The organism is Janthinobacterium sp. PLB04, assembly GCF_021165895.1.
GTDB classification, from domain to species: domain Bacteria; phylum Pseudomonadota; class Gammaproteobacteria; order Burkholderiales; family Burkholderiaceae_D; genus Janthinobacterium; species Janthinobacterium lividum.
Window position 1 is genome coordinate 4,679,082 of the sequence record NZ_CP088968.1, and the last position, 225,836, is coordinate 4,904,917.

General features: G+C 63.0%; 220 protein-coding genes, 1 tRNA gene and 2 riboswitches (1 of these 223 only partly in view). Of the genes, 64 read left to right on the top strand and 157 right to left on the bottom strand.

The genetic code is table 11. The annotated features are described in order from the left end of the window. From LSO07_RS20565 to LSO07_RS20620, 12 genes are all read right to left on the bottom strand, one after another. On the bottom strand, positions 1-379 hold the beginning of the coding sequence (locus LSO07_RS20565; RefSeq protein WP_070255333.1) for a DegQ family serine endoprotease. Its footprint begins 1,124 nt before the window's first position; only the first 379 of its 1,503 coding nucleotides appear in the window; it begins with the start codon at positions 377-379; its stop codon lies beyond the left edge, outside the window. 247 nt (positions 380-626) lie between these two features. Beyond that, positions 627-962: a sigma-E factor negative regulatory protein gene (locus LSO07_RS20570; RefSeq protein WP_151096445.1), complete on the bottom strand. Its 336-nt coding sequence runs from the start codon at positions 960-962 to the stop codon at positions 627-629. Positions 963-1,034: 72 nt separating this feature from the next. Beyond that, positions 1,035-1,658 carry an RNA polymerase sigma factor RpoE gene (gene rpoE / locus LSO07_RS20575; protein ID WP_070280215.1) on the bottom strand — a complete coding sequence of 208 codons (624 nt, stop codon included), beginning with the start codon at positions 1,656-1,658 and terminating at the stop codon, positions 1,035-1,037. 66 nt (positions 1,659-1,724) lie between these two features. Next, positions 1,725-2,273: a hypothetical protein gene (locus tag LSO07_RS20580; protein WP_151096446.1), complete on the bottom strand. Its 549-nt coding sequence runs from the start codon at positions 2,271-2,273 to the stop codon at positions 1,725-1,727. 120 nt (positions 2,274-2,393) lie between these two features. Continuing rightward, the gene (fabF, locus tag LSO07_RS20585; RefSeq protein ID WP_070280213.1) at positions 2,394-3,644 is read right to left on the bottom strand and encodes a beta-ketoacyl-ACP synthase II; all 1,251 of its coding nucleotides are present in this window, start codon (positions 3,642-3,644) and stop codon (positions 2,394-2,396) included. A 29-nt stretch (positions 3,645-3,673) separates the two neighbouring features. Next, positions 3,674-3,913, bottom strand: a complete 240-nt coding sequence (acpP, locus tag LSO07_RS20590) for an acyl carrier protein (protein WP_008449912.1) — start codon at positions 3,911-3,913, stop codon at positions 3,674-3,676. 178 nt (positions 3,914-4,091) lie between these two features. After that, positions 4,092-4,835, bottom strand: coding sequence for a 3-oxoacyl-ACP reductase FabG (gene fabG, locus LSO07_RS20595; RefSeq protein WP_034749638.1), 744 nt, complete (start codon positions 4,833-4,835; stop codon positions 4,092-4,094). A 49-nt stretch (positions 4,836-4,884) separates the two neighbouring features. Then, the gene (gene fabD, locus LSO07_RS20600) at positions 4,885-5,826 is read right to left on the bottom strand and encodes an ACP S-malonyltransferase (protein ID WP_151096447.1); all 942 of its coding nucleotides are present in this window, start codon (positions 5,824-5,826) and stop codon (positions 4,885-4,887) included. Positions 5,827-5,858: 32 nt separating this feature from the next. After that, positions 5,859-6,857, bottom strand: a complete 999-nt coding sequence (locus LSO07_RS20605) for a beta-ketoacyl-ACP synthase III (protein WP_070280211.1) — start codon at positions 6,855-6,857, stop codon at positions 5,859-5,861. Between the two features lie 15 nt (positions 6,858-6,872). Beyond that, complete coding sequence (gene plsX / locus LSO07_RS20610) at positions 6,873-7,940, bottom strand: phosphate acyltransferase PlsX (protein ID WP_034779241.1); 1,068 nt, start codon at positions 7,938-7,940, stop codon at positions 6,873-6,875. 210 nt (positions 7,941-8,150) lie between these two features. Further along, positions 8,151-8,333 carry a 50S ribosomal protein L32 gene (gene rpmF / locus LSO07_RS20615; RefSeq protein WP_034749653.1) on the bottom strand — a complete coding sequence of 61 codons (183 nt, stop codon included), beginning with the start codon at positions 8,331-8,333 and terminating at the stop codon, positions 8,151-8,153. A gap of 332 nt (positions 8,334-8,665) precedes the next feature. Beyond that, positions 8,666-9,163, bottom strand: coding sequence for a YceD family protein (locus LSO07_RS20620; protein ID WP_034779242.1), 498 nt, complete (start codon positions 9,161-9,163; stop codon positions 8,666-8,668). A 223-nt stretch (positions 9,164-9,386) separates the two neighbouring features. Here LSO07_RS20620 and LSO07_RS20625 point away from each other — a divergent pair, with 223 nt between their 5' ends. Next, positions 9,387-9,995 carry a Maf-like protein gene (locus LSO07_RS20625; protein WP_151097836.1) on the top strand — a complete coding sequence of 203 codons (609 nt, stop codon included), beginning with the start codon at positions 9,387-9,389 and terminating at the stop codon, positions 9,993-9,995. A gap of 27 nt (positions 9,996-10,022) precedes the next feature. Further along, positions 10,023-10,772: an SAM-dependent methyltransferase gene (locus LSO07_RS20630; protein WP_034779244.1), complete on the top strand. Its 750-nt coding sequence runs from the start codon at positions 10,023-10,025 to the stop codon at positions 10,770-10,772. Positions 10,773-10,843: 71 nt separating this feature from the next. Here the strand turns inward: LSO07_RS20630 and LSO07_RS20635 are convergent, their stop codons facing one another. Then, on the bottom strand, positions 10,844-11,761 hold the full coding sequence (locus LSO07_RS20635; protein ID WP_034749665.1) for a 23S rRNA (adenine(2030)-N(6))-methyltransferase RlmJ: 918 nt from the start codon (positions 11,759-11,761) through the stop codon (positions 10,844-10,846). A gap of 277 nt (positions 11,762-12,038) precedes the next feature. Here LSO07_RS20635 and LSO07_RS20640 point away from each other — a divergent pair, with 277 nt between their 5' ends. Further along, positions 12,039-12,467, top strand: a complete 429-nt coding sequence (locus LSO07_RS20640) for a thioredoxin family protein (protein ID WP_070280209.1) — start codon at positions 12,039-12,041, stop codon at positions 12,465-12,467. A gap of 6 nt (positions 12,468-12,473) precedes the next feature. Here the strand turns inward: LSO07_RS20640 and LSO07_RS20645 are convergent, their stop codons facing one another. Both LSO07_RS20645 and LSO07_RS20650 read right to left on the bottom strand, forming a co-directional pair. Beyond that, entirely contained in the window at positions 12,474-14,747 is a 2,274-nt protein-coding gene (locus LSO07_RS20645) for a xanthine dehydrogenase family protein molybdopterin-binding subunit (RefSeq protein ID WP_151096448.1), read from the bottom strand. Between the two features lie 10 nt (positions 14,748-14,757). After that, positions 14,758-17,895 carry an EAL domain-containing protein gene (locus tag LSO07_RS20650; protein ID WP_151096449.1) on the bottom strand — a complete coding sequence of 1,046 codons (3,138 nt, stop codon included), beginning with the start codon at positions 17,893-17,895 and terminating at the stop codon, positions 14,758-14,760. 259 nt (positions 17,896-18,154) lie between these two features. On the opposite strand from LSO07_RS20650, the gene LSO07_RS20655 reads away from it, so the two are divergent. Then, entirely contained in the window at positions 18,155-18,661 is a 507-nt protein-coding gene (locus LSO07_RS20655; RefSeq protein WP_034779265.1) for a DUF1993 domain-containing protein, read from the top strand. Between the two features lie 107 nt (positions 18,662-18,768). On the opposite strand, the gene LSO07_RS20660 is transcribed toward LSO07_RS20655, so the two are convergent. Together LSO07_RS20660 and LSO07_RS20665 are read right to left on the bottom strand one after the other, a co-directional pair. Then, positions 18,769-18,963 carry a DUF1289 domain-containing protein gene (locus LSO07_RS20660; protein ID WP_034779267.1) on the bottom strand — a complete coding sequence of 65 codons (195 nt, stop codon included), beginning with the start codon at positions 18,961-18,963 and terminating at the stop codon, positions 18,769-18,771. Then, positions 18,963-19,535 (bottom strand): DUF1415 domain-containing protein, encoded by a 573-nt coding sequence (locus LSO07_RS20665; RefSeq protein ID WP_034779269.1) that lies wholly within the window; start codon positions 19,533-19,535, stop codon positions 18,963-18,965. Before LSO07_RS20665 ends, LSO07_RS20660 begins: the two co-directional genes overlap by 1 nt. Before the next feature lie 338 nt (positions 19,536-19,873). On the opposite strand from LSO07_RS20665, the gene LSO07_RS20670 reads away from it, so the two are divergent. The 5 genes from LSO07_RS20670 (at position 19,874) to LSO07_RS20690 (ending at position 24,845) form a co-directional block, all read left to right on the top strand. Beyond that, on the top strand, positions 19,874-21,286 hold the full coding sequence (locus LSO07_RS20670) for a transglycosylase SLT domain-containing protein (RefSeq protein WP_034779271.1): 1,413 nt from the start codon (positions 19,874-19,876) through the stop codon (positions 21,284-21,286). Positions 21,287-21,389: 103 nt separating this feature from the next. Next, entirely contained in the window at positions 21,390-22,178 is a 789-nt protein-coding gene (gene fabI / locus LSO07_RS20675; protein WP_151096450.1) for an enoyl-ACP reductase FabI, read from the top strand. A gap of 72 nt (positions 22,179-22,250) precedes the next feature. Then, a complete protein-coding gene (locus LSO07_RS20680; RefSeq protein ID WP_151096451.1) occupies positions 22,251-22,529 on the top strand; it encodes a hypothetical protein in 279 nt (92 codons plus the stop codon). Positions 22,530-22,534: 5 nt separating this feature from the next. Beyond that, positions 22,535-23,056: a helix-turn-helix transcriptional regulator gene (locus LSO07_RS20685; protein WP_099394683.1), complete on the top strand. Its 522-nt coding sequence runs from the start codon at positions 22,535-22,537 to the stop codon at positions 23,054-23,056. A 382-nt stretch (positions 23,057-23,438) separates the two neighbouring features. Beyond that, positions 23,439-24,845, top strand: a complete 1,407-nt coding sequence (locus LSO07_RS20690) for a DEAD/DEAH box helicase (protein ID WP_035820280.1) — start codon at positions 23,439-23,441, stop codon at positions 24,843-24,845. An 88-nt stretch (positions 24,846-24,933) separates the two neighbouring features. Here the strand turns inward: LSO07_RS20690 and LSO07_RS20695 are convergent, their stop codons facing one another. From LSO07_RS20695 to LSO07_RS20710, 4 genes are all read right to left on the bottom strand, one after another. After that, positions 24,934-25,392 carry an acyl-CoA thioesterase gene (locus LSO07_RS20695; protein ID WP_034750191.1) on the bottom strand — a complete coding sequence of 153 codons (459 nt, stop codon included), beginning with the start codon at positions 25,390-25,392 and terminating at the stop codon, positions 24,934-24,936. Between the two features lie 84 nt (positions 25,393-25,476). Further along, entirely contained in the window at positions 25,477-25,845 is a 369-nt protein-coding gene (locus tag LSO07_RS20700) for a hypothetical protein (protein WP_034779283.1), read from the bottom strand. Positions 25,846-25,974: 129 nt separating this feature from the next. Beyond that, on the bottom strand, positions 25,975-26,112 hold the full coding sequence (locus LSO07_RS20705) for a hypothetical protein (protein WP_162483240.1): 138 nt from the start codon (positions 26,110-26,112) through the stop codon (positions 25,975-25,977). A 202-nt stretch (positions 26,113-26,314) separates the two neighbouring features. After that, complete coding sequence (locus LSO07_RS20710) at positions 26,315-26,488, bottom strand: hypothetical protein (RefSeq protein ID WP_191909741.1); 174 nt, start codon at positions 26,486-26,488, stop codon at positions 26,315-26,317. 135 nt (positions 26,489-26,623) lie between these two features. Here LSO07_RS20710 and LSO07_RS20715 point away from each other — a divergent pair, with 135 nt between their 5' ends. From LSO07_RS20715 to LSO07_RS20725, 3 genes are all read left to right on the top strand, one after another. After that, positions 26,624-27,856, top strand: a complete 1,233-nt coding sequence (locus tag LSO07_RS20715; protein WP_151096452.1) for a glycosyltransferase — start codon at positions 26,624-26,626, stop codon at positions 27,854-27,856. A 187-nt stretch (positions 27,857-28,043) separates the two neighbouring features. Beyond that, the gene (locus LSO07_RS20720; RefSeq protein WP_151096453.1) at positions 28,044-29,024 is read left to right on the top strand and encodes an EDSAP-1 family PEP-CTERM protein; all 981 of its coding nucleotides are present in this window, start codon (positions 28,044-28,046) and stop codon (positions 29,022-29,024) included. A gap of 139 nt (positions 29,025-29,163) precedes the next feature. After that, positions 29,164-30,129: an EDSAP-1 family PEP-CTERM protein gene (locus LSO07_RS20725; RefSeq protein WP_225317472.1), complete on the top strand. Its 966-nt coding sequence runs from the start codon at positions 29,164-29,166 to the stop codon at positions 30,127-30,129. 26 nt (positions 30,130-30,155) lie between these two features. Here LSO07_RS20725 and LSO07_RS20730 read toward each other — a convergent pair whose 3' ends face one another. From LSO07_RS20730 to LSO07_RS20750, 5 genes are all read right to left on the bottom strand, one after another. Then, positions 30,156-31,256 (bottom strand): nitroreductase family protein, encoded by a 1,101-nt coding sequence (locus LSO07_RS20730; protein ID WP_151096455.1) that lies wholly within the window; start codon positions 31,254-31,256, stop codon positions 30,156-30,158. After that, positions 31,257-32,126, bottom strand: coding sequence for a ThiF family adenylyltransferase (locus LSO07_RS20735; RefSeq protein ID WP_034779294.1), 870 nt, complete (start codon positions 32,124-32,126; stop codon positions 31,257-31,259). An 86-nt stretch (positions 32,127-32,212) separates the two neighbouring features. Further along, positions 32,213-33,796 (bottom strand): methyl-accepting chemotaxis protein, encoded by a 1,584-nt coding sequence (locus tag LSO07_RS20740; protein ID WP_151096456.1) that lies wholly within the window; start codon positions 33,794-33,796, stop codon positions 32,213-32,215. Between the two features lie 144 nt (positions 33,797-33,940). After that, on the bottom strand, positions 33,941-34,138 hold the full coding sequence (locus tag LSO07_RS20745; protein WP_010399555.1) for a hypothetical protein: 198 nt from the start codon (positions 34,136-34,138) through the stop codon (positions 33,941-33,943). A 93-nt stretch (positions 34,139-34,231) separates the two neighbouring features. After that, positions 34,232-37,066, bottom strand: a complete 2,835-nt coding sequence (locus tag LSO07_RS20750) for a M16 family metallopeptidase (RefSeq protein WP_151096457.1) — start codon at positions 37,064-37,066, stop codon at positions 34,232-34,234. Between the two features lie 185 nt (positions 37,067-37,251). Beyond that, a riboswitch (FMN riboswitch) is annotated at positions 37,252-37,402 on the top strand. A gap of 95 nt (positions 37,403-37,497) precedes the next feature. Between LSO07_RS20750 and ribB the strand changes: the two genes are divergently transcribed. After that, on the top strand, positions 37,498-38,145 hold the full coding sequence (gene ribB, locus LSO07_RS20755) for a 3,4-dihydroxy-2-butanone-4-phosphate synthase (RefSeq protein ID WP_151096458.1): 648 nt from the start codon (positions 37,498-37,500) through the stop codon (positions 38,143-38,145). Position 38,146: 1 nt separating this feature from the next. Here ribB and LSO07_RS20760 read toward each other — a convergent pair whose 3' ends face one another. After that, a complete protein-coding gene (locus LSO07_RS20760) occupies positions 38,147-39,505 on the bottom strand; it encodes an MFS transporter (protein WP_151096459.1) in 1,359 nt (452 codons plus the stop codon). Positions 39,506-39,639: 134 nt separating this feature from the next. On the opposite strand from LSO07_RS20760, the gene LSO07_RS20765 reads away from it, so the two are divergent. From LSO07_RS20765 to LSO07_RS20785, 5 genes are all read left to right on the top strand, one after another. Then, complete coding sequence (locus LSO07_RS20765; protein ID WP_070282232.1) at positions 39,640-40,515, top strand: LysR family transcriptional regulator; 876 nt, start codon at positions 39,640-39,642, stop codon at positions 40,513-40,515. A 61-nt stretch (positions 40,516-40,576) separates the two neighbouring features. Next, positions 40,577-41,395: an MlaE family ABC transporter permease gene (locus tag LSO07_RS20770; protein WP_092605990.1), complete on the top strand. Its 819-nt coding sequence runs from the start codon at positions 40,577-40,579 to the stop codon at positions 41,393-41,395. Between the two features lie 55 nt (positions 41,396-41,450). Continuing rightward, positions 41,451-42,482, top strand: coding sequence for an MlaD family protein (locus LSO07_RS20775; RefSeq protein ID WP_034779304.1), 1,032 nt, complete (start codon positions 41,451-41,453; stop codon positions 42,480-42,482). Beyond that, positions 42,479-43,150, top strand: a complete 672-nt coding sequence (locus LSO07_RS20780) for a hypothetical protein (RefSeq protein ID WP_151096460.1) — start codon at positions 42,479-42,481, stop codon at positions 43,148-43,150. Before LSO07_RS20775 ends, LSO07_RS20780 begins: the two co-directional genes overlap by 4 nt. 87 nt (positions 43,151-43,237) lie before the next feature. Then, a complete protein-coding gene (locus LSO07_RS20785) occupies positions 43,238-44,566 on the top strand; it encodes an ATP-binding protein (protein ID WP_151096461.1) in 1,329 nt (442 codons plus the stop codon). Here the strand turns inward: LSO07_RS20785 and LSO07_RS20790 are convergent. The 8 genes from LSO07_RS20790 to LSO07_RS20825 form a co-directional block, all read right to left on the bottom strand. Beyond that, positions 44,563-45,900, bottom strand: a complete 1,338-nt coding sequence (locus LSO07_RS20790; RefSeq protein ID WP_225317372.1) for an HD domain-containing phosphohydrolase — start codon at positions 45,898-45,900, stop codon at positions 44,563-44,565. The two genes, LSO07_RS20785 and LSO07_RS20790, sit on opposite strands and share 4 nt — an antisense overlap. Continuing rightward, positions 45,897-47,360 (bottom strand): ATP-binding protein, encoded by a 1,464-nt coding sequence (locus LSO07_RS20795; protein WP_099394687.1) that lies wholly within the window; start codon positions 47,358-47,360, stop codon positions 45,897-45,899. Before LSO07_RS20795 ends, LSO07_RS20790 begins: the two co-directional genes overlap by 4 nt. Before the next feature lie 14 nt (positions 47,361-47,374). Beyond that, a complete protein-coding gene (locus LSO07_RS20800) occupies positions 47,375-48,214 on the bottom strand; it encodes an HDOD domain-containing protein (RefSeq protein WP_151096462.1) in 840 nt (279 codons plus the stop codon). Next, entirely contained in the window at positions 48,211-48,555 is a 345-nt protein-coding gene (locus LSO07_RS20805; RefSeq protein WP_139144674.1) for a hypothetical protein, read from the bottom strand. The genes LSO07_RS20800 and LSO07_RS20805 overlap by 4 nt, the downstream gene beginning before the upstream one ends. 8 nt (positions 48,556-48,563) lie before the next feature. Beyond that, positions 48,564-49,412: a response regulator gene (locus LSO07_RS20810; protein ID WP_052139955.1), complete on the bottom strand. Its 849-nt coding sequence runs from the start codon at positions 49,410-49,412 to the stop codon at positions 48,564-48,566. A 148-nt stretch (positions 49,413-49,560) separates the two neighbouring features. Continuing rightward, positions 49,561-50,025, bottom strand: coding sequence for a hypothetical protein (locus LSO07_RS20815; RefSeq protein ID WP_143451015.1), 465 nt, complete (start codon positions 50,023-50,025; stop codon positions 49,561-49,563). Positions 50,026-50,107: 82 nt separating this feature from the next. Continuing rightward, positions 50,108-51,370 (bottom strand): DEAD/DEAH box helicase, encoded by a 1,263-nt coding sequence (locus LSO07_RS20820; RefSeq protein ID WP_099388326.1) that lies wholly within the window; start codon positions 51,368-51,370, stop codon positions 50,108-50,110. Positions 51,371-51,455: 85 nt separating this feature from the next. Then, entirely contained in the window at positions 51,456-52,514 is a 1,059-nt protein-coding gene (locus LSO07_RS20825; RefSeq protein WP_180278405.1) for an Lnb N-terminal periplasmic domain-containing protein, read from the bottom strand. Between the two features lie 172 nt (positions 52,515-52,686). On the opposite strand from LSO07_RS20825, the gene LSO07_RS20830 reads away from it, so the two are divergent. Then, positions 52,687-53,391 carry a hypothetical protein gene (locus tag LSO07_RS20830; RefSeq protein WP_191909742.1) on the top strand — a complete coding sequence of 235 codons (705 nt, stop codon included), beginning with the start codon at positions 52,687-52,689 and terminating at the stop codon, positions 53,389-53,391. Positions 53,392-53,433: 42 nt separating this feature from the next. After that, a complete protein-coding gene (locus LSO07_RS20835; protein WP_151096463.1) occupies positions 53,434-53,796 on the top strand; it encodes a glyoxalase superfamily protein in 363 nt (120 codons plus the stop codon). Between the two features lie 3 nt (positions 53,797-53,799). Here the strand turns inward: LSO07_RS20835 and LSO07_RS20840 are convergent, their stop codons facing one another. Continuing rightward, positions 53,800-54,969 carry a mandelate racemase/muconate lactonizing enzyme family protein gene (locus LSO07_RS20840; RefSeq protein WP_151096464.1) on the bottom strand — a complete coding sequence of 390 codons (1,170 nt, stop codon included), beginning with the start codon at positions 54,967-54,969 and terminating at the stop codon, positions 53,800-53,802. Between the two features lie 98 nt (positions 54,970-55,067). Between LSO07_RS20840 and LSO07_RS20845 the strand changes: the two genes are divergently transcribed. Together LSO07_RS20845 and motA are read left to right on the top strand one after the other, a co-directional pair. Continuing rightward, a complete protein-coding gene (locus LSO07_RS20845) occupies positions 55,068-55,988 on the top strand; it encodes a LysR family transcriptional regulator (protein ID WP_151096465.1) in 921 nt (306 codons plus the stop codon). Between the two features lie 42 nt (positions 55,989-56,030). After that, positions 56,031-56,894: a flagellar motor stator protein MotA gene (gene motA / locus LSO07_RS20850; RefSeq protein WP_034779327.1), complete on the top strand. Its 864-nt coding sequence runs from the start codon at positions 56,031-56,033 to the stop codon at positions 56,892-56,894. 27 nt (positions 56,895-56,921) lie between these two features. Here the strand turns inward: motA and LSO07_RS20855 are convergent, their stop codons facing one another. The 5 genes from LSO07_RS20855 to LSO07_RS20875 form a co-directional block, all read right to left on the bottom strand. Next, entirely contained in the window at positions 56,922-57,320 is a 399-nt protein-coding gene (locus tag LSO07_RS20855) for a VOC family protein (protein ID WP_151096466.1), read from the bottom strand. 139 nt (positions 57,321-57,459) lie between these two features. Then, the gene (locus LSO07_RS20860; protein ID WP_099388331.1) at positions 57,460-58,926 is read right to left on the bottom strand and encodes an aminotransferase-like domain-containing protein; all 1,467 of its coding nucleotides are present in this window, start codon (positions 58,924-58,926) and stop codon (positions 57,460-57,462) included. A gap of 10 nt (positions 58,927-58,936) precedes the next feature. Continuing rightward, positions 58,937-59,521 carry a LysE family translocator gene (locus tag LSO07_RS20865; RefSeq protein WP_070282218.1) on the bottom strand — a complete coding sequence of 195 codons (585 nt, stop codon included), beginning with the start codon at positions 59,519-59,521 and terminating at the stop codon, positions 58,937-58,939. Between the two features lie 242 nt (positions 59,522-59,763). Beyond that, positions 59,764-60,297, bottom strand: coding sequence for a GNAT family N-acetyltransferase (locus tag LSO07_RS20870; protein ID WP_318526595.1), 534 nt, complete (start codon positions 60,295-60,297; stop codon positions 59,764-59,766). A 25-nt stretch (positions 60,298-60,322) separates the two neighbouring features. Then, a complete protein-coding gene (locus LSO07_RS20875) occupies positions 60,323-61,318 on the bottom strand; it encodes an AraC family transcriptional regulator (protein ID WP_151096467.1) in 996 nt (331 codons plus the stop codon). 59 nt (positions 61,319-61,377) lie between these two features. On the opposite strand from LSO07_RS20875, the gene LSO07_RS20880 reads away from it, so the two are divergent. Next, a complete protein-coding gene (locus tag LSO07_RS20880) occupies positions 61,378-62,631 on the top strand; it encodes an MFS transporter (protein WP_034779340.1) in 1,254 nt (417 codons plus the stop codon). Positions 62,632-62,761: 130 nt separating this feature from the next. Here the strand turns inward: LSO07_RS20880 and LSO07_RS20885 are convergent, their stop codons facing one another. After that, entirely contained in the window at positions 62,762-64,579 is a 1,818-nt protein-coding gene (locus tag LSO07_RS20885; protein WP_151096468.1) for a DUF4153 domain-containing protein, read from the bottom strand. Positions 64,580-64,680: 101 nt separating this feature from the next. Beyond that, a complete protein-coding gene (locus LSO07_RS20890; RefSeq protein ID WP_151096469.1) occupies positions 64,681-65,118 on the bottom strand; it encodes a hypothetical protein in 438 nt (145 codons plus the stop codon). A gap of 82 nt (positions 65,119-65,200) precedes the next feature. On the opposite strand from LSO07_RS20890, the gene LSO07_RS20895 reads away from it, so the two are divergent. Then, positions 65,201-65,590, top strand: a complete 390-nt coding sequence (locus LSO07_RS20895) for a MerR family transcriptional regulator (protein ID WP_092606024.1) — start codon at positions 65,201-65,203, stop codon at positions 65,588-65,590. Between the two features lie 58 nt (positions 65,591-65,648). Here LSO07_RS20895 and LSO07_RS20900 read toward each other — a convergent pair whose 3' ends face one another. The 3 genes from LSO07_RS20900 to LSO07_RS20910 all read right to left on the bottom strand — a co-directional run bounded on the left by LSO07_RS20900 (position 65,649) and on the right by LSO07_RS20910 (position 68,205). Further along, a complete protein-coding gene (locus LSO07_RS20900) occupies positions 65,649-66,290 on the bottom strand; it encodes a choice-of-anchor C family PEP-CTERM protein (protein WP_151096470.1) in 642 nt (213 codons plus the stop codon). Between the two features lie 137 nt (positions 66,291-66,427). Next, complete coding sequence (gene rraA / locus LSO07_RS20905) at positions 66,428-66,922, bottom strand: ribonuclease E activity regulator RraA (RefSeq protein WP_034779352.1); 495 nt, start codon at positions 66,920-66,922, stop codon at positions 66,428-66,430. A 32-nt stretch (positions 66,923-66,954) separates the two neighbouring features. Continuing rightward, complete coding sequence (locus LSO07_RS20910) at positions 66,955-68,205, bottom strand: MFS transporter (protein WP_225317373.1); 1,251 nt, start codon at positions 68,203-68,205, stop codon at positions 66,955-66,957. 100 nt (positions 68,206-68,305) lie between these two features. Here LSO07_RS20910 and LSO07_RS20915 point away from each other — a divergent pair, with 100 nt between their 5' ends. Beyond that, positions 68,306-69,106 (top strand): AraC family transcriptional regulator, encoded by an 801-nt coding sequence (locus tag LSO07_RS20915; protein ID WP_070282210.1) that lies wholly within the window; start codon positions 68,306-68,308, stop codon positions 69,104-69,106. A 112-nt stretch (positions 69,107-69,218) separates the two neighbouring features. Here LSO07_RS20915 and fliD read toward each other — a convergent pair whose 3' ends face one another. From fliD to alr, 4 genes are all read right to left on the bottom strand, one after another. After that, positions 69,219-70,604, bottom strand: coding sequence for a flagellar filament capping protein FliD (gene fliD / locus LSO07_RS20920; protein ID WP_034779360.1), 1,386 nt, complete (start codon positions 70,602-70,604; stop codon positions 69,219-69,221). Between the two features lie 229 nt (positions 70,605-70,833). Continuing rightward, positions 70,834-71,094 carry a PilZ domain-containing protein gene (locus tag LSO07_RS20925; RefSeq protein ID WP_230520999.1) on the bottom strand — a complete coding sequence of 87 codons (261 nt, stop codon included), beginning with the start codon at positions 71,092-71,094 and terminating at the stop codon, positions 70,834-70,836. Positions 71,095-71,285: 191 nt separating this feature from the next. Next, the gene (gene radA / locus LSO07_RS20930) at positions 71,286-72,662 is read right to left on the bottom strand and encodes a DNA repair protein RadA (protein ID WP_034779363.1); all 1,377 of its coding nucleotides are present in this window, start codon (positions 72,660-72,662) and stop codon (positions 71,286-71,288) included. A gap of 69 nt (positions 72,663-72,731) precedes the next feature. Then, positions 72,732-73,829, bottom strand: coding sequence for an alanine racemase (gene alr / locus LSO07_RS20935; protein ID WP_151096471.1), 1,098 nt, complete (start codon positions 73,827-73,829; stop codon positions 72,732-72,734). A 257-nt stretch (positions 73,830-74,086) separates the two neighbouring features. Between alr and lplT the strand changes: the two genes are divergently transcribed. Continuing rightward, a complete protein-coding gene (gene lplT, locus LSO07_RS20940; protein ID WP_034779369.1) occupies positions 74,087-75,349 on the top strand; it encodes a lysophospholipid transporter LplT in 1,263 nt (420 codons plus the stop codon). Positions 75,350-75,424: 75 nt separating this feature from the next. On the opposite strand, the gene LSO07_RS20945 is transcribed toward lplT, so the two are convergent. Genes LSO07_RS20945 through tsaB form a run of 4 tightly spaced genes read right to left on the bottom strand, consistent with a single transcriptional unit; the run spans position 75,425 to position 78,495 of the window. Further along, positions 75,425-76,363, bottom strand: coding sequence for a DUF1853 family protein (locus tag LSO07_RS20945; RefSeq protein WP_404811502.1), 939 nt, complete (start codon positions 76,361-76,363; stop codon positions 75,425-75,427). Continuing rightward, positions 76,356-77,267, bottom strand: a complete 912-nt coding sequence (locus LSO07_RS20950; protein WP_151096473.1) for a uracil-DNA glycosylase — start codon at positions 77,265-77,267, stop codon at positions 76,356-76,358. The genes LSO07_RS20945 and LSO07_RS20950 overlap by 8 nt, the downstream gene beginning before the upstream one ends. Next, positions 77,264-77,773 (bottom strand): ribosomal protein S18-alanine N-acetyltransferase, encoded by a 510-nt coding sequence (rimI, locus tag LSO07_RS20955; RefSeq protein WP_052139958.1) that lies wholly within the window; start codon positions 77,771-77,773, stop codon positions 77,264-77,266. The genes LSO07_RS20950 and rimI overlap by 4 nt, the downstream gene beginning before the upstream one ends. Then, positions 77,770-78,495 carry a tRNA (adenosine(37)-N6)-threonylcarbamoyltransferase complex dimerization subunit type 1 TsaB gene (tsaB, locus tag LSO07_RS20960; RefSeq protein WP_191909743.1) on the bottom strand — a complete coding sequence of 242 codons (726 nt, stop codon included), beginning with the start codon at positions 78,493-78,495 and terminating at the stop codon, positions 77,770-77,772. The genes rimI and tsaB overlap by 4 nt, the downstream gene beginning before the upstream one ends. Before the next feature lie 224 nt (positions 78,496-78,719). Here tsaB and dapC point away from each other — a divergent pair, with 224 nt between their 5' ends. The 7 genes from dapC to LSO07_RS20995 all read left to right on the top strand — a co-directional run bounded on the left by dapC (position 78,720) and on the right by LSO07_RS20995 (position 87,221). Then, entirely contained in the window at positions 78,720-79,952 is a 1,233-nt protein-coding gene (dapC, locus tag LSO07_RS20965) for a succinyldiaminopimelate transaminase (RefSeq protein ID WP_070255503.1), read from the top strand. A 13-nt stretch (positions 79,953-79,965) separates the two neighbouring features. After that, positions 79,966-80,793, top strand: coding sequence for a 2,3,4,5-tetrahydropyridine-2,6-dicarboxylate N-succinyltransferase (gene dapD, locus LSO07_RS20970; protein WP_151096474.1), 828 nt, complete (start codon positions 79,966-79,968; stop codon positions 80,791-80,793). Positions 80,794-80,915: 122 nt separating this feature from the next. Beyond that, entirely contained in the window at positions 80,916-82,463 is a 1,548-nt protein-coding gene (locus tag LSO07_RS20975) for an FAD-dependent oxidoreductase (RefSeq protein ID WP_151096475.1), read from the top strand. A 133-nt stretch (positions 82,464-82,596) separates the two neighbouring features. Next, positions 82,597-82,953 carry an ArsC family reductase gene (locus tag LSO07_RS20980; protein ID WP_151096476.1) on the top strand — a complete coding sequence of 119 codons (357 nt, stop codon included), beginning with the start codon at positions 82,597-82,599 and terminating at the stop codon, positions 82,951-82,953. A gap of 48 nt (positions 82,954-83,001) precedes the next feature. Next, positions 83,002-84,138, top strand: a complete 1,137-nt coding sequence (dapE, locus tag LSO07_RS20985; protein WP_151096477.1) for a succinyl-diaminopimelate desuccinylase — start codon at positions 83,002-83,004, stop codon at positions 84,136-84,138. Between the two features lie 56 nt (positions 84,139-84,194). Then, positions 84,195-85,085, top strand: a complete 891-nt coding sequence (gene prmB / locus LSO07_RS20990) for a 50S ribosomal protein L3 N(5)-glutamine methyltransferase (protein WP_151096478.1) — start codon at positions 84,195-84,197, stop codon at positions 85,083-85,085. Positions 85,086-85,223: 138 nt separating this feature from the next. After that, on the top strand, positions 85,224-87,221 hold the full coding sequence (locus tag LSO07_RS20995; RefSeq protein WP_191909744.1) for an ATP-binding cassette domain-containing protein: 1,998 nt from the start codon (positions 85,224-85,226) through the stop codon (positions 87,219-87,221). A 36-nt stretch (positions 87,222-87,257) separates the two neighbouring features. Here the strand turns inward: LSO07_RS20995 and LSO07_RS21000 are convergent, their stop codons facing one another. Then, on the bottom strand, positions 87,258-87,740 hold the full coding sequence (locus LSO07_RS21000; RefSeq protein ID WP_151096479.1) for a chemotaxis protein CheW: 483 nt from the start codon (positions 87,738-87,740) through the stop codon (positions 87,258-87,260). A 195-nt stretch (positions 87,741-87,935) separates the two neighbouring features. On the opposite strand from LSO07_RS21000, the gene arfB reads away from it, so the two are divergent. Continuing rightward, positions 87,936-88,334 carry an alternative ribosome rescue aminoacyl-tRNA hydrolase ArfB gene (gene arfB / locus LSO07_RS21005; RefSeq protein WP_034779396.1) on the top strand — a complete coding sequence of 133 codons (399 nt, stop codon included), beginning with the start codon at positions 87,936-87,938 and terminating at the stop codon, positions 88,332-88,334. Here the strand turns inward: arfB and LSO07_RS21010 are convergent, their stop codons facing one another. Both LSO07_RS21010 and LSO07_RS21015 read right to left on the bottom strand, forming a co-directional pair. Beyond that, positions 88,335-90,194: a flagellar assembly protein A gene (locus LSO07_RS21010; RefSeq protein ID WP_151096480.1), complete on the bottom strand. Its 1,860-nt coding sequence runs from the start codon at positions 90,192-90,194 to the stop codon at positions 88,335-88,337. Positions 90,195-90,353: 159 nt separating this feature from the next. Next, positions 90,354-90,743, bottom strand: coding sequence for a hypothetical protein (locus tag LSO07_RS21015; RefSeq protein WP_070255514.1), 390 nt, complete (start codon positions 90,741-90,743; stop codon positions 90,354-90,356). A 263-nt stretch (positions 90,744-91,006) separates the two neighbouring features. Between LSO07_RS21015 and ompR the strand changes: the two genes are divergently transcribed. Together ompR and LSO07_RS21025 are read left to right on the top strand one after the other, a co-directional pair. Beyond that, the gene (gene ompR / locus LSO07_RS21020; RefSeq protein ID WP_223278807.1) at positions 91,007-91,708 is read left to right on the top strand and encodes an osmolarity response regulator transcription factor OmpR; all 702 of its coding nucleotides are present in this window, start codon (positions 91,007-91,009) and stop codon (positions 91,706-91,708) included. A gap of 13 nt (positions 91,709-91,721) precedes the next feature. Then, positions 91,722-93,080, top strand: a complete 1,359-nt coding sequence (locus LSO07_RS21025; protein ID WP_034779404.1) for a sensor histidine kinase — start codon at positions 91,722-91,724, stop codon at positions 93,078-93,080. A gap of 125 nt (positions 93,081-93,205) precedes the next feature. On the opposite strand, the gene LSO07_RS21030 is transcribed toward LSO07_RS21025, so the two are convergent. Continuing rightward, positions 93,206-93,685 carry an Imm26 family immunity protein gene (locus LSO07_RS21030; protein WP_034779408.1) on the bottom strand — a complete coding sequence of 160 codons (480 nt, stop codon included), beginning with the start codon at positions 93,683-93,685 and terminating at the stop codon, positions 93,206-93,208. Between the two features lie 93 nt (positions 93,686-93,778). After that, positions 93,779-94,084 (bottom strand): ferritin family protein, encoded by a 306-nt coding sequence (locus LSO07_RS21035; RefSeq protein ID WP_225317374.1) that lies wholly within the window; start codon positions 94,082-94,084, stop codon positions 93,779-93,781. Positions 94,085-94,226: 142 nt separating this feature from the next. Between LSO07_RS21035 and LSO07_RS21040 the strand changes: the two genes are divergently transcribed. Together LSO07_RS21040 and LSO07_RS21045 are read left to right on the top strand one after the other, a co-directional pair. Next, positions 94,227-95,384, top strand: coding sequence for an iron-containing alcohol dehydrogenase (locus LSO07_RS21040; protein ID WP_034779411.1), 1,158 nt, complete (start codon positions 94,227-94,229; stop codon positions 95,382-95,384). A gap of 78 nt (positions 95,385-95,462) precedes the next feature. Next, a riboswitch (TPP riboswitch) is annotated at positions 95,463-95,560 on the top strand. 85 nt (positions 95,561-95,645) lie between these two features. Next, positions 95,646-97,811 (top strand): TonB-dependent siderophore receptor, encoded by a 2,166-nt coding sequence (locus LSO07_RS21045; protein WP_151096482.1) that lies wholly within the window; start codon positions 95,646-95,648, stop codon positions 97,809-97,811. Here LSO07_RS21045 and LSO07_RS21050 read toward each other — a convergent pair whose 3' ends face one another. The 3 genes from LSO07_RS21050 to LSO07_RS21060 form a co-directional block, all read right to left on the bottom strand. After that, positions 97,812-98,360 (bottom strand): AAA family ATPase, encoded by a 549-nt coding sequence (locus tag LSO07_RS21050; RefSeq protein WP_151097850.1) that lies wholly within the window; start codon positions 98,358-98,360, stop codon positions 97,812-97,814. Then, positions 98,360-98,971 (bottom strand): nicotinamide riboside transporter PnuC, encoded by a 612-nt coding sequence (gene pnuC / locus LSO07_RS21055; RefSeq protein WP_151096483.1) that lies wholly within the window; start codon positions 98,969-98,971, stop codon positions 98,360-98,362. Before pnuC ends, LSO07_RS21050 begins: the two co-directional genes overlap by 1 nt. An 86-nt stretch (positions 98,972-99,057) precedes the next feature. Next, positions 99,058-99,576: a DUF2867 domain-containing protein gene (locus LSO07_RS21060; RefSeq protein WP_151096484.1), complete on the bottom strand. Its 519-nt coding sequence runs from the start codon at positions 99,574-99,576 to the stop codon at positions 99,058-99,060. Between the two features lie 67 nt (positions 99,577-99,643). Between LSO07_RS21060 and LSO07_RS21065 the strand changes: the two genes are divergently transcribed. Beyond that, positions 99,644-100,291, top strand: a complete 648-nt coding sequence (locus LSO07_RS21065; RefSeq protein WP_151096485.1) for a TetR/AcrR family transcriptional regulator — start codon at positions 99,644-99,646, stop codon at positions 100,289-100,291. Between the two features lie 36 nt (positions 100,292-100,327). Beyond that, complete coding sequence (locus LSO07_RS21070) at positions 100,328-100,819, top strand: hypothetical protein (protein WP_151096486.1); 492 nt, start codon at positions 100,328-100,330, stop codon at positions 100,817-100,819. Positions 100,820-100,846: 27 nt separating this feature from the next. Here the strand turns inward: LSO07_RS21070 and LSO07_RS21075 are convergent, their stop codons facing one another. The 13 genes from LSO07_RS21075 to LSO07_RS21135 form a co-directional block, all read right to left on the bottom strand. Further along, positions 100,847-101,380: a DUF4303 domain-containing protein gene (locus LSO07_RS21075; protein ID WP_151096487.1), complete on the bottom strand. Its 534-nt coding sequence runs from the start codon at positions 101,378-101,380 to the stop codon at positions 100,847-100,849. A 111-nt stretch (positions 101,381-101,491) separates the two neighbouring features. Continuing rightward, positions 101,492-103,639 (bottom strand): S46 family peptidase, encoded by a 2,148-nt coding sequence (locus tag LSO07_RS21080; protein ID WP_404811503.1) that lies wholly within the window; start codon positions 103,637-103,639, stop codon positions 101,492-101,494. An 87-nt stretch (positions 103,640-103,726) separates the two neighbouring features. Beyond that, a complete protein-coding gene (locus LSO07_RS21085; protein WP_225317375.1) occupies positions 103,727-105,856 on the bottom strand; it encodes a PAS domain-containing sensor histidine kinase in 2,130 nt (709 codons plus the stop codon). Further along, positions 105,853-108,465: a chemotaxis protein CheB gene (locus LSO07_RS21090; protein ID WP_151096489.1), complete on the bottom strand. Its 2,613-nt coding sequence runs from the start codon at positions 108,463-108,465 to the stop codon at positions 105,853-105,855. The genes LSO07_RS21085 and LSO07_RS21090 overlap by 4 nt, the downstream gene beginning before the upstream one ends. A 141-nt stretch (positions 108,466-108,606) precedes the next feature. After that, entirely contained in the window at positions 108,607-110,028 is a 1,422-nt protein-coding gene (locus tag LSO07_RS21095; protein WP_191909745.1) for an efflux transporter outer membrane subunit, read from the bottom strand. Then, positions 110,025-113,279: an efflux RND transporter permease subunit gene (locus LSO07_RS21100; protein WP_151096490.1), complete on the bottom strand. Its 3,255-nt coding sequence runs from the start codon at positions 113,277-113,279 to the stop codon at positions 110,025-110,027. The genes LSO07_RS21095 and LSO07_RS21100 overlap by 4 nt, the downstream gene beginning before the upstream one ends. Beyond that, positions 113,276-116,395: an efflux RND transporter permease subunit gene (locus tag LSO07_RS21105; protein ID WP_151096491.1), complete on the bottom strand. Its 3,120-nt coding sequence runs from the start codon at positions 116,393-116,395 to the stop codon at positions 113,276-113,278. The genes LSO07_RS21100 and LSO07_RS21105 overlap by 4 nt, the downstream gene beginning before the upstream one ends. After that, positions 116,392-117,762, bottom strand: a complete 1,371-nt coding sequence (locus LSO07_RS21110; protein WP_151096492.1) for an efflux RND transporter periplasmic adaptor subunit — start codon at positions 117,760-117,762, stop codon at positions 116,392-116,394. Before LSO07_RS21110 ends, LSO07_RS21105 begins: the two co-directional genes overlap by 4 nt. 408 nt (positions 117,763-118,170) lie before the next feature. Continuing rightward, positions 118,171-118,710, bottom strand: coding sequence for a GNAT family N-acetyltransferase (locus tag LSO07_RS21115; RefSeq protein ID WP_151096493.1), 540 nt, complete (start codon positions 118,708-118,710; stop codon positions 118,171-118,173). 88 nt (positions 118,711-118,798) lie between these two features. Continuing rightward, entirely contained in the window at positions 118,799-120,673 is a 1,875-nt protein-coding gene (sppA, locus tag LSO07_RS21120; RefSeq protein WP_151096494.1) for a signal peptide peptidase SppA, read from the bottom strand. A 75-nt stretch (positions 120,674-120,748) separates the two neighbouring features. Further along, positions 120,749-122,227 carry a sodium:solute symporter gene (locus tag LSO07_RS21125; RefSeq protein WP_151096495.1) on the bottom strand — a complete coding sequence of 493 codons (1,479 nt, stop codon included), beginning with the start codon at positions 122,225-122,227 and terminating at the stop codon, positions 120,749-120,751. A 69-nt stretch (positions 122,228-122,296) separates the two neighbouring features. Further along, positions 122,297-123,514, bottom strand: coding sequence for a YeeE/YedE family protein (locus LSO07_RS21130; RefSeq protein WP_070255552.1), 1,218 nt, complete (start codon positions 123,512-123,514; stop codon positions 122,297-122,299). Between the two features lie 93 nt (positions 123,515-123,607). Then, the gene (locus tag LSO07_RS21135) at positions 123,608-124,819 is read right to left on the bottom strand and encodes an MFS transporter (RefSeq protein WP_151096496.1); all 1,212 of its coding nucleotides are present in this window, start codon (positions 124,817-124,819) and stop codon (positions 123,608-123,610) included. 144 nt (positions 124,820-124,963) lie between these two features. On the opposite strand from LSO07_RS21135, the gene LSO07_RS21140 reads away from it, so the two are divergent. Then, positions 124,964-125,200, top strand: a complete 237-nt coding sequence (locus LSO07_RS21140; protein WP_071076391.1) for a DUF3820 family protein — start codon at positions 124,964-124,966, stop codon at positions 125,198-125,200. Between the two features lie 8 nt (positions 125,201-125,208). Here the strand turns inward: LSO07_RS21140 and LSO07_RS21145 are convergent, their stop codons facing one another. Next, positions 125,209-125,592, bottom strand: a complete 384-nt coding sequence (locus LSO07_RS21145; protein ID WP_070282182.1) for a glutaredoxin domain-containing protein — start codon at positions 125,590-125,592, stop codon at positions 125,209-125,211. Between the two features lie 124 nt (positions 125,593-125,716). On the opposite strand from LSO07_RS21145, the gene LSO07_RS21150 reads away from it, so the two are divergent. After that, entirely contained in the window at positions 125,717-126,244 is a 528-nt protein-coding gene (locus LSO07_RS21150; RefSeq protein WP_151096497.1) for a hypothetical protein, read from the top strand. Positions 126,245-126,295: 51 nt separating this feature from the next. Here the strand turns inward: LSO07_RS21150 and LSO07_RS21155 are convergent, their stop codons facing one another. From LSO07_RS21155 to LSO07_RS21165, 3 genes are all read right to left on the bottom strand, one after another. After that, positions 126,296-126,943: a GNAT family N-acetyltransferase gene (locus tag LSO07_RS21155; protein WP_151096498.1), complete on the bottom strand. Its 648-nt coding sequence runs from the start codon at positions 126,941-126,943 to the stop codon at positions 126,296-126,298. A 65-nt stretch (positions 126,944-127,008) separates the two neighbouring features. Beyond that, on the bottom strand, positions 127,009-127,830 hold the full coding sequence (locus LSO07_RS21160) for an APH(3')-I family aminoglycoside O-phosphotransferase (protein WP_151096499.1): 822 nt from the start codon (positions 127,828-127,830) through the stop codon (positions 127,009-127,011). 16 nt (positions 127,831-127,846) lie between these two features. Further along, on the bottom strand, positions 127,847-128,335 hold the full coding sequence (locus tag LSO07_RS21165) for an Lrp/AsnC family transcriptional regulator (RefSeq protein ID WP_151096500.1): 489 nt from the start codon (positions 128,333-128,335) through the stop codon (positions 127,847-127,849). A 77-nt stretch (positions 128,336-128,412) separates the two neighbouring features. Here LSO07_RS21165 and LSO07_RS21170 point away from each other — a divergent pair, with 77 nt between their 5' ends. Further along, positions 128,413-129,300 (top strand): EamA family transporter, encoded by an 888-nt coding sequence (locus LSO07_RS21170; RefSeq protein ID WP_092606091.1) that lies wholly within the window; start codon positions 128,413-128,415, stop codon positions 129,298-129,300. A 3-nt stretch (positions 129,301-129,303) separates the two neighbouring features. On the opposite strand, the gene LSO07_RS21175 is transcribed toward LSO07_RS21170, so the two are convergent. Then, on the bottom strand, positions 129,304-130,527 hold the full coding sequence (locus tag LSO07_RS21175; RefSeq protein ID WP_191909747.1) for an MFS transporter: 1,224 nt from the start codon (positions 130,525-130,527) through the stop codon (positions 129,304-129,306). A gap of 86 nt (positions 130,528-130,613) precedes the next feature. Here LSO07_RS21175 and LSO07_RS21180 point away from each other — a divergent pair, with 86 nt between their 5' ends. Both LSO07_RS21180 and LSO07_RS21185 read left to right on the top strand, forming a co-directional pair. Further along, on the top strand, positions 130,614-131,534 hold the full coding sequence (locus LSO07_RS21180; RefSeq protein ID WP_225317376.1) for a LysR family transcriptional regulator: 921 nt from the start codon (positions 130,614-130,616) through the stop codon (positions 131,532-131,534). 73 nt (positions 131,535-131,607) lie between these two features. After that, entirely contained in the window at positions 131,608-132,141 is a 534-nt protein-coding gene (locus tag LSO07_RS21185) for a DUF4256 domain-containing protein (protein ID WP_151096501.1), read from the top strand. A gap of 11 nt (positions 132,142-132,152) precedes the next feature. Here the strand turns inward: LSO07_RS21185 and LSO07_RS21190 are convergent, their stop codons facing one another. Next, positions 132,153-134,309 carry a putative bifunctional diguanylate cyclase/phosphodiesterase gene (locus LSO07_RS21190; RefSeq protein WP_070255576.1) on the bottom strand — a complete coding sequence of 719 codons (2,157 nt, stop codon included), beginning with the start codon at positions 134,307-134,309 and terminating at the stop codon, positions 132,153-132,155. 154 nt (positions 134,310-134,463) lie between these two features. Next, positions 134,464-135,390 carry a LysR family transcriptional regulator gene (locus LSO07_RS21195; protein WP_151096502.1) on the bottom strand — a complete coding sequence of 309 codons (927 nt, stop codon included), beginning with the start codon at positions 135,388-135,390 and terminating at the stop codon, positions 134,464-134,466. 167 nt (positions 135,391-135,557) lie between these two features. Between LSO07_RS21195 and LSO07_RS21200 the strand changes: the two genes are divergently transcribed. The 6 genes from LSO07_RS21200 to LSO07_RS21225 all read left to right on the top strand — a co-directional run bounded on the left by LSO07_RS21200 (position 135,558) and on the right by LSO07_RS21225 (position 142,395). Further along, positions 135,558-136,259, top strand: coding sequence for a pirin family protein (locus tag LSO07_RS21200; protein ID WP_034779472.1), 702 nt, complete (start codon positions 135,558-135,560; stop codon positions 136,257-136,259). Positions 136,260-136,287: 28 nt separating this feature from the next. Further along, the gene (locus LSO07_RS21205; RefSeq protein WP_092606100.1) at positions 136,288-136,674 is read left to right on the top strand and encodes a DoxX family protein; all 387 of its coding nucleotides are present in this window, start codon (positions 136,288-136,290) and stop codon (positions 136,672-136,674) included. Between the two features lie 156 nt (positions 136,675-136,830). Next, entirely contained in the window at positions 136,831-139,074 is a 2,244-nt protein-coding gene (locus LSO07_RS21210) for a PhoX family protein (protein ID WP_151096503.1), read from the top strand. A gap of 220 nt (positions 139,075-139,294) precedes the next feature. Beyond that, positions 139,295-139,948 (top strand): GTP cyclohydrolase II, encoded by a 654-nt coding sequence (gene ribA, locus LSO07_RS21215; RefSeq protein WP_034749940.1) that lies wholly within the window; start codon positions 139,295-139,297, stop codon positions 139,946-139,948. Positions 139,949-140,017: 69 nt separating this feature from the next. Beyond that, positions 140,018-141,418 carry a S1 family peptidase gene (locus LSO07_RS21220; RefSeq protein ID WP_151096504.1) on the top strand — a complete coding sequence of 467 codons (1,401 nt, stop codon included), beginning with the start codon at positions 140,018-140,020 and terminating at the stop codon, positions 141,416-141,418. Further along, complete coding sequence (locus LSO07_RS21225) at positions 141,415-142,395, top strand: FHA domain-containing protein (RefSeq protein ID WP_070255585.1); 981 nt, start codon at positions 141,415-141,417, stop codon at positions 142,393-142,395. Before LSO07_RS21220 ends, LSO07_RS21225 begins: the two co-directional genes overlap by 4 nt. Before the next feature lie 92 nt (positions 142,396-142,487). Here the strand turns inward: LSO07_RS21225 and LSO07_RS21230 are convergent, their stop codons facing one another. After that, positions 142,488-143,144, bottom strand: coding sequence for a CCXG family PEP-CTERM protein (locus LSO07_RS21230; protein ID WP_034779740.1), 657 nt, complete (start codon positions 143,142-143,144; stop codon positions 142,488-142,490). 472 nt (positions 143,145-143,616) lie between these two features. Here LSO07_RS21230 and LSO07_RS21235 point away from each other — a divergent pair, with 472 nt between their 5' ends. After that, a complete protein-coding gene (locus LSO07_RS21235) occupies positions 143,617-143,997 on the top strand; it encodes an MmcQ/YjbR family DNA-binding protein (protein ID WP_225317377.1) in 381 nt (126 codons plus the stop codon). Here LSO07_RS21235 and LSO07_RS21240 read toward each other — a convergent pair whose 3' ends face one another. Then, positions 143,998-144,618, bottom strand: coding sequence for a TetR/AcrR family transcriptional regulator (locus tag LSO07_RS21240; RefSeq protein ID WP_151096505.1), 621 nt, complete (start codon positions 144,616-144,618; stop codon positions 143,998-144,000). It abuts the gene before it with no gap. A 91-nt stretch (positions 144,619-144,709) separates the two neighbouring features. Here LSO07_RS21240 and LSO07_RS21245 point away from each other — a divergent pair, with 91 nt between their 5' ends. Next, on the top strand, positions 144,710-145,924 hold the full coding sequence (locus tag LSO07_RS21245) for an MFS transporter (RefSeq protein WP_052139967.1): 1,215 nt from the start codon (positions 144,710-144,712) through the stop codon (positions 145,922-145,924). 3 nt (positions 145,925-145,927) lie between these two features. Here LSO07_RS21245 and LSO07_RS21250 read toward each other — a convergent pair whose 3' ends face one another. The 33 genes from LSO07_RS21250 to rpsO all read right to left on the bottom strand — a co-directional run bounded on the left by LSO07_RS21250 (position 145,928) and on the right by rpsO (position 175,592). Then, positions 145,928-146,230, bottom strand: coding sequence for a hypothetical protein (locus LSO07_RS21250; RefSeq protein ID WP_176376167.1), 303 nt, complete (start codon positions 146,228-146,230; stop codon positions 145,928-145,930). Positions 146,231-146,287: 57 nt separating this feature from the next. Continuing rightward, a complete protein-coding gene (locus LSO07_RS21255) occupies positions 146,288-147,451 on the bottom strand; it encodes a PQQ-dependent sugar dehydrogenase (protein ID WP_151096506.1) in 1,164 nt (387 codons plus the stop codon). A 33-nt stretch (positions 147,452-147,484) separates the two neighbouring features. Beyond that, a complete protein-coding gene (ispF, locus tag LSO07_RS21260) occupies positions 147,485-147,985 on the bottom strand; it encodes a 2-C-methyl-D-erythritol 2,4-cyclodiphosphate synthase (protein WP_099388380.1) in 501 nt (166 codons plus the stop codon). Between the two features lie 17 nt (positions 147,986-148,002). Next, positions 148,003-148,704 carry a 2-C-methyl-D-erythritol 4-phosphate cytidylyltransferase gene (ispD, locus tag LSO07_RS21265; RefSeq protein ID WP_151096507.1) on the bottom strand — a complete coding sequence of 234 codons (702 nt, stop codon included), beginning with the start codon at positions 148,702-148,704 and terminating at the stop codon, positions 148,003-148,005. A 12-nt stretch (positions 148,705-148,716) separates the two neighbouring features. Further along, positions 148,717-149,412 (bottom strand): hypothetical protein, encoded by a 696-nt coding sequence (locus LSO07_RS21270; RefSeq protein WP_191909748.1) that lies wholly within the window; start codon positions 149,410-149,412, stop codon positions 148,717-148,719. Between the two features lie 8 nt (positions 149,413-149,420). Next, positions 149,421-149,978 carry an NUDIX domain-containing protein gene (locus LSO07_RS21275; protein WP_070255807.1) on the bottom strand — a complete coding sequence of 186 codons (558 nt, stop codon included), beginning with the start codon at positions 149,976-149,978 and terminating at the stop codon, positions 149,421-149,423. Positions 149,979-150,052: 74 nt separating this feature from the next. Further along, positions 150,053-150,376, bottom strand: coding sequence for a DUF2818 family protein (locus tag LSO07_RS21280; RefSeq protein ID WP_099394247.1), 324 nt, complete (start codon positions 150,374-150,376; stop codon positions 150,053-150,055). A 3-nt stretch (positions 150,377-150,379) separates the two neighbouring features. After that, positions 150,380-151,882 (bottom strand): NADH-quinone oxidoreductase subunit NuoN, encoded by a 1,503-nt coding sequence (gene nuoN, locus LSO07_RS21285; protein WP_034779502.1) that lies wholly within the window; start codon positions 151,880-151,882, stop codon positions 150,380-150,382. Positions 151,883-151,898: 16 nt separating this feature from the next. Continuing rightward, entirely contained in the window at positions 151,899-153,398 is a 1,500-nt protein-coding gene (locus tag LSO07_RS21290) for an NADH-quinone oxidoreductase subunit M (RefSeq protein ID WP_151096509.1), read from the bottom strand. Positions 153,399-153,427: 29 nt separating this feature from the next. After that, positions 153,428-155,530 (bottom strand): NADH-quinone oxidoreductase subunit L, encoded by a 2,103-nt coding sequence (gene nuoL, locus LSO07_RS21295; RefSeq protein ID WP_070255607.1) that lies wholly within the window; start codon positions 155,528-155,530, stop codon positions 153,428-153,430. Positions 155,531-155,576: 46 nt separating this feature from the next. Next, positions 155,577-155,885 carry an NADH-quinone oxidoreductase subunit NuoK gene (gene nuoK, locus LSO07_RS21300; RefSeq protein ID WP_010399724.1) on the bottom strand — a complete coding sequence of 103 codons (309 nt, stop codon included), beginning with the start codon at positions 155,883-155,885 and terminating at the stop codon, positions 155,577-155,579. After that, on the bottom strand, positions 155,882-156,514 hold the full coding sequence (locus LSO07_RS21305; RefSeq protein WP_034779507.1) for an NADH-quinone oxidoreductase subunit J: 633 nt from the start codon (positions 156,512-156,514) through the stop codon (positions 155,882-155,884). Before LSO07_RS21305 ends, nuoK begins: the two co-directional genes overlap by 4 nt. Before the next feature lie 66 nt (positions 156,515-156,580). Beyond that, complete coding sequence (gene nuoI / locus LSO07_RS21310; protein WP_010399726.1) at positions 156,581-157,069, bottom strand: NADH-quinone oxidoreductase subunit NuoI; 489 nt, start codon at positions 157,067-157,069, stop codon at positions 156,581-156,583. A 14-nt stretch (positions 157,070-157,083) separates the two neighbouring features. Further along, complete coding sequence (nuoH, locus tag LSO07_RS21315; protein ID WP_070255609.1) at positions 157,084-158,166, bottom strand: NADH-quinone oxidoreductase subunit NuoH; 1,083 nt, start codon at positions 158,164-158,166, stop codon at positions 157,084-157,086. Continuing rightward, positions 158,166-160,499 (bottom strand): NADH-quinone oxidoreductase subunit NuoG, encoded by a 2,334-nt coding sequence (gene nuoG / locus LSO07_RS21320; protein ID WP_034779512.1) that lies wholly within the window; start codon positions 160,497-160,499, stop codon positions 158,166-158,168. Before nuoG ends, nuoH begins: the two co-directional genes overlap by 1 nt. Before the next feature lie 22 nt (positions 160,500-160,521). After that, positions 160,522-161,817 (bottom strand): NADH-quinone oxidoreductase subunit NuoF, encoded by a 1,296-nt coding sequence (nuoF, locus tag LSO07_RS21325; RefSeq protein WP_010399729.1) that lies wholly within the window; start codon positions 161,815-161,817, stop codon positions 160,522-160,524. Beyond that, the gene (nuoE, locus tag LSO07_RS21330; RefSeq protein WP_034779513.1) at positions 161,814-162,293 is read right to left on the bottom strand and encodes an NADH-quinone oxidoreductase subunit NuoE; all 480 of its coding nucleotides are present in this window, start codon (positions 162,291-162,293) and stop codon (positions 161,814-161,816) included. The genes nuoF and nuoE overlap by 4 nt, the downstream gene beginning before the upstream one ends. Before the next feature lie 12 nt (positions 162,294-162,305). Continuing rightward, the gene (locus LSO07_RS21335; RefSeq protein WP_034749992.1) at positions 162,306-163,559 is read right to left on the bottom strand and encodes an NADH-quinone oxidoreductase subunit D; all 1,254 of its coding nucleotides are present in this window, start codon (positions 163,557-163,559) and stop codon (positions 162,306-162,308) included. Continuing rightward, positions 163,559-164,152: an NADH-quinone oxidoreductase subunit C gene (locus LSO07_RS21340; RefSeq protein WP_034779526.1), complete on the bottom strand. Its 594-nt coding sequence runs from the start codon at positions 164,150-164,152 to the stop codon at positions 163,559-163,561. Before LSO07_RS21340 ends, LSO07_RS21335 begins: the two co-directional genes overlap by 1 nt. Positions 164,153-164,169: 17 nt before the next feature. Further along, entirely contained in the window at positions 164,170-164,646 is a 477-nt protein-coding gene (locus LSO07_RS21345; RefSeq protein ID WP_010399733.1) for a NuoB/complex I 20 kDa subunit family protein, read from the bottom strand. Positions 164,647-164,649: 3 nt separating this feature from the next. Beyond that, complete coding sequence (locus tag LSO07_RS21350; RefSeq protein WP_010399734.1) at positions 164,650-165,009, bottom strand: NADH-quinone oxidoreductase subunit A; 360 nt, start codon at positions 165,007-165,009, stop codon at positions 164,650-164,652. A 177-nt stretch (positions 165,010-165,186) separates the two neighbouring features. Beyond that, positions 165,187-165,271, bottom strand: a tRNA-Leu gene (locus LSO07_RS21355). A 191-nt stretch (positions 165,272-165,462) separates the two neighbouring features. After that, positions 165,463-165,873, bottom strand: coding sequence for a preprotein translocase subunit SecG (secG, locus tag LSO07_RS21360; RefSeq protein WP_151096510.1), 411 nt, complete (start codon positions 165,871-165,873; stop codon positions 165,463-165,465). 28 nt (positions 165,874-165,901) lie between these two features. After that, entirely contained in the window at positions 165,902-166,651 is a 750-nt protein-coding gene (tpiA, locus tag LSO07_RS21365; RefSeq protein WP_151096511.1) for a triose-phosphate isomerase, read from the bottom strand. 72 nt (positions 166,652-166,723) lie between these two features. Continuing rightward, on the bottom strand, positions 166,724-167,704 hold the full coding sequence (locus tag LSO07_RS21370) for an NAD(P)H-quinone oxidoreductase (protein ID WP_151096512.1): 981 nt from the start codon (positions 167,702-167,704) through the stop codon (positions 166,724-166,726). Positions 167,705-167,775: 71 nt separating this feature from the next. Then, positions 167,776-168,384, bottom strand: a complete 609-nt coding sequence (locus LSO07_RS21375; protein ID WP_070255624.1) for a tetratricopeptide repeat protein — start codon at positions 168,382-168,384, stop codon at positions 167,776-167,778. Positions 168,385-168,447: 63 nt separating this feature from the next. Next, a complete protein-coding gene (locus LSO07_RS21380) occupies positions 168,448-169,209 on the bottom strand; it encodes a GIN domain-containing protein (protein ID WP_034779536.1) in 762 nt (253 codons plus the stop codon). 109 nt (positions 169,210-169,318) lie between these two features. Next, positions 169,319-169,528 carry a hypothetical protein gene (locus LSO07_RS21385; RefSeq protein ID WP_151096513.1) on the bottom strand — a complete coding sequence of 70 codons (210 nt, stop codon included), beginning with the start codon at positions 169,526-169,528 and terminating at the stop codon, positions 169,319-169,321. A 151-nt stretch (positions 169,529-169,679) separates the two neighbouring features. Continuing rightward, a complete protein-coding gene (locus LSO07_RS21390; RefSeq protein WP_191909749.1) occupies positions 169,680-171,623 on the bottom strand; it encodes a methyl-accepting chemotaxis protein in 1,944 nt (647 codons plus the stop codon). A 121-nt stretch (positions 171,624-171,744) separates the two neighbouring features. Then, positions 171,745-172,041: a hypothetical protein gene (locus LSO07_RS21395; protein WP_034779541.1), complete on the bottom strand. Its 297-nt coding sequence runs from the start codon at positions 172,039-172,041 to the stop codon at positions 171,745-171,747. Positions 172,042-172,050: 9 nt separating this feature from the next. Then, a complete protein-coding gene (locus tag LSO07_RS21400) occupies positions 172,051-172,746 on the bottom strand; it encodes a hypothetical protein (RefSeq protein ID WP_151096515.1) in 696 nt (231 codons plus the stop codon). A gap of 226 nt (positions 172,747-172,972) precedes the next feature. After that, the gene (gene pnp, locus LSO07_RS21405) at positions 172,973-175,090 is read right to left on the bottom strand and encodes a polyribonucleotide nucleotidyltransferase (protein WP_010399742.1); all 2,118 of its coding nucleotides are present in this window, start codon (positions 175,088-175,090) and stop codon (positions 172,973-172,975) included. 232 nt (positions 175,091-175,322) lie between these two features. Continuing rightward, entirely contained in the window at positions 175,323-175,592 is a 270-nt protein-coding gene (gene rpsO, locus LSO07_RS21410; protein WP_010399743.1) for a 30S ribosomal protein S15, read from the bottom strand. A gap of 185 nt (positions 175,593-175,777) precedes the next feature. Here rpsO and bamE point away from each other — a divergent pair, with 185 nt between their 5' ends. Then, positions 175,778-176,275 carry an outer membrane protein assembly factor BamE domain-containing protein gene (gene bamE, locus LSO07_RS21415; RefSeq protein ID WP_092606134.1) on the top strand — a complete coding sequence of 166 codons (498 nt, stop codon included), beginning with the start codon at positions 175,778-175,780 and terminating at the stop codon, positions 176,273-176,275. A 154-nt stretch (positions 176,276-176,429) separates the two neighbouring features. Here bamE and LSO07_RS21420 read toward each other — a convergent pair whose 3' ends face one another. From LSO07_RS21420 to LSO07_RS21460, 9 genes are all read right to left on the bottom strand, one after another. Continuing rightward, positions 176,430-177,974 carry a 2-isopropylmalate synthase gene (locus tag LSO07_RS21420; RefSeq protein WP_099394253.1) on the bottom strand — a complete coding sequence of 515 codons (1,545 nt, stop codon included), beginning with the start codon at positions 177,972-177,974 and terminating at the stop codon, positions 176,430-176,432. Between the two features lie 48 nt (positions 177,975-178,022). After that, on the bottom strand, positions 178,023-178,874 hold the full coding sequence (pssA, locus tag LSO07_RS21425; RefSeq protein WP_070255639.1) for a CDP-diacylglycerol--serine O-phosphatidyltransferase: 852 nt from the start codon (positions 178,872-178,874) through the stop codon (positions 178,023-178,025). A gap of 155 nt (positions 178,875-179,029) precedes the next feature. After that, positions 179,030-179,785: an SIMPL domain-containing protein gene (locus LSO07_RS21430; RefSeq protein ID WP_099394254.1), complete on the bottom strand. Its 756-nt coding sequence runs from the start codon at positions 179,783-179,785 to the stop codon at positions 179,030-179,032. Between the two features lie 110 nt (positions 179,786-179,895). Beyond that, positions 179,896-180,651, bottom strand: a complete 756-nt coding sequence (locus LSO07_RS21435) for an SIMPL domain-containing protein (RefSeq protein WP_034779548.1) — start codon at positions 180,649-180,651, stop codon at positions 179,896-179,898. A gap of 206 nt (positions 180,652-180,857) precedes the next feature. Further along, entirely contained in the window at positions 180,858-182,096 is a 1,239-nt protein-coding gene (locus LSO07_RS21440; protein WP_151096516.1) for an MFS transporter, read from the bottom strand. Positions 182,097-182,288: 192 nt separating this feature from the next. Then, on the bottom strand, positions 182,289-182,699 hold the full coding sequence (locus LSO07_RS21445) for a hypothetical protein (RefSeq protein WP_151096517.1): 411 nt from the start codon (positions 182,697-182,699) through the stop codon (positions 182,289-182,291). 151 nt (positions 182,700-182,850) lie between these two features. Then, complete coding sequence (gene ilvC / locus LSO07_RS21450) at positions 182,851-183,867, bottom strand: ketol-acid reductoisomerase (RefSeq protein ID WP_034750044.1); 1,017 nt, start codon at positions 183,865-183,867, stop codon at positions 182,851-182,853. A gap of 73 nt (positions 183,868-183,940) precedes the next feature. Beyond that, positions 183,941-184,432 (bottom strand): acetolactate synthase small subunit, encoded by a 492-nt coding sequence (gene ilvN / locus LSO07_RS21455; protein ID WP_010399754.1) that lies wholly within the window; start codon positions 184,430-184,432, stop codon positions 183,941-183,943. A 2-nt stretch (positions 184,433-184,434) separates the two neighbouring features. Then, the gene (locus LSO07_RS21460; protein ID WP_052139969.1) at positions 184,435-186,165 is read right to left on the bottom strand and encodes an acetolactate synthase 3 catalytic subunit; all 1,731 of its coding nucleotides are present in this window, start codon (positions 186,163-186,165) and stop codon (positions 184,435-184,437) included. A gap of 497 nt (positions 186,166-186,662) precedes the next feature. Here LSO07_RS21460 and LSO07_RS21465 point away from each other — a divergent pair, with 497 nt between their 5' ends. The 5 genes from LSO07_RS21465 (at position 186,663) to LSO07_RS21485 (ending at position 189,406) form a co-directional block, all read left to right on the top strand. Beyond that, positions 186,663-187,232: an RNA polymerase sigma factor gene (locus LSO07_RS21465; protein ID WP_034779551.1), complete on the top strand. Its 570-nt coding sequence runs from the start codon at positions 186,663-186,665 to the stop codon at positions 187,230-187,232. Beyond that, positions 187,229-187,633, top strand: a complete 405-nt coding sequence (locus tag LSO07_RS21470; RefSeq protein ID WP_151096518.1) for a DUF3619 family protein — start codon at positions 187,229-187,231, stop codon at positions 187,631-187,633. The genes LSO07_RS21465 and LSO07_RS21470 overlap by 4 nt, the downstream gene beginning before the upstream one ends. A gap of 2 nt (positions 187,634-187,635) precedes the next feature. Further along, on the top strand, positions 187,636-188,388 hold the full coding sequence (locus tag LSO07_RS21475; protein ID WP_151096519.1) for a DUF3106 domain-containing protein: 753 nt from the start codon (positions 187,636-187,638) through the stop codon (positions 188,386-188,388). Beyond that, positions 188,378-188,914, top strand: a complete 537-nt coding sequence (locus LSO07_RS21480; protein ID WP_151096520.1) for an RDD family protein — start codon at positions 188,378-188,380, stop codon at positions 188,912-188,914. The genes LSO07_RS21475 and LSO07_RS21480 overlap by 11 nt, the downstream gene beginning before the upstream one ends. 63 nt (positions 188,915-188,977) lie before the next feature. Beyond that, complete coding sequence (locus tag LSO07_RS21485; protein WP_151096521.1) at positions 188,978-189,406, top strand: group III truncated hemoglobin; 429 nt, start codon at positions 188,978-188,980, stop codon at positions 189,404-189,406. On the opposite strand, the gene LSO07_RS21490 is transcribed toward LSO07_RS21485, so the two are convergent. From LSO07_RS21490 to LSO07_RS21560, 15 genes are all read right to left on the bottom strand, one after another. Beyond that, positions 189,403-190,161: an rRNA pseudouridine synthase gene (locus LSO07_RS21490; protein ID WP_034779556.1), complete on the bottom strand. Its 759-nt coding sequence runs from the start codon at positions 190,159-190,161 to the stop codon at positions 189,403-189,405. The genes LSO07_RS21485 and LSO07_RS21490 overlap by 4 nt on opposite strands. A 163-nt stretch (positions 190,162-190,324) precedes the next feature. Then, complete coding sequence (locus tag LSO07_RS21495) at positions 190,325-191,242, bottom strand: class I SAM-dependent methyltransferase (protein WP_151096522.1); 918 nt, start codon at positions 191,240-191,242, stop codon at positions 190,325-190,327. Continuing rightward, positions 191,229-191,423, bottom strand: a complete 195-nt coding sequence (gene iscX / locus LSO07_RS21500; RefSeq protein ID WP_070255671.1) for a Fe-S cluster assembly protein IscX — start codon at positions 191,421-191,423, stop codon at positions 191,229-191,231. The genes LSO07_RS21495 and iscX overlap by 14 nt, the downstream gene beginning before the upstream one ends. Before the next feature lies 1 nt (position 191,424). Then, a complete protein-coding gene (fdx, locus tag LSO07_RS21505; protein WP_034750070.1) occupies positions 191,425-191,766 on the bottom strand; it encodes an ISC system 2Fe-2S type ferredoxin in 342 nt (113 codons plus the stop codon). A 71-nt stretch (positions 191,767-191,837) separates the two neighbouring features. Next, positions 191,838-193,718, bottom strand: coding sequence for a Fe-S protein assembly chaperone HscA (hscA, locus tag LSO07_RS21510; protein WP_151096523.1), 1,881 nt, complete (start codon positions 193,716-193,718; stop codon positions 191,838-191,840). Between the two features lie 108 nt (positions 193,719-193,826). Next, positions 193,827-194,342: a Fe-S protein assembly co-chaperone HscB gene (gene hscB, locus LSO07_RS21515; protein WP_151096524.1), complete on the bottom strand. Its 516-nt coding sequence runs from the start codon at positions 194,340-194,342 to the stop codon at positions 193,827-193,829. Positions 194,343-194,408: 66 nt separating this feature from the next. After that, positions 194,409-194,729 (bottom strand): iron-sulfur cluster assembly protein IscA, encoded by a 321-nt coding sequence (gene iscA / locus LSO07_RS21520; RefSeq protein WP_010399774.1) that lies wholly within the window; start codon positions 194,727-194,729, stop codon positions 194,409-194,411. 51 nt (positions 194,730-194,780) lie between these two features. Continuing rightward, positions 194,781-195,170 carry a Fe-S cluster assembly scaffold IscU gene (gene iscU, locus LSO07_RS21525; RefSeq protein WP_034779562.1) on the bottom strand — a complete coding sequence of 130 codons (390 nt, stop codon included), beginning with the start codon at positions 195,168-195,170 and terminating at the stop codon, positions 194,781-194,783. Between the two features lie 55 nt (positions 195,171-195,225). After that, entirely contained in the window at positions 195,226-196,482 is a 1,257-nt protein-coding gene (locus LSO07_RS21530; RefSeq protein WP_151096525.1) for an IscS subfamily cysteine desulfurase, read from the bottom strand. Between the two features lie 40 nt (positions 196,483-196,522). After that, positions 196,523-196,999, bottom strand: a complete 477-nt coding sequence (gene iscR, locus LSO07_RS21535; RefSeq protein WP_034779566.1) for a Fe-S cluster assembly transcriptional regulator IscR — start codon at positions 196,997-196,999, stop codon at positions 196,523-196,525. Between the two features lie 216 nt (positions 197,000-197,215). Further along, a complete protein-coding gene (locus tag LSO07_RS21540) occupies positions 197,216-197,767 on the bottom strand; it encodes an NADAR family protein (protein ID WP_070255680.1) in 552 nt (183 codons plus the stop codon). Between the two features lie 38 nt (positions 197,768-197,805). Further along, the gene (locus LSO07_RS21545) at positions 197,806-198,585 is read right to left on the bottom strand and encodes a uracil-DNA glycosylase (RefSeq protein WP_151096526.1); all 780 of its coding nucleotides are present in this window, start codon (positions 198,583-198,585) and stop codon (positions 197,806-197,808) included. A 138-nt stretch (positions 198,586-198,723) separates the two neighbouring features. Beyond that, positions 198,724-199,374 (bottom strand): maleylacetoacetate isomerase, encoded by a 651-nt coding sequence (gene maiA / locus LSO07_RS21550; RefSeq protein ID WP_034779572.1) that lies wholly within the window; start codon positions 199,372-199,374, stop codon positions 198,724-198,726. A gap of 14 nt (positions 199,375-199,388) precedes the next feature. Beyond that, positions 199,389-200,411, bottom strand: a complete 1,023-nt coding sequence (locus LSO07_RS21555; protein WP_151096527.1) for a fumarylacetoacetate hydrolase family protein — start codon at positions 200,409-200,411, stop codon at positions 199,389-199,391. 60 nt (positions 200,412-200,471) lie between these two features. After that, on the bottom strand, positions 200,472-201,005 hold the full coding sequence (locus tag LSO07_RS21560) for a VOC family protein (RefSeq protein WP_092606169.1): 534 nt from the start codon (positions 201,003-201,005) through the stop codon (positions 200,472-200,474). A 126-nt stretch (positions 201,006-201,131) separates the two neighbouring features. Between LSO07_RS21560 and LSO07_RS21565 the strand changes: the two genes are divergently transcribed. Beyond that, positions 201,132-202,100: a LysR family transcriptional regulator gene (locus LSO07_RS21565; RefSeq protein WP_151096528.1), complete on the top strand. Its 969-nt coding sequence runs from the start codon at positions 201,132-201,134 to the stop codon at positions 202,098-202,100. Between the two features lie 28 nt (positions 202,101-202,128). Then, positions 202,129-202,764, top strand: a complete 636-nt coding sequence (locus tag LSO07_RS21570; protein ID WP_404811504.1) for a gamma-glutamylcyclotransferase — start codon at positions 202,129-202,131, stop codon at positions 202,762-202,764. A 192-nt stretch (positions 202,765-202,956) separates the two neighbouring features. Here LSO07_RS21570 and LSO07_RS21575 read toward each other — a convergent pair whose 3' ends face one another. The 12 genes from LSO07_RS21575 to LSO07_RS21630 all read right to left on the bottom strand — a co-directional run bounded on the left by LSO07_RS21575 (position 202,957) and on the right by LSO07_RS21630 (position 215,827). Continuing rightward, positions 202,957-204,099: a PA0069 family radical SAM protein gene (locus LSO07_RS21575; protein ID WP_099388686.1), complete on the bottom strand. Its 1,143-nt coding sequence runs from the start codon at positions 204,097-204,099 to the stop codon at positions 202,957-202,959. A 128-nt stretch (positions 204,100-204,227) separates the two neighbouring features. Continuing rightward, entirely contained in the window at positions 204,228-204,935 is a 708-nt protein-coding gene (locus tag LSO07_RS21580; RefSeq protein ID WP_151096529.1) for a tRNA-uridine aminocarboxypropyltransferase, read from the bottom strand. A 71-nt stretch (positions 204,936-205,006) separates the two neighbouring features. Next, positions 205,007-206,770, bottom strand: a complete 1,764-nt coding sequence (locus tag LSO07_RS21585; RefSeq protein ID WP_151096530.1) for a methyl-accepting chemotaxis protein — start codon at positions 206,768-206,770, stop codon at positions 205,007-205,009. Positions 206,771-207,033: 263 nt separating this feature from the next. Then, on the bottom strand, positions 207,034-207,546 hold the full coding sequence (locus LSO07_RS21590; protein ID WP_151096531.1) for a lipocalin family protein: 513 nt from the start codon (positions 207,544-207,546) through the stop codon (positions 207,034-207,036). Positions 207,547-207,594: 48 nt separating this feature from the next. After that, on the bottom strand, positions 207,595-208,323 hold the full coding sequence (locus tag LSO07_RS21595) for a substrate-binding periplasmic protein (protein WP_225317378.1): 729 nt from the start codon (positions 208,321-208,323) through the stop codon (positions 207,595-207,597). A gap of 105 nt (positions 208,324-208,428) precedes the next feature. Further along, entirely contained in the window at positions 208,429-209,460 is a 1,032-nt protein-coding gene (tssA, locus tag LSO07_RS21600; protein ID WP_151096533.1) for a type VI secretion system protein TssA, read from the bottom strand. A gap of 20 nt (positions 209,461-209,480) precedes the next feature. Next, positions 209,481-212,123, bottom strand: a complete 2,643-nt coding sequence (tssH, locus tag LSO07_RS21605; RefSeq protein WP_151096534.1) for a type VI secretion system ATPase TssH — start codon at positions 212,121-212,123, stop codon at positions 209,481-209,483. Further along, positions 212,120-212,593 (bottom strand): type VI secretion system baseplate subunit TssE, encoded by a 474-nt coding sequence (gene tssE, locus LSO07_RS21610; RefSeq protein WP_151096535.1) that lies wholly within the window; start codon positions 212,591-212,593, stop codon positions 212,120-212,122. The genes tssH and tssE overlap by 4 nt, the downstream gene beginning before the upstream one ends. Before the next feature lie 66 nt (positions 212,594-212,659). Continuing rightward, positions 212,660-213,151 carry an Hcp family type VI secretion system effector gene (locus LSO07_RS21615; protein WP_034779593.1) on the bottom strand — a complete coding sequence of 164 codons (492 nt, stop codon included), beginning with the start codon at positions 213,149-213,151 and terminating at the stop codon, positions 212,660-212,662. 31 nt (positions 213,152-213,182) lie between these two features. Beyond that, positions 213,183-214,682 carry a type VI secretion system contractile sheath large subunit gene (tssC, locus tag LSO07_RS21620; RefSeq protein WP_151096536.1) on the bottom strand — a complete coding sequence of 500 codons (1,500 nt, stop codon included), beginning with the start codon at positions 214,680-214,682 and terminating at the stop codon, positions 213,183-213,185. 1 nt (position 214,683) lies between these two features. Beyond that, positions 214,684-215,193, bottom strand: a complete 510-nt coding sequence (gene tssB, locus LSO07_RS21625) for a type VI secretion system contractile sheath small subunit (RefSeq protein WP_070255715.1) — start codon at positions 215,191-215,193, stop codon at positions 214,684-214,686. Between the two features lie 37 nt (positions 215,194-215,230). Next, positions 215,231-215,827, bottom strand: coding sequence for a tetratricopeptide repeat protein (locus LSO07_RS21630; protein WP_151096537.1), 597 nt, complete (start codon positions 215,825-215,827; stop codon positions 215,231-215,233). A gap of 278 nt (positions 215,828-216,105) precedes the next feature. Between LSO07_RS21630 and tssJ the strand changes: the two genes are divergently transcribed. The 3 genes from tssJ to icmH are packed head-to-tail and all read left to right on the top strand — an operon-like array spanning position 216,106 to position 218,908. Further along, positions 216,106-216,705, top strand: a complete 600-nt coding sequence (gene tssJ, locus LSO07_RS21635; RefSeq protein ID WP_151096538.1) for a type VI secretion system lipoprotein TssJ — start codon at positions 216,106-216,108, stop codon at positions 216,703-216,705. A gap of 50 nt (positions 216,706-216,755) precedes the next feature. Next, on the top strand, positions 216,756-218,126 hold the full coding sequence (gene tssK, locus LSO07_RS21640; protein ID WP_034779601.1) for a type VI secretion system baseplate subunit TssK: 1,371 nt from the start codon (positions 216,756-216,758) through the stop codon (positions 218,124-218,126). Beyond that, positions 218,123-218,908 carry a type IVB secretion system protein IcmH/DotU gene (gene icmH / locus LSO07_RS21645; protein ID WP_070282122.1) on the top strand — a complete coding sequence of 262 codons (786 nt, stop codon included), beginning with the start codon at positions 218,123-218,125 and terminating at the stop codon, positions 218,906-218,908. Before tssK ends, icmH begins: the two co-directional genes overlap by 4 nt. A 127-nt stretch (positions 218,909-219,035) precedes the next feature. Here icmH and LSO07_RS21650 read toward each other — a convergent pair whose 3' ends face one another. The 4 genes from LSO07_RS21650 to LSO07_RS21665 all read right to left on the bottom strand — a co-directional run bounded on the left by LSO07_RS21650 (position 219,036) and on the right by LSO07_RS21665 (position 225,707). Next, complete coding sequence (locus LSO07_RS21650; protein ID WP_151096539.1) at positions 219,036-219,815, bottom strand: OmpA family protein; 780 nt, start codon at positions 219,813-219,815, stop codon at positions 219,036-219,038. 9 nt (positions 219,816-219,824) lie between these two features. Next, entirely contained in the window at positions 219,825-220,805 is a 981-nt protein-coding gene (gene tagF, locus LSO07_RS21655) for a type VI secretion system-associated protein TagF (RefSeq protein WP_151096540.1), read from the bottom strand. Continuing rightward, complete coding sequence (tssM, locus tag LSO07_RS21660; RefSeq protein ID WP_151096541.1) at positions 220,802-224,650, bottom strand: type VI secretion system membrane subunit TssM; 3,849 nt, start codon at positions 224,648-224,650, stop codon at positions 220,802-220,804. The genes tagF and tssM overlap by 4 nt, the downstream gene beginning before the upstream one ends. Positions 224,651-224,867: 217 nt before the next feature. Next, positions 224,868-225,707: a M15 family metallopeptidase gene (locus LSO07_RS21665; protein WP_070282118.1), complete on the bottom strand. Its 840-nt coding sequence runs from the start codon at positions 225,705-225,707 to the stop codon at positions 224,868-224,870. Positions 225,708-225,836 lie beyond the last annotated feature (129 nt).

Below are 225,836 nucleotides of genomic sequence, written 5' to 3' on the forward strand. Positions count from 1 at the left end.
CGACGCCGCGCTGCACTTCCTGCTCCTGCGGCACGGCGCGGCGGCCGCCGCGTGGCGCCTGCTGGCGCGGCGTGGGCATGGCGCCGCCAAAGAAGCGGCGCAGGAATTCCTGCATTTCCTGCTCATCCTGGCCGCCCACGCCAGCCCCGGCGGCGCCCATTTTCAGGCGTTCGGTGGTGCGGATATTCACCACGGCCGGGCCGACGGCATCGACCAGATCAGAAAAATCAGGCAGTTTCACGGACGGCACGGCGGCCTGCGCCTGTGGCGCCAGGCCCAGCATGGTGGGAGCAAGGAAGACGCCAGCCGTACCGAACAATAAGGCGGAAAGCGTCTTCACTGAAAACGACTTGCTGGCGGCACACATGTTTTTTTTCATGGAAAGGATCTTTTCGAGTATATATAAACGGTAAACGGATCAAAACGCGGATCAGGCAATTGCCTGCGCGCATGATTGCGCCTTCATGACGGAAAACCAGGGGCAAACTCACCTGACAGCGCGCATGGCAGCAACAATATATCGCAAAAGCAAGATATTGCCTGTGCACAGTGTCAATCGTACCGAAGGCCAGTGTCAAGAGGGCGACAGGAACGTTAAGCCTGGCATAAGATGGAAAACGCGACAGCTAGCGCTGCGCCAGCGGCCCCGCCTCCAGCGGTTCGACCGCGCCCGGCGGCACGATGCCGGCGGCACGGGGTGGCAGCGGTTCCGCATGGGCAGCCGGCTCATCGGGCGCCGGCTCGGCGGCCAGGCGGCTGGCCAGGCGCGCATCGAACTGGGCGCTCAAGGCATGGCCGCACTGCTCCGAGCGCAGCACGTCACCGATATGGCGATAGGCATCCCAGGCTTGCCGTCCCGATGGCGTATCGAGGGCGGCAAAAGCCAGTTCGAGTTCGTTCGCCGCCAGCTCGCCATCGGCCAGCGCGGAAATAGTCTCGTGCAATCGTGTGTGCGTATCCATGATGGATCCTGCCATTTCAAGAGGGTCGGTGCGGAAAACGGACGCAGCCATGCCAACCTCATACTCCCCAGATTACCAGCGCTTGTCAATCGGCATGTCCAGCAATGGCTTCAATTTCTCCGCAATCACTTCGCGCGCGCGAAAAATCCGGCTGCGCACGGTGCCGATGGGGCACGCCATGATCTCCGATATTTCCTCATAGCTCAGGCCCTCGATCTCGCGCAGCACGATGGCCGTGCGCAACTCGATGGGCAGCACATCCATGGCCGCATTGACGGTGGCGGCAATCTGCTTGCTGGCCAGCACCGATTCGGGTGTATTGTTATCGCGCAATTTATTACCGTCATCGAAAGACTCCGCCTGCTCGGCGTCGGTATCGCTGGACGTGGCGGCGCGCCGCCCCTGCGTGACGAGATAATTCTTGGCCGTATTGATGCCGATGCGGTACAACCACGTATAAAAGGCAGCCTCGCCGCGGAAATGGCGCAGCGCCCGGTAGGCCTTGATAAAGGTTTCCTGCACCACATCTTCGGCCTCCGCCGGGTCATGCACGAGGCGCGACACCAAGCGCATCAAGCGGCGCTGATATTTCGATACCAGCACATCAAATGCCCGTTTGTCGCCAGCCTGTACCCGCTCGACCAGCAACTGATCATACTCGCGCTCTGTCCTCACGCCCGATGTCCCTGTAGTCATGCAGCGTGGGCGCCTGTATGGATATAGAGTTGGCCCGCTGCAAGAAGTTCAGTGTTCGCCGCACTTTTATTCTTCCCTGTTCCGCGCCGCGATCGCCCGGCAAGCCACGGCCAGCGGACGGAAGGCGGCGCAACTGCCGCCGCGCTGCACCAGCACATCCGTGCGCCGCCCGGCCGCATCGGCCAGGCACAGCACGAGCAGCGACGGCCACAAGGTCGAGCCCGGCAACAGGCGCAGCCCCTGCACCCCCGCAAGCCCCGGCCCGGCCGTCTCCGCTCCCCCGTCAGCAATAGCCCCTGGCACCTCGCCATGCTCCAGATATACCGCCAGCCGCAACTGGCCAACCGGCGAAATATCAAGCGCCTGCGGCTTTCTGCGCCGGCGCAGCAAAGCCAGCAAAAACACGCCGCCAGCCGCGCTCAGCAGCGCAGCACTCCAGCCCAGCGCGTAGCCGCCCACCAGCTGGCCAGGGCCGGAAGCAGTCCCGGACACGGCAGCAACGCGCCACGCACCGCTCAAGGGCCAGGCGGCCAGCACCGCGCACAGCCCCAGCACCGCTTGCAACAGGCGCAAACAGACAGGCGTGCGAATGACAGCCGCTACTGCGATCGACATACTTCATGGGAAAAAAAGGCGCGCCGGCACCATGCCGGGCAAATTCAGGCGCCAACGAACGTTGGCGCCGAATCAGCGCTCACTACAGTTTGACCGTAGCGAGCGCTTGAAAGTTCCTGCTTATTTCGCTTTACCGAAAATCAGCGTGCCATTCGTTCCGCCGAAGCCGAACGAATTCTTCACTGCATAATCGATCTTCATATCACGCGCCGTGTTGGCACAGAAATCGAGATCGCAAGCCGGATCCTGGTTGAAGATGTTGATGGTCGGTGGCGACACCTGATGGTGCAATGCCAGGACCGTAAACACCGCTTCCAGACCGCCCGCGCCGCCCAGCAAATGGCCCGTCATCGACTTGGTCGAGTTGACGACCAGATTCTTGGCGTGCTCGCCGAAGGTGCGCTTGATGCCCATCACTTCCGCCACGTCGCCTTGCGGGGTCGACGTGCCGTGCGCGTTCAGGTACTGAATCTGATCCGCGTTCAAGCCAGCGTTGTTGAGGGCCGCGATCACCGATTTGCTGCCGCCGCTACCATCTTCCAGCGGCGAGGTCATGTGATAAGCATCTGCGCTCATCCCGAAACCATGCACTTCGGCATAGATCTTGGCACCACGGGCCACCGCGTGCTCGTACTCTTCCAGCACCATGACGCCAGCGCCCTCGCCCAGCACGAAGCCGTCGCGGTCGGTATCCCACGGACGCGATGCCGTTGCCGGATCGTCGTTGCGGGTCGACAAGGCACGCGCCGAAGCGAAACCGCCCAGGCCCAGTGGCGACACGGTCGATTCAGCACCGCCGGCGATCATGACGTCGGCATCGCCGTACTCGATCATGCGCGCTGCGGCACCGATGCTGTGCAAACCGGTGGTACACGCTGTAACGATCGCCAGGTTCGGGCCCTTCAGACCATATTTGATCGAAAGGTTGCCAGAGATCATGTTAATGATCGAGGCAGGCACGAAAAATGGCGAGATACGGCGCGGACCGCGCTTTTCGTACTCGGACTTGGTCTCTTCGATCAGCGGCAAGCCACCGATACCGGAACCGATGATCACGCCGATACGCTCGGCGTTTTCTTCGGTGACTTCCAGACCGGAGTCCTGCATCGCCTGGATGCCTGCAGCCATGCCGTAATGGATAAAGGTATCCATGTGGCGGGCTTCCTTACCGGAGATGTACTCTTCGATATTGAAGCCTTTGACTTCACCAGCAAAATGCGTGGTGAATGGCAGTGCATCGAACTTGGTAATCGTGGCAATGCCGGATTTACCTTCAATGATTGCGCCCCACGCCTCGGCAATAGTATTGCCGACTGGTGAAACGCAACCCAGGCCGGTGACAACAACACGACGGTTTTTAGAACGGCTCAAGCGATTCTCCTGAAGTCGGTCAGACAGGCTTAGGCCTTGACGTGTGCAGTGGCGTAGTCGATCGCCTGTTGCACGGTGGTGATTTTTTCAGCTTGTTCGTCAGGGATTTCCATTTCGAATTCGTCTTCCAGGGCCATGACCAGTTCCACGGTGTCCAGGGAATCGGCGCCGAGATCGTCGACGAAGGAGGATTCGATTTTGATGTCTGCTTCTGCAACGCCCAGTTGCTCAGCGACGATTTTCTTAACGCGTTGTTCGATATCCGACATGTTATGGCTCCAAAGTGTGTGTTACGGAAAGTGCGCGCATTTTATCAGGTTTGCGCGTCCGAATACTAATTTCGGTGTCTGCTGCTAATTCGACCGAAGCTGCTGCTAAAAGATGCGATTATAGACAAAAACGGCCGTTGAATCATGCCACAAACGCCCGCCCCGTCTAGCTTTCACATCAATTCATGTACATTCCACCGTTCACGTGCAGGGTCGTGCCCGTGATATACGCCGCTTGCGGCGAAGCCAAAAAGGCCACCGCCGCTGCCACGTCTTCCGGCTTGCCCAGGCGGGACAGGGGAATTTGCGTCAACAGGGCCGCGTGCTGCTCTTCGCTCAGCGCCTTGGTCATGTCGGTATCGATGAAGCCCGGGGCGATGCAGTTCACGGTAATGTTGCGGCTGCCGATTTCGCGCGCCAGGGCGCGGCTCATGCCTTCCACGCCAGCCTTGGCCGCCGCGTAATTCATTTGCCCAGGATTACCCGACGAAGCCACCACCGACGTGATATTGATGATACGCCCAGTTTTGGCTTTCATCATGCCGCGCAACACGGCACGCGACAGGCGGCCGACGGCCGACAGGTTGGTGGAAATGACGCTGTCCCACTCTTCATCCTTCATGCGCATGGCCAGCTGGTCTTGCGTGATGCCTGCATTGTTGACAAGGATCGACAGGCTGCCGTAGGTTTTCTGCACCTCATCGACGACGGCAGCGCAGCGCGCCGCATCGGTCACGTTCAGGACCAGGCCCTTGCCCGTCACGCCTTCGGCGGCCAGGTAATCGGTGATGGCTTGCGCGCCGCTTTCCGAGGTGGCGGTGCCGACCACGGTGGCACCCTGCTTGCCCAGTTCGGTGGCGATGGCGCGGCCGATGCCGCGCGAGGCGCCCGTGACCAGCACGACTTGATTTGCTAAATTCATGAGTATCCTTAAGAGCAACCGCGGCAGGCAGGCTGCCGCGGTCTGATGTTTATTTGAGCTGCGTCAAAATGCGTTCCAGCGAAGCCTGGTCGACGATGGCGTCACCCACCAGCACCGGATCGATGCGCTTGGCCAGGCCCATCAGGACCTTGCCCGGACCGCACTCGATCACTTGCGTGATGCCGTCGGCCGCCACTTTTTGCATGGTTTCCACCCAGCGCACGGGGCTGGCTGCCTGGCGCACCAGTGCATCCTTGATGCCGGCCACATCGTTGACGATGGCCACGTCGACGTTGTTGATCAGGGCGATCTGCGGCGCCGAGAACGTCAAGCCGGCCATGTATTCGCGCAAACGGTCCGATGCGGGCTTCAGCAGCGACGAGTGGAATGGCGCGGAGACGGGCAGCTTCATGGCGCGCTTGGCGCCCTTGGCCTTGGCCAGTTCGCAGGCGCGCTCGACGGCCGCCGTATGGCCGGCGATGACGACTTGTGCTGGCGCGTTGAAATTGACGGGCTCGACCACCAGGGCCGGGTTTTCCGCCGCCGCTTCCGCACAGGCGGCGCGCACGTCGTCATCCGACAGGCCCAGCACGACAGCCATCGTGCCCTGCCCGACGGGCACGGCTTCCTGCATGGCTTGCGCGCGGAAACGCACGAGCGGCACGGCATCCTTGAACGAGATGACGCCGGCGGCGACCAGCGCCGAGTATTCACCGAGGCTGTGACCGGCCACGACCGTCGGCACGGGGCCGCCGGCCGCCAGCCAGGCGCGGTAGAAAGCCACGGCCGCCGTCAGCATCACCGGCTGCGTATTGGTGGTGAGATCGAGTTCTTCCTTCGGACCTTCGGCGATCAGCTTGCTCAGGTCGAATTGCAGGGCGTCCGACGCCTCGGCAAAGGTCTGCGCAACCACGTGGTTGCCGGCGAAACCGTCGAGCATCGCAATCGCTTGCGAGCCTTGACCTGGGAAAACAAATGCAAATTGTGTCATGTCGACTCCGTTTTTTTAATAGTGTTGCGGGATTACATGCGCGCCAGCACGGCGCCCCAGGTAAAGCCGCCGCCCACGCCTTCCATCATGACGTTGTCGCCCTTCTTGACGCGGCCATCGCGCACGGCGATGTCGAGCGCCAGCGGGATCGAGGCGGCCGAGGTGTTGCCATGCTGGTCGACGGTGACAACCATCTTCTCCAGCGGCAAGCCAAGTTTCTTGGCCGTGCTGTTCATGATGCGGATATTCGCCTGGTGCGGGATCAGCCAGTCGATCTGGTCCGACGTCATGTTGGCGTGTTCCAGCGCTTCGTGCGCGACCTTTTCCAGCACGGACACGGCCAGCTTGAATACGGCCGGGCCATCCATGTAGAGGAAGGCGCTGCCGTCCAGCGCGCCGCCAGCCAGGCTGCCCGGCACGCTGAGGATGTTCGAGTGGCGGCCGTCCGCGTGCAGCTTGGTGGCCAGGATGCCCGGCTCATTGGAGGCCGTCATGACGATGGCGCCGGCGCCGTCGCCGAACAGCACGCAGGTGCCGCGGTCGTCGAAATTGAGGATGCGCGAAAACACTTCGGCGCCGATCACCAGCACATTCTTGTGCATGCCCGACTGGATGAAGCTGTCGGCCGTGGCGACCGCATACACGAAACCGCTGCAGACGGCTTGCACGTCGACGGCAGCGCAGTTGTTCGTGATGCCCAGCTTGTTTTGCACGATGCAGGCCGTGCTGGGGAAGCTGCCGAAGAAATCGGGAGTCGAGCTGGCGACGATGATCAGGTCCAGGTCATTGCCGTTCAGGCCAGCCATTTCCAGGGCTTTTTTGGCCGCTTCCACGCCCAGGTCCGAGGAGTTTTGCGACGGCGCCGCGTAATGGCGCGCCGAAATGCCGCTGCGCGACACGATCCATTCATCCGACGTCTCGATGCCCTTGGCGGCGAGCTGTTCGGTCAAATCCTGGTTGGTGACGCGCTTCTCCGGCAAGTAGCTGCCGGTACCGATAATTTTGCTGTAAGTTTTGCTAAAAACAGTCATGCAAATACCCGTCCACTAAATGGTAGAGCTTGTTGATGTAGGTTCGTCCGGTACTGGCGTGCGCGGCATCAGCTCGGCGATCAGGCTGGCCAGGTGCGCTTGCACGTCATTTTTTGCCGCATCAAAGGCGCGGCGCAAGGCCCATTCGAACGAATAGGCATCGGCGCTGCCATGGCTCTTGAAGACGAGGCCACGCAAGCCCAGCAGGCTGGCGCCGTTGTAACGCGATGGATTCAAACGGTTGCCGATGGCTTTCAGGGCCCCGCGGGCGATCAGCGCGCCCAGCATGGTGATCGGATTGCGCTTGAATTCGGAAGTGAGCACGTCTTTCATGAAGCGCGCCAGACCTTCGATGGCTTTCAGGGTGACATTGCCGACAAAACCGTCGCAGACGACGATATCGGTCGTACCCTTGAAGATATCGTTGCCTTCCACGTTGCCGTAGAAGTTCAGCGCGCCACGCTCGTGGTCGGCCTGCAGCAGCTTCGAGGTGAGCTTGACCACTTCATTGCCCTTGATATCTTCCGTGCCCACGTTCAGCAAGCCGATCGTCGGGCGTGCGATGCCTTCCATGGCGGACACCAGCACGGAACCCATGATGGCGAACTGGTGCAAGTGATGCGGTTCGCAATCGACGTTGGCGCCCAGGTCCAGCATGTAGGTGGGGCCGTTCTTTTGATTCGGCAAGATGCTGCAGATGGCCGGGCGGTCGACGCCGGACATGGTTTTCAATACATAGCGCGACACGGCCATCAGGGCTGCCGTATTACCGGCGGAAACGGAGGCTTGCGCCACGCCGTTCTTGACCTGTTCGATGGCCACGCGCATGGAGGAATCCTTCTTGCGGCGCAGGGCCACTTCCAGGGGATCGTCCATGGTAACTTGTTCGGAGGCATGCAATACCGACAGGCGCGGGTGCGTGTCGGCTTTATGTTTTTTCAGTTCGGCACGGATCACGTCTTCCAATCCAACCAGGATCAGTTCAGCTTCAGGCTCATGTTTTACGAAGGAAATTGCTGCGGGGATAGTGACTGAGGGACCGTGATCTCCGCCCATGCAGTCGATAGAAATTTTGATTGTCATTTGTGTTGATTCAATACCGCTGCGGGCGTGCGGCAAGATGTGAATCGGACTGGAGCATATGCAGGGCGCAGCATGTCATGCACCGCCTGAGCAAGCTTGATTCAAAATGACGGGTGCGCAAGATGAATTGCAGCCGATAAAAAAGAAGAAGCGGCGCCACGCCGAATAACCACGCAACACCGCTTTCATCTTACCCAACAAAAACGTCGATTACTCGTCGTTTTTGGTCTTCAACACTTTACGGCCACGATAGAAGCCGTTAGGGCTGATATGGTGACGCATGTGTGTTTCGCCGGTAACTGGCTCGACGCTCAATTGCGGCGCGACCAGGAAGTCGTGCGAACGGTGCATGCCGCGCTTGGAAGGGGTTTTCTTGTTCTGTTGAACTGCCATGATGACTCCTAATACATAAGTTCTAAAATTTTAGCACAATCGATTAGCAAATACATGCGAATCGAGTATCCCAGCGGCAAAGACTACCCGAAAATAGCCCGGACCGACATCGTTTATTACAATTACATTTCACTACACTTGCCATACTCGATTACTACACGCGTTTGACACGTTCTCTAAGCGGAGCCTCACAAACCCACTGCGCGTCCCACTATCGCCTCGGCGTTGCTCAGCGTACTTCCGTATGCTTGCGCTACTCAAGACGATATTGGGCCGCTCGCTACGGTTTTTGAGGCCCCCTACAAACTACCACTACTACTTATTCTCTTAACTTATTCTGGCTTCAAGTCTTTCAGGGCCGCAAACGGCGACTTCTTTTCAGTCTTGAGAGCATCGAGCTGCGCCGTATCGGGGCAGACGTCGTGTTTGGGTACCTGCGGCAGGGCCAGCAAGGCTTCATCTTCGATCAGGGCCGCGGCATCCATGCTGCGGCTGCCGACGATCACGTCGATCGATTCATCGTTGATGATTTCTTCGATCTCGTCCGCGTGCTCGTCATCCTTGCCCAGCATCAGAGTGGTCGTCGAATCAATTGCGTAAGCATACGGAGTCAGGCAGCGCTGGCAAACCAGCTGAACGGTGCCGTTGACCGACAAGGTCAGTTGTGGGTAGCCCAGCTTGCTGGTGCCGCCGACGATCTTCCAGGCGATCTCGCCGGAACTATCTGCACAATCCTTGGTCAACCGGGTCATTTCAGCGACAGGAGTTACACCCTCGCGGCTCCCGCTGATACGACAAAAATCAAAGGCGTCGATCACAAAAGCATTCATTGGTAGAAAATTTCCCCGGAAAACCTGCGATAATAACAGGGTTTTTAGCACGGAGTCAAAGGCTAAGCATCTTTTTTGACGCAATCATTGCCATAAACATGACAACTTCATCAACACCGTCATGCCGCATGGAGCCTCAGTTGTGGGCTCTGCGCCCTGGAATTTGCGTGAAATTCCACTGACATCGACCAGCGCGGCCATGCCGGCCGCCATCCACTACCGAATGATACCAACTTCCGTCCCATTGCGCTTGATTCTTGCATCGAGTTCGACCTACCGCAAGGAATTGCTGGAACGCCTGCGCCTGCCTTTCGAGGTCGCCGTTCCCGATCTCGACGAAAGCCCGCTGCCAGGCGAAAGCCCCAGCGCCACGGCCCTGCGCCTGGCCCAGGCAAAGGCGCAGGCCGTACTCGACCGCTACCCTGGCAGCCTCGTCATCGGCTCCGACCAGGTCGCCACCTTGGACGGTGCGCAGATCGGCAAGCCGGGCAACCATGCGAACGCCCTGCTGCAGCTGCAAACCATGCGCGGACGCCAGACCGTGTTCCACACGGCCCTCTGCCTGCTCGACGGTCGCCAGAGTCCGCCTGTGGCGCAAGTGGAAGATATCCAGACCCTCGTCAACGTGCGCGACTTGTCCGATGCCGAACTGGATGCCTACCTGCGCATCGAGCAGCCGTACGATTGCGCCGGCAGCGCCAAGAACGAGGGCCTGGGCATCGCCCTGCTCGAGCGCATTGACAGCACCGACCCGACCGCCCTGACCGGTTTGCCGCTGATCGCCCTCACCGGCATGCTGCGCAAGGCGGGCGTCGCGTTCTTCACCCTTTAATTCATTCAATATACCGACAATAAGAATATGACCGGCACCCTGTACCTGATTCCCAACCACCTCGGCCTGTCCGACAGCCCGGCCGACCCGCTGGCCCACATCATTCCAGAGCAAGTACGGCAGATCACGTCGCAGCTCGATTATTTCGTGGCAGAAAACGCCAAGACGGCGCGCGCCTTCCTGAAACTGATCGGCAACCAGCATCCGCTGGCCAAGCCGCTGCAGGAAATCACGATTTCCGAACTTAACGTAAATACCCCGGCGCAAGCGCTGGCCGGCTTGCTGGCGCCCCTGCTGGCGGGACGCGATGCGGGCCTCGTGTCGGAAGCAGGCGTGCCCGCCGTGGCCGACCCCGGTGCAGACCTGGTGCGCCTGGCGCATCAGCACGGCATCAAGGTGCGCCCGCTGGTGGGGCCGTCGTCGATCCTGCTGGCCGTGATGGCCAGCGGCTTGAACGGCCAGAGTTTCGCCTTCAACGGCTACCTGCCCACGGACGCGGCCCTGCGCGCCAAGCGCATCAAGGAACTGGAAGTGCGTTCGCGCAATGAAAAGCAGACCCAGCTGTTCATCGAAACGCCGTACCGCAATGCGGCCATGCTCGAAGCGCTGGTGGCGCAATGCGCGCCCTCGACCCTGATCTGCGTTGCCACCGACCTGAGCCTGGACACGGAAAGCGTGCAAACGTGGAATGGCGGCCAGTGGAAGAAACAATTGGCCGCCGGCAAGGCACCTGACTTCCACAAGAAACCGACCGTGTTCTTGCTGCTGGGACAGTAATCCCCCGCCCATAAAAAAAACGCCACGGTCAAATGCACCGTGGCGTTTGCATTACCCCGCTACGACAGTCACTACACGCGACGGGTACCGGTATTTTTCTGTCCGCCCTTGCCCGTTTCCAATACGAACTTCGCGCCATCGTCGCGGCCCAGCACCTTCACCAGGTACGGCATGACTTCGCGCAACATCGGCTCCAGCGTGTACGGCGGGTTCAAAATGAACATGCCGCTGCTGTGCAAGCCAAAACCGTCCGGCGACGGAGTGTTGACCGTCAGGGTCACGTGCAGCCAGTCCGAGCTGGGCAATTGCTTGAGCTTGTCGGCAAACTGGCGCGATTCCATGCGCTGCAGCACGGGGTACCAGACGGCATACATGCCCGAAGGGAAGCGCACGAGGGCGTCGGCCAGGGTGTCCTTGACCTTGCGGTAATCCATCTTGTCTTCATATGGCGGGTCGATCAGCACCAGCGCGCGGCGCGATGGCGGCGGCAGCAGGGCTTTCAGGCTCTGGAAACCGTCAGCCTTGGTGATCAGCACGCGCTTGCCGCGCACGGTTGGACGCTCGCCCTGCGCCAGCGCATGCGCCTCGACCTTGCGGAAGTTGTCGGCCAGAATCTTTGCGTCCGCAGGATGCAGCTCGAACAGGCGCAGACGGTCTTGCTCGCGGCTGACCTTGTCCGCGCAGTACGGCGACCCCGGGTAATAGCGCATCTTGCCGCTCGGATTCATTTCCTTGATCAGCTTCATGTACTCGGCCAGCGAGGCCGGCAAGTCCGTACGGTCCCACAGGGGCGCGATGCCCGTTTCGTACTCGGCATTTTTCGAGGCATAGCCGCCGTCGAGCGCATACACGCCCGCGCCGGAGTGGGTATCGATATAACTATAGGCGGTATCTTTTTGATTCAGATATTGCAACAACTGAATCTGCACATAATGTTTCAACACATCGGCGTGATTACCCGCGTGAAAGGCGTGGCGGTAACTCAACATAAGCTGGCTAATTCCATAATAAAAATAAATAAAGGCGGGAGCGCTGACACCGGGCAGGGCATGAAAACAGACTGGAGGGGTCAGGCTGCGGGGCCAGGAAACAGCATGGACCAGCGTAATCAGCGCGCAATTACCAGCATTATCCACCAGAAAGGTGTATTGCATCAAAAAACACGGATAAACAAGCCCATGCATTCCCGGGACTGCGGTGGCCGGGCGCGGTAGAATACGCGCATCGGGCGCCCGGCGCCCATCGCCCTATTAACCAGATACGACCATGCACAGCCTGACCCTCACGACCGATAACCGCGCCGACGTCGCGGCAGCCCTGGCCGGCCCGCGCTGGACGGTGGCCTGCCTGTGCGCGCTGTGGTGCGGCACTTGCGGCAGCTACCGCGCCACATTCGAGGAACTGGCCGCGCGCCATCCTGACACCGTCTTCGTCTGGGTCGACATCGAAGACCAGGCCGACGTGGTGGGCGACCTCGACATCGACAACTTCCCCACCCTGCTGATCCAGCACGAGGACAACGTGGCCTTCTTCGGCACTGTGCTGCCCGACGGCGGCCTGGCGCACCGCATGGTGCAGGCGCAGCAGGCGCTCAGCGGGGCTGAACTGGCGGCGCTGGCCACCAGCACGCAGGAGCGGCGCGACTGGCAGCGCGACTGCAATCTGCGCAACCTCCTCGCCGCCACCCTGGCTTGATGTAAATTAACCCAGGCGCAGCGGCAGGCTGCGCAGCCGTTTTCCCGTCAGGATGAACACGGCGTTGGCCACGGCCGGCGCAATCGGCGGCGTACCGGGCTCGCCCACGCCTTCCGGATGCTCGGCGCTGGCGATGATGACGGTTTCCACCTCGGGGGTTTGCCCCATGCGCAGCACGGGATAGTCGTGGAAGTTAGCCTGCTCGACTTTCCCCTCCTTGAAGGTGATCTCGCCGCCCAGCGCCGCCGACAGGCCAAACAGCACGGCCGACTCCATCTGCTGGGCGATGATGTTCGGATTGACGGCGATGCCGCAATCGATGGCGCACACCACGCGCTGCACGCGGATTTCTCCGTTTTCCACGGACACCTGCGCCACTTGCGCCACGATGCTGCCGAACGACTGGTGCAAGGCCACGCCATGCGCATGGCCGGGCGGAGGCGTTCCCGCCTTGGCAACTGCCGCATCGAGCACGGCCAGGTGGCGCGGGTGCCGCACCAGCATGGCACGGCGGAAAGCGATGCCATCCTGCCCCGCCGCGTGGGCCAGTTCGTCGATAAAGCTTTCCTTGAAAAAAGCGTTGTGCGAGTGCCCCACCGAGCGCCAGTAACCGATAGGCACGGGACTGTCGGCGATCACGTGGGCGATGCGCTGGCTGGCAATTTCATACGGCATGTCGAATTCGCCTTCGGCCGTGGTCTTGTCCGGCCCCGCACCGGGCAAGCCGAAATTACGCTGCAAAAACTGGTGCGTGATGGAGCCGCTGACGGATTTGTTGTCCCAGGAAGCGATGCGGCCGTGTTCATCGAGGCGGGCCGCAAAGCGGGCCAGCGCGGCGGGACGGTACATATCGTGCTGCGTATCCTGTTCGCGCGTCCACACCAGCTGCACGGGCGCGCCGCCGCACTGCAGTGCGATGGCCACGGCCTGGGCGATCATGTCCACTTCCAGGCGGCGGCCGAAACCGCCACCGAGCAGCAGCACCTCGATGACGACGTCCTTCGCAGCGACGCCGGCCACTTTCGCCGCCACGTCGACGGCGATGCCGGGCGCCTGCGTCGAGACCCACAGCATCACCTTGCCATCCTTGACTTGCGCGGTGCAGTTGACGGGTTCCATGGCGGCGTGCGCGAGGAATGGCGCGCGGTACTCGGCGGTAACCTGCCGCATGCCCTGCACGGCCTTGCTTTCCACCTGGCCGCTGGCGTGATAGGCATAGCCCGCTTCGCTATCGAGCAGGCGGGCAAACCCCGCATACACGCCGGCGCTGGACAAATTCGCCTGCGGGCCAGCCTTCCACTGCGTCGGCAAGGCGGCCGCCGCCTGCTTGGCGCGCCACCAGGTGTCGGCCACCACGGCGGCACACGAGACGCTGCGCTGAGCCAGGTACGGCGTCAGGTCCAGCACCTTTTTCACCCCGGGCATGGCCAGCACGGGCGCCGCGTCGAACGCGGACAGGATATCGCCCAGGCGCGGCGGCAGATGCAGGGCCGCATACAGCATGCCGGGCGGGCGCGCATCGATGCCGAAGCGCGCGCTGCCATTGACTTTGGATGGCGTGTCGCGGCGCGGCGCCGGCTGGCCGATCAATTTGAAATCCTTGGGCAGCTTCAGCACGGGCGTGCCCGGGTCGATTGCGGCGGCGCGCTGCGCCAGGCTGGCGTAGCTGGCGCGCCGGCCATCCGGGTGCAGCACTGCGCCATTTTCCGTGCGGCACTGCGCAGCCGGCACCTGCCACAACGCGGCGGCGGCCCCCACCAGCATGGCGCGCGCCGACGCGCCCGCTTCGCGCATGGGACCCCAGCCATCCTTCACGCTCGACGAGCCGCCCGTGACGATCACGCCCAGCTCGCGCGCCGCCTTGGCCACCGTCCACTGGGCCAGCGCTTTTACGCGGCCCTGGTCGTCCGGGTGGAAAGGCAAGCCGTCCTGGAGCATGGCGACATTGCCGAAGATCTTGTCCATGGGCGCCTGGATCAGCTTCACGCTGGACAGCGGCACGTCGAGCTCCTCTGCGACCAGCATCGGCAAGGCCGTGTGCACGCCCTGCCCCATCTCGCTGCGCGGCATGGCCAGGGTCACCGCGCCGTCGGTGCCGATGGCCAGCCAGCCGTTCAGCGCCACGGCGCCATCTTGCAGCGGCAGCGGCACGCTGCCATGCAGGCGCTGGCGCGGCGGCAGCACGCCCCAGCCCAGCACCAGGGCACCCACGCCGGCCACGCCGAGACCCAGGCCGCGGAGCAGGAAACGGCGGCGCGACGTATTTTTTTCTCCGGCCATGGGATACCCTTTAATTGGTTAGTGGTTGATCCAGCGGGTCGATCCAGCGCTCCAGCATATCCTGTGCCAGCACCGGGCGGCTATAAAAATAACCTTGCGCCAGCTTGCAGCCATGGCGCAGCAGGAAAGCCGCCTGCTCTTCCGTCTCCACACCTTCGGCGATCACGGACAATTGCATGCTCTTGCCCAGCTGGATGATGGCAATCGCAATCGCTTCGTCATTGACGTCCGTCGAGATATCCTTGATAAAGGAGCGGTCGATCTTCAGGGTTTGCACGGGCAGCTGCTTCAGATACGCGAGCGAGGAATAGCCGGTGCCGAAATCGTCGATGGCCAGGCCCACGCCGATGGCGTGCAAGTCGTTGATGAAACCAAGCGCGTCGCCCGTGTTCATGATGACGGACTCCGTCACTTCCAGCTGCAGGCGCTGCGGCTCGAGACCCGTTTCCTTCAGAATGTCGGCCACCATGCCGGCGATGCTGCCCCGCTCGAACTGCTTGACCGACAGATTCACGGCCATCTTCGGCACGTGCAAGCCCTGCGCCTGCCAGCGCATCATCTGGCGGCATGCCTCGTCGAGCACCCATTTGCCCAGCTGGTTGATGAAGCCGCTGTCTTCGGCCAGCGGGATGAAGCGCGCGGGCGGCACCAGGCCCAGTTCCGGGTGGTTCCAGCGCACCAGCGCCTCGACGCCGACCAGGCGGCCCGTGTCGATTTCCACCTGCGGCTGGTAATTGAGGAACATCTCGTTCTTTTCCAGCGAACGGCGCAAAAAGGTTTCCAGGCGTAGCCGCTCGACGCCTTCGCCCGTCATCGACGGCGCATAGAAGCGGTAGCCATTGCGCCCGCGTGCCTTGGCCTGGTACATGGCCACGTCGGCATTGCGGATCAACATGTTCAAGTCCAGCGCATCGTCCGGATACAGGCTGATGCCCACGCTGCAGGTGACGAACAGTTCATGGTCGGCCACCGTGAACGGCTGGTCGAACATGGTCATCAGCTTTTCCGCCACCTGCGTCGCACCGTACTCGCCGTCGACGCGTTCGAGCAGCACGATGAACTCGTCGCCGCCCAGGCGCGCCAGGGTATCGCCTTCGCGCAGGCGGGCCGCCAGCTGGCCGGCCACCTTTTGCAGCAGTTCGTCGCCCACATGATGGCCCAGGGTGTCGTTGACGTTCTTGAAGCGGTCCAGGTCGATGAACAGCACGGCCAGCTGCTCCTGGTCGCGAGCGGCGCGCAGCAAGGCGTGCTGCAGGCGGTCGTGGAACAGCAAACGGTTCGGCAGGGCCGTCAGCGGATCGTGGTGGGCCATGTGGTCGAGCTTTTCCTGCGACTCCTTGATCAGGGTGATATCGCTGAACACGCCCACGTAATGCGTGGTGCCGGCGCGCGCGTCGCGCACGGCGCTGATGGTCAGCCACTCAAGATACAGCTCGCCATTCTTGCGCTGATGCCAGATTTCGCCGCGCCAGAAGCCGCTGCCCTTCAGCTCGTTCCACATGGCTTCGTAGAACGCAGAGTCGTGGCGCGCCGAGCGGGTCAGCGAAGAGTGCTGGCCCACCGCCTCCGCTTCGGCATAGCCGGTGATCTGCGTGAAGGCGGGATTGACGGTGACGATGATGCCGCTGGCATCGACCACCATCACGCCGTCGGCGATATGTTCGAGCACGGTGGCCGACAGGCGCAGTTTTTCCTCGGCTTCCTTGCGCGCCGTGATGTCGGCATACACCCAGATGCTGCCTTCATTGGGGCGCAGCGGATCGAGCGCGCAGCCGCTGACCAACGCCCAGAACAGGCTGCCGTCACGGCGCTTGTACTGGCGCTCCTCGCTGAAATCGCCGCCCATGGCCAGCGCCGGATACTGGCGCTCGCCCGCCTCCTCGAAGTCATACGAACTCATGAACACCATGGCCGTCGAATTACCCGTCATCTCGGCATGCTCGTAGCCGAACAGTTCCTCGCAGCGGCGGTTGACGGAAATGATGCGGCGGTGGCGCACGAACATCACGCCGAACATCACGTTGTCGAGAATCGCGCTCTGCTCCGTCAGCAGCGCTTCGATGCGCATCTCGTGGTGCTTGCGCTGGCTGATGTCGGCAATGATGCCGTCGACCCAGATGACGCCCTGCTCGCCCGCCTGCGGCTGGCCATTCTCGGCCACCCAGCGCTCGATGCCGAAAGCGTCGATGATGCGGTATTCGAGCGCATATGGACGTACCTCGGCCACCGCCTGGCGGACGGCGCGGCGGTGCTCGCGGCGGTCTTCCGGACAGATCAGGTCGGCCCAGGCATGCGTGGTGCCGCGCATGAACTGGCGCGCCGAATAGCCGGAAATCTCTTCGATGGCATCGCTGACAAAATCGATGGGGCCGTCGGGCCGGTAGCGGAAGACGGCGCCCGGCACCTGCGTGACGATGGTGCGGAAACGCTCTTCCCGCTGGCCCACATCCTCGAACAGCTGGCCGATGGCCGCGCGCATTTGCTCAAGCTGGGCCGTCAGGCGACCCAGCTCGTCAGTGCTGTGCGAGGTCAGGGGCGTGTCGAAATCGCCGTGCGACAGGCGGTCGGAAAAGCGCGTCAGGCGGCGCAGGGGTTTGAGCAGGCGGCGGTTCAGGAACAGCACGATCAGCGCCATCGACACGGCCAGCTGCGCGCCCAGCACGAAAATATAGGATATCTGCTTTTCGCGCAGCTCCTGCTGGCTGCGCGCATCGTCCATCTCGACGACGACGTGGCCGATGCGTTCGCCGCGCACGAGGATGTCGCGCTCGGCGCGGTACAGATTGCCCACGGGCCGCTGCGGCGCCTGCAGGCTGATGAATTCCGTGTCGCCCTGCCCCAGCACCTTCACCAGCAGCACGGAACGGTCGCGCATCACCGACTCGACCAGCGAATGGGCCGATTCCGCGTTCATGTTCCACAGCGACTCCTGCATGCCCAGCGCCAGGATATCGGCATTGCGCTGCAAGGCTTCGTTCAGGCTGGTGCGCGCCGACTGGCGCTCATGCACGCCGACCAGCACATAGCTGCCGAAGATGGCGGGAACGACGAGGCCGCCAAATACCACCAGCAGCAAGGCGCCATAGATAGACGAGCCGTACAGCACACGCAGGCTGGCGCGCAGGCGCTGGTAAGGTGAATTAAACATGCGGCAACAGGGCAACAGGGATCAGGCGGGCGATCATTGACTTTACAGGGGAATCGGGTGGTGAGGCGGGAAGAAACTTTATCAGGAGCAATTATGCATGGAAAAAGCGGGGGAAGTCACCAATAAACACACGCCAACGGCCACCTCATGTCATATAAACAGGGTTGAAAAACCACACGCCGCCCGGCGCGCCCGGCCGGCGCCAGCAGAAAAGCGCGCAGCTTGCTATCATCGCGCCACTTTACCTAGAGGAACCACCATGACCTTCTCCATCTACTCCGCTTCGATCCCCGTCTTCAAACAGATCCTGGGCAGCCTGGCCGCCATCCTGGACAAGGCGGAAACGCACGCGCAAGACAAGAAAATCGACCCGAACGCCCTGCTGCAATTCCGCCTGTTCCCGGACATGCTGCCGTTCGTGCGCCAGATCCAGATCGCCACCGACTTCGCCAAGGGCTGCGGCGCGCGCCTGGCCGGCGTGGCCGTGCCACCGTATGAAGACAGCGAACAGAGCTTTGCGGAACTGAAAGCGCGCATCGTGAAAACCATCGCCTTCCTGGAAAGCCTGCCGCAAGCGGACATCGACGGCAGCGAAACGCGCGCCATCACCACCGGCAGCGGCGAAAAGACCAAGCACTTCACGGGCCAGACCTATCTGTTCCACTACGCGCTGCCGCACTTCTTCTTCCACGCGACGACGGCGTACGACATCCTGCGCCACAATGGCATTGAAGTGGGCAAGAAAGATTTTATTGGCAGCTATTAATCACTAGCGCCAAAAGTACCGGGGTCAGTTCCTTCGGAATCGGAATGCTTCCCATTGGGAAGCATTCCCCCGTCTGGTCTGACCCCGACAGTTGCAGCTGGGTTAAATCAGGTATTCCGGCGCGGATACCCCTGCGCCAGAATCCTCACCCATACCACTTCCTTTTCTTCATCCGTCATCGACACCCAGTGGGCCACTTCCACTACGCTGCGGCCGCAGCCGCGGCAGATTTCATCAAAGGTTGTCGAGCACACGGCCACGCAGGGCGTGTCTGGACGCGGCGGCAATTCCTTGTCCGCCATCAGGACACCTTCGGCAAGCCGAGCTTTTCCCAGCCTTCGGTACCCAACGCTTCCAGCGTGGCAATATTCTTGTCAAAGATCTCCGACGCTTCCGGGAACGCCTCGACGGCGCGCTCGATGCTGTCTTCGCGCAGCAGGTGCAGGGTCGGGTACGGCGAGCGGTTGGTGTAGTTGCTGATGTCGTCCTCGAACGTTTCGGCAAACTGGTAATTCGGATGGAAACTGGCCACTTGCAGTTCGCCGGCCAGGTGCATGTCTTCCACGGCCGCGTCGGCCACGTCGAGAAACTCGTTGTAGTCGAGGAAATCGTTCAAGGTGTACGGATGGATCAGCAGGGTCGTGTCGATCTGTTCGGGATCCGTGTCGGCCAGGGTTTGCAGCTCGTCCATCAGCATCGCCAGCAGATCTTCCGGATTGCCCGATTCGCACACCACATAACGGATCTGCTTCTTGACGTGCACGGCCTTGGCGAACGGGCACAGGTTCAGGCCGATCACGGCCTTTTCCAGCCAGGCAACGGTATTGGCGATGATGACGGCGTTGTCGTCGTCGTGGCGCGGCGGGGTGTTCATATACTTGACTCTCTATTAATAAGGCGGCCGGCGGCTGAATGGCCGGCCAAAGCCAAATTGTACGCACTTTTGCGCAGCCTCATACCGGGCGCCATCCAGGCTTGCGCCAGCCTCCTCGCCATGTATGCTATAACAGCGGCCGAATCACGCATCGGGCAAATTAAATTTGCAATAATGACAGCATTTGCGAATGGAAACTCAGCCGTTACCCACTTATTGCCGCTTATTTCCTGTCATCATGCTGACATAATTCTTGACTCCGGCATGTGGATATACGTACACTCGCTGCTTGATCATGGGTCTGTCCGATGTTTCTCCGACGACAACAATGGAACACTATGCACGAAAACTCCTTTAAATCTACCGTCCTGGCGGCGTTGGCCCTGGCGCTTGCGCCCGCCCTCAGCCAGGCGTACGAAGCCGGTGTTGAGAGCGATAACGCGCCAGTCGCCGCCGCCGCACCCGCCCTGATCCCGATGACCGCCCAGGTCACGGCGAAACTCCCCACCCTCGACAACCGCCTGCAAAAGACCGACCGTCTGCTGAAAAACCTCAGCGACAATTCCGATCCGCTGCGCGAAGCCGACGTCTGGGGCCGCATCCGCAGCGGCTATGCGATTCCCGACATCAACAACCAGCTGGTGGCGAACCACGTCAACTGGTACGCCACCCGCCCCGACTACATCGCCCGCACCACGGCACGCGCGTCGCGCTACATCTTCCATGTGGTGCAGGAACTGGAAAAGCGCGGCATGCCGACGGAACTGGCCTTGCTGCCGTTCATCGAGTCCGCCTTCAACCCGCAAGCATTCTCCAGCGCCAATGCGGCCGGCATGTGGCAATTCGTGCCCGCCACCGGGCGTGATTTCAACCTCAAGCAAAACATGTTCAAGGACGAGCGCCGCGGCGTGCTTGCCTCGACCGATGCGGCCCTGACCTACCTGCAGCGCCTGTATGACATGTTTGGCGACTGGCAACTGGCCCTGGCAGCCTACAACTGGGGCGAAGGCTCCGTGCAGCGGGCCATCAAGAAAAACCAGGCGCTGGGCAAGCCGACCGACTTCGAAAGCCTGGCCGACCTGATGCCGGCCGAAACGCGCAACTACGTGCCGAAACTGCAAGCGGTGAAAAACATCATCGCCAATCCGGCCCAGTTCGGCCTGACCCTGCCCGTGGTCGACAACCAGCCGTATTTCACGGCCATCGACAAGACCAGCGACATCGACATCACCGTTGCCGCCCAGCTGGCCGAGCTGTCAATGGATGAATTCAAGGCCTTGAATCCGCAATTTAACCGCCCCGTCATCATCGGCGGCGAAAAGACCAAGATTCTGTTGCCACAGGAAAACGCCGCCAAGTTCACCACCAACCTGGCGCAATGGGGCCATGCCTTGTCCAGCTGGACGACGCACAAGATCACCAATGCGCGCGAACGCATCGAAACCCTGGCGTCGAAATTCGGCACCACGGCCGACGTGCTGCGCCAGGCCAACAATATTCCCCAGCGCACCAGCCTGCGCGCCGGCTCCACCATCCTCGTGCCGAAAACTTCGGCCACGATGAACAAGGACATCACCCAGGAAATCGCCGACAGCGCCACCATGCTGCTGGAAGCGGACCGTCCGGAACGGGCCGCCAAGGCACTGCGCCGCGCCGCCAAGGGTGGCAAGGTGCAAGCCGCGCCAATTTCCCTGGTGAAACCGCGCATCCAGCGCGGCGGTGGCAACAGTCGCGCCAAGGCCCGTCACTGATCGCCTGAGCTGTATTGACCTACCTCACCGGCCGCCACAGCTTTGCTGTCGCGGCCGGTTGTACATCCGCCCACCCCGCCCACCTACCCAGACAGGAGTCGTCATGGCTTTCTTGCAAGGCAAAAAAATCCTCATCACGGGCTTGCTGTCGAACCGTTCCATCGCCTACGGCATCGCCAAGGCTTGCCACCGCGAAGGCGCCACCCTCGCCTTCACGTATGTGGGCGAACGCTTCAAGGAGCGCATCACGGAATTTGCGGCGGAATTCGGCAGCGAACTGGTATTCGACTGCGACGTTTCCAGCGATGAACAGATCAGCGCCGTCTTCAGCGACCTGGCGCGCCACTGGGAACATCTCGATGGCCTGGTGCACGCCATCGGTTTTGCGCCGCGCGAAGCGATCGCCGGCGACTTCCTCGATGGCCTGTCGCGCGACAGCTTCCGTGTCGCGCACGACATTTCCGCCTACAGCTTTCCCGCCATGGCCAAGGCCGCCCTGCCCCTGCTGCATCCGGGCGCTTCGGTGCTGACCCTGACCTACCTGGGCGCCGTGCGCGCCGTGCCCTACTACAACACCATGGGCCTGGCCAAGGCCTCGCTGGAAGCATCCGTGCGCTACCTGGCCGAATCGCTGGGCCCGCGCGGCATCCGCGCCAACGGGATTTCAGCCGGCCCCATTAAGACCCTGGCCGCGTCCGGCATCAAGGATTTCAGCAAACTCCTGGGCTTTGTGGCCGAACATGCCCCGCTGCGCCGCAACGTCACCATCGAAGAGGTCGGCAACACGGCCGCCTTCCTGCTGTCCGACCTGGCTTCCGGCATCACGGGCGAGATTACCTACGTCGACGGCGGCTTTTCGCAAGTGATGGCCGTGAATCCCGAAGTAGAGTGAGGCGGTGATGGTCGATATTTTGTGGTTGTCACTTGACAACCGCAGAATATCGACCCACATTGGAGGCAGCGCATGGCGCGCTCCCCGCACCCGAAGAAGGACATCGAAGCGGCGCTGCGCCACGCGGAAAGCCAGGGCTGGCGCGTGGAAGTGGGTGGCAGCCATGCCTGGAGCAATATCTACTGCCCGTACAACGATGCCGGCTGCCGTTGCGGCGAATTCTGCATCGCCTGCATCTGGAGCACACCGAAAAATCCCGGCAACCATGCGCGGGCGATACGGCGGGTGGTCGACAATTGCACTTTCAATAAGCTGATGCACGACTGCATGCAACGCAAATCCAGGGGATAGCCATCATGGATTACATCTTTACTCTCAAATACCGCCTGCCCGATAACGAAACCGACCTCGATGCGCTGGCCGAGCGCCTGGGCGGCGGCGGTTGCGACGATGCCCTGGCCGGCATCGGGCAAGCGGGACGCCTGGCGCTGGAATTCACGCGCGAGGCCAGCAATGCCAGCGAAGCACTGCTGAGCGCCATGGCCGATGTGAAAGCCATCGTGCCCGGGGCCGTGCTGGTCGAGGCCGCCCCCGACTTCGTGGGACTGACGGACGTGGCGCAAGTGCTGGGCTTGTCTCGCCAAAACCTGCACAAGCTGATGAACAAACACCGCCACAACTTCCCCGCGCCCGTACATGAGGGCAGCGCCACCATCTGGCACCTGGCCGACGTGCTGGCTTGGCTGCAGGCCAAGGGAACTTACCAGCTGGAACGCAGCCTGGTCGACGTGGCGCAAGCGGCCCGGCAAATCAACCTGGCCAGGGAAACGCGACAGGCGCCGCCGCTGCCCGCCGACATCGTGGCCATGCTCCATTAAACGGAAGAAAACTACGTATTCTTACTGATTTCACATAGGAAACATGATCAAAACGTGGTAGGACTGTCGTTTATTCCCATTTAAGCCGTGCAAAACGGCTGCAAATACGGTATAGTGTCGTTGTGCGCTGCAATATGTTTCCTTGAAGCGATGGCAACACCGCAGTTACATGCACTACAAACTTAGCAGCTTCGCAAGCCTTAGCGCATCCACAGGATGCCGCTTATAAAGCCCTCCCGCCTTGTGTGTCGCACCTGACACCGTCCCGGCGCAAAGCTTTTGTGCCGAAATTTCTTTCTAGTTGAGTCATTTCGTTTTGGTTGGCGTTGCTATTTTGCGTTCTGCTTTTTGCAAGAACGCTGATTTTCACGAAAGATAAAGAATGACATTTGAATCCTTAGGCCTGCATCCGTCCATCATCGCCGCTCTGACCGAATCGGGCTACACCGCGCCAACCGCGGTACAGTCGCAAGCGATTCCAGCCGCGATCGAAGGCCGTGACCTGCTGGTCTCGTCGCAGACCGGTTCGGGCAAGACGGCAGCTTTCATGCTGCCATCGCTGCACAAACTGGCCAGCGCCGAACAAAGCGCCGCCGGCAAGACGCCAAACCAGGAAATGCAAGCATCGCGCGCCCGCGGCGAGCGTCCACGTTTCAAGGCTGCCCAGCCAAAAATGCTGGTGCTGACGCCAACGCGCGAACTGGCCCTGCAAGTGACCACCAATACCGACAAGTACAGCACCGGCATCCGCCGCATCAAGGCTGTGTCGATCCTGGGCGGCATGCCTTACCCTAAACAGATGCAATTGCTGGCCAAGAATCCTGAGATCCTGGTCGCTACCCCTGGCCGTCTGATCGACCACATGGACTCGGGCAAGATCGACTTCTCGCAACTGGAAATCCTGGTGCTGGACGAAGCCGACCGCATGCTGGACATGGGTTTCATCGACGACATCGAAAAGATCGTGGAAGCGACGCCGGAAGGCCGTCAAACCATGCTGTTCTCGGCAACGCTGGATGGCGTCGTCGGCAACATGGCTCGCCGCATCACGAAGAACCCGCTGGTCATCCAAGTGGCAAGCTCGAGCAACAAGCATGAAAACATCACCCAGCGCGTCCACTTCGTCGACGACCTGTCGCACAAGAATCGCCTGCTGGACCACCTGCTGCGCGACGAATCGCTGGACCAGGCTGTTGTGTTTACCGCCACCAAGCGTGACGCCGACACCATCGCCGACCGTCTGAACATCGCCGGCTTCTCGGCTGCCGCCTTGCACGGCGACATGCATCAGGGCGCGCGTAACCGCACCCTGGACGGCATGCGCCGCGGCCAGGTCAAGGTGCTGGTTGCCACCGACGTTGCCGCCCGCGGTATCGACGTGCCAACGATCACCCACGTGTTCAACTACGATCTGCCGAAGTTCCCGGAAGACTACGTCCACCGCATCGGCCGTACCGGCCGCGCTGGCCGCAATGGCCTGGCCATCTCGCTGGTGAACCACGCTGAAGGCATGAACGTCAAGCGTATCGAACGCTTCACCAAGCAATTGATCCCGGTCAATGTCATCGAAGGTTTCGAGCCTAAGAAAACGGCATCGGCACCACGTTCGAGCGCCCGTCCAGGCGGCTGGAAACCAGGCGACAACCGTGGCGGCGCGAAGCCAGGTCAACGCACGTTCAGCAAGCCAGGCGCACCACGCAAAGACGGCGCACCGAGCACCGGCGGCGGCTACAAGGGTTCCAACCCGCGCAGCACCGACGGCGCACGCCGCAGCTACGGCGACCGTTAATCACGGCGCCATGCCGCCCACGGGCGGCAAGCAATAAAAAACGGCCACCAGATCACTCTGGTGGCCGTTTTTTTATGTCCGCAACGACTTATTTCTTCGACACCTTCTGGCGCGAAAGCTTGCGCAGCTTGGCCTGCTCGAAGCGCGCGTGCTGTTCCGGCGTTTCCAGTACCAGCGGCGGCACGGCCACCGGTTTGCGGTTGGCATCCACGGCCACCATCGTGAAATAGCAGCTGTTGGCGTGGCGCACCAGGCGCTGCTGGATGTTTTCCGTCACCACGCGAATACCCACTTCCATCGACGTCGTGCCCGTGTAATTGATCGACGCGAGGAACGTCACCAGTTCGCCCACGTGGATAGGCTGCAGGAACATCACCTGATCCACCGACAGGGTCACCACATAGCTGCCCGAATAGCGGCTGGCGCAAGCATAGGCGACGCTGTCGAGGTATTTCAGGATGGTGCCGCCGTGCACATTGCCGGAAAAATTGGCCATATCGGGCGTCATCAAGACCGTCATCGTCAGTTCGTGGGCCGACCAGTTCATCGCGCTGTCCAAAGTATTCTCCAAAGGGGGAAATTAAAAGTGAGGGGAGATGTGAAAACCGGCCACGAGGGCCGGTTGTGAGCCTTACAGGCCCAGGGTGTCGATATCGGCCAGCGACTCGCGGCCCTTGTCGGAAATGTCGTAGCCTTCGCCTTCGGCGCGCGCCACGATGTGGGCTTTCTTGCCCAGGAAGTAAGCCACATCCGATTCCAGCTTGGTCAGGGGATCGGTGGCGACGGCGCGCAGCCCCATGATGCAGCGGCGCAGGAACAGCAGTTGCTGTGCTTTCTCTGTGATGGACAGACGGCCATCGCGTGCATAGCTGAGCAGCTTCAGGCCGGACAGGCGCTTGGCATTGCGGGCAACGCAAGCGCTGGGGCGCTCGGTCTTGATGCCGCGTGCAACTTGCTCCAGCGCGTCATATTCATCGGTTGTTAATTTCTCGTTCTTCATTACTTTTCCATAAAAGGCCAGGTGTTCGGCCCCCATGGTACGCGCCCCGCTGCGCATCGGCAACAGGCAACGTGAATCAGTCACCGCCCGCGCGGCGGACGGCTGACTGAAAGACGGGCAGGACAGCCCTTATTTATAGTTGCGCAGCAGCAGCCAGGCCAGGCCACAACCCGCCACGGCGCCGGCCAGGGCCAGCGCCACGAGGTTTTTGCTGGTCATCACAGGCCGCCGGCCCAGGTAGATTTTGTTATGCAAGGAATTGCCCATGATGGTCTCCTGTACAAGAATTTTTATGATGTCTCATTATAAGAACAGAATCGTGACGGCCGCATGACACTCGACAGTTAGAGTTTGATTTGTATCCACTCGGCAACATTTATTGACGTTTTTGTTGTTTAAATGGCGTGGCGCCGGCGACGGCCCCGCAGTCCATTTCCGATCGGAAATAAACGCGGCGCACCGCGCCCCGTCACTGCATTTTCACGGGCGGTGGCGGCGGCGTCGGCTCCTCGACGGGCACGGGATCGATGTGGGGCGGCGTTTCCGGCGGCGGCGTGACGGGATCGCCTTCCGGCGGCGGCGGCATATCGGGTTCGGGCGTGCTGTGCGCACGCAGCGGGGCAAGACGGAATTGTGGCTGCATGGTGGCCTCCTTTGCCCCACTGTAGCCGATGCGGCCAAATCCTGGCGCCCGCCAGTGGCACGCCAAGGGGAACTAAACAGCGTGGCGCCACTCCAACCTGGCAGGTATCTCCTCCTGCGAGTGCAAGCGATCCCCATGGCGCGCAAGAAAATCCTCTTTATGGCCGAGGCAGTGACCCTGGCCCATGTCGGCCGCCCTCTGAGCCTGGCCCAGGGTCTGGACGAGGAAGAATATGAGGTGCATTTTGCCTGCGCCGATGGCTACGACTTCTGCTTCAAGCAAGCCACCTTCCGGCGCTGGCGCATCGACAGTATTTCATCGCTGCAATTCCTGCAGGCGCTGGCCGACGGCAAACCCGTCTATACAGAAAGCACCCTGCACGCGTATGTGGAAGACGATCTGCGACTGCTCAATGCCGTCCGGCCTGACCTCGTGATCGGCGACTTCCGCCTGTCGCTGTCGGTCAGCGCGCGCCTGCAGCGCATTCCCTACATTACGCTCAGCAATGCCTATTGGAGTCCGTACGTGCGCCAGCACTACACGGTGCCCAGCCTGCCCCTGACAAGCCTGCTGCCCATCTGGCTGGCCGCCCCCCTGTTCCGCCTGATCCGCCCGCTGGCCTTCGCCTCGCATGCCGTGCCCCTGAACCGCGTGCGCCGCAATCACGGCCTGCCATCCTTGGGCAGCGACTTGCGGCGCATCTATACGGATGCCGACCGCACCTTGTATGCGGATATTCCGCAACTGTTCCCGCCGCACGCCATGCCGTCCACGCACGACTATCTGGGCGCCATCATCTGGGCGCCGCCGCTCGACTTGCCGGACTGGTGGCAGCGTCCGGAACTGAGCAGCGGACGGCCCATCATCTATGTCACCCTGGGCAGTTCCGGCCAAGGGCAATTGCTGCCGCGCGTGCTGCGCGCGCTGGCGCCCCTGCCTGTCACCGTATTGGCAGCCACGGCCGGCACCATCCGCGTCGACGCCGTGCCGCCGAACGCCTATGTCGCGCCCTTTCTGCCGGGCGACGCGGCCGCGCGGCGTGCCAGCCTGGTGATCTGCAACGGCGGCAGCCCCACCAGCCAGCAGGCGCTGACGGCGGGCGTACCCGTCATCGGTATCGCCGGCAACCTCGATCAATTCCTCAACATGCACGGCATCACGGAGGCCGGGGCCGGCCTGCTGCTGCGCGCCGACCGCTTCCAGGAAACCGCCCTGCGCCATGCCGCCACGCGCATGCTCGACGATGGCCGGGCCAAGCTGGCGGCGCGCCAGCTGGCCACCGCCATGCGCGACTATGTGCCAGGGCAACGCTTGCTACCCCATGTGCACGCCCTGCTGGGCTCGTTGCCGCAAGGCAGCCAGCCTTGACGGGTAGCGTCGGTTTTTCTTACAGCGAGTCCGGCAAAGCCTGCACCGCATCAACAAAAACACGCCAAGTCATTGATTTCAAAAGGGCCTCATGCGTTGGCATGGAAGTCGCTAGGTACTGGCCATGAGCACCTGCCGACAGGACTCAGCAAGACTTCCAGACTCACTCAACCACGAGGTGAATACAATGAAACTCTCGAAACTGAAACTGCTCCCGGCCGCTGCGGCACTGGCCATGCTGTGCGCCGCAGGTAGCGCACAGGCGGGCGCCTACGGCTATTCCTACAACAACATCTTCGGCCTTGTGATCGGCGTGCCAACGGGCCAGATCACGGTGGCCAACAGCACCACCATCTCGCGCAGCACGGCCACCCTGAATGGCGTAAGCGTCATCAATGGCGGCGCCGGCTCGCTCGATGCCCTCCGCGCCAACGTCGGCGCCGTCACCAAAGGCGAGAACAACTTCACGCAGCAAGGCCCCATCAACACCTATTCGCGCGGCGATGCGCAGATCGTCAGCACGCAGTTCCCTTCGTTCCCGCCCGGCTCCACCTCCACCCAGGTGGTGAACGTGGCCGAAGCCCACCTGGACGGCCCCGCCGGCACGGCCGATGCGTCCGGGCGCAATGGCTCGACCACGGGCTTCTCCGTCGATTTCATCGTCGGTTCGCCCACGGCAACGCTGAGCTTTGACTTCCTGGCCTCGCCCTTCATGCAGGTCTTCCTGCAAAGCACGGTCGGGCAGCTATCCACCGCCACGGCCAACCTGGTCGTCACCTTCACCATCACGGATGCGACCGGCGCAACCGTGTTCAACTGGACGCCCGATGGCGTGATCGGCTCGGGCATCTCGGGCGGCACGGAAAACGCCGATGGCGCCAACCTGAACACCAGCCTGGCGACCAATTTCCTCACGCGCGGCAATCTGTTCACCTACGACCCATCCGGCTGCGGCACGCCCACGGGCACCGGTGTCGGCACCGCGTGCGGCAGCAACTTCAGCTCCGTCAGCAATGCTTTGACAGCCGGCAACTACACCTTGACCCTGAATGCGGTGGAAAGCGTGGATCTGGTGAAACAGGCCGCGCCTGAGCCCGGCACCCTGGCTCTGCTGGGCCTGGGTCTGGCTGGCCTGGGCTATGCCCGTCGTCGCAAGGTTGCCGCCTGAACCAGGCAACAGGGGGATTCACAGGCGAGGAGGCTCTCCTCGCCTTTTTTATGTGGCAAGCCTGTCGGTTTTCCTTACAACGCGGCCGATCAGGAGATGAGGATTTTTCATGACTACATTTTCTTGCACCCGACTGCCAATGGTCTTGTTAGCCTTTCTGCTGCTGGCCAGCAGCGGCACCGCCAGCGCCGCCGCCTACGGCTATTCGTACACCAGTGTCTTTGGCCTGGTCATCAGCAATCCCTCCGGCTCCGTCTCCCTGCTCAGCAACATCGACCTGTCGCGCACCACCGCCACGCTCAACGGCAGCAGCATCATCAAGGGCGGCAGCAATGAGATCGACGCGCCGCAAGCGACACGCGGCGCCGTCACCAAGGGAGAGAATGATTTCACCCGGCAAGGCATGGGCAATGCCTCGTATGCGCGCGGCGAGGCGCAAATCGTCACCTCGCAAATCCCCCCCTTTCCACCGGGCTCGACCAGCACACACACCGTAAACGCGGCAGAAACCTTCCTGGCGGGCGGCGGCAGCGCCGACGCCTCGGGACGCAATGGTTCCAGCACCGCGATGACCGTCAATTTTGTCGTCGGCCAACCGGGCGCAACCATGGCCTTCGACTTCCAGGCCCTGCCCTTCATGCAGCTGTACCTGGACGCCTTGGCCGGCACAGGCTCGGCGGCCACCACGAATATGGCGATGACGTTTAGCATCATCGATGAACATGGCCAGATCGTCTTCAGCTGGGCGCCCGACGGCAACCTCGGTTCCGGCATCCTGGGGGGCACCGAACTGGCCGATGCCGCCAACCTCAATACCGGCTACGCGCAAACGCCGCTCACCAGCGGCAGCATGTTCACCTACGACCCCAGCGGCTGCGGCGCACCCACAGGCACCGGCATCGGCACGACGTGCGGCGGGCAGTACAGCGCCGTCACGGATCACCTGGTGGCGGGCAACTACACGCTGGTGTTGAACATGCTGAACAGTTCCGAACTGGTCTACGTGCCAGGCGTCACGCCAGTGGCGCTGCCGGGAACCTTGCCGCTAATGGCGGCTGGCCTGGCAGCGCTGGCCAGCCTGGCGCCACGGCGCCGACAAGGCTGAGGCGCATGCATGGCGTCACGCGCGCCTCACTGCCCCGCCGTTGGCGCCACCAGCAAGTCTTGCAGCGGACGGCGCAGCGAGCGCGCACTGGCCGCCGGCCCGGCGCCTATGCGCCCGAGAAACACGGCCCGCTCAACCGCCGTGGCGCCCAGCACGGCCTGGCATTGCGCGGCCAGCTCCTGCGCCAGCTCCTGCATGCCATCGGTGCGCGAAAAAGTGCGCCGTTCGCGCACATAGCGAGCAAAGATCAGCGGCGTCAGTTCCGGCTGCAATTGCAGGCCCAGCTGCGTGGCCGTCAGCCAGAAGCGCTGCATGGCGCGGCCGGCCGCCACGTAATCGTCGATGTGGCGCGGCGGCGCATCGGCCAGCAGCATGAAATGCGCGGCGCAATACAGGCCCGGCAGCAAGTCCATCTGCAGGCGCGGCGCGACGGTGCCGGCCAGCCAGGTATTGAAAAAATCCACGCGGCGCCAGCTGTGCATGACCCAGCGCATCAGGCGCGCCGTCATCGGGTCGACGCCGAGCGCCTGCTCCGGGATGCGGTCGCTGCTGAAGCGCGCGCCCCATTCGATGACGTCGCGGTGCACCTTGTGCGCCTCGGGCATGGTCAGGCGCAGCTTCGCATTGTCGAACATCAGGCGCGCGCAGGCCAGGCGCGCACGCCCGCCTTCGAACCACTGCACGCCGTACCCGGGCGGCAAGCTGGCCGCCAGCGCCGCCTTTTCGCTGGCGCGCAAGCTGCGAGTGCTGAGCCGGCGCCGCTGCACACTGCGCTGCGGCAAGAAGGCCGCCAGCGGGTCGGGCTGCATGCCGGGACTGTCGACCAGGCGCACATCGAAGGTGGGTAGCGTGTCGGGCATGGACAGACGCCGGCGCGCTTCCATGCGCAAGCCATGGCTGCTGGCCGCCAGTGCCATGCTTTCGAGCAAGGCACCGAGCGATAGCTGGCTGGGATGGCCGTCGAGGTCATACACGCAATGGCTGCGCGTATCGAAGCCATGCACGATCACGTGCCGCGGGTCCACGACTTCAAAGCGCCACGGCTGCGTGTTGTCGCCGCTGGGCGCCCAGCGCGCCTGCTCGAGGATGTTTTCCAGTACGGGATCGATCTGCGGTGCTTGCGCCATTTATGCCCCCTGCGCCGCGCGGCGCCGCTTGATGATGGCCATCGTCAGGCGCTGCAGCGGATGACGGTTGCCGCCCGGACGCCAGGTATGCACGAGCTTGTTGCGGTAGGCGTCGAAATGCATGCCGTGCGGCGCCGCCATCACCTTGCCCCGCTTTAACAATATCTTCAAGGCTTCCGTCGCGGCCGCGCCCGCGCACAACTGGCAGCCCATGATGGTCGACGGCCCGCGCCGCTCCTTCAGGTTGATGGCGGACGGGTCGACCAGATAGGGGCCGTGCAAGCCGGCCGGCGCCAATCCGACCAGGAAGCGCAAGGCTTTCTCTTCTTCTGGCAAGTCGCCCCAGCCAAAATACTCTTCGAACGTCATGCCACCCGGCATGAAACTGAGCACGGCCGTGCCCATGCCCAGCGGCGCGGCCGTGATGGCGGGGATACCCAAGCGGGCGCATGTGGCGAAGGTAGCCTGGCGCGCGGGAAAGGCGAAGAAATCCAGGCCATCCACATACAGATCGACACCGGCAAAAAACTCGGCCAAGTTGCTGTCGTGTATACCGTCTGGAAATTGTTTAATCTCAAGTTCGGGATTGATGTCACGCGCCATCTGCGCCAGCACGGCCACCTTGGGCTGCCCCAGGGTGGAGACCATGGCGCCAGCCTGGCGGTTGAAGTTGGCGATATCGAAGGTGTCGAAATCGGCGATGTGGAAGGCGCCGATGCCGAGCCGCGCCAGGGTCAGCAGGTGTACGCCACCGACGCCGCCCATGCCGGCAATGGCCACGCGCTTGCCGCGCAAGCTATCCTGCTCCGCCTGCGTGACCCAGCCCAGGTTGCGGGCGAACGCCGCGTGATAGGAAAAACCGTCTGTCATGCTCACCTCTTCTGTGCGTCCAGTGCGGACGAAAAAGTTTGGACAGGTGAGCCGGGGTTAAGTTCCCCAGTGACAGAAAAAAGCGCTTAGCGCGTCAGGCGCCGCGCCGCAGGCACGCTGCGCTGTAGTGCTGCCGCTGCCGGCGCCACTGCACCCACCTTGAACACGCTGACGATCTGCGCCAGCCCCGCCGCCTGCTCGTTCATGGCTTGCGCCGCCGCCGACGCCTGCTCGACGAGGGCCGAGTTTTGCTGCGTCATGTTGTCCATCTCGACGATGGCCTGGTTGATCTGCTCGATGCCAGCGCTTTGCTCGGCGCTGGCCGAGGAAATTTCGGCCACGATATCGGTCACATGCTGCACGCTGGAGACGACTTTTTCCATCGTCTCGCCCGCCAGCGCCACCAGTTTTTCACCGGCGCCCACTTGCTCGGCGGAACTGTCGATCAATTGCTTGATCTCCTTGGCGGCCGCAGCCGAACGCTGCGCCAGGTTGCGCACCTCGCTGGCGACGACGGCGAAGCCACGGCCCTGCTCGCCCGCGCGCGCCGCTTCCACGGCCGCGTTCAAGGCCAGGATATTCGTCTGGAAGGCGATGCCGTCGATGACGGCGATGATGTCGCCGATCTTCTTCGACGAGGCATTGATGGCGCCCATGGTGTCGACCACCTGGCTCACGACACCGCCCGCCTGGCTCGCCACTTGCGAGGCAGAAATAGCCAGCTGGTTCGCCTGGCGTGCATTGTCCGCATTCTGACGCACGGTCGAGGTCATTTCTTCCATGGTCGAGGCCGTCTCTTCCAGCGATCCCGCCTGCTGTTCCGTGCGCGCCGACAGGTCGTGGTTACCGGAAGCGATCTCGCCCGACGCCGTGGAAATGGATTCCGCATCGGTGCGCACCTGGCTCACCAGATGGGCCAGGTTGTCGCGCATGGCCTTGATCGCCATCAACAGACTGGACGTATCGCCGGGACGCGTATCGATCTGCGTCGTCAGGTCGCCCTGGGCGATTTGCGCCACGATGGCCGCTGCATAGTCGGGTTCGCCACCGAGCTGGCCCAGGATGCGGCGCAGCATCAAGGCCGCCAGGGCGCCCACCACCAGCATCAGCGCGCCGCCGATGGCCAGCAGCACGCCCGCCTGGGCCCAGAACTTGTGGTTGATGTCATCGATATACGTGCCTGTGCCGATCAGCCAATCCCACGGCGCAAATTTCACCACGGCATACATCTTCGCCACCGGGTCCTTCACGCCCGGACGCGTGCCGTCCGCCTGCACCAGGCCGATGCGGCTGTTGGCCAGCGCCGCGCGGTAGCGGTCGCCCGACTGCTTCATGTTCTTTTGCGGCACGCCGATGCGCGACGCATTCGGGTGCACGTACAGCAAGTCCGTGCTGAAATCGCGCACAAAATAATACATCTCGTCCTTGACGAAGCTGCCGATGGCCAGCTTGGCCTGCTGCTGCGCCTGTTCACGCGTGAGCTTGCCAGACTGTTCCAGCGCATACGCCTTTTCCACCGAGGCATTGGCCAATTCCACCAGCACCGTCAGCTGCTCCACCCTTTCCGCCATCATGGTCTGGCGCAAGGAATACAGGGAAAACGAGGCGATGAGGACGATGCCCAGCAAGGTGCTGAAACACAGGAGGAGAATGCGCGAACGGAGTGTCATGGGTGCCTGGGTAAAGAATAAAATGTGGAATTATAAACAATTTCCATGCGGAAATCTTTTCAGAAAAGCAAAGCGGGCGGCGCTACCAGGCTGATGCCCGGCAGGCACCGCCCGCATATGTCTTGCTGAAGTCTGACTGAAAGGTCAGGCCAAGGCTTCCTTGGCTGCCTCTTCCGGCGTCAAGCCGTCGTAGAACTGGTCGGTAAACCACTCGACCTGTTCTTCGATGTGGTCCTGCGCCTGCGCCACGGTGGCGCCGCCCGCCACGAGGAAGCCTTCGACCTCGATACACCAGTTGATCAACTCCAGGGTCTCCGGATCGAGTTCTTCTTTCTTAGCCATCGTATTTCCTTGCTTGTTAAATTGCGATCACATCAATAAGCAGCAGTTTAACAGCTTCGCCACACTGCCGCCCCTGCAGTTCAACAATGAAGCTTACTTGGCTGCAACGTTTTTACGTTCCGGATACAGCACTACCTGCACATAATTGTGCATGTCCAGGTAGCGCTGCGCCGCCAGTTTCACGGCTTGCGGCGTGATGGCGCGCACGCGCTGCTCGTAGCGCAGGATGTGCGCAGGATCGCGCCCCTGCGTTACCGAACCCATCAATTGGTTCATCCAGTAGTTGTTTTCCCGCAAGGATTTCTGCTGGCGCGTGATCCAGTTCAGCTTGACCTTTTCCAGGTCCGCCGCGGATGGCCCATCCGTCTTCATCTTGTTGATTTCGGCAAACGCCGCGGCGATCACCTTGTCCACGTTTTCCGGTCCGGTGGGCAAGTTCAAGGCCACCGAGTAATGGCCGTACGGATGCTGGCCCATCGAGGTTTCAAAGCCGCCGCCATAGATCATGCTCATCTTTTCGCGCAGCACTTCGATGACTTTCAGGTTCAGCACCTCGCCCAGCGCCTGCAGGGTCAGCTTTTGCTCGTCCGAATACGCCACGTCGCCATTGAAGGTGATGGAAATCGTGCTTTTGGGCTCGCTGCCCATGTAGATATCCTTCTTGACGATCCCGGTCACCGGGCGCATGCCCACGTCGCGGTAGGCGTGCGGCACGTCGGCCACGGGCAAGGTGCCCAGGTAGCTGGCGATCAGGGGCTTGATCTTGTCGAGCTCGAAGCTGCCCGTGAAGATGAAGGTCATGCCGCGCGCGCTGGAAAAACGCTGGCGGAAGATTTCCAGCGAACGGTCCAGGCCCACCTTGTCGAAGTCGGCCACGCGCGGCACGCCATCGACGCGCGGGTTGTCGCCAAACATGGCGTGCTGGATGGCATCGTAAAACACGGCCTCCGGCTGCGCCATGCTGTTTTTCGCCAGGTCCTGCTGCTTGCCGATGAAGGACTGGTACAGGCCCGCATCCTTGCGCACGTCGTTGAAATACAGGTACACAAGTTGCAGCATGGCTTCCACGTCGGCGCTGCTGGCCGAGCCGCCAAAGCCTTCGCTCAGTTCGCCCAGCGAAGCGCCCACGTTGACCGTCTTGCCGGCCAGCACTTTCTGCAAGTCCAGCGGCGCCAGGTCTTTCAGGCCCATGCTGCCGACCACGGCGCTCGCGTAGCGGGCGTTGTAGATGTCGGCATCGCCAAACAGCGACTGGCCGCCGAAACGCGTCGAGCCCATCAGCACCTGGTCATTCTTGAAGTCCGTGGGTTTGAGCAGCACGCGCACGCCATTGCCCAGGGTCAGTTCCGTCACGCCGATGGCGCTATTCAACTTTTCCGAGGCGATGCTGCCGCCGGCCGGCGGGCCGTCCATCAGCTTGCTGGCCAGGACTTTTTCCGTGCGCGGCTCGATGGTTTGCTGCTCGGCCTTCGCCACCGCGTCGAGCAATTGCTGCTGCGTCGGCACGCTGGCGCCCGCTTTCGGCTCGGCGCCCATGAAGACCACCAGTTTCTTCTGCTGGTCGGGAATCACCTTGGCCACCGTCTCGTTGATTTCCTGCAGAGTTACTTGCGGCAAGAGTTCCTGCGCGTACAGCAATTCATTGGCGATGCCGGGGATGGCTTCCTGCTCCAGGAAGTTACGCGAATACTCGGCCACGAAACCGGCCGAATCGGACTTGTCGCGCTCGCTGTACGCGCGCTCGTAATTGCGCAGCATGTTCTTGCGCGCGCGGTCCAGCTCGTCCTGGCTGAAACCGAAGCGGCGCGCCCGCTCATCTTCCTGCACCAGCGCATCGACGGCCGGCTGCACGCCGCCCTTGCCCAACAAGGCATACGCGCTGAACGATTCATAGCCGCGCACCAGCTTGCCCATGCTGCTGCCGCCCTGGATGAACGGGGGATTGGCTTGCTGCGTCAATTCCTGCATACGCGCGCTGAGCATTTGCCCATACAGGTTTTCGATCATCTGGCGGCGGTAGTCGGCAATGGTGACGGGCTCCTGCGCGGCGCGGATCGGGTAGCGGATGAAGACGGTGTCGTCCGGCGCTTCCTTGTCCGTGATCACCAGCGCTTCCGTTTGCGAGCGCTGCGGCACTTCCGCATACAGGCGCGGACGCGGTTTCACGGGATTTTTCAGTTTGCCGAAATGCTGCTGGATCAGCTTTTCAGCCTGTTTCGGTTCCACATCACCGACCACCATCACGGCCATCAGGTCGGGACGGTACCAATCCTTGTAGAAACGCTTGATGGCTTCCGGCTTGAACGTTTTCAAGACGGATTCCTTGCCGATCGGCATGCGTTCCGCATAGCGCGAACCGTTCAGCAGCTTCGGATACAGGATCTTGTTCATGCGGTCGCTGGCGCCCTTGCCCAGGCGCGCCTCTTCCAGCACGATGCCGCGCTCGCTGTTGATATCGGCCGGATTGAATTTCAAGCCATGCGCCCAGTCTTCCAGCACGAGAAAACCCTTTTCCAGGTTTTCCTTCTTGTTCGTCGGAATCGGCAGCACGTACACGGTTTCATCAAAGCTCGTGTAGGCATTCAGGTCGGCGCCGAACTTCACGCCGATCGATTGCAGATAGGAAATCAGCTCATTGCGCTTGAAATGCGTGGAGCCATTGAAGGCCATGTGTTCCGTGAAATGGGCCAGGCCTTGCTGGTCGTCATCTTCCAGGATGGAACCGGCTTTCACCACCAGGCGCAATTCCACTTTTTGCGCGGGACGGGCATTTTTCTTGATGTAATAGGTCAAGCCGTTCGGCAGTTTTCCGACGGTAACTTCTGGTGCCAGCGGCAGGGGATCGCTCAAACGGACTTCCGCCTGGGCCATGCAGGCGCACGCCAGCAAGACGGCGCCCGAGATCAGGCGTAATTTACTCAGCTTCATGTATTCTCAACGGTAAGATTCAGTAAGCGTACCTTACACTGAAATCGTCTTTCCGCCATTAAAAACAGCTTAGGAAAAACTGCTTTCCCCAGGCAACTTTGCCGAATGAGAAACTCAACAGTGCCCTGCCAGCTTCTTTCAATTGTGCTAAAGTATTGCCGCCGGTCATGTGGACCGGCACAACAATACGTCTTCGGGGCGGGGTGCGATTCCCCACCGGCGGTAAGACCGGCAACGGTCAAGCCCGCGAGCGCTTGTCAGGCTTCGCCTGATAAGGTCAGCAGATCTGGTGTGATTCCAGAGCCGACGGTATAGTCCGGATGAAAGAAGATGTGCAGTAAACGCGATGTCCGATCGACCTGTCGATGCGGCCGGCTGCGTCTATTCGCTTGCCCTGCAGCGTTTTTCGCCTATGCGAGGAGCGTTTCACCATGTTAGTCAACAGCTACACCCTGCTTTCCAACGACCTGGAAGGTCGCATCCAATCCGCCCTGGCCGCCATGCGCGCCGGCATTCCCGTCATCCTGCTCGACGATTTCGACCGTGAAAACGAAGCCGATTTGATCCTGTCGGCCGAAAAATTGACGAACGAAACCATGGCCCTGCTGATCCGCGAATGCAGCGGCATCGTCTGCCTGTGCCTGCCGACGGACGTCGTCAGCGCGCTGGAATTGCCGCCCATGTCGTCCGACAATGGCAGCCGCTACGGCACGCCGTTCACGATCTCCATCGAGGCGCGCGACGGCGTCACGACGGGCGTGTCGGCCGCCGACCGCGTGACCACCATCCGCGCCGCCATCGCGCCGAACGCCAAGCCATCCGACCTGGTGCGCCCTGGCCACGTATTTCCCCTGCGCGCCGCGCCCGGTGGCGTGCTCGAGCGCCGTGGCCACACGGAAGGCTCCGTCGACCTGTCGCGCATGGCGGGCCTGAACCCGGCCGCCGTGCTGTGCGAGCTGATGAACCCGGACGGCACCATGATGCGCGGCGACGATATCGAACGCTTCGCCGAATTGCACGGCATGCCGATCCTCACCATCGAGGAACTGGTGGAGTGGCGCAGCACGCGCGAACAGTAAGCTAGCTTAAGGCGGCCACGGCCTTGGGCAAATGTACATGCTTGTACACAAGGCACGCCGCCAGGCCATACGCGACGGCAATCGTCGCGTAGGCCAGCGGCAAGCGCAGCGACCAGTCCGGCACCATGTGCAGGATGCTGCCGATCAGGGCCACCCCCACCAGGGCGCCGATCTGGCGGTTCGCATTCAGGGCTGCCGCCGCGCTGTTCGCATGCAGCTTGCCGGCCACCCGCATCACGGTGGCCGTCATGGCGGGAATGGCGATGCCGATGGCCACGTTCATGACTGCCGTGCCCAGCGCCAGCAGAAAATATGGCGTGCCCGGACGCAAGGCCATCAGCAGCAAGGCCATGCCAGCGCCCACCAGCAAGCCTAGCAGCATGGGCAAGCGCGTGCCATAACGCGCCGCAATACTTCCCGCCATAAAGTTTCCCACCGTATAGGCCGCCATCATGGGCAGCAGGCGCAAGCCCGACTGCAAGGCATCGGCGCCGCCCGACTGCTGCAGGAACAGGCTCAATAAGAACAGCTGGCCGAACACGCAAAAATTGATCAGGAAACCCACGCCATTGGCCGCGCCAAAGCTGCTGCTGTGGAACAGTGCGCGCGGCAACAGCGGATGGCTGCCGCTGCGCTCGCGCCGCAGCAATTGCCCGGCGGACAGCACCGTCAAGGCCCCGGCCGCCAGCACGCCCGGCGACAGCCAGCCCAGCACGGGACCTTCGATCAGCACGAAACTGAGGCCCGCCAGCGCCGCCACGCCCAGGGCATGGCTGAGCAGCGACAGATCGCGCGGCTGGCGCGCCGGCGCGGCCAGCAGCACTTGCGCCATGACGATGGCCAGCACACCGAGCGGCACATTCACCCAGAACACGCTGCGCCAGCCGAACTGGTGCACAAGTATGCCGCCGATCAAGGGGCCGGACGCGCCGGCCACGCCCACCAGGGCCGACCAGGCGCCCAGCATGCGCGTGCGCTCGCGCTCGTCGTCAAAGCTGTGCGTGAGCAAGCTCAGGGAACTGGGCATGAACAGGGCCGCGCCCGCCCCCTGCAGCAAGCGCGCGGCGGTGAGGAAATGCCCGTCGGGCGCGGCGCCGCACAGGATCGAGCCGAGGAGGAAGACGCCCAGGCCGCCCTGGTACACGGCTTTCGGGCCGTAGCGGTCGGCCAGCGCGCCGCCCGCCAGCAGCAGCGCGGCAAACGTCAGGGTGTAGCCGTCGACCACCCAGACAAGGCCCGTCAGCGGTATGGCCAGGTCCAGCGCGATATCGGACAGGGCCACGTTGACGGCCGTGACGTCAATCATCGCCATGACGAAGCCGAACGCCAGGGTCAGCAGGAGTGGTGTGGGGGCGGACATGGTATTTCCTTGCAGGGACAGCGGGGCAGCCATTATGCGAGCGTTGCATGATGCAGTAAACAGGCATAAAATCAGCACCATGATGCAAAAATGCATCAAGTTAACGACAGGGAAACAAGTCATGGACTGGGCTTATGGACTGGGATAACGCGCGCATCTTTCTGGCCATCGGCCGGGCCGGCACCCTGCGCGGCGCGGCGGCCCTGCTGCACATCGACCAGGCCACGTGCGGGCGCCGCCTGGCCGCGCTGGAAAGCTCGCTGGGCGCCACCCTGTTCCTGCGCACGCCGTCCGGCTACGTGCCCACGCCGGCCGGCGAACTGGCGCTCACGGCGGCCGAAGCCATGGAACGGGCGGCCGACAAGCTGCAGCGCGAGATGCAGGGCGTCGACAATCGTTTAAGCGGCCTGGTGCGCGTGGCCACCACCGACACCATGGCCAGCCATTTCGTCATCCGCGCCATGCAGCAGCTGCATGCGGCCCATCCGGACATCCGCATCGTGCTCAACGTGGCGCCCGCGCTGGCCAGCCTGACGCGGCGCGAAGCGGACCTGGCCGTGCGCGGCGTGCGCCCCACCGATCCGGACCTGATCTCGCGCCACCTCGTCAAGCGCAGCCTGGGCCTGTACGCGTCGAAAAGCTACCTGGCCGAACGGGGCGAACCCGTGCGCGGCACGGCGCTGGCCGGCCACGACATCGTCATCTACCACCATTCCGTGACGCCCCGCCATGCGGAGAAAATCGCCGGCGAACCCGTCGCCAACGCCCGGGTCGCCATGGAAGTAAACTCGGCGGCGATGCTGCAGGACGCCACGCGCGCGGGCCTGGGCGTGGCCGAGCTGGCCACGCACCTGGGCGACATCGACCCGCAGCTCGTGCGCATCTGGCCCGAGCGGGCGGAAAGCTACGACGTGTGGCTGGTCATGCATGCCGACCTGAACCGTTCTGCCCGGGTACGGGCGGCGGCCGACGCGATTATCCACAGCGTCGCCAGCGTGGCCGGCCAATAGCGGGCCTGCCGTGCACTGCTGGACAATCGCTTGTATCGAACGCATCCAATGTTAAGATGCCATGATGACCCTATCCGTCTCCCTCATCATCAGCCTGCGCCGCCTGCACCGGGCCACCATGGCCTGGCTGGTCAGCTGGTGGCGCATGCTGCATTTCGCCATCCTCGTGTTTTCGCTGGCCCTGTCGCCATCGAGCTATAACCGCGACAACCGCCCCATCCTCGCGCACCGCCTGGTGACGAATACGGCGCCGAACCTCGTGTGGTTCAGCGTCGCCTGCGCGCTGGTCAGCCTGGTGCTGATACGCATCGTCGTCGTCAGCGCGCAAAGCTACGGCCTGTCGCGCTATGCGCTGGAAATGGTGGTGCGCGTGCTGGTGCTGGAACTGATACCGCTGACGGCCGCCCTGTTCGTGGCGCTGCGCCTGACCTTGCCCGACGGCATTGCGTTCGCGCAAATGCGCTCGTCCGGCATGCTCGAGAAAATGCAGCGCCAGGGCGTCGACCTGCTGCGCCGCGAATACTTTCCGCGTGTCATGTCAGGCATCTTCGCCGTGTGGATGCTGGCTATCGTCAGCTGCGTCACCTCGCTCATCCTCGCCTATGTCACCATCTACGGTTTTACGCCGTGGGCGCTGCAGGGCTACACGCGCGTCGTGGGGCAGATATTCAATCCGGCCGTGGCCCTGATCCTGATGCTCAAGGTCATCTTCTTCAGCTTTGCCGTGGCCCTGATCCCGCTGGCCTCTTCCTACTATCCGGAGGAGCCGCACGGCCGGCGCAACCGCCTGTGGGCCGCGCACGGCCTGTCCGAAATGCTGCGCCTGTTTTCCGTCATCCTGCTGGTCGAAGTGGCTTCGCTGATGGGCAATTACTACTGATGCCCCGCCCGCCACCGCCAGCGATCCCGAACCACCCATACGAGAGCCAGAAGCCATGAGCCAGAGCCAACCCCCGAATCCCGACCAGGTCGACGTCACGGCGCCCGCCGGTCTCACGCAAGATTCCGTGCTGCCCGCCCCGCCGCCCGTGCGCCACGCCGAACTGAAGGCGGCCATCCTGCTCGTCTTCATGTTCGTGCTGGTGGTCGGCTCCGTCGTCTACCTGATGTATGCGCGCGGCGCCTTCGAAGCGACGCAGACGCTGGTGCTGACGGCCGACGATTCCGACGGCGTCGGCGTGGGCGCCGACCTGACCTTTTCCGGCTTTCCCATCGGCCGCGTGCAACGCATCGAGCTGGCGCCGGACGGCCGCGCGCGCGTCATCATCGACGTGCCGAGAAAAGACGCGCACTGGCTGCGCACCAGCTCCATCTTCACCCTGGAACGTGGCATCGTGGGCGGCGCCAAGCTGCGCGCCTACAGCGGCATCCTGACGGACCCGCCGCTGCCAGACGACGCCACGCGCGACCTGCTGGTGGGCGACATGGCGGCGGAAATCCCCCGCCTGCTGGCCGCCGCCAAGGACTTGCTGAACAACGTGGCCAGCCTGACGGGCACCGATTCCGCGCTCGACGGCACCTTGCGCAATGTGCAGGCCGTCACCGGCAAGCTGAGCGGCCCGGGCGGCGCCATGGGCTTGCTGACCGGCGACGACAAGCAGTCGCGCCTGCTGGTCGAGCGGGCCAATGCCCTGCTGATCACGGCGGACCAGCTGGCCCGCCGCACGGACGGCCTGGTGGCGAATGCCGATACGCGCGTCTTCGGCGACAAGGGCGTAATGACGGATGCGCAGGCGACCATCGTGCAGCTGAACGCCCTGCTGGCCGACACCCGCAACAGCCTGAAAAAAGTCGACGCCGTGCTGGTCGAGGCGCAAGCCGTGGGCGCCAATGCCAAGGCGGCGACAGCCGACCTGGGTCCGCTGCGCGCCGACGTGGAAAGCAATCTGCGCAAGGTCGAGCAGCTGGTCAATGAAATCAACCGCAAATGGCCGTTCAAGCGCAATCCGGAGATCAAACTGCCATGAAAATATCCCGCCCCGCCATCGCCGCCCTGCTGTGCACCTTGCTTGCCGCCTGCTCCAGCGGCCCGCCCGTGCCGGACTGGAAAATGAATGCGCAAAGTTCCGTCGAGCGCTTCCAGGCGGCCTACCTGGGCGGCAACGCCCTCGTCGAGCAGACGGAATTCCGGCGTGCCCGCAGCCAGGTGGCCGGTACGGGCAAGCTTGAACTCGTGGCGCGCATCGAACTGCTGCGCTGCGCCACGCGCGTGGCCAGCCTGGCGTTCGAAGACTGCAGCGGCTTTGACGCCCTGCAAGCCGATGCGACAGCCGCCGACCGCGCGTATGCGGCCTGGCTGGCAGGCAAGGCGCAGGCGGCCGACGTCGCCCTGCTGCCGGAAGCGCAGCGGGCGGCAGCCAGCGCCAGCTCCGACACGGCCGCCGCCAGCGCCGTGGCGGCCATCAAGGACCCGCTGTCGCAACTGGTGGCGGCCGGCGTGCTGCTGCGCTCGAGCCGCGCCACGCCGGAACTGCTCGATACGGCCGTGGCCACCGCCTCGGACCAGGGCTGGCGCCGGCCGCTGCTGGCGTGGCTGGGCGTGCAGCGCCTGCGCGCCGAACAGGCGGGCGACACGCAGGCGGCGCAGCGCATCGCGCGGCGCATGGCAATCGTCGAGCAGCCGCTGGCCCCCTGAGCGCGCCGATGCCGGCCCAAGGCAGGCGGAATCAGGCATAATCGAAGCAGGATGACAGCTATGCCGTGCAGGCAGCGAGGTGTGACGATGCAGTTCGAGGATTTCGACCTTTCCACTCCCGATACCGGCCGGCATGCCGGGGCGGCGCCTGGCGATGATGCACCGGCCTCCACGGCCGTGCGCCTGCAATACCTGCTCGACAATACTCCCTCCATCATCTATTGCACCGTGCCCAGCGGCGACTTCAAGATGACGTTTGTCAGCAACAATGCCCTGAATGTGCTGGGCTACCAGCCCGAGGAGATGGTGGCCGACCCCAATTTCTGGTTCGACCATATCCACCCCGACGATGCGCCCGGGATTTTTTCCAGCCTGGCGCAGATCTTCGTCGAAGGCGCGCGCGCCTATGAATACCGCTTCCGCGTGCGCGACGGCAGCTATCTGTGGATGCACGACAGCCTGCGCCTCGTGCGCGACGAGCATGGCGTGCCGTTCGAAGTGATCGGCTCGCTGACGGACATCACGGAACGCAAGGGCATGGAAGCGATGCTGCAGGCGCGCGGCGAAGAGCAGCAACTACTGATCAGCAAGCTGCAGGAAGCGCACGACCAGTTGCTGCAATCGGAAAAGATGGCGTCCATCGGCCAGCTGGCGGCCGGCATCGCGCATGAAATCAATAACCCGATCGGCTTCGTCAATTCGAACATGAGCTCGCTGCAAGGCTATGTCGGCACCCTGTTCGACGTCATCGCCCAGTATGAGGCGGCGATGCGCGAGCCGTTCGACGGCCCGGCCCTGGCCGCGCACGTGGTCCAGGTGCGCGCACAGGCCGACCTGGCCTTCCTGCAGGACGACATCGGCGACCTGGTGCGCGAATCGATGGATGGCCTCAAACGCGTGCGCGACATCGTGCAGGCGCTGAAGGATTTTTCCCACGTGGGCGAGACGGACTGGCAAGTGGCCAGCCTGCATGCGGGCCTGGACAGCACCCTGAATATCGTCGCCAACGAATTGAAATACAAGGCGCGCATCGAGAAGCAGTATGGCGAACTGCCGCCGATACTGTGCCTCGCCTCGCAGCTGAACCAGGTCTTCATGAACCTGCTCGTCAACGCGGGCCAGGCCATCGGCAGCGACGGCGTGATCAGCATCCGCACCGGCCATGCGGACGACTGGGTCTGGGTGGAGATCGGCGACACGGGCGCCGGCATCGCGCCCGAGCACCTGAACCGCATCTTCGAACCGTTCTTCACCACCAAGGCCGTCGGCAGCGGCACGGGCCTGGGCCTGTCGCTGTCATACGGCATCGTCAACAAGCACGGCGGCCGCATCGAGGTGACTTCGGAAGTGGGCCAGGGCACGCGCTTTACCGTGCACCTGCCCGTCTCGCCGCCGGCGGCCAGGGCCGCGTCCTAGCCCTGCTTGACGGGCGCATACACGCGAATGCTGAGGCGGCCGCCATTCTTGCTTTCGAAGTCGAGCAGCTGGGCGATCACGCGGGCCGTCAGCACGTGCTCGGCCGCCAGCAGCATCAAGCCATCGCGGCTGATCAGGTCGCGCGACAGCACCATGCCCGGTTCCAGCTGGCCCGACAGCACGGTCAGGTCGCGCGCCGGCGGTTCCGTCTCTTCCATGATGCTGCGGAAAGCGGCCACCACGGCCGGGTCGTAGCGCTTGCCGACGCTGTCGTAGATCAGGGTGCGGGCCTCCTCGGCGCGCAGGCTGCGCTGCACCATGGCGCCGATCTGCAAGCCGTCGTAGTCCGACGCCAGCGCGAGGATGCGTGCGCCCATCGGAATGGCCAGGCCCACCAGGCCATCGGGAAAGCCGCCGCCGTCGAAGCGCTCGAGCTGCGAGCGCAGGATCACGGAAACGGCGCGCAGCTCCTCGAGCGCCATCAATAATTGTTCGGCGCGCAGCGGATGCTTGCGGAACGCGGCCAGCTGCTCGCCCGTCCAGGCGCTGGCCGGCAACTCCAGCACATCGTCGCTCAAGCTGAGCTTGCCGATATCCTTGAGCAGGGCCGCGATGAACACGTCGCGCGCCTCCTGCCCTTCCAGGCCCAGCGCCTGCGCCAGCTTGCGCGACAGCTCGGCCACCCGCCGCGCATGGCCGGCCAGCTTGCCGCCGCGCATCTCGATCAGGTTGGAAAACACCTTGATCGTCGTCACGAACGTGGCCTTCAGGCGCTCGTTGGCCGCCTGCACTTCGTCGTGCGACTGCTTCAGCTGCTGCGTGCGCGTGGCCACCTTCGCTTCCAGGCTGGCGTTGAGCGCCTGCAGCTCCACGTTCTGGCTGGCCGTCAGCGCTTCCAGGCGCAGTTTTTCCTGCTCCAGCGCGCGCCGTTCCAGCGCATGGCGCACCACCAGCACGATATCGTTCTCGTCCCACGGCTTGGTCACGTAGCGGTAGATCTCGCCTTGGTTGATGGCGTCGAGGATGGACTGGATGTCGGCATAGCCGGTCAGCAGCAAGCGTATGGTGCCGGGCCAGCGCTGGCGCACCTGGGCCAGGAACTGCGCGCCATCCATGTGCGGCATGCGCATGTCGGAAATGACCAGGTCCACCGTCTCGCTCTCGAGCAGGGCCAGGCCGGCCGCGCCGCCATCGGCCGTCAGCACGCGGTAGCCGTGCGGGCGGAACAGCCGGCGCAGCGACGAGAGGATATTCGGTTCGTCATCGACGCACAGGATGGTGGGCGGCGCGGCCGCGGTGCTGGCGCTGGTGCTCATGCTGTCCTGTTCGGTCATGGTGCGACGGCCTGCGCCTGGCGCACGGGCAAGGTGATGCGGAAGGTGGTGCCGCGGCCGATGATGCTGCGCACGTCGATGCGGCCGTGATGTTTCTGCACCGTGGTGTAGGCCAGCGACAGGCCCAGCCCCGTGCCCTTGCCGACGGCCTTGGTGGTGAAGAACGGGTCGAAGATGCGCGACAGGTGTTCGGGCGCGATGCCGCCGCCCGTGTCCTCGACCTCGATCCACACTTCCGTCGCGTTGTCGCTGCCCGTGCGCAGGGTGATGCATCCGCGCGCCTCGCCCATGGCGTGGGCCGCGTTGACGACCAGGTTCATGATCACCTGATTCAGTTCGGAAGGCTGGCATTCGATATCGGGAATGTCGGCGTACTCGCGCACCACGTCGGCCTTGTACTTGACCTCGTTGTTCACGATATTGAGCGTGGTGTCGATGCCCTGGCGCAGGTCGGCCCAGACCCACTCCTGGTGCGCATCCGTGCGCGAAAAATCCTTCAGGTCCTGCACGATGCGGCGTACGCGCGCAATGCCTTCCTTCGACTCGCCCATCAGCAGCGGAATGTCGGTGCGCAGGAAGTCCAGGTCGACCTGTTCGCGCAGCGCCCGCAGGCGCGCCGCCACCACGGGGTCGGCGACGGCCGGTTCCGCTTCCTCATAGGCGTCGAGCATGCTGAACAGGTCGTCCAGATACCCTTCCAGCGTGCCGACATTGGAAAACACATAGCCGATGGGATTGTTGATCTCGTGCGCCACGCCGGCGGCCAGCTGGCCGATCGAGGCCAATTTTTCCGACTGCAGCAGTTTTTGCTGGGCCAGCGACAGCTTGCTGTTCAATTCCGTCAGGGCCAGGTTACGCTCGCGCAATTCGAGATCGGCAATCTGGCGCTGGCGGATATCGTCGGCCAGGCGCTCGTTCATGTCGGCCAGCTGGGCCGTGCGCTTGGCCACCAGGTGTTCCAGGTTGTCGTGCGCCTTGCGCAGCGCCAGTTCCGCAAGGCGCCGCTCGCTCACGTCGCGCAGGGTTTCGATGGCGCCCACCAGGCGTCCCTGGCGGTCGCGCAGGGGCGCCGCCGTGAAATGCAGCCAGTGGCCTTCGGGGCCGATATCGGCAAAGAAATCCTCGGCCTCAAAGGCGCCCGGGATCACGGGAGAGCGCTTCAGCTTGCCGAGGTAGAGGTCATTTTCGCCGAGCGCGATATCGTCGGCCACCAGCAGGTCGGCCAGGCAGGCGCGCGGCTGCGGATAAAACGCCTTCCAGTGGTCGCGCGTGCCGACCATCTCGGCGGCCGTAAAGCCCGTCAACTGTTCGCAGGCGCTGTTCCAGTGCGTGATCACGTGGTCCGTGTCGATGGCGAAAGTGGCCACGGGATGGCCATCGAAAAACGCCGACAGCGCGATCGAATCGCCCTGGCGGCGTTCCGGCGTGGCGGACAGTGCCTGCCCTGCGTCTGTTTCCATGGCCTGTATCCTGTTCATGCCAGCATGATCCGCGACATTTCATCGAAGGTGTGTTCCGTTTGCCGCAGCAGCGCCAGCCAGGCCTGCTCATCCAGCGCGACGCTGCGCCAGCCTGCGGGCGACAGGGGCGGCACCAGCGCATCATCGACGCCGGCCAGGTCGAGCGCCAGGGCGACGGCATTGGCCAGATGCACGGCCAGCGGCAAGCCGCCCGCCTCCAGCCGGTCGATGGCGTGGTGGTCGGCCACCGCCTGCTGTATCGCCTCGGGAAACTTCCAGTAGGCGGCGAGGGCACTGCCCACCTGCGCGTGGTCGATGCCGATGACGGCCAGTTCCGCATCGGCCATCTGGCAGTCATGCGCCTGGCGGTGGCTGCGCACAAGCGCGTGCTCGGCCGGGAAGCGCGTCACCAGCACCAGGGTGCCCAGGTCGTGCAGCAGTCCCGCCGTGAACGCCGTTTCGGGATTGACGCGCAAGTGCGGCGCCAGCAGGCGCGCGGCGATGGCCGTGGCCAGCGAATGGCGCCAGAACGCCTGGAAATCGAAGCCGCCGCTGACGGGCGCGAAACTGCCCGTCAGCGCGCAGGCCGTGACGACGGTGCGGATGCTGTGAAAACCCAGCACGGAAACGGCTTGCGGAATACTGGTGACCTTCGATTGCATGCCGTAGAACGAGGAGTTGGCGATGCGCAAGGTCTTGGCCGCCAGGGCCTGGTCCAGCTCGATCTTTTGCGCCAGCACATGCACGTCCGTGTCGTCCTGGTCCATGCTCGACAGCAGTTCCAGCACCACCACCGGCAGCGAAGGCAGTTCCTGTATCTGGCGGATGATGTGTTCAAAACTGAGCCGTGTCATGCCGCGCCCCCTTGCCGGTAGCGCTGCAGCAGCGCCAGCAGTTCCGCCCCTGCGGAATCGGGCGGCGTGGCGCGGAACAGCACGGCCAGCCGTTCCAGGCGGCGCGCCCGTTCCTGCTCGGCATGCGCCTGCGCGGCGGGGTCAATCGCCTCGTCCATGACAACATGGCAGCGCTCCACATTGCGCCTGCGCAAGGCCGTCAGGTTCGCCGCCGTCAGGGTGGCGCCCTGGGCCAGCAGCACCGCGCCGCTGGCGTCGCTCAGCGCCTGCGCCAGCACCATGCCTTCCTGCGCCTGCTCCATGGAAATCTCGCGGCCGCTGTCACTCACGCTTGTACTCACGCTTATACTCATGTACCCGCTCCATGACGGCTCAGGGTGACCAGGCTGCCGCGCGAACGCGAATGCATGCCCATCGGATGGATCGCCACGGCATACGGCTGGCCATCGATGGCGGCCAGGCAAGGTGCGCCCTGCCCGCCGAACAGCTGCGGCAAGACGATCGCCGCCTCGTTGCCCAGCAGGGCCGCACCCCGTTCGAACAGATTGGCCGCCGCCGCGTTGATGAAGGCGATCATGCCGTCCTCATCGAGCCCGATCACGGGCAGCGGCAGAAATTGCAGCAATTCGCGCGCGATGCCCAGGCTGACTTCGTCGCGACTGATCTGGTGCTGCTGCTGGCTCACCAGCGCCTGCATGGCGGCATTGGCTGCCGCCAGGGCCAGGTTGACCTCGCGCAACTGCGCATTGAGGCGCACATTGTCGTCATCGATGCCCTTCAGGCGAAAGGCTTCGGCGATATGCTCGCGCAGCTGATGGTCTTCCCATGGTTTGGTGAGGAACTTGAAGATGGCGCCCTCGTTGACGGCATCCGTGACGGCCTGCAACTCGGTATAGCCCGACAGCATGATGCGGATGGTTTGCGGACACAGCAGCTTGGCCTTGCGCAGGAAGTCGGCGCCCAGCATGCCGGGCATGCGCTGGTCCGACACGATCACGTCGACGGCATGGCTGGCCAGCACCTCCAGCCCTTCCTGGCCGCTGCCCGCCGTCAGGATATGGTAGCCATCGCGCCGCAGCAGGCGCTTGAGGGAAGCGAGGATATTCGGCTCGTCATCGACCAGCAGCAAGGTGCGCGGTGGCGCCACGGCGTCCGCCGCCACAATCCCTGGCATACCCTGTTCGTCGTGCACATCCATCGGACCATCCTCTCATCGCCATGGCGATATCGGAGCTTGCCTGGAGGGGGGAATCTGCTACGCGGGACAGTCTTGCGAGTCTTGCGCGGCAGCCAGCTTGCGTTGAAATTATACGACTAAATATTCCTGTATGGCATTTATCAGCTACCTATCCGCGCCGTGCCGGGCAAGGCGTATCGCGGTAAAACACAAAACCGCCCAGGCCGATGGCCTTGGTATCGGCTTTCACCCCATACACCAGCGTGCTCTTGTCCGCCTCGATACGCAGCAGGTTCATGTGTTGCACGATTTGCGCGTGCGACAGTTCCAGCGATGGCGTCGGCGCCAGTTGCAAACGCAGCTCGGACGTGGCGCTGTCATACGCCCAGCGGCCCGGATTATAGAAGGCGAAGCCGCCATCGAAACGCAGGCTGCCATCCTTGAACTGGGTCAGGCAAATGCCGGGAAATTCGCTGGGCGGGTTGTACCAGGTGGCGGCCACGGCGGCATCGGCAGGCGCCTTGCCCGGCATCTGCATGCCGCTGCCATCACTTTTGCCGCCCATGCCGGCACAGCCTGCCAGCGCCAGCGCGCAAGCCAGAGCGCCCGCGCGCGTGATGAATGTCATGTGCATCAACAGTCCCCTTGCTTTATAGAAACATCATCTTAAAGCGGGACGGCCAGCCGTTCAAGCGGCTAGCGCACATAAGGGCGATTTAATTGCCCTCGGCCGCCTTCGCTGCCAGGGCTGCCGCTTCGCGCAATTTATCCTTCTTGCTCTTGCGCGCCCCCTTCACGCCGCCGTTCACCGTGTCCGTCACGGTGCTCACGGGCGCGGGCAGTTCCGTCGGTTCGAAACCGGCCACCACTTCGCGCACGATGCGCAAGTCGTTGCGGTTTTCGATCAGGCGGAAATGCGCTTCCGTGTCGGCCGTCACGAAGCTGATGGCCGTGCCGCTTTCGCCGGCGCGGCCCGTGCGGCCGATGCGGTGCGTGTAGTCGACGGCCGAGCGGGGCAAGTCGTAATTGACGACGGCAGGCAGGCCGGCGATGTCGATGCCGCGCGCGGCCACGTCGGTGGCCACCAGCACCTGCAAGCGGCACGCCTTGAAGTCGGCCAGCAGCTGGCTGCGCGTGCCCTGGCTGAATTCGCCGTGAAAGGCGCCCACGTGCAGGCCCGCGCGCTGCAGCTTGTCGGCCACGTGTTCGGCCGCGTACTTGGTGGCGACAAACACCAGCACGCGCTCCCACTGCTGCTGCAGGATCAGGTAGCGCAGCAGCTGCGTGCGGCGCGGCACGTCGACCGTGATGGCCCGCTGCACGATGTCGGGCTTGTCCTGCGGTTCGGACGCCACTTCGATGCGCACGGGCTCCTTGAGCAGGCTGTCGGCCAGCGCCTGCACGCTGTCGGGGAAGGTGGCGGAGAAGAACAGGTTTTGCCGCTGCTTGGGCAGCAGCGCCAGGATGGCGTTGATTTCCTCGCTGAAGCCCATGTCGAGCAAACGGTCGGCTTCATCCAGGACGAACAGCGACACGCCGCCCAATTTGACGGCATTCTGGCGCACCAGGTCCAGCAGGCGGCCCGGCGTGGCGACGACGATATCGGCGCCGCCGCGCAAGTCCATCATCTGCGGATTGATCGACACGCCGCCGAACAGCACGGAAATCTTCAGTTTGACGGGCAGCGGCTTGGCCAGCGCGTGCACCGTCTGCCCCACCTGCGCCGCCAGCTCGCGCGTGGGCACGAGGATCAGCGCGCGCACCTGGCGCGGACCGGAGGCCGGCGCCATCAGCGCCTGCAGCAGCGGCAGCGCGTAGGCGGCCGTCTTGCCGGAACCCGTCTGCGCCGCGCCCAGCACGTCGCTGCCGCGCAGGATGGCGGGAATGGCGGCCGCCTGGATGGCCGTCGGCGCGGCATAGCCGGCCTTGTCGACGGCGCGGACCAGGGAGGGAATCAGACCCAGTGAGGAAAATGGCATAGCGGGCCTTCTTATTATTTAGTCATGAAGTGAGACCGGCCGCAATGTGCGGCCGGTCGGAATAGCGACAGTATAAAGCAGGCGCTTACTGCCTGGGCATTTGCAGCTTCGGGAAGCCCGCTTCGTCATAGCCCGGCATGCCGCGCCGGATCGTGTGCGAAAAATCCGCATCGTCGTTGGCGGCGCGCGCGCGCGCCGTGATGTGGCCCCCTGTGCGCAGCTGCTGGAAGGTCAAGCCGGGCACCAGGCCCTTGACGTCGAACAGGTAGCGGTCCAGGTAGCCCGAAGCCATCAGCCGGTAGTCGAGCGGCAGGCCCGGCACGATGCGGCGCACCATCTCGAAGACGATGGTGGTGCAGTTGGCCGTCAGGGTGTTGTAGAACTGCGGCTGGTTCTTCAGCGCCTGCGCCTCGTCCAGGTAGGCGAGGAACAGCGAGCGCATGGCCGCTTTCGGCATCATCACGCGGTACAGATGCATGTCCTCGCCCCGCGCATTCGTGCGCACGCGCAGGATGTCGCGCTCGTCGGCGGCGATCAGGCTCATCTCGAAATGCTTGAAGAAGCCGCCGATGGCGGAAAAGCTCTCGCCCTTCTCCTTGCGGATTTCGATGGAAAACGTCAAAAAGCGCCCGTCGGCAAAGCCGAACGAGATCAGGGTATGTGCGATATAGGGTCCCGTCCAGTATGACAGCGCCGTGTCCACCGTGCGCAGTTCGTCGAGGTCGTAGCTGCGCTGTTCCCACTTGACCGTGTAGTCGTCGTCGCTGCGCCAGTCGAAATTGCGCACATTGTCCAGGGTCACGAGATTGCCCTTGAGCGTGCCCGTCACATTGCGCGCCACGTCGTCGGCCCACACGCGCTGCTGTTTCGGCGTGATCAGGCTCCACCACACGAGCAGCAGGATAAAACCGGCCGCATACGGCAGCAGCACGCGCGCATCGCCGCGCGTCCACCACAGCGCGATGCTGGCCACGCCCAGCGCACCCCACAGCAGCGCGCCGATGGCTTGCGCCGCCGTGCCGCCGGACAGCTGGTACCACAGCGCCAGTGCGCCCCACAGTGCGGTCAACAGGAGAATCAGGGAAACGGCCATTTTGCCGATACTGCCCAGCACGGAGCGGGCACGCAGTGATAAGAAAGTCATGCCATGATTATAGGGGCAAGTACGGCGAGAGGTGAGTTCGGGCAAGTATTGGCAAAGCCAGCCAGACATGAAATATTGCTTGCATGGCAATTTACCTCATGAGAATATGTTGCAAAATGTATAGACAAGGCGTCCCATCTCGCAGGGCTGCCTTGTCCTCCAGGGAGACACCTTGCAATCCAGTTCACTGTACGCCATCGCCGGCAGCCTCAACTCCCTCTTCATCGTCGTCAGCCTGCTTGGTTTATGGTCGCAGCTGCAAAAAATCTGGCGGCGCAAGCACGACGCCAGCCTGGGCGCAGGCCAGGCGACGGACATCCTGTCGCTCAACCAGTTCACCGTCAGCTTCCTCGCCTACTGCGCCTTCTTCGTCTACGGCTATTCGATCACGCCGTTCAACCACTACATCGTCTGGCCGCGCCTGATCGCCTCGCTGATCGCGCTGGGCATACTGTATGAAATCGACCGCGACCGCCGCAGCCGGGCATCGCGCAACGCGCTGCTGGCGTGCGCGCTGCTGCTGGGTGCGGGCGTGGCGGGATTGCTGTTCGGCCCCACCTTCACGGATGAAAAACGCGTGATCTCGCAAAGCCTGATCGTTGCCGTCACCGTGCTGCTGGCGCAGGGCTATGCGCACCAGATCCGCTTGATCTGGCGCTCGGGCAGGACGGGTGCCGTGTCCCTGAAAATGAGCCAGTTCATCCTCGCGATGGATGTCAGCACCATCTTCTTTTCCTGCGTCATGGGACTGAAAACAGGCTGGCCCTTGCTGCTGCTGGCCTGCGTCAGCGCCACGACCAAATTGATCATCATGTGGCTGTTCCGCTGGGAGAAGGCCAGCCCCGCCGCGCGCATGAAACGGCAGGCGCTGGCCTGACGCTAGAATAGGGATCTTTCCACCTTTGTTGAAAGGGCCGCCATGCAGCTGTCCCCTGCCATCCCCATCCTGCGCAGCTTTTCCGAAGAAAAAACGCGCGAGTTCTACCTCGGTTTTCTCGGTTTTACCCTGGACTGGGAACACCGCTTCGCGCCCACCGCGCCGCTGTACCTGCAGGTGACGCGCGGTGATCTCGTGCTGCATCTGTCCGAGCACTACGGCGACGCCACGCCAGGTGCTGCGCTCTTGATCCCCGTCAACGACATCGCCGCCCTGCACGCGGAGCTGCAGGCGAAGGATTACCCGTATGCGCGGCCCGGCATCCGCGACGAGGACTGGGGCCGCATCCTGGAAGTGGCGGACCCGTTCGGCAACCGGCTGCGCTTCTGGCAAAGAACGCCATAGCGCTTACTGTCCGCTCAGGGCGCGCATTTCCGCATACAGGTTGGCCTTGCCCTCGAAACCGATGCCGACCAGATCCGGCATGGTGATATGGCTGTTTTCCACGCGCACGCCATCGGGAAAACCGCCGAACGGCTGGAACAGGTCCGGGTACGATTCATTGCCGCCCAGGCCCAGGCCGGCCGCGATATTCAAGGACATCTGGTGGCCGCCGTGCGGAATGCAGCGGCTGCGCGACCAGCCGTGCTGGTGCAGCATGTCCAGCGTGCGTAAATATTCCACCAGGCCGTAGCTGAGGGCGCAATCGAACTGCAGCCAGTCGCGGTCGGCGCGCATGCCGCCGTAGCGGATCAGATTGCGCGCATCCTGCATGGAAAACAGGTTTTCGCCCGTCGCCATGGGCTTATCGTAATAGCTGCGCAAGGTCGATTGCAGCTCGAAGTCGAGCGGGTCGCCCGCCTCTTCATACCAGAACAGGTCGTACTGGCGCAGCGCCTTGGCGTAGGCGATCGAGGTGTCGAGGTCGAAGCGGCCGTTGGCATCTACGCACAGCTTCTGGCCGTCCTGCAGCACCTCCATGATGGCGTCGATGCGACGCAGATCCTCGTCCAGCGAGGCGCCGCCGATCTTTTTCTTGACCACCGTGTAGCCGCGGTCGATATAGCTGCGCATCTCATCCTGCAAGGCAGACAGGCTCTGGCCCGGATAGTAATAGCCGCCGGCCGCATACACGAAGACTTTTTTGTCCGGCACGCCCGTGCCGTGGCGCTCGGCCAGCAGCTGGAACAGCGGCTTGTTGTCGATCTTCGCCACGGCGTCCCAGATGGCCATGTCGATGGTGCCGATGGCCACCGAACGTTCGCCGTGGCCGCCCGGCTTTTCATTCGTGTACATGCAGTCCCACACCTTGTGCGGGTCGAGGTTGCTGCCATCCGCCGTGACGAGCGAAGCGGGATCGGCGTCGAGGATGCGCGGGATGAAGCGCTCGCGCATCAGCATGCCCTGGCCGTAGCGGCCATTCGAATTGAAGCCGTAGCCGACGACGGGCTTGCCGTCGCGCATCACATCCGTGACGACGGCCACCAGGCTTAACGTCATCTTGCTGAAATCGATGTAGGCATTGCGGATGGGGGAAGAGATGGGGATGGTCTTTTCGCGGATTTCAACGATTTTCATGCGGGTCTCCTGTAGTGAAAACAATGACGCCAGCTTAACCGCGATATGAAACCGTATAATCGATAGTAATTTAAACCATTCTTCACTTGAAGTTAATAATGAAAAGCGACGCCACGACGGAAATGGCTTTCTTTGTGCTGCTGGCCAAGCTGGGCAGCCTGTCGGCCACGGCGCGCGAGCTGGGCATCACGCCGCCCGCCGTCAGCAAGCGATTGGTGCTGATGGAGCAGCGCCTGGGGGTGCGTTTGCTGAACCGCAGCACGCGGCGCATCAGCCTGACGGGCGACGGCGAAAGCTATCTGCAGCAGGCACGGCAAATCCTCGACGATATCCGCGCCATGGAAGAGTCCTTGGCCAGCGGCAGCGCGGAGCCGAAAGGCTTGCTGCGCGTGAATGCCACGCTGGGTTTCGGCCGCACGGTGATCGCCCCCCTGCTGTCGCAATTTGCCCTGCGCCACCCGCAGCTGGAAGTGCAGCTGCAACTGACGGACAGCCCCATCAACCTGGTCGAGCAGGCGTACGACCTGGGCATCCGTTTCGGCGACTTGCCCGACACGCGCCTGTCGGCGCGGCGCATCATGTCGAACCGGCGTTTCCTGTGCGCCTCGCCCGCCTACCTGCAGGCGCACGGCACGCCGCACACCCCGGACGAGCTGGCGCAGCACCGCTGCATCGTGCACCGGCAAAACGACGACGCCTACGGCATCTGGCGCCTGAGCCGTGGCCGCGCCACGCACACGGTGAAGGTGCGCGGCACGGTGGCCAGCAATGATGGCGACGTGGTGCTGGGCTGGGCGCTGGACGGGCACGGCATCCTGCTGCGCTCGGAATGGGACCTGGCCCGCTACCTCGACAGCGGCCGCCTGCGCGTGGTGCTGGCCGACTACGCGCTGGCGCCGGCCGACCTGTACGCCTATTATCCGAGCCGCCACCAGTTGCCCGCCAAAGTGCGCGCTTTTATCAATTTTCTCATCCAGCAGTTGCAGCCGGAAGCGGCCACGGCGGCCAAATCAGGTTAAACTACAATATTGCGATATGGCAATATTATGAAGGAGTAGGTTTTGCTAGTCATACTCGGATTTCTCGTCGTGCTGTTTTCCGTCTTTGGCGGCTTCGCCATGCAGGGGGGCCACCTGGGCGCCCTGTTCCAGCCGCTGGAACTGCTGATGATCGGCGGCGCCGCGCTGGGCACCTTCTTTGTCGGCAATGACGCCAAGGCCATCCGCGCCACGTTCGCCGCCCTGCCCACCCTGTTCCACGGCTCGCAATACACGAAGGCGCGCTATATGGAACTGATGGGGCTGATGTATGAAATCCTCAGCAAGATCCGCAAGGAAGGCTTGATGTCGGTCGAAGACGATATCGACGACCCTTACCGCAGCCCCATCTTCGTGAAATACCCGTACACGCTTGGTGACGAACACATCCTGGAATTCATCACCGACTACCTGCGCCTGATGGTGTCGGGCAATATGGATGCTTACCAGATCGAAAACCTGATGGATAACGAGATCGAGACGCACCATGAAGATGCGGAAATGCCGATCCAGACGATTTCGCAGCTGGCCGACGCCATGCCCGCCTTCGGCATCGTGGCCGCCGTGATGGGCGTGGTGCACACGATGGCCTCCGTCGGCTTGCCGCCGGCCGAGTTGGGCGTGCTGATCGCGCAGGCGCTGGTGGGCACCTTCATCGGCATCCTGCTGGCCTACGGCTTCATCGCGCCGCTGGCCAGCTTGCTGCGCCGCAAGCACCATGAAACGGCAAAGATGTACCAGTGCGTGAAAGTCACCTTGCTGGCCAGCCTGAACGGCTACGCTCCGGCGCTGGCCGTGGAATTCGGCCGCAAGGTCATTTCCGCCACGGAACGCCCCTCGTTCAGCGAACTGGAAAACCACGTGCGCCAGGTGCGCACGAAGAACTGATACGGCCTGTTCCGCTTGCTCGGCGCGTCAGGCTTCCGGCGCCGTCCAGACCAGGTTCCACAGGTGGCCATCGATATCCTCGAAGCCCTGGTCATACATGAAACCATGGTCCTCGGGCGGATGCGGTATGCGACCACCTGCGGCCTTGGCCCTGGCGATCAGGCTGTCCACCTCTTCCCGGCTTTCGCAGCTGAGGCAAATGACGACTTCATTGGCTTCCTTCGCATTCGCCACCGGCTTGCCGATCAGTGACTGGAAAAAGGCTTCGGTCGTCAGCATGGCCTGGATGCTGCCGTCGACGATATTCATGAACGCCGCGTTCTCGCCGCTGAAGCGGGGATCGAAGGCAAAGCCCAGAGCGGAAAAGAAGGCCCTGGATTTCTCCAGGTCCTTCACGGGCAGGTTCAGGATGATCTGTTTGTTCATGGCGCTTCCCTGATAAAAGTGGAATGGGCAAGCGGTGCGCCGTCCCGGTGAAGGGTGGCGGCACACCAAATTGACACGCTGGCGAAAAAAGAGCCCCTCCAGAATATCAACAAATGACAAGAAAAGGCGCAGACCATGCTCAGGACTTGCCGCCGATGCTGGCGGCGCGGCTGGCGCGGGCCAGGCTTGAGCGCGCGCCAGCCACCGCCCGCAGGCGTTCTTCCAGGTAGGCGCTCACGCGGGGATGCTGGCTGAAGGCGACGTTGAAGCGGATGTGCTGGTCGGGCGTGTCGTTGGCCGAGAACGCGGCGCCGCGCATCAGCAGGATCTTGTTGCGGTAGGCGTCCTGCACCAGCAAGTCCACGTCCAGCCCTTCGGGCATGCTGCCCCACAGGAAAATGCCGGCGTCGCCGGGCTGCTCGAACAGCACGCCGGCCGCGCTCAGTTGCCGCGTGCTGGCGTTGCGCGCCACCATGATCTTGCGTTGCAGCCGCTCCAGGTGCTTGCGCAGGTTGCCGGCCTTGAGCACTTCCAGCAAAACGTATTCGTTCAGCGCAGGCAGAGTCATGATGGCGTGGATCTTGGTGCGCATCAGCAGCTTGAGCAGGGCGGGCGCCGCGGCCAGGTAGCCCATGCGCAGGGCCGGGCTCAGCGCCTTGCACAGGCTCGAGTAATAGATCACGCCGTCCAGTCCGGAAAGCGATGCCAGCCGCGTGCTGTGGCCCTGCTGAAAATGCCCGTGCACGTCGTCTTCGGCGATCAGGAAGCCATGCTGCTGCGCCATGATCAGCACCTTGTGCAGGTTGGCGGCGCTGCTGCTCCACCCGGTGGGATTGTGCAAAGCCGTCTGCACGAACAGCAGGCGCGGACGGTGCGCGCGGCAGGCCGCTTCCAGTTCGTCCAGGTCGAGGCCATCGGGGCGGCGCTTGATGGGTACCAGGCGCACGCCGTCCTGGCGCAGCCTGCCGAACATCAGGAAGTATCCGGGGTCTTCCACCAGCACCGTATCGCCGGGCTGCAGAAACGTGCGGCAGATCAGATCGATTGCATGGGTGCCGCCGAAAGTGGTGAGGATGTGGCTGGCATCCGCAGCGATGCCGATGCCGCGCAACAGCAGCGCGATCTGCTCGCGCAGTTCGGCCAGCCCTTGCGGCGGACAGCGCGAGGCCATGCCGGCCGCGCTGCGCGCCAGACCGCGTTGCACGGCAGCCGCCGGCAGCGCGTCCTGCAGCCAGGTGGGCGGCAAGGCGCCGCTGCTGGCCAGCAGCACGCCCGGCCGCTGGTCGTTCACTTGCTGGCTCAGCCAAACCGGCTCCTGCTCCTGGCCCGCTTCCAGCGCCACCTCGTCGGGAATGGCGCGGCTGGCATCGCTTGGTGCGCAGACGAAGAAGCCTGTCGTGCCGTGCGTATCGATGACGCCTGCGGCCACCAGCCTGTCATACGCCACCACCACGGTGTTGGTGCTGACCGCGAGCTGCGTGGCAAGCTGGCGGATCGACGGCAGCCTGGTCCCGCCAGGCAGGACGCGTTGCGCGATCTGCAGGCGCAATGCGGCCTCGATCTGCTTGAACAGGGCGATGGGCGAGGAGCGGTCGATGGCGAACATGGGTGGAAGTCTAGCGTAAAAACATCAGGGCGAGGAGCAGCAGGATGGCCCCCATCGCCAGATTGAATAGGCGCTGGTTGCGGGGCGCTTTCAGCACGCTGCGGATCGAGACGCCGAACAGCGCCCACATGGCGTTGCACGGCGTGCCCACCACGGTGCCGGTCACGGACACCAGCAGCGCGCTGGCCAGCATATTGCCCTGCGCAGGCATGAAGACCGACGCCATGGTGACCGCCTTGAGCCAGCTCTTGGGATTCAGCGCCTGAAACAGGGCCGCCTGCGCAAACGACACGGCCTTCGGCGCGCTGCTTCCGGCCACCGAGGCGCCAGCCAGCTTCCAGGCCAGGAATATCAGGTACAGCGCGCCCGCGATCCGCAGCACCTGCTGCGCCATCGGATACGCGACGAACACGCTGCCCAGCCCCACGCACATGAGCACGGTCTGCACGAAGATGCCGGCCTGGATGCCGAGGATCACCGGCAGCGCACCGCGATAGCCGAAATTGGCGCCGGTGGTGGCCAGCATGACATTGTTCGGCCCCGGCGTGGCGGACATCACGAAGCAATAGCTCATCAGGGGCAGCAGTTCGGTCATGGCAGGCAGTCGCAGCGTGGAGAAGGCCCCAGTCTAGAAGCGCGGCACGGCAGGGACAAGGCACAAGGCGACGCGTACAAGCACATGCTGTATCAGTCGGACGACTGCTACAGCGGCGATACAGGCAGCCCTGCCCGGACAAACTCCACCGCAGGCGCGCAACGCAACTGGCGGATTGCCAATTGGGCTCATTGGCAGTTTCCGCCACAAAACGGAGGCTCATCTTTATTATAAATGGCGCTCTACATTTGCTCCGGGCGCCTGGTGTCCATTTCGCATGGACGAATGTAATAATTGTCAAAGTCTCCTTCCTCGATCAATGTAAATCCGTGACGCACATAGAAACGGTTTGAGTCGCTACCGCGCAGGGCTCCCACTCGAACCGGCAAACCAAGAGCGTTTGCCTCTTCGATAATACGAGCGAGAACAACGGCCCCGATACCATTGCCCTGGTTGTTTGGATGAATATAGAGGTGGTCGAGCAGCATGGCCTTTGGTTGCTGTTTGAGAACAACAAAGCCAACCCGTTTGCCTTCTGTTTCAATATGGCGTGTGTGCTCCGGCAAGAAGCCTGACAGAAACCTCTCTCTCGCTCGAACCGGATCGAATCTCCCCACCTGCATCAGGCTATCGCGCATCGCCTCAATGCGAAGTGCGACAAGTTCATCCGCGTCGTCTTCCTGCGTCGGTGTAAACGTTACAAACGGTCTTTTCAATAACATATCAAAAATAAACCTTCTAGTGGCGAGGTTTGAAAAGTGGCGCACCAAATCCATATTTGCTCCCCGAAAGCTATTCTCCTCACAGCACTTCCCGATCGCGACCCGGTGGCCTGCCGATGACGCGCTTAAAAGCACGACTGAACGCGGCTTGAGATGTATAGCCAAGGCGTTGGGCAACGGCGTCGATGGACACTCTTTCATGAGTGAGCAATTGTTTAGCAAGACGCATCCGCAGTTCCGTGGCATACCGCAGAGGCGGCACCCCGATGGTGGTTTGAAATCGTCGTGCGAAGACAGAACGAGAGACATGCGACTCCGCAGCCAACTGTGCAACTGTCCATTCCCGTCCTGGCTGGCGGTGCAGCGCCAATATGGCAAGAGCGAGGCGCGGATCACGCAATGCGGCGAGGAGACCGGAGGCGCTTTCACAACCGCATTCAATCCAGCCGCGCACGATCATTGCTGCCGCAACCTCTGCGAGTCGAGCCAGAATGCCTGCAAAGCCAATACGACCGGCGCAGATTTCACGCTTCATTGAATCCAGCACAGGCAGTAAGCCAGGATAACCTTGCGCTTGCGTGTCGGCCACCATGACGGTTGGCATCAACTTACCGACCCCCTGCATCCCGCCGAGATCGAATTCCATGCAGCCGTAAAAAATAATTGCACTGGGCACGGAGGCCGTACTGGGACATGTGTCGACTCCGCTAACGGCTTCACCAAGGGGCGCGACATCGAACTTGTCGATGTCCTGAAATGCAACGCCCGCATCCGATAGCAGCTGGTGCCTCCTGCCGTGCGGCATGAACACCGCGCTACCGGCGGACAGCTCATGCAACTCACCATCATCGGTACATAGATAGGCAGTGCCAACAGCCACGAAGTGGAAGTAGGCGTGGCCTGGCTTGTCTTCAAAGCCTATGCCGAAAGCTGGACCGGTCTGAATGCGGCGGTACTGGACGCCACGCAGGCGCATCCCCATCAACAGTTCACTGACGAGACCAGAGGACAGGAAAACTTGATTCTTCTTGGTCATTTTAGGTGTTTCGATCAAAACATCAAGACTTGTCATCATAGATCATCCTGGGCTTTCGCTCTAGACTTTCGACTCTGATCGTTTTAGGAATGTTAGAGATGAACAATGATGTTTTGGGTAACGGGCAAACGCCCAACGCGAGCGATGCGTCTGTTGCAGAGCCAGCGGCAGCAGCATGGATGGCAGTGTTTTCACTGGCAATGGGAGTTTTCGGCCTCCTGACGGCGGAGTACCTGCCAGCCAGCCTATTGACCCCGATGGCCTTCGATCTTGGTGTGTCGGAGGCGCTGGCTGGTCAGGCAGTGACGGTGACGGCCGTCGTGGCCATGGTCGCCGGGCTTTCAGTGCCGCGCCTGACGCGCAGTTTTGACCGACGTGTCGTCTTGTTAGCTTTCACAGTGCTGATGATCGCGTCGAACTTGCTGGTGGCGTTATCGTCAAGCCTGACAGTTTTGTTGGTGATGCGCATTCTGCTGGGTGTCGCCTTGGGAGGCTTTTGGAGTATGGCCGCAGCCGTGGCTATGCGACTGGTGCCGGCAAAGTCAGTGCCGCGAGCGCTATCCATAATCTTCAGCGGTATCGCCATCGGGACGGTTGTTTCCGTACCGTTGGGCAGCTACTTGGGGGGGATATATGGCTGGCGCAGTGCATTTATAGCAGCCGCAGCTGTCGGAGGGCTAACACTGTTGTTTCAATTGTTCACACTGCCCCGTATGGCACCGCGCACGATGATGCGCACCCCGTCTGTACTGGCACTGCTGCGTCGCCCGGGGATCGGGATCGGGATGTTGGGCTGTGTACTTGCCCATACGGGGCAATACGCATTGTTCACCTATATTCGCCCCGCGCTTGAAAGCGTTGCCCATATTGATGTAAACAGTTTGTCTCTGATGCTCCTGGGTTTTGGTGTCGCCAACTTCATTGGCACGCTGCTGGCCGGCTGGCTAATGGAGCGTAGCCTGCATGCTACTTTAGTGGGCATGCCTGCGCTGGTGGGCTTGGCGGCATTCGGCATGATTTTACTGCCAGTCCAGGGAACCGGCCTGATGCTTTTGGTGGCCCTCTGGGGCTTGGCGTTCGGCGGCGTACCTGTCGCCTGGTCCAACTGGGTAGCTCGTGCCGTTCCAGATCAAGCGGAGACGGCTGGCGGCATGGTCGTCGCTGCGGTGCAATCCTCAATAGCTGCCGGCGCGGCATTGGGTGGCATGATGTTCGGGTTTGGTGGCGTCACAGGCGTTTTCATTATTGCTGGCGTTGTGATGCTGTTCGCTTCTCTCGTCATCGCTTTCAGAGTTCAAGTCGAACTGCCACAGGAAGACGCTACACTACCAGACACCGGCTCAACGATTTGAACAGTGTGTTGCGTTGAGCGATTGAATCCGCAGCCGATACCGGGCAGTCTGAGTGATTCAGTGCACGAAGTTGCTGCCTTCGGAAGCAGCAAGAGGCTTGGTCCCGGACGCCAAGTCCTCTCACTGCCATTTACGGAGTCGGCGCCGTCTCATCGGGGCAGCTGACCTCGTCCTCTGGCGTATATAAAGTCATCGGCACGCGCTGGCCGTCGACTTCCAGTTCGCGCACTTTCGGCGGCACCAGCTGGAATTCGCCCGCCTGCAGCTTCTCGCGCAGGGGCTTGCAGCGCAGGGCGTCCGTGGGGATTTGCCCGCGCGCCGACCAGCTGCCGTCTTCCTTTTCCGCGAGCAACACCGACGAGGCGCGCGGGTCATTGCTGATCAGCAGTACGTCCTGCTTGCCATCGCCATCGAAATCGAGCAGATACGCGTCGCACTGCGGCCCTGCCCGCTTCAAGCAGGCGGGCAGGCGCCAGGCCGGGCTCACTTGCGTCCAGTCCTGGCGCAGGAAACTCTCCGGCAACTTCGCCGTGGCCGGGCGCAGGGTCAGGTTGATCGACACGTCGCTCAGCGCGCCCGTCTCGTCGAGGCGGTTCTGGCGCTTGAGCATGGCGTCGGCGCGAGCCCGCACGATGGCCGCGTCAGGCCCCGTCGTGCGTTTGCTCAATTCCTGCAAGGCCGCCTGGCCATAACGGGCGCCCTGGAAGCGCAGGTATTCGAAATCGAACTTGTCCACGCCAACCTTGCCGCTGTTCAGGCGCGCCATCTGGCTGGCCACGGAAATGCGCGCCGGGTCCGCCAGCGGCGAGAACAGGGCAAACAGCACCAGCAGGGTGACGCCGGCGGTGGCCACGTTGACGTTGGCGATCAGGTGCAGCCAGTCGCCATACTTGCTGGCCGCCCAGGCATAGCCGGCGGCGTAGCAGGTGGCGACCAGCAGGCAGGCGGCGGCGATCAGGCGGTCGGATGTCCAGCCGTGCGACATCACGCGCAGGGTCAGCGCATAGATGGCGATGCCCACCACCCACGGCAGCAGCAGGCAAGCCAGGCGCGTGCCCAGGCGGATGCCGCGTGCCACGCCATGGCCCACTTCGCCATTCTGGAAGGCGGCATTAATCAGCACCACCAGCACGCCGGCCATGCCCAGCAGTACGGAAGCCGCATGGCGCGTGGCCCACAGGCGCTCGAAGCCGATGAATGGCAAGGTCAGCAGGAAGCCGGAGACCAGCACGGCGGCGATCGGCATCAGCCACGACAGCAGCACCAGCAGCAAGGTGCGGATGCCGCGCACGATGGATGGGCGCACGTCCGTGATATGGATGGCAAACGAAAACGCGAAGCAGATGACGGGAATCACGAACCAGGCCTGGCCCAGCAGTTTTTTCAGGAAACTCAGCTTGATGAGCAGGAACAGCTGCCCACCCAGCCACAGCACCAGCCACAGGCCCAGCACGAACAGCAGGGAAAACAGCAACTGGATGCCGAGCTTCCAGGCGATTTCAAAGTAGGTGGGATAGCGGGCGATGCGCTGGCCATCCTGGGCGCTGGCCAGCACCAGCGCGTGGGCGATATAAAAGCCCACCACGCAAAAACCGAACAGCTGGGCGGAAATGACGCGCAGGGGCGCGCCCGGCTTGTAGTTGCCCCAGATTACGTGCTCGGCGCCGCGCGCCACGTCATGCCAGGCCAGCACGGCCAATACGACGGCAGCGCCCGCCATCCACAGCACGATGCGCTTCGCCGACATATGGCCCAGGCTGGATACCAGCAGGATCGGTAGCAGCAAGCTGATCAGCATCAACGGCCCCAGCAGATAGGCTTCCGTGGCGGGCCACACCTTGTCCTGGGCCGTGCCGTACAGCCAGTACAGCAGCAAGCCTTGCAGCAGGCCCGTCACCAGGCGCGTCACCGCGATGCGCGGCGCCACCACCGGATCGAGCAACGCCATGTTTTTTCCAGCGGCATCCTGCTGCATATTCATTCCCTTAGAGTCGTTCATTGCAGTCATTGTTGCACTGCGAGCACGGCCATTATTGCATTTCGTTATCGTCATCTCAACAGCGATTCGCGTGGATGCCCTTCCCGCCCACCTTCGCTGCGGCGCAATGGCAAGCTTTGCGCGAGGCCCCAGGCCAGTTCCGGCACGAGGAACAGCCACAGCAGGGGCTGGCCCGTCACCAGCAAGGCCCACGCCATCCAGGTGGAAAACAGGTAGCGGGCCACCGCGTCGTAGCGGCCGAAGCGCGGCTGCGGATCCAGCATGCGCAGCACCGACCAGACCATCACCACGCTGCCCATCATGCTGCTGATGAGCAAATGCAAGGGTTCGAACACTGGCAGTGGCGCGCCGCCCAGGGCCAGGTTGAGGGCGTTCAAGTGCTCGCGCATGAGCAGGAACGTCCACGGCGTGACAAACGCGGCCGTCATGAGGACATCGTAAATGGCGCTGGCGCGCACCAGGCGGCGGAAAGCAACAATAGATAACATGGGAACTCCTGTGTATGGAAAGCGCCCATTCTCAAGGCTGGAGTACACTCCATGGTCAAGCATTTTATGAAAGAGCACTACCATGCAGATCGGCGAGATGGCACAGGCGACGGGCTTGAGCCGCGATACCCTGCGCTTCTATGAAAAGCGGGGCTTGCTGCGCGCGCGGCGCGGCGCGAATGGCTACCGCGACTATCCGCCCGAGGCGGCGGACTGGCTGCGTTACCTGCGCACGGCGCAGCAGCTGGGTTTTACCCTGGCGGAAATCGAGGCCGACATGCCGCTGCTGGCCGGCGCAGGCGATCCGGCCATGGCGGACCTGCTGCGCGCGGCGCTGGCGCGCAAGTTGGCCGACATCGATGCGCGCATCGCCGGCTTGACGCAGCTGCGCGGCGAACTGGCGCGGCGGATGGAGCCGCAGGCGGCCGCCTGTCCGTTGCGGGGAGATGCCGAGGCAGCACCAGCCCCCTGAAAAACAAAAAACCGCCTGTGCAATGCAGCAGGCGGTCTGACGTGGGGCGGAGCCGGGATTACCTGGCGGCCTTGCGGCGGCGCAGGAAACCCATCAGGCCCAGGCCAGCCAGCAGCATGGCGTAGGTTTCCGGTTCCGGCACGGCGGCCATCACGGAAACATTATCGATCACGGCGCCCGAGTAATTGTCGAACGGCGTACCGGCCTTGGCGGCGCTGGCAAACGACAGGGTCGCCATGCCGGTGGCAGCGGCCGTGAAGCTCAGCGTGTTGCTGTACAAGGTGTTCGAAGCGGCAGCCGTCGAGTAGAAATCCCCGGCCACGCCGCCGAAATTGACGCTCACGCCCTGGCCTGCCGGGCCGCCGGAATTGCGCGCCATGTCAAAGCTCAGGTTATATGTCTGGCCGGCAACGACACTGAAATTTTGCGACAGGAAACCCGGACCTGGCGTGCCCAGCAAATCGATGCTGTAGCCGTCGATGGCGTTATACGCATTGCGGATCAGGTCGACGGAACTGGCACCCACGGTCCAGCCCGTGATGGCCGATGAACCGCTGTTGACGACTTTAAAGCCGCTGTCGAAGGTGTAACCGGAAGCGACCGTTTCAAAATTGCCATTCGCGATCAGGTTGACGGGGCTGGCGCTGGCGCTGCCGGCGACGAACAGGGCGGCAACTGCGGCGATGGTGGCGATTTTCATGATCTGATTTCCTTACTTTATTGACATTAAAGTTACCTTAAGTGAAATCATATCCCAGCCATGATAAAAATCAAAGAACTTTGCAAAAATATATTTAATGTAGACAATTTGCAACGTATCTTCCGGAGAGGAATGCCTCAATCAAGTTCCTGGCGCGCCACCAGGATGCCGTCCGCATCGGCGTAGATCCAGTCGCCCGGATGCACGGCCACGCCACTGATCTGCACGCGCACGTCGCGCTGGCCGGCGCCCGTCTTGTTGCTCTTGCGCGGGTGCGTGGCCAGGGCGCGCACGCCGATCTGGCAGACATTGATTTCCTCGCTGTCGCGGATGCAGCCATCGACGACGATGCCGGCCCAGCCATTGCTTTCGGCCAGCACGCCCAGCTGGCCGCCCACCAGCGCGCGGCGCAGGCTGCCGCCGCCATCGATCACCAGCACATGGCCGTGGCCCGGCGTTTCCAGGGTGCTGCGCACGAGCGCGTTATCTTCGAACACGTGCAAGGTGGTGGCGGGGCCGCTGAAACGCACGCGCTGGCCAAAGGCGCGGTACACGGGCGGCAGCACGGCCAGGGTGCCATCATCCAGCATGGCTGCATAGTCGTCGCACAGGTCGGTGGTGGCAAAGGTCATGGGAGTTCCTTGAGTGGCAGATGGCAACGATTCTATGCCTTTTGCAGCGCCGCCGCGCGGGTTTTGCCGCCCACGCCCACGGCCGTGGCAATCGCCAGCGCCTGGAACACGCCGATGAAGACAAACAGCAGGGCCGGATGGTTGCCATCCATCAGCGCGCCAAAGAACAGGGGACCGACGGCCAGGCCGCTGTCGAGGCCCGAATACACGACGCCATACACGCGCCCGGTGGCATTCTTCGGCGCTGCCGCGCGTATCATCAGGTCGCGCGACGGCCCCGCCACGCCCGACATCAAGCCGATGGCGCCCATCAGCACCACCGCGCCCCACGCCGGCACGACGGCCATGGCCAGCAGCACGGCCAGCAGCGCGGCGGCGGAAAAGGCGATGGCGACGTTACGGTCCGGCTGCTTGCTGCGCGCGCCCACCACGCCGCCGGCCAGCATGCCCACGGCCGAGGCCAGCATATAGGCCGTGTAGGCGCTGGTGGCCAGCGCCAGGCTCATGCCGTACAGCTTGACCAGGGCCACGCTGGCAAAGCTCTGGATGCCGCCCAGGGCGATGGCCGTAATGAAGAAGAAGGCAAAGCACATCCACACGGCTGGCAAACGCAGAAAGTCCAGCGTGCCTTCGCCGCCGGCCGCCTGGCCTGGCGCAGCCATTTTCACGGGCTCGGGGCGGATGGCGTGGCGGTTCAGGAACAGGATCAGCAGCACGCCAAACGGCAGCACGGCCGCGCATTGCAGCGCGATCCGCCAGTCATAATGGGTGGCAACATACGTCATGAACAGGGGCGCCAAGGCCCAGCCGATGTTGCCGCTGATGCCATGCACGGAAAAGCCGTAGGCCACGCGGGCCGCCGAAACGCGCTGGTTGAGGATCGTGTAGTCGGCTGGATGAAACACGCTGTTGCCCATACCGGCCAGCATGGCGCCCAGCATCAGCGCCGCATAGCTGTGCGCGGTCGACAGGGCCAGCGCCGACACGCCCAGCAAGAAGATGCCAGAAAACAACACGGCGCGGGCGCCAAAACGGTCGACGACAAAGCCGGCCAGCGCCTGCCCCACGCCCGAGATGATGAAGAACACCGTCATCAGCAGGCCCAGTTCCGCATACGACAGGTCGAATGCCGGTTTCAGCCAGACGAACAGGGCCGCGAGGATCAGATGATAGAAGTGCGACACGCCATGCGCCAGCCCCACCAGGGCGATGACGCGCGCATCGTTGCGCAGAGTTGGCGGTGAGTGCGGTGGCAAGTCCATTGCCGAGTTAGTTGTTATCATGTCATACCCTGTCTTATACTGGTGAAGCTCAAGTGTATGCAAAATACCATCGTCTGTTTTCCGACAGAACGACATAATTTATCGAATTAAGGCCAAGCTGATGGGTGTACCTATCCTCCACCATACCCGCATGTGTCCGCCACGGGAAGCGCCCAGCGCGACCATCCCCGTGACGATGGTCGCGCGCGACCTGCAAACCGATGAATTTCTCTTGCCGCACAGCCATCCATGGGGTCAGGTGACCATGGCGCTCGAAGGCGTGCTGCGCATCACCGCCAACAACAGCAGCTGGGTGCTGCCGCCCATGCGCGCCATCTGGATCGCGCCCAACGTGGAGCATGCCGTCACGATACTGGAAAAAACCCGCTTGCGCCCCCTGTGCATCCATGCCGCGCGCGCGCCATTCGCGGGCCGCGACTGCAAGGTGCTGGAAGTGTCGAACCTGCTGCGCCAGCTGATCATGGCGCTGGAACAGCTGGATCCAGGCCAGGAACCGGCGCGCGAGGCGCTGCTGGCCGAACTGATCCTTGATGAGTTGAAACGCTCGGCCACGCGTCCCATCCGCGTGCCCTTGCCCAGCGACAAGCGCCTGAAAACCCTGTGCGACAGCCTGATCGAGAAACCGGGTTCGCACCAGACCCTGGAACACTGGGCGCAGCAAGTCGGCGCCTCGGAGCGTACCCTGGCGCGGCTGTTCGAACGGGAATTGGGCATGAGTTTTGGCCAGTGGCGCCAGCAAGTGCGCCTGGCGCACGCGGCGCCCCTGATCGCGCGCGGCGTGCCGCTGTCGCAAGTGGCCGAAGAACTGGGCTATGCCAGCCAGTCGGCCTTTTCCGCCATGTTCAAGAAGACCTTCGGCAGCTCGCCGTCAGCCTTCTTTGCCCAGGGCGACAGAATCTAGCCAACTGGAAAGCGCGCCGATACAGCGCTCAGGGCAATGCGCAGCGCCGCAGGCAGTACGCTGGTACGGCAAGGCGATGCAACGCCGCCCTGGGCGCTTAAGCGGTGTGCTCTTAAGCCATGAAGTCGAACAAGGAATTCTTGCCGGTATAACCCGGCAAGGCCGAGTTCGTTCCCATCTGTTCCTGGGCCGAATATGCTTTCACCAGCGCCTGCGCCTGGGCCGTCAGCGCCTTGGCCAGCACGGCTTTCTTGTTGGTGAGCGTCGTGATGTCCTTGCCGACCGTCTGCACTTCCTTGCGGATGATGCTCGTTTCGCCCGTCAGCTCGCCGATCTTGCTGGCGAACTGGTCCGCCACGCCCTTGCCGTTATTGGTGAACATCTTGCTGACGGCGTCCGGATCGGCCGCGATGGCCGCCTTGAGCTTTTTATCATCGAGCACCAGCTCGCCGCTCTTGCCCAGGGTCACGCCGGCGCTGCCCAGCACCGACGATGGCACGCCCGTGCTGGCCGTGCGCAGCACCTGCTCCATCTGCGAACGCACCTGGCCCAGGGCCGTGTCGGACTTCAAATCGCCCTGCTGCAGACTCTGCAGCTTGCTGTTGAGTTCATTGTAGGCCGTGACGAAGCTGGCCACGTTGCTGGCGATCTGGCTGCTATCCTTGGCGATGACGAGGTCCGTCGTGCCTTTTTTCTTCAATTCGATGGTGGCGCCCTCGACGGCCGTCGTCAGGGTATTCGTGGCGCTCTTGATTTCCTTGCCGTCAACGGTCAGCAGCGCGTCCTGCGCGGCGGCCGTCTGCTGCATGCCCTTGCCGGCGCCGGGCGCATAGCTGAGCAAATTACTGACGGCCGCGTCGCCAGCCACGCTGATGCGCATGCTGCTGTCGGCGCCGCTCTTGCCGTTCAAGGCCAGCGAGTAGCCATCGGGGCCCTTGACCACGCTGGCGTCGATACCCTGCTGCTTGAGCGCGGCGGCGATGCCGTCGAGACTATTGTTGCTGCTGTCAATCGTCAGCGAAATGATCTTGCCGCTGCCTGGCGTAAATTGCTTGCCGTCGGCCGAGCCCACTTCGATCTTCACCAGCGCCGGCGCGCCCGTGCCGATCGCCGCGCTCGAGGATTTCTGCGCGCCGCTGAGCAAAGTCTGTCCCTGCGCCAGTTGCTTGACGTTCAGTTCGTGGCTGCCGCTGGCGGCCTTGTCGGTGGTGGTGGCGCTCAGCACATCCTTGCTGCTGGACGTGGCCGACGTGGCCAGGCCGCTGCCGGCCATGTTCTTGGCCACGGTCTGAAATTTCGCCAGCGCCGATTGCAGCTGGCCCAGGCCCGAGAACTTGGCCTGGTCGCGCGCCAGGCTGGCGTTGAGCTTGACGACGCCCGTGTTTTGCGACTGCATCTGGCGCTCCACCTTCGCATACACATCGGCCGAGATATTACCCTGCGTCGTCTGCTGCGTATTGTTGGTGTAGGCCCTGCTGTTGATGGTCGAATTAAACATGGTAGGCGTTCCCGTCGGATGTAAGGTCATGTCGCACGGTTCAGGTCGTGACCGTGCTGCGCGAAAGACGGACGGCAGGCGCGCGTGACGCGGCAAGGCCCCTCTTCTGGTTGATAATTATGCAGTATTACTGGAATATCAAAACAGCGAACAGAACAGGTTTTTCCTGACTGCAAACCCATATGCACCATTTTAGCGCAGTTCACCTGCAGCACCCTCCCGGCTTGCCTCAGCGCATGAATTTCGAGATGGCGCTGCTGACGGCCATGTCCAACTGCAGGAAAGTGAGTCCTACCTTGAAACCTGCGCTGCTGAAAATGCAGTGCGAGACGGACACGCGCGCCTCGATGATGTGCGCCGCGCCATCGTAAAACAATTCGAACAGCACCTTGCCCTTCTTGCCTGTCGGCACCGGTTCCGCGATGACGGCCGCCATCCCGCCCGGCCCCACATCGAGGGTGCGCGCCGCCACAGGGCCCGCGCCATCCATTACCAACATCGCCTTGGCACGCAATATCTTGCGTGCGCCCTGCCTTTGCTCAACTGACACTGTATTCCGCTTCTCTATCAATTCATTGTCGATGCGGATTCATGGGGAGAATCCATCGGACAAATATTATAGTTCTAAACGGAAATTCTGTTTGACTTGTCTCAAGCTTGGCATTTAAACCATACCAACTATTACTCCAGGTCGCGCAACTTGTTAAACGCTTCGTCGATACGCTCGACGCCGATGACCTTGAGGCCCTCAATGACTTGCTTGGGCAAGTTCGACTTGGGCACCACGGCCAGGGTAAAGCCCAGCTTGGCCGCTTCGCGCAAGCGCTCCTGGCCCCGTGGCGCGGGGCGGATCTCACCGGCCAGCCCCACTTCGCCAAACACCACGAGTCCCCGTGGCAAGGGCTTGTTGCGCATCGACGAGTTAATGGCCAGCAACACGGCCAGGTCGGCCGCCGGTTCTGTAATTTTGACACCGCCGACTGCGTTGATGAACACATCCTGGTCGAAGGCGGCGATGCCCGCGTGGCGGTGCGCCACGGCCAGCAGCATGGCCAGGCGGTTCTGCTCCAGGCCGACGGACAGGCGGCGCGCGTTGGGCAAGTGACTCGTGTCGACGAGGGCCTGGATTTCCACCAGCAGCGGACGCGTGCCCTCCTGCGTCACCATCACACATGAACCGGGCACCTGGTTGTCGTGCTGCGACAGGAACAGGGCGGACGGATTCGATACTCCTTTCAGGCCCTTTTCCGTCATGGCGAACACGCCCAGCTCATTGACGGCGCCGAAACGGTTCTTGATGGCGCGCACGAGGCGGAAGCTGGAGTGCGCGTCACCCTCGAAATACAGCACCGTGTCGACGATGTGCTCGAGCACGCGGGGACCGGCCAGCGCGCCCTCTTTCGTCACGTGGCCGACCAGAATGATGGTCACGCCCGTCTGCTTGGCCGCGCGCGTCAGCTGGGCCGCGCATTCGCGCACTTGCGCCACGGAACCGGGCGCCGAGCTGAGCGCGTCCGAATACACGGTCTGGATCGAATCGATGACCACCACTTCCGGCTTCAGGTCGTTCAAGGTGGCCAGGATCTTTTCCAGCTGGATCTCCGCCTGCAGTTTGAGTTCCTTGGCGTCGATGACGAGGCGCTTGGCGCGCAGGGCGATCTGCGCGCCCGATTCCTCGCCACTGACGTACAGCACGCGCTTGTGGTGCGACATGTTGGCCAGCGCCTGCAGCAGCAGGGTCGACTTGCCGATGCCGGGGTCGCCGCCGATCAGCACGACGCCGCCCGCCACCATGCCGCCGCCCAGCACGCGGTCGAATTCCTCGATGCCCGTGCCGAAGCGGGGCACGTCGATGGCGTCGATATCATCGAGCGACAGCACGGGCGCCGTCTGCGCCAGCGACATGTGCTGCGGATTCGAATAGCGGTTGTTGCCGCCCGTCTCGGGCAGGGTTTCCACCATGGTGTTCCACTGGTTGCACGAGGTGCATTGCCCCATCCATTTGTTGCTGATGGCGCCGCAATCGCTGCAGGTGTAGATGGTCTTGACTTTTGCCATGGTGTACTTTGCCCGGGTAAGGTGAAACTGCTGTCTATATATACAGTATATACAAACAGCGGGCCGCCGTCACTGTGTCGCTTCGACCACGGGCACACGCGGCGCCAGTGCGCACATCAGCTCGTAGCCGATGGTGCCGGCAGCCAGGGCCACCTCGTCGATCGGCATGCCCTGGCCCCACAATGTCACGGCACTGCCAACTTTTGCGCCCGGCACGTGCGTCAGATCGACCATCAGCATGTCCATCGACACCCTGCCGATGAGGCCCGTGCGCACGCCGTCGACCAGCACGGGCGTGCCTTCGGGTGCGTGGCGCGGGTAGCCATCCGCATAGCCGCAGGCCACCACGCCCACCTTGATATTGCCGGCCGCTTCGTAGCGGCTGCCATAGCCCACCACTTCGCCGGCGGCGATATCCTGGATACCGATAATGCGGCTGCGCAAGGTCATGGTGGGCAGCAAGCCGAATGCTTGCGCCGACGTGCCGCCGGGAGCGCCGCTGGGCGTGCCGCCGTACAGCATGATGCCGGGACGCACCCAGTCGCTGTCCAGGTGGTGCAGCAGCACTCCGGCCGAATTGCACAGGCTGCGCGGCAGCGGCGTGCCTATGCTGGCCGCGCCCGCTTCAAAACGCAGCATCTGCTGGGCCAAAGGCAAGCGCGTGGGCGCCGCCTCGTCCGCATTGGCGAAGTGCGTCATCAAGGTGATCGTACCGATATGCGGGATGGCGCGCAGGCGCGCATACGCACCCGCCACGGCGCCCGGCGTGAAACCCAGGCGGTTCATGCCCGTATTCATTTTCAGGTGTACATCAATGCTGTGCGGCAAGTGCGCCGCTGCCAGCATGGCGATCTGCTCTTCGCAATGCACGCTGCCGTTCAATCCATATTGCGCCATGACCGGCAAATCGCTGGCATCAAAAAACCCTTCCAGCAGCAAGATGGGCTTGGTCCACCCCAGTTCGCGCAAGCGCACGGCATAATCGACCTCGACCAGCGCGAGGCCATCGGCGTCAGAAAAGCCCCGCATGGCCCGTTCCAGGCCGTGGCCATAGGCGTTCGCCTTGACGACGGCCCACACCTTGGCGCCGCGGGCGCCGGCACGGGCGCGCGCCAGATTGTGTTGCATGGCATCGAGATGGATGGTGGCGATAAGGGGCCTGGGCATATGCGTCGTTCATGGCGGGTGGGAAAGCCGTATTTTACCGGATGGGCTGGATGCGGGTCGGCAAGCCGGCAAGGGAATGCCTGCGATGGTCGCCCAGGACAGCATGTACAAAATGCTCACATGTATGTGTATTTTTCTACGGCAGAAAAATTAAGCTTCGCTTAGACAAGACTATGCAAAGCAGCCCCTTCCAAACTTGGGGTTTGCCGTTTTTTCGTGGTATAAAGCAAGCCAGATATGATTTCAGGCATTCCAGAATGAATCGTGGTTTTTATACCATCATGGCGGCGCAGTTCTTTTCCTCGCTGGCAGATAACGCCCTCTTTTTTGTCGCCGTCGATTTATTGGTGTCCATGAAATCACCGGCGTGGATCACGCCGCTGCTCAAACTGTCATTCGTCCTGTTTTACGTGCTGTTGGCCGCTTTTGTCGGCGCCTTCGCGGATGCTCTGCCGAAAGGCAAGGTCATGTTCATTGCCAACATGGTCAAGATCTTCGGCTGCGCCCTCGTCTTCTTCCACGTACACCCGCTGCTGGCCTACGCCGTCGTCGGTTTTGGCGCGGCCGTGTACTCGCCCGCCAAGTACGGCATCCTGACGGAACTGCTGCCACCGGAAAAGCTGGTGGCGGCGAATGGCTGGATCGAAGGCTTGACCGTCACCTCCATCATCCTCGGCACCGTCATGGGCGGCGCGCTCGTCAGCGGCCACGTGTCCGACATGCTGCTCTCCTTCGACTTCCCCCTGATCGACACGGGCATCACCAACAAGACGGAAGCGGCCCTGTGCGTGGTGGTCGGCATCTATGTGCTGGCAACCCTGGCCAACCTGAAGATCCCCGACACGGGCTGCGTGTATCCGCACCAGGAACGCAATCCTATCAAACTGATTACCGATTTTGCCAATTGCTATTCCATCCTGTGGAAAGACAAGCTGGGCCAGATCACCCTGGCCGTGACGACCCTGTTCTGGGGCGCTGGCGCCACCTTGCAACTGATCGTGCTGGAATGGGCCAAGCAATCGCTGAACATGCCCTTCGACAAGGCGACCAGCCTGGTGGGCGTGGTCGCCATCGGCGTGGCCGCCGGCGCCGTGCTGTCGGCACGTTTCATTCCACTGCGCAAATCGCTGACCGTCATTCCGCTGGGCATCGCCATGGGCGTGATCGTCATGATGATGACGCAAGTACACTCCGTGTGGATCGCCTACCCGCTGCTGATACTGATCGGCGCCCTGTCCGGCTTCTTCGTCGTGCCCATGAATGCCCTGCTGCAACACCGCGGCCACGTGCTGATGAGCGCCGGCCATTCCATCGCCGTGCAGAACTTCAATGAAAACCTGTCGATTCTGACCATGCTGGCCGTGTATTCGATCATGATCCGCCTGCACCTGCCGCTCAATATCATCATCACCCTGTTCGGCCTGTTCGTCGCCGGCACCATGTACATGATCATGCGCAAGCACAAGCTGAACCAGGCAGAGCATGACAATCTGTCCTTGATTGGCGAGCAGAAACATTAAGCAATGTGGCGTCGGATTACGCGCTACGCGCTAATCCGACCTACATGACTTCGGCATTAGGCTCACGGTACATGGTTACGCAGGTAACGTGCCTGTCAGCCGCCGCGCGGCAGCCTGCTCCACCCAGTCATGCGGCACGACAAAACCGCGCGTGCACTCCACTTCCCAGCCTTCGATAGTATCCACCGTTGCCACCATTACGGGTTGCGCCAGATCAAACAACTGTGCGCGCAAGGCAGCCACGTCCAGCACTTCCACGTCGCGCCCCTTGAATGGCGCCAGCCATTGCAATCGCGGCAGCACGACATAGCGCCGCGCCGGCAATTGCGCCGGCGTGCACCAGAAGCCGTGTCCATGTTCCTGGGAAATGCCGTCCATGGCGGGCGTGGCGCCTGATGGATAGAACAGCCAGCCCTTGACCAGTGCCTGCGCAGCGCGCACAGGTTGCGCCAGCAGGCTTTGCGCGGCCGGATGACGGGACAAGGCCAATTGCTTGTCGAGAATCTTGCGCATCTTCAAGCCCAAAGTGTCGGCCAGGTTGGGGCCGATCAAGTGGTTGAAAATACCGGGATCGGGCGCGCCTTCCAGCAGGTAGAACTTGGTGGCAAATTCCCAATGCAGCAAGTCGTTACCATCACGCAGCAAAAAATCAAACTCGCCCACCGTGTCGTTGCGGTTGACCTGCACTTGCAAGCCATGCGCTTGCAATACTCCATGCTGCTCAAAATAAAAGGCCAGCAGCTTTTCAGCATACAGGCCCAGGCGGGAATAGAATTTCGGCCCCAGCGCCGCATCGAGCGGCGACGGATCATCCTGCAGCGCCCCCAGCCAGGCCGCCACAGTTGGCGTGACGGGCGCAAGGCTCGCGATGCGCCCACCCCAGTGGGGGCTGGCCGGGTCCAGCAAGTCGGGCGAGTCCAGCAGCCAGGCCAGCGCACGCACGCGGGGCTGCGTCAGATGCCCCCAGCGCTGCTCGAAGCGGACCTGAAACGTGCCGCCGGCCGCATCACTCACCGTGCGAATCGCCGTGCGTGCTTTTCGCCAGGCACAGGTCGGCCCAGGCGCGCGCCTTGGCCTTGCCCGTCTCATCCTGCAACAACATTTCCGGATGGAAGGTAGCCACGACCGAGGCATTGCCCAATTGGCGCACCTTGCCACGCACGGGTTTTTCGCCCGGATTGATGCCGGCGGCGGCCATCGACCCCAGTGTCACGATGGTGCGCGGCTGCAGCAGGGCCAGTTCGCGGTCAAAGTACGGACGGCAGGCGGCGGACTCGGATTCAGTCGGCAAGCGCTCCTGGCCCGCCTCGTCGAGCGGACGGCATTTCAGCAAATGCGTGATGTACACGTCGCGCCCCGCATCGACTTCGATGGCTTTCAGCATATTGTCGAGCAACTTGCCCTGCTCGCCCGGCAAGGCGCGCCCTTCCCGCTCTTCCGTGCGCGAGGGACTGCTGGCCAGCATCAGCCAAGCGCCCTGGCGGTCGCCACGGCCCATGACGACGCCCTTGCGCGTCTTGCACAAGTCGCAGCGCGCGCACTTGGCGACGGCGGCCGTCAAGCCTTCCCAGTCGAGGGCGGCGATATCCGTATCGCTCAGCTGTTTGGCCGGCGGTGGTGGCGGCGCATCGTCGAACCAGGCCGTGTCGTCCGGCTCGGCGGCGGGCACTGGCGTGGCGGCAACGGTGACGGGTACCTCAGCCTTCACCTCGGCGACCACTTCGGCGACGACAGCAGCGGCCACCTCGGCAACCACCTCAGTCACGGCTTGAGCGGCTTCGGCCATGGGAGCCGCCACGGCGACTTCCATCTCCACGGGAGCTTCGACGACATCAGCGGCTTCGGGTGCGGCGCCCTGGCGCAAGCGCCACAGGGGACCGACGCCCATTTCATCGAGGAAAACGGCGCTGCGGCTCATAAGGTATAACGCATCACGATGGCGTCCTCACGTTGCGAGTTGCTGGCCGGATAGTATCCCTTGCGCCGGCCGATCTGTTCAAATCCATAGCGCTGGTAAATATCGAGCGCGCGCACGTTCGACGGGCGCACTTCCAGCAGCATCGATTCCATGCCCAGCTGGCGGGCGCAGGCGCAGGACTGATTCAACAGGAAGCGGCCCAGTCCCTGGCCCTGGATGGCGCCTTCGACGGCCACGTTCAGCAAGTGCGCCTCGTCGACAACCAGCATCAACAGGAAGTAGCCGAGCAAGGTGCCATCCACGTCGCGCAGCACCCATGCCGGGTAGCCGCTCTTGAGGGAATCGACGAAATTGCCATGCGTCCAGGGATGCGGATACACGCGCTGCTCCAGCGCCAGCACCTCAAGCAGGTCCGCTTCCTGCATCGGCTGATAGTCGAGGCGCAGCAAGTCCCAGCCTGCCGCGCTGCCATCCTGCGTCACTGCGTCCTTGCCCGCCTCCATCATTGTGCCGGCTCCGCAGCGGCCTTGGCCTGTTGCATCTCGTGCCGCTCCGCGCTCGTGTAGGCGATCTTGTTGCGCAAGTACAAAGGCTGCGCCTCGGCAGCCGTCACGAAATGTCCGGCGGCAAAGGCGATGCGCGCCAGTTGCGCCACCTGCTCGGCATGCGGCATGATGGCCGCGTCAGCAGTCGCAGCGCATGGCTGCGCGGCCAGTGCTTCGGCATAGGCACTGAAACCGTTGCCACAGCCGGCAACATCGCCTTGCGGCGCCACGCCGGCGGGCGCGCTCAGTGCCGGTGGCGAAACGAGCTGCAAGCCATCCTGGTAATCATATTGCGCCCAGTACACTTCGCCCATGCGGGCGTCAAGCACGGTCACGATGCGTTGCGCCCCATGCTGCTGGTGGCAAGCGAGGGCCATGGCGTCGAGCGTGACAACGGGCACGACGGGCAGGCTGGCGCCATAGGCCAGGCCTTGCGCGATGCCGCACGCCGTGCGCACGCCCGTAAACGAGCCGGGACCGGAGCCATAGGCGATGGCATCGACGTCGGCCAGGGTCACGCCCGCTTCGGCCAGCAATTCCTGCACCATCGGCAAGATGGACTGGGAATGGGTGCGCACGCCCGACGACGCGCGGGACAGGACGACATCGCCGCGCAGCAAGGCGCAGGAGGCGAGTTCGGACGAAGTTTCAATAGCAAGCAGGGTGGGAAGTAAGGTAGACATAGCGTATTTTACCTTGCCGCGCCATGGCGCGGCACTCCCCGCTGCCGCATGCCGTGGCAAGCCGGGCAACGATCAGGCCGGCGCGGCCCGACGCGGCTTGCACAGCGGGCCCGCGAGGACGGCTATAATGAAAGACGCAGCTTATTATTTGACCGGCATCAAGTCTGCCGCGCCAGTTAGTCGCTTAGCAACATCGTCTTTCCACTCTTGCCCTGGTCCGTTCCGTGAATCCACTTCTTGCTAAACTGCAACCATATCCATTTGAAAAGCTGCGCCAGCTGTTTGCCGGCGTGACGGTCAACCCCGAGTATGCGCCCATCAGCCTGGGCATGGGCGAACCCAAGCACCCGACGCCGGCGTTCATCGAACAGGCATTGACCGACAATATCCATGGCCTGGCCAGCTATCCGACCACCATCGGCTCGGAAGCCTTGCGCACGGCCATCGCTGGTTGGCTGGAACGCCGCTACGGCATCCCCAAGCTCAATCCTGCCACGCAAATCCTGCCCGTGAACGGTTCGCGCGAAGCGCTGTTTGCGCTGGCGCAAACGGTGATCGATCCGTCGGCCGGCTCGCTCGTGATCAGCCCGAATCCGTTTTACCAGATCTATGAAGGCGCGGCCTACCTGGCCGGTGCCGAACCGTATTTCGTCAATTCCGACCCGGCGCGCAATTTCGGCTGCGACTACGACAGCGTGCCGGCCAGCGTGTGGGAAAAGGTCAAACTGCTGTTCCTGTGTTCGCCCGGCAACCCGACGGGCGCCGTCTTGACCCTGACGGACTGGGAACACCTGTTCGCCCTGTCCGAGCGCTACGATTTCGTCATCGCCGCCGACGAGTGCTATTCCGAGATCTACCACGGCGACACGCCCCCGCTGGGCGCGCTGCAGGCGGCGCACATGCTGGGCCTGTCCACCATCGAGCGCCCGTATGCGCGCCTGGTGGTGTTTTCCAGCCTGTCGAAGCGTTCGAACGTGCCGGGCATGCGCTCGGGCTTTGTCGCCGGCGACGCGGAAGTCCTGAAAAAATTCCTGCTCTACCGAACCTACCACGGCGGCGCCATGAGCCCTGCCGTGCAGGCGGCCTCCGTCGCGGCCTGGAACGACGAAACCCATGTCGAGGAAAATCGCGCCAAGTACCGCGCCAAGTTCGACGCCATCACGCCGCTGTTGCAATCGGTGATGGACGTGCAATTGCCGGACGCCGGCTTCTACCTGTGGGCCGACGTCAGCCGCACGGGACTGTCCGACACGCAATTCGCGCAACGCCTGTACGCCGAATATAATGTCACGGTATTGCCTGGCAGCTACCTGGCGCGCGACGCGCACGGCATCAATCCGGGCCGCAACCGCATCCGCATGGCCCTCGTGGCCGAAACGGCCGAAGGGCTGGAAGCAGCGTTGCGCATAGTAAAATTCTGCCAGCAGCTTTCCGCATCCGCATCAACCCCTACATAAACAAGACATCATCATGAGCCAACAACTACAAAACATCATCGACCAGGCCTGGGAAAACCGCGCCGAGATCAATCCGGGCAACGGCACGGCCGAACTGCGCGACGCCGTCTCCCACGTCATCAATGGCCTGGACAACGGCAGCATCCGCGTGGCGGAAAAAACCTCGGGCGACTGGGTCGTCAACCAGTGGGTCAAGAAAGCCGTGCTGCTGTCGTTCCGCCTGGAAGACAACGTCGTCCTGCCATCCGATGGCACGATGCAGTTCTACGACAAGGTCCCGACCAAGTTCGCCAACTACACGCAAGAAGACTTCGCCAAGGGCGGTTTCCGCGTGGTGCCGCCCGCCGTCGCCCGCCGCGGCAGCTTCATCGCCAAGAACGTCGTGCTGATGCCGTCCTACGTCAACATCGGCGCCTACGTCGATGAAGGCGCCATGGTCGACACCTGGGCCACCGTCGGTTCCTGCGCGCAGATCGGCAAGAACGTCCACCTGTCCGGCGGCGTCGGCATCGGCGGCGTGCTGGAGCCTATGCAAGCGAACCCGACCATCATCGAAGACAACTGCTTCATCGGCGCCCGTTCGGAAATCGTCGAAGGCGTGATCGTCGAGGAAAACTCCGTCATCTCGATGGGCGTCTACATCGGCCAGTCGACCAAGATCTACGACCGCGCCACGGGCGAAGTGACGTACGGCCGCGTGCCAGCCGGCTCCGTCGTGGTCTCGGGCAACCTGCCTTCGGAAGACGGCAAGTACTCGCTGTACTGCGCCGTGATCGTCAAGCGCGTGGATGCGAAAACGCGCGCCAAGACCGGCATCAACGAGTTGCTGCGCGGTATCTGATGACTGCGCCGCAAGGCGCACGTAGCCCCCTGAATGTCCCGCCCCGGCGGGACATTTTCGTTTCCAGAAAACAAACTCAATCGTCCTGCAGCCATCCCCCATCCTGTCCTATACTGGATGGCATGAATACTCCTCCCGTCTTGATCGTCGGCGCCGGTCCTACCGGCCTCATGCTTGCCTTGCGCCTGGCGCGCCATGGCGTCGATTGCCGCATCATCGACAGGAATAGCGGTCCGGGCCAGGCGTCGCGGGCCATGGCCGTGCATGCGCGCACGCTGGAGTTTTACCAGCAGCTGGGCTTTGCCGACGAGCTGGTCAGCCTCGGTATCAAGATCAATGCCATGCACATCCACGAAGGCGGCGAGGAGCTGGTGAAACTGGCGCTGGGCGAGATCGGCGAAGGGCTGAGCCCCTACCCTTTCGTGCTGAGCCTGCCCCAGGACGAGCATGAACGCTTCCTGATCAGCAAACTGGCGGCGGCCGGCGTGCACGTGGAATGGAACGTGGCGCTGGACCTGTGGACGCAGGACGATAGCGAAGTGCAAGCCATCCTGCTGAACAATGGCGAACGCCAATATTGCACGTTTAACTATATTTGCGGCTGCGACGGCGCCCGCAGCAAGGTGCGCGAGATCGCCGGCTTTACGTTCTCCGGCGGCACCTACGACCACCTGTATTACGTGGCCGACGCGCAAGTGGCGGGCAAGAATACGGACTTGCACGCCCACCTGGGCGCGAACTCGTTTGCACTGATGCTGCCCGTGCGCACCAGCGGTATGCAGCGCCTGATCGGCATCCTGCCCGACCGCCCCGATGGCGCGCCGGCGCCCGTCTTCGACGACGTGCGGGAGCAGGTGCAAGCCTTGCTTGGCATCGAGGTCGAACACGTGAACTGGTTTTCCACGTATAAGGTGCACCACCGGGTGGCCGGACAATTCCGCGAACGGCGCTGCTTCATCCTCGGCGACGCGGCCCACCTGCACAGCCCCGTGGGCGGCCAGGGCATGAACACGGGCCTGGGCGACGCCGTCAACCTGGCCTGGAAACTGGCGCAAAAACTGCGGGGACAAAGCAACGACGCCCTGCTCGACACCTATGAAAGCGAGCGCATCGTGTTTGCCCGCAAGCTCGTCGCCACCACCGACCGGGCCTTCCAGGCCATCGTCGCGCAAGGCATGGCCGGGCAATTCCTGCGCCGCTGGCTGGTGCCGCACGCGCTGCCCTTCCTCTCCGGCTTCGCGCGCGCGCGCCGGCTGCTGTTCCGGACCGTGTCGCAAATCCAGATCAGCTATGAAGACAGCGCCCTTTCCGCCGGCCATGCGGAATACCTGCGCGGCGGCGACCGCCTGCCGTGGTTCTCGGACGGCACGCAAGACAATTTCACGGCCTTGCGCAGCATGGATTGGCAATTGCACATCTATGGCGAAGCAGCGCCCGAGCTGCTCGACGAAGCGCGCGTGCTGAAACTGCCCGTGCATTGCTATACCTATAACGTGGCCGCCAAACTGGCCGGCCTGGGCCGCGACGCGGCCTATCTCGTGCGCCCCGACGGCCACATCGCGCTGGCCCTGCACCTGCAGGAAAGCGGCGCCCTGCGCGCCCTGGCCTTGCGACTTGGCCTGCATTTCGGTCCAGCCGAATCGGGCAAGGCGGCGCCACGGCCTGTGTAGGGCAAATCACTGGGGCGTGTTGCACTGCCGCATCGACTGCGCATCGACTGTATAATGGCGGCTACCATCGCATTTTTCCCTGGCGCAAGCGCCACGGTCAAGCGAACCGCATTCATTCCCCTTAGCCCTACCCATGACGACCATTACACTCTACGGTATCCCCAACTGCGATACCGTCAAAAAGGCCCGCACCTGGCTGGCCGCGCAACAACTCGATTTCACCTTCCACGACTTCAAGAAGCAGGGTCTGGAACGCGCCACCGTCGAGGCGTGGCTGCAGCAATTGCCGTGGGATGTGCTGGTCAACAAGAAAGGCACGACCTGGCGCGCCCTGTCCGACGAGCGCAGGGCGTCCACCGTCGATGCGGCCAGTGCCCTGGACCTGATGCTGGAAAACCCGTCCATCATCAAGCGCCCCGTGCTGGACAAGGATGGCCAGTTCAGCGTGGCGTTTTCCGATGCGCAGTACAAGACCCTTTTCTCGCTGTAACCATACTTAGTTGACCACCGGAACGATGTTGCCGGCACGACCTTACCCATGACCACCTCCAAAACCCTCGCCCTGACCGAAAAACTGATCGCCCTGTCCTCGGTCACGCCCGACGACAAGGGCTGCCAGCAGCACCTGATCGACCTCCTCACGCCGCTGGGCTTTGTCTGCGAAACGATACAGTCGAACGACGTCACCAATCTGTGGGCGCGCCGTGGCACGGCATCGCCCGTCTTCGTCTTTGCCGGGCATACGGACGTGGTGCCGACCGGTCCCGTCGAGCAATGGCGCTCGCTGCCCTTCATTCCCACGCACCGCGACGGCAAGCTGTACGGCCGTGGCGCGGCCGACATGAAGACCTCGATCGCCGCCATGGTAGTTGCTTGCGAGGAATTCATCGCCGCCACGCCCGGGCACACGGGCTCGATCGCCTTTCTGATCACGAGCGACGAGGAAGGCCCGGCCACGGACGGCACCGTCATCGTCTGCGAGCAGCTGAAGGCGCGCGGCGAGCAGATCGACTATTGCCTGGTGGGCGAGCCGACCTCGAGCGCGCAGCTGGGCGACATGATCAAGAACGGCCGCCGCGGTTCGCTGTCGGGCCGGCTGACGATCAAGGGCGTGCAAGGCCATATCGCCTACCCGCACCTGGCAAAAAACCCGATTCACGAAGCGGCGCAGGCGCTGGCCGACCTGGTCGAGGAAAAATGGGATGCCGGCAACGAGTACTATTTGCCGACCTCGTGGCAAATGTCCAACATCAACGCGGGCACGGGCGCCAATAACGTGATTCCCGGCGACATGGTGATCGATTTCAATTTCCGCTTTTCCACGGCCAGCACGGCGGAAAACCTGCAGGAACGGGTCCACGCCATCCTCGACAAGCATGATTTGCAATACGATTTGCAGTGGACCCTGAGCGGCCTGCCCTTCCTCACGCCGCGCGGCACCCTCTCCGATGCGCTGTCGTCCGCGATCCACGCGGAAACGGGCATCACGACGGAGCTGTCGACCACGGGCGGCACCTCGGATGGCCGGTTTATCGCGCAAATCTGCCCCCAAGTGATAGAATTCGGGCCGCCCAATGCCAGTATTCACAAGATCGACGAGCACATCGAACTGCGCCACATCGATCCTCTGAAGAATATTTACCGGCGCACGCTGGAGCATTTGCTGCCCGTCTGAACCAGAATACCGAGGCCCGTCACGGCGGGCCAGAACACCGTCTTTTCGAGAATGCCATGACCCCGAACCCGTTTTCCACGCCACGCGACCTGCTGCGCTACGCCGTTACCCGTTTCAATACCGCCAAGCTGTTTTTCGGCCACGGCAGCGCCGAAGCGTTCGACGAAGCGGCCTATCTGATCCTGCACACCTTGAAGTTGCCGCTCGACAAGCTCGAACCCTTCCTCGACGCCAAGCTGCTGCCGTCGGAAGTGGCCAGCGTGATGAGCGTCATCGACCGCCGCAGCATCGACCGCGTGCCGGCTGCCTACATCACCAAGGAAGGCTGGCTGGGCACGTATAACTTCTACGTCGACGAGCGCGTGATCGTGCCCCGCTCCTTCATCGCCGAACTGATCCCTGAATACTTCTCGCCATGGGTGGCGGAACCGGAAGCCGTGGAAAACATCCTGGAACTGTGCACCGGCTCGGGCTGCCTGGCTATCATGATGGCCGATGCCTTCCCGAACTCCGCAGTGGACGCCGTGGACATTTCCGCCGACGCGCTGGCCGTGGCCAAGCGCAACGTCGACACGTACAAGCTGCAGGACCGCGTCACCCTGATCGAATCGGACCTGTACGCCAACGTGCCGGCCAAGAAATATGATTTGATCATCAGCAATCCGCCATACGTGAATTCCGCCTCGATGGGCGCCCTGCCCCAGGAATACCTGGCTGAACCGCAAATCGCCCTCGACGGCGGCAGCGACGGCATGGACCTGGTGCGCAAGATCATTGCCGGCGCGGCTGAACGCCTGACGGACGACGGCATCCTGATGATTGAAATCGGCAACGAACGCGCCTACGCGGAAGCGGCCTTCGGCGAGCTGGGCCTGACCTGGCTGACGACGAGCGCCGGCGACGACATGGTCTTCCTGCTGACGGCCGAGCAGTTGAAGCTGGTTTAATGGAATTGGTAGGTCGGATTAGCGTAGCGTAATCCGACATGCCTGCGCGGCACCCGTCGGATTACGTCCTTCGGACTAATCCGACCTACACGATGTTTTTACGGCGGGGGTCAAAGCCCAGCCTTTACAAAGAAAAAAATGATACGTTTCCTACAAGTAAGCCTGATGCGCGGCATCAAACCGTTGCTCGAACAAGTCGATGTCACCCTCAATCCGGGCGACAAGATCGGCCTGATCGGCGCCAATGGCGCGGGCAAATCGAGCCTGTTCGCCATGATGCGTGGCGAATTGCACCCTGACCAGGGCGAGATCGATTTCCCGGCCAAATGGCGCGTGGCTTACGTGGCGCAGGAAACACCGCCGCTGGACCGTGCCGCGCTTGACTATGCGATCGACGGCGACGTCACCCTGCGCAAACTGGAAGCGGAACTGGCGCGTCTGGAAGCGGAACCTGCCACGTCGGAAAACGGTATCGCCATCGGCGAAATCTACAGCGCCATGGCCGATGCCGACGCGTATACCGTGCAATCGCGCGGCGAGCAATTGCTGCTGGGCCTGGGCTTCACCCTGGACCAGATGCAGCAACCGGTGGCCAGTTTCTCCGGCGGCTGGCGCATGCGTTTGAACCTGGCGCAAGCGCTGATGTGCCCATCCGACCTGCTGCTGCTCGATGAACCGACCAACCACTTGGATCTGGACGCCATCATCTGGCTGGAAGACTGGCTCAAGCGCTACGCCGGCACCCTGCTGATCATTTCCCATGACCGCGACTTCCTCGATGAAGTCGTCAACGTGGTCGTGCATATCGACGAACGCAAGCTGAAGCGCTATTCGGGCAACTACTCGAGCTTCGAGCGCCAACGCGCGGCGCAGATGATCCTGGCCGCCGGCGCGCTGGAAAAGCAGCAGCGCAAGCGTGCCCATCTGGAATCGTTCGTGAACCGCTTCAAGGCGCAAGCCTCGAAGGCCCGCCAGGCGCAAAGCCGCATGAAGGCGCTGGCGAAGATGGAAGAGCTGGCGCCATTGCGCGCCGCCGCCGAATTCTCGTTCGAATTCCGCGAGCCGCTGTCGGCACCAAATCCGCTGCTGGTGATGGAAGACGTCGATGCGGGCTACAAGATCGAGAACGAAGCGACGGGTGAAATCACGCATAAAACCATCGTCAACGGCATCAAGTTTTCGCTGCAGATCGGCCAGCGTATCGGCCTGCTGGGCCAGAACGGCGCCGGCAAGTCGACCCTGATCAAGACCATCGCCGGCGAACTGATGCCGCTGACGGGCGACGCCACCATGGGCAAGGGCCTCAACATCGGCTACTTCGCCCAGCACCAGGTGGAAATGCTGCGCCACGACGAATCGCCGCTGTGGCATCTGGCGAAGATCGCCCCGACAGTGCGCGAGCAGGAACTGCGCAACTTCCTCGGCGGCTTCAACTTCCCCGGCAACATGGTCACTGCGTCCATCGCACCGTTCTCGGGCGGCGAAAAAGCCCGCCTGGCGCTGGCCCTGATCGTCTGGCAGCGTCCTAACCTGCTGCTGCTCGATGAACCGACCAACCACCTGGATCTGGAAACGCGCGAAGCACTGACGGAAGCGCTGGCCCAGTTCGAAGGCACCCTGGTCGTCGTGTCCCATGATCGCCACTTGCTGCGCGCCACCACGGACGAATTCATCATCGTTGCCGACGGCAAGCTGCAACCGTTCGACGGCGACCTGGACGACTACAAGGATTGGCTGTTCAAGACCAAGCTGGGCAAAGGCACGGACGTGCTGCCGGCCGCCGGCAAGGCCAACAAGACCGACTTCCCCGTGACGTCTTCCGTACCTTCGCCGGTAGCCGCCGCCCCTGCCGCGCCCGTGCGCGACAAGCGCAAGGAAGCGGAAGAGCGCCAGAAAACGGCCGCCCTGCGCAAACCGATCGAAAACAAGATCAAGCGCCAGGAAGAGCAGATCGCCAAGCGCAATGCGCAAAAGGCGGAAACCGACGCCAAGCTGGGCGAGCCGACCATCTACGACGCGGCCAACAAGGCCAAGCTCAAGCAATTGCTGGCCGACCAGACCTTCTTCACCAAGGACCTGGCGCAGCTGGAAGCGGAATGGCTGGACTTGCAGGATCAGTTAGAGAAACTGGGCTAACACAAAACACAAAGACGACTCCCGGGTCGTCTTTTTTTATGCTACCTGCATGGGACTGGGGCTGCGGATCGCCATCAGGCGGTCGATGTCGACGAGGATCAATCGGCGCCCCGCCACCGTGCCCAGGCCCAGCAGATAATCGGCTTCCGCCTCGCCCAGGCCGGGCACGGCGGCGATGTCGTTGGCGGCCAGGCTGACGATATCGGTGACGCCATCGACCACCATGCCCATCACGCCATTGCTCAGCTGCAAAATGATCACGTCGGTGGCCGGGTCGGGCGCGCCGTGGGCGCTGCCAAACGCGGCGCGCATGTCGACGATGGGGATGATTACGCCGCGCGAAACGGCCACGCTGTGCAGCACTTCCCCTTCCGAGGAAAAACGGTCGAGTTCCTTCAGAGGACGCAGTTCCCGCACGCAACGGTAATCGAGGCCGTATTCCAGGCCGCCCAGCCGGAAGCTCAAGTACTGCGTCAGGGATTGGGTCGTTGCGGCGCCAAGCGTGGTCGTGGGCTGCATGGTGTTCCTTTCATCCGGTAGGCGCTGCCAGGATGCGCAGTGGCGCAACGTTGGCCCCATGCTAACCAGCATCGCCGCAGGCGGCGTTGAGAAACATCAACTTTCCCGGAAGGTAGCCTGGCCTCGGCGCCGGGCCTTGCGCCGGCGCAGCCATCTTCCCTTACAATACCCCCATCATTCCCCAACAGGCAGGCCATGCAACACCTCGTCAACCCCGCTGAAGTTGAATTTTCCGCCATCCGCGCCCAGGGCCCGGGCGGGCAGAACGTCAACAAGGTGTCCAGCGCCATCCATCTGCGCTTCCCCATCGCCGCCTCGTCGCTGCCGGAAGCGTACAAGGAACGGCTGCTGGCCCTGCGCGACAGCCGCATCAGCAAGGATGGCGTGCTGGTGCTCAAGGCGCAGCAGTCGCGCAGCCAGGAACAGAACAAGGAAGAGGCCTTGCGGCGCTTGCAGGAAATCATCGACAGCGTGACCTTCCTGCCCGCCGTGCGCCGCGCCACCAAGCCCACGCGCAGCTCGCAGCGGCGCCGTCTCGACAGCAAGAGCACGCACAGCGTCCTCAAACAATCTCGCGGCAAGGTTATCGACTGATCAGAGTGGCGGCTGGTAGGTCCAGTCCAGGCTGCCCGTGCTATCCGCAAACACGGGCTGCGTGGCCGGCGTGGCGCTGCGCAGCAAGGCCTTGATTTCCTTCGGCGGCCGGTCGTAGACCTTGGCCGGTCCGGGCGGCACGACCAGGGCGCGTACCGTCGTCTCGCCATCAATCAGGCTCAGGGTGCAGCGCGACTGGCCCGCCGTTGCCTGCCGCTCCTGGCGCAATTGTTCCACCAGCGCCAGCATCTGCGCGTGCAGGATTTCCGACTGTTTTACCTCCACGCGCAGCCGCGCCACCTCTTTCAGGACGGGAGCGATGCGCGCGGCCAGCTTGTCGTACTGTACCTGCTGCGTTGCTTGCAGTTGCAATTCGCCGCGCCGCAGCTGACCCGCCAGGGTCAGGTAATTGCGTACCTCGGGCAATTGCGCGATGGCATCGATTTCCTGCTGGCGCTTGTGCTGCACCTGCAGGAATTGCGCCGCCTTCGCCAGGCTCTCGGCGATCTTTTGTTCCAGCGCACTCAAGTCGGGCACGAGCGGGAACAGCAGCATCTCCACCTGCTTGCGGGGACCGGCGCTGCCGATGCGGATGGTGCGCGCCGCCACGGCGCAGCCTTCGGCCAGTTCGATGACGACCTCGTCGGCGATGATCTCGCAATTGCTGGCGCTGTCGATCACCACGCGCGTGCCGGCAATGACGCAGCTTTCCGCCCGCTTCACATGCACTTCGCCGCTCAGCGCCTGCAGCACGGAGCCGGAAGCGACGCCCTCGACGCGCACGTCGCCATGCTCGTTGAAGGCCGTGCCGCCCACCAGGTTGCGATGTAGCCATATTAATCCGCCATGCGAGTGCAAGTGGCCGTAGACGTCGCCATGGATGGTGATGTCGCTGCCGTCGAGCTGGCGCTGCTCCTGCACTTCGCCATACTCCTCGTAGGCGGCGCTCAGCTTCAGATTGCCCGTCGTACGGCTGCTGACGCCTTCGCGGCTGACGATCTTGTTTTCGATGGACATCTTGCCGTGCTCATCGACATTCACATAGCCATCTTGCGTGGCCACGACGAAATCACCGTCGCTGAAATGCTCGACCGCCGTGCCTGGCCCCGCCACGGTGGCCAGGTCCAGTTCCAGCGGCGCGGGCGGTGGCAGCGCCTTGCCGGCCAGGTCGTAGCCAGGCAAGCCGGGAGTCCCCGGCAGCAGACGCAGCAGGCGCGCGTGTTTTTTTACTTGCGGAAAGCGGTTCTTGAAGCTGAGCAAATCCAGGCGGCCATCGGAGCGTTCGCGCGGCGCATCGTCGCGGTGGATGCCTTGCGATACTTCGACCAGCTGGGCGTCGCGCCCCGGCTGCGGCGGCAGCACCCGCGCCACCGTGATGCGCTCGGCCTTGCCGCTGGCGAGCATGGCGCGCACGGCCGCGCTATCGATGCCGTAGTGCACGCCCTTGCACCACAGGTCGGCCACCAGCTCGTCGAATTCGCGGCGCGCCGGCACCTGGCCGTCCGCGTCCGCAGGCAAGGCTTCAAAGTAAAATTCGGCGCTGTCGCCACGGATCTTGATTTGTTTGTACAGCGCACGGCGCGCGGGCGGGAATGGCCCCACGCGCACGGCGATGCGCAGCAGGGCATCGCCTTTGGGCGCGGCGCGGGGAGCGGGGGCATGGAACAGGGTCAGCAGGAACAAACCGTAATCGAGGCCGGCCAGCAGCTGGCCCGACTGGAACAGCTGCTCGACGGCGGTGCGCAGCTGCGCCGGCGCCAGCGACAGGTCAAGGAACACGCCCTCGTCGCGCTGGACCAGGCCGTGCGGCAAGCCGCCTGCGGGGACCGCATCCGGAACGGGTGTGTCGTCGTCGCTCACGCCTTGCCTCCCCCAGCAGCCATTTCAAAGAATTGCCTCCGTGCACTAGAACAATATCACGGGGCGGGGCCGTGTGCCTGACTGAGCAACAATGCGGGCGGCCAGATGCAAACAGGGCCATGTCTTGCGAGATGGCCCTGTCGGAGGGGGAATGGCTGCCTAGCGGCGCGGGGGATTCGAGTAAATGTCCTGCCCCACTTCGTTGATCTGGCGGCGCAGGTCGCGCCGTTCGTCGGGCGTCATGCGGCCCGTGCGGCGCGAGGCGTCGGCGCCTTCGTTGGCGCGGCGCTGCTCTTCTGCGCGCGTGTCGAAACTGCGTGCGTCACGCTGTTCGCGCAGTCGCGTATCATTGCTGTTGCTGCGCTGTACCTGTTCATACCGCTGGGCCTGCATTTGCTGCTGGTCGTCACGGCGTGGCGGCGGCTGGTTTTGCGCTGCCGCCAGACTGGCGGCAAACACGGAACAAACGGCAAATGCGGACAGCACGGTCGTACGTGCAGCAATAGCTGCGCTGGGAGCGGCGTGAATTTTTTTAGTAAAGATATTCATTGAGTTCCTCTTCCGCGATGCCGTATAAACTAAAGCTGATTTCCACTGTGGCCCCAGTGTATGATGCTTTACACGGTGCAGTAAGAGTAATTGGGTAAAGTTTGTAACACTTTGTAATGGGTCGCCACAGCCCCTTGCCGACGCCGCGCGAGGCGTTACTATAGCAACTAATATAAGATAACACGACACCCTAAATGACCACAACCTCCACTTCCGGCAGCAATACAACAACGCAATCGATCCACGGCCACCAGGCAAAAATCATGGTAGTCGATGACGATGTGCGCCTGCGCGACCTGCTGCGGCGCTACCTGACCGAACAGGGCTTCAATGTCTTCACGGCAGAGAGCGCGACGGCCATGAACAAACTGTGGCTGCGCGAACGCTACGACCTGCTGGTACTCGACCTGATGCTTCCGGGCGAAGACGGCCTGTCGATCTGCCGCCGCCTGCGCGGCGCGGGCGACCAGACGCCGATCATCATGCTGACGGCCAAGGGCGAGGACGTGGACCGCATCGTGGGCCTGGAAATGGGTGCCGACGATTATCTGCCGAAACCATTCAATCCCCGTGAACTGGTGGCCCGCATCGGCGCCGTGCTGCGCCGCAAGGGTCCCGATGAAATCCCGGGCGCACCGTCGGAAACGCCGCAAACCTTCGAATTCGGCGACTTCGTGCTGGACCTGGGCACGCGTACCCTGAAAAAGAATGGCGAAACAGTGCCGCTGACGACCGGTGAATTTTCGGTGCTGAAAGTGTTTGCCCGCCATGCGCGCCAGCCGCTGTCGCGCGAGAAACTCATGGAACTGGCGCGCGGCCGCGAATACGAAGTGTTCGACCGCAGCCTGGACGTGCAAATCTCGCGCCTGCGCAAACTCATCGAACCTGATCCGTCGAGCCCGCTGTTCATCCAGACCGTGTGGGGCTTAGGTTACGTCTTCATCCCGGACGGACAGCCGCGCTGATCGCAGGCGAGGCATGATGAAGCTTTTTCCCGATATCAGCCTGGCGCGGCTGAAAAGCGGCTTGTTCTGGCGCACCTTTTTGCTGCTCGGCACCTTGACCACGGTCAGCATGATCGCCTGGTTCAGCATGATTTCCTTCATCCAGCGCGAGCCGCAGGCGCAGCAGATTTCCGCCCAGATCATTTCCGTCGTCACCATCACGCATGCGGCACTGACGCACTCGGCTCCCGAGCTGCGGCGCGAGCTGCTGTTCGACCTCGTCAGCAATGAAGGCATCCGCATCTTCTCGCTGGAAGAGGACGACCGCATCGAGCCGCCGCCCGACAATTACCTGATGCCAGACATCGAGGCATTGGTGAAGGCCAAGCTGGGCAAGGACACGCGCTTTTCCGCGCGCGTCAACGGCGTGGCCGGCTTCTGGGTCAGCTTCAAGATCGACGACGACGAGTACTGGCTGATGCTGGACCGGGAGCGCCTGCGCGGCCTGACGGGCTTCCAGTGGCTGGGCTGGGCCAGCCTGGTGTCGCTGCTGTCCCTGCTGGGCGCCGCCATCATTTCCAGCCTGATCAATCTGCCGCTGTCGCGTTTGACGGCGGCCGCGCGCGACATCGCCAAGGGCAAGCAGCCGGCGCCGCTGCCGGAAAAGGGCCCGATCGAAATCATCGAGGCGAACCGCAGCTTCAACCAGATGGTCGATGACCTGAAACAGGTGGAATCGGACCGCGCCGTGATTTTGGCCGGCATTTCGCACGATTTGCGCACGCCGCTGGCGCGCATGCAGCTGGAAGTGGAAATGGCGAACCTGTCGGACGAGGCGCGCGAAGGCATCCAGTCCGATATCGGGCAGATGGACGCCATCATCGGCCAGTTCCTCGACTACGCCAAGCCGACGGAAGCGTCGAGCTTTACGGATGTCGACCTGAGCGGTTTGCTCAGCGACATGACGCGCGAAGCCATGCGCCTGCCGGATGTGAAGATCAACGCCAGCATCGCCGACGGCGCGCATGCGATGGGCAACCCCACCGACCTGCGCCGCGTGCTGAACAACCTGATCGAGAATGCGCGCCGCTATGGCAAGACGCCGGGCAGCGACGTGACGGAAATCGACATCGCCTGCCAGGTGCGCACCAGCCACGGCGCGAAAAAGGTCATCATCGAAGTGCAAGACCACGGCACGGGCGTGCCGGCAGAAAAGATAGAGCAACTGATGAAGCCGTTCACCCGCCTCGATACGGCGCGCGGGCAGGCAAACGGCGCCGGCCTGGGCCTGGCCATCGTCGACCGCGTGCTGCTGCGCCATGGCGCCGAATTGCAAGTGCGCAACCGCGAAGGCGGCGGCCTGGCGTTTCAGATCAGCTTGCCAGCGGCGTAGGTCGGATCAGCGAGGCCTTGCCTCGCATAATCCGACAACATTGTTGGCTGTTCCTGTCGGATTACGCGCCAGGCGCTAATCCGACCTACGCTACCGGCTCCGGCGTTTCCGCCGCCCGACAACGGTCAAGCGGACGCCTGCTCCTGCGCCAGCAATTTATTCATCAGCAATTCCGTCGCCCCGTAGCCGTACAGGGAATCGCTCTCCATGCCCGGCGTATCGAAGGGGATCGATTCCTCGCGGTTCAGCTTGGCAGGGTCGGCGTCCGCATAGCTGGCGCGCCAGGCGCGCTGCAAGGATTCATTGCGGCGGATAAAGGCCGGCATGGGCCAGGCGTCGCGCTCCCAGTGGAGGCTGTCACCCAGCAGGGGCCAGCGCTCGTTGAGCAGGGCCATGTCGCCCGTGCGCAGGCGGCGTACGGCCTGTTCCGGCCGCAAGCCTTCCAGCTCATCGAGCGTCGGCAAGCTGTCGCGCTTCGGTCCGAACATATACGCCAGCATGATGCGCCCGGCAGGCGCCCTGCGCGCCACCACGCCGACGGCATAGCCGCCGCCCGGCAAGGGCACGGCAAACCAGCTGCCTTCTCGGTATGGTAATGATCTCATCGTTGCAAACTCCCCCAAAATCGTGTCCGGGGCACAGTCTACGCGAAACGATGCGAAAGTGGCGCATGGTACGCCACAGCAACAAACCAATAGTTACAATATTTTCTCGTCATAGTGATACTGAGCAACAATCGGTCCCGCCTTGAACAGCGCTTCCTTCATGGCCGCGTCCAGGCGCGCATCGCGGCGGCGCATCCATTCGAGCAGCATGGCCGCTTCCTTGCGGCTGGTGTCGCCCGCATGCGCGAGCACGCGGCGCAGTTCCGGGTCCGTGCACGCCTCGAAGCGCTGGCTGTTCAAGTCCAGTGCCTGCAGCGCGGCGATGGTGGCGCCGATGGCGCGGTGCATGTCGAGCGCGGTGGCCGGCAAGCTGGATTCTTCCAGTGGGACGTTGGTCATGCGCATTCCTTTTCGCGTGGTGGTGACATCGGCTGCATTCTCCACCGCGCGGGCGAAAAGCTCAAGCGTCCACGACACGTTTCCACCCGTTCGGCCATAATCATGGCTCAGCAACAGCCTAAACCCCAGCGGCAGGAGCCCCATGTTCAATTTCGACTTTTACAATCCGACGCAAATCCTCTTCGGCCAGGGCCAGATCGCCGCCATCACGGCGCTGATCCCGCCGCATGCCAGAGTGCTCATGACGTATGGCGGCGGCAGCATCAAGCAGAACGGCGTCTACGATGAAGTCAAGGCGGCGCTGGCCGGCCATACCTTGCTGGAATTTGCCGGCATCGAACCCAATCCCAGCTATGAAACACTGATGCAGGCCGTGGCCATGGTGAAAAGCGAGCGCATCGATTTCCTGCTGGCCGTCGGCGGCGGTTCCGTGGTCGATGGCACCAAATTCATCGCCGCGGCCGCCCTGCATGAAGGCGAGGCGTGGGACATCCTGGCGAAAGGCGGCAAGATCGTCGAGGCCGCCCTTCCCTTCGGCACGGTATTGACGTTACCGGCCACGGGTTCCGAAATGAATGGCTCGGCCGTGATTACGCGCAAGGCCACGCAGGAAAAGCGCTCGTTCATGAGCCGCAAGGTGTATCCGAAATTCTCCGTGCTGGACCCGTCGAAAACGTTCACCTTGCCGCTGCGCCAGGTGGGCAATGGCGTCGTCGATGCGTTTGCGCATGTCATGGAACAGTATTTGACCTACCCTGTGAACGCGTCCGTGCAAGATCGCTTCGCCGAAGGCATTTTATTGACCCTGATCGAGGAAGGCCCGAAAGCCCTGTCGCACCCGGACGACTACGACGTGCGCGCCAACGTGATGTGGAGCGCCACCCTGGCCTTGAACGGCCTGATCGGCGTGGGCGTGCCGCAGGACTGGTCCACGCACGCCATCGGCCATGAATTGACGGCCTTGTATGAGCTCGACCATGCGCAAACTCTGGCCATCATCCTGCCCAGCATGCTGCGCGTGCGCAAGCAGGCCAAGCGCGCCAAGCTGCTGCAATACGCGGCCCGCGTGTGGGGACTCGACGGCGGCGACGAGGATGGCCGCATCGAGGCCGCCATCGCGCGCACGGAATTCTTCTTCCGCCACATGGGCGTCAAGACGCGCCTGGCCGACTACGGCCTGAACCACGCCAGCGTGGATGCCGTCGTGTCCGCCCTGGAAGCGCACGGCATGACGGCGCTGGGCGAGCAGCGCGAAGTGACGCCCGCCGTCAGCCGCAAGGTGCTGGAACTGAGTCTGTAGCGCAGTTTGCAAATTCCAGCCACACTGTTGTAAAACGGTCAGCCAGGAGGACAGCTGGCCGTGGTTCATGCTAAGCTGTCATTTCGCTAGGGGTCCTGGAGTCGTTATCCGGGTGAGAGATACCCTTCGTACCTGATCTGGATAATGCCAGCGAAGGAAAGCGCAAAGTACCTCCCTCCTTTGATAGCTCCTGCGTTGGCGCCAGCCGAACAAGCAGCCTGCCGTGCTCTTTACAGAGACGGCTTGAACCACGAGCAATCTATGTCTACACCGAATTTATCCGTTTCTGTACTGACCCTGGCGATCCTGCACGCGTTTGCCGCGCCTGCCTTTGCTGCGAACGACACCGCCGAAGCCACCGATCCGCAGGCCCAAAACATGGCCGAAGTCGTCGTCACGGCCAGCAAGGCGCCGGCCGCCAAGCGCGCCTCCGTGGGCGGCTTTGCCGACGCGCCGCTGCTGCAGACACCGGCGTCCGTCACCGTCATTTCGCAAAAAGACATGCAGGACTTGCAGATCCGCAATCTCAGCGATGCCGTCAAGCTCGACGCCAGCATCAATGAGTCGTACAACGCCGTCGGCTACGCGGAACAGTTCACCATCCGCGGCTTCAAGCTCGACACGAACTCCAGCTACCGCAAGGATGGCGTGGCCATTCCTGGCGACACGCAAATTCCGCTGGAAAACAAGGAACGCATCGAAGTATTAAAAGGCCTGGCCGGCTTGCAGGCAGGCGTGGCCGCGCCTGGCGGCGTGATCGACTTCATCGTCAAGCGCCCCACCGCCGCACCGCTGCGCACCGTCACCGTGGAAGCGCGCGAACGGGGCACCCTGTATGGCACCGTCGACCTGGGCGGACGCCTGGAAGACACGCGCTTCGGTTACCGCGTCAACGTGGCGGCCGAGCGCCTGCGTTCCTACATCAAGGGCGCGGACGGCAACCGTCGGTTCATTTCCGGCGCCTTCGACTGGCAGATTTCCCCGCAAGCCCTGCTGCAGCTCGACGCCGACTACCAGGACAAGGCGCAGGTCACGGCGCCCGGCTTCCAGCTGCTGAGCAACGGCAGCCTGCCGGCCAACGTCAGCGCCGACACCATGCTCAACAAGCAGCCGTGGACGCATCCGGTGGAAACCGTCACCAGCAACCTCGGCCTGCGCTTCCAGTACGCCTTCAATGACGACTGGCACGCCACCCTGTCCGCCAACCAGCACTCGTTCAAGCGCGACGACTACACGGCGTATCCGTATGGCTGCAGCCCGGAAAGCTGGGCGCCCGTCTTCTGCAGCAATGGCGATTTCTCCGTATGGGACTTCCGCAGCCTGGGCGAAACGAAAAAGCCGCTGAGCGCGCAAGCCATGATCCAGGGCAAGTTCGCCACCGGCAGCCTGCGCCACGAATTCACTGCCGGCGTGTCGTACTTCAACCGCAAGGACCGGGCCGGCAAGTACGTGTACGACGAAGTGGGCATCAGCAACATTTATCGCCCCGTCATCGTCGCGCCATCCGACGGCGTCACGGGCCCCGTACGCCTGGTACGCAACGACAAGGAAAAATCCGTCTTCGTGCAGGACATCGTCAGCCTGGCGCCCAACTGGAAGCTGCATGGCGGCCTGCGCCACATCAATGTGGATGGCTACCAGTATGTGCTCAAGGCCGACACGGAAATCCGCGCCAAGCACGACTTCCTGTTGCCGAACGTGGCGCTGGTGTACAACCCGCAAGACAATATCGCCGTGTATGCATCGTATTCGCAGGGCATGGAGCACGGCGGCACGGCCGACCGCTACGCGGAAAACGCCAATGTGGAACTGACGCCGAGCCGCTCGAAGCAGGTCGAATTGGGCGTGAAGGCGGACCTGACGCAGGACTTCATGGTGGCCGCCACCCTGTTCCAGATCCGCAAGGGCCTGGAATTCAACCAGTACCTCGACAGCAGCATGAGCACCTACAACTTCGTGCGCGCGGGCCAGGCCCAGCACCGTGGCCTGGAATTGTCTGCCCAGGGCAAGGCATCGGCCAACCTGAACCTGGGCGCGTCCATCACGGCCCTGAACAGCCAGCAATCAGGCACGGGCAGTGCGGACTACGATGGCAAGCGCGTGCCCAACGTGCCGGCCTTCAAGGCGGCCGTGCACGCGGACTACGCCGTGCAGCAGGTGGCGGGCTTGAGCGTGAATGGCAGCTGGGAATATGCGGGCAAAAAGGCGTTTGAAAACAACAACACCACCTTCGTGCCTTCGTACAGCGTGTTCAACCTGGGCGCCGCCTGGGCCACGCGCCTGGCCGGCACGCCAGCCGTGCTGCGCGCCACCGTCAACAACGTGACGGACAAGTTCTACTGGCGCGATGTGACTCCGGAAGCAGGCGGCTACCTGTTCCCGGGTGCAAGCCGCACCTTGAAGGTGTCGGCGCAATTCGACTTTTAATTAAGTTGACGTAAAGGCAGGCGCCGCATCGAGCGCCTTCTGCAGCAAGGGCGCCGCCTGTTCCAGGCGCGCCTCCAGGCTGTCGTGCAGCACGTGGTAAGCGATGCCGCGCGCATCGAGCTCGTCGAGCAGATAGCGGTAGATCAGCTGGCGCACGGCTTCCGACTCGCGCTGCAAGCCGTCGGCCACCCACGGGCTGTCGGGCGCCGTCACCAACGTCAGATCGTACTGCGTGGCATCGGCCAGCGCCGCCAGCGGCGCATCGGCGCCATTGAAATAATGGCGGCTGTAGACCACCGTCATCAACGGCGTCGTATCGCAAAACAGGAAATGGCGCGCCTGCGCGGCGGCAGCCGCTTCGCGTTCGACTTGCGTTCGCGCAATGCCAAACTGGTCGGCCGCGACGGGCACCCGGCCCTGCTTCTCGACAAATTCGCGCAAGTATTCCGGCACCCAGACGGTGCCGTAGCGTTCGGCCAGGGCCGCTGCCAGGGTCGACTTGCCCGACGATTCCGCGCCCAGGATGGCCACGCGCACGCAACGCTCCATCACTTGAGGACCATCGCATCGGGCGCGGCCGGCGCTGCTTTTTTCCACGCCAGCAAGCCGATCGTGGCCATGACGACAAACACGGCATACAGGATGGCCGTCAGGGTCAGGTCCTTGTGCAAGTACAGCCACACGTACAGCACGTCGACGACGATCCAGACGATCCAGTTTTCCAGCTTCTTGCGCGACAGCAGGAATTGCCCCACCAGGCTGCCTGCCGTGAGGAAGCCGTCCGCATGCGGCACGTCCGTATCCGTCGTCGTCAGCAGCCAGGCGATCAGCAGGAAACCGACCAGCCAGCCGCCGGCGCACGCCATCCAGCCGCGTCCATCGAGGCGCGTGACGGGCAAGGTCTTGCCGCCGCTGGCCGGGTGCAGCCACTGGTACCAGCCCCAGAACGAGACGCTGATAAACAGCAGTTGCAAGGCCATGTCGCCATACAGGCGCGATTCGAAAAACACGAAACCGTAGGCGGCCGAGGAAATGATGGCGAACAGCCACGCCCAGTGATTCTGGCGGATGTTCAGCGCAACGGTTGTCAATGCCAGGACAAAGGAAATCAGTTCAAGCGGCGTGGTGGCAAAACCCAGCAGGAGAAGCGTATCGTTCATGGGAATCGTGATGAGGCTGGTGGTGCAGTATGCAATACCAGCCATGAATAAGCAAGATTGCCCGCACCGCCGCAGCCCTTCCCTACTCAGGCAAAGCCCCCCTTGACGGCGCGCGCCAGCGTACGCCGCACGATCAGCTTGTGAAATGGCCGGATCACCAGGATGTAGGTACGCCCTATCCAGTTATGGCAATGCACGACGGTGGAAAAGGTGACGCTGCCATGCAGCCCCGCGTCCCGGTTGCGCAGCACGGACAAACGGAAATCCAGGTGGCTATCGTCCTCGCCCACGATGATTTCATCATCGCTGACGGCAAAGATGCGGAAGATGCCGATGCGTCCATCAGGCTTGGCCGCCAGCTGTCTTGCCGTCTTGATGCCGAAGGGCGAGACTATCGTGTCGCGCACCGCCAGCAGCCACTGCGCCCAGCGCGGCTGGCTGCACAGCACCACACGCGCCAGGGCCTGCATATCCATCTGCCGTACACCAGCGCTGGGCAGGCCGACGGCATACGCGTCGGCCAGGTTGCTGCCCGGGTACAAGGGGGCGATGCTGGCGCCTGGCGGCAAGGCCACGGCGCGTACCACGTTGCTTATCTCTTGCATGTGCTCTCCATGTGTTCAGTGATAACATGGCCATCATACACGACAATGTGAACAGCGATAACATAGAATGACAAGCACAAGTACTTACCATCACGGCAACCTGCGCGACACCCTGGTCGCCGCCACCATCGCTCAACTGGCACAGCAAAGCGACGCCACCCTCTCGCTGCGCGAACTGGCGCGCACGGTGGGCGTGTCGATCGCCGCCGTGTACCGCCACTTCCCCAGCAAGGAAGCCTTGCTGGCCGACGTGGCGGCAGCCGGCTTCGCCAGCCTGATCGCCAAATGGGAGGCAGAACTGCCGCCGCAGGGCAGCCTGCCCTCCGAACAGCGTTTTCAGTTGCTGGGCCAGCAATACATCGAATTCGCCCTGGCCGCTCCGGCCCACTACCGGCTGATGTTCGAACACCAGGACGTGCGCCAGTTCCCCGCCCTGATGGAAGCGGCGCAAGCGTGCTTCCAGTACGTGCTGCAGACGGCCGGCGCGGCCGTGCGCGAAGCGGGCCTCGACCCGCGCTGGGACAAGGCCGCCGCCAGCGCTGGCTGGTCGCTGGGCCATGGCTACGTGATGCTGCTGCTCAGTGGCCGCCTGGCCATGGCGGACGGCGGCAACGATTTGTCGCCGGCGATGGTGCCGCGCTTTTTCCAGTTGCCGGTGGAGGCGTTGCGGCAGGCTGCCTTGCCAGGCGGGACAACCGCAATCAAGTCAGATTGACCCAGTGATCGGCGAGTGCCAACGTCAGGAACTTTCATGCGCAACATATCGATAGACACGCTCTCGGTGACCGCCAGGCAATGCATTGCCGTAAGCTGCCTGCAACGCTTTTGCCAGCGCTTTGACATTCACCATCCGGCGCTGTCCGCGTTCACCGGGCACGTGTGGAAGGTGGCGCAGCTCGCGCCTGGGGATTTTGCGGCATGGGAGCATGGTTTTGCTTCCCTGGCGGTGACCGGCATGGGCGACCCCTGGCCGGATGACATCCGCCTGGCCATGCCCGGGCACCTGCTCGGTACGCTGGAGCAGCTTGTCGGGCATGTGCTGGAAACGAGCGCCTGCACCTGGCATGGCGATGACCTTCCGGCAAGCCGGAGGCAGCTGGAAGCCGTGCTTGATATCTGTGCCAGGCACGGCGTGGCGGCGCCACCGCTTGCGCACTATGTGCAGCACGATGCGGCGCTGCGCGGCGGCTGGGGGCCGGTGCTGACGGACGGGGAAGTCAGGCGCTGGCAAGCCCTGCTATAGCGCGCGGCTTGCAATGGCGGCGGAGGCTCACGCCGGCAGGCCCTGGCGCACCTGATCGAGCAGCCGCTCCTCTTCCTCCGTATCCGCGTCGATTTGCGTGACCACGGTCCAGAATCGCGGGCAGGTCTTGATCTGCTCGAAAGCCTGGCTCGTTTCAAGCCGCACCATGGTTTTCCTCAGGCTGTGCAAATAGCCCTCCTCGATGGCATCGAGCAGCTCGTCATCGGCAGCGTCAATCAGATCGAGCAGCGCGCCTTCAATCCTGGCATACCCCTCCTCCCACAGCTGGCCGATTTCCGGCACGTCGACTTCGATGCACTCGTTCGACCAGTCCGGAGAATAGTAATCGCGCTCCCGGTTGGCGGGATTGGTGTCAAAGCTCAGCGAAAGGGATGGAAACGATACGGCGTTGAAGGCAAAGGCGGAAAATGCCTGATCCTTGAATGGGGACGCGCCCAGCAAGGCCAGCGACGCGCTGGCCAGCTTGAAGCAGGTTTCTTCGACGTCATAGGCAGTTTCAAATGTCTGCCAATCAAGGGGCAAAGCGGGAGTCGTGGGCATGGCGGGCCTGTCGGAAATGAATAAGGATGAATGGGAATTATACGTGGCGCCGCCGCAAAAAAGCCGCATCGACCCTGCGGCGGATGCGGCTTTTATCCCAGCTGGGAAAAATTACTTCTTGGCAGCCTTCGGATACTTGATGGTCATTTCCTGCAGCAAGTTATCCGCATGGTCCACTTCCTTCATCACCCACAGCATGTAGCGGATGTCGAGGTGGATGGCGCGCGTGATGGCCGTGTCGAAGTACCAGTCCTTGGTGATCGATTCATACGTCGAATCGAAGTTCAGGCCGATCAATTCGCCACGCTTGTTCATCACTGCCGAGCCGGAATTGCCGCCCGTGGTGTCGGCGCTGGTGAGGAAGTTGACGGGCACCGTGCCCAGGGCCGGGTCGCGGAACTGGCCGTAGCGTTTTTGCTTGACGGCGTCAATCAAGCCTTGCGGCGCTTCGAACGGGGCCTTGCCCGTGACTTTCTCGACGATGCCTTCCACGGTCGTGAACGGTCCCTTGGTGATGCCATCGCGCGGCGAGTAGGGCGACACGGTGCCGTAGGTCACGCGCAGGGTCGAGTTGGCGTCAGGATAGACCGGTTTGCCTTGCGACTTTTTCCATGCAATCACGGCTTGCATGTATTGCGGAATCACGCGTTCCAGGTTGCCGTCGATTTCCTTGCGGCGCTCTTCCAGTGCCGCTTCGACCGGCTGCAGCTTGATGGCCAGCGCCATGAAGGCATCGTCGGACTGGGCAACAGCGGCCTGGTCCTTTTCCAGCCAGGCCAGGCGCTTGGCCGTATCAGCCAGTTGCGTCTGCTGGTACAGGGCCGCCACGGCACCTGGCGCCGGCAGCAGCGCGTCCAGGCCTTGCGGATGGCTCTTCGCCGCCAGTTGCGCGTAGCGCTTCAGGCCCGCCTCAAAACGCGCCTGGTCGACCTTGTTGACATACGACTGTTCCAGGCGGGCCAGACGGGCCTTGATGAAAGCCAGGTCGCGCTGCTGGAAGCCCGATTCGCGCTCGGCGTCCGCCTTCTGGCGCTCCAGCGACAAACGGTAGAGGGTGCGCGCGCTTTTCAGCAAGTCGCTGTTGGTGGCCACGCTCCAGGCGAACTCTTCTTCGCTCAAGGCCATGTCGCTGGCGATCGCCGCGTCCAGTTCGGCCAGCAGGGTCGGCGACACGTTCGGCTGCTTCGCATACCAGGCGCGGAACTCGGCATCCTGCACGTCCTTGATGGCGGCGATGTCCTTGCGCGCGAAACCATCGAGCAAGCCCTGGGTTTTCTTCAGCACGTTGTTGATGCTTTTCACGACGCTCGCATAGCGCACGGCAGCGGCAGCGTCGCCATTCGTGGCGTCAGCCATCACGGCCAGGTCCGCTTGCAGTTCCGACACTTTCAGGGGGAAGGCCGTATCGCGCGCGAAGCGGATTTCCGCCGGCAACTTGTAGCGGCTGGTGCGGCCGGGGTAGCCCGCCAGCAAGATGCCGTCACCGGCTTTCAAGCCTTCGGCCGAGACCACCAGGAAATCCTTCGATTTGTACGGCACGTTGTCGGGCGACGGGTCGGCCGGACGGCCATCCTTGCCCACGTAGGCGCGCAGGAACGAGTAATCGCCCGTGTGGCGCGGCCATTCGTAGTTGTCGGTATCGCCGCCGAAGTTGCCGATCTTGTCCGATGGCGCGTACACGAGGCGCACGTCGCGTATCATCATCTGGCGGATGCGGTAGTACTCGAGGCCGCGGTGGAAGGCGGGCACGGAGCAGCGGTACATCTTGTCCGTTTCGCATTCGGCGATCAGGTCCTTGACGCGCTTTTCCACGGCTTCGTGGCGCGCGCGGCCGCTCATGTCGGCCGTCAAGCCTTTCAGCACGCGGTCGCTGACGTTCTCCACCTTGTCCGTCACATACACGAGGCTGTTCGGACCGCCCGGCAGCTCTGCGGCGCGCGTCTTGGCCAGGAAGCCGTTGGTGATGTAATTGTGTTCCGGCGTGGAATTGCGCTGCACGGCGCCATACGCGCAATGGTGGTTCGTCACCACCAGGCCGGCGTCGGAAACGAAAGCGGCCGAGCAGCCGCCCAGCGACACAATGGCGCTCATCGGGTGCTTGCTCAGGTCAGCCAGTTTTTCTGCAGGAATTTCGATGCCGACCCGTTTCAGTTCGGCTTTCAGCTGTGGCAATTGGTGTGGTTGCCACTGCCCTTCGTCGGCGTGTGCGCCGGCGAACGCGCCCAACAAGGCGACTGGTAAAACGATTGTTTTGAACAAGATATGCCCCTCCATAAATAGCAGGCGAAAGTATAGCCTGTCCAGGCGGCATGAGTCGGCAAAAATTAACCCATTGCAATTTCTGTATCAGGCGGCCGGCCGCCCCGTCCCCTGCAAGGGAATCTGCAGGGCCAGGCGGCAACCGGCGCCCGATGCCGGCATGCCGACCTCGAATTGCCCGCCCAGCGCCGTCACCCGCTCGGCGATGCCGATCAGGCCGAAGCACTGTTTCTTGCGCTGCTGCTGCGGCGTGATGCCGATGCCGTTGTCGCTGATGACCATATACACGGCGCAGGCATCCGAGCTGAGTTCGATCTCCACCTGGCTGGCCTGGGCATGGCGCATGACGTTGCTGAGCGCTTCCTGCACGATGCGGAACAGCACGATCTCGACCTGGCTGCCGATGGAGGAAAACAATGCCTCGTCGCGTATCAGCAGCTGGCAAGCGATGCCGCTTCGCTTGCGGAAGTCGCCCACCTGCCACTCGATGGCCGCTTGCAAGCCAAGGTCCAGCGCCATCGGGCGCAGCTCGTTCATGATGCCGCGCACGCTCTTGATGGTGGTGTCGACGTTGCTGAGCACGGCACCGACGCGGCGGTGCAGGCGCGGATGGGAACCTTCCGTGCGCGCGCTGAGCATGGAAATATCGATGCGCAGCGCCAGCAGGTTTTGTCCCAGTTCATCGTGGATATCGCGCGAGATGCGCTTGCGCTCGTCCTCCTTGGCCGTTTCCAGGTGCAGCGCCAGCTGGCGCAGCTGCGCATGCGACTGGCGCAGGGCGCCATCCATCAGCTTGCGTTCGGTGATATCCGTATGCGCCACCACCACCCGCAGCGGCCCTTCGCCGAGAAAGCGGCTGATCCTGGCCTGCGACCAGCGGGGGCCGGCGCGCGTGGCAAACTCATACTCGAGCGCAAACGTGTCCGCATTGCCGGCAATGACAGCGCGGATGCCGGCGGCCAGCTCGCGCCCGGCGCTGCGCTGCCAGCGCGGGTCCAGCTCGCAAAACTCCAGGTAATTCTGCGGTTTTTGCATCTGCCCGACAAAATCCAGGCACGCCTGGTTGGCATGCGCGACGCGGCCCGCCCGGTCCAGCACCAGCACGCGGTCCGTCAATGAATCGATGGTGGCGTGAAAGAAGCGCTCCGCATCGCGCAAGGCTTCCTGCGCCCGCTCGCGCTGGTGCACTTCCAGCTGCAGATGCTGGTTGGCCCGCAGCAATTCGGCCGTGCGGTCGACCACGCGCTGGTCCAGCTCGCGGTGCAGCTCGCGCAAGTCCGCCTCGGCCAGCTTGCGCTCGGTGATGTCGGAAAACACGCCGACGAAATGGCTGATCGCGCCATCCGGGCTGCGCATCGGCGTGATCGACAGCGACTCGACGAAGCGCTCGCCATTCTTGCGGCGGTTCACCAGTTCGCCATACCAGCTGCCATCCTGGTGCAGGCTGCGCCACATGGCTTCATAGAAATGCGGCAAATGCGTGCCGCCGCCGAGGAAGGACGGATCGCGGCCGATGGCTTCCTCCGCCTGGTAGCCGGTAATGGTGGTGAAAGCGGGATTGACGGAAATGATGCGGTTGGCGCTGTCCGTCACCAGCACGCCTTCACGGATACTGTCGAGTATCACAAAAGCGCGCCGCAAGGCCGATTCGCGCGCGTGCTCGTCGCCCAGGTCCGTCACCACCATGCGCGCCGTGGCGCTGTCCGCATCGTAATTGGCTTCGATGCGCACCATGCCGCTCATGCCACCCGCTTCGCCTTCAAACAATTGCGCTTCAAGCACCTGGCGCGCACCGTTGGTAAAGACCGCATCGAGGAAGCGGCGGAAGTCCCCTTGCGCCTGCGGCGCAACGAATTGCTCGAAACGCCGTCCCAACAGCCGGTTCTTGTCGCGCTGCAGCAAGCCGCAGGCCGCCACGTTGACGCGTGTGATGACACCCCCGCGCGCCAGCGAGAAATAGCTGACGGGCGCTTGTTCATACAGCTGCGCATAACGGTCGCGGCTGCTTTCAAATTCATTCTTCAGCTGCTCCAGTTCGGCCAGGGCCGCGCTCTGCATTTCCAGCTCGATCTGGCTGACCTGCAGCTCATGCAGCTGGCGCATCACGTCTTCATTCGACTGCGGCGGCGCTACGGGCTGGCGCTGCTGCGCCGCCAATTGCCCGGCCTGCTCTCGCAATCTGGCCGGCCCGCTCTCCTCGTCGAATGGTTCGCTCATGACGCGCTCTCTCCTGCTTTCCCGTCTGCCACGGCGCCGGCCTGGATCTGGCGCAGCTGGGCTTCCAGTACCTTTGACTCGGTAATGTTAATAAAGGTCACGACCACGCCATCAATGACATTTTCCACCGTGCGGTACGGCATGATGCGCACGTTGTACCAGCGCCCGTTCTTGGTCTGCACCTGCCGCTCGCAAAACACCAGGCTGCGGATGACCTCCAGCGCGTCCACTTCCAGATTCGGGTAGGCGAGGTCATTGACGATGTCGCTGAGCGGACGGCGCAAGTCCGTCTGGATCAGCTTGTAGATTTGCGTGGCCGGCGCCGTGAAGCGGCGGATGCGCAGCTCGCTGTCGAGGAAAATGGTGGCGATATCGGTACTATTGAGCAGATTTTTCATGTCGCTGTTGACCAGCGACAAATCGTCGACCTTCGATTGCAGCTCCGCATTAACCGTGTACAGTTCTTCGTTCAACGACTGCATTTCTTCCTTCGAGGTAGTCAGCTCTTCGTTCGCCGATTGCAGCTCTTCATTGGTCGATTGCAATTCCTCGTTGGCCGATTTCAATTCTTCGCGCGAGGTCTGCATTTCATCGCGTACGGCCTGGATTTCATTGCGTGCCTGGATCAGCTGCTGTTCCAGTTCCAGCACCTTGGGATTCAGCGAGCGGCCCCGGCGCGGGGTGGCGGCCAGCGGCACGCTGGCAAACGTCACGAAGAGCATGCCGCGCAGCGCTTCGGGCTGGCGCAAGGCTTCCGCCGTCAAATCCACGCCCTGCGCCTGCCCTGCGTGATCCTTGAGCAGCAAGCCTTTCAGGCGTACCAGGCTGTCGCTTTGCAGCGCCTGCTTGATCAGACCCGCCAGCTCGTAACGCAGGCCATCGCGCGCCATGGCGTGGATATTCCAGTTGGCCTTGCCTGCCGCCGGCTCCAGGAAGGCGCCCGTGCGCCCGTTGATATACAGGATGTCCCCATCCTGGTTCAGCAGCACGGCCGCAGGCGAATATTTCTGGAGCAATAATTGCTCGACATGGGATTGGATTTTTCCAGTCATGCTGACTTCTCTCGTGTCGCTGGGGGTAGGAGGAGTGGCCGACGATACCTTCGTGGGGAAGTACGTCAGCAAGCGCTGGCGCGCCAGGTTGTCGAGCCGGCGGTACAGCCGGGTCGACGTCGTCAGCGGCGCGAACAGCTCGGAAAAATGTCCGGGCGTGTCGGCGCTGCCCAACAGCAAAACGCCGTCGCGGTTCAAGGCGTAATGAAACAGGGGAATCAAACGCTGCTGCAACTTGGCATTGAGGTAGATCAACAGGTTGCGGCAGCACAGGATATCGAGCTTGGTAAACGGCGGATCGGAAATGATGTTTTGCTGGGCAAAGATGATCATGTTGCGGATCTCTTTCCTGACCAGGTAATCGGTCTTGTCCTGCAAGAAAAACCGTTCCAGGCGCTCGGCCGACACATCGCTGCTGATCGTTGGCGGAAACCGGCCCTGGCGCGCGCGGTCGATGGCGTCGGCCGACAGGTCGGTGGCAAAAATCTGCAGGCTGTACTTCGATGGCGGGTTGCTGCCGGCCACCACTTCATGGAAGACCATGGCCAGCGAATACGCTTCCTCTCCCGTGGAACAGGCAGGAATCCAGGCCTTGAAGGCGCGCCCTTCCGGGTGGGCCGCCAGCATTTGCGGCAAGACCACCATTTTCAGGTATTCCCACACTTTCGGATCGCGGAAAAAATTCGTCACGCCGATCAGCAACTCCTTGAACAGCAAGTCGATTTCCACGCGATTGTTGCGCAGATAGGGAATGTACTCTTCCATCGATGTCATCTGGTACAAGCTCATGCGGCGCTCGATGCGGCGCAGGACCGTATTGACCTTGTAGTCCGAGAAACTGTTGCCCGTATGTTCGGCCAGCAAGGCGACAATTTCCTGCAAAGAATTGCGTCCGCTCGGCTCCTTGCCCGGCAATTCCAGGAAACTGCTGCGAAACAGGTAACTGATGATCTTTTCCGGCATCTTGTCGGGAAAATCCACGAGGTCCACGGCGTCGGCGGCAATGGCGCTTTGCGGCATCATGTCGAACTTGGCCGTATCGGGATGCTGGGCCAGGGTCAGGCCACCGGCCTGCTTGATGGCCTGCAAGCCGCGCGTGCCGTCGCTGCCCATGCCCGACAGGATCACGCCCACGGCCAGTTCGCCCAGCTCGACCGCCAGACTCTCAAAGAAAGCATTGATGGGCAAGCGGTGTCCGCGCAGCTGCAGCGGTTCGCTGAGCAGGAAACGGCCCTTCGACAGGCCCAGGTCGGCATTCGACGGAATCACATAGATATGGTTGGGCCGCAATGACGCCTGGTGCGTGATTTCCGTGACGGGTATGCTGGTGGCCCGCTGCAGCAGTTCCGGCAACAGGGCTTTTTGCGTGGGATCAAGGTGCTGGATCACCACATAGGCGATGCCGCTTTCCAGCGGCACATGGGTCAGGAAAGCGACAATAGGGTCGAGTCCGCCAGCGGAAGCGCCAATGGCCACCACGGGAAAACCAATGGTGGGCGCTTCAGGAACAGTAGGCAGCCTGACCAGACTGGTTTTGCTGCGTTTGCGGGTTATCATCGTCTGCTAGAAACCAGCCTCGGCAAACCTTGCCATGGCCAGCAATTGATAATCTTGCATTCTAGCACTCAAGATGCGCGGCAAAACGCAAATTTGGCGCAGGGATTTGCCCTGCGCCAGCCTGCCCTTTACTCCCGCCCTCTACTGCGCCTGCGGCACATGCCAGCCGCCGCCCAACGACTGGATCAGGGCCACGGCCGTCGTCTGGCGGTCCGCCTGCGCCTGCACCAGCGAACGGCGCGCCGACAGGGCCGTCACTTGCGCCGTCACCACCTCCGTATAGCCGACCTGGCCCGCGTTGTAGCGGTTCAGCATCTGCTGCTCGACCTGGTCGGCCGCCGATGACGCCTGCTGGCGCAAGGCCAGCTGCTCGGCCAGCGCGCGCGTGGCCGACAACTGGTCTTCCACGGCGCCAAAGGCGGACAGCACCGTCTGGCGGTAGCGCGCCACGGCCGCTTCATGCCCCGCCTTGGCCGCATCCACGCTGGCCGTCGTGGCGCCCGCGTTGAACAGGGTTTGCGCGGCCGACACACCCAGCGACCACAGGCTCGACGATGCATTGAACAGGTCGCCCACCTTGCTGGCGCCGGAACCGTAGGAACCCGTCAGGTTCAAGCTCGGGTAATACGCGGAACGGGCGATGCCGATCTGCTCGTTGGCCACGGCCACCCTGCGCTCGGCGGCGGCGATGTCGGGACGGCGCTGCAGCAGGGTCGATGGCACGCCCAGCGGCACGTCCGGCACGGTCAGGGTCCACGGCGCCACGGCCAGGCTGAAGTCGGATGGTGCGCGGCCCAAAAGGATGGCGATCGCGTGTTCGAGCTGGGCGCGCGCGCGCGTCTGACTGGACAGATCGATCTGCGCATTGGCCAGCTGCGTCTGCGCCTGCAGCAGGTCGGACTTGGCGGCGATGCCGGAATTGAAGCGGTTGCCGGTAATCTCGAGCACGCGCTTGTAGCCGTCGATCGTGGAATTGAGCAGCGCGATCTGCGCATCGCTCTGGCGCAGCGAAAAATAATTGGTGGCCAGCTCGCCCTGCGCCGACAGGCGGGCGGCGGCCAGGTCCGCCGCGCTGGCCGCGGCACTGGCGTCCGCCCCCGATACGCCCGCGCGCAGGCGGCCCCAGATATCCGGTTCCCACGAGGCGCCGATGGCGGCCTTGAAGTTGTTGTTCGTCTGCTGCTCGCCCCCGCCGCCGGAACGGGCGCCGCTGCCCGTCAGGTTCACGGTGGGGAACAGCGAGGCGCGCTGTTCGCGCACCAGCGCGCGCGCCTGCTCGTAGGAGGCGATGGCGGCCGCCACGTTCTGGTTCGATACTTCAATGCTGTCGGCCAGCTGGTTCAGCTGCGCATCGCCGAACAGGGTCCACCACGGACCCCGTTCCAGCGTGTCGGCCGGCACGGCCGGCTGCCAGCCTGCCGCCTCCTTGAACGTCTGCGGCGCGACGGCCGTCGGCGTTTCATACGTGGGACTGACGGCGCAGCCGGCCAGCAGGACGGCAGCGGCCAGCGCCAGCAGGTGGCGCGCGGGAACGGTCGATACGATAGGTTTTACTTGCTTCATGATTGTGTGCTCGGGTTATCTGGCCCAGGAATGCGGCTCAATTGCTGCTCGTCGGCGCTGCGCGTGCGCAGCTTGTCGAGCAGGATGTAGACCACCGGGGTAGTCAGCAATGTGAGTAACTGGCTGGCAATCAGGCCGCCGATGATGGCGACCCCCAAGGGCTGGCGTAGCTCTGACCCCTCGCCGAAACCGATCGCCAGCGGCAAGGCGCCAAGCGCCGCCGCCAGGGTGGTCATCAGAATGGGGCGGAAACGCAGCAAACATGCCTCGCGCACCGCCTCCACAGCTGTCAGCCCGCGCGAACGCTCGGCCTCCAGCGCGAAGTCGATGATCAATATAGCATTTTTCTTGACGATACCGATCAACAAAAACACGCCGATCAGGGCGATGATGGAAAACTCCATGCGGAACATCAGCAATGCCAGCACGGCGCCCACCCCTGCCGACGGCAAGGTAGACAGCACGGTGATCGGGTGGATCAGGCTTTCGTACAGGATGCCCAGCACGATATAGATCACCACGATGGCGGCCAGGATCAGCAGCGGCTGCTCCTTGTTGCTGTCCTGCGCGCTCTTCGCCGAACCCTGGAAGCTGCCGCGCACATTCACGGGCATGCCGATTTCCGACTCCGCCTGGGCCACGGCAGCCTGCCCGTCGCTGAGCGGATAGCCGTCGGCCAGGTTGAACGACACGGTGGTGGCCAGCTCCCCTCCCTGGTGGTTGATGGACGTCGCCGTCGAGCTTTCGGCAAAGCTGCTGAACGACGACAGCGGCACCATGCGCGCCAGGGTGGTGGACAGGGCCGAGCCGCTGGACGGGTCGCGCGCCGCCGTCGTGTTGGACGCCGTCGCGGCAACGCTGGTGGTGGCCGTGGCGGCGCTGGCGGTCGTCGTGCCGGTGGCGGCGACGGCGGCCGCATTCGACGCCGGCACGTACACGGAGCGCAGCGCTTCCGGGCTTTGCGCATAGCGGGGCGCCACTTCCATGATCACGTGGTACTGGTTCAGCTCATCGTAGATGGTCGCCACCTGGCGCTGGCCGAAGCTGTTGTACAGCGCATTGTCGATATCCTTGACTTGCACGCCCAGTTGCGTGGCACGGTCCTTGTCGATGCTGACAAAGGTTTCCACGCCGTTTTCCGCCTGGTCCGTGTCCACGTCGATCAGGGCTGGCTGCAGCTTCATCTGGTCGGCCAGCTTGGCCGCCCATTTCTTCAAGTCCGCCTGGTTGTCGCTGATCAGGGTGTACTGGTAGGTCGAATTGCTGGAACGCCCGCCCATGCGCAAATCCTGCACGGGGTTGAGGAACAGCGAGATGCCCGTCACCTTGGCCAGCTGCGGACGCAGGCGGGCGATCACGGCCTGGCCCTTGTCCGTGCGCTGCGACGCGGGTTTCAGGTCGATGAACATGAAGCCGCCCCCTGCCCTGCCGCCACCCGTAAACCCCACGACGGTGGCGACGGCCGGATCGTCCTTGATGATGTCGACCAGCTGGCGCAATTTACTCTGCATGGCCTGGAACGAGATACTCTGGTCGGCGCGCATGCCGCCATTGATCTGGCCCGTATCCTGCTGCGGGAAGAAGCCCTTGGGCGCGGCCGCGAACAGGTACACGTTCAAGCCGACGACGAACACGAGGATGGTCATCACGAGCGCGGCGCTGGACAGGGCCCAGTCCAGGCAATGCTCGTACACTTTCAGCATGCGCTCGAAACCGCGTTCGAACCAGCGCGCGACAAGGCCCGGTGGCTTGTGCTGCTCGCCGCTTTTCAGCAGCCAGGCGCACATCATCGGCGTGGTCGTCAGCGAAATGACCAGCGAAATCATCACGGCGGCCGACAGGGTCACGGCAAATTCGCGGAACAGGCGCCCCACCTGCCCGCCCATGAACAGCAGCGGGATGAAGACGGCCACCAGCGACAGGCTGATCGACAGCACGGTAAAGCCCACTTCGCGCGCGCCCAGCAGGGCTGCCTTGAAGCGGTCCATGCCCGCCTCGATGTGGCGCTGCGTGTTTTCCAGCACCACGATGGCATCGTCGACAACAAAGCCCGTGGCCACCGTGAGCGCCATCAGGGACAGGTTGTTCAGGGAAAAACCCAGTATGTACATCACGCCGAAGGTGCCCAGCAGGGAGACGATGGTGGCCACGGCCGGGATGATGGTGGCGCGCACGCTGCGCAAAAAGGCGCTGACCACCAGCACGACCAGCACGATGGAGAGGATCAGGGTGAACTCGATCTCGTGCAGCGAGGAGCGGATGGAGTTGGTGCTGTCGGACGCCACCTGCAGCTTGATGTCGCCCGGCAGCTGCGCCTGCAGTTGCGGCAGCAGCGCGCGCACGCCGTCCACCGTGGCGATGACGTTGGCGCCCGGCTGGCGCGTGATCAGCACGATGACGGCAGGGTCGCCATTGAACAGGCCCAGGGTATTGTTGTTCTCCACGCCGTCGACCACTTCGGCCACGTCGTCGAGGCGGATGGCGGCGCCGTCGCGCCAGGCCACCACCAGGCTGCGGTAATCGGCGGCGCTGCGCCCGCCCGAAGCCGTCGTCGCGCCCGAATAGATCTGCAGGCTGCGCTCGTCGCCGGAAATCGCCCCTTTCGGGCGGTTGGCGTTGCTGGCCTGGATGGCCGCGCGCACGTCTTCCATCGACACGGCATAGTGATTGAGCTGGTACGGCAGCAGTTCCACGCGCACGGCCGGCAGCGAGCCGCCGCCCAGTTCCACGTCGCCCACGCCTTTGACTTGCGCCACCTTCTGCTGCACCAGGTTCGACACGGCATCGTAGATCTGGCCCGGCGTGCGCGTTTTCGACGTCAGCGCCAGGATGATCACGGGCGCGTCGGACGGATTGGCCTTGCGGTAGGTCGGGTTGCTGCGCAAGGTGGCCGGCAAGTCCACGCGCGAGGCGGCAATCGCGGCCTGCACTTCGCGCGCGGCCGAATCGATCTTGCGGTTCAAGTCAAACTGCAGGTTGATGCGCGCCGAGCCCGTGCCCGACGACGACGTCATCTCGTTCACGCCGGAGATCACGCCCAGGCGCCGTTCCAGCGGCGTGGCCACCGACGTGGCCATGGTCGCGGGGCTGGCGCCGGGCAGGCTGGCGCTGACGGAAATGGTCGGATAATCGACCTGCGGCAGCGGCGAGACGGGCAACACGAAGAAGGCGCCGATACCCGCCAGCGCGATGCCGATGGTCAGCAGCACGGTGGCGATGGGGCGCTTGACGAACGGTTCGGACAGGTTCACGCGGCGCTCCCCGCGTTATCGCCCGGCTTGTCCAGGCTCACGCCACGTGTCTTTGAAGCGAAACGCTGGCCCAGGCGGTCGAAGCCCAGGTAGATGACGGGCGTGGTAAACAGGGTCAGCACCTGGCTGACGATCAGGCCGCCGAAGATGGCCAGGCCCAGCGGACGGCGCAACTCGGCGCCCTCGCCCCAGCCCAGCATCAGCGGCACGGCCGCGAACAGCGCCGCCAGGGTCGTCATCAGGATGGGGCGGAAGCGCAGCAGCGCCGCCTGGTGGATGGCTTCCTGCGGGCTCTTGCCCTCGTCGCGCTCGGCCTCGATGGCGAAGTCGATCATCATGATGGCGTTCTTCTTGACGATGCCGATCAAGAGGATGATGCCGATGATGCCGATCACGCCCAGGTCTTGCCCGGAGAGCATCAGCGCCAGCAAGGCGCCCACGCCGGCCGACGGCAGGGTCGACAGGATCGTCAGCGGGTGGATGTAGCTTTCGTACAGCACGCCCAGCACGATGTACACGCAGACGACGGCGGCCAGAATCAGCCACAGCTGGTTCGACAGCGAGTTTTCATACGCGCCGGCCGCGCCGAGGAAGGTCAGGGTCACCGATGGCGGCAAGGCGATATCCTTTGCGGCCTGGCGGATGGCGTCGACGGCACTGCCCAGCGCCACGCCCTGCGTCGTATCGAAGCCGAGTGTCGTGGCCGGGTATTGCGCCACGTGCGTGATCTGCAGCGGCGCCTGTTTTTCGCTGACGCTGGCAAAGGCGGACAGCGGCGTCGACTTGCCGGAACCCGTGCGCACCTGCAGGTCCGACAGGTCGGACGGCGTGGTGACGATGCCCGGCTGCGCTTCGAGGATCACGCGGTACTGGTTGGTTTCCGTGAAAATCGTCGAGATGATGCGCTGGCCGAAGGCGTTGTACAGCGCGTCGTCGACGGTAGCCGTGGTGACGGACATGCGCGCGGCGCTGTCGCGGTCAATCCCCACGGTGACGGCGGCGCCCGTGGCGCCAGCATCCGTGACGACATTGCGCAGCTGCGATTTTTCGCGCATGCGCGCGGCCAGCTTGCCGGCCCACTCGGTGACGGTGGCCGTGTCGGCCCCTTCGAGCGACACGCGGTACTGCGTCGGGCCCGATTCCGCATCGATGGTCAGATCCTGCGTCGGCTGCAGATACAGGGTCACGCCGGCCACCTTGGCCACGCGGTTGCGCAGGCGCTCCATGATGTCATCCTGGTTGCCGCTGCGCGGACGCTTCAGGTTGATCAGCATGCTGCCCGTATGCAGCATGGTGTTGTTGGCCGCATCCACGCCCACCAGGGAACTCAGGGTATCGACAGCGGGATCTTCCAGCAGCGCGCTGGCGGCAGCCTGCTGCAAGGCAGCCATGCGCTCGTACGAGACGGCTTGCGAAGTTTCGATGCGCGCCTTCAGCTGCCCCGTGTCCTGCGTGGGGAACAGTCCTTTCGGGATGGTGATATACAGGACGACGGTCAGCAGCAAGGTGGCCAGAGCCACCAGCAGGGTCAAGCCCTGGCGTTTCAGCACCCACACGAGCGCATGGTCGTACTGCACGATGACGCGGTCGAGGAAGGCCTGGATGCGCTGGCCCGTGGCGCTGACCTTTTCATCGGCACGGCTTTTCAGCCAGCGCGCCGACATCATCGGCACCAGCGTGAGCGAGACCACGGCGGAAATCAAGATCGTGATGGCCAGCGTCATGGCAAATTCGCGGAACAGCCGGCCCACCACGTCGCCCATGAACAGCAGGGGAATCAGCACGGCGATCAGCGAGACCGTCAGCGAAATGATGGTAAAGCCGATCTGCGACGCGCCCTTCAGGGCGGCGGCCATCGGCGTTTCGCCCTCCTCGATGTAGCGGGCGATGTTTTCGATCATGACGATGGCGTCATCGACGACAAAGCCCGTGGCAATCGTCAGGGCCATCAGCGACAGGTTGTTCAGGCTGTAGCCGAGCAGATACATGACGCCGCAGGCGCCGATCAGCGAGATCGGCACGGACAGGCTGGCGATCACCGTGGCGCGCATGCTGTGCAGGAAGGCGAAGATCACCAGCACCACCAGCAGCACGGACAGCAGCAGTTCCATTTCCACGTGTTCGACGGAAGCGCGGATGCCCGTCGTGCGGTCGCTCAGCACGTCGAGCTTCATGGCCGCCGGCAGGCTGGCCTGCAAGTCCGGCAGCAGGGCCTTGATGGCGTCGACCGTCTTGATGACGTTGGCGCCGGGCTGGCGCTGCACGTTCAGGATGATGGCCGGCTGCTTGCCGGACCAGGCGCCCAGGCGCGTGTTTTCAGCACTGTCGACGACATTCGCCACGTCGGACAGGCGCACGGGCGCGCCATTTTTATAGGTGATGATCAGGCGCTTGTAGTCTTCCGCCGTGACCAGCTGGTCGTTGGCGTTGATGGTAAACGAGCGCGTGGGGCCGTCGAAACTGCCCTTGGCGCTGTTGACGTTGGCCGCCGCGATGGCCGTGCGCAGGCTGTCGAGGCCCAGGCCGTACGAGGCCAGCAACTTGGTGTCGCCCTGGATGCGCACGGCCGGACGCTGGCCGCCCGACAGCGAGACGAGGCCCACGCCATTGACCTGGCTGATCTTCAGCGCCAGGCGCGTGTTGACGATGTTCTGTACCTGCGTCAGCGGCATCGTGTCGGACGTGATGGCCAGGGTCAGCACGGGCGCGTCGGCCGGGTTGATCTTGGCGTACACGGGCGGCGCCGGCAAGTCCGTCGGCAGCAGCGAGCCGCCCGCGTTGATGGCCGCCTGCACTTCCTGCTCCGCCACGTCCAGGGTCTGGCCCAGGGTGAATTGCAGGGTGATGATGGAGACGCCGGCCGCGCTGGTGGAACTCATGCGCTGCAAGCCCGACATCTGCCCGAACTGGCGCTCCAGCGGCGCCGTCACCGTCTGCCCCATGACTTCGGGACTGGCGCCCGGGTACAAGGTCTGCACCTGGATGGTGGGGAAGTCCACCTGCGGCAAGGCGGCCAGCGGCAGGAACTTGAAGCCGACCAGCCCCGCCAGCACGATGGCCAGCATCAGCAGCGCCGTGGCGACGGGGCGCTGGATGAATGGCGTCGATGGACTCATTGCGCTGCGCCCTTCGCGGGGGTTGCCGCCGGTGCACTGGCCGGCGCGGATGCCGAGGCCGATGCGCTGGCCGCGCCGTCAGCGTGCTGGCGGCGGTGGCGGCGTTCGCCGTTGGCGGTTCCCGCGCCCCCTGCGCCGCCCATGGCAGGCTTGTCGCCCGCCAGGGTGACTTTCGCGCCTTCCTTCAGGCGGTCGGCGCCTTCCGTGATGACTTGTTCTCCCGCTTCCAGGCCGGCGCGGATTTCCACCATGTCGGTGGTGGCCTGGCCGCGCGTGACCATGCGCACGGTGACGGTTTTATCCGCTTTCAGCACGTAGACGAAGTCGCCGTTATTGCTGTGACGCAGGGCCGTCACGGGTACCAGCACGGCGCCCGTGATATTGCCCAGCTCCAGGCGCACGTTGACGAACTGGCTGGGGAACAGGGCCATCTTGTCATTCGTGTAGCGGGCCTTGGCGCGCACGGTGCCCGTCTGTACGTCGACCTGGTTGTCCAGCGCGCTCAAGCTGCCCTTGTCCAGGGTATGCGTGCGCGTGCGGTCCAGCGCCAGCGCCGCCAGGGCCGAACCCGAATTCAGGCGCTCCTGGATGGTCTGCACCTTATCCTGCGGCACGGAGAATTCCACGTCGATGGGCGAGAGCTGCGTCACCACCACCACGCCACCCGTATCGCCGGTGCTCACCAGGTTGCCGATGTCGACCACCTTCAGGCCCGCGCGCCCGCTGATCGGCGACACCACCTTGGTGTAGCCCAGGTTCAGCCGCGCCGTGCCTTCGGCCGCGCGGTCCGTCATGACGGTGCCTTCCAGCTGTTTCACCAGGGCGGCCTGCGTGTCGACGTCCTGGCGCGCGATGGAATCCTGGCCCAGCAGGGTTTGATAGCGCTTCAGAGTCAGGCGCGCGTTTTCCAATTGCGCTTCATCGCGCTGGCGCTGGCCCGTGGCCTGCATCAGCGCCATCTCGAACTGGGCCGGGTCGATCTGCGCCACCACCTGGCCCGCCTTGACCATGCCGCCTTCCTTGAATTTCAATTCCTTCAGGATGCCCGACACTTGCGGGCGCACCGTCACGGTGGAGGCGGCCGTCACGGTGCCCAGCGCATCGAGCACCACGGGCAGGTCGGACTTGACGGCCGTGGCCACGCCCACGGTGGTCGAAGGGCCGCCGCGGCGCCCGCCCGGGCCGCCGGGCCCGCCAGCACCGCCAGGACCGCCCATGCCGGGGCCGCCCTGGGCGCTGGTGCCGGAGTGGGTCAGGTACCCGGCACCGCCCCCCAGCGCAGCCATCACGGCCAGCGCGATGACCGTGCCGACGATTTTCGAACGGCGGCTGCGCCGCGGGGTGTTGGGTGTTGTCTGCGAATCCATCGCTTATCCTTGTAGTGGCCGCTGGCACGGCGAGTCTGTGGCGCCGGCCGAGGTGGGACACACTCAGGCCGGACGACCGTTTTTCGGAGTTGTTTCGGTACAAAGCCGGGGGAATCAAGAGCTGAAAATCAGCTGAAAAAACATCGTTCCCTAGCGTGAAACGACTCTAGCATAGTCATGTAACTGTTTCATTTCTACTTGAAACAATTACACACAGCCTGGCAGGCATGGGAGGATCAGGCGGGCCGGCAGGCATGCCGCCCCTGTGGGGGAACGGTGGAAAAATCAGGCTTGCGGGGCGCCGCAGGCGGGCAACCGCGTGGCGAGGGCGACTCGCATGCAGATACAAACTCGCTACAAATCTCCCGCCAGCCGGCTTGACCTGGCGCCGCGCGGGGACGTTTGCGCTTACAGCGCCATGCCGAGGATGACATCCTGATAGTCGGTGCGGCCCACGCGGAAGGTGCGCCGGCCCACCTGCGCAAAGCCGCAGCGCATATAGAACGCCAGCGCATCGTGGTTTTCCGCGTACACGCCCAGCAGCACCCGCCCTGCCCCGCTGGCGCGCGCTTGGCTCAGCGCCGCCTGCATCAGGCGCTGGCCCACGCGCTGGCCCTGGAAGCGGTGCAGCAGGTAGATGCGCTTGATTTCCAGGTCGTCCGGCCGCGGGTCGGCCACCGGCAAGCCGGCGGGGCTGAGCACCAGGTAGCCGACGGGCGCGCCGCCCGGTGTGGCCTCGGCCAGCCACAAGCGCATGGCCGGCAGCGCCAGCCAGTCGCGGTACAGCTGCGCGTCGTGCTGGCGCTGGCAATGGGCGATGACGTCGGCGCCATCGAGGATGCCCGCGAAGGCTTCCAGGAAGGTGGCCTGCCCCACCAGCGCCAGCGCCTGTTCATCGCCCTTCACGCACGGCCGGATGGTGATCGCCGTGTCAATTTCTCCGCTCATGTCGCTTGCCATGCCTTGCTCCTCATCGCTGTCCTGCATATGAAACAAGCCGGGCGAAGCCGGCTTGGGTAGCTTGTCTATGCTGGTGTTACTTGCCGCCCAGGGGCACCTCGCACAGGCAGTGCGTGAGGGCCATGAACGGTTTGTGCTCGCGCGTGATGCCCGACAGCCAGCTCAGCTCCTGCGCCATGCCCAGCGCCGCATCGGCCGGCAAGCCGGTCGTGGCCAGGCCCAGTTTCACGTGCTCGCCCAGCCCCAGTGTGGCCATGGCCTTGGAGCCGAACATGCCGATCAGGCGGTCCACGTTCGACGTTTCCTGCTCCAGGTACGTCACGCGGTAGTCGGCGCCCAGGTTGGCGCGCTTGGCCGCCGAGGCCAGCGCATCGCCATAGCTGCCGATGCGGTCGACCAGGTTGCGCTCCTTGGCCTGCAAGCCCGTCCAGACGCGGCCCTGCGCCACTTCATCGATCTTTTCCGGCGTCGTCTTGCGCGCCTTGGCGGCCAGGTTCAGGAAGTCGCCATACACGTGGTTGATCGAACCCTGGATCACTTGCGCAAAGCGGGGGTCCAGCGGACGCAACGGGTTGCCCGCGTCGGCCAGCCAGGTGGTCGGCGAGCCGGCCGTGTGGATGCCCAGCTTTTCCACCACCTTGTCGGCCGTCGGCAGAATCGCGAACACGCCGATGGAACCCGTGATGGTGGCCGCGTCGGCGATCACTTCATCGGACGAGGTGCTGATCCAGTAGCCGCCCGAAGCGGCCACGTTGCCCATCGAGACGACCACCGGCTTGCCGGCGGCGCGCGTCAGCTCCAGTTCGCGGCGGATCAATTCCGAGCCGAAGGCGCTGCCGCCCGGCGAATCGACGCGCAGCACGACGGCCTTGATCGACTTGTCTTCGCGTGCCTGGCGGATCAAGCGCGAGGTGGACAGGCCGCCGATGGAACCCGGTGCCGCGATGCCGTCGCCGATTTCACCGGAGGCGATGACCACGCCGACGGCGTCGCCGATATGCACGGGGCGCAGGCGCGCCAGGTAATCGGCATAGTTCACCTGGCGGAAATTCGTGCCTTCCGTGTTCTTGGCGCCGCGCGCCATCATGAACTGGCGCAGTTCATCGCGCGTTTTCAGGCCGTCGACCAGCTTGGCGTCCAGCGACAGCTTGCCCAGGTCGCCGCCGGCGGCCGTCATCAGCGCTGGCAGCGCATCGATCGATTGCATGATGGCGCCGGCCGGCAGCTTGCGCGCCTTTTCCACGTCCGTCGTATAGGTGGTCCACAGGCCGTTGTTCAGGTAGCGGTCCGCTTCGGCCGCCGCTTCGGACGGGCCGTTGGCGATGAAAGGCTCGGCCGCGCTTTTATACGTGCCCACTTTCAGCAGGTTCACCGTCACGCCCACTTTGTCGAGCGCGTCGCGGTAGTAATTGCGGTAGCGGCCAAAGCCTTCCAGCATGACGCCGCCCATCGGGTGCAGGAATACCTCGTCGGCCTTGGCCGCCACCAGGTACTGGCGCTGGTTGTAGCTCGAACCCCAGGCCGTGACTTTCTTGCCCGTGGCGCGGAAGCGTTCCACGCCGGCCGCCACTTCGCGCAGCGAAGCGAGGCCGCCGCCCTGCAACTCGTCGAGCAGGATCACCATGGAGCCGATGTTCTTGTCCTTGGCCGCCGTGTCGAGCACCGCCAGCACGTCGCGCAGCTGCACGTTTTTCTTGACTTCGCCGCTGACATTGGCCAGCACGGCCTCGCGCACGCCGCCCGGGGTTTCCTCGACCAGCGGGCCTTGCAAGTCCAGCACCAGGGTGGTCTTTTCCGCCAGGGGCTTGGCGCCGCCGCCAAAGATGGCGATCAGGATGGCGATGACGATCAGCAGGAAAATCAGGTTGATGACCGCGCGGCGGGTGGCGTCCAGCGCGCGCCAGAATGCGCCAAAGCCGCGGCGCAGCGGCGGGAAGGGGTTGAGTGACATTGATGCTCCGTGAGGTTATGTACCTAAAGGAAATCAATATAGCTGAAAATGGCCGCGATCGCCCTGGGATTCGTCTTATTTTGACAAGTGTGCCGCGCCTTGGCCGCCCTGCCCTGGCGGCGTGGAAATGAGGAACAGGCCGCCCAGCACGAGGGAACCATTCAGTATCAGCAATTCCAGGCCGATGCGGTAATGCTCGAACAGCAGCGCCTGCTCCCCTTCGATCAGCGCGCACAGCAGCGGCCCGGCCACGGCCACCAAAGGCACCCAGCGGTCGCGCACGCCGCGCCGGCTGAGCAGGCCGAAAGCGAACAAGCCCAGCAGCGGACCATAGGTATAGCTGGCCAGCTTCAGGATCACGACTATCATGCTGGGATCATCGAGCCATTTGAAGGCCATGATCAGGATCAAAAACAGTGCGGCAAACCCCAGGTGCACGCGGCGGCGCCAGCGCATCTGCGCCGCCGGGCTCAAATCCTGCCTGCGCTGCAGGCCGAGGATATCGATGCAGAAGGTGGACGTCAGCGCCGTCAGCGCCCCATCCACGCTGGGAAACAGGGCGGAAATGAGGGCGATGAAGAAGATCAGCTGCACCACGGCGGGGAAATGCCCGAGTACCACGGCGGGAAACAGTTTATCCCCTGTCGCGGTGACACCCGCCAGCGGCGCATACAGGTGCAGCAAGCCGCCGAGGAAGAGGAACAGCAGCAGCACGCCGGTCAGCACCACGGTCAGGCTGAGCATGTTCTTTTGCGAATCGCGCAAGGTCCGCACGGAAATGTTCTTTTGCATCATCTCCTGGTCCATGCCGGTCATGGCGATGGTGATGAACATGCCGGCAAGGATATGCTTCCAGACATAGGCGGGACTGTCCGGGTCGACGGTGAAGATGCGCGTGAGGCCTTGCGCGCGCATGCGCTCAAGGCTGTCGATGAGGGACAGGTCCATCTCGCGCAGCAGGAACACGCTGCAAATCACGAGGCCCGCCAGCATGCACGCCGTTTGCAGGGTATCCGTCCAGACGATGGTCTTGACGCCCCCTTCATAGGTGTACAGCAGGATCAGCAGCAGCACGACGCACGACGTCAGCCAGAATGGCACGCCCAGGCTATCGAGAATGGTCGCTTGCAGGATATTGACCACCAGATACAGCCGCGCCGTGGCGCCCAGCAGCCGCGACAGGATGAAAAACGCCGCCCCGCTCTGGTAGGAACGCCGCCCCAGGCGCAGTTCCAGGTAGCGGTAAATCGACGTGAGCTGCAGCCGGTAGTACAGCGGCAGCAAGATGAAGGTGATGGCCAGATAGCCCAGCACATAGCCGATCATCAGCTGGATATAGCCGAAACCGTTGCTCCCCACGGCGCCGGGCACGCTGATAAAGGTCACGCCCGTGAGCGTCGTGCCCACCATGCCGAAGGCCACCAGCATCCAGTTGCTGTCCTTGTTGCCGATGAAAAAACTGTCGTTGGTGGCATGGCGCGACGTGCGCCACGCCACGCCCAGCAGGATCAGGAAATACGCGAGGACGACGGCAAACAGGATGAGGGGGGACATGGGCGATGCGCTGGCGACAAAGGGGAACAGGGGCAGAAATATACAGCAAAGCCCCTGATTACGCCGGCGTCAGCAGCCGGTCGGTTTGACTTTCTCCACTTCCAGGCCGAACCACGGACGCAAGCGCGTGCCGATGACGTTGCCGAGGAAGGCGCAGACCAGCCACAGCCAGCCGTGCAGGCTGCCCGAGACGATGCCGCTGAAATACGCGCCGATATTGCAGCCGTAGGCCAGGCGCGCGCCATAGCCGAGCAGCAAGCCGCCGACGACGGCGGCGATGATCGAGCGGCGCGGGATGCGCCATACGGGCGCATAGCGGCCGGCCAGCGCCGCCGCCAGCATGGCGCCCAGCACGATACCGATGTCCATCACGGAAGTCTTGTCTTGCGTCAACGGAGCGGCCAGGGCGGCGGCATTCGCCTTGGTCGACCAGTAAGCCCAGCTGGCCGTGTCGATGCCGACCACGGATGCGGCCTTGGCGCCCCACAGGGCGAACGCGGACGTCACGCCCCACGGCTTGCCCGACAGCGCCAGGGTGGCGAAGTTCAGCACAACGAGCGCAACGGCGCCCGCCACCAGCGGCCACGGGCCGTGCAGCCAGGGTGATGCCTGTGCCGGGCGCAGGGGCGTGGCGACGAGCTTGCCATGGCGGCGCTTTTCCACCAGCACCGTGATGCCGGCGATCAGCGCGAAGACGATCCAGTTCAGTGCCAGCGCGGGCGCCAGGCCCAGGGTCGTCACGAGGGAAATCGGCTGGAGCTGCGGCAGCGCCGTCCAGAACGGCATGTGCGCCGTGCCGATCACGGAGCCGACGATGAAGGCGGCCAGGGTAATGAGCATGCGCGTGCTGCCGCCCCCCACCGTGTACAGGGTGCCGGACGCGCAACCGCCGCCCAGCTGCATGCCGATGCCGAAGATGAAGGCGCCAAAGATCACCGAGGTGCCGGCGGGAGAAACGAGGCCCGCGACGGGCGTGCCGAACAGGGTCCCGGCCGACAGCGCGGGGAAGAACAGCGCCACGCCCACGGCCAGCATCAGCATTTGCGCGCGCAAGCCGTCGCCGCGGCCATCGGCGATGAAGACGCGCCAGGCGGACGTAAAACCGAAGGCCGCGTGATACAGGGTGATGCCGAGCAAGGCGCCCACCACATACAGCGCGGCCTGCTTGATGCCGACCGTGTGCGCCAGGTACCACGCGCCGAGCAGGATGAGCACAAGCGCAACGCCCAGCGGTTTCGGATTGATGGCGGCGCGCAAGCGCAGGGGTGACGTTGCTGTATCGGACATGGGGAGAATGGGCCAGAGGAAGTTAAGCCCTATTCTCGCCCGTTTTGATGTTTTCTGCCAGAAACTTACTGTACAGGCCAGGCCGCCAGAAATTTAATGCCCCACCGCATGGATCGACTTTTCACCGCCAGCACGCACGGGGATGGGATAGCGGCGGTCCAGGCGGCCACTCAAGGCCGTCAGACCGAATGCGCCCAGCACGACGAGGGCGCCGATCCAGCCCGTATGCACGAGACCCAGGTGTTCGACGATCAAGCCGCCGCCCCAGGCGCCGCCGGCGATGCCCAGGTTGAAGGCGGCAATATTCAAGCCCGAAGCCACGTCGACGGCGCGGGGCGTGAAGTGTTCGGCTTGCTGCACGACATACACTTGCAGGCCAGCCACATTACCGAAGGCCACGGCGCCCCACAGCAGCACGGTGATGACGACGAGCACGGGATGCGGCGCCGTGAAGGTCAGCAGCAGCAAGACGGCCGCCAGCAGTAAAAAGATCAGTTTCAGGGCACTGACAGGGCCTTTCTTGTCGGCCAGTTTGCCGCCCCAGATATTGCCGAACGCCACGGACACGCCATACACGAGCATTACCACGCCCACGGCGCCCGCGCTGAAACCCGATACTTGCTGCAAAATCGGCGCCAAGTAGGTAAAGGCGATGAAGGAGCCGCCATAACCGACGGCCGTCATGGCATACACCAACAGCAGGCGCGGCTGGCCCAATACCTGCACTTGCTGCAGCAAGGACGCCGGTTTGCTGTGGGCGATATTCGATGGCACGTACAGCAGGCTGCCGATGAACGCCACGAGGCCCAGGGCCGAGACGGCGAGGAAGGTTTCGCGCCAGCCGAAATGCTGGCCAATGAAGGTGCCCAGCGGCACGCCCGTCACCAGGGCCACGGTCAGGCCCGTAAACATGATGGCAATCGCGCTGGCCGCCTTGTCCTTCGGCACCAGGGACGTGGCGATGGTCGAGCCGATGGAAAAGAACACGCCATGCGCCAGCCCCGTCAGGATGCGGGCGATGACGAGGGTTTCGTAGCCGGGCGATTTCCACGCCAGCAAATTACCCAAAGTAAACAAGACCATCAGGGACAATAACAATGTTTTGCGCGGGATCTTGCCCGTCAGGGCCGTCAGCACGGGCGCGCCGACGGCGACGCCCAGCGCATACAGGCTGACCAGCAAGCCGGCCGATGGCAGGTTGACGCCCAAGTCCGCGGCGATGGTGGGCAACAGCCCGACGATGACAAACTCGGTGGTTCCGATGGCAAATGCGCTGAGGGTCAGCGCGAGCAAGGCAATGGGCATGGCAAACTCCGATAAATGATGTTGGCATGCAGTATCGGGGTTTTCTTTGTTTCGAAAAATACCTCATCAGGCAGAAGATAGTTGCGCACAAATCAACAATAGAGCGGTCTGCTACACTGGCCGCATCCACACGGGATCACCACCATGAATTCAGAAAAACTGGCGCTGCTGGTCACGCGCGAAATGCCATATGGGAAATATCAGGGGCGCTTGCTGGCCGACTTGCCGGGACACTACCTGGGCTGGTTCGCGCGCGAGGGCTTCCCCTCGGGCGAATTGGGCAGCTTGATTGCGCTGATGTACGAGCTCGACCACAACGATTTGCGCGGCTTGCTCGACCCCTTGCGCACGCGCAAATCGCCGTGGCGGCCTGGGGAATAAGGCAGACCTTAAAACTGGCGCACCTTCTTTGCCAGCATGGCGCTGAACTCGCCATTTTCCACCAGCTTTTGCAGCTCGCTGGCGCCACCGATGAGCACACCGTTGACAAAGACCATGGGAAACGTCGGCCAGCCCGTCCACATCTTGAGGGCATTGCGGCGGTGCCACTGGTTCAAATAGCTGCCGTATTGCAGGTACTGGTAGGGCGTGCCCAGCACGTCGAGGATCTTGCGCGCCTTGCGCGGAAACGGATTGAGCGCCATGCCGACCACCACCACCTGGTGCGCGGCGATGGCCGCCTGCACCTCGCGCACGATGTCCTTGTGTTTGCTGCCGATCAAGGGGCGGGCGGCGGGATGGATCTGGGCTTCGTCAAGGATGGCGCGGGTCATGAAAGTCCTGGGGTGAGTGGCACGTGGCGTGCGGATCACGCATTGTGCCATGCGCACTGCGTGGCGTGCGCTACACTGCGCCTCTTCTCTTCTTCACGTGAAATGTATGCCAGCAATCCATCCCATGCTTGAATGGCGCCGCACCCGCCGCCTGATCGGCTCGTTTCTGCTGGCTGCCAGCTGCGCCAGCGCCCACGCCGCGGCCGATCCAGGCCTTGAAAGCGGCTTGCTCCATGCGCTGCAGCTGAAAAAGGGCACCACGGAAAGAGTCGGCACCTCGGGCAAGGCCATCCGGGCCTACATGCGCGAAGGCTACATCGGCAAGCACCCCGACCAGCGCGCCGACTACACCGATTACTACCTGTTGAAAAAGCCCGCCAGCTTCATGGGGCATGAACTGGTGCTCATCGAGGAAGAATACATCACGCAATACATCGGCTGCTGTGTCAGCCCCGGCGCCGGCGTAACGGTGAAGGTGCGCGGCAACACGCAGAAGCTGCAAGCGTTCGCCCGCGCCCAGCGCTGCACCTTGACCGACCCTGTCGATATCCGCCATGCACTGAACGAAGTTGCCATCAAGACCCGGATGCCGAAAGGCCATTACGCGTCACTGAGCTGCCGGGAACGCGATGCCGAACGCGACGAACCGTGAGCTGTGCCATGGCCTGCCAGCATCCACGTACGCAAGTGCAATATCCTGGCCTTACATGATGGTTGCCGTCGAATACGGCGACTGAGTATGCCAGCCCAGGCTCGCATACAATTTCGACCCATCTTCCGTTGCCACCAGCACCCGGCGCGCACCGCCCGACCTTTGCCTGGCCGCCAGCGCGGCCATCAGTGCCCGCCCCAGCCCCCGACGCCGGTGGCCGGCTTCGGTGACGATGCGGTCAAACACAAAGACGCCCGCATATTCCACGGCATGGCCACTGGCGACAACAGCGCCATCGCCGGTCAGAATGCGCGCCGTCGTGATGGCCTGCGACGCCGTGACGTCAAGCAGGTACCCGGCCGGCAGAGCTGGCGCCTGCAACCTGCCTTCATGGGTCATGAAGAACCCTCCGGGTAGCAATTGCCATCGATCCGGCAAGAGGCGGAGCAATTGTTCTCCAGAGCCACACATCTTGATGAAAATATGCGGATGGTCAATCGAGGCCGCCAGCACGCTGATACCTGGCACAGGTCCCGAAAAAACATGGCGCCGGATTTCACCGGGCAAGCCCGTATCGACGCGCCACCCGCCGTGATCCGGCACGGGCAACGCCAAGCCACGGGCAATCGAACGTGCAGCCAGCCAGGCAGCAAGAAGACCAGGCTCAAGCAGACGCGAATTTTCTTGCTCACCCATCATTCGGCTCCCACATTCATCCTGCTGATTATCCCGGAACGCAGGCGGCTGCTACCCGCGGATCGCATTCAAAACAGCTCGTCGAGCAGCAAGTGATATTGCAGCTTGCCTTGATCGGCATCAAGGATCCCATATTGCCGCAACAACCTTTGCTGTAGCGAGGTGTCCAACTCACCGAGACCACGCCAGGCGATGGCCAGGTCCTGATAGCGGTCGGCGACGCCTGCCCGCCCCACATCGATGCAGCCGACGACGGCGCCTTCGTGCAGGAGGATATTGTCCAGCGAGAAATCGCCATGCGTGACGACGAGGTCGGGTGCGAGGGGTAGGCACTCCTGCAGCGCCAGCCACACTTGCTCCGTTGTCCAGCCCGCCCGCCCGGCATCGAAATCGCCCGCATCGACCAGGCCCGCATCGATGCGCTGGCGCGCCTGGGGCAGCCGGACAGCATGTCCGGCGTCGAACGGGCAATCGCTCACGGGCAGCGCGTGCAGGCGGCGCAGGAAGGCCGCCAGCGCGTCGACCACGGCGAAGCCCAGCGCAGGGTTCGCTTCCAGCAGCGCTGACGCCGTTGTGCCTGGGATGGCCGTCATCAGCAGCCATGCCTGGTCCGGGTCTGCCATGCGGGCGAACTCGACCACGGCAGGCACGGGCAGGTATTGCGCCAGCCAGCGCAGGCGCGCCAGTTCATCGGCGATGTCGGCGGCGGCACAACCCCTGCCGTGCTTCAGGTAAAGGTCCGGCACACCGTCCCTGCCATGCAGGCGGTAGACGGCAGCGTCCGACTCGCCGCCGCTGTCGCGCGCCCATTGATAAGCAGCCACGGCGGCGGACAGGCTGGCGGGCATGGCTGCCGTCACGGCGGCTTGCTTGCTTTTGGATAGGCTCATCTGCCTGGCCTTTTCTCTATCCCAGCGGCACGTACAAGCCCATCTTGAGACAGGTCAAGGCCACCGAGGTGCGGTAGCGCCGGATATTGTCGTCGCCGCCGAACAGGCGTTCCGTCAGCGCTTCGTATTCGGCCATGCTGCTGGCGCTTATGATCAGCAGGTAATCGGCCTCGCCCGTGATCCCGTAGCACTGCTGTATGGCAGGCTCGGCCATGATGCGCGCGCGCATGCCGGCCGTGCGCTGCGGGTGCTCGTCGTGCAAATGCACTTCCACCGTCAGGATCAGGGGGCGGCCCAGGCGGCTCGCGTCGAGCACGGCCACTTCATGACGGATCACGCCGCTCTCGCGCAGGCGGCGGATGCGCCGCTGCACGGCCGGTGCGGACAGGTGCACAGCCTGGGCGATTTCGCGCTGCGAGGTCGTGTTATCGCGCTGCAAGATATCGAGGATCGCCAGGTCGAAGGTATCGAGGGCAAGGGAAGGCGTGAGCGAAAGTTGCGTCATGAAGGTCAAAATGCAGTGCAAATATCGGAGCAGACACAATAAACTTTCGCTATTCCGATATCAAGCCTTTTATCACCATGCCATTACGCCGCTATTCCTCGTTGATTCCCCTGCTGGCCATCCTCGGCTCCGTCACCTGCCTGGGACTGGGCACGTCATGGGCCAAGCACAGCCTGTTCCCGCTCGTGGGCGCACAGGGCACGACGGCCGTGCGCGTGGGCTTTTCCGCCTTGCTGCTGTTGCTGTTCTGGCGCCCGTGGCGCTGGCAGCTGAGCCGCGCCGACCTGCGCACCGTGGCCCTGTACGGCGCGGCGCTGGGCTTGACGAACCTGTGCTTCTACATGGCCTTGCGCACGATTCCGTTCGGCATCGCCGTGGCGATCGAGTTTTCCGGCCCGCTGGCCGTGGCCCTGCTCGCCTCGCGCCGCCCCATCGACTTCGTCTGGGTGGCCCTGGCCGTGGCGGGACTGGCGCTGCTGCTGCCGCTCGGCCACGACGTCAGCAACCTCGATCCTACTGGCGTGCTGTTCGCCCTGGGCGCCGCCGTCTGCTGGGCCTCGTATATCGTCTTTGGCAAGCGCGCCAGCCATTTGCATGCGGGCCACTCCGTGTCGCTGGGCCTGGCCATGGCGGCCCTGGTGGTGGTGCCCGTCGGCGTGATGCACAGCGGCGCCGCCCTGCTCTCGCCTGTCGTGCTGGCCGTGGGGCTGGGCGTGGCCCTCATTTCCAGCGCCATCCCGATCTCGCTGGAAATGGTGGCCCTGAAGCGGCTGACGCCGCAAGCGTTCGGCATCATGAGCAGCATGGAACCGGCCGTGGCTGCCATGCTGGCGTACATCCTGCTCGACGAGCGCCTCGGTGCCGGGCAATGGCTGGCCATCGCCATGATCATGGCGGCATCGATGGGCAGCTCTTACATGGCGCAGCGCCAGAAACGGGCGCCGGCCGCCGCCGTGCATACCTGAACCTCAGTGCGCGGCCGCACCCGCCACATGGGCGGCCAGGTTCTTGCGCGCCAGCCACGCCAGCGGCAGCAAGGCGAGCAATGCGGCAGCCACGCCGGCCCACGGCGACGAGGCCATCAACTGGCGCGAGACCATCAGCGCCCCCAGCATGGAGCCGAAGGAAATGCCCAGGTTGAACGCGGAAATGTTCAGGCCCGAAGCGAAATCGACGGCTTGCGGCGTATAGCGCTCGGCCGTGGCCAGCATGCCGGCCTGCAAGGCGGGCGACAGGCCGAAGGCGAACACGCCCCAGACGAACAGCATCGCCGTCATCATCCATGGCGAGCTGATGCTCAAGGCAACGCCCGCTTGCGTGACGGCCAGCAACAGCAGCAGCGCACGCAAGGCCTTTTGCCAGCCCAGGTGGCTGGTCAGGTAGCCGCCCGCCAGGTTGCCGGCAAAGGTGGCGACACCAAACACGATCAGCAAGGCGCTGGCCATGGTGGCGGAAAACCCCGTCACATCCGTCAGGATGGGCGTAATAAACGTGAACGCGGCAAAGCTGCTGCCAAAGCCGAACGTCGTCACCGCCATCATGGTGAGGATGGGGCCACTGCCGAGGGCCGCCAGCTGCGTCATGGCCTTGCCGCCCTTGCCTTGCTGTAAGCCGGCCGGCAGCCAGCGCGCCATTGCCGCCAGACCCAGCGCAGCCAGTACGGCGACGGCAAAGAAGGGCAAGCGCCAGCCCATCAGGTTGCCGAGGAAGCTGCCGAACGGCACGCCGATCACCATGGCCAACGTCAGGCCCGCAAACATCACGGAAATCGCCCTGCCCGCCTGCGCCTTGTCCACCAGGCTGGCGGCCACGGTGGCGCCGATGGCAAAGTAGGTGCCGTGCGCCACGGCCGTGATGACCCTTCCCAGCAGCAACAGTTCAAACGTATGCGAAAAGGCGGCCAGCAGGTTACCGGCCAGGAACACGCTCATCAATCCCAGCAATGCCGCCTTGCGCGGCAGGCGCGACATCAGCAGCACCAGCAGCGGCGTGCCGATGGCCAGCGCCAGCGCATACAGGCTGACCAGCGAGCCGGCCGACTCGATGGAAATGTGCAAATCCTTGGCAATGGTCGGCAGGATGCCGACGACGATGAATTCGGTGACGCCGATGGCAAAGGCGCCGACGGCCAGCGCCAGCACGCCGGGCGGCATCTTGCTGGCTGAAGGGGAAACAGGGCTTGCGGTGGTCATGGTATTTCTCCGGCAGAGTTCAAGCCAGCCAGTGTATCGATGGAAACGCTTTTGATATAGACTCCAATAATGGAAACACCTGTGAAATGGATTCAATAATGGCCAGGCAAGACATCAACCGTGCGTTCGAGATGGCCGTGTTCGTGGCCGTGGTGGAAACGGGCGCCTTTTCCGCCGCCGCGCGCCGCCTGGCCTTGACGCCATCGGCCGTCAGCAAACTCGTCAATCGCCTGGAAGCGCGGCTCGGCGCCCGTTTGCTCCAGCGCAGCACGCGCCAGCTGCACACGACGCCCGAGGGCGACGCCTTCTTCGTGCAGTGCAAGCGCATCCTCGACGATATCGATGGCGCCGAGCGCGAAGCGGCCCAGGGCGCCGCGCCGCGCGGGCGCCTGCGCATCAACTGCTTCGTGCCGTTCGGCGTGCGCCATCTGCTGCCCATCCTGCCCGAATTCGCGCAGCGCTATCCCGACATCGTGCTTGACGTGGTGGTCAGCGATGCCATCGTCGACTTGCTGGAAGACCGCACGGACATCGCCATCCGCACGGGCAAGCTGAAGGAATCGAACCTGGTGGCGCGCAAGCTGGGTGAAGACGCGATGGTCGTGGTGGCGTCGCCTGCCTACGCGGCACGGCACGGCCTGCCGCACTCGCCGCAGGACTTATCCACGCACAATCTGCTGGCCTTCAATTTCCGCTGCCAGAACGAAACCTGGCCCTTCCTCGATGAGGCGGGCAACACCGTGCAGGTGGCGCCGCAGGGCAATACCTGCGTCAGCGATGGCGAAAGCATGCGCCAGCTGGTGCTGGCAGGCATGGGACTGGGACGCTTTTCGCGCCAGCACGTGCTGCGCGATATCGAGCAAGGTGATTTGATACCCGTGCTGCAGGACTACAATCCGGGCGACAAGGAACTCGTGCACGCCGTCTTCGTGGGGCCGGGCTTGCAAGTGCCGGCCAGGGTGCGCGTGATGCTCGATTATCTGCTGGAAAAAGTAAAACTGGGGTGAGCGCCACCGACAAGCAGCGCGTCCTATAATCGGCCCTATCGTTGATATCGTTGAAACTTCAGGGAGCCGCGTCATGCACGATGACTTGATCCACACCTTGCAAACCCGCTTCAGCCAGCACATGCACCGCCATCCGGACTTGACGTGGGACAGCGTGCTGGCGCGCTTGAATGCCGCTCCCGCCAGCCTGGCCGCCTTGCGGCAAATGGAAGACACGGGCGGCGAACCGGACGTCATCGGGCATGCCGGCGACACGGGCGCCGTCACGTTTTGCGATTGTTCCGCAGAAAGTCCCATCGGCCGGCGCAGCCTGTGTTTCGATGCCGCGGCCTTGGCCGCGCGCAAGGCCAACAAGCCGGCCGGCAACGCGGTTGCCATGGCGCAAGCGATGGGTATCGCGTTGCTGACGCAGGCGCAATACCGCCAGTTGCAGGAACTGGAACCGTTCGACCGCAAAACCTCGAGCTGGATCGCGACGCCGGACAGCATCCGGGCGCTGGGCGGCGCCCTGTTTTGCGACCGCCGCTATGAGCAGGTCTTCGTCTACCACAATGGCGCCGAATCGTATTATGCGAGCCGGGGTTTCCGTGGACGACTCAAAGTCTGACAATCGCTGGCTCAGGCCAGCTCTTCCAGCCGCAACTGCCGGCCTTCATCGAACATCAGCTCGAACTCGGCCGCCGGCACGGCCGGGCTGAACAGATAGCCTTGCAACTGGTCGCAACCGAGTTCGCGCAGGAAGCGCATCTGTTCGGCCGTTTCCACCCCTTCGGCGACGATTTCCTGGCGCAACTGCTGCGCCATGGTGACGATGGCGCGGGCGATGGCGCAATCGTTTTCCTCGAAGGGCAAGCCGATGACAAAGGAGCGGTCGATTTTCAAGGTACTGATGGGGAATTTCTTCAGGTAGGCGAGGCTGGAATAGCCGGTGCCGAAGTCGTCCAGCGCCAGCGCCAGGCCCATGGCCACCAGCTGGTTCATGATGTCGATCACCTTGTCGGCGCCGCGCATCAGCAGGCTTTCCGTGATTTCCAGCATGATCTGGTCGGGCCGCACGCCATAGCGTTCCAACACGGCCGCTATGCGCGCAGGCAATTGTTCATCGAACTGGCGCGCCGACAGGTTGACGGCGATGGCCGGCATGTGCAGGCCCCGGTCTTCCCAGCTGCGGATCTGGCGGCACGCCTCGTCCAGCACCCAGGTGCCCAGCTCCAGGATCAAACTGGTTTCCTCGGCGACGGGGATGAAGACGCCGGGCGAGACCATGCCGCGCATCGGATGCTTCCAGCGCAGCAAGGCTTCCGCGCCGACGATGCGCCCGCTGGCCAGGCTCACTTTCGGCTGGTAGTGCAATTCCAGCTCCTTGTCGCCCAAGGCCAAACGCATTTCACTTTCCAGCCGCAAATGTTCCTTGGCCCTGCGGTTCATGTCTTCGCGGTAAAACAGGAAGGTCGATTCGATGGTCTGGCTTGCCTTGGACACGGCCACGTCGGCAAAGCGGAACAGGGCCGGCGCTTCCAGGCCGTCTTCCGGATACACGGTGATGCCGATGCTGGCGCCCACGTGCAGGGCGTGCGTATCGATATTGATCGGCGCTTCGAGCAAATTGAGCAGCTTTTGCGCCACATTCGCCGCGTGTTCGCGCTTTTCGATATGCAGCAGGGCCACGACGAACTTGCTGTTGTCGACCCGCGCCAGGATGTCCGCGTCGCGCAGGGCGCCACGAAACAGCTGGCCGATGGCGATCACCAGCTGGTCGCCCACTTCATGGCCCAGCGTGTCGCTGATGGAACCGATGCGGCTGATGTCGATGACCATCAGCGCGCCATGCGTGCCCTGCCGTTTCGCTTCGGCCAGGCCCTGATCGACCAATTGGTTCAGCAGGCAGCGGTTGGGCAAGCCCGTCAGGCTGTCGTAGTTGGCCATGCGCTGCATGCGCGCTTCGGCATCCTTGTGCACCGAGATATCGGAAAACAGGGAAAACACGTGGCTGATTTCGCCGAATTCGTCGCGCACGACGCTGATGGTGACGTCTTGCGGGAACAGTTCGCCATTCTTGCGCTTGCCGATGATTTCGCCGCGCCAGGAACCGTGCCCGCGCATGGCGGCGCGCACCTTGGCGCGGAAATCGGGGTCGTGCACGCCAGAACGCAGCAAGTCCGGCGTGCGGCCGATGGCTTCTGCCGGCGAATAGCCGGTGATGCGGCTGAAGGAACTGTTGATCGAGACGATGCGCTCTTCCGCATCCGTGATCAGCACGGCTTGCTCGCTGTCTTCGATGATGCGCGCGTGCAACCTGACCTTGTCCACGTCGGACAGCGGCTCGCTCATGGCCGACAGGCGCACGGCCATGCCGCACGCCTTGCCGGCCTGGTCGTGGATCACGTGGCGGTGCATGCGCAACCACGTCACCATGCCCGACTTCTTGCGCCGGCGCACATCGGTGGCCACGTCGCCCTGGGTGAAATGCAGCTCCAGCACGCTCGCTTCCGCGTCGTCTTCCGGATACAAAAACAGGATGTGCTGGCCCAGCGCTTCCAGTTCGGAATAGCCGAACATCTGTTCCGCCCCATGGTTCCAGCCGATCAAAAAGCCATCGGGGTCGATTTCCAGCAAGGCGTCGGCCGGCGCCACGCGCACCACGGGGCGGCTGGCGCCGCGCAGCCGCTCCAGTTCTTCCTCCAGCCGCGCCATGGTGGCGGCCTGCTGCGGCCCCGCCTGTTCACGGGCATCCTGGGCCAGTCGCAGGCACAGCGCAACCTTCGCCTCAAGCATGGCAACCCCACTCTAGAGCCAGGTCAGGGGAACATATCAGGGGCGCTGCGGTGTGTGTAATCATCAAAATCCCACTATGGGGCGTGGAGGTCGGGCGGGAAATACTGTGAATATGGTAACTTAAAAGTGTTGGCGTATGTCAACATTTTAAGGCCTACGCCGAATGGCCCGGCAGATGCTGCGCCAGGCGGGCAAACACATCCGGTTCGCGCATGCGCGCCATCCACCAGCGCAGCGCAGCGCCATCCTCTCCCACTCGCCAGGCCAGGTAAAACGTTTCCGACGGTTTCGGTTCTTCCACGGCCTTTTCCACCAGCAAGCCGCGCGCGATGGCGGCGCGGGCGCACGGCCCCGGCAGGAAGCCAAAACCCAGCCCCAGCACCTGGTAGTCGAACTTGACCTGCATGTTCGGCACGCTCAAGGCATCTTGCCCCAGCAGCAGCCCCACCGTGCGCGGCGCCATCTGGCGCGCCGAATCGGCCACCACCACGGCCCGGTGCTGCTGCAGATGGCCGCGCGACAAGGGTTCCCGCACCTGGGCCAGAGGATGCGTGGGCGCCACGGTAAAGACGAAGTCGAGCATGCCGATCGGCTGCGCGATATAGCCGCCGCCGGCCGGCCCGTCGCCGGGCGCGCCCACCAGCAAGTCGGCACGCCGGTCCAGCAGCGCTTCCCACGTACCCGACAGGGTGTCCTGCGACAGGCGCAGCCGCGTCTGCTGCGCCACGTCATAGAAGGCGCGCACGTCGTCGGCCAGGGCCAAGGCGGAAAACATGGAGTCGATGCCGATGGACAATTCCGTTTCCCAGCCGGATGCCACCCTGCGCACGCGGTGCTCAAGGTCCTGCGCCGCCTTCAACAGATAACGGCCCTCCTTCAGCAATTCCTGGCCGGCCGCCGTCAGCATGACTTTCGGGCCATTGCGCTGGAACACTTGCACGCCCAGGTCGTCTTCCAGCTTGGCCACGGTATAGGAAATGGTGGACGGCACTTTATGCAGCTCCTTGCCGGCCGACGAGAACGATCCACGGCGGTCGATGGCGTCAACGATTTGCAGGGCTTCCAGGCTCAGTCTTAACATTCGATTTTTTCGATCATAGGTCGCAAGATTTTCCGTTTTTCTTTCTCTGCAGAGGGGCCTATACTTTGTTCATCGTACAGCGAGGGGCAGAAAAGACGCCACGGCACAGCGCCAGGCAACGGTCCTTCGAAATTATCGCACATTAACTTATAGAAACGGAGTCCACCATGTTACAGATTCGTCATAGCGAAGAACGCGGCGCCGCCAACCACGGCTGGCTCAATTCCCACCACAGCTTTTCCTTCGGCAGCTACCACGATCCGCTGCACATGGGCTTTGGCCCCTTGCTGGTGATCAATGAAGACCGGGTCACGCCAGGCCAGGGTTTCGGCACGCACGGCCACCGCGACATGGAAATCATTTCGTATGTGCTCGACGGCGCGCTGGAACACAAGGACAGCATGGGCACGGGCTCCGTCCTGCACTACGGCGATGTGCAGCGCATGAGCGCCGGCAGCGGCGTTCGGCACAGCGAGTTCAACCACTCGGCAACGGATGGCTTGCACTTCCTGCAGATCTGGATCCAGCCGAACGTGACGGGCATTCCGCCCAGCTATGAAGAGAAACACTTCACGCCGGAAAGCAAACGGGGCAAGCTGCGCCTGATCGCCTCGAGCGACGGCCGCCAGGGTTCCGTGCTGATCCACCAGAATGCGGCCATCTACGCCAGCATCCTGCAGGAAGGCGAACAGGCCGAACATGCGCTCGACGAAGGCCGCCTCGCCTATGTGCACCTGATCCGCGGCAGCCTGGTGGTCAACGGCACGCCATTGAAAGCGGGCGATGCGCTGAAACTGACGCAGGAAGCCAGCGTCATCATCACGCAGCCGGAAGACGCGGAATTCCTCGTCTTCGACTTACCCAAATAATTGATCAATATAGAAAAAGAGAAAAATCATGGAAAACAAAACCAACATCTTGCTGCCCCTCGGCCGTGCCGCCCTTGGCGTGCTGTTCTTTGTCTCGGGCTTGCTGAAAATCGGCGGCTTTGCGGGCGTGGCCGGCTACATGGCCAGCCAGGGCTTGCCGATCGCCAATATTTTGCTGGTGGGCGTGATCGTGCTGGAAGTGGGCGGCGGCCTGCTGCTGATCACGGGCTGGCAGGCGCGCTGGGCGGCGCTGGCCCTGGCGCTGTTCCTGATCCCCACCACGCTGATCTTCCACGCCTTCTGGAGCGCCGACGCGGCCCACTTCCAGGACCAGTTGACGAATTTCCTGAAGAACCTGTCCATCTTCGGCGGCATGCTGTTGCTGGTGGAGCGCGGTTTTCGCCAGGCCAAATAAGGCCAAGGCTGCCTGACCGAACGGGCCCGTCATGGACGCGGCCCGCCGGGCCGGCAGCCTGTCACCGTTTTGTCATCCAGCTGACATGGCGCTGTCACATTCGACAACTATCATGCGGTTGCCTTTAAATCACGCAACCACAGGACATCGCAGCCCATGAACAAGCCCAACGATCTGGCCATCAGCGCCACCGATCTGAACGACATTGACAGCAACGCGTCCCACGACAACCACTTCAACAGCATCCTGAACGCCCGCCTGAGCCGCCGCAACTGGCTGCGCGGCAGCGCCGTCACGGCCGCTACCGCCGTCATGGGTTCGATGGGTCTGTCCGCTTGCGGCGGCGGCAGCGATGCGGTCGCCATCACGCCGACGCCAACGCCGACGCCCGAAAAACTGCTGGCCTTCACGGCCGTGCCGAAAAGCCTGGCCGACGTCGTGTCGGTGCCGGCCGGCTACACGGCCACCGCCCTGTATGCGCTGGGCGACTCGCTGCGCGCGGCGACGCCTGCCTACAAGAACGACGGCAGCGATACCGATTTCGACAACCGCGCCGGCGACCACCACGACGGCATGGAATACTACGGCCTCTCCGCCGCTGGCGCGCCGCTGGCGTCCGGCGCGGAACGGGGCTTGCTGGCCATGAACCACGAAGCGACCACGGACGAAAAACTGTCCTCGCACTTCCTGCACGTCAATGGCGGCACCACCACGCTGCCGCGTCCCGCCGCCGAAGTCGACAAGGAAGTGGCCGTCCACGGCCTGAGCGTGGTGGAAGTCAGGAAGACGGGCAGCGCCTGGGCCACCGTCAACGATTCCGCTTTCAACCGCCGCGTCACGCCGCTGACGGACATCGAAATTGCCGGCCCCGTGCGCGGCAACGCCCTCGTGGTGACCAAGTATTCGCCGACCGGCACCAAGACGCGCGGCACCATCAACAACTGCGGTACGGGCAAATCGCCATGGGGCAGCTACCTTTCCGGCGAAGAAAACTGGGCCGGCTACTTCACCCGCTCGGCCACCGACAATGCGGCACGCGGCGACAAGTCGGTCGCTTCGCTGAACCGCTATGGCCGCAGCCAGGGCGGCGCCTCGCGCCACGGCTGGGAAACGGGCGGCAGCGACGACAAGTACGCGCGCTGGAACCTGAGCAAGATCGGCGCATCAAGCAACGGCAGCGACGACTACCGCAATGAGTTGAACGGCATGGGCTACATCGTCGAAATGGACCCGTACGACAAGACCAAGGCTATCCGCAAGCGCACGGCCCTGGGCCGCTACGCGCATGAAAGCGCCGCCTTCAGCGTGCCGGCCGTGGGCCAGCAGCTGGCAGTCTACATGGGCGACGATTCGCGCAACGAATACATCTACAAGTTCGTCACGACCGCCGTCTGGGCCGCCGCGGACGCCAACCCGGCCGACCGCATGGCCACCGGCGACAAATACCTCGATTCGGGCAAGCTGTACGTGGCCAAGCTGGCCGCCGACGGCACGGGCCAGTGGATCGAGCTGGCCATGTCGAACGCGCTGATCCAGGCGTACAGCGCCTACAAGTTCGCCGACCTGGCCGACGTGCTGGTCAATGCCCGCCTGGCGGCCGACGCCGTGGGCGCGACGAAGATGGACCGTCCGGAATGGTGCTCGGTCAATCCTGCGAATGGCGAGATCTATTACACGCTGACCAACAACTCGAACCGCACCGTCAATCCGAGCGGCTCGTCGCAGCTGGCGCCGGACAGCGCCAACCCGCGCGCCTACACGGACATGAAGGGCAGCAGCGCGCAGAACGGCAATCCGAACGGCCACATCATCCGCTTCAAGGAAGGCACGGGCGCGGCCGCGGCCACCAGCTTTACCTGGGATGTCTACCTGTTTGGCGCCGAAAGCGGCGCCGACGCCAGCAAGATCAACCTGTCGAACCTGACGGCCGATCAGGATTTCTCGAGCCCGGACGGCCTGGCCTTCAGCCCGTACACGGGTATCTGCTGGATCCAGACCGACGATGGCGCCTACACGGATGTGACCAACTGCATGATGCTGGCGGCCATTCCCGGCAAGGTCGGCGATGGCGCCAAGTCCACCCTGAACTACGCGACGGCGGCCGGCGGCAACCTGGCGGTCGACACCTTCATCGGCAAGAAACCCTCTGCCGACACGCTCAAGCGCTTCCTGGTGGGACCGGTCGGCTCGGAAATCACGGGCATCAGCGAAACGCCCGATGGCAAGACCATGTTCATCAACATCCAGCACCCGGGCGAAAACACCTCGCTGGCGAATATCGGCGATCCGTCCAAATACACGAGCCAGTGGCCGGCCAACGCCGGCTATGGCGCCGGCAAGCGTCCCCGCTCGGCCACCATCGTGATCACCAAGAATGACGGCGGACGCATCGGCAGTTGATATCCCGTGCCTGGCGGCGGCATCCGCCAGGCAAAGCCAGCAGTTCACCTTGTAAAAGGAGGAAGTGTCCCTAAGTAAGGCTTATCACCAGACATTGCAACGACCGAATGGCAGCCAGGGAAAACGTTTCCCTGCTTTTTGGTATGATGGCAAGGCGCGCCGGCACCGGAGTGGTGTCGCGCGCCTTTTATTTTTGATAATTACTTATATGAGCACAACCATGCAAAGCGGCGCAGACATCCTGGCGACAGGCGAATTGGATTACACGACTTCCTGCGCACTGCCGACGCCGTGGGCCCAGTTCACCCTGCACGCCTTTGTCGAGCACGCCACGGGCAAGGAACACCTGGCCATGGTGCTGGGCGATATCGGCAACGGCGAACCGGTGCTGGCGCGCGTGCATTCCGAGTGCCTGACCGGCGACGTGCTGTTTTCCCAGCGCTGCGACTGCGGCGCCCAGCTCGAAGGCGCCCTGAAACGCATCGCCGAGGAAGGCCGCGGCATCTTGCTGTACCTGCGCCAGGAAGGGCGCGGCATCGGCCTGATCAACAAGATCCGCGCCTACCGCCTGCAAGAGGCGGGGGCCGACACGGTGCAGGCGAATGAACAGCTGGGCTTCAAGGCCGACGCGCGCAACTACACCTTGTGCAAACCCATGTTTGCGCAGTTCGGCATCCACAGCCTGCGCCTGATGACGAACAACCCGCGCAAGATCGCCGCCATGGAAGCGCTGGGCATCACGGTGGCCGAACGGGTGCCGCTGCTGGTCAACCGCAACGCCTTCAACCAGCATTACCTGAATACCAAGCAAAGCAAGCTCGGTCACATGATGACGCCGGAAACGGCCCCGGCGCTGGAAGACGGCGCCCTGTAGTGCCCCGGGCCGGTACGTGCTCGATACCGCGCCGCGCCGGCCGCGCTCCTGCTCACGCACAAAGGATGCATGAAATTATCTAACCTCGCCTTCTTGCTGGCCAGCCTGTGCGCTGCCGCAGGCGCCCACGCGGCCCCGGCGCCTGTACCTGCCGCGCCAGCCGCGGCCCCCACCGCTTCGACTCCCCCCATCAAGCCGCCGCCGGCCACCGCCGCGCCAGCCGCCACCGAACATGCGGCCCTGCCGCCGCCCTCCTCGGCCGCACAAAAGCTGTACACGGCCGCGCGCGCCGACATCCTGCAAGTGCGCGTGCTGCTGAAGAACGGCCGCACGCAGTCGTCCGTCGGCTCGGGCTTTTTGATCGGCACGGGCGACCTGGTGGTGAGCAACTATCACGTGGTCTCCCAGTTCGCCCTCGACCCGGACACCTATGTGGGCGAATGGGTCGACACGAGCGGCCAGCGGGGCAATGTGGAATTGCTGGCCGTCGACGTGCTGCACGACCTGGCGGTATTGCGCGTGAACCGCCATGGCACGGGCTTCTTCAAGATGCCGGAAGGGCTGGCGCCGCTGACGCAAGGCCAGTACCTGTATTCGATGGGCAATCCGCTGGACCTGGGCTTCGCCATTTCGGAAGGTTCCTATAATGGCGTCGTCACGCGCAGCTTCTACGACCAGCTGATGTTTACGGGACCGATCAATTCCGGCATGAGCGGCGGTCCCAGCGTGACGGCAAATGGCGACGTGGCCGGCGTGAACGTGTCGAAACGCCTCGATGGCGAACTGGTCAGTTTTCTCGTGCCCGCCCGCTATGCCCAGCAATTGCTGGCCAAGGTGGCGCAGCAAGGCAAGCCGCCGAAGGACTTCAAGCCGCTGGTGACGGCGCAGCTGCTGGCGCACCAGGAAGTCATGCTGGCGCGCCTGCTCGACACGCCATTGAGCCTGAAAGCCATGGGCCCGTACCGCGTGCCCGTGCGCGAATCCAACCAGATGCGCTGCTGGGGCCGCTCCAACGTCAAGTCCGACAAGCCCTATATGCTCGACAACACCAGCTGCGCCATGGAATCGGCCATCTTCATCTCCGGCGCCCTGCAGACGGGGCAGGTGTCGATGCGCCACGAATTTTTGCGCAGCAGCGAATTGGGTCCGCTGCGCTTTTCCGAGCTGGCCAGTGCCTCGTTCAAGAATGAAAGTTTCGGCAGCTACAAGAGCGCGCACCTGACGGCCCCCCATTGCACCGAACAGTTCGTCAAGAACAAGACCTTGCCCTTGCGCGCCGTCCTGTGCGTGCGCGCCTACCGCAAGTTTACGGGACTGTACGACTTCGCCCTGCTGGCCGCCAGCACCGATGAGCCATTGATGAGCCTGCAAAGCCGCATCGACGCGCGCGGCGTGTCCTACGCCAACGGCATGCGCGTCACGCGCACCTTCCTCGAAGCGCTGTCGCGGGAAAGCGGACGCAAGCCATGAAAGCACCATACTTCATCGAAATCCTCGCCGAGAATGGCGAAGTGCGGCAGCGCCAGCGCATGGCATCCCTGCCGATCCGCATCGGCCGCGGCTACGACAACGACTTCATCCTCGATGATGCGCATACGGCAGCCGCGCACGCCATTGTCGAAGACGACGGCGCAGGCGGCCTGCTGCTGCGCGACCTGGGCAGCCAGAATGGCGTGATCCACCGGGGACAGCGGCAACTGCAAGTGGCCATGACCGGCAACAGCATCGTGCGCCTGGGCCACACGCGCCTGCGCGTGCGCGCCAGCGACCATCCCGTGGCGCCCGAACTGGGCGATACCACCCGGCATGACTGGGAAGGCTTGCGCCCCGCCGTCGCCGGCCTGGCCATGATCGGCGCCTCGGCCGCCTTCAGCAACTGGCTCAGCGATGCGGACGCCTTCGACCCGATTTCCTACCTGATGATCATCGCCTACGCGCTGGCCGGCGGCCTCGTGTGGGCGTCGATCTGGGCCGTGGCAAACCGCCTGTTCGGCCATGTGGCGCGCTTCGGCCGCCACCTGTTCATCATCGGCTGCGGCTTGCTGGCCATGGAGGCGTGGGAACTGGGCAGCAACATGGCGGCGTATGCGTTGTCGCTGGAAGTGCTGACGCGCTACGGACGGCACATGTTCATCGTCATCGTCTGCGCCATGATCTACTACCATTTGTGCACGATCAAGCCGCAGCACCCGCGCCGCTTCGGCCTCGTTGCCGTCGTGCTGGCCATCCTTGGCTCGACCCTGATCCTGCTGAGCAATTTGCAGAGCAGCGGCCGCCTGGCCGACGAGCCGTACATGTCCGTGATCTACCCGCCCGCCTTACGCCTGAGCCCGGATCACACGACGGACGCCTTCTTCCGCGATGCGGCCAGCCTGCAGCGCGCCGTCGATGCCGAGCGCGGCAAGGCGGCCAAGGGTGCCGACGAAGACGAAGACAGCGGCGATTAAGCCGCCGCCATGCAAAAAGCCCGCCGTGTCCTGACAGACCGGCGGGCTTTTTATCGCGCGCCATCAGGCGCGGCGAGGTCGGCGATACAAACTTAGAACTTGGATTCCTGCTTGCGGCGTGCCGTAAAGCCCAGCAAGCCCAGGCCGATCAGCAGCATGGCGTAGGTGGTTGGCTCTGGAACAGCCGAGATCAAGCCATCATTGGCGCCGAAGCTGACGAAATTGTTGTTGCCCGCCTTGAACTGCGCTTGCTGGCCGCCATCGCAGCAGCCTTCCAGGCCGTAGATACTCAGAGTATGGTTGCCGGCCGCCAGGGTGCTCGAACCGCTGAGGAACTGGCTGCCATTGTTGTAGTTGCCTGCCCACCACATGTCATTGCTCTTGAAATCCAGCGCCACGCCGTCGAGGAACAGGGCGCCGCCTTTGCCGAAATCGACGCCGCTGCGGAAGCTCCAGGTACCCGCATCGGCCGCGCCGACGCCAAAGTTGATGACGGATTTGAAGGCGATGTTCGAGCCGCTGCCGAACAGGCCGCTGTTGTTGACGTTGTCATAGCTGGCAATCGTCGTCGAGCCATAACCGGCGCCGGGCGTGGCCACGGCGGCATTCACAACGGACTGGTAGTCGGCGGCGGAGCTTTGCGCGCCGGCGCCCGAATAGCCGGTGGACAGGGTGATGGTGCTGGCGTTCGCGTGGGCAAACACACCGACAGCGATCAGGGACAAAGCGATTTTAGGCAAGTTTTTCATGATGGTATCCAGTAAGTAAGTATTCAGTGGGCGCAGCAAGGGGCGCTGGAGCTGAATACACGCTGCATTGAGGCGTGTCGGCGTAGCGCTAGGGATTGCAGGAATGAGCGGTCGGGGGCATGGCTTCCGCGAAACAGCGCGGACTTGCGGCGTGCCATGGCGGCACTGCAAGCGTCCTGGAAAGGGTTCGGGTTCCCGGGACAAGGCCAGACAATTGACGGGTCAGGTAAGACGATGAAGCTATTCTAGCTCAAATTCCTTGGAAGAAAAGTATTTTTCTTTTAACCATGAAAGATATTTTTATGGCAAGCACCTGTCCAGTGACAGAAAAACCCCATCCATCACTCTGGAGCGGCGACCATGCGCGGCACGTGACGTGTCGCGGCTGCACCACAGACCAGTCCGTCAGTGTCGCATCTTGCGCATTTCTTTTCGCATGCCTCTGCACCACGGGGTGAAACAGCATGGCAAAATGCAGTCACGCTGCTATCTGTCCGATGAGGGGGAAAGAGGAATGGTCGACCTGGAAGAACTACGCTATCTGGCACTGTCGTTTCCCGACACCACCGAGGAAGAACACCACGACCGTCCGGCGTTCCGCGTGGGCGGGAAGATCTTTGCCACCCTGCCCGATGACGAGCACATCAACGTGCTGCTCGATGCGGAAGCGGCGCACATCGCCACCGTCATCACGCCATCGGGCTGCGAGAAACTCTGGTGGGGAGAACGCCTGGCCGGCATCACGGTGCGCCTGGCGGACGCCGAGCTGGACATGCTGGCCGCCGCCCTGACGGCCGCCTGGCGGCGCAAGGCGCCCAGCGACCTGGCCAAGACCATCGCCCCGACAGGATAGTTACAGCGGCCAATTGCGCAGCAGCAATCCCACCATTTGCTGCAACTGCTCGCGCGATACGCCGGCCGCCGCCTGGATGGCCATGCCCTGCGACAGGGTCACGACAAAACGCGCCTGCTGCTCCGGGCAGGAATCGGGCGGCAAATCCCCATCTTCCCTGGCGCGCCGCAAGCGGTCGCGCAGCTTGATTTCACCGCGCAGCCGGCGCGCAAACAATTCATCGCGGATCGGCAAGGCATCGTCGCTGCAGGCAAGCGCCGCATTGACGCCCATGCAGCCGTGCGGACCGTCCGGCATGGTTTGCGCGTCGACATATTGCGTCAGCAAGGCTTCCACCACCTGGCGCGCCGTCGGCTGCTCCAGCGCCGCGTCGAAGAACCGCATGCGCGTGTCGCTGTAGCGTTCGAGCGCCTTGTGGAACAATTGCTCCTTGTTGCCGAAGACGGCATACAGGCTGGGCCGGTTCATGCCCATGGCTTTCGTCAATTCCGGCAGGGAGCTGCCCTCATAACCCTTTTCCCAGAATACTTTCATGGCGCAATCGAGCGCCTGATCCGCGTCAAACGTGCGTGGCCGCCCCGTTTTCGCCTTGACCGCTTCCTCATTTTTATCTTGTTTCATACCGTTCGGTAAAAAATTATTGACAACACTGTCTGCCTTCCCTGATTATATACCGACCGGTTAAAAACCTCCCGGCTTTTCAGGAACCCCTATGCACACACCTTCCAACGCTACTGGCGACGATACCACCGTGGCGCCATGGCTGGCCGTCTTATCGGTCGGCATCGGCGCCTTCGCCCTCGTCACCTCCGAATTCCTGCCCGTCGGCCTGCTGCCCGCCATGGCGGCCGAACTGGCCATCAGCAAGGGCCAGGCGGGGCTGATGATCACCACGCCCGGCATCGTTGCCGCGTTTGCCGCCATCTTTGTCACCGTCGGCTCGGGCCGCCTGGACCGCCGCATCGTGCTGCTGGCTCTCACGGCCCTGCTGGTGGCGTCGAACCTGCTGGTGGCGCTGGCGCCGTCGTATGCGTGGATACTGCTGGGCCGCGCCATGCTGGGCGTGGGCGTGGGCGGCTTCTGGGCCATCGGCAGCGCCATCGGCCCGCGCCTGGTGGCGCCGCAGCATGCGTCGCGCGCCATGTCCATCATCTTCGCCGGCGTCTCGCTGGGCACGGTGGCGGGCGTGCCGGCCGGCGCGCTGGTGGGCGAGCTGGTGGGCTGGCGGGTCGCATTCGGCGCGGCCAGCGCCATTGCCGTGCTGGTCTTCCTCGGCCAACTGTTGCTGCTGCCCAAGCTGCCACCGACGCAAGCCATCCGCCTGCGCCAGCTGCCGATGATTTTCGGCATCCGCAAGGCCAGGCTGGGCCTGATCGCCACAGCCATGATCTTCACGGGCCAGTTCGCCGCCTACACGTATATCGCGCCGTTCCTCACGCAAATCTCGCACCTGGCGGCCGGCACGGTCAGCGCCATGCTGCTCGTGTATGGCGCTTCCGGCTTCATCGGCAACCTCGCGGGCGGCTGGGCCGCCGGCCGCTACGAACGGGCCGCGCTGATGGTGACGGGTGCCGTGCTGGGCTTGTCCACCCTGGCCCTGGCCGCGTTCGGCAGCCATTCGCTTACCGCCATGCTGCTGGTGGCCGTATGGGGTTTCGGTTTCGGCGCCATGCCGATCGCCGTGCAGACGTGGATGTTCAAGGCGGCGCCACACTTGATGGAAGGCAGCAGCGCGCTGTTTGTCGCCATCGTGCAAGTGTCGCTGGCGTCGGGCGCCTTGCTGGGAGGCATGGCCGTCGACCGGCTGGGGGTATCGAGCGCGATGGTGGTCGGCGGCCTGTTCGCCCTCGGCTGCGCCTTGACGATCGCCATCTTTGGCAAGCCGCAGGCCAGCCCCAAGGCTGGCGCGGCCTGCGTCACATCGTAGGAATCAAATGCGGCCGCGGCGGAATTCGCCAAGGAATTTCGTCACTTCGGCCGGCGTCATCACGACGTCCGCATCGCCGTGATACGCATACAGGAAGGGCGTGCCGCCCAGGCGGTCCGTCAGCTTGGCGAACAGCAGAAAGCGGCTGCCCAGCGGGTAGCGCTGCACGTCGACCAGGCGGCGCGAGCACTGCACGGCCAGTTCGGGAGAGAAGGCCTGGCCCGGCACGGGGCGGATTTCCACACGGCCATCAATGGCGCGCGATTCGACGGCGACGTGCCGGTATGCATAAGTATCACGGGCCATGCCGCCACCTTGAATGAAGTAAAGGCGCCATCTTAAGCGAAGATGGCGCCTGCCGTGTTACTGCGCCACGATGCGCAGCAGGCGGCCATTGTCTTCATCCGTCAGCGCATACAGATAGCCGTCCGGCCCCTGGCGCACGTCGCGCACGCGCGCGCCGATGGCCAGGCGGTCCTGCCCCGTCACCTTGCCGCTGGCATCGACGGCGATGCGGCGGATATCCTTGGCCGCCAGGCCGCCGCTGAAGATGCTGCCGCGCCAGGCGGCAATCTTGTCGCCCGTGTAGACGGCCAGGCCCGACGGCGCCGGCGACGGCACCCAGGCCACGCTCGGATTGAGCATGCCGGCCACTTCACGCTTGCCGACCGGTTCGTGCGTCGTGTAGTCGGCGCCATAGCTTTGCAGGGGCCAGCCGTAGTTGCCGCCCGCCGCCACCAGGTTCAGCTCATCGCCGCCATATGGACCATGTTCCGTGGCCCACACGCGGCCGGAAACAGGATCAAGCGCCAGTCCCTGCACGTTGCGATGGCCATACGACCAGATTTCCGGCAAGGCACCCTTGGCGGCCAGCGGGTTGCCAGGTGCCGGCTTGCCGTCTTCCGTCAGGCGCAGGATGGAACCCTGGTGCGTGGCCAGATTCTGTGCCTGCTCGCGCGCCAGGCGGTCGCCGATGCGCAGCGGCGGGTTGCCGCCATCGGCCACGCTCATCAGTAAAGTGCCGTCCGGCAGCCACAGCAGGCGCGAACCGAAATGCTGGCCGCCGCTCTTGTCCGTAGCGACCTTGAACAGGGTCTGGATGCCCGTCACCTTCTTGCCGTCGAACACGCCGCGCACGAGGGTCGTGCGGTTGGCGTCATTGTTGCCGGTCGACACCGTCATGTAGACGCGCTGCTGCGCCTTGCCCGCATCCTGCGGGTGCAGGACGATATCGAGCAAGCCGCCCTGCCCGCCCGTAAACACCTTGGGCATGCCTTCCAGCGCCACGTCGGTAAAAGTCTTTCCATTCAGCAGATGCAATGTTCCCTGCTTGCTGGTGACCAGCGCGCGGCCCTCGCCCAGCCAGGCGATGCCCCACGGCTGGCGCACGCCCTGCGCGACGGTCTCGGCCTTCCAGCCCTGTTTGGCGGCGGGCGGCTCGCCCGTGGCTTGCAGTTCGGCCCAGGCCGCTGGCGCGGCGGTCAGTGCCCATGCAAGCAGGATGCTGGTACGGCGTAGCTGGAACATGCTCTCTCCTAGTGGTGGATAGTCGGTGGCGTATCAGGCGCGCAGCAGCAAGGCCACGGCTTCGGCCGCGATGCCTTCTTCACGGCCCAGGTAGCCCAGTTTTTCATTCGTCTTGGCCTTGATGTTGACCTGGCCCACACTCACGCCCAGGTCTTCGGCCACGTTCGCGCACATGGCGGCGATGTGCGGCGCCATCTTCGGGCGCTGGGCGATGATGGTGGCGTCGATATTGCCGATGATATAACCGGTGGCTTGCACGCGGCGCACGGCCTCGCGCAGCAAGGTGCGCGAATCGGCGCCCTTGAACTGCGCATCCGTGTCGGGGAAATGGCGGCCGATGTCGCCCAGCGCGGCGGCGCCGAAGATGGCGTCCGTGATCGCGTGCAGCAGCACGTCCGCGTCGGAGTGGCCGAGCAAGCCCAGGTGATGGGGGATTTTCACGCCGCCGATGATCAGGTCGCGGTTTTCCACCAGCGCGTGGCAGTCATAGCCCTGGCCGATGCGGAAAGGCAGTACGGGAGTCGTTGTGTTCATGCGGGTCTCTCTGGAATTCAAGGGTTGGCCAAATACAGTTCGGCCGTGTATATGTCGCGCGGCAAGGTCACTTTCAGGTTGCGCGGGTGGCCTTCAACCAGCCTGGGCGCCAGGCCCAGCGCTTCGACGGCGCTGGCGTCGTCGGTGATCGCTTGCGGGTCGGGCGCTTCGGATAAGGCTTGGTGCAGCAAGGCATAGCTGAACATCTGCGGCGTCTGCGCCAGCCATAGATGGTCGCGCGGCACCGTCTGCGCCGACAGGCCGTCCTGCCCCGCCCGCTTGACGGTATCGACCACGGGCAAGGCCAGCAGGCCGCCGGCCGGGTGGTCGCCCACCTCGTTGATGAGTTTTTCGATCAGGGCCGGCGTCAGGCCAGGGCGCGCCGCGTCGTGCACCAGCACCTGGTCGTGGGCGGCTATGCTGCCGTGCACGGCCTGCAAGCCATTCAGGATCGTCTCCATGCGCGTGGCGCCGCCGCAGCGCAGCACAGTGACGCCCTGCTCCGGCACGACCGTGTCAATCACGCTATCCTTCGCGCTGACGACGACATACGTGTGCGCGATCAGGGGGCTGGCGAGAAAGGCGTCGAGCGCGTGGCGCAGCATGGGTTTGCCGGCGATAGGTAAATATTGCTTGGGACTGCCCGCTTCCATGCGCGCACCCACGCCGGCGGCGGGGATCAGCGCAAAATAACGGACGGTGTTCGGTGCTGCTGTCATGCCATTCCTTGTCTAGTTGGCGGGCGCTGCCTTGCCCGCCAGGATGTTCTGGATTTCGCCCTTGCACGCCTTGCCCAAGCGCGCATATTCTTGCGGAGAATCGATGGCCGCCTGCAAGGTTTCCACCTTGCGCATTTCAGCCTTGATATACGGCAACCAGCCCGTGTCGATCTCGCGCGCCAGCGCCGCCTTGGCCGTGCCGCTGGGCGCATACAGGGGCCGCGCCTCGAAACGTTTGGCCAGCGCCGCGCGCACGGTCTTTTCCACGCGCGGCAAATGCTCCATATAGGTCTTCATGTGCCGCAGCTCGTGCGCGAGTATCTCATCATACGCGCAAGTGCCGGGGGCAAACTCGCGGCCGATATAGATCACCACGGGCGCATACGTGAGGGACACGGTAATCTGCGGCGCCACGCATTCATAGCCGCTGGCCGGGTCTTGCAGCATGGGACCGGCCAGAGCGATGGCCACGCGCGAATCCGTCTTCGTCAATCCCAGTACCCAGGTATTGGCGCGCGCCGTGCCCTTCATCACGGTCAGGGCCTTGTACGGCAGATGCGTGTCGATGCTGTAGCCATTCTGCTGCGCCGTCAGCACGGACACCGTCTTGCTGATCGTGTCTTCGCAGCGCACCTGGAACGGCGTGCGCGCGGCCCCGTGCGCGCCCAGGCTGGCAAATGCCAACAGCAAAAAGAGAGCCGCGCGCATGTGCGGAATCAGGCCGGCTGCCAGGCGCCGCTGGTGATCTTGTCGAGCCAGAAGATACCGATGACGGTTTTCACGTCCGTGATCGTGCCATCCTTGACCCAGTCGAGCAGCTGCGGCACCGTGGCCGTAAACGTTTCCAGGAATTCGCCCTCGTCGAGCTGGCGTTCGCCGGCCACCAGGCCGCGCGCCAGGAACAGCTCCAGGTGTTCATCGGAATAGGCAATGGCATTATGGATGGTGGAGACGAATTGCCAGTCGCTGGCCGTGTAGCCCGTCTCTTCCAGCAATTCGCGCTGGGCGCAGGCCAGGTGCGACTCTCCCGCGTCGATCTTGCCGGCCGGGAATTCAATGAAGACCCGGTCCAGCGGATAGCGGTACTGGCGCTCCATCAGCACCGTGCCGTCGTCGAGCAGCGGCAGGATGACGACGGCGCCCGGATGCAGGACGAATTCGCGCGCCGTGATCTTGCCGTCCGGCAGCGCAACCCGGTCGCGCTGCACGCGCAGGAAGCCGCCCTGATAGACGAGCTCGCCGTCCACCTTGGTCTCAGTTAAATTCATATCCATACGTTCAGTATCCATACCTTGATTATGCTCAATAAAAAAAAACGGCGCCAGAGGCGCCGCTTTCGGTCGATGGGCTAGCGCCGCTTGCGCAGGTAGCGAGTGACGAAGCCGGGAAAGGCCAGCACCAGGAACAGGCATCCCGTGATGGCATAGAACTCCCACGTCTGAGGGAAACCGTTGCCGATGCGTGCTTCGAGCGCGAACGCCACGGCGCCGACGATGAAGTACAGAATCACCATCTCCAGCAGGCGCAGCGCCAGCGGCTTGCGCCAGCCCTGCTCTGCTTGCGCCGCCCTTTTCAGGGGCACGGCGGCAAACAGTTTCTCGTTCAGGAAAGGCAGGTTGGCGCCCAGGATGCCCAGGGCGATCACCAGCCAGCTCGAGGCGGTGACATCCATCGGTCAGGACGCCAGCGTCTTGGTGATGGCGGTCGCGCAGGCAGCCAGGATGCTGTTAGGCATCACACCCAGCGCCAGGACGAACACGCCGTTCAGGGCCAGCACGACGCGCATGTCGCCATGCACGACCAGCACATTGCCGTCCGTCGGCTCGTCGAACCACATCATTTTCACGACGCGCAGGTAGTAGAAGGCGCCGATCAGCGAGAACAACACGGCAGCGATGGTCAGCCACAGCTGGCCCGTCGCCAGCACGGAAGCCAGCACCGAGTACTTGGCCATGAAGCCCATCAGCGGCGGCACGCCGGCCAGCGAGAACATGAACAGGGTCATCACCAGCGCGAAGATCGGGCTGCGTTTGCCCAGGCCCTTGAAGTCGGCCAGTTCGTCTGCTTCGAAACCATTACGTGCCAACAACATGATCACGCCAAAGGTACCCAGGGTGGTGAACACGTAGGTGATGACGTAGTACATCGAGGCGCCGTAGGCGGTGGCTGCGCCAGCCGCGTTCAGGGTGTTGTTCGGTGCATCCACAGTACCGGACAGCAAGCCCAGCAGAACGAAGCCCATTTGCGCGATGGTCGAGTACGCCAACATGCGCTTCAGGTTGGTTTGCGCGATCGCGGTGAAGTTGCCGATCGCCAGCGACATCACGGCCAGCACCAGCAGCATTTGCTGCCAGTCATGTGCCATCGGCAGCAAGCCTTCGGCCAGCAAGCGCAGGGTGATGGCGAAGGCGGCCAGTTTCGGCGCCGCGCCCAGCAGCAGGGTCACGGCCGTCGGCGAACCTTGATACACGTCAGGCACCCACATGTGGAATGGCACGACGCCCAGTTTGAAGGCCAGGCCAGCAACGAGGAACACCAGGCCGAAGACCATGATGGTGCCGTTGGTCTTGCCGTTTTCCAGCGCCACGCGCAGTTCGCCCAGGTCCAGGGTGCCGGAGGCGCCGTACAGCATCGAGATACCGTACAACATGAAACCGGAGGCCAGCGCGCCCAGGATGAAGTATTTCATGGCCGCTTCCGTGGCCTTGGCATTGTCACGGCGCAAGGCGATCAGTGCGTACAGCGACAGCGACATCAGTTCCAGACCCAGGTAGATGATCAGGAAGTTGTTGGCCGAGATCATGATCATCTGGCCCAGCAGTGCAAACAGGGCCAGCACGTAGAACTCGCCGCCCAGGTTACCCGACAGCATGCTGCGGTCGGTGGCATAGGCGCGCGAGTAGATCAGGGTCAGCGCCACGGCGCCGTACGAGAACAGTTTCAGCAGCTGCGACATCGGGTCCGACACGAACATGTTGTGGAACGTGTAGACGGTGGTGCCCGCATTGAAGTCGCCCACGGTCAGCAAGGCGCAGCCGGCCAGGGTCAGCAGCGACAGCGCATAGGTGATCGAACGCTTCGCCGCAGGCAAGAACATATCGATCAGCAAGAGCGCCGACGTGGCGATCAGCAGAAAGATTTCCGCGTACAGCGGTACCAGATTAGGTGCATTAGTCATGTTATCGGTCTTCTATTTAAGGCAACTTGCTGGTGGCGACATGCTGCAGCAGGTCAGCAACCGAAGTTTGCATCGTGTCGGTGAACGGGGCTGGGTACAGACCCATCACGAGCACGGCGATGGCCAGCACAGCAAGCATGAAGAATTCACGTTTGTTGATGTCGGTCAGTTCGGCCACATGCTTGTTCTTGATCTTGCCGAACACCACGCGCTTGGCCATCCACAGCGAGTACGCCGCGCCCCAGATCAGTGCCGTTGCAGCCAGCAGACCGATCCAGAAGTTGTATTTCACCGCGCCCAGGATCACCATGAACTCGCCGACGAAGCCGGAAGTAGCAGGCAGACCGCAGTTGGCCATCGAGAACAGCACGAAGAAGGCGGCAAATTTCGGCATGCGGTTCACGACGCCGCCGTAGTCGGCGATGTTGCGGGTATGCATACGGTCATACAGCACGCCGATGCACAGGAACATCGCGCCGGAGATGAAGCCGTGCGAGACCATCTGCACGATACCGCCCTGCACCGAGATGTCGTTGAACATGAAGAAGCCCAGGGTCACGAAACCCATGTGCGCGATCGACGAATAGGCGACCAGTTTTTTCATGTCTGTTTGCACCAGGGCAACCAGACCGATGTAGATCACGGCGATCAGCGACAAGGCGATCATGAAACCCGACAGGTAGTGGCTGGCGTCCGGCGTGATCGGCAGCGAGAAACGCAGGAAGCCGTAGGCGCCCAGTTTCAGCATGATGGCGGCCAGCACGGCGGAACCGCCCGTTGGCGCTTCCACGTGGACGTCCGGCAACCACGTATGGACGGGGAACATCGGCACCTTGACGGCAAACGCCATCAGGAAGGCCAGGAAGATGAAGATCTGCTCGTTCATCGTCAGCTTGAACGCATGCCAGGCCAGGATGTCGAAGGTGCCCGACACATTGCGCAGGTAGATGATGGCAACCAGGGTCAGCAGCGAACCGAAGAAGGTGTACAGGAAGAACTTGAACGACGCGTACACGCGGTTCGAACCGCCCCAGATACCGATGATGATGAACATCGGGATCAGGGTTGCTTCAAAGAAGAAGTAGAACAGCAAGCCGTCCAGCGCGCAGAACACGCCGATCATCAGGCCCGACAGGATCAGGAACGAGCCCATGTACTGGGCGATGCGCTTCTCGATCACTTGCCAAGCGGAAATGACGACGATGACGGTGATGAACGCCGTCAGTGGCACGAACCACAGCGACAGGCCGTCGATACCCAGCGAGTACCAGATATTGAAGGTCTCAATCCACGGTGCTTTTTCGACGAATTGCATGCCGTGCGCGGCGTTGTCGAAATGCTGGATCAGCGGCAAGGTGCACAGCATGCTGAGCACGGCGCCAGCCAGCGACAGCCAGCGGGTAAAGCCCGCTTTGCTGTCACGGCCGAGAGAGAGGATCAGGACGCCGCAAATGATCGGCACCCAGATCGACAGACTCAGGTAAGGAGGTAGTGTAGAAATCGTAGACTGCATCATGGTTCTCAGTATTCTTTTATCAGGTCAGCTTACTTAGCGGGCCAGAATGGCAGGAAATAGATCAGGAAGCCCAGCACGCCCAGGATCATCACGAATGCATAGTGATAGATGTAGCCGGTCTGCAGCACTCGCGACAGCGAGGACAGCCAGGCGACGACCTTGGCGCTACCGTTGACCAGCAGGCCATCGATCAGCTTCTTGTCACCGAAGTTCCACAGGCCATTACCCAGCAAGCGGGCACCGCCGGCGAACACGACTTCATTGAACTTGTCCATGTAGTACTTGTTGTCCAGCAGGGTGTGGATCGCGTGGAACTTGGCAAAGAACCAGGCCGGTACACGCGGGTTGACCATGTAGCAGTAGTAGGCTGCCACCACGCCGGACAATGCCAGCCAGAACGGTGCCGTCGACAGGCCGTGGATCGCCATCGCCATTGCGCCGTGGAATTCATGCGACAACTCTTCCATTGCTGGATGGTTTTCGCCGACGAAGATCACGCCCTTGAAGAAATCGCCATGCAGCATCGGGCCGATCGTCAGGTAGCCGATGATCAGCGAAGGAATCGCCAGCATCACCAGCGGGAACCATACGACGAATGGGGACTCGTGCGGCTTCTGGCCAGGTTCCAGACCGTGGTGCGCGTGGTCGTCTTCCTCTTCTTCATGACCATGGTCGTCATGTGCATCGCCGTGCGCGCCATGGGCCGCTTTCGGTGCGTGATGGTCGTCGTGACCGTGCGCATGCGCCTGGCCGAAACGTTCCTTGCCATGGAAGACGAGGAAATACATGCGGAACGAGTAGAAGGCGGTGACAAACACGCCAGCCAGCACGGCGAACTGGGCAAAGCCAGCACCCCAGATGTGCGTCGCTTCGACGGCTTCGATGATGCTGTCTTTCGAGTAGAAACCGGAGAACAGCGGCGTGCCGATCAGGGCCAGCGAACCGATCAGGGAAGTGATCCAGGTGATCGGCATGTATTTGCGCAGGCCGCCCATGTTGCGGATATCCTGGTCGTGGTGCATGCCGATGATGACGGAACCGGCGCCCAGGAACAGCAGTGCCTTGAAGAATGCGTGCGTCATCAGGTGGAACACGGCCACGGAGTACGCGGACGAACCCAGCGCCACGGTCATGTAACCGAGCTGCGACAGCGTCGAGTAAGCGACGACGCGCTTGATGTCGTTCTGGATGATGCCCAGGAAGCCCATGAACAGCGCCGTGATGGAGCCGATCACCAGGATGAAGGACAGTGCCGTGTCGGACAGTTCGAACAGCGGCGACATGCGCGAGACCATGAAGATACCGGCCGTCACCATCGTCGCGGCGTGAATCAGTGCCGAGATCGGGGTAGGACCTTCCATCGAGTCAGGCAGCCACACGTGCAGCGGGAACTGCGCCGACTTGCCCATCGCGCCGATGAACAGGCAGATGCAGGCAACGGTCAGCAGGGCCCAGTCGGTACCTGGCAAGCTCAACAGCGCCAGTTCGTCTTTCTTGGCGAATACTTCCTGGTAGTTCATGGTGCCGGCGTAGGCCAGCAGCAGGCCGATGCCCAGGATGAAGCCGAAGTCGCCCACGCGGTTGACAAGGAAAGCCTTCATGTTGGCCACGATGGCCGTCGGACGCTGGTACCAGAAACCGATCAGCAGGTAGGAAACCAGGCCCACGGCTTCCCAACCGAAGAACAGTTGCAGGAAGTTGTTGGCCATGACCAGCATCAGCATCGAGAACGTGAACAGCGAGATGTAGGCGAAGAAGCGGTTATAGCCTTCGTCGTCCTTCATGTAGCCGATCGTGTAGATGTGCACCATCAGGGAGACGAAAGTGACCACGCACATCATCATCGCCGACAGCGAATCGATCTGGAAGCCCACTTCCATCTTCAGGGTGCCGATCGTCATCCAGTTATAGATCGTGCCATTGAATGTCGCGCCATCCATCACTGCCAGCAGTGTCTGCACGGACAGGATGAACGCAATCAGTACGCCCAGGATCGTCGCGGTATGCGACGTCTTGCGTCCGACCAAATTACCCAGGAACTGGGTGCCAAGCAAACCTGCAATCGCGGCACCGGCCAGCGGCGCCAGCGGTACGGCAAGAAGGAGGTTAGGGTTGAGGAGTTGCCCCGCCATGATGAACCTTAATCGTTATTATTCGAGAGATCGAGTCTGAAAAACATCAGCCTTTGAGGCTGTCCAGGTCTTCGACGTTGATGGTATCCAGATTACGGAACATCACCACCAGAATAGCCAGACCGATAGCCGACTCAGCGGCGGCAACCGTCAGGATGAAGAAAACGAAGATCTGACCGGCCGCGTCGCCCATGAAATGGGAGAACGCGATGAAATTCATATTCACCGCCAGCAACATCAATTCGATTGCCATCAGCAATACGATGATGTTCTTGCGGTTCAGGAAAATACCGACGATCGAGATTGCGAACAGGATCGCGCCCAGGACCAGAAAATGTGTGAGCGATAATGTCATGGTGCCTCCTTAACTTCCGGCTCAGCCGCAGGACGCTCGACGACCGCGTCCATCTTGATGATCTTCAGGCGGTCGTTGCGCTTGACGCGCACGGCATCGCCCGGAGCAAAGTGCTTGGTGTCCTTGCGTTTGCGCAGGGTCAGTGCGACCGCGGCAACGATGGCCACCAGCAGCACGACGGCAGCGATCTCGAAGGCGAACACATATTTCGTGTAGATCAGCAGGCCCAGTTCCTTGGTGCCGCCCAGGTTGACGTTGACCGGAGCGATGCTAGGCGCAAAGTTGCGGAAACCGTGCCACAGGACAGCGGCCATTTCCAGCACGATGATCACGCCCACCGTCACGGACAATGGCAGATAGCCCCAGAAACCTTCGCGCATGCGGTCGATATTGATATCGAGCATCATGACCACGAAGAGGAACAGCACCATCACGGCGCCGACATACACCAATACCAGCACGATGGCCAGGAATTCAGCTTGCAGCAGCATCCAGATGCCCGCTGCGGAAAAGAAGGACAGTACCAGGAACAGTACTGCGTGGACCGGATTACGGGCCGTGATGACGCGCGTCGCTGCCAGAATCAAGATCAGCGCGAAGGCGTAAAACAAAATTGTTTTAAAGTCCATAAAAAACCCAATAGACGTACAGATGAACGAGGGGCGCGCCGCAGCTGGTCAGCTGCGGCGCATCCATCAGCGATAAGGTGCGTCGGCGGCGCGCGCAGCGGCGATGTCATTTTCATAACGATCGCCCACGGCCAGCAACATCTCTTTCGTGTAATACAAATCCCCGCGTTTCTCGCCGTGGTATTCCAGGATTTGCGTCTCGACGATCGAATCGACCGGGCAGGACTCTTCGCAGAAACCGCAGAAGATGCACTTGGTCAAGTCAATATCGTAACGCGTGGTGCGGCGCGAACCGTCGTCACGCTGTTCCGATTCGATCGTGATGGCCATCGCCGGGCAAACCGCTTCGCACAGTTTGCAGGCGATGCAACGTTCCTCGCCGTTCGGGTAGCGGCGCAGCGCGTGCAAGCCACGGAAACGCGGCGAGATCGGTGTCTTCTCTTCCGGGAATTGCACCGTGATCTTGCGCGAAAACATGTACTTGCCTGTCAACGCCATGCCCTTGATCAGCTCGCCTAACAAGAGGCTGCTGAAGAAATCTTTTACCTTATCCATTCGTATGCACTCTCTTACTTCCAAATATTCCAGGATGTCTGCATCCAGGCAGCGACGAAGACCAGGTAGACCAGCGTCAACGGGATAAACACTTTCCAGCCGAGGCGCATGATCTGGTCATAACGGTAGCGTGGGAAAGTACCGCGCACCCAGATGAACACCGACACGATGAAGAAGGTCTTGGCGAACAGCCAGAAGAAGCCGCCGAAACCACCCCAGAACTCAAGGAAAGCAAATGGTGCGGACCAGCCACCGAGGAACATGATCGAAGCCAGCGCGCCGATCAGGATCATGTTGGCGTATTCGGCCAGCATGAACATGGCGTAGGCCATGCCCGAATATTCAACCATGTGGCCGGCGACGATTTCCGACTCGCCTTCGACGACGTCGAACGGGTGACGGTTGGCTTCAGCCAGGCCCGACACCAGGTAGATGACGAACATCGGCAGCAGCGGCAGCCAGTTCCACGACAGGAAGTTCACGCCCTTGTCGGCGAAGAAGCCGATTTGCTGGCCGCTGACGATGTCGATGAAGTTCAGGCTGCCCGACACCATCAGCACGATGACCATCACGAAGCCCATCGGGATTTCATACGAAATCATCTGTGCCGAAGCGCGCATGGCGCCCATGAACGAGTACTTCGAGTTCGAGGCCCAGCCGGCGATGATGATGCCGTAGACTTCCATCGAGGTGATCGCCAGCAGCATCAGCAAGCCTGCGTTGACGTTGGCCAGCACGGCTTGCGGGCCGAACGGCACGACCGACCAGGCGGCCAGGGCCGGCATGATGGTCATGATCGGGCCGATCACGAACAGGCCCTTGGCGGCCTTGGACGGGATGATGATCTCTTTGAACAAGAGTTTCAGTGCATCGGCGATCGGCTGCAGCAAGCCCAGCGGACCCACGCGGTTCGGGCCGACGCGGATCTGGATCCAGCCGATCAGCTTGCGTTCCCACAAGGTCAGGTAGGCAACCAGGCCCATCAGCGGCAGCAGCACGCACAGGATCTTGATCAGGGTCCAGAAGAACGGCCACGAGCCGCCCAGCAAATCCTGGCCGCTGCTGTTGATGACGTTTACAAATTCAGGCAGAGCCATCAGATTTTCCCCTCTGCTGTTTCAACTGTGATGTCACCGAACATGCCGCCCAGGCTAGCCGTCGAGGCATGCGCCGCCGACACTTTCACCACATTGGCTGGCAGGCCGGCATGGAGTGCCGCCACCAGGATGGCGCTGCCGGAGCCTTGCGCCACTTTGACCTTGTCGCCCGCCTTGATGCCCAGCTTGTCAGCCAGCGCCAGGGACAGGTGCGCTTGCGGTGCGGCGCCATCGACCGTGCGCAGCAGCGGTTCGGAGCGGCGCACGAGCGCGTCGGCGAAGTAGATCGGCACGTCGGCGATGCGTTGCAGCGCAGGCGAAGCCGGTGCGTAGCTTGCCGCTTCCGGCGCGTTCTTGGCGATGTTGTTCAGCTGTGCCGACAGATCGGTCACGCCGGCGCCAAACGCTTCGTCGCGGATTGCTTCGGAAGTGTCGTAGTCGAAACCGGCCAGGCCCAGGATGTTGCCCAGGACGCGCAGCACTTTCCAGGCTGGACGGGTTTCCGCCAGGGGTTTCACGGTGCCGTTGAAGCTTTGCGCGCGGCCTTCGCAGTTGACGAAGGTGCCCGAGGTTTCAGCGAACGGAGCGATCGGCAGCAAGACATCGGCGTAATCCATGCCGTGCTTGAAGGCCGACATCGCCACGACCATGTCGGCGCCATCCAGGGCGGCGCGGGCCGCTTGTGGATTGGCAGCGTCGAGTTCCGGCTCGGCGTGCAGCAGCACGTAGGCTTTTTTCGGCGCGGCAAAGGCAGCTTGCACATTGGCGCGCGGCTTGGCGACCAGGTGCGCGCCAACCGTGTTGGCCGCTTCCGTCAGGTAGCCGAGCTTGGCGCCCGTCTGTTCGGCGATCCATTGCGCGGCAGCATGCAATTGCGACGCTTGCGGGTGTTGCGTTGCCGCGTTACCCAGCAGTACGGCGCCGTGGTCGCCAGCCATCAGGCTGGCGGCAATCGCAACGGCCACGTCCGAAGCGGCGATCGCTTCAAAACCGGCTGGCGCGGCGATTTCTTTGGCTTTGGCAACGGCGACGACCACTTCCGACAAGGCCGCCAGCCAATCGCTAGGCGCGACGATCATCTTGTTGGCGATGGTGATCAGCTGGTCATCGTCGGAGGCGTGCAGGATCGACAGCTTGGCGCCGCCCTTGACGGACGCGCGCAAACGCGTGGCCAGCAATGGGTGGTCCTTGCGCAGGAACGAGCCGATGACGAAGGCGCGCTTGATCTGGCCAAATTCGTTGATCGGCATACCCAGCCATGGCTTGACGCCGGCGTCCAGCGCGAAGTCGGTCTGGCGCAGGCGGAAGTCGACGTTCTCGGAACCGAGACCGTTGACCACTTTTTGCAGCAGTACCAGCTCTTCGACGGTCGAATGCGGCGTTGCCAGCGCGGCGATGGCGTCAGCGCCATGCTCGTGCTTGATGTTTTTCAGGCCGTGCGCCACGTATTCCAGCGCCGTTTGCCAATCGACTTCTTTCCACTCGTTGCCTTGTTTCAGCATCGGGGACGTCAGGCGTTCGGCGCTGTCCAGCGCTTCGTACGAGAAACGGTCCTTGTCCGAGATCCAGCACTCGTTGACGGCTTCGTTTTCCAGCGGCAATACGCGCTTGACCTTGCCAGCTTTCACTTGCACGATCAGGTTCGCGCCCAGGCCGTCATGCGGGCTGACCGATTTGCGGCGCGACAGTTCCCACGTACGGGCGCTGTAGCGGAACGGCTTCGAGGTCAGTGCGCCGACCGGGCACAGGTCGATCATGTTGCCCGACAGTTCGGAGTCGACCGTCTGGCCGACGAAGGACACGATTTCCGAGTGTTCGCCGCGGCCGATCATGCCCAGCTCCATCACGCCAGCCACTTCCTGGCCAAAGCGTACGCAGCGGGTGCACTGGATGCAGCGCGACATTTCTTGCATGGACACCAGCGGACCGGCTTCCTTCGGCTGCACGACGCGCTTGTCTTCCTTGTAGCGCGATTCGCTCTTGCCGTAACCCACTGCCAAGTCTTGCAACTGGCATTCGCCGCCCTGATCGCAGATAGGGCAATCGAGCGGGTGGTTAATCAGCAAGAATTCCATGACCGACTTTTGCGCCTGCACAGCTTTATCGCTGGCAGAGCGCACGATCATGCCGGCACTGACCGGGGTCGCACAAGCGGGCAAAGGCTTGGGCGCCTTTTCCACTTCGACCAGGCACATGCGGCAGTTCGCTGCGATCGACAATTTCTTGTGATAGCAGAAGTGCGGAATGTAGGTTCCCAATTTGTTGGCGGCGTCCATCACCATGCTACCAGCAGGGACTTCGACTTTTTTGCCGTCTATTTCGATTTCAACCATGGTGATCGTTACCTGACGCAGCTTAGATATATGCGGGCACTAAGCAATGCTTGTGCTCGATATGATATTCAAATTCTTCACGGAAATTCTTAATGAAGGCCCGTACCGGCATGGCAGCCGCATCGCCCAGCGCGCAAATGGTGCGGCCCTGGATGTTGTCGGCGATCGAGTTGAGCATGTCCAGGTCGTCTGGACGACCCTGCCCCTGCTCGATGCGGTGCACCATGCGGTACATCCAGCCTGTGCCTTCACGGCAAGGCGTACACTGGCCGCACGATTCTTCAAAGTAGAAGTAGGACAGGCGTTCCAGCGCCTTTACCATGCAGCGTGTTTCGTCCATCACGATGACGGCGCCCGAACCCAACATCGAACCGGCTTTCGCGATCGAGTCGTAGTCCAGGTCGGTCTGCATCATGATGTCGCCGCGGATCACCGGAGCGGACGAACCGCCAGGGATCACGGCCTTGATCTTTTTACCACCGCGCATGCCGCCTGCCAGTTCCAGCAGGGTCGCAAACGGGGTGCCGAGCGGCACTTCGTAGTTGCCCGGTTTTTCCACGTCGCCCGAGATCGAGAAGATCTTCGAACCGCCGTTGTTCGGCTTGCCCATCGCCAGGTATTTCTCTGGACCGATGTTCAGCACGAAAGGCACGGCCGCGAACGTTTCCGTGTTGTTGATCGTCGTCGGCTTGCCGTACAGGCCAAACGAGGCAGGGAAAGGCGGCTTGAAGCGCGGCTGGCCTTTCTTGCCTTCCAGCGATTCGAGCAGGGCCGTTTCTTCGCCGCAGATGTAGGCGCCATAACCATGGTGCGCATGCAACTGGAACGAGAACTCGCTGCCCATGATCTTGTCGCCCAGGAAACCGGCGGCGCGCGCCTCTTCCAGCGCTTCTTCGAAACGCAGGTATTCCTGGAAGATCTCGCCGTGGATGTAGTTGTAACCCACGGTGATGCCCATCGCGTAAGCGCCAATGGCCATGCCTTCGATCAGCGCATGGGGATTGTAACGAATGATGTCGCGGTCCTTGAAAGTGCCCGGTTCGCCTTCATCTGTATTGCAGACGAGGTATTTTTGACCCGGGAACTGGCGCGGCATGAAGCTCCACTTCAAGCCGGTAGGGAAACCCGCGCCGCCACGGCCGCGCAAGGACGAAGCCTTGAGGTCGGCGATGATCTGTTCCGGCGTGATTTTCTCTTCCAGGATACGCCGCAGGGCACTGTAGCCGCCGCGGTTCACATAATCTTGCAAATGCCAGTTCTTGCCATCCAGATCCTTCAGGATCAATGGATCGATATGGCGGTTGTGGAGTGACGTCATTTCTTGAGTTCCTCCAGCATGGCGTCGATCTTCTCGTTCGACATCCAGCTGCACATGGTTTTATTGCTGACCAGCAAGACAGGCGCATCGCCGCACGCACCCATGCACTCGCCTTCAACCAGGGTGAACTGGCCGTCAGGGGTGGTTTCGCGGAAATCGATACCCAGCTTCTGCTTCAGGTAGTCTGCAGCGCGCACGCCGCCCGACAGGGCGCATGGCAGGTTGGTGCACACGGTGATCTTGTGCTTGCCCACGGGTTTCACGTTGTACATATTGTAGAACGTGGCCACTTCCTGCACGGCAATCGCCGGCATGCCGATGTAATCGGCCAGTTCCTTCATGGTTTCCGGTGCCAGCCAGCCCAGTTCATCCTGGGCATGGGCCAGCGCGGCCATGACGGCGGATTGACGCTGGTCGGCCGGGTACTTGGCCAACTCACGGTCAATTTTCTTATAACATTGCTCTGATAACAACATACTTTTTGCCTCTTAGCGGTCAATACTGCCGAACACGATATCTTGCGTCCCGATGATGGTCACGGCGTCGGCAAGCATGTGCCCACGCGCCATCTCGTCGAGCGACTGCAAGTGGGCGTAGTCTGGCGCGCGCAGTTTCATGCGGTACGGCTTGTTGGCGCCATCGGACACCAGGTACACGCCGAACTCGCCCTTCGGATGCTCCACGGCGCTGTAGGCCTCGCCTGGCGGCACGTGGAAACCTTCCGTAAACAGCTTGAAGTGGTGAATCAGCGATTCCATGTTGGTCTTCATGTCGACGCGGCCCGGAGGCGCCACCTTGCGGTTGCTGGTCATGACAGGACCTTCATTGTTGCGCAGCCACTCCACGCATTGCTTGATGATGCGGTTCGACTGGCGCAGCTCTTCCACGCGGACCAGGTAGCGGTCGTAGCAATCGCCGTTGGTGCCGATAGGAATGTCGAAATCCATCAAGTCGTACACTTCGTACGGCTGTTTCTTGCGCAAGTCCCACTGCACGCCCGAGCCGCGCAGCATGGCGCCCGTAAAGCCCATGGCCAGCGCATCTTCCGGCGAGACCACGCCGATGCCGACGGTACGCTGTTTCCAGATACGGTTGTCGGTCAGCAGGGTTTCGTACTCGTCCACGGAGTTCGGGAAACGGCGCGCGAAGTCTTCGATGAAGTCCAGCAGCGAACCCTGGCGGTTTTCATTCAGCTTGCCGATGGCCTTGGCGTTGCGGATGATCGACGCCTTGTGCTGCGGCATCGCGTCCGGCAGGTCGCGGTACACGCCGCCCGGACGGTAGTAGGCTGCGTGCATGCGCGCGCCCGACACTGCCTCGTAGGCGTCGAACAAGTCTTCGCGGTCGCGGAAGCAATACAGGAACGGGCCCATGGCGCCAACGTCCAGCGCGTGGGTGCCGAGCCACATCAGGTGATTCAGGATGCGCGTCATCTCGTCGAACATGACGCGGATGTATTGCGCGCGCAGCGGTACTTCCAGGCCCAGCATCTTTTCGATGGCCATCACGTACGCATGTTCATTGCACATCATCGACACATAGTCGAGACGGTCCATGTACGGCACGGATTGCAGGTAGGTCTTCTGTTCTGCCAGCTTTTCGGTGGCGCGGTGCAGCAGGCCGATATGCGGGTCGGCGCGCTGGATGACTTCGCCATCCATCTCCAGCACCAGGCGCAGCACACCGTGCGCGGCCGGATGCTGCGGCCCAAAGTTCAGGGTGTAGTTCTTAATCTCAGCCATTATTTCATCCCGTAATGTTCTTCGCGGATCACGCGCGGCACGTTTTCCCGCGGCTCGATCGTCACGGGCTGGTAAATCACGCGCTTTTGTTCCGGATCGTAGCGCATCTCGACATAGCCGGAGACGGGGAAATCCTTGCGGAACGGATGGCCGATGAAACCGTAGTCGGTCAGCAGGCGGCGCAAGTCGTTGTGGCCTTCGAAGAGAATGCCCAGCAGGTCGAATGCTTCGCGCTCGTACCAGTTGACGGCACGCCAGATGCCCACCACGGAAGGCAGCAGCGGCATGTCGTCGTCCGGTGCGAACACGCGCACGCGCACGCGCCAGTTGTGCTTGACCGACAGCAAGTGCGACACGGCCGCGAAACGCAGACCATCCCAGCTACCGTCGCCATAGGTCGAGTAGTCGACACCGCACAGGTCGAGCAGCTGCTCGAAATGCAGGGTCGGATCGTCGCGCAAGGTCTGCATCACGGCCAGGTAGTCCTCGGCCTTGACGACCAGGGTGACTTCGCCCAGCGCAACCGTCGTGCTAACGCGATCGCCCAGGGCAGTGCCGAGGGCGTTTTGCAATACTTCTAAATGTGTTGTCATAATCTGAAGCGGCCCCGTTAGCGTGCGATCGTGCTGGTACGCTTGATCTTGTTCTGCAACTGCATGATGCCGTACAGCAAGGCTTCAGCGGTCGGAGGACAGCCAGGCACATACACGTCGACGGGCACGATGCGGTCGCAACCGCGCACCACGGAATAGGAGTAATGGTAGTACCCGCCGCCATTGGCGCAGGAACCCATCGAGATGACCCAGCGTGGCTCTGCCATCTGGTCGTAGACCTTGCGCAGGGCCGGCGCCATCTTGTTGCACAGGGTGCCGGCAACGATCATGACGTCGGACTGACGCGGCGACGGACGAAACACGACGCCGAAACGGTCCATATCGTAGCGGGCTGCGCCCACATGCATCATTTCGACCGCACAGCAGGCCAGACCGAACGTCATCGGGAACATAGACCCGGTGCGCGCCCAGTTGATCAGCTTGTCGGCCGAGGTGGTGATGAAACCTTCGCTTAATACGCCTTCAATAGCCATGGCTTATTCCCAGTCAAGGGCACCTTTCTTCCAAATGTACCAAAATCCGACCACGAATTCAGCGATGAACACCATCATCGTGACGAAACCGGCCCAGCCCAGGTCGCGCATTGCAACGCCCCATGGGAAAAAGAATGCCGTTTCCAGATCGAACAAAATAAACAGGATTGCGACCAGATAGTAGCGCACATCAAATTTCATGCGCGCGTCTTCGAATGCTTCAAAGCCACATTCGTACGGGGAGAGTTTTGCTGCGTCAGGCTTGTTAGGACCTAACAGGCGCCCCAGGAGCTGGGGAGCGATACCGACACCAAGGCCGATAATAATAAACAGCAGGACGGGGAAGTAATTTTCGAGGTTCACGATTGATGAGCTTATATTGAACGATCGGTTAAATGAGGACGCTGCGATCATTTGCAGCGTATCTAACGCACGACCCCAATCAAAGCTAAGACCAGGATCGAACGACACATCCTCGTAAAAAAAGCCAGCAACTTTGTACGAGCCATGGCTCGTGCGCCGTTGCTGGCTTCTGATTTCTGGTGCCGACGACGAGACTCGAACTCGTACAGCTTTCGCCACTACCCCCTCAAGATAGCGTGTCTACCAATTTCACCACGTCGGCGGTAAGGCCCGTATTCTACTCTGCTTTGCCGCTAAAGTTAATGCACAAATGCATCAAAACACAGATAAAAACGATAAATTTTTACATCTTCCAGCGCGCCACGATTTTTTCCTGCCGCACTGCTAAAACATTGAGCAATAATCTGCCCGTAATGAGAATTACTCTCGATGAGGCATCGAGTGAATACAGAATTACTTCGGAATCGCGCCGGCTGGAGTGCTGGCAACCGGTGCCGCCGCCGCTGGAGCGCTGACCGCTGGTGCCGCAGGGGCTGCTGGCACCGTCGTCGGGATCGCGCCCGCGCCGGTGACCGGCACTGGCTTGACGACTTTATCCATCACGCCGCCGCCGACCGTGGTGGCGCGCTGATTGGCCATCAGCGACAGGGCCAGGGTGGCGCCGAAGAAGATCGCGGCGGCAACACCCGTCGATTTCGACATGAAGTTCGACGAACCCGTCGCACCGAACAGGCTGCCCGAGGCGCCCGAACCGAAGGCGGCGCCCATGTCGGCGCCCTTGCCGTGCTGCAGCAACACCAGCGCGATAATCGACAATGCCGAAATAACCTGTACTACCACTACCAGATTGAACATCATGTTCATTGCAATTCCATTCTTAGTTTAAATTAATTCAATCAGCGGCGTGAATAATTGCCAGGAAATCCGCCGCCTTCAATGCTGCTCCACCGATCAGACCGCCATCGATATCCGGCATCGCCATCAATTCTTTTGCGTTCTCCGGCTTCATGCTGCCGCCGTACAGGATTTGCACGCCGGCGGCCGCTACCGCATTCTTTGCCACCAACTGGGCGCGCAATACCTGATGCACGTCCTGCGCCATTTGCGGCGTGGCGGTCTTGCCCGTGCCGATGGCCCAGACTGGCTCATAGGCCAGCACCAGTTTCGCCACGTCGTCGGCGGAAATCGCCGCCAGCACGGCGCCCAGCTGCTGCGCCACGACGGCATTGGTCTGGCCCGCTTCGCGCTGCGCCAGCGTTTCGCCGATGCAGACGATAGGCGTGATGCCTGCCGCCAGCGCGGCAACCGTCTTGGCCGCCACTTGCGCATCGCTCTCGCCATGGTAGGCGCGGCGCTCGGAATGCCCGATCACCACATAGCTGCAGCCAAAATCCTGCAGCATGGCGGTCGAGATTTCCCCCGTGTAGGCGCCGCCGGCATGCGCGGACACATCCTGCGCGCCCCAGCCAAGAGCCGTGCCTGCCAATTGCGCCTGGCACTGCGCCAGATACGGCGCAGGCACACAGACGGCGCTGGCGGCGCCAGAGGCAGCCAGGCCAGCAACTATTTCAGACAATAACACCGCGTTCGAGGTGCGACTGCCGTTCATTTTCCAATTTCCGACGACGAGTTTGCGACGCATAGTAGCCTAAATTCTAATAACCCGTCATTCTAACTCCGGCACCGATGCCGGTCAAACAGGCAGTGCCCCGTTTCAGGCAACTTGCAACATGATCTTGCCCACGTGCGTGCTCGCTTCCATCAAGGCATGCGCCTCGTTGGCCTTTTCCAATGGGAAAGTTTGATAGATCACGGGCTTGATCTTGCCTGCCTCGATCAGCGGCCAGACGGTCGCGCGCAGGTGGTTGGCGATGGCCGCCTTGAAGGCGACGGAACGGGGACGCAGGGTGGAACCCGTCACCGTCAGGCGGCGGCGCAGCAAGCTACCCAGGTCCAGTTCCGCCTTGGTGCCGCCCTGCACGGCGATCAGGCCGATGCGGCCATCGTCGGCCAGGCAATCGATTTCGCGCGGCAGGTAGTCGCCGCCCACCATGTCGAGGATGACGTCGACGCCTTTGCCACCGGTCAATTCCTTGACGACGGTAACGAAATCTTCCGTGCGGTAATTGATGCCCCGCTCGGCGCCCAGCGCCTCGCAGGCGCGCGCCTTCTCGTCGCTGCCCGCCGTGGCAAACACGCGGTGACCGAGCGCGGCCGCCAGCTGGATGGCCGTCACGCCGATGCCGGACGTGCCGCCCTGCACCAATAACGTTTCGCCATCAGCCAGCGCGCAGCGGTCGAAGACATTGCTCCAGACGGTAAAGAAATTCTCGGGCAGGGACGCGCCTTCTAGCGCCGTCAAGCCTTGCGGCAAAGGCAGGCACTGGCCGGCGGGCGCGGCGCAGTATTCGGCATAGCCGCCGCCCTGCACCAGTGCGCAGACCAGGTCGCCCTTCTTGAATGCGGTGTTGCTGAAATCGCCATCGACGACCTCGCCCGCCACTTCCAGGCCCGGCAAGTCCGACGCGCCGGCTGGCGGCGCGTATTTGCCCAGGCGCTGCAGCACGTCGGGACGGTTGATGCCGGCCGCGTGCACCTTGATCAGCAGTTCGCCCGCCTTATATTGCGGCATGGGACGTTCGGCGATCTGCAAAACGTCGGCGGGACCTGGCTGGCTGATGGCAACTGCACGCATGGCGGGACTCTCTCAAAGGAAAACGGCGATTGTACGCCAAGCCGCCAGCCCTTGCAGGGCACCGCTCCCCCTTAGGCGCCGCCCGTCTTCGACTGCCGCGGCAATGGCGTACCCGGCTTCCATTTCGCCGACAGGGCTTGCCCTTCCTCGACTTGCTCATGCGTCATCTTGCGCACCACGGCGGCGCGCTGGTCGGCCGCATTCGCGTTGCCATTCGCGGCCGCCAGGTTCCACAGCATGTAGGCGATGACATTATCCTGCTGCACGCCGCCCATGTGGTAGCGGTACATCAGGCCCAGCACCTGCTGCGCCTCGGCATGGTTCTGCTCGGCCGCCTTGCGGAACCAGCCGACGGCCTGCTTATGGTCTTGCAGCACGGCGTTGCCCGTGTAATACATGGCGCCCACCACATACTGGGCGTCGGCCTTGCCCTGCTCGGCCGCCTTGCGGTGCCAGAACATGGCTTGCTTGTAATCCTGCGGCAAGCCCCGTCCCATGTAATACATCAAGCCCAGCAAGTGCTGGGCATCGGCGCTACCGGTTTTAGCCAGTGGCAATATTTCCTTGTAGGCGAGCGCGTAATTCTTGTTGTTGTAGGCGCTGGCGCCTTCGGCGAAGCCAGCCCGCGCGGGTAGCTGTATCGTCAACAGCATGAGTAATGTAATGATCAGTTTTTTCATCGGAATGGGATGTGGTCTGACTACTTATTCTTGTCCTGCCAAAAGGCCTGCGGCAGGATGCTTTTACTTCCAGCTAACTTTGCCCAGGCCTTCGACGCTGACATCGCGGTTGACCGGCTTGCCGTACACCACCACCGAACCGAGCCCGCTCAAGTTCAGCTTGGCATTCGTATGGGCATTCACCGTGGCGTTGCCGAGGCCGCTCAATTCCAGGTTGACGGCGTCCGCTTCAAACTGCTGCGCATTCAGGCTGCCCAGGCCACCCAGGCTGGCTTTCAGGAGCCGCCCGCGTCCGCCCAGTACCACCGAGCCGGCGCCCTGCAAGTCCAGCTCGGCCCGCTCATTGTTACCTATCCATATCTGCATGCTGCCCACGCCGCCCAGGCTGGCATTGAGCTTGCGGTAATCGCCCACCAGCTTGATGCTGCCCGCCCCTTCCAGCGACAGGGTCAGTTCCTCGCCCTTGAAACCCGTGATGTCCGTGCTGCCAAAACCTTCCGAGCTCAGTTCGCGCAAATTCGGCAAGACCAGGTCGGCGCGGATCGAGGAAGGGCCGATCTTGAAGCCGCGCACTTCCGTTTCGATGTGCAGGGTATCGCCGCTTTGCGCCGTGCTGACATCGGCGATATAGCGCTTGTCGGCCGTGATGCTCAGGGAAGGCACATTGCCCTGGCGAATGCGCACTTCCATCACGCCATCGAGCTTGACGCGCACCACGCGGGCGTCGACGTTGCGCATTTCCAGCAAGCGGGTCTCGGCGGCCGCGCCGCGCACCAGGCCCAGAGTCGCCAGGAACAGCAGCGCCAGTTGCAGTGTCTTTTTCATGTAATGCATCCTCGGTATCTTGTTTTTATGTGCCGCGGCGCCCTCGTGGAGCTCCCGCGCATTACCACTGGCTGCCACTGTAGCAGCAGCAAAAATTGCTGACAATCAATTATGAGAAACGGGCTTTTTCGGCGGCGTTCAGGCGCTTGGCCTTGACGACCACCACGTGCATGGCAGTCTTGCCCGCTGGCGCGGCCAGGGTGGCGGTGGAGCTGGCCACTTGCAGGGCCGGAGCGGCCGAGGCGATGGCGTAGCAGCTGGCGCTGACCAGGATGGCGGCGGCAACGGCAATGACTTCCATGTTTTTAGCGACGTTCATGTTGTTCTCCTCGGGTGTCTGGCAGTGGGCTTGCGGTATGTGATCACTATAGCCATACCGCTCCCGGCAGACACGCCGATTGCGACGAACTGCGCTTTTGGCAGGCTGGCCTGACAAAAACGCGGATAAACGTCGATTTACTGCTGCGCGCTTAAAACTCTTCCCACTCGTCAGCGCCGGACTTGGCTGCCTTAACGGGCCTGGCCGGCGACAGCGCGCGGGCCGGCGCGCGCGGCGCGGGGGCAACAGGCCTGGCCTTGAGGCGCGTCACGGGCGCCAGTGCCGCAGCAGGCGCATCGCCCAGGCGGAACATGCCGACGGCTTGCGCCAGGTCCACGGCCTGCTCCTGCAGGCTTTCCGCGGCGGCGGCCGCCTGCTCGACAAGGGCCGCGTTTTGCTGCGTCATGGTATCCATGTGCGTGACGGCCGTATTGATTTCGCCGATGCCGGCGCTCTGCTCGCGGCTGGCCACCGTGATCTCGCTCATGATGGTGGTCAATTGCTGCACCGACGCCACCACCTGATCCATGGTCTGGCCTGCTTCATCGACGAGGCGGCCGCCGGCATCCACTTTTTCCACCGAATCGCCGATCAATTCCTTGATTTCCTTGGCCGCGCCAGCGGAGCGTTGCGCCAGGTTGCGCACTTCGGACGCCACCACGGCAAAGCCCCTGCCCTGCTCGCCCGCGCGCGCCGCCTCGACGGCCGCGTTCAGGGCCAGGATATTCGTCTGGAAGGCGATGCCGTCGATGACGCCGATGATGTCGACGATCTTGCGCGAACTTTCCTGGATGCCGGCCATGGTGCCGACCACTTGCTGCACCACGCGGCCACCCTTGGCCGCCACTTCCGAGGCGGATACAGCCAGCTCATTGGCCGCATGCGCGTTTTCCGCATTCTGCTTGACGGTCGAGGTCAGCTCATCCATCGAACTGGCTGTTTCTTCCAGCGCGCCCGCCTGCGCTTCCGTGCGCGAGGACAGGTCGGCATTGCCGGCGGCAATATCGGCCGATTCGCTGCGCACCAGGGTGCTGATGCTGCGGATCTGCACCAGCACGGTGGCGATCTTTTCGACAAACAAGTTAAACGCCTTGGCGATCTGCGCCAGCTCATCCGAGCCTTCCGCGTCGAGGCGGCTGGTCAGGTCGCCGTCGCCCGTGGCGATCGCTTCCATCGCATCGCGCACCAGGCCCAGGCGGCGCAAGGCGCGCGCCACCAGCGCGCTCAATACCGTGGCGGCCAGGGCCAGCACCAGCAAGGCCGTCAAGGCCGAGGCGCGCAGCATGGAAGTCAATGCTTGCGTCGACTCTGCCCGGTCGAGCACGGTGGCAAGCAACCAGTCACTGCCCGGCACCTTACTTACATGCAAGATGCCGTCACGCTCGCCCAGGCGGATGGCGGCGCCATCGCCGCTCTTTTCAATATCGGCCAGCGCCTGCGCGCTCAGGCCCGGATCGAGTTCGGCCAGGGGCTTCAAGGTCAGCTTGCCGTCCGGGTGGGCGATGATCTTGCCGCCGCCATCGACGAGGAAGGCATAGCTGGATGCCGTCGGCTTGATCGATGCGACGTTTTGCACCACGGCATCCATCATCACGTCGGCCGCCAGCACGCCCGTGACGCTGCCCTTGCCGCCCAGCGGCTCGGCAAACGTCACCACCAGCTTGCCCGTGCTGGCGCCGATATACGGCGCCGTAATGACGGGGCCGCCCGCTTCGGACGCCAGCTTGTACCAGGGCCGCGCCGTGGGATCATAGTCTGCGGCGCGCTTGCGCTCTTGCGAAAAGACGGCGTGCTTGTCGGCAAAGCCGATATACGCCATGTCAAACGTGCCCGCCTGTTCGGCCGCCTTCAGGGCCGGCAGCGGATCGGCCGCCGTGGCGCCCTGCTTGAGTGAGCCCACGACGGCTTGCTTGGAACGCAGCCATTCGGCGATGGCCGCGGCATGGCTGTGCGACAACTGCAGCATCTGCGTGTCGAGCGCGGCCAGGGTGCTTGAGCGCGTAGTGAAAAAATTGGCGATGGCAACGGCCAGCATGGCCAGCACGACGATGGAAACGGCGATGGCGATCAGCCGCGCCTTAAGGGAGGACAACATGGTGCATCCAATAAAAAAGAGAAAATCGGGAGGGATGCGCCATGGTCGATGAATAAGATTTTGTCGTCAAGCAATACTGACAGTCAATTACCCATAAACAACAATTGATACCATATATTAATTACAGCTCGCCGCGCAGCTTGCGCAGGGCCGGCGATTCACCACCCGTCGCTTCGATGCGGAACCGGGCAAATGCCTGCTCCAGTTCAGGGTACTGGCGCAAGCCGCCTTCCGTAAAGTAGCGCCCGCCGGGGATATCGCCCCACGGCAGCGGCGCGCTCAAGGCCCCGCTGCCCGCCAGGGCCAGCAGCGGTTCCAGCGCGCTGCGCAGGTCGGCCACCTCCCCATCGTTAGGCGCCAGCCGGGCCAGCAATTGCTCCAGTTCGGCGGCATGGGCTTGCAAACGCTGTTGATCCATCATCTCTCCTTAATTCTTGATCGTGCCGATCAGCACGGGGGCCGACCACAGGCTGCGGTTGGGCAATAGATACTGCTGCGCCCCGCCCTTGCGCCGTACCAGCCCGCCCAGCTCTTGCGTCGGTGCCACCTGGCTGACGAACACGTTGACAGTGCCCTTGGGCATGATCTGATACACATCATACAGCGGCGCCTCGCTCTTCAAGGGCAAGCCGAAACAGTCGGCCAGGCTGGCGCAACGGCCCGACGCCAGCTGCAATTGCGCGCTGGTAGTGAAGTATGGCGAGTACGGCGACACATTCTGGCCATGCGGCACGATTTTTACCAGCGCGGCCGACATGGCTTGCAAATCTGGCAAGGTACTGCCGGAAGCGAGCTGCTCGACAGCGCGCGCGTAAATCGTCTCGGCCGGGGCGGCTGGATCGGCGGCGCGCAGTTCGCGCAGGAATTGCCGGCCCGGTGCGCTGTCCAGGTAGGGATCGATCGCTTCGCGCTGCAAGCCCGCCGTCTTGAAGGTGCTGAGGTCATTGATTTCGCGCGCATGCACGGCGCGCAAGGCGTCGAGGTCTTGCGCCGGCATGGCCGCGGACGCGGCGGCGATGGGAATTGGCAGCGGCACCGGCGTGGGTGCATTGTCCAGCTGTGCCCGGACACCGGGCACGACGGCAAGCAGAAAGGCGGCGGCCAGCCCGCAGTATGTGCGCATGCTGCATCTCCTTGGAAGACTCGTTCAGGGGAAGATCCCACTCCGAATCTACAAGGCGCGGCGGCGGCCGATACGCGCTGGATCAAGGCCGGTGCAGACAGGCGGGCAAGGCGGCACACGCCTTCGATACAGCGCAAACGCAGCGCATAAAAAAACCGCCAGGGCTTGCGCGCCGGCGGTTTTTGAGCATGCGGCTGAAGCCGCACTCAGGCGTACCTGAAGGACATCAAGCGGCTGGCGCTTCGTTGCCTTCGGCAGCTTTCATCGACAGTTTCAGGCGGCCGCGGTCGTCCGTTTCCAGCACTTTTACACGCACCAGCTGGCCTTCTTTCAGGTAGTCGGCCACGGCGTTGACGCGCTCGTTGGCGATCTGCGAGATGTGCAGCAAGCCGTCTTTGCCTGGCATGACTTGCACGATGGCGCCGAAGTCCAGCAGTTTCAGCACGGTGCCTTCGTAGGTCTTGCCCACTTCGACGGAAGCGGTCAGTTCTTCGATGCGGCGCTTGGCTTCCTGGCCGGCAGCGGCGTCGACGGAAGCGATGGTGACCACGCCTTCGTCGCTGATGTCGATCTGGGTGCCCGTCTCTTCGGTCAGCGCGCGGATCACGGCGCCGCCCTTGCCGATCACGTCACGGATTTTTTCCGGGTTGATCTTGATGGTGATCAGACGCGGTGCGAAATCGGACAGTTCGGTTTTGACGTGCGGCATGGCTTTTTGCATTTCGCCCAGGATGTGCTCGCGGCCTTCCTTGGCTTGCGCCAGTGCCACTTGCATGATTTCCTTGGTGATGCCCATGATCTTGATGTCCATCTGCAGCGCCGTGATACCGTTGCGGGTACCGGCTACCTTGAAGTCCATGTCGCCCAGGTGATCTTCGTCGCCCAGGATGTCGGACAGCACGGCAAACTTGCCGCCTTCCTTGATCAGGCCCATGGCGATACCGGCCACGTGTTCCTTCATCGGCACGCCGGCGTCCATCAGTGCCAGGCAGCCGCCGCACACCGATGCCATCGACGAGGAACCGTTCGATTCCGTGATTTCCGACACCAGGCGCACCGAGTAGCTGAACTCTTCAGCTGCTGGCAGGGCGGCGATCAGCGCGCGCTTTGCCAGGCGGCCGTGGCCGATTTCACGGCGTTTTGGCGTACCGACGCGGCCCGTTTCGCCGGTGGCGAACGGAGGCATGTTGTAATGCAGCATGAACGAATCGGTGAACTCGCCCATCAGCGCATCGATCTTCTGGCTGTCGCGGGCGGTGCCCAACGTCGCCACGACCAGCGCTTGCGTTTCGCCGCGCGTGAACAGGGCCGAACCGTGGGTGCGTGGCAGCACGCTGGTGCGGATCGAGATCGGACGCACGGTGCGCGTGTCGCGGCCGTCGATGCGTGGCTCGCCGTCCAGGATCTGCGTACGCACGATTTTCGCTTCGATGTCGAACAGGATGTTGTTGACTTCGGCGCTGTCGATGGACGCGCCGCCGGCGGCAGCCGCTTCGGCCGACAGGTCGGCGATCACTTCCGACGTCGCCGCTTTCAGCTTGGCCGTACGCTCTTGCTTGTCCTTGGTTTGATACGCGTCATTGATCTTGGCGTTGGCAAAATGCGCGACGCGGGCGATCAGTGCTTCGTTTTTCGGCGCAGGCGCCCATTCCACTTCCGGCTTGCCGCCGTCACGCACCAGGTCGTGAATCGCGTCGATGACGACTTTCATCTGGTCGTGGCCGAAGACCACGGCGCCCAGCATGATTTCTTCGGACAGCTGTTTCGCTTCCGATTCGACCATCAGCACAGCCGTTTCGGTACCGGCGACAACCAGGTCCATTTCCGACGTTTTCAGCTGCTGGACGGTCGGGTTCAGGATGTACTGGCCATTGGCGTAACCGACGCGCGCTGCGCCGATAGGACCGTTGAAAGGCACGCCCGATACGCACAGGGCGGCCGAGGCGCCGATCATGGCGGCGATGTCCGGATCGATTTCAGGGTTGACCGACAACACGTGAATGATGACTTGCACTTCATTCAGGTAGCCTTCCGGGAACAGCGGACGGATAGGACGGTCGATCAAACGGGATGTCAGTGTTTCTTTTTCGGAAGGACGGCCTTCGCGCTTGAAAAAACCGCCCGGGATTTTACCGGCAGCATAGGTTTTTTCGACATAATCAACCGTCAAAGGGAAGAAATCCTGGCCTGGCTTGGCATCTTTGCGTGCCACTACCGTTGCCAGAACGACGGTATCTTCGATCGACACCAGCACTGCGCCGGATGCCTGACGTGCGATTTCGCCGGTTTCCAGGGTCACTTGGTGTTGACCGTACTGGAAGGTTTTCGTAACTTTGTTAAACATGGGGTATCCCTTTTCTAATTGCCGACAGATTTTCAGGGGCTGTCGTTCACCTCACCACAGGCGGCGTAAAAATGCTGCCTTTACTTGTTGCCACCTTTGCTACTTTACTTTTAAAACATGATATCGGGAGAGAATACTGTACTTCTCGATATAAATCCGGAATTCAAATGACAAAATGCCCGCGTCAGCGAACTGGCGCAGGCATTTCTGTATAAACCTTGTACGGCAAAAATTACTTGCGCAGACCAAGTTTAGCGATCAGGTCGCGATAACGGGTAGCGTCTTTAGCCTTCAGGTAGGACAACAGGCTCTTACGACGGTTGACCATCATGATCAGGCCGCGGCGGGAGTGGTGATCTTTCGAGTGGGCTTTGAAGTGGCCGTTCAGTTCGTTGATGCGAGCTGTCAGCAGTGCAACTTGCACTTCAGGGGAGCCGGTGTCGTTTTGACCACGTGCGTTGTCCGCGATGATAGCGGCTTTGTTGATGTTTTCTACTGTCATGATAAACCTTTCACATGCGGTGCACAGAGTCTGAACCCTATCCACCGTGAACTACGATTATTAAAATACTGGCCTATGCTTCCAACCAGACGCGCAAGTATATCGGAAAAAAGCCCGCCTGTATCCTGCCGTGCGGCCTTTTCTCGGTGCATGATAGGATTTTCCTGCATTTCAGGAGGTCAAACATGAAAAAACTGCTCAAATCAGCAACACCGCTGCTGTTTGCCGCACTGGCCGGCTGCGCCAGCTGGAACGCCCCGCCGCCCCAGCCGGGCGAACCGCGCGCCGCCGTGGAAGCGCGCCTGGGCCGGCCGACGAATATCTATCAATTGCCCACCGGGCCTGAACTGGAATACGCGACGGGACCGTACGGCCAGTACACGTACATGGCCCGCTTCGGCCCCGATGACAAGCTAATTTCCTACGAGCAAGTGCTCGACACGCCGGGCTTTGCCCGTATCAAGGTGGGCGTATCGACCCAGCAAGACGTGCTGCATACCCTGGGCCGCCCGACGGAAACATCGTACCTGTCGCTGCCGAAACTGCACGTCTGGTCCTACCGCTACAAGGAATCGGGCGTCTGGGATTCCATGATGCACGTGCACTTCGACCACGACGGCATCGTGCGCATGATGATGAACGGGCCCGATCCGGCCAAGGAAGAGCGGCGCTTTTTCTGGTAGAACATTACCAGCGTAACGACGCCTGATAAAACCGTAGCGAGCGGCAGTGAGGCTCGGCGCCCCCTTTGGGCCGAGAAGCGCAGCCGTGCTGAAGCACGGTGAGCATCACCGGCTGCAAAGCGCGACGCGCAGTAGGTTTGATCAGGCGTACTGCCTACGGCTGCGGGTCGATACGTTCATCCTTTGCATGCAGCTTGTTCAAGGCCGACAGATACGCCTTGGCCGAGGCGACGATGATGTCCGGGTCGGCGCCCACGCCATTGACGATGCGCCCGTCGCGCGACAGGCGCATGGTGACTTCACCCTGCGACTGCGTGCCCGTGCTGATGGCATTGACGGAAAACAAGACCAGCTCCGCGCCGCTGGCGGCCGCGCTTTCGATGGCGTTGACGGTGGCGTCGACGGGGCCGTCGCCCCGCCCTTCGCAACTCAGTTGCTTGCCGCCGACGAGAAATTCCACGCGCGCATGCGGCACGGCGCCCGTCGTCGACTGCTGCGTCAGTGAAATGAAACGGTAGTGCTCACTTTCCTGCGCCTGCTGTTCTTCGCTGACGAGAGCCATGATGTCTTCGTCGAAGATCTCGGATTTCCGGTCCGCCAGTTCCTTGAAGCGGATGAAGGCGGCGTTGATGTCCGCTTCCGATTCCAGCGCGATGCCCAGCTCGTGCAGCCGCTGCTTGAAGGCATTGCGGCCCGACAGCTTGCCGAGGACGATCTTGTTGGCCGTCCAGCCCACGTCTTCGGCGCGCATGATTTCATACGTCTCGCGCGCCTTCAAGATGCCATCCTGGTGGATGCCGGACGCGTGCGCAAAGGCGTTCGCGCCGACGACGGCCTTGTTCGGCTGCACGGCAAAGCCCGTGATTTGCGACACCATCTTGGATGCGGCCACGATCTGCGTCGTATCGATGCCCACCGTCAAGTTGTAATAGGCGGCGCGCGTGCGCAGCGCCATCACCACTTCTTCCAGCGCCGTATTGCCGGCCCGCTCGCCGAGGCCATTGACGGTACACTCGATCTGCCGCGCGCCGCCGATCATGACGCCGGCCAGCGAATTGGCGACAGCCAGGCCCAGGTCGTTATGACAATGCACGGACCAGATGGCTTTGTCGGAGTTCGGTATGCGTTCGCGCAAGCGCTTGATGGTATTGCCGAAGATCTCCGGCACGGCGTAACCGACCGTGTCGGGGAAATTGATGGTGGTGGCGCCCTCGGCGATCACGGCTTCCAGCACACGGCACAGGAAATCCTCGTCGGAGCGGCTGCCGTCTTCGGGGCTGAATTCGATGTCGTCCGTGAACTGGCGGGCAAAGCGCACGGCGTTCTGTGCCTGCAGCAAGACTTCCTCGGGCGTCATGCGCAGCTTCATCTGCATGTGCAGGGGCGACGTGGCGATGAAGGTGTGGATGCGCTTGCGCTCGGCCGGCTGCAGGGCTTCGGCGGCGCGGGCGATGTCGCGGTCGTTGGCGCGCGACAGCGAACAGATGGTGGACTCGCGCACGGCGCCGGCTATCGCCCGTATCGACTCGAAATCGCCCTGCGAGGCAGCGGCGAAGCCCGCTTCGATCACGTCGACCTTCATGCGTTCGAGCTGCTTGGCGATGCGCAGCTTTTCCTCGCGCGTCATGGAGGCGCCCGGCGATTGCTCGCCGTCGCGCAAGGTGGTGTCAAAAATGATGAGTCGGTTGCTGGTGTTCATGGCTGCTCCTGGCTGGCTGAAGACTGGCGACGCTACCGACTCAGCGCATCAATGCTCGGGGTCGGTCTGGATGATGCTGACGGGCTTGCCCTTCGCCATGCGCCAGAAAAACACGGCGTAGCCGGACAGACCATAGGCGACGAAGATCGGGAACAGCACTTTCGGCGGATCGATGGAAATGAGCGCAAAGAACAATGCCAGCAGGAATACAACGATAAAGGGCACGGACTTGCGGAAATTCACATCCTTGAAGCTGTAGAACGGCACGTTGGTGACCATAGTCAGGCCGGAGAACAGGGCGATCGTCCACGAGACCCATGCCAGCTGGTTGCCGGCAAATTCCAGGTCGTTCATGAGCAGGATGAAACCGGCCACCATGGCCGCCGCCGCCGGGCTGGGCAAGCCCTGGAAGAAGCGCTTGTCGACCACGGCGATATTCGTGTTGAAGCGTGCCAGGCGCAAGGCGGCGCCGGCGCAATACACGAAGGCGGCCAGCCAGCCCAGCTTGCCCATGCCGCGCAGCGACCATTCATAGATCACCAACGCCGGCGCGGCGCCGAACGACACCATGTCGGACAGGCTGTCGTACTGGGCGCCGAATTCGCTCTGCGTATTCGTCAGGCGGGCGATGCGGCCGTCGAGGCCGTCGAGGATCATGGCGATGAAGATGGCCCAGGCCGCGTGTTCGAATTTCTGGTTCATGGCCATGACGATGGCGTAGAAGCCGCAAAACAGGGCTGCCGTCGTGAAGGCATTCGGCAACAGATAGATGCCGCGGCGGCGCAAGGTTTTCTTGCCAGTGCCATCGCTCACCGGCTGGCGCACGAATTTGCTGAAGCGGGACGCTTTGGATACTGCGGGGGTGCCGTTCTTGCCTCTACGACGGGGGAAGTTTGCCATGTTGTTCCATATCTTGTGTACTGCGGGGATTCGGTGCCAGATGGCAGGCGCATTCGTCTTGCGGCATGCGCCTGCCGATGTTGCCATTATAGAGGAGCCACCGCCAAAGAAAAGCGCGGCGGCGTCAAGCTGGCAATATTGACGCCGATACTATCCTATTTGAACTTAATCTTCGCCACCAGGCCCATGTTCAGGGTCGTTTCGCCCGCTTCGAAGCTCGGTTCGGCCACCTGGTTGCCGCCATAGCCCATGGCATCGGCGCTCATGTTGCGCGCGCCGGCCACGCTGACGCGCTGCGCGTAATTGCCCGAACCTTCGAAATCGATGGTATCGATCACGGCATCATTGACATTGCGACCCATGGCGCCGGCGATGGCGGCCACGCGCTCGTTCAAGTTCTTGTACGCGGCCGCGATGCGCTGGTCATCGAGCTTGCGGATGGTGGCCGGCGCCAGGCCGAAATTCAGGCGGTTCAGGGTCAGCACGCCTTGCGCTGCGGACACGGTTTTCGGCAAGGCGGCCAGGTTGGTCGTCGTCACCTGCAGATACTGGCCCACTCGCCAGCCGGTCGGCACGCGCGGCTTGGCGGCGACGCCCGGCGGCAGGGGCGCCGTTTCCGGATACACGGCATACGTGTAGTAGCCCTGGGTCTTCAGCACGGCTTGCGGGTCGGCTTTCTTGACGATGGCCGCGCCCTGGTTCATCTTCTGGTTCACGCGCGAGGCGGCAGCAGCCTTGTCCTTGTCCTGCTCTTCGATGGCCAGGGTGACGGTCACCTGGTCGTTCGCATGCACCACTTCGCCGTTGGCGGGCACCACCACGAGTGTGCCGGAGGTGGGCAGGGCCTGGGCTTGTGCGCTCAGGGCAACGGTAGCGGCGGCGGCTGCCAGCATAGCTTTCATGACGGTCATAGTGTTCTCCTGGAAATAATGGGGCAAAAACGACCATGGGGCCAGCAGCCCCATGATCTTTACAACATGCTAACGCGGAAGCATTTCCGCGCGACTCAGCTTACTTGAGCTTACTTGAACTTGACCTTGCCGACGACGCGCATGTCGAGCGTCGTTTCGCCCGGCTCGAAGCTCGGTTCGGCAACGGTGCTGTCTTCAGCCATCTTGGCGCTGCGCATCATCATCGGCGCGGCGGCAGCACGGTTTTCGGTGACATAGTTGCCCGAACCTTCGAAGTCCACCGTATCGAGCACGGCGTCGGAAACGTTGCGGCCCATGGCCTTGGCGATGGCGGCCACGCGCTCGTTCAGGTTTTTATACGTGGCGGCGATGCGCTGGTCATCCAGCAGGCGGATGGTTTCCGGCTTCAGGCCGAAATTCAAGCCGTTCAAGGTCAGCACGCCTTGCGCCGCCGACACGGTTTTTGGCAGGGACGCCAAGTTGGCCGTCGTCACTTCCAGGTACTGGCCCACGCGCCAGGCCGTTGGCAGGCGCGGCTTGGCCACGGCGCCAGCCGGCAATGGACGCTCTTCCGGATACACGGGATAGGTGTAGTAACCGTACGATTTCAATGCTGCCGACGGATCGGCCTGCTTGACGATGGCGATACCCTTGTTCATCTTCTGGTTGACTCTCGACGCGGCGGCAGCCTTGTCCTTGTCCTGTTCTTCGACGGCCAGGGTAGCGACCACCTGGTCATTGACATGCTTGACTTCGCCAAACGCGGGTACGACCACCAGGGTGCCGTTGGTCGGCAGGGATTGGGCTTGTGCGCTCAGGGCAACGGTGGCGGCGGCGGCAACAAGGACGGATTTCATCACGGTCATGGGGGTACTCCTAGGTAGTTAATATGGCTGACAGCCAGCGAAGGGGACGCTTTTGCCATCCCTTTCGCCTGAGAAACTTGTCAAACTGTGTAGATTCTAACGCCTCATTCATTCCTGTGGCGCAAATTAACAAATCGTCACAAAATGTGCTTGCCAGTCACATCTGCTCACATTTCAACACAGCGACATTCAAAATAACAGTGTTCTTAGTGACCGTGCACCGCACCGCCGCTGCGCCGGCCTGGCTTGAAACTATGCCGGTGCGCGCGCCAGGCGATGGTCAGTGCCACCATCAGCAAGGCCAGCATGGCCCACGGGAACGACGCCGCGCCATAACCGTCGAGCAGCATGCCGCCCGCCAGGCCGCCGCCCGCGATGGCCACGTTCCAGATGGTCGCCACCATGGCCTGCGCCACATCCATGCCGTCGCCAGCCGCGTCCGCCGACGCCGTCTGCAGCAAGGTGCCGGCGCCGCCAAAGGTGATGCCCCAGATGGCCATGCTGACATAGATGACGATCGGGGAGTCCATCGCCAGGCCCAGCGCCACCATCACGAGGGCAAACGCGGCGATGCAGCCAAGCACGAGCGGGCGCAGCCAGCGGTCGATCAGCTGACTGACCAGCCAGATGCCGGCCAGCGAGCCCACGCCATACACGAGCAGCACCAGGTCGACGCGGGGGCGCAAGCCGGACGGCGCCAGGAACGGCGCGATGTAGGTATACAGAATGTTATGCGCCAGCATCCAGGCGACGATGACGGCCAAGATCGGCCGCACGCCCGGCGTCATGAACACCTGACGGATCGACAGGCGTTCGCCATTCTTTTGCCCCGGATAATCGGGTACGGCCAGCAACACCCACGCGACCAGCACCACGGCCATGCCGGACATGATGCCGAAGATGCTGCGCCAGCCCAGCACGCCACCCATCAGGGTGCCTAGCGGTACGCCCAGCGACAGGGCCAGCGGCGTGCCGATCATGGCAATGGCCATCGCCCTGCCCTGCTGTTCGACGCTGACCATGCGGCGCGCGTAGCCGGCCATCAAACCCCAGGCCAGCCCGGCGGCCATGCCGGTGACGAAGCGCGAGGCCAGGGCGACCATATAGTTGGGCGACAGGGCCGTCGCCGTATTGAAGATCAAAAAGCCGATGATGGCCAGCAGCAAGACATTGCGCCGGCGCCAGCCGCTCGTCATGGCCGTCAGGGGAATCGCCGTCAGGATCGAGCCGATGGCGTACACGGTCACCAATTGGCCCGTCATGACTTCGGAAATATTCAGGTCCCGGGCAATCTGCGGCAGCAAGCCGGCCGGCAAGGTTTCCGACAGGAGGGCGAGAAACGCCGTCATGGCCAGGGCCAGCAAGGCCAGGACGGGAAGCCGTTCGGAAACGGAGGATTCAGCAGCGCCCGGCATGGGTACTGTGGCGGTAATGCGGTCAGTCATAGGGGTCCTTCAGGTTGCGCAAGCGGCTGATCAATTAGCGCCTGGCGTGCTACAAAAGCGGTGATGCGCGTTGCGGTCGGCAGATACCGAAACAGATGCAGTCCATAGGAAACTGCAAAGGAAGGGCGGAATTATATAGGAGGCGGGCGAAAAGCGTGCGCACCAAGACAGCCGTGCTTGAACCGGCAGTGCTCAAGCTGGTGTCATGCAGGCATCATTGGCCGCCTTGCGCGGCGAAAACCAGGCATTCGATTTCGGACTGTACAGGAAGGCGCAGATGACGGCGAACGTCAGCGCGCCAGGCAAGACGTCCATCTTGACCGGCAAGGTCGCCAGGCAGAGCGCAATGTCGATCACGCCCCACACCAGATACACCGTGCGCGCGCCACGCTGCCGTTGCAGCATGGCCAGCGCCGCCACCAGGGTAATGCCCTGGCTGAAGAGCAAAATCGCGTATTGCACCTCGGCGGGAATCACGCCGTCCCCCATTGCGGCCAGCATGGCGGGATCGTGGCGGCCGAGGAAAGCCGACGCCAGCGCTGACAGCGAGCCGATGACCAGAAACCAGCAGCTGACGGCAACCGCGACGGGGCGCTTGAGCACATGAAGATTCCCGACAAAAACTTTAGAAAAAACAAGCATGAGGCTGACGGTATTGTTGAATGGGCCTGATTGTAACGGATGTTGCCTGCCAAGCGCCTGCGCACAAAAAAAAGCCGGCTTGCGCCGGCTTCTTGTGAGGAACTATGACTGCTTAGTTCTTCGACTGGTCAACCATCTTGTTCTTGGCGATCCAAGGCATCATGGCGCGCAGTTTCGCGCCCACTTCTTCGATCTGGTGCTCGGACGTCAGGCGGCGGCGCGAGATCAGGGTCGGTGCGCCCGCCTTGTTTTCCAGGATGAAGCTCTTCGCGTATTCGCCCGTTTGAATGTCTTTCAGGCATTGACGCATCGCATCTTTGGTGGCCGAGGTCACGACCTTAGGACCGGTCACGTATTCGCCGTATTCGGCGTTGTTCGAGATCGAGTAATTCATGTTGGCGATGCCGCCTTCATAGATCAGGTCGACGATCAGCTTCAGTTCGTGCAAGCACTCGAAGTAGGCCATTTCAGGCGCGTAACCGGCTTCCGTCAGGGTTTCGAAGCCAGCCTTGATCAGTTCCACGGCGCCGCCGCACAGCACGGCTTGTTCGCCGAACAAGTCCGTTTCAGTTTCTTCGCGGAAGTTCGTTTCGATGATGCCGGCACGGCCGCCGCCGTTGGCGGAGGCGTACGACAGGGCGATATCGCGGGCGATGCCCGATTTGTCCTGGTACACGGCGATCAGGTGGGGCACGCCGCCGCCCTGGGTGTAGGTGGCGCGCACGGTGTGGCCCGGGGCTTTCGGCGCGACCATGATCACGTCCAGGTCGGCGCGTGGCACGACTTGGCCGTAATGCACGTTGAAGCCGTGGGCGAAGGCCAGGACGGCGCCTTGCTTGGCGAACGGGGCGATGTTCTCGTTGTAGACCTGGGCGATGTTTTCATCCGGCAACAGGATCATGATGACGTCGGCTGCTTTCACAGCGTCGTTGACTTCCGCTACTTTCAGGCCCGCTTGCTCGACCTTGGTCCACGAAGCGCCGCCCTTGCGCAGGCCGACGGTGACGTTGACGCCCGAATCGTTCAAGTTTTGTGCGTGTGCATGGCCTTGCGAACCGTAGCCGATGATGGCAACGTTTTTGCCTTTGATCAAGGAGAGGTCAGCGTCTTTGTCGTAAAAAACTTTCATGGTATTTCCTATAATTTGATGATGCGTTGTTGTTTTAAATGCGGCGCCAGGGCCGCGTAGTGCTGCTTGTCTTTTATACTTTGAGGATGCGTTCGCCGCGGCCGATACCGGAACCACCCGTGCGGACGGTTTCCAGGATGGCGGCGCGGTCGATCGAATCGATGAACGCGTCGAGCTTGACCTTGTTGCCGGTCAGTTCGATCGTGTACGTCTTTTCGGTGACATCGATGATGCGGCCACGGAAGATATCGGCGGTGCGCTTCATTTCCTCGCGCTCCTTGCCCACGGCACGAACCTTGATCAGCATCAACTCGCGTTCGATATGCTGGCCTTCGGTCAGGTCCACCACCTTCACCACTTCGATCAGGCGGTTCAGGTGCTTGGTGATCTGCTCGATGATGTCGTCCGAGCCGCTGGTGACGATGGTCATGCGCGACAGGGTCGAGTCTTCCGTCGGCGCCACCGTCAATGTTTCGATGTTGTAGCCGCGTGCCGAGAACAGGCCCACCACGCGCGACAGGGCGCCCGCTTCGTTTTCCAGCAAGACAGAAATAATATGGCGCATGATTAGAGGTCCTCCGAGCCGAGCATCATTTCGGACAGGCCTTTGCCGGCTTTCACCATGGGCCACACGTTTTCGGACTGGTCGGTAATGAAGTTCATGAATACCAGTCTGTCTTTCATGCCAAACGCCTCTTTCAGGGCGCCGTCGACGTCGCCCGGTTTTTCAATTCTCATGCCCACGTGTCCGTAGGCTTCAGCCAGCTTCTCGAAGTCGGGCAGCGAATCCATGTACGACTCGGAATAGCGCGAACCGTAATCGATTTCCTGCCACTGGCGCACCATGCCGAGGAAACGGTTGTTGAGCATGATGATCTTCGGCGTCAAATGATACTGCTTGCACGTCGCCAATTCTTGGATGCACATCTGGATCGAACCTTCTCCCGTGATGCAGGCAACGGTGGCGTCCGGATTGGCCATCTGCACGCCCATGGCATACGGCAAGCCGACACCCATGGTGCCCAGGCCGCCGGAATTGATCCAGCGGCGCGGCTTGTCGAAGCCATAATATTGCGCAGCCCACATCTGGTGCTGGCCCACGTCGGACGTGATGAAGGCGTCGCCCTTGGTGATCTGGAATACCTTTTCCACCACCGCTTGCGGCTTGATGACCAGGTCGGAGGTCGGGTATTTCAGGCATTCGCGGCCACGCCATTCGGCGATCTGCTTCCACCAGTTGCTCAATGCATTGACGTTCGGCTTGGCTTCGGCCGCGTCCAGTTGCGCCAGGAATTCGATCAGCACATCCTTGACGTTGCCGACGATGGGAATGTCGACCTTCACGCGCTTGGAAATCGACGATGGATCGATGTCCACGTGGATGATCTTGCGCGGATGCGAAGCGAAATGTTTCGGGTTGCCGATCACGCGGTCATCGAAACGGGCGCCGATGGCGATCAGGACGTCGCAGTTCTGCATCGCCATGTTCGCTTCATAGGTGCCGTGCATGCCGGGCATGCCGACATACTGCTCGCTCGAGGCGCGGTAGCCGCCCAGGCCCATCAAGGTGTTGGTGCAAGGGAAACCCAGGCGGTCGACCAGCTTGTTCAGCTCGGCCGAGGCATTTGCCAGGATCACGCCGCCGCCCGTGTAGATCATCGGGCGTTCGGCTTGCAGCAGCAGCTGCACGGCCTTGCGGATCTGGCCCGAGTGGCCCTTGTCGACAGGACGGTAGGAACGCATTTCGACTTCCTTCGGATAGTCGAAATGGCATTTGTGCATGCTGATATCCTTGGGGATATCGACCAGCACGGGTCCCGGACGGCCGGTACGGGCGATGAAGAAAGCTTTCTTGATCGTCGCTGCCAGGTCCTTGACGTCCTTGACGAGGAAGTTGTGCTTGACCACGGGGCGGGTGATGCCGACCGTGTCGCATTCCTGGAACGCATCCTGTCCGATGGCGTGGCTCGGCACCTGGCCGGAGATCACGACCATGGGAATCGAGTCCATGTACGCGGTGGACAGGCCCGTGACGGCATTCGTGACGCCCGGACCGGACGTGACGATGGCGACACCGACCTTGTTCGAGCTGCGCGAATAGGCATCGGCGGCGTGGATCGCGGCCTGCTCGTGGCGTACCAGGATATGCTGGAATTTGTTTTGCTGGAAGATGGCGTCGTAGATGTAGAGTACGGCTCCGCCCGGGTATCCAAAGACGTGCTCGACGCCCTCTTCAGCCAGACAGCGCACGACAATTTCTGCGCCGGTAATTGGTCCTGCTGCTGCTTCGGTATTCATGAAACATTCCTTTCAAGGTCCATTGGAGATTGATCGGATGTTCTTTCCTGACGAAGTTCGCCGTGCGCGACAGTGCTCCTGCTTCCCTTTTCATGCGGTCACGACATTTCTTTGGGCACCCATAGATACCTTACAAAACAACGCTTAACGCAACTCGTTTGGCCGGAGTTTCTGTGGCGCCTGTACGAACCGCTCGCGCTTGTGGCGCGGGTTAGAACAAACTGCCTACAAATGAAAGCGCGTCTTGCCGCGGATGGCCTTGTGTGCCGGTCGCGACCTGACCATAGGGCTTTGGGGTGTTCAAAGCGTCCCATACGTTATCGCGTTGCACCATTATGGTCAAGGAAAATGTCAGCGCTGCTGCCTTTTTGCTCACCCGATATGCAAAAACCATGCGGAAACGCACATTTTTTGCTAGCATGCGCTCAGTTTACGAAAAGCAGTCCCGCCTCCTCTCCGCCCACAGCACACGCAGCCGTTAGCTCGCCCCATACCGCATGGCAACAGACAAAGAATTATCCGACTTTCTAGAAAATGTCGAGCGGCGCGCTTTCAAGCAGGCCGCCTACGCGGTCCGCAAGGAAGAATCGGCACTCGACATCGTGCAGGACGCCATGATCAAGCTGGCCGAAAAGTACGGCGACAAGCCGGCCGCCGAGCTGCCGATGTTGTTCCAGCGCATCTTGCAAAACACCATACTCGACTATTTCCGTCGCGAAAAAGTGCGCAACACCTGGGTCAGCCTCTTCTCCGGCATGAAGCCCTCGGGCGACGAGCATGAGGATTTTGATATACTTGATACTTATGAATCGGAACAGGGCTCCAGCGCCGCCGAATCCTCGGCCGACCAGGTCGAACGCGCGCAAATCCTTGATTTGATTGATGCAGAGGTACAAAAACTGCCCTCACGTCAACGCGAAGCCTTCCTCATGCGTTATTGGCAGGACATGGATGTGGCTGAAACAGCGGAAGCGATGGGTTGCTCCGAAGGTAGCGTGAAAACACATTGCTCTAGAGCTACCCACACGCTCGCCGAATCGCTGAAAGCCAAGGGAATTAAATTATGAACACCGACGATCTCAATTTCGCTTACAAAGTGCGCCATGCACTGAACGAAAAACTCGACGACCTGCCCGCATCGGCCACCGATCGCCTGGCAGCGGCACGCAAACTGGCCCTGTCGCGCAAGAAGGCGGACGCGCCCGCCGCCGTCACCGTGCGCCAGAATGTGTTCGCCGGCGCGGCCAGCGGCCTGTTTGTCGAACCGCTGTCGTGGCTGGGCCGCATGAGCGTCATCATCCCCCTGCTGCTGCTGGTCGGCGGCCTGGTGGGCATCTATCAGTTTGAGCAGGAACAACATATTGCCGAACTGGCAGAAATCGACGCCGCCGTGCTGTCGGACGAACTGCCGCTCTCCGCCTACATGGACCATGGCTTCAACGCCTACCTGACGAAACGCGAGCAATAAACATGGCACGCTCGAGCGTACGCAAAGGCTGGCTGGCTGGCGGCATCGGCCTGGGTGCCTGCGCCCTCGCCGGCGCCGCCTGGGTAGGAGCGCAGCAACATGCCGCTCCCGTCGCCCCTCCCGTGGCGGCCGCGCCCGTGGTGGTGGCGCCCCCGGCCCCGGCCGTCAAGCCCGGCTCCCCCCGCACGGCAGGCAAGGGCGGCACGCCGAAGGCCGGCGATAACCCATCCTGGAACAAGCTGTCGCGCGCGCAGCAGGAAGCCCTGCAGCCGCTGGCGGGCGAATGGAACAAGCTGGAAGCCTTGCGCAAGCAGAAATGGCTCGATATCGCCAGCCGTTTTGCTTCCATGACGCCGGACGAGCAGACCCGCGTGCATGAACGCATGCGCGAATGGATCAAGCTGACGCCGGAACAGCGCCGCCTCGTGCGCGAAAACTATACGCGCACGAAGAAGATTGATCCGGGTCAAAAAACCGCGCAATGGGAGCAGTACCAGCAATTGCCGGAAGATCAAAAGAAAAAGCTGGCGACGGAACTCGTGCCGAAGAAACCGCTGGGCAAAGTGCCCGCGATCAATTCCAACACGAGCAAGCCGCCCGTGCTCATGGCGCCCGCCACGCCGGCAGCGCCTGCCGCCGCCGTGCCCGTCCTGCCGCCCGCTCCCGCAGCGCCGGCAGTGCCGGCAAGCGATCCTGCCGCCGTGCCAGTCACGCCACCTACCACGCCTGCCCCACTGCCAACCAATGTCAAATAGCACGCCTGCCGCCAGCATCACTTCCCATCCCACGATCAAGCGTCGCCTGATTTCCATGGTGTACGAGTCGCTGCTGGCCCTGGCCGTGCTGTTCCTCCCCTTCCTGCTGTTTGAACTGGCCGTGCAAGGCGCGCATACGCCGCTGACGGAACACATGCGCCAATGCCTGGCCTTCCTCGTCATGGGCGCGTATTTCATCCATCAATGGAGCCGCGAAGGGCAAACCCTGGCCATGAAGACGTGGCGTTTGCAACTGGTACTGCAGGGCCATGCCCACGTGCCGCTGCGCGTGGCCGCGTACCGTTACGTCCTGTCATGGATGTGGCTGCTGCCAGCGCTCGTGGCGGCGTATGCCTTCGACCTGCAGCACTGGACTGCCCTGGGTGCCATCGGCATCGGCATCCTGGCCTGGTCCAGCACGGCCCTGTTCACGGGCAATGGGCAATTCCTGCACGACAAGCTGGTGGGCACGCAGATCGTCCAATTGCCTGCACCCGCAAAGAAGTCGAAGAAAGTCGCCGCCTGAGTTTTTGCGCGGCTTGACCTGGGTCATTGAAGCGCCACGGGGGCTCTGCGATCATGGCATGCCATGAATAATACCGCCCCCCTCCCCCACACACGCTTCGCCCCCTACCGCGAGGAAGTCTGCAGCGAAGACGAAGTCAAGCATCTCGTCCACACCTTTTATGCGGCCGCGCGCGACGACGCCATGCTGGGTCCCATCTTTGCTGCCGAGGTCAAGGATTGGGATGCCCATCTGGCAACATTAATCGATTTCTGGTCAGGCTTGCTGCGCGGCACCATGCGCTACCACGGCAAGCCGCTGGCCCAGCACGCGCAAATGGAAAATTTGACGCCCTGCATGTTCCGCCGCTGGCTGACCCTGTTCTTCGCCACGACCGAGAGCATGGGCAATGCGGCCCTGCAAGAGAAGGCCAATACCATCGCCTTGAATATTGCCGAACGGCTATGGAAAAGCTTTGCGGAAAACCACGCCATCACGGCGCCGCAGCTTTAGAACCTCTCGTAACCCTGCAGGTAGCGCCACTGACCTGACGGCATGGCGCCCATCGAAATGCGGCCGATGCGCAAGCGTTTCATGGCGACGACGTCCAGGCCCACCATCTTGCACATGTGGGCGATCTGGCCCGGCTGCACGTTTTTCAGGGCAAAGCGCAAGCGCGTTTCATTTTGCCAGCTGACCTTGATCGGCGGCAAAGGCTTGCCATTGAAGGGCAAGCCGTGATTGAGCAGCGCCAGGCCATTCTCGGCGATGGCGCCCGACACTTCCACGATGAATTCCTGCTCCACCGTTTTCGCTTCGTCGACCAGCTTGCGGGCGACGCGGAAATCCTGCGTAAACACCAGCAGGCCGGAAGCCATGGTCTCGAGCGGATTGGTGATGGTCAGGCCGATCAGGTGGCGCTTGAGGAAGCGCGTGACGGAGCTGGGCGCCACATTTTCCGGTGTGAAAATTTCTTCAGGACGCAAACAGCTCAAGGCTGGCTTGCCTTCCGCGCCCACGCCGCCATTGATGCCGGCCGGCTTGTGCAGCAAGATCGTCACGGGCGGCATTTCTTCCAGGGTCGCATTCGGCAGCAGCACCACCGTCTGATTATCGGCCACGCGCGCGCCCGACTCTTCCACCAGCACGCCATCGACCGTCACCCAGCCGCCCTCGATATACAGCTCGGCCTCGCGGCGCGAACAGGGCACGTCTTCAGACAGGCGCTTGGCCAGGCGGACGGTGGGCATTTCAATAGGTGTGGTCATGGGGAGGCGCAAAAAGCAAGAGGAGGAGAAAGCCGGTATTGTAACCGACCCGCTCCTCCCCTCTTGTTGATTGCGCAGGTGGTTGTCGGATTACGCTGCGCTAATCCGACCTACGTGGCGCATCAGGCAGGTTGGATTAGCGGCTTGCCGCGTAATCCAACAATCAGGCCGTGGCCTTGGCCAATTCCTCGGCAAAGAAACGGTGCCCCATCTCTTCCAGGCCCAGCGTTTGCAGCACTTCCTGCAAGCGTTCCGTCGGGCGCTGGCGCGGCAGGTTCTTGCAACTGGCGATGATCAACTCATTCTTCATCGAATGCTCCCAGCCCACCAGTTCCGTCACGCTGACCTGGTAGCCATGGGCTTCCAGCTGCAGACAGCGCAGCACGTTGGTGATCTGGCTGCCGAACTCGCGCGTGTGCAGCGGGTGGCGCCACAATTCCGTCAAGACATTCTTGCCCAGGCTCTTGCCCTTGTTCTTCTTCAACACGGAAGCGACTTCCGCCTGGCAACATGGCACCAGCACCATGAACTTCGCCTTTTTCTTCAAGGCGAAGTGGATGGCGTCGTCGGTGGCCGTATTGCACGCGTGCAAGGCCGTGACGATGTCGATCTGCTGCGGCAGCAAGGTCGATTCCGTCGATTCGGCCACGGACAGCGGCAAGAACGACATGCCGGGGAACTTGAATTTCTTCGCCAGCTCCTGCGAGCGCTGCACCAGTTCTTCGCGCGTCTCGATGCCGTAGATGTGCGAACCGTCGTTGCCGTTCTTGAAGAACAGGTCATACAGGATGAAGCCCAGGTAGGACTTGCCGGCGCCGTGGTCGACCAGCGACACGCCAGGGTGGTCGAGCTGCACTTCGCGCAGCAGCGGCTCGATGAATTGCGTCAGGTGATATACCTGTTTCAACTTGCGGCGGCTGTCCTGGTTCATCTTGCCGTCGCGCGTCAGGATGTGCAATTCCTGCAGCAAGGCGACCGACTGGCCATCCTTGATTTCGGGCATGTTGCTGGCGGCGGTGATGACGTCTTTCGGCACAGCGGCGACGGTGGCGGCGGCTGCCGCGCCCTTAGCGCGCTTCATCGATCCACGCCATCTGTATCGCTTCGAGCACTTTTTCGCCGCCGCGCGTGTGGTCATCGTCGAAGCCGTCCAGCTCCACCACCCAGTTGTGCAGGTCGGTGAAGCGCACGGTCAGGGGATCGATGTCCGGATGCGCGTCGAACAAAGCCTCGGCGATCACGTGAATGTCGGACCATTTCATGTTAGTGGCTGCCTTCGCTGACCTGGTTGATCGTGTATTTCGGGATTTCGACGACGAGGTCGGCCTCGGCCACGATGGATTGGCACGACAGGCGCGACACGGCTTCCAGGCCCCAGGCCTTGTCCAGCATGTCCTCTTCCAGTTCCGTCGCTTCGTTCAAGGATTCGATGCCTTCGCGCACCAGCACGTGGCAGGTGGTGCAGGCACACGATTTTTCGCAGGCGTGCTCGATGTCGATGTCGTTTTCCAGCAGGATGTCGCAGATGGACTTGCCGGCAGGTGCTTCGATGACGGCGCCGTCCGGGCAAAGCTTGGCGTGCGGCAGGATAACGATTTGTGGCATGGTGTCTTCTTTCAGTCTGTCATTCGGAGCGCGGCCGCGGCGAGTGCCTGCGGCGCGCTGTTCAATTAGTTTTATACGACCTGGTCGAGCGTTTTGCCCGTCAAGGCCGTGCGCACGCTGCGGTCCATGCGGCGCGAGGCGAAATCCTCGGTGCCGTCGGCGAGCGCCTCGATCGCCAGCTTCAAGGCCTGGTGGTCGATGGCGCCGCTTTGCGACTGCACGATGGCATCGCGCACCTTGTGCATCAAGCCATCCACGGTGACGCGTTCGGCGTCATCGAGCAAGCCGCCGTCTTCATCGAGCGCCGACTGCGTGGCCAGCAGGATGCGTTCCGCTTCCACCTGCTCTTCGCGCAGCGCGCGCGCCACCATGTCGACGTCGGCCGATGTGTACGAATCCTGCAGCATGCGGGCGATGTCATCGTCGCCCAGGCCATACGCCGGCTTGACGCTGATCGACGCTTCCACGCCCGAGCGCAGTTCGCGCGCCGAGACGGACAGCAAGCCGTCTGCATCGACCTGATAGGTGATGCGGATGCGCGCGGCGCCCGCCACCATCGGCGGAATGCCGCGCAGCTCGAAGCGCGCCAAGGAACGGCAATCGCTCACCAGTTCGCGCTCGCCCTGCAGCACGTGCACGGCCAGCGCCGTCTGGCCATCCTTGAATGTCGTGAATTCCTGGGCTCTGGCGCACGGGATCGTGGAATTGCGCGGGATGATTTTTTCCACCAGCCCGCCCATGGTCTCGATGCCCAAGGACAGCGGGATCACGTCCAGCAGCAGCCAGTCGTCGCCGGCGGCGCGGTTGCCTGCCAGCAAGTTCGCCTGGATGGCGGCGCCCAGCGCCACCACTTTGTCCGGGTCGATATTCGCGTGCGGCGTCGTGTGGAAGAATTCGCTCACGGCGCGCTGCACGTGCGGCATGCGCGTGGCGCCGCCCACCATCACCACGCCGTCGACGTCGTCCGCATCCACGTTCGCGTCGCGCAAGGCTTTCTTGATGGCGTTCATGGTTTTCACGACCAGGTGCGAAGTCATGGCGGCGAATTCTTCGGCCGTGATGCGCAGATGGATTTCTTCGCCCGAGTTCAGCTTGGCGTCGATCGTCGTTTCCGACTTGGTCGACAGCAATTCCTTGATCTCGCGCGCCTTGACCATCAGGATGGCCGTGTCTTCGTCGGACAGCGGCGCCAGCTTGGCATGCTCGCTGATCCAGCAGAACAGGCGGCGGTCGAAATCGTCGCCGCCCAGGGCCGAGTCGCCGCCCGTGGACAGCACTTCGAAGACGCCCTTGCTCAGTTTCAGGATCGAGATGTCGAAGGTACCACCGCCCAGGTCATACACGGCGTACACGCCTTCGGACGCGTTGTCGAGGCCATACGCGATGGCGGCGGCCGTCGGCTCGCTCAGCAGGCGCAGCACGTTGATGCCGGCCAGCTGCGCCGCATCCTTGGTTGCCTGGCGCTGCGCGTCGTCAAAGTAGGCTGGCACCGTGATCACAGCGCCCACCAGGTCGTCGCCGAGCGAGTCTTCCGCGCGCTGGCGCAGGGTGGCGAGGATTTGCGCCGACACTTCGACGGGGCTTTTCACGCCGGCCACGGTTTTCAGCTGCACCATGCCAGGCGTATCCTGGAAGTCATAGGGCAGGTTTTCCGCGTAGGCGATGTCTGCCAGGCCGCGGCCCATGAAGCGTTTCACGGAAACGATGGTGTTCTTCGGGTCGGTGGTTTGCGCGGCCAGGGCCTTGTAGCCGATGTTCGCGTGGCCGTTCGGCAGGTAGCGCACGACGGAGGGCAGCAAGGAGCGCCCGTCTTCGTCGTTGAGCACCTCGGGAATGCTGTTGCGGACGGTAGCGACCAGGGAATTGGTGGTGCCAAGGTCGATGCCGACGGCCAGGCGGTGCTGGTGCGGCGCGGTCGACATGCCTGGTTCGGAAATTTGCAGAAGTGCCATTGTATTCGTGCCTCGATTAATTTTTTGCGTGATGCAGTTGATGCCTGACGCGCATTATAAGTCGCGGGCCAGACTGGCGCTTGGCACGCCGGTCAAGCGATCGCCTGGTCAAGCCTCGATGGCCTCATAGGCAAAACGCACTTCCTCGCCGAATTTGTCGAGGAACATCAGGGCGCGCACGCTTTGCGCGGCATTCGCGTAGTCGGCCGAGTCCAGCTGGGCCGCCACCTGGGCCAGCAAGGCCTTGCGTTCGCCGCGCAGCTGGCGGTCCAGGGCGTCGAGCGCGTCGGCATCCTTGCCGGCGCGGGCGTCGCCCAGTTCTTCGCGCCATTCCATCTGCTGCATCAGGAAGCTGACGGGCATGGCCGTGTTCGACTCCGTCTGCAGGTCGACGCCATTGAGTTCGCACAGGTATTGCGCGCGCTTTTGCGGGCTTTTCAGGGTTTGATAGGCTTCATTGGCGCGCGTGGCCCATTGCATCGCCACGCGCTTTTCAGCGCTGCTGGCGTTGATGAAACGGTCCGGGTGGACCTTGCCCTGCACGTCGCGGTAGGCAGAGTCGAGCGCGCTCATGTCGAGCGAGAACTGCGCCGGCAACTGGAATAATTCGAAGTGGTTTTGCATAATGGTCAGTGGTCGCTGTACCGCAATCGATGGGTACAGCGCACCGACCGGGGTCTTGCCAGCTGTTTAAATCCTGAAGGACTCGCCGCAGCCGCAGGCGTCTTTTTCGTTCGGATTGTGGAACTTGAAGCCTTCGTTCAAGCCTTCGCGCGCAAAATCGAGTTCCGTGCCGTCGATGTAAGGCAGGCTTTTCGGGTCGACGAAGACTTTCACGCCGTGCGACTCGAAGACGCTGTCTTCGGCCGCCACTTCATCGACATACTCAAGCTTGTAAGCCAGGCCCGAGCAGCCCGTGGTCCGCACGCCAAAGCGCAGGCCCATGCCCTTGCCGCGCCGTTCGATATAACGGTTGATGTGTTTCGCCGCTTTTTCGGTCAGTGTGATCATGTATTTCTCCGTAACTGCCCCGGCCTTACGGCTGGGGCGGGCTACCAACGTTTAAGCTGCTGCCGGGTGACGGGTCTGGTAGTCCAATACTGCCGCCTTGATGGCGTCTTCCGCCAGGATGGAGCAGTGGATCTTCACTGGCGGCAGGGCCAGTTCTTCGGCGATCTGCGTGTTCTTGATGGCCAGCGCCTGGTCCAGGGTCTTGCCCTTGACCCATTCGGTCACCAGCGAGCTCGACGCGATGGCCGAACCGCAGCCATAGGTCTTGAATTTCGCATCTTCGATCAGGCCATCGGCGCCGACCTTGATCTGCAGTTTCATCACGTCGCCGCAGGCAGGCGCGCCTACCATGCCGGTGCCGATGGTTTCATCACCCTTGTCGAAAGCGCCCACGTTGCGCGGGTTTTCGTAGTGATCGAGTACTTTGTCCGAGTAAGCCATTTTGATGCTCCTTAAATATTCTTGCCGGCCCCGTCAACAGGGGCCAGGGTGTTGGTTAGTGGGCAGCCCATTGGATGGAATTGATATCGATGCCATCCTTGAACATGTCCCACAGCGGCGACAGGTCGCGCAGCTTGTGTACTTTCGATTTCAGCAGGTTCACGGCAAAGTCGATGTCTTCCTCGGTCGAGAAGCGGCCGATGGTGAAGCGGATCGAGCTGTGCGCCAGTTCGTCGCTGCGGCCCAGTGCGCGCAGCACGTACGATGGTTCCAGGCTGGCCGAGGTGCAGGCCGAACCGGACGACACGGCAATATCCTTGATCGCCATGATCAGCGACTCGCCTTCAACGTAGTTGAAGCTCACGTTCAGGTTGTGCGGCACGCGGTGATCCATGTCGCCGTTGATGTAGACTTCTTCGATCTCTTGCAAGCCCTTGGCCAGGCGGTCGCGCAAGGCCTTGATGCGGCCGATTTCGCTGTCCATTTCTTCCTTGGCGATGCGGAACGCTTCGCCCATGCCGACGATCTGGTGCGTAGGCAGGGTGCCCGAACGCAGGCCGCGCTCATGGCCGCCACCGTGCATCTGCGCTTCCAGGCGCACGCGCGGCTTGCGGCAGACGTACAGGGCGCCCACGCCTTTCGGGCCGTAGGTTTTATGTGCCGTGAAGGTCATCAGGTCGACCTTGGTCTTTTGCAGATCGATGACGACCTTGCCCGTCGCCTGTGCGGCGTCGCAATGGAAGATGATACCTTTCGAGCGGCAGAACATGCCGATCTCGTCGATCGGCTGGATCACGCCGATTTCGTTATTCACCAACATGACCGACACGAGGATGGTGTCCGGGCGCACGGCCGCGGCCAGCTGCTCGACGGTGATCAGGCCGTTGTCCTGCGGTTCCAGGTAGGTCGCTTCAAAGCCGATGCGTTCCAGTTCGCGCACCGTGTCCAGCACCGATTTGTGCTCGGTCTTGACGGTGATGATGTGCTTGCCCTTGGTCTTGTAGAACTGTGCCGCGCCCTTGATGGCCAGGTTGTTGCTTTCCGTCGCGCCGGAGGTCCAGATGATTTCTCGCGGATCGGCGTTCACCAGGGCCGCCACGTAGCCGCGCGCCTCTTCCACGGCTTTTTCCGCCGTCCAGCCATACATGTGGCTGCGCGATGCCGGATTGCCGAACTGCTCGCGCAGGTACGGAATCATCTTGTCGGCGACGCGTGGATCGATCGGCGTGGTGGCCGAGTAATCCATGTAGATCGGGAAATGCGGTGCGGTTTCAAAGTGCACTTGGCCTACGTTTTTTTCTGGGGCGTTCATCAATAACTCCTGCAATCAGCAACTGGTATTTTTGTCATTATCAACCGAGGGCGGCGTGGTTACGGTGCATCACCATCACGCTTTGTTCGGCAATCTTTTGTCTCTGCTGGTCGACCAGGTCCTGCAAGGACACAGAATCCAGATAATCGACCATTTTTTCGTTGAGTGTGGACCACAATTCATGCGTCATGCAGCGCGCACCCGTGGCCGCATCGGCGCCGTGGCAATGTTCCTTGCCGCCGCACTGCGTGGCGTCCAGCGGTTCGTCGACGGCGATGATGATGTCGGCCACCGTCACCTTGTCTGCACGGCGCGCCAGGCTGTAGCCGCCGCCTGGGCCGCGGATCGACTCGACGATCTCATGCCGGCGCAGCTTGCCGAACAGCTGTTCCAGGTAGGACAGGGAAATCGACTGCCGCTGGCTGATGCCGGACAAGGTGACCGGTCCCTTGCCCTGGCGCAGGGCAAGATCGATCATCGCTGTCACGGCAAAACGGCCTTTTGTAGTCAGACGCATACATCCTCTGGTCAACTGGTTTAAAATATTGCGGTTTTTCAACTCCTCAAACCCCGAGTAGTTGAATGATTTAGTCAAGTATAACAAATTCGGCGGGGTTTGTCAGAGCGCCCCTCGATGACCACAGGGCTGGAAGGGGCATGGCCGGCCGCGCCAGGCGCGGCGGCTTCAGGAAAACAACAGTCGGGAAATCGCGGACGTGCTTGGCGTCAGCTCTCAGCCCCGTAAGGCGGCACGCACCTTCATCAGTTCAAACCCCAGCAGGTTCAAGCCGTCCCAGCTGGCGGGGTCCAGGATGCGCGGATTGTCCGACGCCAGGCCCACGCCCCAGATGCGATCGACGGGACTGGCTTCGACGATGACGCGCTCGCCCGTGCCCAGCAAGAACTTGCGCAGCGCGGCCTTTTGCGAGAACTTGGCAAAATTGCCATCGAAGACGATGCCGGCACGTGCCGCTTCCCATACTTTGGCATCAAAGTTCGCCACTTCGCGTCCCAGCTTTTTCACTTCCGACGGCCGCTCGGCCGCCACGATGCGCGCCTGGACGGCCGTGTCGCCAAACAGGGCCGCCTTTTGCGCCATCATGTAGTGCTCGGCCGTCGCATACGTCACGCCGGCCAGGCTGAACGGCGACGGAAACCACTGGCTGAAGCAGCTTTTGTCGGCCACCTGCGGCTGCGCCGGCGTGTGGCCCCAGAAATACAGATAGTCGGGCACGCCGCCCGCCGCGATCCACGCCTTCAATTCTTCCACGTTACTGATTTGCATATTCCCCGCACTTCCGCCGGACAGGCGATGATTCAAGCTCAAGCACGCAATAGTTGCATCGGGCCAAACAAGGCCTGCATGTCACGATTGCCGATAAAGGACAGATTATACGGATGTTCCGCCGTCACCTGCGGCAAGGATGCGGCCACCGGCAGGCGTTTGATGAGCTCGGCGATCTTGCCCCACAGCACCAGTTGCGGCGTGGCCGCCCCGCCCTGCTGCGCCAGCGCTTCCAGCACCACCTGCAGGAAGGGCAGCCAGCCGCGCGCATCCTGCACGGGCGGCACGTGGGAACGGAACACCAGCGCCGCGTTGAGCAGCAAGAAGCCCCGCTCCGTCATCTTGCGCTGCAAGTCGGGCAAGGTCTGGATCACGCCGCTGCCCGGCAGCTGCGCGGCGGCCGCCACGGGCGCCATGGCCACGCCGGAAGTGTCGCCACCCTGCAACTGGCCATCGGCCACCAGCAGCATCTTCATGAAGTTGCGCAGGGACGTGGCGCGGTTGACGGGCTTCGACAGGCCCGTCGCCGACCACAGGCTGCCGACGGCGCCATCCATGAAGCACACGCCCGTGGCGCTGTCGGCGCGCGGATACGGTCCCTCGCCCACCAGCACGTAGCGCACCTGTGCCAGCGGCAAGGCAAAGGCGGCAAACAGCCGTCCCTGCGTCGGAAGGTAATCGTCGGCGGCCAGCGCCGGCAGGTAGGCGGGATCGGCCTCCATCACGGCCTGCAGGCCGCGCAGGAGGATGGGACGCCAGGAAGCATGCGCCAGGGACAGGGCATCGGTGATGCTGGCAGGAACGATTGTTGCGGTCATGGGGCGTGAAGTATTTGGGCAAACGCAAATTGTAGCCTACCGGCAAGCTGGTACTGACTGCCCAAAATCAAGCACGCATAAAAAAAGCCCCGGCCTGCATGCTGGCCGGGGCGGTTCGCGGCTTGACGCGGATCAAACTTATTCCGCGTCAGGCTGCTGCGACGGATGCGCGGCGGCAAACGCAGGCAAGCCGGTGCAATGCGCGTGAATGCGCGCCACGCGCGGGTACGGCGCCAGGTCGATGGCGAAACGCTGTGCATTGAATACCTGCGGCACCAGGCAGCAGTCGGCCATCGTCGGGCTGCCGCCATGGCAGAACAGGCCCGTGCCGGCCGGGTCGCCCTGCGCCAGCAGCGCTTCCACGGCCGCCAGGCCCTCGGCCATCCAGTGGCGGTACCACTCCTGCTTGGCCTCGTCCGACAGCCCCAGGGTGTTTTTCAGGTATTTCAGAACGCGCAGATTCGTCAGCGGATGGGCATCGCAGGCGATCGCCAGCGCCAGCGCGCGCACGCGGGCGCGTCCCAGCGCGTCGGCCGGCAGCAGCGGCACGGCTGGACGCGTCTCGTCCAGATACTCGAGCATCGCCAGCGACTGCGTCAGGATGGCGCCACCGTCATCGAGGGCAGGCACCAGCGCCGACGGGTTGACGGCGCGGTAGGCGGGCAGCAGTTGCTGGCCGCCGTCCTGCAGCAGATGCACGGGGATGCTGTCGTAGGCGATGCCCTTCAAATTGAGGGCGATGCGCACCCGATAGGCGGCCGAACTGCGGAAATAGGTGTACAGCTTCATGGGACGCCCTCCCCTCAGGCGCGGCTGTCGTACAGGGCCACGGTCTGCTCGATGCTGCCGAAGATGCTGGCGCCGGCCGCGTCGCGCATTTCGATGCGCACCGTGTCGCCGAACTTCAGGTACGCCGTCTTCGGCGCGCCGTGTTCGATGGTTTCATACATGCGCACCTCCGCCAGGCAGCAATAACCGACTCCGCCGTTCCCGATGCTGGAGCCAAACAGGTTGCCCTGCTTGTTCGACACGGTGCCGGAACCGATGATGCTGCCGGCGCCCAGTTCGCGCGTCTTGGCCGCATGCGCCACCAGCTGGGCAAAGTTAAATGTCATGTCTTCGCCCGCATTCGGCTTGCCGAACGGTTTGTCGTTCAGGTCAACCAGCAACGGCAGGTGCAGCTTGCTGTCCGCCCAAGCCGCGCCCAGTTCGTCCGGCGTGACGGCGACGGGAGAAAACGCGCTGGCCGCCTTCGACTGGAAGAAACCGAAACCCTTGGCCAGTTCGCCCGGAATCAGGTTGCGCAGCGAGACGTCGTTGACCAGCATCACCAGGCGGATCGCCTGCGCCGCGTCGTCCACGCTGGCGCCCATGGCCACGTCGCCCGTAATCACCGCCACTTCCGCTTCCAGGTCGATGCCCCACTCTTCGGACAGGGCGAAGATCGGGTCGCGCGGACCGATAAAGCTGTCGGAGCCGCCCTGGTACATCAGCGGGTCCGTGTAGAACGAAGCCGGCACTTCCGCGTTGCGCGCCTTGCGCACCAGCTCCACGTGGTTGATATAGGCGGAACCGTCTGCCCACTGGTAGGCGCGCGGCAGCGGCGAGTGGCACAGCACCGCGTCAAAGGGCTGGGCGTCCGGCGCCTGGCCTGCATTCAGGTCGGCGTAGGCAAGTTCAAGCTTGGGCGCGACAGCGTCCCAGTTGTCGAGCGCTGCCTGCAGGGTGGGCGCGATGGCGGCCACCCGCTGGTACTGGCGCAGGTCGCGGCTGACGAGGATCAGGGCGCCGTCGCGGCTGCCGTTTTTCAGGGTTGCGAGTTTCATGGTGTTCCTTGTTCGATGTATGTCAGAGAGTGTCGGTCTGCAGCATTCAATCTACCGCGCTCAGGCTTCCGCCGGCGCGTGCATCCAGGCGGCGTGTTTCGGCGCGCGGCGCGTCTGCGACCATTCTTCCAGCATTTCCCATTTGACGGCGTCCAGTTTGGCCATCATTTCAGGCGTGCCCACGTTGGCAGCCAGTTCCAGGCGGTGGCCGTTCGGATCGAAGAAATAGATCGACTGGAAGATGGCGTGATTCACGGGACCAAGCACCTCGATGCCGCCGGCCACCAGGCGCTCCTTGGCGGCCAGCAGTTCGTCCATGCTGCCCACTTCCAGCGCCAGGTGCTGCACCCAGGCCGGAGTATTGCGGTCGCGGTCCATCGGCGGCTGCGTCGGCAGCTCGAAGAAGGCCAGCACATTGCCCTGTCCTGCGTCGAGGAAGACGTGCATGTACGGATCCGGCGCCTTGGTCGACGGCACCAGGTCTTCGGCGATGGCGAGGACGAAATTCATGTTCAAATGCTTGACGTACCACTCGACGGTCTTCTTCGCGTCGATGCAGCGGTAGGCGACGTGGTGGATTTGCTTGATCTTCATGTGCTTGTCTCCAATGGATGGCGCCCTGGGCGCAATGGCTGGCCTGTTTTTCAGCTTTTCACCATTAGAATCGAGTTCCAGCTATCATACAAACAATTTTTAACCATTGATTTATCGGATTATCTTATGAGTCCCAGCCTGCGGCAGATGCGCGCCTTCGTGGCACTGGCCAAGACCGGCAGTTTTACCCTGGCCGCCGAATACCTGCACGTGACGCAGTCCGCCTTGAGCGGCTTGATCAAGGAACTGGAAAGCGTGCTGGGCGTGCGCGTGGTCGAGCGCAGCACGCGCAAGACGCAGCTGTCCGAAATCGGCCGCGAACTGTATCCGCTGTTTGAAAAGATGATCGAAGACCTCGATGGCGCCATGGCTGGCATCGCCCAGCGCAAGGCCCTGAAGACAGGCCTGGTGCGCATTGCCGCGCCGCAGATGATGGCGTGTACCCTGCTGCCGGAAGTGATCGCCGCCTACCGCCAGGCGCACCCGGACGTACAGCTGCGCCTCGTCGACTGCCCCGTGGAAAACGTGTCGGCGCGCGTCTTCAGCGGCGAAGTCGATTTCGGCATCGGTCCCGAACGCGATCCGACGGCGGAAATCGCCGCGCAAGTGCTGTTCGAAATGCCCTTCGTGCTGGTCTACCCCGAGCAGCATCCGCTGCGGCAGAAAGAGCGCGTCACCTGGGCCGACGTGGGCGACTACCCGTTCATTTCGCTGCAGGGGCAATTTACGGAACGCCTGCTGCGCGACATGCACGGCGCGTTTCGCGAGCTGTCGCTCAATCCCTACAATGAAGTGACGTTCATGACGACGGCGCTGGCCATGGTCAGCTCCAACCTGGGCATCACGGTCTGCCTGCCGTACGCGGAACCGATGGTCAAACTATATAATTTGCACATGCGCGCCCTGCACGAGCCGGAACTGACGCGGCGCTTTTTCGTGTACACGAAGACGGGCCGTTCTCTGTCGCCGGCGGCCGAAAGCTTCATGGCCTTCCTGTTCCAGTTCGTCGAGACGCACGAATGGAACGTGGGGGCGAACGGCGGCGCAGCACGCGTGGCCTTGCCTGCGGACGGTTCGGCCGCCGCCCCTTTATAATGGCGCATCACTCCATACCGCCCGCACCATGACCCAAGCTGCCCTGAACGAGCTGTCGTCCATCGACGCCGCCACCATCGCCATCAACCAGCGCATGAACAAATTCGACGGCCATGCACAGGTCTGGCTGTTCGGCTATGGCTCGCTGATCTACAAGGCCGATTTCCCTTACATCGAACGCCGCCCGGCCAGCATCGCCGGCTGGACGCGGCGCTTCTGGCAAGGTTCGCACGACCACCGGGGCACGCCGATGGCGCCGGGCCGGGTCGCCACCATCGTGCCGCAGGCAGGCGCCGTGTGCGATGGCATGGCTTACCTGATCACGCCCGAAGTCTTCGCCCACCTCGACCACCGAGAAAAGAACGGCTACCTGCGTTTAGCCACCGACATCACCTTCGACGATGGCAGCAAGGTCGAAGGCCTGGTGTACATCGCCAACGAGGAAAACGCCGCCTTCCTCGGTGCCGCCCCGGAACTGGACATCGCGCGCCAGATCGCCCGTTCAAACGGCCCCAGCGGCCCGAACAGCGAATACCTGCTGCACCTGGCCAGCGCCCTGCGCGAACTGGGCAAGAGCGACCCCCATGTCTTTGCCATCGAACAACATCTGGCACAGATGCAGACACAGACACAGACACAGACACAGGATAACGCGGCAGGATAGTGCCCCAACATAGCACCGCACGGCAGTACCGCGGCACCCTGCGGTGCCCGGGCAAGACCCTGCCTCAAGATGCCCGGACGATGGCGCGCCGCTCCCGGCGACCTGCGGCAATCCCCCGGCCGCAGGTCAGCGTCGCCCGCCTTTCAGCTCGTGAGCGCGCAACTGCATTCTCGGCGGCGAGAATGACTTAACTTAAAACAAATCCAGCTGCCCCGCATTGCCATTTTTCACTTTCGCGCCCAGCGGCGGCACCACCAGCGGGCGGCGGAACTGCGTGCAATCGAGCTGCTTGAAGCGGCCGCCCTTGCCATGCAAGCCCAGCCGGTGCACGGCTTTTTCAAAGCGCTGGCGGATGAGGTCGGCCCATACGCCTTCGCCCCGCATGCGCGCGCCGAACGCGCTGTCGTAATCCTTGCCACCACGCATTTCGCGCACCCGGTTCATCACGCGCTGGGCCCGTTCGGGGAAGTGCGCTTCCAGCCATTGCTGGAACAGGGGGCTCACTTCCCACGGCAGACGCAGCACCACATAATGGGCGTGGATGGCGCCCGCGTCGCGCACGGCTTCGAGCAACTGCTCGATTTCCGGTTCCGTCACGAACGGGATGATGGGCGCGATGCTCACGCCCACGGGGATGCCCGCCTCCGTCAGGGTGCGGATCGTGCGCAAGCGTCGCGCCGGGGCGGCAGCGCGCGGTTCCAGGGTGCGCGCGATGGCCGGGTCGAGCGTGGTGACAGTGACGGCCACGGCGGCCAGGCGCCGGGCCGCCATGGGAGCCAGAATGTCGATATCACGCTCGATCAGCGACGATTTCGTGATCAGCGCCACGGGGTGGTCGCATTCGTGCAGCACTTCCAGCACGCGCCGCGTCAGCTGCCGTTCGCGTTCGCACGGCTGATACGCATCGGTGTTCACGCCCACGGCGATCGGTTCGGTCACATAGGATGGCTTGGCCAGTTCGCGCCGCAAGAGTTCGGGGGCGTTCACCTTGGCGTAGATGCGGCTTTCGAAGTCCAGGCCCGGCGATAGCCCCAGATAACTGTGCGTGGGGCGGGCAAAGCAATAGATGCAGCCATGTTCGCAGCCCCGGTATGGATTCAGCGAGACATTGAACGGCAAATCGGGCGAAGCATTGCGCGTGAGGATGGTGCGCGCCTGCTCGTCGCTGACCTGCGTCTTCCAGCCCGGCGCCGCCGCCTCTCCAGCCTCCTCATCCAGGCCTCCCACGCTCCAGCCGTCATCGAAACCGGCGCGCGCGTGCACCTCGTAGCGCCCTTGCAAGTTGGAGACTGCACCGCGCCCCTTCCGGGCTTTCAGCGATTGCGGCGGCAACATGGCTTGCCCGGCGAAGCTGTCATCGTGCTCTGGAATGATTGCTTTCATGAACGGCCCCATCAACTGTATATACGTACAGTATACTATGCCGCTACGCGGACAAGATCAAGGGCTGGCGTAATGCCGTTTCACGCTTTTTCACCATGCGGCATGACATAACTCAACTGCTGCGCGACAAAACCGTCAAATGCCGCGATCAGGGGAACGAAGCGGTCCGCGTCCTGCTCCAACTGCATCAGGGCATAGCACGTCGCCTCCAGGGTCGATAACTGGTCTGGGGCGTGCGCCTTGCGGATCAGGTAATGGGAAGCGGGCGTATCGCGCAGGGGCAGGCGCGGCAATTGTTGCAACGGGGGATTCAGATACAGCATCTTGCGGCTCTTGCGCCAGGTAGCGTCCAGCACCACCAGCCGCAACCGGGCCGAGAATCGGGCCGGATCAAGCAAGACGGCGGGGTCGAGCGCTGGCGGCGGCGTGATGCCCAGCGAACGGTCGCCGGGCGTATCCGGATACAGCAGCACATTGTGCTTGCCGTCCAGCAATTCAGCGAGCGTATCCGGGGCGAACTGCTCGCCCGTCAGCATGCGGCTGTTGGGCAGGCTCAGGTGCAGCAAGCGGGCGCTGCCCTTGGCATTGTGGATTTCCAACGGATGCTGCAGGATCAGCACCTCCACCGCGTGGGAAACGGGGGCGATCCAGCGGCAGATGCAGCTGCTTGCGGCGCGCAGGCAGGCTGGGCAGCGCGCCCGTTTGGCGGGTTCCGCCAGGGAGGACGAGGCAGCGGCAGGGCTGGAGATAGCGCTGGAAATCGGGCTGGAGGTACGGCGGGTAGTCATGGCGGAGCGGGTTCGCGGCTGTCTTCAAGCCGCGATTGTAGCGCCCACGCCATGCCAAGGGGAATCTGCGCTTAAAACTCTTCCCATTCGTCGGCGCCCGACGCCACCGGCGCCTTCGGCACGCGTGCGCGCGCAGCTTCCGCTTGCGCCGCCTTGCCCGGCGCGGGCGCGGCTACGGTTGCCGCCGGCGCGCGGTGCCTGGCAGGCTGGATGGCGGGTGCAGGTCGAGTGGCAGATTTTGCTGGCGCAGACGCTGTCATGGACGGACCAGCACTGGCCGAAACATAGTGCTGCGTTGCATCGAGCTTGAACAGGCCCACCACGTCAGCCAGCTTGGCCGCCTGTTCCTGCATGGATTCGGCCGCCGCGGCCGCCTCTTCCACCAAGGCCGCGTTTTGCTGCGTCACCTGGTCCATCTGGCCGATGGCCTGGTTGACTTGTTCGATGCCGGCGCGCTGCTCATCGCTGGCGTCGGTGATCTGGTTCATGATCTGCGTCACATGGCTGATGCTTTGCACGATCTCGTCCATGGTACGGCCCGCCTTGTCCACCAGCTGCGAACCGGCCTCGACCTTTTGCACGGAATCGTCGATCAAGCCCTTGATTTCCTTGGCCGCCGCGCTGGAACGCTGCGCCAGGTTGCGCACCTCGGACGCCACGACGGCAAACCCACGGCCCTGCTCGCCGGCCCTGGCCGCTTCCACGGCCGCATTCAGGGCCAGGATATTCGTCTGGAAGGCGATGGCGTCGATGACGCTGATGATGTCGACAATCTTGCGCGAGGAATCGTTGATCGAGCCCATGGTGCTGACCACTTCCGACACCACCACGCCGCCCTTGCTGGCGATCTGCGACGCGTCGATGGCCAGCTGGTTGGCGCTGCGCGCATTGTCCGCATTGAGTTTCACGGTGGACGTCAGCTCTTCCATGGAAGACGCCGTCTCTTCCAGCGAACTGGCCTGCTCTTCCGTGCGTGACGACAAGTCCAGGTTGCCGGCGGCAATTTCGCTCGACGCCGTACTGATGGACTCGGTGCCCGCGCGCACCTGGCCCACGATACTGACCAACTTATCGTTCATGTTTTTCAGCGCATGCATCAATTGCCCTGTCTCATCGCGGCTTTCCACGACAATATGGCTGGTCAGGTCGCCGGCGGAAACGGCTTCCGCCACCTCGACAGCTCGCGTGATGGGGCGCGTGATCGAGCGCGTGATCCAGTAGGCGCAAGCGATGCCGAGCAAGATGGCCACCACGCCCAGCGAGATCAACAGCATGCGGCCATTCTCGTAGCGCGAACGGATTTGCGCGGCCGTTTCATCGAGCAATTTGGCTTCCAGCAATTCCAGCTTCTTCAACGACGCCAGGTAGATGTCGCGCTTGACGGCCATGTCGCCTTCGTACAGGCGCTTACCCAGTTCCAGGTCGCCCGCATTCTTGGCCTTGAACACATTCTTGCGCACTTCCGTGTAGGCCTTGCGCGTGCTCAGCACTTCCTGGTACAGCGCCTGCTCGTCCGCGCTCAGTTCGCTCTTGCCGATATCGTTCTGGATTTCCGTGGCGCGTGCAGACGAGACCGCCATTTCCTGTTCAAACTGCTTCTGGTGTTCGGGATCGCTGACTTTCCAGGCGGCCGCCGTGCGCGCCGCATTGACCTCGATGACCTTGGTCCATTCACCGATCAGGCGCTCGTTGCGCACCTTGACGTTGACGAGCGCATCGGTTTCCTTGCTGGCGCTTTGCATCTGCACGATGCCCACCACGGTCAGGCTGGTCAACAGGAGCAGGACGGCGGCAAAACCGCCACCGAGACGTACGCCGATTTTGAGGTTTTTCATTGCGTGATTCCTATCTGAAGAAAAACGATGCACAGACGCCACGAAACCGACCTACTGCTACGTATCATATAGCAGGCATCTGCCGTGCGGCAATCACGAGCGGTGGCGCAACGGACACTCGCCACCGGAATGGCAGCGCGCCGCAGCGCACTACTTTGGAGCAGATTGTGAGTGAATCAGAGTGGTATTGCAAGAAATAACATGCAGAAAAGCAACAGCCAGAAGGCGGTATGCCGCCACGAACGGGCGGCAGGCAAGCAAGGTCAGTTTTGCTTTACATAGATCAATTTTGACGTATCGAAACCCAGGCCAGCGGCTTTCTCTACCAGGCGCTGCTGCAAGGCCGGGTCCATGGTTGGCGTGCGCGACAGCAACCAGAAGTAAGACTTGTCGGGGCCGCTAATCATGGAATAGCTGTAATTTTGCTGGTCGAGGTCGAAGACGATGTAGGAACCATAGAAGGGACCAAAAAACGACACCTTCAGGTAGCCCACGTCTTTCTTGTCGACGAAATACGCCTTGCCTTCCGCGTCCTTCCAGACAGCGTCCGCATCCTTGTAGCCGCGGTTGAGCACTTTCAGGCCGCCATCCTGGCGCAGGCTGTAGTCGGCCGTCACCTGGCTCAGGCCCCGCTCGAAGGAATGATCGAGGCGCGCGATCTCATACCATTTGCCCAGATAGCGGGTCGTGTCGAAGTTGTTGACGGGATGAATATTCTCGGGCCGGCCCACGCAGCCGGCCAGCACGAGTACACATAGGAACAGCAGTCTTTTCATGGTCTTCTCCATCGGTGGAATCAGGGTGGCAACGTCAGGACAACAACGTCAGAGTTGCAATGCGTGGTCGACGATGCGGCGGATCGCGCCATTGTTCTGCATGCGCACGATGGCGGCATTGAATTGTTCGATAAAATCATCGCGATACGGGTAGGCGGCAGGCCGGCGTTCCGTAAACCCCAGGTGGCCCTGCTGGCTGGCCAGCTGCGCGGTTTCGTGTATCGCCTGCATCGGCGTGCCCGGCGGCCCCTCGCGCCGGATGCGCTGCAATTCCCACTGCGCCGACAGGCGGTCGCTGACATAGCAATCGATGCGCCCGCGCATCAGCTTGAGCAGATTCGTGCGCGTGCCCTTGGCCGTATCGAACACGATGTTGGCCGCTTGCACGGCAGCCGTCAGCTTCGCATCGCCCAGCAAAAAACCCGCGTTCACGCCGATGTGCAGGCCGCCGTAATCGGCGGGCCACTGCCGCAGCGTGCGTTTGGCCAGCACGTCCTGGTTGCACAGCACCACCAGTTGCTCCATCAGCAGCGGCACGGAATAGCGCACATACGGCCGCTCGCTGCGCCACGAATACGGTGGATACAGGGCAAACGCCTCGCCAGTCTGCAGCATCAGCACACCCCGTTTCCAGGGCACGGGGCGCAGCTGCACCGCATACTGCGGCATCGATTGCACGGCTTCGCGCACGATCTCCGTGTAGATGCCTTTCATCTGGCCATGTTCAACATAGGAGTACGGCGGATAATCATCGTCGCCATAAATCACCAGGGGCACCGCAGCTCCGGCCCGCGCGCTGGCAGCGATGAACAGGCATAACGCGGCAGGAAAAAAGAGCATTCTGAACATGCCCGAAGAGTAGCATGGAAGGGGCAAACGCCATCATCCGTTTGCACTGTTCGTGCCCAGCATGTCGTCGAGCTGCGCCAGGGTATTGGCATCCTTCACGACGGCGCGCAGCCACAAGTGCAACGGCAGCTCGCCCCAGCTGGCGGCCTTTTCGGCCAGGTAGGCGACGGGGCTATGCGGCTCCGTGCGGCGGAAGAAATCGGCGACCTGGCGCAGCTGGGCCAGCGCTTGCTGGCGCTGCACGATGGCGCCCCCGCTGCCGCCAGCGCCCTGGCCAGCGGAGGGCGGCGCGCCGGCAAGATCAGCACCTGGCGACAGCGGCGCGATGAAGTGAATGGCGTTTTCCAGCGCTTCGCGCGCGGCGCGAAAACTCGGGCCATCAGCGCCGAAACGCGCATCGACGCTGCGCTCGAACGCCAGCAGCGACTGCATGCAGTACTGCGCATCGGCCAGCAAGCCGTCGGAAAAGGCGCGCGTATTTCTTTGCCGCGCCGCCTCCATCTGCGCCAGGGTCGCCCCTTCGTCGTGCCGCGTATCGCCCCAGCCCTGATCCGCTGCGCCCTGCGCCAGGCTGGCGGCCGCGCGCTGGCGCGCCGCATCGAAATCCTGCAATGAAAACAGGCCATCTGCGCCTTCGGTCAGCGGGATCTCGCGCAGCAGCTGCGGCGTGCGTGACAGCAGCCAGAAGACATTGCCGATGCGCTGTTCCTGGTCGCCCTCTTCCGCCAGCGGGTACAGACCATCCCAGTAACGTTCGCACAGGCCGGCCAGCAGCGCATAGCCATCGCCCAGGCCACGGAAGTGGCGCGTCTTCGCATGCGCCTCGGCCAGCCACACCGCCACGCGCAAATCCTTGCTGCGCGCCGCGATCAGCTGTTCGCAGCGCGTCGCCACGAAAGGCCAGTCGGCTTCCTTCAGCGCCGTCACCCACTCGCCCTGGTCCAGGGTGGGATCATCGTGCTGGCGCGCGCGCGCGATGGCGTCGAGCTCCTGGCTGAAGGTGAGGTCTTCGCCGCATGGACTGACGGCGCTGACGGGGTGCAGCAATTGCTCCAGATTGAACATGGCGCTCTCCGGAAGATGGATTATCGGATCGTGTACTTGAACTGTCCCTGCTTGTTCGCGCTGACGCGTATCGACGCCACCGGCTCGCCTCCTGCCATGCGCGCCAGCACCGCTTCGGCGATCGCCGGCAGCAAGCTGCCATTGAGGATCTGGTCGACATTGCGCGCGCCCGAATCAACCTCGGTACAGCGCGCCAACACGGCGTCGACCAGGCCCGCGTCATGGCTGAACTGCGCCTGGTGGTTGCGCGCGATGCGCGCGCCTATCCGCGCCAGCTTCAGCACGATGATCTCGGCCAGCACCGCGTCGTTCAGGGGATAGAACGGCAGCACCTTCAGGCGCCCCAGCAAGGCCGGCTTGAAGTGCGCCACCAGTTGCGGGCGCACCAGTTCTTCCAGCGCGGCCGGCGTGGGCAAGTCCTGCGCCGCCCGGTTCAGGCAGGCGGCCATCATGGCGCCCGAACCGAGGTTCGAGGTGGCGATGATGATGGTGTTGCGAAAGTCGACTTCGCGCCCTTCCGCATCATCGAGCACGCCCTTGTCGAACACCTGGAAGAACAGTTCCAGCACGTCGGGATGGGCTTTTTCCGCTTCATCGAGCAGCACCACGCTGTAGGGCTGGCGCCGCACGGCTTCCGTCAGCACGCCGCCCTCTCCGTAACCGACATAGCCGGGCGGCGAGCCTTTCAGGCCGGCCACGCTGTGCGCTTCCTGGTATTCGCTCATGTTGATGGTAATGAGCTTGCGCTCGCCCCCATACAGCAGGTCGGCCAGCGCCAGCGCCGTTTCCGTCTTGCCCGTGCCGGACGGCCCCGTGAACAAAAACACGGCTTGCGGCTTGTTCGGGTCGTCCAGGCTGGCGCGCGCCGTGCGCACGCGCTGCGCCACCGCCTCGATGACGTGCTCCTGTCCCAGCACCCGTTCGCGCAGCGCCCCATCCAGGGTCAGCACCGTGCGGATCTCGTCCTTGAGCATTTTTCCCAGCGGGATGCCGGTCCAGCCGGCGACGATGCCGGCCACCACCTGCGCATCGACTTCCAGCGGCGACAGCGGCGCCTCTCCCTGCAGGGCCGCCAGCTCTTCCTTCAGCGCCAGCAGGCGCGCCGCGCCGATCTCGCCCGGCCGCTCGCCGCGCAGCTGCGCGCGCAATTCGCCGATCTGCGCCACCAGCGCCTTTTCGCGCTCCCAGCGCTGCGCCAGCGCCGCGATCGCCGCCTGCCCCTCGTCATGTTCGCGCCGCAGCTGCGCCAGACGTGCGGCGCCGGCTTTATCGGACACTTCGCCATCGGCCGCCTCGCGGGCCATGGCGGCGATTTCCGCGCCGATGCGTTCCTGGCGCCGGTGCGCGTTTTCCAGCTGCGCCGGCGTGGCGCGCTGGCCCAGCGCCACCTTGGCACACGCCGTGTCGAGCACGCTGACGGCCTTGTCGGGCAGCTGTCGCCCGCTGATGTAGCGGTGCGACAGGCGCACCGCCTCGACGATGGCGGCGTCGCGCACACGGATGCCGAAATGGCGCTCCATCAGCGGCGCCATGGCGCGCAGCATGGCGCAAGCGATGTCTTCGCTGGGCTCTTCCACCTTCACCACCTGGAAGCGCCGGGCCAGCGCCGCATCCTTTTCAAAATACTTTTTGTACTCGCTCCAGGTGGTGGCGGCAATCGTGCGCAGGGCGCCGCGCGCCAGCGCCGGTTTCAGCAGATTGGCCGCATCGTTCTGCCCCGCCTGGCCGCCGGCGCCAATCATGGTGTGCGCCTCGTCGATGAAGAGGATGACCGGATGCGGGCTTTTCGCCACCTCGTCGATGACATTCTTCAGACGGCTTTCGAATTCCCCCTTCACGCTGGCGCCGGCCTGCAGCAAGCCCATGTCGAGCGCGTGGATGTGCGCGCCCTGCAGCACCTCGGGCACGTCGCCGGCGGCGATGCGCAAGGCCAGGCCTTCCACCACGGCCGTCTTGCCCACCCCCGCCTCGCCCGTGAGAATCGGATTGTTCTGGCGCCGGCGCAGCAGGATATCGACGGCCTGGCGTATCTCCGCCTCGCGGCCGATCACGGGATCGAGCTTGCCGTCGCGCGCCAGCTGCGTCAGGTCGGTGGTGAACTGGTCCAGCGCCGGGGTTTTGCTGGCCAGGGCAGTCAGCGGGTCGACGGCCGTTTCGGAAGGCTGCGGCACTGCCGCAGTTTCCTGCTCGCCGGAGCCGGCCGTCAGCTTGTCCGGATGGTGCTTCAATTGCTCCACGCTGAAGCGGGCGAACAGCTTCGAGCCGCGGTACGCGAGCTGCGACAGCTCCGGTTCCGTCAGCAGCGCCAGCAACAGGTGGCGGCTGCGGATAGGCCCCGGCTGCGCCGTGTCCAGCGAGGCAATCAGCCAGGCATGTTCGAACAGCAGCGGCAAATGGGGAGAGAACACGGGCGTGCGCGCGCTGCCCGTCCTGAAGCTGCCGATCTCGCGGCGCAGGTCCGCCTCCAGCGCCGTCAGGCTGATTTCGCTGCGCCGCGCGATGGTGACGAAATCGCTGCGCTCCTGTTCCAGCAAGGCCAAAAACAGGTGTTCGATATCGACTTCGTACTGGCCCAGGCCCACGCAGATGGCGGCGGCGCGGGTGGCGGCCGTGCGCGCCGTGTCATTGAACTTGGCGATCAGGGTTTTCAGGTTGTTGCTCATACGGCGACTCCCTTGCGGTTGATCGAATAGCGCAGCGACGACGGCTGTAGCACGGCGTCGAAATTGACCATCTCGCCGCCGGACCTCACGGCCAGGGTGCCGCTGATCACAAAGCCGACCCGGTTGATGGCGCCCGCTTCGCGCTCCAGGCGGGCGCGCACATTGCGCAGGCGCGGCTCGTGGCGTTCGATGGCCGCCTTCAGCGCGGCGCAGATGCGGGCGCGGTCATCGCTGCTGGACAAGCACATGCCGGCGAAATCGATCAGGCCATAGTTGACGATGGATGCCGCGCATTCCGGATAGGCGTCGAGCGCGCCGGGCGGCAGGGCCACGCGCGTGTTGAGCAGCTCTTCCAGGTCGCGCGCCACCGCATCCTTCAATTGTTCCAGCGACAGGCGCACCGCCACGCCGCCCGCCGCACCGCCGTCGCCCATCAGGCGGTCGAACAGGCCAGGTACATAACTGTCCATGCGCTCTCCTGAAAAGTCGGCACGGCGCGCGGGCGAAGGTGGCCGCCGCGCGCCGCGCACCATGGATCAAGCCACGCGGTTCGCGGCCAGGTCCCAGCCGCCCGAGGTATTGCCGCCGGCGCCGCCAGTCACTTTTTGCTGCGTGTATTTCCACTTCACTTTCGAGAACTTGAAGCCGACGTGTTCACCGAGGATATCGCCCTCTTCCACGTTCGGCGTCACGGCGCCGATCAGCACATTCTCGATTTCGATTTCAAAATACTTGACGCGCTCGCCCTGACCGTCGGCGCGCATGAATTCGAAGCGCGCCTTGGGGATGGTCTTGCCGGCCGAGCAGGTCTGCAGCAGCACCGGCGAGGCCAGGTCGGCCAGCTTGGAGATGACGATGTCCTTGTGCTCGCAGCGTTCGGCCGTGTGGCCGCCGCCCGTCGATGCGGTGGCGGACTTCGGCTGCGCGACGCTCCAGCTGACCGATTTGCATTCGATCCAGTCCTTGTGCTTGTCATCGGTGGACTCGCCCTTGATGCCGTCTATCTGCAGATATACATCGATTGCCATGGTGTGCTCCTCTGGTTGAAAGATGGGTGGATCAGGAATTGGTCGACTTCGGCAACTCCGCGACCAGTCGGAGCGAAACGGATAACTCATCGAGCTGGAAGTGCGGCCGCAGGAACGACACGGCGCGGTACACGCCAGGCCGGCCCGGCACTTCATGCACCTGCACCGAGGCCTCGCGCAGCGGGAACTGCGCCTTCTGTTCCTGGCTGGCGTTATCGTCGAGCAGCACGTACTGCATCAGCCAGCGGTTCAGAAAATCCTCCACGTTGGAGGCGGCGGCAAAGCTGCCGATCTTGTCGCGCATCATGGCCTTCATGTAGTGGGCGATGCGCGAAACGGCAAAGATGTACTGCAATTGGGATGACAGCACCGCATTCGCGTTGGCCGCGTCGCTGTTGTACTTTCGGCTTTTCTGCGCCGACTGCGCGCCAAAAAACGCCGCATACGCCGTGTTCTTGCAGTGCACCAGCGAGATGAAGCCCAGGTCCGACAATTCCTTTTCGCGGCGGTCGGTGATCGCCACTTCGGCCGGGCATTTCAGGGCCACGTCGCCCTCGTCCGTCTTGAAGGTGTGGGTCGGCAGGTCGTCCACCAGGCCGCCGCCCTCCACGCCGCGGATGGCGGCGCACCAGCCGTAGTCGGCAAAGGCGCTCGTCAGCTTGCAGCCGAACGCATACGCGGCGTTACACCACAGGTATTTGTGATGGTCGCTGCCATCGACTTCCTCGACAAAGTTAAAACCTTCGACCGTGGTGCCATCGACGGGATTGAACGGCAGGCGGCCCAGGAAGCGGGGCAAGGTCAGGCCGACATAGCGCGCATCCTCGGATTCGCGGAAGGCTTTCCATTTCGCGTATTCGATGGTGTCGAATACCTTGGCCAGGTCGCGCGGCTTGCCCAGGTCGCCGTAGCTTTCCAGGCCAAACAGTTCCGGCGCGGCCGAGGCGATGAAAGGCGCATGCGCGGCGGCGGCGATGTGCGACATCTGCTCGACGAAATACATGTCTTCCGGCTGGCGCGAGATGGCGAAGTCGCCCAGCAGCGCGGCAAACGGCGCGCCGCCGAAGGTACCGAATTCTTCTTCATACACCTTCTTGAACATGCTGCTCTGGTCGAACTCCAGCGCGGCCTGGAAATCCTTCACCAGTTCGCGCTTAGTGGCGTTGAACATGCGGATCTGCAGGCGCGTGCCCGTATCGGAATTACCGACCAGGTAGCGCAGTCCCGTCCAGCTCTGCTCAAGCTGCTGGAACGGCGCCGCATGCATGATTTCGCTGAGCTGGGTGGAGATCAGGCGGTCGATTTCCGCCACGCGCCCGTCCAGGGTGGCCGACAGGCTGCTGGACATCAGCACCGTGCCATCGAGCACCTGTGCCACCAGCTCCGAGATCAGGTCGCGCGCGCGCGCATGTTCGGCGCCAGACTTGGCGACGCGGCTTTGCTCGACGATCTGGTCCAGCAAATCGGTGGCGGCCGGCGCATCGGATGCGGATACAGCGAGGGATTCTGGGGCTTCTGCCTGGGCGCTCATCTCAATCCTCCTGCGCCGGGAACTGCGGCTTCAGAGTGGCCAGGCTGTCCGTGTTGTTCAGCACTTCCGTCAGCAAGTCTTCCAGCTTGTCGTTGCCGGCCAGCTTGTTGCGCAGGTCGGCCAGCTTGGTGCGCGCCTCGAGCAGCTTGCGCAGGGGCGCCACCTGGCGCACCACCGATTCGGGGCGGAAGTCGTCCATCGAGCGGAAATGCAGGTCGACGGCGAACGTGCCGCCCGCCTCGCTGAGGCGGTTCGGCACGGCGAAACGCGCCACCGGCGCCACGCCGGCCAGCACCTCGTCGAAGTTGTCGCGGTCGAGGGCGACGAACTTGCGGTCCTTCAGGCGCTTTTTCTCGCTGTCCGGATTGCCGCCAAAGTCGCCCAGCACGCCGACCACGAAGGGCAGCTCCTTGTTTTCAATCGCGTCGCCGATCTCGACGTCATAGGTCATTTGCACGCGCGGCGCGCGTATCTTCTGCAGGCGTTTCTGCACGCTGTCGGACTTGGGCATGTCGCTTCCTTTGCAAGGGGATGGTGGGGATGCTCGCTTATTTCAAGCCGCTGAACGGATCGGCCACGCTTGCCGGCGCTGCCGCGCCCTTCGCCGCCGGTGAGCCGGAGCCGGACATGGCAGCGCGCTTGCCGGCCGCCGGCGGGCGCTTGGCCGGCGGCACCAGCACGTCTTCGCCGATGCTCGCGCGCAGCAGCTTGGCCAGGTCCTGCGCTTCCGAGCGCAGCGAGCCATTCAGATTGTTTTGCCGCGACAGGTCGGACAGCGCCTTGCCGGACAAACGCAAGCCGCTGACGGCGACGATGCTGTTGGCGACCTTGTCGTCCGGGTCGCGTTCCAGCGCTTCGAGCGCATAGCCGATGGCGTCGCCATACTGGCCGCGGTCGAACTTCATTTGCGCCATTTGCAGCCATGGCGCCTTGTCGGCCGGGTAACTGCTGCCGCCGGCCTTGAGCAGGGTCATGGCGCGCTCGTACTGGCCGGCACGCGCGGCCGCATCGGCATCGCTCATCACTTGCGCCAGGGTCGGCGCGGCAGGTTTTTGGGGCGCCGGCTGTTCTGGCGTGGCGCAGGCGGCCAGCAGCAGGGCGCTGGCTAGGCAGGCAATACGGGGCAACATGGTGGCTGGCTTCATCGGGGCATTCCTTCACGTGGAGGACGCTACCGCAGGGAAAGATGGGCGGCGCCTTGGTGGAGGCCATTATTGATCGCCAATTTTTTTGCCAAATTGAGATTAATCAGCAAAGAAGAAGTTCCACATCACAGCCGCGCGCAGCGACATGAATCCTGATCTGGCGCAGTAATTATCTTGATCGCAGTCGGACTTTGTGCCAACGCAAGCGGGTCGCCCCTGCATGCGCTTAAATGACTGCAACACTTTTATTTCCACCGTTCACCTTGCAAAGATCACCCATGCCATTTGACGCCCCGCTCCGCCGCCTGGCCCGCGCCACCGCGCCACTGCTGCCGGCCCTTCTGCTGGCCGGCTGTGCGGGCGGCGCCATCGGCACCCTGGCCAACGCGGCGCTGCAAGTGGCCGGCGTAGCCAAGCCGCCAGCGGAACTGCCCGACGCGCAAAAGCCGACGCGCAATGTCAGCATCCGCCTGCATGCGGCGCAGCGCCTCAACACGGATGCCGACGGCCGGCCGCTGGCGCTGGTGGCACGCATCTACAAGCTGCGCCAGCGCGCCGCCTTCGAGCAGGCGCCCTACGACAGCTTCCTCGACGCGCAGCGTGAAAAGACCGCGCTGGGCGCCGACCTGATGGAAGTGAGGGAAGTGCTGCTGGTGCCGGGCCAGCGCTACGAAGTGCAGGAAAAAATCAGCAAGGAGGCATATTTCATCGGCGTGGTGGCCCTGTTCCGCGCGCCTGCGGTACAGCGCTGGCGCGCCACCTTTGTCGCCGCCGATGCGGAACGCGGCGGCATCACCGTCGGCCTGCACGCCTGCGCGCTCAGCGTCGCCAGCATGGATAGCGGCATGGCGCCGCTGGCTGCCCTGCGCTGCCAGTAGCGCAGGGCAGCAAGGCACACCGGCACGCCACACATTCAAGGAGAAACGAGATGGGCATGGCAGCGAAAATCTTGTGGGGAGAGGGCCTGTTCCTGCGGCCGCAGCATTTCCAGCGCCAGGACCAGTATCACGAAGCACGCCTGCATCACACGGCCAGCGCGCTGCATCCCTACCTGTGGGGCGTGGCGCACATGGCGTGGGACCTGGCGGCGCTGAAGACGGGCACCTTGCGCCTGCATGCCCTGTCGGCGATTTTCCGCGACGGCGAAGTGTTCGAGTCGCTGGGCGACGGCGCGCCCGGCAGCGATACCCTGCCCCCGCCGGTGGACCTGGAAGCGCTGCCGCCGGCGGTGCAGGAAGTGACGTATTACGCGGCGCTGCCCATCCTCAACCGCGAAGGCATGAATTACACGGCGCAGGCATCGACGGCAGGCATGCCGGCGGCCACGCGCTTTGCGCACGCCATGCGCGCCACGCCCGACCTGTTTACGGAGTCCGCCGTGGCCGACGTGGCCTACCTGAAGAAAACCGTGCGGCTGATTCCCGACAGCGAGGCACGTGGTTCCTACGATTGCCTGCCACTGATCGCCCTGCGGCGCACGGTATCGGGCGGCTTCGAACCCGTGCCCTCGTTCATGGCCCCCAGCCTGGCCATCGCCGGCGCGCCGCGCCTGCAGGGCGTGCTGGAACACCTGCTCGACGCCTTGCAGGCGAAGGTGAGCGCGCTGCACGGCCACCACCGCGAACCGAGCCGCAACGTGATCGAGTTCCGCTCCGGCGACGTGTCCTCGTTCTGGCTGCTGCACACGGTCAGCACGGCCGCCGCCGCGCTGATGCACTATGTGCGCCATCCGGCCCTGCATCCGGAGCGCCTGTACGAAGCGCTGCTGGGACTGGCGGGTGGCCTGCTCAGCTACTCCAAGCATTACACGCTGGCCAGCCTGCCCGCCTACGACCACGCGCAACCGGGCGCCTGCTTCGACGCCATCGACGGCATCATCCGCGAACTGCTCGACACCGTCATCTCGTCGAAGTATTTTTCCATCGCCCTGCTCGAGGACCAGCCGTCGTACTACCTGGGCAAGCTCGATTCGGGCAAGATCGACCAGCACACCACCTTGTACCTGGCGATCCGCGCCGCCATGCCCGCCATCGAACTGGTGGACGTGGTGCCGCTGCGCGTGAAAGTGGGCGCGCCCGACGACGTGGAAAAATGCGTGCTCACGGCCATGCCCGGCCTGAAACTGTCGCATGCGCCGCAAGTGCCGGCCGCCATTCCCGTACGCCCCGACACCTATTATTTTGCGATTGAAAACCGGGGCGTGCTATATGAACAGATGCTCAAGGCGCAGTCGATCTCCGTGTACGTGCCGGCCGGCATACGCGACCTGCAGCTGGAACTGATCGCGGTGACGGCATGAGCCAGCTCATCGAACGGCGCGCAGCGCCCTCCCTGCTGGGACAACGCGGTTCCGCCCCAACCGGCAGCAGCCGGCATGCCGGCAGCGCCCTGCTGGACCTGATGCACGAAGGCTTTTACATGCTGTTCATGCTGAAGCACGGTTCGGCGCCCGGCGACGAGCAAAGCTTCATGGACCGCATCACGGCCTTCCTCGACGACTTCGAGCGCGAAGCAAAAAAGATCCGCGCCGATGGCGACGATATCGAGGCAGCCAAGTATGCGTTTTGCGCGGCTGTCGATGAAATCATCCTGGCTTCGCCTTTCGCCCTGCGCAAGCAGTGGGAGCGGCGCCCGCTGCAGCTGCTGATCTTTGGCGACCAGCTGGCCGGCGAACACTTTTTCGACCGCCTCGACGCCTTGCGCGGCAAGGGCGCCATGCGCGTGCAGGCGCTGCAGGTCTTCCACATGTGTTTATTGCTGGGATTCCAGGGCAAGTATGCGATCGACGGCGGCGAAAAACTCAGCTACCTGACGGCGCGCCTGGGCGACGAGATCGCCCACATCAAGGGCAAGAGCCGTGGCTTCGCGCCGCGCGCGGAACGCCCCGACCAGGTGGTCAACAAGCGCGGCAGCGACGTGCCGCTGTGGGCGCTGTCGAGCTTTTTCGCCCTGCTGGCCATCTGCGCCTACCTGGGCCTGAAAACCCATCTGACGCGCGGTACGCAAACGACCCTGGCCGCGTATGCGGACCTGGTCAAACTGGCGCCGCGCCCCGCGCACCTGACAATCACCCTGCCCTGAACACCTCACAGAACCTACTGCGCGTCGAGATTTGCGGCCTGCGATGCTCAATGTGCATTCGCACACCTGCGCTTCTCGGCCACAACTCTCATCCGCTCGCTACGGTTCTGTGAGGTGTCAAGCCAATCTATTGCGCAATACGGAACTCGATGCGCCGGTTCCTCGCCCGGCCATCGGCCGTGGCGTTGCTGGCCACGGGACGGTCCGGTCCCTGGCCCGACACCAGCACCGAATCGGCCGCGACGCCCTTGCTGGCCAGGTAGGCGCGCACGGCTTCGGCGCGCGCCTGGCTCAAGGCCACATTGCTGGCGCGCAGGCCCGTGTCGTCCGTGTGGCCGATCACCTCCACCTTGCGGCCCCGCAGCCTGAGCATGGCGGCCGCCATCTCGTCGAGGATGGCCAGGCCCGCCGGCGTGATGGACGCCTTGCCGCTGTCGAATTCGATGATGCGTTTGTCCAGCGCCGCATCGAGCAAGCCCTGCTCCGCCTCCGCCGCCTTGACCCGCAAGCCGTTGTTGACGACGTAGGTGGGATTGAGGCTGGTGGCGATGTCACTGGCGATCTGCTGGCGCTGCGCCTCGTTCGCCACTTCGCCGCGCACGCTGACGTTATTGCCGTCGATACTGATCTGCCCCCGTGAAATCAGCTTCAGGTTCGGCGCGATCAGCTTGTGCACGTAGGCGTTCCAGTTGGCCGGCACGGCCACGCTGCCGATGGCGATCTGGTCGACCACGCGCTCGGCGCCATACAGTTCGCGCAGGCGGGCCAGCACGGCCGCCTTGCCCGCCTCGTCGGCCAGGGTGCCCGTGATAAGGATCTGCCCCGGCAGCGGCGTCTGGGGCGCTTGCGCCTGCGCGTGGCAGGGAGCGGCTGCAGCAAGCAGCAGAAGAATGACAGGATATTTCATCGCAATCCTTCAGACAAAGGTATCGGCAAACATGGCGCAGGCCGAGCGCAGCGACAGCTGTTCCTGCTGCAGGCAGGCGGAAAAACGGCGCAGCGCCGCATCGCGTCCCAGCTGCTCCTCGACCCAGTCCAGCTGATCGAACACGATCAGCCGTTCGCAGCCGGCCTGCGGATCGATCAGCGCGCGCAAGCCATGCGGGTCGGCGCCGCAAAAGCCGATCACCAGCACGGGCGCCTCGTCGAGGTGGGAAAAGAACAGCGCCAGTTCGAAATCGGCCAGGCTCAGAAAAGGCGCGATCAGGTGCAGCCACAAGCTGGCCACCAGGTCGCGCAGCTGCGCGTCCTGCGGCAGCGGCAGCACCAGGCTTTTTTCCAGGCGCGGCAAGCCGCTCTGGCGCACCGGCTGCAGCAGCATGCCCAGGCCCAGCAGCAGTTCGCGCACCGTCACGGGAAACGCGGGCGATGCCAGCAACGTCTGCAAGCCGTGCACCGACTGCGTCTGCAAGAAGGCAGCCAGCCGCGCCGCGTGATCAGGTGCCGCCGGTTCGACTTCGACCACGTTGCCGGCCAGCGCCAGCAGGGCCGGCCCCGGTTCGGCGCTGGCCACGATGCCTTGCGACAGCTGCTCCACCCGCTGCCACAGCGGCGCCAGCGCCAGCGGGCTGCAAGCGACAAAGGTCTCCGCGTCATCGACTTCCAGCGCGCCCATGGCCATGAAGGGAAAGCGCCGCAACGACTGGTCATTGCTCGCTTCCAGGCGCCCGGCGATGGCGCGCCGGCTGCGCGTGCCGACGAAGGCAAAGCGCAGCGGCGGCAAGGCGTCGTAATTGAGCTTCCAGCGCGGTTCCACCGTCAGGGCAGTCATGACCTGCGCCAGCCAGTCGTCGAGCAGCTGCACCAGCGCGTGATTGTCGCAAGCCTTGATGAAGTCGCCCCGCGCGGGAATCTTGCCAAAGTAGCCGAGGCGCACCTGCTGCGCCGCGCGCATCATGGCGAAACTCCGGGCATGACTGCGGCGGCAATGGCCTGCACGGGAGGCGCGGGGGACGCGGCAGAAGCACCGGGCGCGCCGACAATGGTCTCGGGCAGCTGCATGCCGCGAAAGCCCTGCTCCTGCACCGCCGGAGTCCCGCCCGCGCCGGTGCCCGCCGTCTCGGCGCTGCTGGTGATTTTCAGGTCGACCGCCACGGCCACCTCGCCGCGCGCCCAGCGCAGTTCGAACACGCCGCCATCCTTGCGCTTCTTGGCCGCCGCGTCGATCATGCGCTTCAAGCCGAATTGCCCCGGCTCGTTGAACAGTTCCACCGTGCGCCCGTCGAAGGTGACGGCCGTGATGCGCGCGCCCTGCTGGCCCGCTGCGCCTTGCGGGCCCGGATGGACCATGTTCGTCCACTGCGCCGGGGTATTGCGGTAACGCAGCTGCTGGCCGTCGATCTCCACCGTGTATTCCAGGGTGCCCGGCGCGGGCGACGGCTGGATCTGGAAGATGGTTTGCGCCGCCATCGACGTGGCCGCCATGCCGCCCGCGCCCAGCGGCGCGATCCAGCCGGGGAAACGCGCCACCACCTGCGGCGACAGGCTGATGCCCATGTCGGCCCAGGTGCGCGGCGCCAGCACGTCGCCGCGCCGCACCACCAGCGGGCCCATGGACATGGTGACGAATTTCGCCACCAGGCCTTCCGGGCCGAAGAACTGGCCGATCTCGAGGTTGCTCGCCTCGATGCGCGCCGTGGGCGCGAATGGATATTTGTTGGCCAGCGATTTCTGGAACGGTTCATACACCTGCGCCGCCCAGGTCTTGTTGATATCGAGTTCGGCCGGCGCGACGATGACGGCAAAGGTCTGCATCAGCGGGCGCACGAGGATGGGACGGATCGCCTGCTTTTGCGCGTCGCTCATCCCCGTGAGCACCTGCTCGTCGACCAGTTTCAGGGCGTCGGCCAGTTCGGAACCGCTGCCCTCCAGGGTCTGCTGCATGAACTGGCGCGCGCCCGGCCCCGCGTCGCCCTGGTTCTTCAGCTGGTTCAAACGGCTGCGCAGTTTCGACAGCGCTTCCAGGTAGGCGCGCATCAGGGATGCATTGTTGTCCCTGGCCGCCACCAGCTTGCCCACGCCGGCAAATTCGCGCCCCACGGGTCCCATGGGCTTGTCCAGGCGGGCCGGGTCGAGCTGCGCATTGAGAGCGGCGGGACTGGCCGTCAGCGGCGACGGCGCGCGGCGCAGCACGGTTTCCTTGAACCAGGCGACGATGCCCCGCTCGGCCTGGCGCAATTGGGCATTCTGCAGCGCCGGGTTGTCCCACGAAGTTTCCTGATAGATGGTCGTCAGCAGCCTGGCGATCGGCGACGACTGCGGGTCGCCCAGGCGGTTCATCGCCTGCACGGCGCCGTCGAAGCCTTTCAGGTCGGCGACGGCCACGCCCTGCACGAATTTTTGCCACTCGCGCGCATAGTCGGCCTTGTACATGGCCACCAGGTTTTTCTCGATCTGCTCGGGACTGCCTTCCAGGGTCAGGTCGTCGGTGGAAGCGCTTTTCAGCACCCAGTCGGCGCTTTGCAGCTCGCGGTTGGCGGCATCGCGAAACGCGCCCTCTACGAACTTTCCCCAAGCCTGGCGCGTAAAGGCGCCGGAGACGGCGTAACTGCCCGCCAGCAGCGCCTGATCCTGTTCGCCGACGATGCGCGCCACCGTCATGCCGGGAAAGCGCGTCGAGGCACGCGCCTTGACGTCGGCATACACGCGCTCGCGCGCCGGCATGCCGCGCACCACGCGGCGCAGGTTTTCGCGCGCCTGGTCGACCAGCGCCAGCTTCTGTTCGATGCGCGGCCAGGACGGATCGCCGATCTGCGCCAGGTAAAACGTCAGCAGCCGTTCCGCGCTGCGTATCATCTGCTCGCGCGGCATGGCGCCCCGGTTGCCCTCCAGCCAGGCGCGCCAGAAACGCGTCAGCTGGTCATTCAGGTGGCTGCTTTCCGCATGCGTCTTATCGGCCAGCATCAGATAGGTTTTCAGCGCGTTGTAGGCATCTTCCACATTCGTCGCGCTGGCCGCCTGGTACTGGACGCTGCGCGGTGCCGCGGGCGCTGCCGGCGCGGCGGCCGGCGTCTGCGGCGTGCGCACCGTGGGCTGCAGCTGGTCCGCGCTGGCGTTCATTTCAAACAGCAAGGCTTCCAGCGCGCCCGCCACGGGGCCGAGCATGACCTGGCGCGCACCGGCAAAATACTCCTCGCGCAGCTTGCGTTCGAGCAATTCGCCCTGGTACAGGCCCAGGCGCAGGGACCACGGCCGTTGCGTGCGGTACGCTTCCAGCTGCTCGATGCGGTCCTGCAAGATCTCGAGCGCTTCCAGGCGCGACTGCAAGTCCAGGCGCCGCTCCTGCAGCTTCACCACTTTATTCAAATCGGCCTCGACGTTGGCCACCAGTTGCCGGTTGCCCAGGTAGGACCAGCTCCAGCCGCCCAGGCAGGCGCCCAGCGACACCGTGGCGGCAAAGAACACGGCATATTTGAAGCGCAGCTTGGCGCGGTTGGCATAGTTGGCCACCAGGTGCTTGTCGGCAAAAATCACCTTGCGGAACAGCTCCAGCAGGAAATAGCCATGCTGGCGCGCGCCAGACGGCGCCGCGGCCGGGGCCGGCGCGAAGGCCAGGTCGAAGCGGCGCGCCACCTGCTGCGAGGAGGCACTGACGGGCTCGCCTTCCTGCAGCGCGCTGGTAAAGTAAAAGCCACGGAACACGGGCTGGAACTGGAACGGGTTTTCCTCGAACAGGGTGGCGATGAAGGCGCGCAAGGCCGGCTTGATGGCGGCAAATTCCAGCGGAAAGGTAAAGACGCCGGGCGCCATCGTCTTGCGTTGCCGGTGCGCCATGTTGGCCAGGCTCAGTTCCGTCAAGCCATCGTGCAATTCATCGAAACCCTGGTCGAAAAACGCCAGCAAATCCGCCGTGGGCAACTTGCGCTGGTAGGGCATGGTGGCGCCCCAGACACGCTCGCGCTCGCTACGCTCGGCATCCGCGAAAAACTCCGTGAAGCCGGCGATCAGGTCCGCCTTGGTAAACACGATGTACAGGGGCGCGAACACTTCCAGGCGTTCGATGACGTCCTGCACCCGCTTGCGCAGGCTGCGCGCCAGTTGCATGCCGACATCAGGGTCGCCTTTCAATTCGGCGATGCTGACGGCGATGAGGATGCCGTTGATGGGCGCCTTGCGCCGGTATTTTTTCAGCAGGTCGAGAAAGCCGAACCACTCGCCGCGATGCTCGTCGACGACGGAATAGCGTCCCGCCGTGTCGAGCACGATGCCGTCCGTGGTGAAAAACCAGTCGCAGTTGCGCGTGCCGCCCACGCCTTGCACGATCTTGCCGTCGGCAAAGGGAAACTGCAGGCCCGAATGCAGGATGGCGCTGCTCTTGCCGGCGGCCGGATTGCCGATGATCATGTACCACGGCAATTCGTACAAGGCGGCGGCGCCCGATTTGATGCCCAGCTTGGACGTCTTGATGGTCTCGATGGCGGCCAGCATGCCCGTGCGCACGGCGTCGAGTTCCCCCCGCTGGGTGCTGCCGGCAGTGGATGCCGAAGCGGCTTGCGCGGCGGCGATCTCGGCTTCGTTGAGGATGGCCTGCCCCAGCGCCTGCGCATCGCGCCGCGCGCGGCGCCGGCGCCACAGCCACAGGCCCAGCCACGTGACCAAGGCCAGCAGCAGCAAGGCCAGGGCCCAGACCAGCGCCACTTCCAGCACTTCAGCGCCCAGGTACAGGAACACGGCCAGCGCCATGAAGCCGAGGATGGTCAGATTGCGGCTGTCGGTGAGGAAATGCCAGATTCGTCGCAGCATGATGAGCCCAGGGTGAGGTCGCAAAGCAGGAGGAACGCCGCCGCGCAGCGAGGCGGATTCGGCCCATGCTGACAGCAATGCGGCGCACCTTTGTTGACATATGACAAGTACCAAGTGCCAGCGCGCGGCAGGCGCTGGCCTGCCATTGACGCCGCGCAAGCAAGCTTGCAGCGGTGAAAATCAGGCCGAAACCCGGCGCTAGAATGACTGGCGCGGCTTACTTGCCCAGCACGCGCGGTTGCGGCAATTCCGTGTGGCCAAAATCCATCATGGTCCAACGCCCGCCCCAGCGCAGGCCCACCGATTCGGCCGTCACGCCATATAAACGGTAGCCGCGCATGGCCCAGGCATTTTTTTCAGAAATAATGAGCTTTCCTTCATGCATGAATGCGCAATCGGCCGCCAGGCCATACTGGTGATAGCTTTGAAACGCCCTCGCGTTCGTCACGTTCGGGCCGGCCGCCGCCAATTGGTCCTGGCGCGCAGGGCTGCGATAGCCTTCCAGCAAGACCATGTCGTAGCCATGCACGTCTTTCATGATCTTGAAGACCAGCAGCAGGCGCTGCGCGAAATCGTGGTCGAGCAATTGCCAGTTGCGGCTGGCGCCGCCCAGCAGCGGGCGCAGCTGCGTTACTTCCGCCGTGGAAAACAGCAGCGGCGGCAAGGCTGGCGGCGGCACCAGCTGCTCGCCCTTCAGCAAATCGCTGACCTGGTCATTGATCGCGTGTTGCTGGTCAGCATAGCCGCGCAAGGCGATGCGGTCGCTGGACAGCCAGGCCAGCAGCGGCGGCACGATGACCAGCACGCTGCCCGCCAGACTCAGCCAACGATGCAGCCACAGCAGCTGCCAGGCGCGCGCCATGCCCGAGCCCGTTTGCCGCTGCACGCGTTGCCACTGCGCGCCGCTGCCGCCCTTCAGGTGCTGCGCGCGCCGCTGCATGCGCCAGCCCAGGTTGACGAGCGTGTGCAGCACGATGGCGCGGCCGCCGGGAAACAGCAGCAGCCAGCAGGCAAGACAGGCGAGCAGGAAATACATCAAGACCAGGGCGACGAACATGGGCGCTCCGTGACGGGAATAGCGGGGGCCGGGCAGCATGCTCGGCGGCATCGCTAGATCGTAGGCGTCCGCGGTCCGCATGAGCGCGGTTTACATCAAGGTCAGTCGAGTTTGTTCCACTGCGGAGGT

Excerpts from the sequence above, each read along its gene's own strand:
- LSO07_RS20570 (WP_151096445.1), bottom strand. The coding sequence starts at position 962 with ATGGATACGCACACACGATTGCACGAGACTATTTCCGCGCTGGCCGAT.
- rpoE (WP_070280215.1), bottom strand. The coding sequence starts at position 1,658 with ATGACTACAGGGACATCGGGCGTGAGGACAGAGCGCGAGTATGATCAG.
- LSO07_RS20580 (WP_151096446.1), bottom strand. The coding sequence starts at position 2,273 with ATGTCGATCGCAGTAGCGGCTGTCATTCGCACGCCTGTCTGTTTGCGC.
- acpP (WP_008449912.1), bottom strand. The coding sequence starts at position 3,913 with ATGTCGGATATCGAACAACGCGTTAAGAAAATCGTCGCTGAGCAACTG.
- fabG (WP_034749638.1), bottom strand. The coding sequence starts at position 4,835 with ATGAATTTAGCAAATCAAGTCGTGCTGGTCACGGGCGCCTCGCGCGGC.
- fabD (WP_151096447.1), bottom strand. The coding sequence starts at position 5,826 with ATGACACAATTTGCATTTGTTTTCCCAGGTCAAGGCTCGCAAGCGATT.
- LSO07_RS20605 (WP_070280211.1), bottom strand. The coding sequence starts at position 6,857 with ATGACTGTTTTTAGCAAAACTTACAGCAAAATTATCGGTACCGGCAGC.
- plsX (WP_034779241.1), bottom strand. The coding sequence starts at position 7,940 with ATGACAATCAAAATTTCTATCGACTGCATGGGCGGAGATCACGGTCCC.
- rpmF (WP_034749653.1), bottom strand. The coding sequence starts at position 8,333 with ATGGCAGTTCAACAGAACAAGAAAACCCCTTCCAAGCGCGGCATGCAC.
- LSO07_RS20620 (WP_034779242.1), bottom strand. The coding sequence starts at position 9,163 with ATGAATGCTTTTGTGATCGACGCCTTTGATTTTTGTCGTATCAGCGGG.
- LSO07_RS20625 (WP_151097836.1), top strand. The coding sequence starts at position 9,387 with ATGATACCAACTTCCGTCCCATTGCGCTTGATTCTTGCATCGAGTTCG.
- LSO07_RS20630 (WP_034779244.1), top strand. The coding sequence starts at position 10,023 with ATGACCGGCACCCTGTACCTGATTCCCAACCACCTCGGCCTGTCCGAC.
- LSO07_RS20635 (WP_034749665.1), bottom strand. The coding sequence starts at position 11,761 with ATGTTGAGTTACCGCCACGCCTTTCACGCGGGTAATCACGCCGATGTG.
- LSO07_RS20640 (WP_070280209.1), top strand. The coding sequence starts at position 12,039 with ATGCACAGCCTGACCCTCACGACCGATAACCGCGCCGACGTCGCGGCA.
- LSO07_RS20645 (WP_151096448.1), bottom strand. The coding sequence starts at position 14,747 with ATGGCCGGAGAAAAAAATACGTCGCGCCGCCGTTTCCTGCTCCGCGGC.
- LSO07_RS20650 (WP_151096449.1), bottom strand. The coding sequence starts at position 17,895 with ATGTTTAATTCACCTTACCAGCGCCTGCGCGCCAGCCTGCGTGTGCTG.
- LSO07_RS20655 (WP_034779265.1), top strand. The coding sequence starts at position 18,155 with ATGACCTTCTCCATCTACTCCGCTTCGATCCCCGTCTTCAAACAGATC.
- LSO07_RS20660 (WP_034779267.1), bottom strand. The coding sequence starts at position 18,963 with ATGGCGGACAAGGAATTGCCGCCGCGTCCAGACACGCCCTGCGTGGCC.
- LSO07_RS20665 (WP_034779269.1), bottom strand. The coding sequence starts at position 19,535 with ATGAACACCCCGCCGCGCCACGACGACGACAACGCCGTCATCATCGCC.
- LSO07_RS20670 (WP_034779271.1), top strand. The coding sequence starts at position 19,874 with ATGCACGAAAACTCCTTTAAATCTACCGTCCTGGCGGCGTTGGCCCTG.
- fabI (WP_151096450.1), top strand. The coding sequence starts at position 21,390 with ATGGCTTTCTTGCAAGGCAAAAAAATCCTCATCACGGGCTTGCTGTCG.
- LSO07_RS20680 (WP_151096451.1), top strand. The coding sequence starts at position 22,251 with ATGGCGCGCTCCCCGCACCCGAAGAAGGACATCGAAGCGGCGCTGCGC.
- LSO07_RS20685 (WP_099394683.1), top strand. The coding sequence starts at position 22,535 with ATGGATTACATCTTTACTCTCAAATACCGCCTGCCCGATAACGAAACC.
- LSO07_RS20690 (WP_035820280.1), top strand. The coding sequence starts at position 23,439 with ATGACATTTGAATCCTTAGGCCTGCATCCGTCCATCATCGCCGCTCTG.
- LSO07_RS20695 (WP_034750191.1), bottom strand. The coding sequence starts at position 25,392 with ATGAACTGGTCGGCCCACGAACTGACGATGACGGTCTTGATGACGCCC.
- LSO07_RS20700 (WP_034779283.1), bottom strand. The coding sequence starts at position 25,845 with ATGAAGAACGAGAAATTAACAACCGATGAATATGACGCGCTGGAGCAA.
- LSO07_RS20705 (WP_162483240.1), bottom strand. The coding sequence starts at position 26,112 with ATGGGCAATTCCTTGCATAACAAAATCTACCTGGGCCGGCGGCCTGTG.
- LSO07_RS20710 (WP_191909741.1), bottom strand. The coding sequence starts at position 26,488 with ATGCAGCCACAATTCCGTCTTGCCCCGCTGCGTGCGCACAGCACGCCC.
- LSO07_RS20715 (WP_151096452.1), top strand. The coding sequence starts at position 26,624 with ATGGCGCGCAAGAAAATCCTCTTTATGGCCGAGGCAGTGACCCTGGCC.
- LSO07_RS20720 (WP_151096453.1), top strand. The coding sequence starts at position 28,044 with ATGAAACTCTCGAAACTGAAACTGCTCCCGGCCGCTGCGGCACTGGCC.
- LSO07_RS20725 (WP_225317472.1), top strand. The coding sequence starts at position 29,164 with ATGGTCTTGTTAGCCTTTCTGCTGCTGGCCAGCAGCGGCACCGCCAGC.
- LSO07_RS20730 (WP_151096455.1), bottom strand. The coding sequence starts at position 31,256 with ATGGCGCAAGCACCGCAGATCGATCCCGTACTGGAAAACATCCTCGAG.
- LSO07_RS20735 (WP_034779294.1), bottom strand. The coding sequence starts at position 32,126 with ATGACAGACGGTTTTTCCTATCACGCGGCGTTCGCCCGCAACCTGGGC.
- LSO07_RS20740 (WP_151096456.1), bottom strand. The coding sequence starts at position 33,796 with ATGACACTCCGTTCGCGCATTCTCCTCCTGTGTTTCAGCACCTTGCTG.
- LSO07_RS20745 (WP_010399555.1), bottom strand. The coding sequence starts at position 34,138 with ATGGCTAAGAAAGAAGAACTCGATCCGGAGACCCTGGAGTTGATCAAC.
- LSO07_RS20750 (WP_151096457.1), bottom strand. The coding sequence starts at position 37,066 with ATGAAGCTGAGTAAATTACGCCTGATCTCGGGCGCCGTCTTGCTGGCG.
- ribB (WP_151096458.1), top strand. The coding sequence starts at position 37,498 with ATGTTAGTCAACAGCTACACCCTGCTTTCCAACGACCTGGAAGGTCGC.
- LSO07_RS20760 (WP_151096459.1), bottom strand. The coding sequence starts at position 39,505 with ATGTCCGCCCCCACACCACTCCTGCTGACCCTGGCGTTCGGCTTCGTC.
- LSO07_RS20765 (WP_070282232.1), top strand. The coding sequence starts at position 39,640 with ATGGACTGGGATAACGCGCGCATCTTTCTGGCCATCGGCCGGGCCGGC.
- LSO07_RS20770 (WP_092605990.1), top strand. The coding sequence starts at position 40,577 with ATGATGACCCTATCCGTCTCCCTCATCATCAGCCTGCGCCGCCTGCAC.
- LSO07_RS20775 (WP_034779304.1), top strand. The coding sequence starts at position 41,451 with ATGAGCCAGAGCCAACCCCCGAATCCCGACCAGGTCGACGTCACGGCG.
- LSO07_RS20780 (WP_151096460.1), top strand. The coding sequence starts at position 42,479 with ATGAAAATATCCCGCCCCGCCATCGCCGCCCTGCTGTGCACCTTGCTT.
- LSO07_RS20785 (WP_151096461.1), top strand. The coding sequence starts at position 43,238 with ATGCAGTTCGAGGATTTCGACCTTTCCACTCCCGATACCGGCCGGCAT.
- LSO07_RS20790 (WP_225317372.1), bottom strand. The coding sequence starts at position 45,900 with ATGACCGAACAGGACAGCATGAGCACCAGCGCCAGCACCGCGGCCGCG.
- LSO07_RS20795 (WP_099394687.1), bottom strand. The coding sequence starts at position 47,360 with ATGGAAACAGACGCAGGGCAGGCACTGTCCGCCACGCCGGAACGCCGC.
- LSO07_RS20800 (WP_151096462.1), bottom strand. The coding sequence starts at position 48,214 with ATGACACGGCTCAGTTTTGAACACATCATCCGCCAGATACAGGAACTG.
- LSO07_RS20810 (WP_052139955.1), bottom strand. The coding sequence starts at position 49,412 with ATGGATGTGCACGACGAACAGGGTATGCCAGGGATTGTGGCGGCGGAC.
- LSO07_RS20815 (WP_143451015.1), bottom strand. The coding sequence starts at position 50,025 with ATGCACATGACATTCATCACGCGCGCGGGCGCTCTGGCTTGCGCGCTG.
- LSO07_RS20820 (WP_099388326.1), bottom strand. The coding sequence starts at position 51,370 with ATGCCATTTTCCTCACTGGGTCTGATTCCCTCCCTGGTCCGCGCCGTC.
- LSO07_RS20825 (WP_180278405.1), bottom strand. The coding sequence starts at position 52,514 with ATGACTTTCTTATCACTGCGTGCCCGCTCCGTGCTGGGCAGTATCGGC.
- LSO07_RS20835 (WP_151096463.1), top strand. The coding sequence starts at position 53,434 with ATGCAGCTGTCCCCTGCCATCCCCATCCTGCGCAGCTTTTCCGAAGAA.
- LSO07_RS20840 (WP_151096464.1), bottom strand. The coding sequence starts at position 54,969 with ATGAAAATCGTTGAAATCCGCGAAAAGACCATCCCCATCTCTTCCCCC.
- LSO07_RS20845 (WP_151096465.1), top strand. The coding sequence starts at position 55,068 with ATGAAAAGCGACGCCACGACGGAAATGGCTTTCTTTGTGCTGCTGGCC.
- LSO07_RS20855 (WP_151096466.1), bottom strand. The coding sequence starts at position 57,320 with ATGAACAAACAGATCATCCTGAACCTGCCCGTGAAGGACCTGGAGAAA.
- LSO07_RS20860 (WP_099388331.1), bottom strand. The coding sequence starts at position 58,926 with ATGTTCGCCATCGACCGCTCCTCGCCCATCGCCCTGTTCAAGCAGATC.
- LSO07_RS20865 (WP_070282218.1), bottom strand. The coding sequence starts at position 59,521 with ATGACCGAACTGCTGCCCCTGATGAGCTATTGCTTCGTGATGTCCGCC.
- LSO07_RS20870 (WP_318526595.1), bottom strand. The coding sequence starts at position 60,297 with ATGGATTTGGTGCGCCACTTTTCAAACCTCGCCACTAGAAGGTTTATT.
- LSO07_RS20875 (WP_151096467.1), bottom strand. The coding sequence starts at position 61,318 with ATGATGACAAGTCTTGATGTTTTGATCGAAACACCTAAAATGACCAAG.
- LSO07_RS20880 (WP_034779340.1), top strand. The coding sequence starts at position 61,378 with ATGAACAATGATGTTTTGGGTAACGGGCAAACGCCCAACGCGAGCGAT.
- LSO07_RS20885 (WP_151096468.1), bottom strand. The coding sequence starts at position 64,579 with ATGGCGTTGCTCGATCCGGTGGTGGCGCCGCGCATCGCGGTGACGCGC.
- LSO07_RS20890 (WP_151096469.1), bottom strand. The coding sequence starts at position 65,118 with ATGTTATCTATTGTTGCTTTCCGCCGCCTGGTGCGCGCCAGCGCCATT.
- LSO07_RS20895 (WP_092606024.1), top strand. The coding sequence starts at position 65,201 with ATGCAGATCGGCGAGATGGCACAGGCGACGGGCTTGAGCCGCGATACC.
- LSO07_RS20900 (WP_151096470.1), bottom strand. The coding sequence starts at position 66,290 with ATGAAAATCGCCACCATCGCCGCAGTTGCCGCCCTGTTCGTCGCCGGC.
- rraA (WP_034779352.1), bottom strand. The coding sequence starts at position 66,922 with ATGACCTTTGCCACCACCGACCTGTGCGACGACTATGCAGCCATGCTG.
- LSO07_RS20910 (WP_225317373.1), bottom strand. The coding sequence starts at position 68,205 with ATGATAACAACTAACTCGGCAATGGACTTGCCACCGCACTCACCGCCA.
- LSO07_RS20915 (WP_070282210.1), top strand. The coding sequence starts at position 68,306 with ATGGGTGTACCTATCCTCCACCATACCCGCATGTGTCCGCCACGGGAA.
- fliD (WP_034779360.1), bottom strand. The coding sequence starts at position 70,604 with ATGTTTAATTCGACCATCAACAGCAGGGCCTACACCAACAATACGCAG.
- LSO07_RS20925 (WP_230520999.1), bottom strand. The coding sequence starts at position 71,094 with ATGGATGGCGCGGGCCCTGTGGCGGCGCGCACCCTCGATGTGGGGCCG.
- radA (WP_034779363.1), bottom strand. The coding sequence starts at position 72,662 with ATGGCAAAAGTCAAGACCATCTACACCTGCAGCGATTGCGGCGCCATC.
- alr (WP_151096471.1), bottom strand. The coding sequence starts at position 73,829 with ATGCCCAGGCCCCTTATCGCCACCATCCATCTCGATGCCATGCAACAC.
- lplT (WP_034779369.1), top strand. The coding sequence starts at position 74,087 with ATGAATCGTGGTTTTTATACCATCATGGCGGCGCAGTTCTTTTCCTCG.
- LSO07_RS20950 (WP_151096473.1), bottom strand. The coding sequence starts at position 77,267 with ATGAGCCGCAGCGCCGTTTTCCTCGATGAAATGGGCGTCGGTCCCCTG.
- rimI (WP_052139958.1), bottom strand. The coding sequence starts at position 77,773 with ATGATGGAGGCGGGCAAGGACGCAGTGACGCAGGATGGCAGCGCGGCA.
- tsaB (WP_191909743.1), bottom strand. The coding sequence starts at position 78,495 with ATGTCTACCTTACTTCCCACCCTGCTTGCTATTGAAACTTCGTCCGAA.
- dapD (WP_151096474.1), top strand. The coding sequence starts at position 79,966 with ATGAGCCAACAACTACAAAACATCATCGACCAGGCCTGGGAAAACCGC.
- LSO07_RS20975 (WP_151096475.1), top strand. The coding sequence starts at position 80,916 with ATGAATACTCCTCCCGTCTTGATCGTCGGCGCCGGTCCTACCGGCCTC.
- LSO07_RS20980 (WP_151096476.1), top strand. The coding sequence starts at position 82,597 with ATGACGACCATTACACTCTACGGTATCCCCAACTGCGATACCGTCAAA.
- dapE (WP_151096477.1), top strand. The coding sequence starts at position 83,002 with ATGACCACCTCCAAAACCCTCGCCCTGACCGAAAAACTGATCGCCCTG.
- prmB (WP_151096478.1), top strand. The coding sequence starts at position 84,195 with ATGACCCCGAACCCGTTTTCCACGCCACGCGACCTGCTGCGCTACGCC.
- LSO07_RS20995 (WP_191909744.1), top strand. The coding sequence starts at position 85,224 with ATGATACGTTTCCTACAAGTAAGCCTGATGCGCGGCATCAAACCGTTG.
- LSO07_RS21000 (WP_151096479.1), bottom strand. The coding sequence starts at position 87,740 with ATGCAGCCCACGACCACGCTTGGCGCCGCAACGACCCAATCCCTGACG.
- arfB (WP_034779396.1), top strand. The coding sequence starts at position 87,936 with ATGCAACACCTCGTCAACCCCGCTGAAGTTGAATTTTCCGCCATCCGC.
- LSO07_RS21015 (WP_070255514.1), bottom strand. The coding sequence starts at position 90,743 with ATGAATATCTTTACTAAAAAAATTCACGCCGCTCCCAGCGCAGCTATT.
- ompR (WP_223278807.1), top strand. The coding sequence starts at position 91,007 with ATGGTAGTCGATGACGATGTGCGCCTGCGCGACCTGCTGCGGCGCTAC.
- LSO07_RS21025 (WP_034779404.1), top strand. The coding sequence starts at position 91,722 with ATGATGAAGCTTTTTCCCGATATCAGCCTGGCGCGGCTGAAAAGCGGC.
- LSO07_RS21030 (WP_034779408.1), bottom strand. The coding sequence starts at position 93,685 with ATGAGATCATTACCATACCGAGAAGGCAGCTGGTTTGCCGTGCCCTTG.
- LSO07_RS21035 (WP_225317374.1), bottom strand. The coding sequence starts at position 94,084 with ATGACCAACGTCCCACTGGAAGAATCCAGCTTGCCGGCCACCGCGCTC.
- LSO07_RS21040 (WP_034779411.1), top strand. The coding sequence starts at position 94,227 with ATGTTCAATTTCGACTTTTACAATCCGACGCAAATCCTCTTCGGCCAG.
- LSO07_RS21045 (WP_151096482.1), top strand. The coding sequence starts at position 95,646 with ATGTCTACACCGAATTTATCCGTTTCTGTACTGACCCTGGCGATCCTG.
- LSO07_RS21050 (WP_151097850.1), bottom strand. The coding sequence starts at position 98,360 with ATGGAGCGTTGCGTGCGCGTGGCCATCCTGGGCGCGGAATCGTCGGGC.
- pnuC (WP_151096483.1), bottom strand. The coding sequence starts at position 98,971 with ATGAACGATACGCTTCTCCTGCTGGGTTTTGCCACCACGCCGCTTGAA.
- LSO07_RS21060 (WP_151096484.1), bottom strand. The coding sequence starts at position 99,576 with ATGCAAGAGATAAGCAACGTGGTACGCGCCGTGGCCTTGCCGCCAGGC.
- LSO07_RS21065 (WP_151096485.1), top strand. The coding sequence starts at position 99,644 with ATGACAAGCACAAGTACTTACCATCACGGCAACCTGCGCGACACCCTG.
- LSO07_RS21070 (WP_151096486.1), top strand. The coding sequence starts at position 100,328 with ATGCGCAACATATCGATAGACACGCTCTCGGTGACCGCCAGGCAATGC.
- LSO07_RS21075 (WP_151096487.1), bottom strand. The coding sequence starts at position 101,380 with ATGCCCACGACTCCCGCTTTGCCCCTTGATTGGCAGACATTTGAAACT.
- LSO07_RS21085 (WP_225317375.1), bottom strand. The coding sequence starts at position 105,856 with ATGAGCGAACCATTCGACGAGGAGAGCGGGCCGGCCAGATTGCGAGAG.
- LSO07_RS21090 (WP_151096489.1), bottom strand. The coding sequence starts at position 108,465 with ATGATAACCCGCAAACGCAGCAAAACCAGTCTGGTCAGGCTGCCTACT.
- LSO07_RS21095 (WP_191909745.1), bottom strand. The coding sequence starts at position 110,028 with ATGAAGCAAGTAAAACCTATCGTATCGACCGTTCCCGCGCGCCACCTG.
- LSO07_RS21105 (WP_151096491.1), bottom strand. The coding sequence starts at position 116,395 with ATGAGTCCATCGACGCCATTCATCCAGCGCCCCGTCGCCACGGCGCTG.
- LSO07_RS21110 (WP_151096492.1), bottom strand. The coding sequence starts at position 117,762 with ATGGATTCGCAGACAACACCCAACACCCCGCGGCGCAGCCGCCGTTCG.
- LSO07_RS21115 (WP_151096493.1), bottom strand. The coding sequence starts at position 118,710 with ATGAGCGGAGAAATTGACACGGCGATCACCATCCGGCCGTGCGTGAAG.
- sppA (WP_151096494.1), bottom strand. The coding sequence starts at position 120,673 with ATGTCACTCAACCCCTTCCCGCCGCTGCGCCGCGGCTTTGGCGCATTC.
- LSO07_RS21125 (WP_151096495.1), bottom strand. The coding sequence starts at position 122,227 with ATGTCCCCCCTCATCCTGTTTGCCGTCGTCCTCGCGTATTTCCTGATC.
- LSO07_RS21130 (WP_070255552.1), bottom strand. The coding sequence starts at position 123,514 with ATGTCCGATACAGCAACGTCACCCCTGCGCTTGCGCGCCGCCATCAAT.
- LSO07_RS21135 (WP_151096496.1), bottom strand. The coding sequence starts at position 124,819 with ATGCCCATTGCCTTGCTCGCGCTGACCCTCAGCGCATTTGCCATCGGA.
- LSO07_RS21140 (WP_071076391.1), top strand. The coding sequence starts at position 124,964 with ATGAATTCAGAAAAACTGGCGCTGCTGGTCACGCGCGAAATGCCATAT.
- LSO07_RS21145 (WP_070282182.1), bottom strand. The coding sequence starts at position 125,592 with ATGACCCGCGCCATCCTTGACGAAGCCCAGATCCATCCCGCCGCCCGC.
- LSO07_RS21150 (WP_151096497.1), top strand. The coding sequence starts at position 125,717 with ATGCTTGAATGGCGCCGCACCCGCCGCCTGATCGGCTCGTTTCTGCTG.
- LSO07_RS21155 (WP_151096498.1), bottom strand. The coding sequence starts at position 126,943 with ATGATGGGTGAGCAAGAAAATTCGCGTCTGCTTGAGCCTGGTCTTCTT.
- LSO07_RS21160 (WP_151096499.1), bottom strand. The coding sequence starts at position 127,830 with ATGAGCCTATCCAAAAGCAAGCAAGCCGCCGTGACGGCAGCCATGCCC.
- LSO07_RS21165 (WP_151096500.1), bottom strand. The coding sequence starts at position 128,335 with ATGACGCAACTTTCGCTCACGCCTTCCCTTGCCCTCGATACCTTCGAC.
- LSO07_RS21170 (WP_092606091.1), top strand. The coding sequence starts at position 128,413 with ATGCCATTACGCCGCTATTCCTCGTTGATTCCCCTGCTGGCCATCCTC.
- LSO07_RS21175 (WP_191909747.1), bottom strand. The coding sequence starts at position 130,527 with ATGACCACCGCAAGCCCTGTTTCCCCTTCAGCCAGCAAGATGCCGCCC.
- LSO07_RS21180 (WP_225317376.1), top strand. The coding sequence starts at position 130,614 with ATGGATTCAATAATGGCCAGGCAAGACATCAACCGTGCGTTCGAGATG.
- LSO07_RS21185 (WP_151096501.1), top strand. The coding sequence starts at position 131,608 with ATGCACGATGACTTGATCCACACCTTGCAAACCCGCTTCAGCCAGCAC.
- LSO07_RS21190 (WP_070255576.1), bottom strand. The coding sequence starts at position 134,309 with ATGCTTGAGGCGAAGGTTGCGCTGTGCCTGCGACTGGCCCAGGATGCC.
- LSO07_RS21195 (WP_151096502.1), bottom strand. The coding sequence starts at position 135,390 with ATGTTAAGACTGAGCCTGGAAGCCCTGCAAATCGTTGACGCCATCGAC.
- LSO07_RS21200 (WP_034779472.1), top strand. The coding sequence starts at position 135,558 with ATGTTACAGATTCGTCATAGCGAAGAACGCGGCGCCGCCAACCACGGC.
- LSO07_RS21205 (WP_092606100.1), top strand. The coding sequence starts at position 136,288 with ATGGAAAACAAAACCAACATCTTGCTGCCCCTCGGCCGTGCCGCCCTT.
- LSO07_RS21210 (WP_151096503.1), top strand. The coding sequence starts at position 136,831 with ATGAACAAGCCCAACGATCTGGCCATCAGCGCCACCGATCTGAACGAC.
- ribA (WP_034749940.1), top strand. The coding sequence starts at position 139,295 with ATGCAAAGCGGCGCAGACATCCTGGCGACAGGCGAATTGGATTACACG.
- LSO07_RS21220 (WP_151096504.1), top strand. The coding sequence starts at position 140,018 with ATGAAATTATCTAACCTCGCCTTCTTGCTGGCCAGCCTGTGCGCTGCC.
- LSO07_RS21225 (WP_070255585.1), top strand. The coding sequence starts at position 141,415 with ATGAAAGCACCATACTTCATCGAAATCCTCGCCGAGAATGGCGAAGTG.
- LSO07_RS21230 (WP_034779740.1), bottom strand. The coding sequence starts at position 143,144 with ATGAAAAACTTGCCTAAAATCGCTTTGTCCCTGATCGCTGTCGGTGTG.
- LSO07_RS21235 (WP_225317377.1), top strand. The coding sequence starts at position 143,617 with ATGCAGTCACGCTGCTATCTGTCCGATGAGGGGGAAAGAGGAATGGTC.
- LSO07_RS21240 (WP_151096505.1), bottom strand. The coding sequence starts at position 144,618 with ATGAAACAAGATAAAAATGAGGAAGCGGTCAAGGCGAAAACGGGGCGG.
- LSO07_RS21245 (WP_052139967.1), top strand. The coding sequence starts at position 144,710 with ATGCACACACCTTCCAACGCTACTGGCGACGATACCACCGTGGCGCCA.
- LSO07_RS21250 (WP_176376167.1), bottom strand. The coding sequence starts at position 146,230 with ATGGCCCGTGATACTTATGCATACCGGCACGTCGCCGTCGAATCGCGC.
- LSO07_RS21255 (WP_151096506.1), bottom strand. The coding sequence starts at position 147,451 with ATGTTCCAGCTACGCCGTACCAGCATCCTGCTTGCATGGGCACTGACC.
- ispF (WP_099388380.1), bottom strand. The coding sequence starts at position 147,985 with ATGAACACAACGACTCCCGTACTGCCTTTCCGCATCGGCCAGGGCTAT.
- ispD (WP_151096507.1), bottom strand. The coding sequence starts at position 148,704 with ATGACAGCAGCACCGAACACCGTCCGTTATTTTGCGCTGATCCCCGCC.
- LSO07_RS21270 (WP_191909748.1), bottom strand. The coding sequence starts at position 149,412 with ATGCGCGCGGCTCTCTTTTTGCTGTTGGCATTTGCCAGCCTGGGCGCG.
- LSO07_RS21275 (WP_070255807.1), bottom strand. The coding sequence starts at position 149,978 with ATGGATATGAATTTAACTGAGACCAAGGTGGACGGCGAGCTCGTCTAT.
- LSO07_RS21280 (WP_099394247.1), bottom strand. The coding sequence starts at position 150,376 with ATGGATGTCACCGCCTCGAGCTGGCTGGTGATCGCCCTGGGCATCCTG.
- nuoN (WP_034779502.1), bottom strand. The coding sequence starts at position 151,882 with ATGACTAATGCACCTAATCTGGTACCGCTGTACGCGGAAATCTTTCTG.
- LSO07_RS21290 (WP_151096509.1), bottom strand. The coding sequence starts at position 153,398 with ATGATGCAGTCTACGATTTCTACACTACCTCCTTACCTGAGTCTGTCG.
- nuoL (WP_070255607.1), bottom strand. The coding sequence starts at position 155,530 with ATGGCGGGGCAACTCCTCAACCCTAACCTCCTTCTTGCCGTACCGCTG.
- nuoK (WP_010399724.1), bottom strand. The coding sequence starts at position 155,885 with ATGACATTATCGCTCACACATTTTCTGGTCCTGGGCGCGATCCTGTTC.
- LSO07_RS21305 (WP_034779507.1), bottom strand. The coding sequence starts at position 156,514 with ATGGACTTTAAAACAATTTTGTTTTACGCCTTCGCGCTGATCTTGATT.
- nuoI (WP_010399726.1), bottom strand. The coding sequence starts at position 157,069 with ATGGATAAGGTAAAAGATTTCTTCAGCAGCCTCTTGTTAGGCGAGCTG.
- nuoH (WP_070255609.1), bottom strand. The coding sequence starts at position 158,166 with ATGGCTCTGCCTGAATTTGTAAACGTCATCAACAGCAGCGGCCAGGAT.
- nuoG (WP_034779512.1), bottom strand. The coding sequence starts at position 160,499 with ATGGTTGAAATCGAAATAGACGGCAAAAAAGTCGAAGTCCCTGCTGGT.
- nuoF (WP_010399729.1), bottom strand. The coding sequence starts at position 161,817 with ATGACGTCACTCCACAACCGCCATATCGATCCATTGATCCTGAAGGAT.
- nuoE (WP_034779513.1), bottom strand. The coding sequence starts at position 162,293 with ATGTTGTTATCAGAGCAATGTTATAAGAAAATTGACCGTGAGTTGGCC.
- LSO07_RS21335 (WP_034749992.1), bottom strand. The coding sequence starts at position 163,559 with ATGGCTGAGATTAAGAACTACACCCTGAACTTTGGGCCGCAGCATCCG.
- LSO07_RS21340 (WP_034779526.1), bottom strand. The coding sequence starts at position 164,152 with ATGACAACACATTTAGAAGTATTGCAAAACGCCCTCGGCACTGCCCTG.
- LSO07_RS21345 (WP_010399733.1), bottom strand. The coding sequence starts at position 164,646 with ATGGCTATTGAAGGCGTATTAAGCGAAGGTTTCATCACCACCTCGGCC.
- secG (WP_151096510.1), bottom strand. The coding sequence starts at position 165,873 with ATGAACATGATGTTCAATCTGGTAGTGGTAGTACAGGTTATTTCGGCA.
- tpiA (WP_151096511.1), bottom strand. The coding sequence starts at position 166,651 with ATGCGTCGCAAACTCGTCGTCGGAAATTGGAAAATGAACGGCAGTCGC.
- LSO07_RS21370 (WP_151096512.1), bottom strand. The coding sequence starts at position 167,704 with ATGCGTGCAGTTGCCATCAGCCAGCCAGGTCCCGCCGACGTTTTGCAG.
- LSO07_RS21375 (WP_070255624.1), bottom strand. The coding sequence starts at position 168,384 with ATGAAAAAACTGATCATTACATTACTCATGCTGTTGACGATACAGCTA.
- LSO07_RS21380 (WP_034779536.1), bottom strand. The coding sequence starts at position 169,209 with ATGAAAAAGACACTGCAACTGGCGCTGCTGTTCCTGGCGACTCTGGGC.
- LSO07_RS21385 (WP_151096513.1), bottom strand. The coding sequence starts at position 169,528 with ATGAACGTCGCTAAAAACATGGAAGTCATTGCCGTTGCCGCCGCCATC.
- LSO07_RS21390 (WP_191909749.1), bottom strand. The coding sequence starts at position 171,623 with ATGTTGTCCTCCCTTAAGGCGCGGCTGATCGCCATCGCCGTTTCCATC.
- LSO07_RS21395 (WP_034779541.1), bottom strand. The coding sequence starts at position 172,041 with ATGGATCAACAGCGTTTGCAAGCCCATGCCGCCGAACTGGAGCAATTG.
- LSO07_RS21400 (WP_151096515.1), bottom strand. The coding sequence starts at position 172,746 with ATGCGCACATACTGCGGGCTGGCCGCCGCCTTTCTGCTTGCCGTCGTG.
- pnp (WP_010399742.1), bottom strand. The coding sequence starts at position 175,090 with ATGTTTAACAAAGTTACGAAAACCTTCCAGTACGGTCAACACCAAGTG.
- rpsO (WP_010399743.1), bottom strand. The coding sequence starts at position 175,592 with ATGACAGTAGAAAACATCAACAAAGCCGCTATCATCGCGGACAACGCA.
- bamE (WP_092606134.1), top strand. The coding sequence starts at position 175,778 with ATGAAAAAACTGCTCAAATCAGCAACACCGCTGCTGTTTGCCGCACTG.
- LSO07_RS21420 (WP_099394253.1), bottom strand. The coding sequence starts at position 177,974 with ATGAACACCAGCAACCGACTCATCATTTTTGACACCACCTTGCGCGAC.
- pssA (WP_070255639.1), bottom strand. The coding sequence starts at position 178,874 with ATGGCAAACTTCCCCCGTCGTAGAGGCAAGAACGGCACCCCCGCAGTA.
- LSO07_RS21430 (WP_099394254.1), bottom strand. The coding sequence starts at position 179,785 with ATGACCGTCATGAAAGCTATGCTGGCAGCCGCCGCCGCTACCGTTGCC.
- LSO07_RS21435 (WP_034779548.1), bottom strand. The coding sequence starts at position 180,651 with ATGACCGTGATGAAATCCGTCCTTGTTGCCGCCGCCGCCACCGTTGCC.
- LSO07_RS21440 (WP_151096516.1), bottom strand. The coding sequence starts at position 182,096 with ATGACTGACCGCATTACCGCCACAGTACCCATGCCGGGCGCTGCTGAA.
- ilvC (WP_034750044.1), bottom strand. The coding sequence starts at position 183,867 with ATGAAAGTTTTTTACGACAAAGACGCTGACCTCTCCTTGATCAAAGGC.
- ilvN (WP_010399754.1), bottom strand. The coding sequence starts at position 184,432 with ATGCGCCATATTATTTCTGTCTTGCTGGAAAACGAAGCGGGCGCCCTG.
- LSO07_RS21460 (WP_052139969.1), bottom strand. The coding sequence starts at position 186,165 with ATGAATACCGAAGCAGCAGCAGGACCAATTACCGGCGCAGAAATTGTC.
- LSO07_RS21465 (WP_034779551.1), top strand. The coding sequence starts at position 186,663 with ATGGCAACAGACAAAGAATTATCCGACTTTCTAGAAAATGTCGAGCGG.
- LSO07_RS21470 (WP_151096518.1), top strand. The coding sequence starts at position 187,229 with ATGAACACCGACGATCTCAATTTCGCTTACAAAGTGCGCCATGCACTG.
- LSO07_RS21475 (WP_151096519.1), top strand. The coding sequence starts at position 187,636 with ATGGCACGCTCGAGCGTACGCAAAGGCTGGCTGGCTGGCGGCATCGGC.
- LSO07_RS21480 (WP_151096520.1), top strand. The coding sequence starts at position 188,378 with ATGTCAAATAGCACGCCTGCCGCCAGCATCACTTCCCATCCCACGATC.
- LSO07_RS21485 (WP_151096521.1), top strand. The coding sequence starts at position 188,978 with ATGAATAATACCGCCCCCCTCCCCCACACACGCTTCGCCCCCTACCGC.
- LSO07_RS21490 (WP_034779556.1), bottom strand. The coding sequence starts at position 190,161 with ATGACCACACCTATTGAAATGCCCACCGTCCGCCTGGCCAAGCGCCTG.
- LSO07_RS21495 (WP_151096522.1), bottom strand. The coding sequence starts at position 191,242 with ATGAAGCGCGCTAAGGGCGCGGCAGCCGCCGCCACCGTCGCCGCTGTG.
- iscX (WP_070255671.1), bottom strand. The coding sequence starts at position 191,423 with ATGAAATGGTCCGACATTCACGTGATCGCCGAGGCTTTGTTCGACGCG.
- fdx (WP_034750070.1), bottom strand. The coding sequence starts at position 191,766 with ATGCCACAAATCGTTATCCTGCCGCACGCCAAGCTTTGCCCGGACGGC.
- hscA (WP_151096523.1), bottom strand. The coding sequence starts at position 193,718 with ATGGCACTTCTGCAAATTTCCGAACCAGGCATGTCGACCGCGCCGCAC.
- hscB (WP_151096524.1), bottom strand. The coding sequence starts at position 194,342 with ATGCAAAACCACTTCGAATTATTCCAGTTGCCGGCGCAGTTCTCGCTC.
- iscA (WP_010399774.1), bottom strand. The coding sequence starts at position 194,729 with ATGATCACACTGACCGAAAAAGCGGCGAAACACATCAACCGTTATATC.
- iscU (WP_034779562.1), bottom strand. The coding sequence starts at position 195,170 with ATGGCTTACTCGGACAAAGTACTCGATCACTACGAAAACCCGCGCAAC.
- LSO07_RS21530 (WP_151096525.1), bottom strand. The coding sequence starts at position 196,482 with ATGAACGCCCCAGAAAAAAACGTAGGCCAAGTGCACTTTGAAACCGCA.
- iscR (WP_034779566.1), bottom strand. The coding sequence starts at position 196,999 with ATGCGTCTGACTACAAAAGGCCGTTTTGCCGTGACAGCGATGATCGAT.
- LSO07_RS21540 (WP_070255680.1), bottom strand. The coding sequence starts at position 197,767 with ATGCAAATCAGTAACGTGGAAGAATTGAAGGCGTGGATCGCGGCGGGC.
- LSO07_RS21545 (WP_151096526.1), bottom strand. The coding sequence starts at position 198,585 with ATGACCGCAACAATCGTTCCTGCCAGCATCACCGATGCCCTGTCCCTG.
- maiA (WP_034779572.1), bottom strand. The coding sequence starts at position 199,374 with ATGAAGCTGTACACCTATTTCCGCAGTTCGGCCGCCTATCGGGTGCGC.
- LSO07_RS21555 (WP_151096527.1), bottom strand. The coding sequence starts at position 200,411 with ATGAAACTCGCAACCCTGAAAAACGGCAGCCGCGACGGCGCCCTGATC.
- LSO07_RS21560 (WP_092606169.1), bottom strand. The coding sequence starts at position 201,005 with ATGAAGATCAAGCAAATCCACCACGTCGCCTACCGCTGCATCGACGCG.
- LSO07_RS21565 (WP_151096528.1), top strand. The coding sequence starts at position 201,132 with ATGAGTCCCAGCCTGCGGCAGATGCGCGCCTTCGTGGCACTGGCCAAG.
- LSO07_RS21570 (WP_404811504.1), top strand. The coding sequence starts at position 202,129 with ATGACCCAAGCTGCCCTGAACGAGCTGTCGTCCATCGACGCCGCCACC.
- LSO07_RS21575 (WP_099388686.1), bottom strand. The coding sequence starts at position 204,099 with ATGTTGCCGCCGCAATCGCTGAAAGCCCGGAAGGGGCGCGGTGCAGTC.
- LSO07_RS21580 (WP_151096529.1), bottom strand. The coding sequence starts at position 204,935 with ATGACTACCCGCCGTACCTCCAGCCCGATTTCCAGCGCTATCTCCAGC.
- LSO07_RS21585 (WP_151096530.1), bottom strand. The coding sequence starts at position 206,770 with ATGAAAAACCTCAAAATCGGCGTACGTCTCGGTGGCGGTTTTGCCGCC.
- LSO07_RS21590 (WP_151096531.1), bottom strand. The coding sequence starts at position 207,546 with ATGAAAAGACTGCTGTTCCTATGTGTACTCGTGCTGGCCGGCTGCGTG.
- tssA (WP_151096533.1), bottom strand. The coding sequence starts at position 209,460 with ATGTTCAATCTGGAGCAATTGCTGCACCCCGTCAGCGCCGTCAGTCCA.
- tssH (WP_151096534.1), bottom strand. The coding sequence starts at position 212,123 with ATGAGCAACAACCTGAAAACCCTGATCGCCAAGTTCAATGACACGGCG.
- tssE (WP_151096535.1), bottom strand. The coding sequence starts at position 212,593 with ATGGACAGTTATGTACCTGGCCTGTTCGACCGCCTGATGGGCGACGGC.
- LSO07_RS21615 (WP_034779593.1), bottom strand. The coding sequence starts at position 213,151 with ATGGCAATCGATGTATATCTGCAGATAGACGGCATCAAGGGCGAGTCC.
- tssC (WP_151096536.1), bottom strand. The coding sequence starts at position 214,682 with ATGAGCGCCCAGGCAGAAGCCCCAGAATCCCTCGCTGTATCCGCATCC.
- tssB (WP_070255715.1), bottom strand. The coding sequence starts at position 215,193 with ATGCCCAAGTCCGACAGCGTGCAGAAACGCCTGCAGAAGATACGCGCG.
- LSO07_RS21630 (WP_151096537.1), bottom strand. The coding sequence starts at position 215,827 with ATGAAGCCAGCCACCATGTTGCCCCGTATTGCCTGCCTAGCCAGCGCC.
- tssJ (WP_151096538.1), top strand. The coding sequence starts at position 216,106 with ATGCCATTTGACGCCCCGCTCCGCCGCCTGGCCCGCGCCACCGCGCCA.
- tssK (WP_034779601.1), top strand. The coding sequence starts at position 216,756 with ATGGGCATGGCAGCGAAAATCTTGTGGGGAGAGGGCCTGTTCCTGCGG.
- icmH (WP_070282122.1), top strand. The coding sequence starts at position 218,123 with ATGAGCCAGCTCATCGAACGGCGCGCAGCGCCCTCCCTGCTGGGACAA.
- LSO07_RS21650 (WP_151096539.1), bottom strand. The coding sequence starts at position 219,815 with ATGAAATATCCTGTCATTCTTCTGCTGCTTGCTGCAGCCGCTCCCTGC.
- tagF (WP_151096540.1), bottom strand. The coding sequence starts at position 220,805 with ATGATGCGCGCGGCGCAGCAGGTGCGCCTCGGCTACTTTGGCAAGATT.
- tssM (WP_151096541.1), bottom strand. The coding sequence starts at position 224,650 with ATGCTGCGACGAATCTGGCATTTCCTCACCGACAGCCGCAATCTGACC.
- LSO07_RS21665 (WP_070282118.1), bottom strand. The coding sequence starts at position 225,707 with ATGTTCGTCGCCCTGGTCTTGATGTATTTCCTGCTCGCCTGTCTTGCC.